This window comes from Pseudoflavonifractor phocaeensis (genome assembly GCF_021531375.1).
Lineage (GTDB): Bacteria > Bacillota > Clostridia > Oscillospirales > Oscillospiraceae > Lawsonibacter > Lawsonibacter phocaeensis_B.
On sequence record NZ_JADYTU010000001.1, the window covers coordinates 1 to 229425 of the forward strand.

The window sequence follows — 229425 nt, forward strand, 5'->3', positions numbered from 1 at the left end:
GCCAAAAGGGGGAGGGATAAGCCCCCGCCCTACCAAGCCCTCGCCCTACATGAAACGATAAACTAAAATTTATCAAAAATCATGCCTGAACCAAAATCCCCTCCAACGGCCCCTGATGGACCGTCCGCAGCCCCGCCACCTGGCAGAAGTCGGCGGGGCGAAGGAGGGCGGGGGGCTTGGGCAGCTCCAACGCTCCGCAATCCTCCAGCAGGCCGGCCACGAACTGGGAGCAGAAGTAGTGGTGCCGGCGGCGGAGCGGCAGGTTAAAATAGCAGGCCAGGGTGCCCAGCAGGTTATAGCCGTATTCCTCCCGCCGGGCATACATGCAGTTCAGCTGCCGGCGCAGACGGAAGTAGGTCTCCTGGCTCACTTTCAGCTCGTAGAGGCAGCAGGGGACGGTGCGCCGCCGAAGGGTGACCTGCTCCTCCACCAGACCGGCGGGCAGGGCGAAATGCTCATACTTTCTGCCAAAGCTGTAAAAGGGACCGGTGGGTCCATCCAGTCCGATGGAGGCGTGGGTATAGCGGTCCTGGGTGGCCAGATGGATCAGCCGGGAGAACCAGGTCCCCGACCGGGTGAGCAGGATGTAGACAGTTCGTTCCTCCATGCTGTGGACCTCCTCTGCCTTGGAATGATACTATGATATCAATCCAATCCAAAATCCTCCTGAAGACAAGATTAAGATTTTCCTAAAATTTATGGTCCGGATGGAGGAAACGAAAAAATACCGGAGGAACCGGCTTTTTTTCGGCGCACTTTTGCCGGCCTTTCAATTGCAATCCCCGGGGTATTTTGCTATAATATAACATCTATGAGTATGTCTCCGCCTCCGGGGACCGGCGGGCGGAACCAATTGACATCCTGCGTCAGATATGAGGTGTGGCTTTTGTACTTAAAAGCATTGGAGATCCAGGGCTTCAAATCCTTCCCGGACAAGACGGTGCTGACCTTCGCCGAGGATATCACCGCCATCGTGGGGCCCAACGGGTCCGGCAAATCCAATATCTCCGACGCCATCCGCTGGGTTATGGGGGAGCAGTCCACCCGGGCCCTCCGGGGCGGCAAGATGGAGGACGTGATCTTCGGCGGCACCGCCAAGCGCAAGCAGACGGGCTACGCCGAGGTATCTCTGGTGCTGGACAACACCTCTCATATCTTCGACATGGAGGAGTCCGAGGTGATGGTCACCCGGCGGTACTACCGCTCCGGCGAGAGCGAGTACTATATCAACCGCCGTTCCGTCCGGCTGAAGGACGTCAATGAGCTGTTCATGGACACGGGCCTGGGCCGGGAGGGCTACTCCATCATCGGCCAGGGCAAGATCGACGAAATTTTGTCCGTCAAGTCCTCCGACCGCCGGGAGGTCTTTGAGGAGGCCGCCGGCATCTCCCGCTACCGCCACCGGAAGGAGGAGGCCGAGCGGAAGCTGGAGCGCACCGACGAGAATCTGGTGCGGGTCAACGACAAGATCGCCGAGCTGGAGCTCCAGGTGGAGCCCCTGCGGGAGCAGAGCGAGAAGGCCCAAAAGTACCTGGTCCTCCGGGACGAGCTGCGGGGACTGGAGATCTCCGTCTGGCTGGACAGTCTGGAGCGGATCCGGGCCAACGCCATCAAGGTGGAGGCCGACTACCAGGAGGCCGCCCGCCAGCAGGCCGAAGCCAGGACCGCCCAGGAGAAGGCCTATGCCGCCGCCGAGCGCTACTCGGAGGAAATGCGGGAGAAGGACGTGGAGGCGGACCGGCTCCGGTTTGAGATGCAGGGCCGGGAGGCGGCCGCCAAGGAGCTGGAGTCGGCCATCGCCGTGCTGAAAAGCAACATCCAGCACAATCTGGAGTCCGCCCAGCGGCTGAAGAGCGATCTGGAGCAGCAGGAGGGCCGGGAGGACTCCCTGGCCGCCCAGATCGACCAGCGCCGCCGGCGGCTGGAGGAGATCGAGGGACAGCTGAAGGGGTCCCGGGAGGAGCTGGCCGCCAAGAGCGGCCAGGCGGAGGAGGCCGCCCGCTCGGCGGGCACCCTGGCCCGGGAGCTGGAGGAGCTGCGGCAGCGGGAGAATCTGAGCTCCGCCGACGCCGCCGAGGCCAAGGCCCTGCTGTCCGCCCTGGCCGCCGCCGCCCAGGAGGTGCTGGACCGGGACGAGACCGTCCGCCGGGAGGCCCATGAACTGGAGGAGCGCCTGGACCAGGCGAAACAGGAGGTCCGCGCCGCCAAGAAGCAGTACGATAACGCCGTGGAGGAGCGGGACGCCGCTCAAAACGTCATCAACGGCTACAGCCTCCGGGCCGAATCCCGCCGGAAAAGGGCGGAGCAGATGAAGGACCGCCAGGTGAAGCTGCAAATGGAGGAGAATGCCCTGGCCTCCCGGATCAAGCTGCTCTCCGAGATGGAGAAGGTCCACGAGGGCTACTCCAAGGCGGTGAAGCTGGTCATGGGAGAGGCCCAGCGGGGGACGCTGAAAAACATCCACGGCCCGGTGGCCGACCTGCTGAAGGTGCCCGACCGGTACACCGTGGCAATTGAGACCGCCCTGGGCGGGGCCATGCAGAACATCGTGGTGGACCGGGAGGAGGACGGCAAAGCCGTCATCAACTATCTGAAGCGCCGGGACGGGGGGCGCGCCACCATCCTGCCCATCAGCTCCATCCGCCCGGGCGAGCTGCGGGAGGGAGCCAGCCTCCGGCGGGAGCCCGGCTTTGTGGGAGTGGGGGATCAGCTGATCTCCTTCGACCCCAGATATCAAAACGTATTTTCCAACCTTTTGGGCCGTGTGGCCGTTATGGAGGACCTGGACTCCGCCATCGCCGCCGCCCGGAAGTACAGCTATAAATTCCGCATCGTCACGCTGGACGGCCAGGTGCTCAACCCCGGCGGCTCCATGACCGGCGGCTCCGCCAGCCGCAGCGCCGGCATCCTGAGCCGGGCCAACGAGCTGGAGCGGCTCAATCAGCAGATCGTGGGCGTCCGGGACCAGGGGGCGGAGGCCGCCCGGGCCCTGGCCGAGGCGGAGCGGGAGTCCACCGCCGCCCGCTATGAGCTGGAGACCGCCCAGGGACAGCTGCGGATGTGGGAGGACGCCATTTTGAAGGCCGAAGCCCTGCTGTCCCATTGCCGCAGTGTGGCCGCCGATCTGGAGCGCCAGCAGGAGGGCCAGCGGGCCGAGTTGGAGCAGCTGAAGGGCCGCTCCGCCCAGATCGAGAAAGACACCCAGAGCGCCCGGGAACGCATCCGGGAACTGGAGGGGGCCGCCGCCGCCCTGAAAAGCGAGGCGGAGGGCAAGGCCAGAGGCCAGACCGACCTGCAGGAGCGGTCCGCCCGCATCGCCCGGGAGGTGGCCGAGGTCAACGCCGCCCTGGCCGCGCTGGAGGCAGAGCGGGAGACCATCCGGTCCGGCCTGAGCGAGCTGGAGGAATTGAAGGCCAGCATCGCCGGGGACCGGGACCAGAGCCAGGCCCGCATGGCGGACTACCAGGCCGAAAACGCGGACTTTGCCCGGACCATCGGGGAGAAGGAGGCGCAGCTGGCCGCCATCCAGGCGGAGAACCGGGACCGCTCCGACGCCGTTGCACAGCTGAACCGGGAGAAGCTGGAGCTGGAGGGCCTGCGTACCAGGGCCGCCAGAGAGAGCCAGAGCCGGAACGAGGAGCTGCTGCGCATCGGGGGCGAGGTCTCCCGGCTGGAGCAGAAGAAGGTGTCCGCGTCCATGGAGGAAAAGCAGCTGCTGGATAAGCTGTGGGAAAACTACGAGCTGTCCCACGAGGCCGCCAAGCAGCAGCGGGTGGAGATCGAGTCGGTCCAGAAGGCCGGCCGGCGCATCGGAGAGCTGAAGCGGGGCATCTCCGCCCTTGGCCATGTGAACGTGGGGGCCATCGAGGAGTTCCAGCGGGTCAACGAGCGGTATACCTACCTTACTGACCAGCGGGACGACGTGGACCGGGCCAAGAAGGAGCTGGAGGAGATCATCGCCAACATCACCGGCGAGATGAAGACCATCTTCGCCCGGGAGTTCCAGACTATCAACGAGGCCTTCGGCCAGACCTTCCTGGAGCTGTTCGGAGGCGGAAAGGCCACCCTGGAGCTGGAGGACCCCAACGATATCCTGAACTGCGGCATCGAGATCAAGGTCCAGCCCCCGGGCAAGGCTTTGAAGATCATTTCCCTGCTGTCCGGCGGCGAGAAGGCCTTTGTGGCCATCGCCCTGTACTTCGCCATTTTGAAGGTCCGCCCCACTCCCTTCGTGGTCATGGACGAGATCGAAGCCGCCCTGGACGACAACAACGTGGTCCGCTTCGCCCGGTATATGCGGAGCATGGCGGAAAAGACCCAGTTCATCGTCATCACCCACCGCCGGGGCACCATGGAGGAAGCCGACGTCCTCTACGGCGTCACCATGCAGGAACAGGGCGTGTCAAGAATGCTGACCATCAACCTGAATGATGTGGAGAAGGAACTGAATATCCGGTAGGAGAACATACGATGGAACTTCCGGTACGAAAGCGTGTCCGGCTGAAAGAATACGATTACAGCAGTCCAGGGGCATATTTTATTACGATTTGTACCCAGGGACGGCAATGCCTCTTTCCCTTTCCCGTAGGGGCGGCCCCATGTGGCCGCCCGAATCCCGCGCGGGAGATTGCCGAAGAATGGCTGGAAAAACTGCCGGGTAAATACCCGGGCGTATGCTTGGAAAAATATGTGGTCATGCCCAATCATGTCCATTTGATTCTGCGGATCGCGTCCCAACAGGAAACGGGCGGCCACATGGGGCCGCCCCTACAAGAAATGTTAGATTGGTATAAGACCATGACGACCAATGCCTATATCCGGGCGGTAAAATCCGGTATATTGCCGCCCTTTGCAAGACGGGTTTGGCAAAGAGGGTATTATGAGCACATAATACGAAATGAACGGGACTACTTGGAAATCTGGCAATACATCGACCAAAACCCCGCCCGGTGGGGCGAGGATGAATATTACGCGGAAAACGCGGGAGGTGCCCCTTGAACGAAGCAGAAAACAAAAATAAAAACCAAACCCTGGTCATCCTGGGCCTGATCGCCCTGATCGTTGTACTGTTCGTAGGGATCAAGCTGATCTTCGCCGGACTGGGAGCCATGCTTCCCAAGGAGGAGGCCAGCCGCTACACCGTACTGACGGATGAGAAGGGCCAGACCTCCGCCTATGGAGCGCGTCTGCTTGACCAGGAGGAGCGCCAGGAACAGGATGTTCAGCACTGGCTGGACAGCGCCCGGGAATGGGCCGGCGATCCGGAACACAGCGCCTTCTGGCTCTACCGCGTTGACACCGACGAATACCTCCTTTACCTCCCGGGGCAGGACCGTACCCTCTCCGCCGCCGACGTGACCGCCTCCGAGGAGAAAGACGAGGACGGGGAACTCTCCCTGGTCCTGCGCTTCAGAACTCCGGAGGACGGGGCGGAAGTGGCGCCGGAGGAGCAGCTGTTTAGCTTCCAGACCTATTCCCAGGGGTGGCGGGGCGTCCGGATCAAAGTTATCCTGGATGGCCGGGAGAAAACCGTATCCAAGCTGGCCTCCAAGGGGGGGCAAGCTATACTCCACCGAGGAACTGTATATCGGCCGCGACATTGACTGAAAAGGGAAAGGAACAAGACCATGGGTTTTTTTGACAAACTGAAAAAGATCAATATTTTCGCCAGCTTCGGCTCGGAGCTGACCGACGACTTCTACGACGAGCTGGAGGAGTCCCTGATCCTGGCGGACACCGGCATGGACGTGACCCTGGAGCTGGTGGAGGAGCTGCGCCGCCGGGTACGCGCCGAGGGCGTCAAGACCGTGGAGGAGGCCCGCTCCTGCATGGTCCGGGTCATCGCCGAGGCTCTGGAGGCCGGAGAGCAGGGGCTGGACCTGTCCACCAAGCCCTCTGTGCTTCTGTTCATCGGGGTGAACGGCGTGGGCAAGACCACCACCATCGGCAAGATCGGCGCCCAGCTGAAGCACAGCGGCAAGAAGGTCCTCTTCTGCGCCGCCGACACCTTCCGGGCCGCCGCCGCCGAGCAGCTGACCATCTGGGCCGACCGGGCCGGAGTGGACATCATCAAGCAGCACGAGGGGGCCGACCCCGCCGCCGTGGTCTTTGACGCCACCTCCGCCGCCAAGGCCCGGAAGACCGACGTGGTGCTGGTGGACACAGCCGGACGGCTGCACAACAAGCAGAACCTGATGAACGAGCTGAACAAGATCAGCCGGGTCATCGACCGGGAACTGCCCGGCTGTGCCCGGGAGACCCTGCTGGTGCTGGACGCCACCACCGGCCAGAACGGCCTGATCCAGGCCAAGCAGTTCAAGGAGGCCGCCGGCATTACCGGCATTGTCCTGACCAAGCTGGACGGCACCGCCAAGGGCGGCATCGCCATCGCCATCGCTAAGGAGCTGGGCGTCCCCGTGAAGTACGCCGGGGTGGGCGAGGGCATCGACGATCTGAAGCCCTTTGACGCCGCTGAGTTTGCCCAGGCGCTGATCTGAGGCCGGGGGTGCCGGCCATGGGGGAGGAAAGCCCCTCAATGTCCTGAGCGCAGGCCAAAACTGTGGTATGAAACCGTGCAATTAAGGGTTACGTAATAGTAATAGTAACAGGAACAGTAATAGAGACAGTAAGTGTTAGTGTTATAGTGAACTGTGATTGTCACTGTTATAGTCATAGTGGGCCCTGTGGCCCGGGAGAGAGGGAAAAAAGTTTTTCTTTGGAACGCGGAGAAGGCGGACCCGTACCCCGGGGTGAAATTTACATCTTGGCTAAGATTGAGACACAAAACTGTGATACAATAAAAAGAGAGAGGAAGTTTTTCATGTCCCGTATCGACGGAAGAAAAAACGATGAGCTGCGGCCCATCGAGATCATTCCCAATATCAACAAGTTCGCGGAGGGCTCCTGCCTCATCCGCTGCGGCAACACCCATGTGCTGTGCTGCGCCAGCGTGGAGGAGCGCACCCCGCCCCACGTCCCCGAAGGGGAGGGCTGGGTCACCGCCGAGTACTCCATGCTCCCCCGGGCCAACCGGGAGCGCTCCAAGCGGGACATCGCCAAGCTGAAGCTGTCCCCCCGCTCCGCCGAGATCCAGCGGCTCATCGGCCGGGCCCTCCGGGCCTGCGTGGACATGGAGAAGCTGGGGGAGCGGACCATCACCGTGGACTGCGACGTGCTCCAGGGAGACGGCGGTACCCGCACCGCCAGCGTCACCGGCGGCTATGTGGCCCTGGCTCTGGCCTGCCGCAAGCTGGTGGAGCAGGGGCTGATCCCCGAGATGCCTTTGAAGACCTGCGTGGCCGCCATCTCGGCGGGCATCGTGGATGACCGGCTGCTGCTGGACCTGTGCTATGAGGAGGATTCCGCCGCCCAGGTGGACCTGAACTGCGTCATGACCGGGGAAGGGGAACTGGTGGAGCTCCAGGGCACCGGCGAGGGCCGGGCCTTCACCGTTGAGGAGCAGCGGAAGCTGGTGGACCTGTGCGCCAAGGGCATCCGGGAGGTCCAGGCCATCCAGAAGAGCGTTCTGGGCTGAGGAGGCGCGGCTGTGGCACAGATATTTGAGACCATCATGCTGATCTGCTTCGGCCTGTCCTGGCCCTTCAATATTACCAAATCCCTGCGCTCCCGGACGGCGAAGGGCAAGAGCCTGCAGTTTGAGATCTGCATCGTGATCGGATACCTCTTTGGTATCGCGGGGAAATTCGTGGCGGGGAACGTGACCTATGTGGTGGCCGTCTATGTGCTGGACCTGCTGATGGTGACCACGGACATCCTGCTGACCTGCCGGAACCGCAGACTGGACCGTCTGGCGGAAGAAAAGGAGTGTGTCGGATGACAAAATTGGTGCTGGCCAGCAAGAATAAAAAGAAGCTGGCGGAACTGAACGATATCCTGTCCCAGCTGGGGATCCAGGTCTGCTCCGAGGCGGAGGCCGGTGTGGACGTGGAGGTGGAGGAGACTGGGACTACCTTTGAGGAAAATTCCCTTTTGAAAGCCAAGGCCGTCATGGAGGCCAGCGGCCTGCCCGCCGTGGCCGACGACTCCGGTCTGTGCGTGGACTGCCTGGGGGGCGCCCCGGGGGTCTATTCCGCCCGGTACGGCGGCGAGGGGCTGGACGACACCGGCCGGTATAAGCTGCTGCTGGAGAATATGCGGGGCCAGATGCCCCGGACGGCTAAATTCGTGTCCGTCATCACCTGCTGCTTCCCCAACGGGGACGTGATCTCCGCCCGGGGGGAGTGCCCCGGCACCATCGCCTTCGCCCCCATGGGGGAGGGCGGCTTCGGCTATGACCCGGTGTTTTTCGTGCCCCAGCTGAAAAAGACCTTCGCCCAGCTGACGGCGGAGGAGAAAAACGCCATCTCCCACCGGGGCAAGGCCCTGGAGGCCTTTCAGGTCAAGCTGAAGGAATATTTGAAATGACGCGGGCGCGGCAATGGAAAACCTGGGTTTCAATATGATAGAATATAGGAGGTAGAGCGGGGACTTGCCCCGCCGGATAACATGGAACTGACAAGCAAACAGCGGGCCCAGCTTCGGGGCCTGGCCAATACCATCGACACCATTTTGATCGTGGGCAAGGACGGCATTGGGGATAACCTGGTGAAGCAGGCCAACGACGCCCTGGAGGCCCGGGAGCTCATCAAGGGCCGGGTGCTGGAGAACTCCATGCTCTCCCCCCGGGAGGCCGCCGAGGCCCTGGCGCCCCTGACCCGCAGCGAAGTGGTCCAGGTCATCGGAACAAAATTCGTTTTGTATCGTCCAAGCCATAACAAGGACAAAAAGGACAAGATCGTGCTGGTGGCCGATAAGAAGAAAAAAGAGGGGTAAATTTTAGTTTATGTGTTCAGTTGAAGGAGTGCGTATAAAGCCCCCTTTCGCAAAAGGGGGTGGCCCGAAGGGCCGGGGGATTTTTCCTTCAGGAAAAGAAATGCTTTAAAATATAGAAAGAAAACCCTCAGTCAGCCTTCGGCTGACAGCGTCCCTACCTCCTTTGGCCTTCGGCCATTTCCCCCCGACGGGGGGAATCGTCCCCCGCCGTCCGACGGCTGCCATTTTGGCGGCGGCCCCAAGGGGCCGCCCTACGGGCGGGGCGTCCCCGACGCCCCATAATACATCCATAAACTAAAATTTACCTCATTTGATAGATCAAACGAAAAAGGTGGTGCCTGTATGAAAATTGGAATCTACGGCGGGACCTTTAATCCGCCCCACTTGGGGCATCTGGCGGCGGCCCGGACGGCGGTGGAAAAGCTGGGCCTGGACAAACTGCTGCTCATCCCGGCGGCCATCCCGCCCCACAAGGAGCTCCCCCAGGGAACGCCGCCTGCCCAGGAGCGGCTGGCCATGGTGGAGAAAATGGCCGACGCCATGAGAATGCCCCAGGTGGTGGAGGTCTCTGACCTGGAACTGGAGCGGGAGGGGAAGAGCTACACCTCGGACACCCTGGCGCAGCTCCACGCCCGGTATCCGGAGGCGGAGCTGTGGCTGCTCATGGGTACCGACATGTTCCTCAGCCTCCACCAGTGGCATGAGCCGGAGCGCATTCTGGAGCTGGCCTCGGTGTGCGCCTTCGGGCGGACAGAACAGGACGGGGAAGCGGTCTTCGCGGCCCAGCGGGAGTATCTGACCCGGACCTTTGGGGCCAAGGTGGAGACCATGACTCTGGACGGTCTGGTGGATGTCTCCTCCACCCGGCTCAGAGCGCTGCTGGCTGAGGACCGGGGGGGCGAATACCTGCTGCCCGCCGTCTACGGCCACATTTTGATGAACGGCCTCTACGGCACCCGCGCCGACCTGAAGCACCTTGACCTGCCCGAGCTGCGGGCCTGCTCCTACTCCATGGTGAGACAGAAGCGGGTGCCCCACATCATGGGCACCGAGGAGGAGGCCGTCCGTCTGGCCCGGCGCTGGGGCGCGGACGAGACGCTGGCCCGCCGGGCCGCCATCCTCCATGACTGTACCAAGTACCTGGAGCTGGAGCCCCAGCTGGCCCTGTGCGAGCAATACGGGGTGGAGCTGGACGAGCTGGAGCAGCGGGCCGTGAAGCTGCTCCATTCCAAGACCGGGGCGTGTATTGCCCGGGCGGTTTTTGGAGAACCTGATGAGGTGTATGACGCCATCTTCTGGCACACCACCGCCAAGGAGAACATGACGGTGCTGGAAAAGATCCTCTACCTGGCCGACTACATAGAGCCCAACCGGGATTTCGACGGGGTGGAGCGCCTGCGGGCCCTGGCTTATGAGGACATCGACAAGGCCCTGCTGCTGGGGGTGGAGACCACCATTCAGGAGATGGAGGAGCGGAAGCTGCCCATCCACAAAAAGACATTGATGGCCCGGGACTGGCTGCGCAGTCACGGGGTGAGCGTAACAGAGGGATCAGATAAATGAGCGATCAAAGCAGAAAAAGAGGAAAACGGGAGGCCGGCGGACATTCCTCTCCCCTGGCCCGGTACTGGGGCCAGTACAAGGCGTGGCTGGCCGGGCTGACCAGGGGCCAGCTGATCCGGTACCGTGTGCTGGAGACGGCCACCATCATCGCCCTGATCATCATCGTGGGGTTTTTCTTCCTGCGGTCCTGGATCAGAATGCCGGACCTGCCCGGTCAGGACCAGGCCGGAGGGAACAGCGCGGGAGATATGTCCTTTGAGGACGCGGACGTCCCGGATATCGTTCAGAGCGGAAGAAAGGACGGGGTGTACACCTTCCTGCTGGTGGGCAAGGACGTGGCCAGCGGGTCCACGGACACCATGCTGCTGCTGACCTATGACACGAAGGAAAAGACCATCCATGGCCTGAACCTGCCCCGGGACACCATGATCAACGTGAGCACCACCAGCAAGCGGCTCAACGCGGTGTACAGCTATAACAAGGGCAAGGACAAGGATACCCAGGTGGAGAAGGGCATGGCCGCGCTGAAAAAAGAGGTGGCCAACCTCACCGGCATCACCCCCGACTACTATGTGATCGTGGAGTGGGAGGCCATTGGAGAGCTGGTAGACGCCCTGGGCGGGGTGGAATTCGAGGTCCCCTTTGATATGGACTATGACGACCCCTACCAGGACCTGCACATCCACCAGAAGGCGGGGCTGCGGCTGCTCAACGGAGACGACGCCATGCAGGTCATCCGCCACCGGAAGAACAACGACGGCAGCCACTCCGCCGGCGACGTGGGACGGCTGAAGATCCAGCAGGACTTCCTGAAGGCGGTGGCTAAAAAGTGCCTCCAGCCCGCCACCTTCCTGAAGATCCCCGCCCTGGCGGAGATCTTCGCCAAGAACGTGACCACCGATCTGACGGTGGGCAATATCCTGGGCTTCGCGGAGCAGGCCTACGGCATGAATCCCGATGAGGACGTGTCCTTTGTCACGGCGCCCATCGGAGCCTCCTTTATGTACCGGGGAGCCGCTTTGATCACGCTGGACGAGACGGAGCTGCTGACCCTTCTCAACGACGGGATGAACCCCTATCTGCGCGACATTGAAGCCAGTGATCTTCAGTTGGTATACCGAAAGAGCAACGGCTCCTTCGGCGTGACCAACGGCACTCTGGCGGACGAACGGATGGGTCAGGCCCAATCCAGCAGCACCCAGAGCACGCCGAAGGAGGACGAGGAACCGGATGAGCCCATCGAGCCCATAGATCCCGGCGACGTCAGCCAGGGCGAGACGGAGGAACCCGGCCAGTCCGGCGGTTCCCAGAGTGGGGAAGAGGAGAAGCCCCCCGACAGCTCCGACACGCCCCAGACGCCTCCCGACGGCAGCCAGGCCCCGGAGGGCGGCGGAAGCGAACCCTCCCAGGGCGGGGAGGGCAGCTCCTCTGAGGGCGAGCCCTCCAAGAGCGGCGAGAATCCCGGGGCTATCGACCCCGATTTGGTATTGCCCGACCCCGGCAGCGGCGGCTCCCAGGACGTGGGAGCCGCGGCGAGCGACAACAATCCGGTGACAGTGTTCCCGGCCCCCTCCGGTTCCGGGGAACTGGCGGCGTGATCCGGCAGAAAGAAAGGAGAAAATGGATTTGACTTCTTATGAAATGGCGATCCAGCTGGCCAAGGCCCTGGACAGTAAAAAGGGACAGGACATCAAGGTACTGAAGACGGAGGAACTGACCACTCTGGCCGACTATTTCGTGCTGTGCACCGCCACCTCCAACACCCAGATCAAGGCCATGTCCGACGCCTGCGAGGAGGCGATGGAGAAGCAGGGAGAACAGGCCCACCACATCGAGGGCCACCGGGGCGGCACCTGGCTGCTCATGGACTTCTCCTGCGTGGTGGTCCATGTGTTCACCGACGAGGCCCGGAAGTTCTATGACCTGGAGCGGCTGTGGAGCGACGCCCAGGAGGTGGACCTCGCCCAGGTGCTGAAGCCCGACTGATCCCAGAACTGCCCCTTGGGAGAGAATAGAGAGAACAGGTAAAGAAAAAGGCCGTCCCGGCGGAATGCCGGGACGGCCTTTTTTGGTTTTATTTTCCCCGGATAATGGTCAGGGCTTTTTGACAGTTCATCACTTCGTTGACAGGCAGGTTGCCGCCGTATTCCCCGTCGATGGTCCAGGGAATGGGCTTGTCGCAGGTGAAGATCAGGTGGGAGGCCTGAAAGTGGACCCGGGCCCCGGCGCTCATGGGGGTCTGGTCCAGCAGGGTCTGGAAGCCGTTGGCCACGTCGGCGATGCTGACGGGCTTTTTGATCAGATCCACCTCGAACAGGCCGTCGTCCAGCACCACATGCTCGCTTTTGGGCAGGCGGATGCCGCCGATGGAAAAGGCGTTGCTCACCATGCCGAAGTAGAAGTCGTCCTCCAGGACGTGACCGTCGTACTCCACCTTCAAGTGGTAAGGGGTGATGGTGGGCAGGGAGGCGATGCCTTCCATGATGTAGGCCAGGTGGCCGAAGGTGTTTTTCAGATCCTGGGGCGTGTCGTAGGCCACCTGGGTGAAGGCGCCGAAGGCTGCCACATAGACAAAGGGCTTTCCGTTGAGCTTGCCGATGTCGCTGGGCCTGGGGACGCCCTGTCCGGCGGCGATGGCGGCGGCCTGGACGGGGACCTTGGGCAGGTCCAGGGTGGTGGCGCAGTCGTTGGTGGAGCCAAAGGGGATGTAGCCCAGCAGAGGGGGAGAATCCAGGGCCATCAGGCCGGTCACGGTTTCGCTGAGGGTGCCGTCACCGCCGGCGCAGACCACCCGGTCAAAGCGGGGGCCAAGCTCCCGGGCGGCCCGGGTGGCGTCTCCCTTGTCCTGGGTGGGGTAAGCGGTGACCAGCCAGCCGGCTTTGGTAAACACGTCCAGGATCTGGGGCAGGCCCTCCGAGACCTGGCCTTTACCGGCCGTGGGGTTGTAAATAAAAAGCAGGGTGTTCAAAGATGAGCCTCCTTCAGACAATCAAGAAAACAGATGGGCAGATCCGCGGACCCGCCGGAATGATCCGCCTGTCGGCCGCACCGCGGAGCGGTTTAGCCAGTAGAGCCTATTATAGGGTAAGGAATAGAAAAATCAAGGAGAAAAGTGTGAATTTTTATCCTTTCTTTACGCCTGGGGTTGTCAGAATGGGCAAAAACGCCGTCCGCCGGCCGTAAAGCCGGAAAGGGGACCGGAGCGGAAGGACAACAGGGGGTTGCACGCCGGAGGAAAAACGGGTAAAATGACAGGGAAATGCTGTACAATGAGGTGGATAACGCGCTATGAATCGTAAAACTTTGGCCGCGGCCTTCCCGTTCACAGTGCCGGTGCTGATGGGGTATCTGGCCATCGGGATGGCCTTCGGCCTGATGCTCCAGTCGGCGGGCTACGGCGTGGTGTGGGCCTTCATGATGAGCCTGACCATTTACGCCGGCTCGGGCCAGTATTTGGGGGTGTCCCTCCTGGCCACGGGAGCTCCGCTGCCCCAGGTGGCCTTTCTGACCCTGATGATCAACTTCCGGCACCTGGTCTACGGGCTGTCCATGCTGGAGAAATTCCGGGGCATGGGCGTGCGGAAGCTGTATATGATGTTTTCCCTGACGGACGAGACCTATGCGCTGCTCAGCTCCGCGCGGCCGCCGGAGGGAGTGGAGGAGCACGACTTCTATTTCTGCGTGGCGCTGCTGGACCACTGCTATTGGATCGCGGGCTCCGTCATCGGTTCGCTGGCCGGAGCGGCCCTGGGCTTTGACACCACGGGCGTGGATTTCGCCATGACCGCCCTGTTCCTGGTCATTGCCGTGGGCCAGTGGAAGGCTGCGGGCAGCCATCTGCCGGCCCTGCTGGGGGCAGCGGCCACGCTGGTCAGCCTGCTGCTGGTGGGGGCGGAGGATATGCTGCTCCCCGCCCTTGGGATCATCGTGTTGGTGCTGACCCTGCTGCGGCCCAGACTGGATGAGTCCCGTCCCGCCCAACAGGCGCGGAGTCAGGAGGTGACCCCATGATGCTGACCACCGGACAAGCTGTCGCGTCCATCGCCGTCATGGCGGCGGTCACGTTTTTGACCCGGGCCCTGCCCTTCCTGCTCTTTGACCGGGGGGACCACCCTCCCAGACTGGTGCTGTACCTGGGAAAGGTCCTGCCTCCGGCCATTATTGCCATGCTCATCGTCTACTGCCTGAAGGGCATCAGCTTTGCCGCGCCGGGAGGATGGGTCCCCACCCTGCTGGCGGGCGGGGCGGCGGTGCTCCTCCACCTGTGGAAGGGCAACGACCTGCTGTCGATCTTTGGGGCCACGGTCCTGTATATGGTCCTGGTCCAGGGCGTGTTTGGATAACATTCAACATTGGTTTAAAACCCGGGGGCCGGACGGTCCCGGGGCGGCGGAAGGAGGAGAGACCTTGTGGCAAAGAACGTGTTGATCACCGGCGCTTCCCGGGGCATCGGAGCGGCGGCGGCCCGTCAGTTCGGGGCAGCCGGATGGAACGTGGCCCTGAATTATTGCCGCAGCCGGGAGCAGGCCCTGTCCCTGGCGGCGGAGCTGGCCTGTTCCGGCGTGGAGGCGGTGGCGCTGGAGGGGGACGTGTCCGACCCGGTCCAGGCGGCCGCTCTGGTAGAGGCGGCAGAGGCCATGGGTCCTCTGGACGCGCTGGTGTGCTGCGCCGGGGTGGCCCTGCCCCAACAGCTGCTCACCGACACCACCGAAGACCAGTGGCGCAAGGTGATGGGGGTGGATCTGGACGGGGTGTTTTACACCATCCGGGCGGCCTATCCCGGCTTTGTGCGCCGTCAGGGGGGCTCCATCATCACGGTGTCCTCCATGTGGGGAGTGACCGGGGGCTCCTGTGAGGCGGCCTACTCCGCCGCCAAGGCGGGAGTCATCGGCCTGACCCGGGCCCTGGCCAAGGAGCTGGGCCCCTCCCACGTCCGGGTGAACTGCGTGGCTCCCGGAGTCATCGACACCGAAATGAACGGGCACCTGTCGCCGGAGGACCTGGCGGCTCTGGGGGAGGAGACCCCCTTGGGCCGGATCGGGACCCCGGAGGAGGCGGCCAGAGCCATGGTGTTCCTGGCCTCGGACCAGGCATCCTTCATCACCGGACAGGTCTTGCAGGTGGACGGCGGCTTCGTGATTTGACGGCACAGGGCATAAATCAGCTTTTAGGACAATATCTGATATCATATCAGGAAAGAATAAACGCCATGAGACGGACTGCCGGGGGCATGCTCCCGGCAGGATTGATGGGAAAGGAGAACGGGGATGCGTCGCTCCCAAAACAGGTACAGCGGCTATCGGGGCCGCAGGACGGCAAATGACCTGCTGAAGCGGATCGCCCTGGTGCTGGCTGTGCTGGTGGCTCTGGTCCTGGGCGGACTGTTTTTGGGTCAGGATTATATTGTATTCACAGACAACGGTCTGCGGCTGGACCTGCCCTTCTTCCGCCGGGAGACGCAGGAGCCTCTGGACCCGGGCAGCGTCAGCGTGGTGGTCCGGCCCAAGGAACCGGAGGACAACGAGCCGGAGGACCAGCAGCCAGAGGAGCAACAGCCGGTCCCCGAAGAGGCTATGGCGGCGGTGGAGCTGCCGGTGTCCGCCCTTCTGGACGGCACGGCGGCCCAGCGGCTGGAGGAGGCGGGGGCCAACAGCCTGATCCTGGAGATGAAGGACCGGGAGGGCCGTCTGGCCTGGCGTTTCCGGCAGGAGCTGGCGGTCCAGTCGGGCGTCCCAATGGGGACCGAAGAGATGAACGAGGCCCTTCAGCTGTGGAATGAAGGAGGGGTCTATACCGTGGCCCGGGTGTGCTGCTTCCGGGACAACACCCTCCCGTACCAGCGCAACGAGGTGGCGCTGCGGGCCGGCTATGGGAACTGGCGGGACGAACTGGGCCTGCGCTGGCTCAATCCGGACAGTCAGGCCGCCCGGACGTATCTGGCGGACTTGTGCGAAGAGCTGGCCCAGCTGGGCTTTGACGAGATCCTATTGGAGTGCTGCCAATTTCCCTGCCGGGGGAATCTGGAGGCCGTCGTCCCCAACGGCTCCTTCGCGGACGGAGGGTTCGAGACGGTGATGGCCGGCTTCCTGAGCCAGCTGGGCGAGAGGCTGGAGCCCTATGGCACGGTCCTGTCCCTGCGGGCGGACCGGGATGCTCTGGCGGACGGGGCGGCCGGAAGCGGCCTGACGGCCGCAGCGCTGGAGTCCGGCGTGGACCGGATTTGGATGGAGGAGGACGGCCAGGAGCCCGCCACTGTGGAACTGCTCTCCCAAGCTGGCCTCTCGGAGCCGGAGCAGCGGCTGGTGGTCCTGGCCCCCGCACTGGACGGGGAGAGCGCTGCCCCCCAGGCGGTCCTGGAGGAAATGACATAGAGCTGAAACAAGTTCTCAGGTGCTTTTTGCAACTGAGAACTTGTTTTCTTTCGTGGACATGAGAGGGATGAAAAAGAAAAAGCAGGAAAATTCATTAAAAGAAGCGAAAATGGGAATGAAAATTGGCCGTCTCAGGAAAAAATAAATAATTAAAATGAAAGTAAAAAAAGAGAAGCGTCAACGGTAAGAAAGTTTAATAAAATAAAGCTTGCATTTTTCGAATATATCACATAAAATAAAACCTAGAGATTTTTCCTATGCAATGCGCTAAGACAAAAAAGGTGGTGGAATCATGGCAGTAGAAGCCATTCAGAAAGTGACCCAGGCGGAAGCGGAATCCAAGCAGCGCAGAGACGCGGCGGCGGCGGAGAGCAAGCAGAAAGTTCTGGTAGCCCAGCGCGCGGCGCAGCGTCTGTTGGAGGAAGCCCGGGGTCAGGCTGAGGCCGAGGTTCGTCAGATGCTGGGGGACGCGGAGGCTGAGGCCGCCCGCTTGGCGGAGCAGGTCATGGACCAGGCCCGGCAGGAGTGCGAGACCATGAAGCAAGATGCACGCCAGCGTCTGGACCAGGCCGCCCAGTTGATTGTAGAAAGGGTTGTGAATCGCTGATGGCCATCGTCAAAATGAAGCATCTGCGTCTGGTAGCCATGGGCAGCGACCGGGAGGACCTGCTGCACCTGCTCCAGAGCATGGGCTGCGTGGAGATTGATGAGCCGTCCGTGGATCCCTCCGATCCGTTGTGGACTGGGTTGTCCCGCCCGGACAGCGGAGGATTGAGCGCCGCGCGGGAACGGAACAGCGAGGCGGAGCGGGCAGTGGCTGTGCTGAAGCGCAGCGCCCCGGAAAAGGGCGGCCTGCTCCGGCCAAAGCCGGACCTGACGGAGGACCAGCTCCTGGACCAAAAGGCCGCGGGGCAGGCCCTGGAAGCGGCGGAGGAGATCAACGGCGCGGAGCGGCGCATCAACGCCATCCATGCCGAGCAGCTCAAGCTGGAGACACAGAAGGCGGCGCTGGCCCCCTGGCTGGGGCTGGACCTGCCGCTGGAGACCGGATCCGGCGGCCAGGTGACCATCCAGTTGGGAACCCTGCCTGGAGCGGTCCCCTTTGAAACGGCAGAGGAAGCCGCTCTGGCGGCGGGAGAGCTGACCCAGCTGACCCAGATCTCAGCCGACCGGGAAAACCGGTACTGTCTGCTGGTCTGTCACAGCAGCCAGAGTCAGGCGGTGCTGGAAGCCCTGAAGGACCAGGGCTGGTCCAGAGCCAACCTCCGGGAGTGGACCGGAACGGCGGCGGAGAATACCGCGCGCCTAGACCGGGAGCTGGAGGCGCTGACCCAGGAGCAACATGCGCTGGAGGAAAAGCTGGCCGGCATGGGGCGGCTGCGGCCTACGCTGAAGCAGCTGGCCGACGCCACCGCGGCGGAGGTCAGCCGGGAGGAGTCCCGGGACCGTATGCTGGACACCGACAAGACGTTTTTCCTGGAGGGCTGGGTCCCGGCGGAGCGCTGGCCCGAACTGGAACAGGCTTTGGAACCTTACCCCTGTGCCTATGAGGCTGCGGACCCCACGCCGGAGGAGTACCCCAATGTGCCGGTGCGGCTGAAGAACAACTGGTTTACCAAGCCTCTGAACATGGTCACCGAGATGTACTCCCTGCCTGCCTACGGCTCTCTGGACCCCAATCCCCTGATGGCTCCCTTCTTCATCCTGTTTTACGGGATCATGATGGCGGACATGGGGTACGGGCTTGTGATGTTCCTGCTGGGAGCATTGGTACTGTGGAAGAAGAAGCCCGGCGGCACCATGGGCCACATGTGCGGGCTGCTGGTGCTGTGCGGCATCAGTACCTTTATTATGGGCGCCCTCACCGGCGGTTTTTTCGGAGATTTTATTCCCCAGTTGCTCAAGCTCATCAACCCTGAGAGCACCTTCGCCCTGCCCGCCCTGTTCACTCCCCTGGAGGATACCATGATGATCCTCATCGGAGCCATGTGCCTGGGCTTTGTCCAGATCCTCACCGGCATGGCCATCAGCTTTGTGAAAAAGCTGCGGGACGGCCAGGTGATGGACGCCATCTGGGAGGAGGTCACCTGGTGGGTGGTTTTCGCCGGACTGGCTCTGGCCATTTTGAAGGTCACCAATCTCGTTATCATCCTCGGCGGTGTTATGGTGGTGGCCGGACCGCTCATTACCGGGAAAGGCTTTGGAAAGATCACCGGCATCTTTGGTTCGCTGTACAACCACGTCACGGGCTACTTCGGGGACATCCTGTCTTACTCCCGTCTGATGGCCCTGATGCTGGCCGGCTCGGTCATCGCCCAGGTGTTCAACACCTTGGGAGCCATCCCCGGCAACATCGTCCTTTTCATTATTATTTCCTTCGCGGGCAACACTCTGAACTTCGCGCTGAACCTGCTGGGCTGCTACGTCCACGATCTGCGTCTGCAGTGTCTGGAGTATTTCAACAAGTTCTATCAGGACGGCGGGAAGCCCTTCCGCCCCCTGACTCTCAATACCAAATATTATAACGTGGTCAAATAATAAGGAGGATAAAACAATGACAGACATGAATCAACTGGTGGAGCTCCAGTCAATGCTCACTTTCTGGGGACAGATCGGCGGACTGGCCCTGGCCCTTCTGGGCGCCGGCCTGGCGGCGGTGCTCAGCGGCATCGGCTCCGCCAAAGGCACCGGTATGGCCGGCGAGGCCGGCACCGGCCTGCTGTGCGAGGACCCCAGCAAGTTCGGTAAGGTCATGATCCTTCAGGTCATCCCCGGTACCCAGGGCCTGTACGGACTGGTGGTCTGGTTCTTCGCCGTGTTCCGCATGGGCCTGCTGTCCGGCACCCTGCCCGCGCTGACTGTGGCCCAGGGCTTCCAGTACTTTGCCGCCTGCCTGCCCATGGCGCTGGGCGGCCTGTTCTCCGCCATCGCCCAGGGCCGTGTGGCCGCCGGCTCCATCAACATTCTGGCCAAGAAGCCCGACGACTGGTCCAAGGGTATGGTGCTGTGTATCACCGTGGAGTTCTACGCCATTCTGTCCCTGCTGGCCTCCATGCTGATGATCATCAACATCAGCGCCTGACGCTGGGAAAGGAACCGGCTTTATGGAAGGAATCGAAAAAATCACAGCCAAGATCATTCAGGACTCTGAGGCGGAGATCACCCAGCTGATGGCCCAGACCGACGCCAAGGTCCAGTCCATTGGCGAGGCGGCCAAGGCCCAGGCGGACAAAGAGACCGCCGATACCCTGGCTAAGGGCCGCCGGGCCGCCGGCGAACGTCTGGAGCGGCTGAAGTCCGCGGCCCAGATGGAGACCAGAAAGCTGGCCCTGGGGGCTAAGCAGGAGGTGCTGGCCGAGGCCTTTGATCTGGCGCTGGAGAAGCTGTGCACCCTGCCCGACCAGGAATACATTGACCTGCTGACCCGTCTGGCGCTGGAGGCCTCCTCCACCGGCCGGGAGCAGCTGGTCTTTTCCCCCAAGGACCGGGCGCGGATCGGCAAGCAGGTGGTGGTAGCCGCCAATGACGCCCTGGTCAAGGGCGTGGCCCCCGAGCTGCCCAACTCCATCACCGACACCAAGGTGGGGGCCTTCCTGGGCAAGGTGGTCAACTCCACCGCCGCCATCGTGTCCGGCACCGGGATGCTGACCCTCAGCGAGGAGACCCGTCCCATCAAGGGCGGCTTCATCATGGTGGACGGCGACGTGGAGATCAACTGCGCCTTTGAGACCTTGGTCCGCCTCCAGCGGGAAAAGCTGGAGAAGGAAGTGGCAAACCTGCTGTTTGATTAAAATTTAGGAGTTCGGAATCAGAAGCTTTGGCGTCCGGCTTTCCCGGAGAGGCCTGGAAGATCCCGCCGCCGGCGGAGCCATGGCCGCTTGCTTCTCATTCCTTGCTCCGCCCTGATTCCAAAAGTGAGGAGGGATACCTTGTCCCACCGAAAAGATACGGATTATCTCTCCATCTCCGCCCGCATCCGGGCCATGGAAAACCGTCTGCTGACCCGGGAACGCATGGACCGCATGATCGACGCACGGGACACCTCCGAGGCCATGAAGGTGCTCGGCGAGTGCGGCTACGGAGAAGGAGCTTCGCTGGACGCCGTCCTGGCCCAGGCCCGGGCGGACACCTTCCGGGATATGGAGGCGGCTGCCCCCGATCACCGGCTGGTGGAGATCTTCCAGCTGAAATATGACTATCACAACGCCAAGGCCATCCTGAAGGCCCAAGCCATGGGCGTGCCGGCGGAGCGGCTGCTCCTGCCCGGCGGGCGCTATGACGGCAAGGAGCTGTTAGAGGGCTGGCAGCGGGAGGACCTGCGCGGCTGCTCCGAGACCTTCCGGAAGGCCATGGACCGGGCCAAGGCCGCCCTGGCCGAGAGCCGCGATCCCCAGCAGGCCGACGTGATCCTGGACCGGGCCTGCTATGAGGAGATGGCCCGGCTGGCCCGGGAGCTGGAGAGCGACTTTCTCATGGGCTATGTCCGCCTGTCGGTGGATGTGGCCAACCTCCGAACCGCCATCCGGGTACACCGGATGGGGAAGGAGGGAGACTTCCTGCGCCAGGTGCTGCTGCCCGGCGGCAGCGTGTCCGAGCAGACGGTGGCCGCCGCCCGGGGCGAGGCGCTGGGCGAGGTGTTCCGTTCCGGTCCCCTGGCCCAGGCGGCGGAGCTGGGCGCCAAGCTGACCCAGCCGGGCAGCGGAGCGCTGACGGCCTTTGAAAAGGCCTGTGACGACGCTGTGACCGCCTATCTGTCCGCCGCCCGCCGCGTCCCCTTCGGGGAACAGACGGTGGTGGGCTACCTGTATGCCCGTGAACTGGAGCTGACCGCCATCCGGACCATCTTCGCGGGCCGGGCGGCGGGGCTGGATGGAGATACCATCCGGTCCCGGCTCCGTGGGACCTATGTGTAAGGGGGTGGGGGAACATGTATAAGATCGCTGTGATGGGCGACATGGACAGCGTCCTGGGCTTCAAGGCCCTGGGGCTGGAGGTCTGCCCCGTGACCAACCCCGAGGAGGGCCGGGAGGCGCTCCACCGCATGGCCAAGGAGAATTATGCCATCATCTATATGACCGAGCAGCTGGCCGCGCAGCTCCCCGCGGAGATCGCGCGGTACAAGGACGCCCTGACCCCCGCCATCATTCTGATCCCCGGCAAGGAGGGATCCCTGGGCATCGGCATGGACAACGTGAAGACCGCCGTGGAACGGGCGGTCGGAGCGGATATTTTATAATTTTAAGATTCCCAAATCGAAGCCCAACAGAGTGGGTTCGATTTGGAGAGGAGGCGCAACGCAGCAAAGCGGATATCCGGCTTTAGCCGGGTGGAGCGGAGCGGAGTTTGTGCCGACGAGAAAGAAGGTTTAGCCTATGGGTAAAATCGTCAAGGTCTCCGGCCCCCTGGTGGTAGCCACCGGCATGGAGGAGGCCAACATGGCGGACGTGGTCCGCGTGGGTGAGCAGCGCCTCATCGGCGAGATCCTCACCATGACCGGCGGCTCCGCCTCCATCCAGGTCTATGAGGAGACCTCCGGCCTGGGTCCCGGCGCCGAGGTGGTCACCACCGGCTCCCCCCTGTCGGTGGAGCTGGGTCCCGGTCTGGTGGAAAATATTTATGACGGCATCCAGCGTCCCCTGGAGGAGATCATGAAGAAGGTCCAGGGCAACAATCTGCCCCGCGGCGTGGAGGTGCCCGCTCTGGACCGGGAGAAGAAGTGGGAGTTCAACGCCACGGTGGAGCCCGGCGCCCAGGTGGTGGGCGGCGACATCATCGGTACCGTCCAGGAGACCCCCTCCATCCTCCACAAGATCATGATCCCCCCCAAGATGAAGGGAAAAATCGTATCCATCCAGTCCGGCTCCTTCACCGTCACCGAGACGGTGGCCGTGCTGGAGCAGGAGGACGGCTCCCGGGTGGAGCTGCCCATGATGCAGAAGTGGCCCGTCCGTGTGGGCCGCCCCTATAAGCACAAGTATCCCCCGGTCATCCCCCTGCAGTCCGGCCAGCGGATCGTGGATACCTTCTTCCCCGTGGCCAAGGGCGGCACCGCCGCCATCCCCGGCCCCTTCGGCTCGGGCAAGACGGTGATGCAGCACGCTCTGGCCAAGTGGTCCGACGTGGATCTGGTGGTCTACATCGGCTGCGGCGAGCGCGGCAACGAGATGACCGACGTTCTGCGGGAGTTCCCCGAACTGGTGGACCCCCGGACCGGCGAGTCCCTGATGAAGCGGACCGTCCTCATCGCCAATACCTCCGATATGCCCGTGGCCGCCCGTGAGGCCTCTATCTATACCGGCATTACCATCGCCGAGTACTTCCGTGACATGGGCTACGCCGTGGCCGTCATCGCCGACTCCACCTCCCGCTGGGCCGAGGCCCTGCGTGAGATGTCCGGACGTCTGGAGGAGATGCCCGGCGAGGAGGGCTACCCCGCCTACCTGTCCTCCCGTCTGGCCCAGTTCTACGAGCGGGCCGGCTCCGTGTCCTGCCTGGGGTCCGACGAGGACCGCCGGGGCTCCCTGACAGCCGTGGGCGCCGTGTCCCCTCCCGGCGGCGACCTGTCCGAGCCCGTGTCCCAGGCCACCATGCGTATCGTCAAGGTGTTCTGGGCCCTGGACGCCTCCCTGGCCTACCGCCGCCACTTCCCCGCCATCAACTGGCTGAACTCCTACTCCCTGTATCTGGATTCCCTGAAGCCCTGGTATGACGAGCATCTGGGCAAGGACTTCCTGGCCAACCGGGAGTGGGCCATGTCCACCCTCCAGGAGGAGGCCAGCCTGAACGAGATCGTCCAGCTGGTGGGCAAGGACTCCCTGTCCGCCAAGGACCAGATCACCCTGGAAGTGGCCAAGATGATCCGGGAGGACTTCCTCCAGCAGAACTCCTTCGTGGACATTGACTCCTACTCCGAGTATGACCGACAGGCCCGGATGCTGGCCATGATCCGTCAGTATGAAAACGAGTGCCGCGGCGCAGCGGAGCGGGGCGGAGACCTGAATGCCCTGTTTACCGTCCCCGTGCGGGAGAAGATCGGCCGGGCCAAGTCCGTCCCCGCCGACCAGTATAAGGACGCCTACGCCAACATTCTGGTGGAGATGGAAGAAGAAATCAGCGCCATCGCGGAGAAGGGAGAGGATGACCTGTGATTCGGGAATATAAAACCATTCAGGAGATCTCCGGCCCTCTGATGGTGGTCAACAGGGTCCAGGGTGTCACCTATGATGAGCTGGCTGAGATCGAGCTGTCCGACGGCTCTGTCCGCCGCTGTAAGGTGCTGGAGGTCAACGGCGACTCCGCCGTGGTCCAGCTCTTTGAGGCCTCCGCCGGCATCAATCTGAAGGACTCCAAGATCCGCTTTTTGGGCCACCCCCTCCAGCTGGCCGTCTCCGGCGACATGCTGGGCCGGGTGTTCAACGGTATGGGCCAGCCCATTGACGGCGGCCCTGCCATCCTGGCTGACGAGTACCGGGATATCAACGGCCTGGCCATGAATCCCGCCGCCCGGAACTACCCCAACGAGTTTATCCAGACGGGCATCTCCACTATCGACGGACTGAATACCCTGGTCCGTGGCCAGAAGCTGCCCATCTTCTCCGGCTCCGGCCTGCCCCACAATGTGCTGGCCGCCCAGATCGCCCGTCAGGCCAAGGTGCTGGGCGACGAGGCCGCCAACTTCGCCGTGGTCTTCGCCGCCATCGGCATCACCTTCGAGGAGTCCAACTTCTTCGTGGAGGAGTTCAAGCGCACCGGCGCCATCGACCGCACCGTGCTGTTCACCAACCTGGCCAACGACCCCGCCGTCGAGCGTATCGCCACCCCCCGTATGGCCCTGACCGCCGCCGAGTATCTGGCCTTTGAGAAGGATATGCACGTGCTGGTCATCCTGACCGATATCACCAACTACGCCGAGGCCCTGCGTGAGGTCTCCGCCGCCAAGAAGGAGGTCCCCGGCCGCCGCGGCTACCCCGGCTACCTGTACACCGACCTGGCCACCATGTACGAGCGCGCCGGCCGGCAGATGGGCAAGAAGGGCTCCATCACCATGATCCCCATTCTGACCATGCCCGAGGACGACAAGACCCACCCCATCCCCGACCTGACCGGTTATATCACCGAGGGCCAGATCATCCTGTCCCGTGAGCTGTACCGCAAGGGCATCAATCCCCCTGTGGACGTGCTGCCCTCCCTGTCCCGTCTGAAGGACAAGGGCGTCGGTCCCGGCAAGACCCGTGAGGACCATGCCAACACCATGAACCAGCTCTTCGCCGCCTACTCCACCGGCAAGGAGAACAAGGAACTGATGTCCATCCTGGGCGAGGCCGCCCTGTCTCCCACCGACCTGCTGTACGCCAAGTTTGCTGACGAGTTTGAAAAGCGCTATGTGGCCCAGGGCACCGACGAGAACCGGTCCATTGAGGAGACCTTGGATCTGGGCTGGGAGCTGCTGAGCATCCTGCCCCGGAGCGAACTGAAGCGGATCAAGCCGGAGTATATCGACAAGTACCTGCCCAAAAAGGATTAAGGGGGGATCGAGATGCCAAGCGCCACCATCAATCCCACCCGAATGGAGCTGACCAGGCTGAAAGGCCGGCTCAAGACCGCCCAGCGGGGCCATAAGCTGCTGAAGGATAAGAGGGACGAGCTGATGAAGCAGTTCATGGACGTGGTGCGGGAGAACCGGGCCCTCCGGAAACGGGTGGAGGAGGGGCTGATGCGGGCCCACGGTTCCTTTACCGTGGCCGCCGCCCTCATGTCTCCCGAGATGCTGGAGCAGTCCCTGCTGTACCCCAAGCAGTCCGTGGAGCTGGATATGACCTTCCAGAATATCATGTCTGTGGATGTGCCCCAGTACCACTTCCGCACCAGCAGCCAGGACCCCGGCGAGGTCTACCCCTATGGCTTTGCCCAGACCAGCGGCGAGCTGGACGACGCCGTGGACGCCATGTCCCAGGTGTTCCAGGATATGCTGCGGCTGGCCGAGGTGGAAAAGACCTCCCAGCTGTTGGCGGAGGAGATCGAAAAGACCCGCCGCCGGGTCAACGCCCTGGAGTATGTGAAGATCCCTCAGATGCAGTCCAGCATCAAGTATATTACCATGAAGCTGGATGAGAACGAGCGGGCCAATACCATCCGCCTCATGAAGGTCAAGGACATGATCCTGAAGGAGGCCATCCAGGAGAAGCGGGACGAGGACGCCCGGGCCATCAGAACCTTTGGGTCTGAAGGCGAGGCTCCGCAGCAGGTTTAACAGACGGCTGCTGTACCGCTCCCGCGATGTCAATAAAATAAATGACACAGGCACCGTTTGGGAAACCAAACGGTGCCTGTATTTGTCGCTAAAACCTGCCGGCTCCGAGTACCATACCCTGCTGTTATCCAAACACCTGTTGGGCCGTTTGAATGAGCAGCTTACAGGGATTGGAGATATATTTCCCCTTTTTATGGACGACGCACAGCTTTCGGTAGGGCGCTCCGTCTATGGGGTAGAGGCAGATCTTTTTGCCGTGGTCCCCGTAGCGGAAGAGCGTATCGGTGACAAAGCTGCACCCCAGTGCGGATTCGGTGTATTGAAGGGATGTGATAAGCTGGTCCAACTGCAGCATGACCTTTGAGGTCGAGCCGTATTGGGCAAATATTTTTTGTGCCCGCTGAAACATATCATTTTCCGGCTTTAGAAGAATAAAGGGTTTTTCCAGCATCCCCCGTATTTCCTCGGAGGGCAGGGACGCGGCGGGACGTCTATTCTGACGGATCATTTCCCGGGTGATTTGGAAGGGCTTGAGCCGCCCGTTTTCCGGTTCGCTGTCCGGGACGGCCAGTAAGATCTGCTCGTTGAGCAGGTGGTGGTATACCAGCGTGTCGTCCTCCATATCAAAACTGTCGATGACGAGATCCAATTCGCGGTCCTGAACCATGCGGCGCAGAGAAAAGGATTTTTCCTCGATGAGGTCGATCTGAAGTTCCGGATAGCGGGGCATGAGCTGGCGCAGAATAAGCGGAACGATACTGGACAGGACATAATTAGAGCCGCCCAACCGGACCGTTCCTTTGACCAGGTTTTGAATGTCCCATAGCTTTTCGTTGAGGGTGTCCTCGCACTGGGCCACATTTTCGATGTACTCAATGAATGCTTGGCCGGCCTGTGTCAGCTCCAGCGGAGTCGCACCCCGGTCAAATATGGGGGCTCCAAACTCCCGCTCCGCCTTCTTTACCATGGCGCTGAGGGAAGGCTGGGAGATGTATAATTTTTCCGCCGCTCTGGTAAAGCTCCTCTCTTTGTATACCGTATAGATGTATTTCAGTTTGAGATCCATAGCCAAACGCCTCCATAGTTATATGACTATGAGTTTTATAGATTCATTTGTATTTGATTATATATCAAGGGGCCATTATAATCAAGGCATAGGAGGCGATCTTATGAATCAGCAGCGTCCGATTATTGTCTTTGATTCTGGTTTTGGCGGGATCAGCGTATTGAAAAAATTGGTCCGCGCGATGCCGAATGAGAGCTTTTTATATTTTGGAGACTCCGCCAACGCCCCATATGGCCCCCGCCCCCAAAGCGAGGTGCGGGAACTGACCGTAGCGGCAATCAAGTCGCTGCTTCCATACAACCCCAAGGCGGTGGTGATCGCCTGCAATACGGCCACAGCAGCCGCGTTGGAGGCAGTCCGGCGGAGCTGCCCCGGCATCCCGGTCATTGGGATTCAGCCCGCAGTCAAGGCGGCGGCGGAAGTGAGCCGGCGGGTCCTGGTACTGGCCACAGCGGGGACGCTGGCTTCCGAATCCTTCCAGAAGCAGATGGAGGATTTGGCCGGCGGTCCGGAGATCCTTTCCCTGGCTGCGCCGGGTATCGTAACGTATGTGGAAGGGACGATGAATGACCGGGAATGGATCATAAGTTATCTGAAGGACCTGTTTCGGCCCATGGACGGGAAGCCTGTGGACAGTGTTGTTCTGGGCTGTACCCACTTCCCCTTCGCCAAAGATGTGATCCAGGAAGCCTTGGGATATCCGGTTTCGTTCTTTGACGCCAGCCAGGAAGTATCGGAGAGAACGATTGCGGCGTTAGAGGAGAAGGAATGGCGGAACCAGGAAGAAAGCAGCGGAAGCATCACCTTCGTCAACAGCCTTCACAAAGAGTATACGATTCGCTTCGCATGGGCGCTTTTCGCCAGCATGTGCTGAGGGCTGTTTAGGCTTCCTGCGGCTGCGGCGGTAAAGTATTACAGAAAACGCACGCCTGAATCCAAATCGGATTCAGGCGTGCGTCTTTTCATTTCCGGTTGAATGGAACTTATATCAGGGAACGGTATTGTCTTGAAATTGACTCAATACCCCATGTCCCGGCCGGCCTTGCGGCGGTTGCGGAACTCGGCGGTGGCGGTGAACAGCACGTCGGAGGAGGAGTTCAGCGCGGTCTCGCAGGAGTCCTGGATGACGCCGATGATGAAGCCGATGGCGACCACCTGCATGGCCGCGTCGTTGGAGATGCCGAACAGGGAGCAGGCCAGGGGGATCAGCAGCAGGGAGCCGCCGGCCACGCCAGAGGCTCCGCAGGCAGCCAGAGAGGACACCACGCTCAGCAGCAGGGCGGTGGCAAAGTCCACCTGGACCCCCAGGGTGTTGGCGGCGGCCAAGGTCAGCACCGTGATGGTGATGGCGGCGCCGGCCATGTTGATGGTGGCGCCCAGAGGGATGGAGACGGAGTACTTGTCCTCATCCAGCCCCAGTTCCTTGCACAGCTTCATGTTTACCGGGATGTTGGCGGCGGAGCTGCGGGTAAAGAAGGCCATAATGCCGCTGTCCCGCAGGCACTTGAAGACCAGGGGATAGGGATTCTTCCGGATGCAGACAAAAACGATCAGGGGGTTGACCACCAGAGCCACGAAGAACATGCAGCTCACCAACACCAGGATCAGATGGCCGTAGGAGGCGAAGGAGTCAAAACCGGTTTCGGACACGGTGGTGAAGACCAGGCCCAGAATACCGAAGGGGGCGCAGCTGATGACCCAGCGGATGGCGGTGCTCATGGCGTCTGAGATGTCGGCCAGCGCCTTCTGGGTGCCCTCGCCGGAGCTCCTCAAAGCCAGACCAAAAACCACGGCCCAGAGCAGGATGCCCATATAGTTGGCGTTGACGATGGCGTTGATGGGGTTGCTGACGGCGTTGGTCAGGAGATTCATGATTACCTCGCCAATGCCGCCGGGAGCGGAATTTTCAGCGGCCTGCTCCAAAAGCAGGGTGGAGGGGAAGGCGAAGCTGGCCACAACAGCGCACAGGGCAGCCAGGAAGGTGCCCACCAGGTAGAGGACGATGACCGTGGACATGTTGCTGCCGGAGCCTCCCTTGTGCCGGGCCAGGGAGTGCATGACCAGGAAGAAGACCAGCAGGGGAGCCAGGGCCTTCAGAGCGCCCACGAACAGGGTGCCCAGAACGCCGATCACAGAGGCGGAGGGGATTAGCAAGCCCAGGATCACGCCGAGGATCAGGCCCAGGATGATGCGTTTCACAAGACTGATGCGGTTCCATTTTTGGATCAATTCCATTTTTTCCAATTCCTTTCTCTCTGCGGGGGAGTGGTGCGGCCAGCGAGCAGTTGTATTTCAAGGACGCACACCCAAGAGCAAAAAAATCCCACCCCTCTGGGTGGGATTTTTGCTGGAGCGAGTGACGAGGCTCGAACTCGCTACCTCCACCTTGGCAAGGTGGCGCTCTACCAGATGAGCTACACTCGCAGCGACAAGTGGTATTATAGCAGAAATTGAGCCAATGTCAATATGGAATTTGAAAAAAATTAAATTTTTTGTCGGGAGGAAAATGAGGGGCTCAGAGCTCCGGAGACGGGGCATCGGATTCCTCGGGAGCTTCGCAGGGAGGGACTGCCTCCCGGTCCCAGTCGTAGCCCAGCTGCTCCATCTGGGCGTCCCACAGGAATACGTCCTCCTCACCGGCGGGCCGGGCCAGATCCATGTGCCGCCACCCGGCCTGGGTGCTCACCAGGTTCCAGCTGTGGGGTTCCCCGTTGAGAGAGCCCTCCACGATCTGGCAGGAGTAGTTCAGCCGCTGGCACAGCAGGGACATGGCCAGCGCCAGTCCAAGGCTGTCGGCCTGGTGCTCGGCCAAGGTGTGGTAGGCGGTGGAGCCGCCGCCGGGGACGTACCGGGCGCTGCCCAGAATGGCCGCGCGGATGTCAAGCAGGCCCTGATCGTCCATGGCGTCCCACAGCCTTCCTGCCATGTCGTCGGCCAGCAGAGCCAGCGCGGACTTCCGGCGCTGCAGCTCCTCCTGATCCAGCTGGTAGGTCAACAGGATCTCCACGATGCGCTGCCGCCCGCTGTCGGGATAGAAGGTGACGCTGGCCCGGGGGTAGTCCAGGGCGGTCTCCGGCGCGGCGAAATAGGCCTGACGGATGAGGGCCTGGATATACTCGTAGTCCTCGTCGAAGTAGCTGATCCGCAGGACGCATTCCGGGGCGAAGGCTGCCATGGTCTCCTCCAGCTCGCTGCGAATGGCGGTGGTGCCGGTGGCAGAGGCGATGGAAGCAATCTGCTCCCGGCTGCGGCGGTAGGTGATCTGGACGTCGGCCTCGTCATAGGTGACGATGGAGGTGACGTTATACTTGATGTAGTCCACGGCGTAGGCACCCAGAGGGTCCTCCTGGACCACCTCCAGACAGGCGGCCTCCAGATCGGCCTCCGCGTCCCGGGAGTCGCTGTACAGGCGGATGGACCCGGTCTCGATGCCCTGGGAGATAAAGTAGATCAGGGCGTTGACCAGCTCCTGGTAGCTCTCTACACGGAGGACGGAGGGGTCGCCCTCGGCGGTGAGGTTGGAGTTGTGGGGGGTGACATGGACATAGTCCCGGTTCAGTAGGGAAGAACACCCCGACAGCAGAAGCGCCGCCGCGGTCACCGCAGCCAGGAACCGTCGTTTCATCGGGGGACCTCCTTCCGTGCCGGGATCAATAGCCCAGCTCCTGATCCACGAGAATCAGCTCCATGCGTGCTACGCCGGCGGGCTTGCCCCACAGGACAGTGAGGGCCTTGCAGATGCGCTCGGGGCTCTTGCAGTTATAGCAGCGGTCGCCCTTGGCGGCGCAGGGGGTCTGTCTGCCCAGCCGCTGGGCGTTCTTGGGGGCGGCGATGTTCCGGGCGCGCCACAAAGCGGACTCATAGTCGGGGGCGATCTTGTTGCGGCCCACCACCAGATAGACCGTCTGGTGGCCGAACAGCGTGGAGGCCACCCGGTTGCAGGTGCCGTCGATGTTGATGATCTCGCCGGTCTCGGCCAGACCGTTCACGGAGCTGATGTACACGTCGGTGGTCATGGCGTCGGCCAGGGAGCCGCCCTCCCAGTGCCAGACCACCTGGTTGTGGGCGGACAGGCGGGGATAGAGTCCCATCTCCTGCAAAGTTACGGAGCCGCCGAAGGAAACGGTCCGGCCGTCGATCTGCCGGTCCAAATAATCGGCGGCCTGGGCGGCGGTATCGAAGCAGCGCACGGTGTAGCCCAGCTCCTCCAGTGTCCCGCTCAGCTTTTTCAAATCGGTCATCAAAGATCATCCTTTCTGTTAGATATCATGTTGTTGATAGTGCCGGAAGCCCAGACCCAGCACCTCGTGGGCGTCGCAGACGATAAGAAAGGCGTCGGGGTCCAGCTCTTTCACCGCCTGCTTCACTGCCACGATCTGCCGCTGCTTGAAGGCGCACATCAGGATCTGCTTCTCTTCCCCGCTCCAGCCCCCCTGGCCATGGAGAATGGTGACGCCCCGTTCCAGCTGGTGGACCAGCGCGCCCAGGACTGCCTCTGTCTGGTCGGTGATGATATAAGCCACCTTGGCCGTGTCCAGACCGTAGAGCACCGTGTCCATGACCAGCGTGGAAATGTACAGAGCGATCAGGCCGTACAGGGCCGTGTCCAGACTGTGGAATACCAGAGCGTAGACGCAGATCACCGCAAGATCCAGCCCCAGCAGCAGCTTGCCCATGGGCAGCCAGGGCAGGGGCAGCTTCAGCAGCCGGGCCAGCAGGTCGGTGCCGCCGGTGGAGGCCCCCTGACCCAGGATGACGCCCAGGGAGATCCCCAGGAGCAGACCGCCGTAGATGCAGGCCAGCAGAGGTTCCATGGGACGGAAGGCGTATGCCCGGTCCAGCAGGTCGATGAACAGGGAGGACAGGGTCATGGCGTACAGGGAGGAGACCAGCAGGCGGCCTCCCAGCAGCTTCCATCCCAGCAGGAACAGCGGGACGTTCATGCAGAACACCAGTGCGCCGATGGAGGGAAAGCCCAGAAAGGCGTGGATGATCTGGGCAACGCCGGTAAATCCGCCGTAGGCGATGTTGTTGGGGGCGTAGCACCAGTTAAAGGCCAGAGCGTAGACGGCGCAGCCGGCGGTGATGAGCAGATAGCGGCGCAGGGTTTTCAGGGACAAGGTGATTCCTCCTGTCAGTGCATCGGGGAGAAGATAAATTTTAGTTTGTCTGAGGATTTCGCCAGCGGGCGGGACGGGAGTTAAGACGGGGGATGTTTCGCCCTGCGGGGCGAGTTCCTTTGCCCGCGGCGGCAAAGGAACCAAAACGCCGCCGGGGACGGCGGCAGGGAAAGCGCAAAAAATTTCCGGCGTGGGAAATTTTTTCTGCGCTTTTGTGCCGCCTCTCCCCGGACCCCCATTACGGGAGAGCAGGCGGCCTTGCGTTAATCTCAGATCGCAAAATGTGAGAGCGCTCACACCGCCTTTTGCTTTGCAAAATGGAGAAGATTTCACGGGGGATAAGCAATGCAGCCCGCCTCGATGGCGGTAAAGACTGCCAGCAGTTACTTCTTACCCACCTGGCCCGCCGGGGCCGCCCGAAGGTGCTCCGTTTTTGAATTGACCTGATAGAAAGGGAGAAACTGGCAGCTAAGGGGATCGCACCCCGCGATTGTTCACTCAGAGGCGCGCTCTTCACAAGGTGAAGCAGACGCCAATTTCACTGGCGCAGAGCGGCAGCGGGCGGGAATGAGAGGGGTATCCCGGCTTTTGCCCGCGCCGAACAGTATTCTGCATATTCTTTGATGGCTCCCCATGGGGACCGGGGCCGAAGCCCCGGAGATTTTTTGGGTACTTTTGTATCTCTACAAAAGTACCTCGCCCGGGGGCGAAATATCCCTTCGTCCAAACTTCCGTCCCGACTGCGGGCGGCCACGTGGGGCCGCCCCTACAATTCTAACATACAAACCTGCTAGCCCGCCGCAGCCCCAGTCCCTCGTACGCCCCCAGTGTGCGCACTGGGCCACCTTCTAAAAGGGAGAAGGCTTTAGGCAGAGAAACTAAAATTTACCAATCACAGCAGTGTCATCTGCTCCTCGCCCCGGTCAGCCTCCCGGAGGAGCGCGCCGGCGATGGGCAGAGACCGGGCCCGGTACCGGGCGGCATTGACGATGGGGGTGTCGGCCAGGGGAAGGGCGCGCTCCACCCTGTACTTGGGCTTCAGGGTCATGACATTGACCCCCTGGGTGGTGCGGGTGGTCTTGGGGTTCAGGCTGGCGGTGTGGAACACCACGCACCGGCCCTCGGTGGAGATGACCGCCATCTCCAGATCCTCTTTCAGCAGGAGGGCGGACACCAGGGGAGCCTTGTCCGAATAGGCCCCGGTCAGTTTCTTGCGTTTGGTCTGGGTCTGATAGGCGGACAGCTCTACCCGGGCCGCCTTCCCGTTGTCAAAGAAGAACAGCAGGTGCCCGGAGTAATCCCCGGGGATGCAGGCCCAGACCGCCTTTTCCTCCGGGTCCATCCCCAGCTTGGTGGGCAGATAGTCCCCCAGTACACTGGCCTTGGTGTCGTCGAAGTCGGACAGCCGGGTCTTGTAGCACTGCTGCCGGTCGGTGAACACCAGCAGCTCATCCCGGTTGTTGGCCTCCCACTGGAGGCAGGGGCCGTCCCCCTCCTTGTATTTCTGGTCGCTGGCCATGCGCAGGGACTGGGGGGTGATCTTTTTCAGATAGCCCTCCCGGGAGAAAAACAGGTGGACGGGATAGTCGGGGACCTCCTCCGCTTCCACCGCCACGGTCTCCAGCTCGTGGTCGTAGACGATGTCGGTGCGCCGGGGGAGGGCGTACTTCTTTTTCACCTCCGCCAGTTCGTCCATGATGATCTTCCGGATGCGCTGTGGGGAGTTGACCGTGTCCTCCAGATCGGCGATCTCATCTTCCAGAGCGTCAACCTCCTGGGTGCGCTTTAGGATGTACTCCTTGTTGATGTTTCGCAGGCGGATGTCGGCCACATATTCGGCCTGGATCTGGTCGATGCCGAAGCCGATCATCAAATTGGGGATGACCTCGGCGTCCTCCTCGGTGTCCCGGATGATCTTGATGGCCCGGTCGATGTCCAGCAGGATGCACCGCAGGCCCTTCAAAAGGTGGAGCTTCTCCTTTTTCTTGCTCATGGAGTAGTATACCCGCCGGCGCACCGAATCCATCCGCCAGGCGGTCCACTCCTCCAGAATCTCCCGCACGCCCATGACCCGGGGCATCCCGGCGATGAGAATGTTAAAGTTGCAGGACTGGCTGTCCAGCAGGGGGGTGGAGCGGAACAGCTTGGCCATCAGCTTGTCCGGGTCGGTGCCCCGCTTCAGGTCAATGGTCAGCTTCAGACCGGACAGGTCGGTCTCGTCCCGCATGTCGGCGATCTCCTTGACCTTGCCCGTTTTGACCAGTTCGGTCACCTTGTCCATAATGGCCTCAGTGGTGGTGGAGTAAGGGATCTCGTAGACCTCAATGAGGTTTTCCGCCTTGTTGTACCGCCACTTGGAACGCACCTTGAAGGAGCCGCGCCCGGTGCGGTAGATCTCGCTGAGGGCGGCTTCGTTATAGAGCAGCTCTCCGCCGGTGGGCAGGTCGGGGGCCTTCAGGGTGGACATGATGTCGTGGTCGGGATTTTTCAGGAAAGCGATGGTGGTGTCGCACACTTCACCCAGATTGAAGCCGCACAGGTTGCTGGCCATGCCCACGGCGATGCCCTGGTTGGCGGATACCAGCACGTTGGGGAAGGTGGTGGGCAGGAGGGTGGGCTCCTTCAGCTTGCCGTCATAGTTGTCCACAAAGTCCACCGTGTCCTGGTCGATGTCCCGGAACAGCTCGGCGCAGATGGGGTCCAGCCGCACCTCGGTGTACCGGCTGGCGGCCCAGGCCATGTCCCGGGAGTACACCTTGCCGAAGTTGCCCTTGGAGTCCACCAGGGGGTGGAGCAGGGCGCCGTAGCCCCGGGACAGGCGGACCATGGTGTCGTAGATGGCGGCGTCGCCGTGGGGGTTGAGCTTCATGGTCTGCCCCACCACGTTGGCGCTCTTGGTCCGGGGCCCGCCCAGCAGCTTCATCTGGTACATGGTGTACAGCAGCTTCCGGTGGGAGGGCTTGAAGCCGTCGATCTCCGGAATGGCCCGGGAGACGATGACGGACATGGCGTAGGGCATATAGTTGATCTCCAGCGTCTGGGTGATGGGCTGTTCCAGCACCTCGGCCCGCAGGCCCATGACGTTGGGGTTGTTCACTCTGGGGCGGTTTTCCTCAGGGTTCTTTTTTTTAGCCATTGGGATCATTCCTTGTTTTAGGATAGGGTCGCGAAACTATGGTTGCCGGTCAGGCGGAGACGGTCCGCGGGTTCACGGTTCCTTTGGGGCGTATTCCAGACCGAAGGGGGTGGCGGCCAGTCCGCCCTTCCCCGTCTCCCGCAGGGTGTGGGGCAGGGACTGTCCCACCTCGGCCATGGCGTCCAGCACCTGGTCGGGAGGCACCCGGCTCTCGATGCCGGCCAGAGCCATCTGGGCAGCGGACAAAGCGTCCATGGCTCCGATGACGTTGCGCTTGACGCAGGGCACCTCCACCAGTCCGCCCACCGGGTCGCACACCAGGCCCAGCAAATTCTTCACCGCCATGGCGCAGGCGTTGGCCATCTGCTCCGGGGTCCCTCCCTGAAGGTGGACCAGAGCGGGAGCGGCCATAGCGGCGGCGGAGCCGATCTCCGCCTGACAGCCCCCCTCAGCCCCGGAAATGGAGGCCCGCTCGGCGATGACCATGCCGAAGCCGGCGGCCACATAGAGGGCCTGGACCAGCGCCTCCTCCGAAGCGCCGAAGTGCCGCCGGTAGGGGAGCAGGACGGCGGGCAGCACGCCGCAGGCCCCGGCGGTGGGGGCGGCCACGATGCGCTTCATGCAGGCGTTGCACTCCCCCATCCGGAGGGCTCCGGCCATCACGTCAGACAGGAAAGGACCGCACAGGGTGCCGCCCGCCTGGGCGTAGGCGGCCATCTTGCCTCCGTCGCCCCCCACCAGACCGCTGGCCGAGCGGTCCCCGGGGCGGTAGGACTGGTCCGCCTGGACCATGACCTCCAGCATGGCGGTCATTCGGGCCAGGGACTCCTCCCGGGAGATGCCCTGGCGCTCACAGTCGGACAGCAGGACGTTTTCCCACAGGGGCAGACCGGCCTGCTCCGTGTCCCGGAGCATCTGGCCGATGGAAGTGAATTCGATCATAAATGTTCCTCCTCGGGGGTGTATCGGGTGACCCGCAGGATGCCGGGCAGGTCCCGGACCTCACGGGCGGCCTCGGGCGGGATGGGCTGGTCGCACTCGATGACCATGACGGCGCTGCCCCCCCGGCCGCCCCGGTTGAGCTGGAGGGTGGCCACGTTCAGCCCCCGGCGGGCCAGGGCTCCGGTGACCTGGCTGACACAGCCGGGCTGGTCGGTATTGTGGACCACCAGCGTGGGCAGGTCGCCGCTGAAGGAGGTGTCCAGACCGTCCACCCGGAACACCCGGATGCGGCCGCCCCCCGGGGAAGAGGCACCCACCTCCAGTTTGCCCCCCTGGTCCCCCTCCAGACGGATGAGGACGCTGTTGGGGTGGACCTCCCGGAGCACACAGGAGCCGAAGGTGAACTCCAGGCCCCGCTCTTTTGCCAGCTCAAAGCTGTTGGGCACCCGGCTGTCGTCGGGAGCCAGTCCCAGCAGCCCGGCGATGAGGGCCTGATGGGTGCCGTGGCCCTCGCCGGTGGAGGCGAAGGAGCCGTGGAGCAGAAGCTCTGCCCGCACCGGCTCCTGGCCCAGCAGGGAACGGGCCATCCGGCCGATGCGGACCGCGCCGGCGGTGTGGGAGCTGGAGGGGCCCACCATCACGGGACCCAGGATGTCGAACAGGTTCATAAAAACTCCTCCGAAATGTATCACGCCTCGCCTGTTCGCGACGCACGGCTTCCTTACGACTCGGGCTTGAAACAGCCACATGCTGTGGCTTTGGTTTCTCGCCCTCGCTCCAGTCCATCCGTGCTGCTCACGACGGCTCGGACGCTTAAGAAATATCCGCCAAATCCAGATATTTATACCCGTTGTCGGCGATATGGTTCTTCCGCCCGGGGAGGTCGTCCCCCAGCAGCAGGTCAAAGACCTGGGCGGTGCGCTCCACGTCCTCGGGCATGACCTTGATAAGACGGCGGGTCTCGGGATTCATGGTGGTCAGCCACATCATGTCGGGTTCGTTCTCGCCCAGGCCCTTGGAGCGCTGGACGTCGTACTTCTTACCCTGGAGGGTGGCCACGATGTCGTTTTTCTCCTTGTCGGAGTAGGCGAACCAGGTCTTTTCCTTGCAGGTGATCTCGTATAGGGGAGATTCGGCGATATAGACATAGCCCTCCTGGATGAGGGTGGGGGTGAGGCGGTAGAGCATGGTGAGGATCAACGTCCGGATCTGAAAGCCGTCCACGTCGGCGTCGGTGCAGATGACCACCTTGTTCCACCGCAGGTTGTTCAGATCGAAGGCGGCCATATCCTTGGCCCGCTTGTCGTGGACCTCTACCCCGCAGCCCAGCACCTTCAAAAGGTCGGTGATGATCTCGCTTTTGAAGATCTTGCCGTAGTCCGCCTTCAAGCAGTTGAGGATCTTGCCCCGGACGGGCATGATGCCCTGAAATTCCGCGTCCCGGCTCATTTTGACGCTGCCCATGGCGGAGTCGCCCTCCACGATATACAGCTCCCGGCGGCTGACGTCCTTGGTGCGGCAGTCCACGAACTTCTGGACCCGGTTGGCCAGATCCATGGAGCCCGTCAGCTTCTTTTTGATGTTTAGCCTGGTTTTCTCGGCGTTTTCCCGGGCCCGCTTGTTGATGAGGACCTGCTCGCCGATCTTCTGGGCGTCCAGGGGGGTTTCGATGAAATAGACCTCCAGCTGGGCGCGGAGAAAATCGGTCATGGCCTCCTGGACGAATTTGTTGTTGATGGCCTTTTTGGTCTGGTTCTCATAGGAGGTCTGGGTGGAGAAGTTGTTGCTCACCAGCACCAGGGCGTCCTGAATGTCGGGGAAGGTGATCTTGCTCTCGTTCTTGGTGTACTTGTTCTGCTGCTTGAGGTAGGCGTCGATGGCGGAGACGAAGGCGGACTTCATGGCCTTCTCCGGGGAGCCGCCGTGCTCCAGCCAGGAGGAGTTGTGGTAGTGCTCGATGACCTGGACTTTGTTGGAGAAGCAGAAGGAGACGGACAGCTTGACCTTATACTCCGGCTTGTCCGCCCGGTCCCGGCCCTTGCGCTCCGTCTGCCAGAAGACGGGCAGGGTGAGCGAGTCCTCCCCCGCCAGTTCGGCCACATAGTCCACGATGCCGTTTTCGTACTGGAAGTCCTGGACGGCGAACTTGCCGGGGGCGGTCTCGTTCCGGAACCGGAAGGTGATCCCCGCGTTGACCACCGCCTGCCGCTTCATCACGTCCAGGTAGTAGGACTCGGGGATGTCGATGTCGGTAAAGACCTCCAGATCGGGCTTCCAGCGGAAGGTGGAGCCCGTTTTCTTGCCCCGGTCGGTGGGCTCCTTGTTCAGCCCGCCGATGTTCTCGCCCTTCTCAAAGTGGAGGCTGTATTTGAAGCCGTCCCGGCGGATGACGGCGTCAAAATACTCGCTGGCGTACTGGGTGGCGCAGGAGCCCAGACCGTTGAGGCCCAGGGAGTACTCATAGTTGTCCCCGCTGCCGTTCTCGTACTTGCCGCCGGCGTACAACTCGCAGAAGACCAGCTCCCAGTTGTACTTCTGCTCCTTTTCGTTCCAGTCCACGGGGCAGCCCCGGCCCTGGTCCTCCACCTCGATGGACTTATCCAGGTAGCGGGTGACGGTGATGAGGCGGCCGTGGCCTTCCCGGGCCTCGTCGATGGCGTTGGAGAGGATCTCGAACACCGCGTGTTCGCAGCCCTCCAGCCCGTCGGAGCCGAAGATGACGCCGGGCCGCATGCGGACCCGGTCGGCCCCCTTCAGGGAGGTGATGGATTCATTTCCGTAGCTGGGTTTCTTTTGAGCCATGACTAACTTTCCTCGCTATTCCAAAGGCGCCGCGGCGCACATAATAATACAGGATAATGATACCAAATGTTGTGGTCGAAAGTCAAGGAAAGGGGGAGGGAGCGGGGCTGGGAATAAAAGAGGAAAAACTCCAAACAATGAACGGGGGAGGAGGATGGCCATGGAATGGTTTCAGGTGGTAGAGGCGGGCGAGGGCATCGAAGGGGCCATCCTGCGGGACCTGGCGGCCCGGCGGAGCGGGGCGGAGCGGCACGTCAGCACGAGCCATCCGACCCTGCTGGTGGTGTCTCCCCGGGCAGCGACCCAGGGGCTGAAGCTGCCCGCCGCCTGCCGGACGGTGCTGCTGCCGGGGGACGCCGGCGGGCTGCTGGCGGGCCTGCGGGCGGCCAGCGCGGTGAGCTACGGCACCTCCCCCAGGGACAGCCTGACCATTTCCAGCCGGGAGCGGGGGCGGCTGTGGGCGGCCCTCCAGCGGGAACTGGTGACGGTGGACGGCCAGGTGGTGGAGCGGCAGGAATTCCCCCTGGCGCTGGAACCGGGCAGGGAAGAACTGCCCGCTCTGGCGGTGGCGGGGGCGCTGCTGCTGCTGGGCGTGCCGCCGGAGGCGCTGGAGGACCCGGCGCCGGGAACGTGAACCAGATGGAAGAAAGAACAAAAAGATCGGACGTATTTCCAAGCCAGGAACAGTCTCAAAGTGGACACCGGGTCAAACTCTGTGCTATAATATCCAAAAACAGATATAATACCCGCGGCCGGCCTGCTGGCCCGCCTGTCGTACTGTGGGTCAGACGTCCGGCGGAACACGCGGAAAGGACGAGAACGCTGAGAAAGGGGAGAAAGGGATGGAGAGGCTGAACCGGCAGAAGATCCTGGTGGCAGATGATTCTGAGATCAATCGCTCTATCCTTTCGGATATTCTGAGCGGAGAATTTGAGATCCTGGAGGCGGAAAACGGGCGGCAGGCTTTGGAGACGATCGAAAAACTGGGCCGGGAGCTGGCTCTGGTCCTGCTGGACATCATCATGCCGGTCATGGACGGCTTTCAGGTACTGGAAGGCATGCGGGATGGCGGGTGGCTGGACGACATCCCCGTCATCATCATGTTCGCGGAGAACAACCCTGACTATGTGCGGCGGGCCTATGACCTGGGGGTGGCGGAATGTATCCGGCGGCCCTTTGACGCCAGGATCCTGCGGCGGCGGGTGGCAAACACCATCATGCTGTACGCCAAGCGGAATCGCCTGACAGAGATCGCATCGGAGTATATGCACTCCAGGGGCGAAAGCGGCTCTTCCGAAGAGAAGAAGCTTTGGGACGAGGAACGGGGTGCCTTCCATCCGAAGCTGCTGGAGTGGCTGGCGAAAGGCGGAGAAGAAGCTGGGAGGGACGCTTCCAATGCGGAGGACGGCGAGTACCGCAGCGCGGTGAGCGAGATGTCCCATGAGGTCCCGCCGGAGCAGGACCTGACGGCCTCGGAGCGCACGCTGCGGCTGCTGGAGTGGGAGCGGAACAAATATCGGTTTTTCGCCTCTATGTCCGGGGAGGTCCAGTTTGAGTATAATGTGGACACTGACGTACTTACGGTGTCGGAGTGGGGCGCCCACTATCTGGGGATCAGGGAGATCCAGGATCATCCCCGGGACAATGCGGCCTTAAAGCAGGTCGTCGGGGAACAGGCCCTGAAGGAGCTGATCTCCAAGCTGCACCGCAGCACACGGGAATGTCCCATGGTGGAGTGCAGCTGCTGCGTCAACGTCAAGGGAAAACAACGGTGGGGCAAGGTCCTTTTTGTGACGCTGTGGTCGGAGGATGAGCCGGCGGAATATCTGGGCGTCATCGGAAAATTTGTGGATATCCATGAGGAGCACAGCCGGATCCAGGCGCTGGAGCAGATCGCGTCCCACGACGGGCTGACAGGACTGCTGAACCGGGACGCTGTCAGCAGCCGGATCGAGGTCCTGCTGGCGGAAAACCGGGACCGGAAATATGTTCTGGCCGTGGTGGATCTGGACCACTTCAAGGAGGCCAATGACCGGTATGGCCACCTGTTTGGGGATAAGGTACTGACGTATGTGGCGGATAAGCTGCGCAAGAGCATCCGCAGTACGGACCTGGCGGCCCGGGTGGGCGGGGACGAGTTTCTGGTGTTCATGGAGTATACCGACCAGATACAGGCCCAGGCGGAACGGATCTTCCGGGCCCTGTCCGGTGAATTTCAGGGCTTGCCCCTCAGCGTGAGTATGGGCCTTGCCCGGTCGGAGAAGGCGGACGGCGGATACGACATGCTGTTCCGTCGGGCGGATCAGGCCCTCTACGCCGCCAAGAGGCGGGGGAGGAGCCGCTACTGTTTCTACGACGACTCCATGCGGGATATGCTGTCGGTGCTGTCCCCCATCGAGAGCGACAGAATACCGGATCAACTTCCGCCGGAGACAGACTGAGAGGAGCAAGCGAAATGGGCTTTCAGATCATTACTCTGATGGAGAACACCGCCCCCCGGGACTGTCTGGCGGCGGAACACGGGCTGAGCCTGCTCATCCAGGGAGAGGGCTGCAAGGTCCTGTACGACACGGGGGCCAGCCCCCGGTTTCTGCAGAACGCCCGGAGTCTCGGGGCGGATCTGAGCGGACTGGACGCTCTGGTGCTGAGCCACGGCCATTATGACCACACCGGCGGCGCCGCCGCCCTGCTGACGGGCAGCTTTCGGCCCCGGACGGTCTATGTTGGTCCCCGCTTCTTTGACAGCCGGTACAGCCGGAAAGGGGACGGCCTGATGGAGATCGGTTCCGTTCTGGAGCGGGAGACCCTGGAGGCGGCGAAAGTCACCTGCACAGTGGTGGGGGAGGAGCCCCTGGCCCTGGGCCGGGGGATCTGGCTGGTATCCTGTTTCACCCCTTTGGAGGAGGTGGAGCGGCCCTCTCCCCTGATGCTGCGGCGGGTGGACGGCCGGCTGGAGACAGACCGCTTTGAGGACGAGGTGGCGGTGGTGCTGGAGGGCCGGGATGGGCTGACGCTGATCTCCGGCTGCGCCCATGTGGGGATCCTCAGCATGTGCCGGCGGGTATCCCGGCTCTTTGACCGCCCGGTGACGGGCTTTGTGGGCGGGACCCACTTGATGGCGGCGGACGACGCCCGCATCCGGTATACCTGCGACTGCCTGCGGGAGCGGGGGCTGGTCCGGCTTGGGGCCTGCCACTGCAGCGGCCCGCGGGCCTCGGAGTATTTTCAGGAGCATTTCCCCGGGTTTTTCCTGAACAACGTGGGTTCCCGGGTGGAAGTGGAATAAAAGGATCAAAACGAAAGAATGCCAAATTGGAAAGGGAACCTCGACGGTTCCCTTTCCAATTGCCTTTCTCTGAAAAACTTGGACCGGCGGGATGTTTTGACAGCACGCCCGATGATAAAAAAATTGAAATCCTATTAACCGTAAGGTATAATAGGCTAATAAACAAGGAGGGATGAACCATGATGATTTCCACAAAGGGGCGGTATGCCCTTCGGGTGCTGATCGATCTGGCTGAGCACCAGACCGACGGATATATCCCTCTGAAAACCATCGCGGAGCGGCAGGGGATCTCAGAAAAGTACCTGGAGATCGTGCTGAAGTCGCTGGTCAAGGCCCGGGTCCTGACAGGGGTGCGGGGCAAGGGCGGCGGCTACCGGCTGACCAAGCCGCCGGAGCAGTACACCGTAGGGGAGATCCTTCGGTTGACGGAGGAGAGCCTGGCGCCGGTGTCCTGCCTGGAGGAGGGCGCATGCCAGTGTCCCCGGGAGGCGGAATGCCGTACCATCGGCCTGTGGAGCGGCCTGGACCAGGTCATCAACCGGTATCTGGACAGCTACACCCTGGCGGACCTGATGGTCTCCGGCGGGGAGAGAAACGGCCATCGCATCTGAGGACAAGAGGATCAAGTCCAAAGGGCCGCCCTGCCGCGCGGCGCGCAAGTCTCCCGTTCCATTGAAGCAGCAAAGAAAAAACTGGTATGGAGCCTTGGGGCTCCATACCAGTTTTTTGTACTGGGAGGGGTGAAGTATGTATTACTCCTGACGGATCTGTTCCAGAATTCGGGTCATCAGCTGGACCCGGCGGAAGGGGGTGATGAGATAGAGCCCATCCGTGTAGGGGGTGATCTCCCGGGCGATCCGGGCGGAGATGGTGACGGCCAGGTCCTCGGCCTCCTCCTTCTCCTTCCCCTCGTACAGGGCCGTGATCTCGTCGCAGACCCGCATGCCGGAGATCTCGTTGTTGAGGAAGCAGGCGTTCCGGTGGCTGACCACGGGGAAGACGCCGCCCAGGATCTTGCCCTTCAGGGTGGCCCGGGCCAGCTTCAGATTTTCCAGCGCCTCCGGGGAGAGGACGGGCTGGGTGAGGAATCCGGTGACGCCGCACTCCTCCTTGTCCTGGGCCAGCTTCAGCTGCATATGGAAATTTCGGGCGTTCAGGTTCAGCGCTCCGAAGATGCGGAAGGGGGTCCGGAGGGTGGTCTCGTTGAGGCTGCTGACGAAGCGGGCCAGCTTCCGGGAGTTGAAGTTGAAAACGCTCTTGACCTCGTCCCGGTCCTCGGTGGGGATGGGGTCGCCGGTGACCAGCAGGACGTTGTGGACGTCCTCCATGGACAGACCCAGCAGCAGGGCCTTGGTGGCGTTCAGGTTCCGGTCCCGGCAGGTCATGTGGGGCAGAGGCTCCACGCCCAGCTCCCGCTTGACCTTGCAGGCCAGCAGGCTGCTGTCCGCCCGGGGACGGCCCACGGGGCAGTCGGCGATGGTGACGGCGTCGGCGCCGGCGTCGTGGAGGGAGCGCACCCCCTCCAGGAAGAAGGTCAGATCATCGTCGGTGGGCGGGTCCAGCTCCACGGCGATGACCCGGCGTCCGCTGTCCAGCTTGTCCGCCAGGGTGTTGGTGGCAGGGACCTCCCGGTGCTCCGGCGCCTTTCGGGGGCGGGGGACCGGCACGATGGGCCGGTGTCCGGCCAGAGCGGTGGCTGTCATGGCGATGTGCTTGGGCGTGGTGCCGCAGCAGCCGCCCAGAATGGCGGCGCCGGCCTGGGCGATCTGGACCATTTTCTGGCTGAAATAATCCGGCTTCCCCTGGAACACCGTACGGCGGCCCAGCACCGTGGGGTAGCCGGCGTTGGGCATCACCGACAGGGTAACGCCGGTGAGGTCCAGACTCTGGATGAACTCCAGCAGGTGGTGGGGGCCGGACACACAGTTGAAGCCCACGGCGTCCACCTCAGGCAGATCGGCGGTGTGGCGGAACAGCTCCCGGCCCAGACGGCCCTCCCGGGTGATCCCGTCGGAGTCCACGGCATAGGAGACGATGAGGTAGGCCTGAGAACAGTGGGCTTTCAGATGCTTGGCCAGCTCCGGGATTCCGTCGTCGGTGGGCAGGGTCTCCACCACGAAATGGGTCAGCCCCTGCTGGAGGAAGATGTCTGCCTGACGGCAGTAGTTTTCCGCCGGGGACAGCTCCTTCCCCTGGGGAGCGGGGCCAATGTCCGCGAAGACGTAGGCGTCAAAGGGCTGGGCGGCCTCCAGCGCCAGGCGGCAACCGGCCTCGATGATGCGGCGGGCCGGAGCCTCGTCCCCCTGGGCCATGTCCACGCCCACGGAGAAGGTGTTGGTCTTGATGGCCCGGCAACCGGCCTCCAGATAGGCCCGGTGGATGGCCGTGATCTCGTCCGGGTGGTCCAGGTTGGCCCGCTCGCACCGCTCTTCCTCCCTGCCGGGGAGGGAAGCGAAATAGGTGCCCATGGCACCGTCAAACAACAGGGGAGCGTCCTGCTTTAAGTAAGTTCTGATGTCCATAGTTCCAATCCCTTTCTTGGATCTGTGTGGGCGGAGGCGGCGGGGAGCGCCGTCTCTGTCGATTTAGTGGTATCATACCGTATTTTGGCCCGGTTGTACAGTCAGCAAAATGTTGGAAAAGACAAAGAATTTTTTGTGATAATTTTATACTTAAATAGTATGTTAGTGTGAATAATGGGCAAGTGAAGATAACTCCGCCAAGCGCCCGGGGAGGGGAAGGCAATGGAGATGTGTGCGGCAAGGGCAGAAAAAGAGGGCGGAGCGATTGCTCCACCCTCTTAAAAGTGCTTGATTTAAGCGGTATTGGCTTATTATAGCAAAAGGGGTATCCAATATTGCAGGACACCCCATAAAGATAATTCATATTCTTTTTCTTTATTTCTCTTGGAAGATGTGCGGTTTAAGTTCAAAGTCGTTCCGCACTTGTTCGTTGTTCTTCAAAGGCGATAAAAGATGTGCGAAGATGTATAATTTAGTTCAAACATCTGGTTTCCTGAACACCTAAAAGTTTATAATACAGACATCCACATTGCTGACTTCCACATATGGCATTTTCAGAAGGAAAACAGAGATAGACTTCCACAGAAACTTCCACCCCACCCGGCGGAGGACGCAAAAAAGAGGAGACCACTTTCGTGGTCTCCTCTTGGATAAATCCTTGATGTATCAGGGATTTCAGCCGATTAGAAGTAGCGCTCCAGCAGGCCCTTCAGAGCCTTGCCGTGGCGGGCCTCGTCGCGAACCCGTCAGATTTTGTACCAGTCGCTGGGATTACCCGGGCGTTTCGCACCGCATTTGGCACAAGTTCCTCTGGGCGCGCCTGCGTAGGTGTTTTCGTTCAGCTCACCGCACTTTTCACATTGCCAGCGGCGCTCTTCTTCTGATATTGGGTGGTACATGTCAGGTGCAATATTGGGATATACGCGTTTGCAATTCGGGCATATGACATGAGAATCCCAGCGGGAATTCTCAAATTCACACCCGCATCTGCAAATGACCATTCATTTCCCTCCCATTGTGGTTCTATCATTCTATCGCAAAAAACGGCGGGAAGAGATCCCGCCGCTTTTTGTATTTCTTACTTGAAGTAGCGCTTCAGCAGGCCCTCGAAAGCCTTGCCGTGACGGGCCTCGTCGCGGGCCATCTCATGGACGGTGTCGTGGATGGCGTCCAGGTTCAGGGCCTTGGCCTTCTTGGCCAGCTCGAACTTGCCGGCGGTAGCGCCGTTCTCGGCGTCCACGCGCATCTCCAGGTTCTTCTTGGTGGAGTCGGTCACCACCTCGCCCAGCAGCTCGGCGAACTTGGCGGCGTGCTCGGCCTCCTCATAGGCGGCCTTCTCCCAGTACAGGCCGATCTCGGGATAACCCTCGCGGTGAGCCACACGGGCCATGGCCAGATACATACCGACCTCGGTGCACTCGCCCTGGAAGTTCTCGCGCAGGCCGGCGATGATCTCCTCGTCCACGCCCTGGGCTACGCCCACAACGTGCTCAGCGGCCCAGGTCTTCTCGGCGGACTGCTCCTGGAACTTGGAAGCGGGGGCCTTGCAGATGGGGCAGGACTCGGGAGCGGCATCTCCCTCGTGAACATAACCGCAGATGGTGCAAACAAACTTCTTCATGATAATATGTCCTCCTCGTGTTGCTGATTTTGTATACATGTTTGGCAAACGCCGTGAAAGCTGAGTTCATGGTAATCCACCATGAGCCCGTATTGCTCACTGACGTCGCGGTCAAGGTGGTCGGCCAGTTCGATCTGGCTCAGATCCATCACCGCGCCGCAGCGACTGCAAATAAAGTGACTGTGCGGGGTCGTGATGCCGTCGAATCGCTCGTGCCCACGGACCACTCCTACACTCCGGATATCGCCCCGTTCCTGAAAAAAGATCAGGTTGCGGTAGACGGTTCCCAAACTCAGGTCGGGATGGCTGGGTTTCAGGGTCTGGTAGACCCATTCGGCGGAGGGGTGGCAATCCGTGCCTTGGATGGCAGAGAGGATGGCGGCGCGTTTCTTACTGTATCGTGTCGTGCGTTCCACCTTATGCCCCCTAACAATATTGATTCTTATTTACGAAAAGATGATACCATATGGGCAGCGGTTTGTAAAGAGGAAAATAACAGAAAATAAAAAAATTTTGGAGGCAAGGCGGCCAAGACAGCCGATCAACCTTGCCAGCCAAAATTCTGGAGGGAAAAATCATTTTATAATAGAGGTGCCTCGCGGGGCGATTCGGAACAAGGCGGCTTCCCGACTCAAAAGAAGGGCTTCAGGGTTTGGGACGGCGGCGGAGCCGGGCAAGAACGGCGGCCTCCGCCCGGTCTGCGTATTTCAGTCCCAGGACAAAGCACACCGCTCCGGCCAGACCGGCCAGCACCAGGATCCACGGGGGACAGGCGAAGGAAGCGCCACCCAGTCCGCAGGCGAACAGCAGTCCCCAGGGGCGGGCGAGCAGGACGATGACCAGAAAGCGGCGGAAGGGGAGCTCGGTGAGACCGGCCAGGATGCACAGCACGTCATCGGGGAAGTAGGGGAACAGGAAGGCCAGGACCAAGAAAACAGAGGCCTTGGAGCGGATCACGTCCTGATATTTTTCCGACAGCCGGCGGCTGACCACCCGGTCGGCAAAGTCCTGGCCCAGGAGTCGGGCCAGCCAAAAGACCAGCAGGGAGCCGGCGATGATGGCGGAAAAAGTGAGCAAAAAGGCGGGCCAAACGCCGAACAGCATCCCACCCGCGGCGGCGGTGATGTTGCTGGGGATGGGGGCCAGCACTACGGAGAGAAATTGCAGCAGAAAGAAGGACAGATGGGAATAGGGGGCGGAGCGGCTGATATAGGCCCGCAGCGCCTCCGGGGAGGTGCAGGCGGCGAAAAAACCGCTCCGGTACAAAAACAGGCCGCTCCCCGCCGCCAGAAGGAGGACCAGAGCCCATAAGAGCCACTGCTTTCTACTGCTGACCATGTACCCATCCTCCCATCTCCGCGGTGTTTCCCACAAGGGGCAGGGGCGGAGCCCCGGCAGGATCATCCTATCACCGGGACATTAGGAATCCCGAAAAAAATTCTTAAAAAACCCTAAAATTTATCCCCGCGCTTCCAGAATCTCCGGATGGCGGAGGTAGTGCTCGGTCACCAGATAGGAGATGGCGGGGGCGGGATGGAGGAGCGACAGGGCCTTATCCGGAGCGACCCACACGGCCTGGTCCACTTCGCCGGAGAGGCGGAAGTCCCGCCGCCGGACTCGGGCGGCAAAGCCGATCATCAGCATGTCCTTTTTCTCGAACCAGTAGGTGCCCGTCATAGCCAGCCGGGACACGGACAGGCCCAGCTCCTCCTGGATCTCCCGGGCGGCGCATTCCTCGGCGGACTCGCCGGGCTTCATGTAGCCGGAGACCAGAACATGGTATTGGGAGGAGATGTACCCCTGCCGCAGCAGGGCCACGTTTCCCTCCTCATCCACCGCCAGGGCGATGATGCAGGTGGAGAACATGGGGAACAGGGGGCGCTTGCAGGCGTCGCACCAGGGGACCAGCCCCTCGTCCCCGGTCTCCCGGGGGATCGCCTTGGCGCCGCAGTGGGGACAGTATTGAAACGTCATGGAAAACACTCTTTTCTCTCTATATGTCCACAGACCGGGAATTCAGGGCAGGTCCAGTTCCAGCAGGACGGGGCAGTGGTCGCTGCCTTCCACGGTGGAGAGGATCTCGGCCCGTTTGATCTTGTCCCGCAGGCGGTCGGAGACGATAAAGTAGTCGATGCGCCATCCCGCGTTGTTCTTCCGGGCGTTGAAGCGGTAGGACCACCAGGAGTAGGCCCCGGTCAGATCGGGATAGAGGAAGCGGAAGGTGTCGGTAAAGCCGGAGGAGAGGAGAACGGTCATTTTTTCCCGCTCCTGGTCGGAGAAGCCGGCGTTCATCCGGTTGGTCTTGGGGTTTTTCAGGTCGATCTCCTGGTGGGCCACGTTCAGGTCGCCGCAGTAGACCACCGGCTTCACCTTGTCCAGGGACATGAGGTACTCCCGGAGGTCATCCTCCCACTCCATCCGGTAGTCCAGCCGCTTCAGGCCGTCCTGGGCGTTGGGGGTGTAGCAGCACACCAGATAGAACTGCTCATACTCCAGCGTGATGAGCCGCCCCTCGTGGTCGTGGAGCTCTTTGTCCATGCCGTAAGCCACGGACAGGGGCTGGCGGTGGGTAAAGACGGCAGTGCCGGAGTAGCCCTTTTTCTCCGCCGAGTTCCAGAATTCCAGACAACCCTCCTCCAGGTCCACATGGGCCTGGCCCTGCTCCATCTTGGTCTCCTGGAGACAGATAAAATCGGGGGATTGCTCCCGGTAAAAGTCCAGAAATCCCTTTTTCAGACAGGCCCGCAGGCCGTTGACGTTCCAGGAAATGAATTTCATGGGCGGCTCCCTTCTTCTGACGGTGTCAGAACGCGTATTTACTGGCCCATATTATAATGCGGGAGGGGACTGCTTGGCAAGAACAGATTGCATTTCCCGCTCCAATTAGCTATAATAATAGTCTGCTGAACGAATCGCGCTGCGCCGCCCGGCCTCCGGTCCCGCAGGCGTTTATCATCAGAAAAAATTTTTAGTATCATGTCACAAAGGAGCGGTTCAAAATGAGCGAGATCCAGATCCCCCAGGGATACACCTCCCTGTTGTCCATTTACGAGACCCAGAAGGCCATCAGCCTGCTGAAGCGGCTGTTTGAGGACAAGCTGGCCGGGGCCCTGCGGCTCCACCGGGTGTCCGCGCCCCTGTTCGTGTCGGCCTCCTCCGGTCTGAACGACGACCTGAACGGGGTGGAGCGTCCGGTGTCCTTTGACATCAACGGCGTGGAGGACACGGCCCAGGTGGTCCACTCCCTGGCCAAGTGGAAGCGCCTGGCGCTGAAGCGCTATCAGTTCCAGGTGGGCGAGGGCCTGTACACCGACATGAACGCCATCCGGCGGGACGAGGAGCTGGACCACCTCCACTCCGCCTATGTGGACCAGTGGGACTGGGAGAAGGTGATCCGGGCGGAGGACCGGAACACGGAATATCTCCAGAACACGGTGCGCTCCATCGTCAGCGCCCTGGCCGACACCCAGTATTTCCTGCGCACGGTGTTCCCCCAGCTGTCCGTGCTGCCCCAGCTGACCAACGACATCGCGTTCGTCACCTCCCAGGAGCTGGAGGACCTGTACCCCACCCTGACGGGCAAGGAGCGGGAGAACGCCTTCGTGAAGGACCATCCCGTCACCTTCCTCATGGGCATCGGCGGCAAGCTGCGCTCCGGCAAGCCCCACGACGGCCGGGCGCCGGACTATGACGACTGGAACCTGAACGGCGACCTGCTGGTGTGGGACAGCGTTAACGGCCAGGCCATAGAGCTGTCCTCCATGGGCATCCGGGTGGACCCGGAGAGTCTGGACCGGCAGCTGACTCTGGCCGGCTGCGACGACCGGCGGGAGCTGCCCTTCCATAAGATGCTGCTCAGCGGCCAGCTGCCCCTGACCATGGGCGGCGGCATCGGCCAGTCCCGGGTGTCCATGCTGCTGCTGGGCAAGTGCCATATCGGCGAGGTCCAGTCCTCCCTGTGGGACGAGGCCAATGTGAAAGCCTGTGAGAAGGCCGGGGTCATTCTGCTGTAAATTTTAGTTTATCGTTTCATGTAGGGTAAGGGCTTGGTAGGGCGGGGGCTTATCCCTCCCCCTTTTTGCCTTCGGCCATTTCCCCCCGACGGGGGGAATCGTCCCCCGCCGTCCGACGGCTGCCATTTTGGCGGCGGCCCCAAGGGGCCGCCCTACGGGCGGGGCGTCCAGAGGCCGCCCCTTACGAAGCCATATTGTAAACCGTGCGTAGGGGGCGGCGTCCCCGACGCCCCATAATACATCCATAACCTAAAATTTATTTCTTGGTCAAGAATCAGGAAAACGAGGTACACATGCCCATTACCATTACCAAACTGAACATTGACGAGGTCCTGCGGTACATGGGCTGTCCGCCGGACAAGGCCGACGCGGCGACCCGGGCCCTGGCGGAGGAGAGCGCCGGGCAGATGCTCCGGGCCGTCACGCCCCGCTGGACCTGGCGGGTCTTTGACCTGGCCTTTGAGGCGGAGGGCGTCCGGATGGGCGGACTGCTGCTGCCGGGGCAGGACCTGAAGGACCATTTGCGGGGCTGTGAGCGGGCCGCGCTGTTCTGCGCCACCTTGGGATCTGGGGCGGACGCCCTGATCCGCAGGGCGGAGAGCGTGGACATGGCCCGGGCGCTGGCCCTGGACTGCGCCGCCGCCGCCGCGGTGGAGGCGGTGTGCGACCAGATCGAGGGGGAGCTTCAGGCCATGTTCCCCGGCTGCTCCTTCCCCTTCCGGTTCAGCCCCGGGTACGGAGACCTGCCCCTGACCCTCCAGGGGGACCTGCTGGCCGCCCTGGACGCTCCCCGCCGGGTGGGGCTGACCGCCAGCGCCAGCAATATCCTGCTCCCCAGAAAGTCAGTGACCGCCATTTTAGGCATATCCCGGAACCAGATCGAGAAACATATCCGCAGCTGCCTGGGCTGCCCCGCCCATGACGGCTGCCAATACCGAAAGTCAGGTGGACATTGTGGAATTTCGTGAATTGCTGAAGGCCCCCGGCCCCATTCTGCTGGACGGCGGTATGGGCAGTATGCTCCAGGCCAAGGGCCTGGCTCTGGGGGAGTACCCGGAACTGGCCGCTCTGGAGCACCCGGACTGGCTGAAGGAGATCCACCGGGCCTATGTGGAGGCCGGGTCCCAGATCATCTATGCCAACACCTTCGGAGCCAACCGGGAAAAGCTGCGCCGCACCGGAAGAACGGTGGCAGAGGTGGTGTCCGCCTCGGTGGCGCTGGCCCGGGAGGCGGCGGAGGGGAAAGCCCTGGTGGCCCTGGACCTGGGCCCCATCGGGCAGCTGCTGGAGCCCACCGGCATCCTGAAGTTTGAGGACGCGGTGGACATTTTCAAGGAGATCGTGACGGCCGGCGCTGCCGCCGGGGCGGACCTGGCGGTGATCGAGACCATGACCGACCTGCAGGAGGTCCGGGCCGCCCTGCTGGCGGTAAAGGAGAACATCGATCTGCCAGTGATGGCCACCATGAGCTATGAGGAGCGGGGCCGGACCTTCCTGGGTTGCGACCCCGCCTCGGCGGCCCTCACCCTGGAGGGGATGGGGGCGGACGCCGTGGGTGTCAACTGCTCCCTGGGTCCCCGGGAGATGCCCCCCCTGGTGGAGGAGCTGACCCGCTGGACCACCCTGCCCATCGCCGTCAAACCCAACGCCGGCCTGCCCGACCCGGGCGGGGCGGGCTATGACATTACGGCGGAGGAGTTTGCCGCCAGCATGGCCCGGCTGGCCGACCTGGGGGTCAAGCTGTACGGCGGCTGCTGCGGCACCACGCCGGAGTATATTGCCCGGATGAAGGCGGAGCTGGAGGGGCGTACCATACGGGACATTCCCAGACAGGTCCCCGCCGCCGTGTGCAGCGGCACCTGCACCGTCCCCATTGACCGGGTGCGGGTCATCGGCGAGCGGATCAACCCCACGGGCAAGAAGGCCATGAAGGAGGCCCTGCGCAAGGGCGACGTGGATTATATGCTGAACCAGGCCCTGGCCCAGACCGGGGCGGGAGCGGATATCCTGGACGTGAACGTGGGTCTGCCCGAGATCGACGAGGCGGACATGATGGTCCGGGTGGTCAAGGCCCTCCAGGGGGTCACCGACGCCCCCCTCCAGCTGGACTCCACCGATCCAAAGGCGCTGGAGGGCGCTCTGCGGGTCTACTGCGGCAAGGCCATCGTCAATTCGGTCAACGGGGACGAGGAGAGCATGGAGGCCATCCTCCCCCTGGTGAAGAAATACGGCGCCGCCGTGGTGGGGCTGACCCTGGACCGGAAGGGCATCCCCAAGAGCACTGAGGAGCGCATGGTCATCGCCCGGCGGATCCTGGACAAGGCCCTCTCCTACGGTATCCGCCGGGAGGACGTGTATATCGACTGCCTGACCCTCACCGTTTCGGCGGAGCAGGCTGGGGCAGCCCAGACGCTGGAGGCGCTGCGCCGGGTCCACGGGGAGCTGGGGCTGAAAACGGTGTTGGGAGTGTCCAATATCTCCTTCGGACTGCCCGCCCGGCCCCTGGTGAACCAGAACTTTTTGACCATGGCCATGACCTGCGGTCTGGACCTTCCCATCATCAACCCCAATCTGGAATCCATGATGGCCGCCGTCCGCAGCTATCACCTGCTGATGAACATCGACCGGGACGCCCGGGAGTTTATCGCCGCCTACGGCGACGCCCAGGTGTCCACCACCATCACCGCCGGTACTTCCTCCGCACCCGCCGCGGCCGGGACCGGGGAGCGGGACCTGGGCAAGCTGGTGGAGGCCGGCTTGAAGAGCGAGGCCGGACAGGCCGCCCGCCGGCTGCTGGCGGAGCGGGAGCCCATGGACGTGGTGGACAATATCCTGATCCCCGCCCTGGACCGGGTGGGAGCGGACTTTGAATCGGGCCGGGTGTTCCTGCCCCAGCTGATCCAGTCGGCAGGAGCCGCTCAGGCCGCCTTCGAGGTCATCCGGGAGACGCTCTCCGGCCAGCCGGGCCGGGAGACGGACAAGGGCACCATCGTGCTGGCCACCGTCAAGGGGGACATCCACGACATCGGCAAGAATATTGTCAAGGTGCTGCTGGAAAACTACGGCTACACTGTCATCGACCTGGGCAAGGATGTGGACCCCGCCGCCGTGGTGGAGGCCGCCCGGAAGCATGGAGCCGCTCTGGTGGGGCTGTCCGCCCTGATGACCACCACCCTGAAGAGTATGGAGGAGACCATCGCCCTGCTCCACCGGGAGCAGGTCCCCTGCAAGACCGTGGTGGGCGGCGCGGTGCTCACGCCAGAGTATGCCGCCCAGATCGGCGCCGACTTCTACGCCAAGGACGCCAAGGAGAGCGTGGACGTGGCCCGGCGGGTCTTTGGAAAGTAAATCAAAAGAAGAGCCCGGACTGTGTGTCCGGGCTCCCTCTTTTCAGGGAGAGGAAACCGAGTTGCGGGAAAGAGACCCGTCTGGTATAATGTTCGACGAAACTCGACAACAGCGCCGTGTGCCGGGAGGGCAGACCATGAGAGAAGATACCAATCGAAAGTCGAAGAAGGCAGAGAAGCCAAGCCGCTTGGCGCGAAAAAACGGGGGTTTCGGCCGGGCAGTTCTGGCGGTGCTGGCCCTGGTGCTGGCTCTGGCCGCGGCGGCGGCCCTGTATTTTGTCATGAATCCCGAGCCGGTCACCTTTACCTACCGGGACCGGATTCTGGAGGCAAAGCCCGGGGTCCCGGTAAACCGGTATGACCGGGAGGGCTTTACGGTGGATGAGCGGGGTCGGGTGTCCTATTCTGACAACGGACGCCGGGCTAAGGAGGGCATTGACGTGTCCTTTTATCAAGGGGAGATCGAATGGCAGGCGGTGGCGGCGGACGGCGTGGAATTCGCCATGATCCGGCTGGGCTACCGGGGCTATACCGAGGGAACACTCCAGTTTGACAGCCGCTTTGCGGAAAACATTCGGGGGGCTGCGGAAGCCGGTCTGGAGGTAGGGGTCTACTTCTTCTCTCAGGCCATCACCCCGGAGGAGGCGGAGGAAGAGGCGGACTTTGTGCTCAAGGCCCTGGAGGGGTATGAGATCACCTACCCCGTGGCCTTCGACTGGGAGCCTATCACCCCGGGAAAGGACGCCCGGACCGACGGTCTGGACGGGGAGACCCTGACCCAGTGCGCGGCGGCCTTCTGCCGCAGGGTGGAGCAGGCGGGGTACGAACCCGTGGTCTATCTGAATCAGGAGATGGGCTATCTCCTCTATGACCTGTCCCTTTTGACCGACTGGCCTATCTGGCTGGCGGAGTACGACAGCGCTCCGGATTTTTACTATGACTTTATGCTCTGGCAGTATACCCACACGGGGACCGTGGACGGGATCCAGGGGAAGGTGGACTGGAACCTGGACCTGCGCCCTGCGGTGAATTAAATCAACAGGCCTCCCGGCATAGCCGGGAGGCCTGTTGAGCTATTGTAAGATCTCACCACAGAGGTCCAGAGCCATCTGTTCCACCCGGTCAAAGTCCACATAGGGGTTGTAAATGGCCTCCAGGTCGTCGTGCATGGCCTTGGCCTGGGCCAGGGAGGACACGGCCTCGTCCATCAGGGCGGAGGACACCTTTTTGGAAAAGCGGAGGCGGGGGCGGCTGTGGCGGAGCAGCTCCCGGTCCGCCGCCGCGTCCAGCCGGATGCGGCGGTAGGGGGTACCCGGGAAGGGGAGCGCGGCGGTGGAGGTCAGGAAGGCCAGATCCAGCTGGGGGACCAGCAGATGGGCCAGCCGGTCGGGCGCCATCGGGTCGGGACAGGCCACCACGTCATATCCGCCCGCTGTGATGCCGGCCAGAAGGTGGATGAGGACCTCATGGGCCAGACCGTAGTTGTCCGCCAATTCATAGATCCGGTCGCACTGGGCCTGGGCGGTGTCGAACAGGCAGATGGGCCCCGCGTGGGTCACCGCGCCGAGGAACCGCTGCTTGATCTGTCCCCCCGAGGGCCGCTTTTTCTTCCGCAGCTCCCGGGCCAGAATGCCGTGCGCCCGCTTGGCCAGCTTTTCCGACAGCTCGTCGGTGAGCAGGGCAGCGCGCACGTCCTCATAAATTTCAGCCGACGCGCCCAGACAGCGGTAAGCGCGTTGATAGCAGCCCTTGTAGCCCGACATGCAGGAGATGATGTCCGGCCGCAGAGGGGCCAGCCCCCGGGAGTCATAGCACTGGCCTATGTTCACATAGCGCTCCACCACCCCGGGATATTTTGGCTCGACCACATGGGGGGCGGTGCCGTCCACAAAGGCCACAGCCAGCTGGGGGAGGAGCAGGGCGTCCAGGGAAGCCGGGTCCCCGGAACAGAGGATGTACTCGGTCTCCAGCCCGGCCTGCTCCATGCGCTGGCCGACCCGGCGCATGAGGGTGGACTTGCCGCAGCCGGGACCGCCCTTCAGGATATAGATGGCCCGGGCCGTCTCGGGCGCAATCAATTCCGGGTAGAGGGAATAGAAACCAGAAGGGGCGTTTGCCCCCAGAAAATATTGGATGTGAGGTAAAGCAGACATAACCGACCCTCCATATCAACGAATCTGTACCCCAGACTATGCGGAGAACGGGCCATCGGTTCGCAGGAAATGGAAAGAGCCAAAAAACATCGGAAAAACACTGATAAATGGGCAAAAATACACATTGACAGACAGAAATGAGTGGGGTAGAATGAGGGCGAAAATGAAGGGAAACTTGCAGGATGAAGGATTGGGCGGCAGTTCCTGCACATCTGACGGCCGCTTTGGAACAACAACGAGGGAAAAGTTGGAGGAAGAGAGAGTATGCGTACATTTGAGACCAAAATTCAGGAGCTGAAGACTTCTGTTTTGACGGAGGTAGCCCGGCTGACTTGGGAGGACCGGAGCCAGACCAGTGTTCTGGACATTCCGGAGAAGATCATTCCCGGCCCCGAGGCCAGCCTGCGCTGCTGTATCTATAAGGAACGGGCCATCATCAACAGCCGGGTGAAGATGGCTATGGGCGGCGACAAGACCAACCCCTGCGTGGTGGAAGTGCTCCCCATCGCCTGCGACGAGTGCCCCGTGACCGAGATGACGGTCAGCGCCTCCTGCCGCGGCTGTCTGGCCACCCGTTGCGTCCACGCCTGCCCGAAGGACGCCATCACCATCGTGAACCACCGCGCCCAGATCGACCACCAGAAGTGCATCACCTGCGGCAAGTGTCTCACCGCCTGCCAGTACAGCGCCATTGTGAAGACCCAGCGCCCCTGCGAGAAGGGCTGCCCCGCCGGCGCCATCTCCATGGGTCCGGACAAGAAGGCGTCCATCGACATCAACAAGTGCATCTCCTGCGGCAACTGCGTGTACCAGTGCCCCTTCGGCGCCATCCAGGACAAGTCTTGGATCACAGACGCCATCCAGATGCTTCGTGGCGGCGAGCACTGGGGCTATAAGACCTATGCCGTCATCGCTCCCTCCATCGCCGGCCAGTTCGCCCCTGCTACATATGGCCAGCTGGTGGCCGGCCTGAAGGCGCTGGGCTTCTCCGGCGTGGCCGAGGTGGCTCTGGGCGCCGACATGGTGGCCGACCGGGAGTCTGACGAGCTGATGGAGCGGGGCGTGCTGACCTCCTCCTGCTGCCCCGGCTTTGTGGGTTATGTGAAGAAGAAGCACCCCGAGCTGGACAAGTATGTGTCCCACACTCCCTCTCCCATGGTCATGATCGGCCTGCACCTGAAGGAGAAGGAGCCTGACGCGAAGGTGGTCTTTATCGGCCCCTGCGTGGCCAAGAAGAAGGAGTTCCAGCTGGGCCGCACCATGAACGCCATCGACTGTGTGCTGACCTATGAGGAACTGTTCGCCCTGTTCGAGTCCAAGGACATCGACCTGACCAAGCTGGAGGAGGCCGAACTGGATGAGGCCAGCCCCTTCGGCCGCAACTTTGCCCGCAGCGGCGGCGTGGCCCAGGCCGTGGTCCAGGCCCTGCAGGAGAAGAATGCCGACTTTGAGGTGAAGGCTGTCCCCTGCAGCGGGATCTCCCAGTGCGAGATGGCGCTGCTCAAGCTGAAGCTGGGCAAGCTGGAGGGCAACTTTATCGAGGGCATGGCCTGTGAGGGCGGCTGTGTCCAGGGCGCCGGCTGTCTGGTCCGCAGCCCCCGCAACCGCTTGGACGTGGAAAATCACGCCAAGGAGGCCCAGGGCCGCACCATCCTGGCCGCGGTGTCCGCCCCCAAGGCCCAGGCGGCCGCCAAGACCGAGAGCAAGACCGAAAAGGCCTGATCCTGTGCTTCAAAGCCGGGGCTTCCTTACTGGGAGGCCCCGGCTTTTTGTGCACGGATGGAGAAAGCCCGTGTGATAACCTGGCATCCGCCCGGGGAGAAGGTACGGTCAAATTCCGGCTTACTGCCCGCTGAACGCTGACCACGGCGCTGGGGATGAAGTAAGAAGGGAGAAAGTGGGAAACGGGAGCTTGGGAAGAATGGATTTACAAAGGGCGAAAAGTAAGATATACTATATCAGTTAAAAAGAACGGACTTGATTCATATTTTGAGAGGTATTTCATGAGAAAACGCATCCTTTGTCTGATCGCGGCCCTCCTGTTTCTGCTGCCCGGCTGCGGGCGGACGAGACCTGGGGCGGAGGAAACCCGGCTCACCGTGGTGGCCACCACCTATCCCGTCTATCTGTTCGTCAGCGCCGTCACCGCCGGCGTGGAAGGGGTGGCGGTGGAACGGCTGAACACCGGCGAGGCCAGTTGTCTCCACGATTACACCCTGTCGGTCCAGGACATGAAGGAGATCGAACAGGCCGATGTGATCGCCCTGAACGGCGCGGAGCTGGAGGAATTTATGGAGGACGCTCTGGCCGCCTCCGACGCGTTTGTCATCGACTGTTCCGAGGGCATGGACCTGCTGGAGAACCTGGAGCACCACCATGAGGAGGGCGGCGAGGAGGACCACGACCACGGCCACTGGGACCCCCACTATTGGATGAGCCCCATGCACGCCGACCATATGGTGTCCCGTCTGCGGGAAAAGCTGTGTGAGATCGATCCGGAGCATGAGCGGACCTATGAGGAGAACGCCGGCCAGGTCAGCGCCCAGCTGGACGCCCTGGACAAGGAGCTGACCGACATGTTCGCCGCGCTGAACGGGACGTGGAAGGAGATCACGGGCCTTATCACCTTCCACGACGGCTTCCAGTATTTTGCCTGGGCCTACGGCCTGCCCCTGCTGGAGTCCATCGAGGAGGAGGCGGGCAGCGAGGCCAGCGCCCATGAGATCGTGGAGATCACGGAGCTGGTGCGGGAATATGATATCCCCGTTATCTTCACCGAGGTCAACGGCTCCGACGCCACCGCTAAGGCCATTTCCCGGGAAACGGGCTGTGAGGTGGCCCAGCTGACCATGGTGATGGACGGTCCGGACGACGGGCTGTCCAACTATCTGGAGGGTCTGCGGAGCAATGCGAGAACCATTGTCAATGGATTTGCGGGAGAGGAGGTAGTCCGGTGAGAAAGATCAAACATGGCCGCCTGGCCACCGGCTGCGCCGATGCCTGCTGCCTGAAGCTGGAGGGCCTGTCGGTACGCCTCCAGGGAGACTCCATCCTGGAGGACGTGTCCTTCCATTTGCACTGCGGAGAGATCGTGGCCCTCATCGGCCCCAACGGGGCGGGAAAATCCTCCTTGTTCCGCAGCATCCTGGGGCAGATGCCCTATCGGGGGAGCATTACCTTTTCCCCGGCAGGCGGCCCCGCCATCCGCCTGGCTGACGGCACCGTCACCGGAGGGAAACGGCCCCTGGTGGGCTATGTGCCCCAAGCCCCCAGCTTTGACCGGGGAGACCCGGTGAGCGTACTGGACTTCTTTACCGCCGCCACCGCCAAGTGGCCGGTGTGGCTGCCGGTGCCCAAGGGGTACCGGGAGCGGGCGGCGGCCAGTCTGGCCCGGGTACACGGGGAGGACCTGCTGGACAAGCCCATGGGGGCCCTGTCCGGCGGCCAGCTCCAGAGGGTGCTGCTGGCCCTGGCCCTGGAGCCGGTGCCCCACATCCTGATCCTGGACGAGCCCCTGTCCGGCGTGGACATCGAGGGGGAGCACCAGCTGCTGGAGATGCTGGACGAGCTGCGGACCCAGTATGACCTGTCCATTTTCCTGTCCACCCACGACTTTGCCACGCTGAGCCAGTTCGCCGACAAGGTGATCCTGCTGAACAAGAAAGTGCTCAAGGCGGGACCGCCCGATGAGGTGCTGTCCTCTCCGGAGTTTTATGAGACCTTCCATCTGCGGATGGGGAAGGGAGGCGAGGCGTGATGGAGCTGTGGTACTCTCTGGTGTCCCTGCTGCCCTTTGAGTGGGCTCAGCCCGGGACCATGTACTTTATGAAGCACGCTCTGCTGGCGGTGCTGGTCATCTCCCCTCTGTTCGGTATCCTGTCCACCATGGTGGTCCATAGCCGCATGTCCTTCTTCTCCGACGCCCTGGGCCACTCCGCCTTTACCGGAATGGCCATCGGGGCCCTGTGCGGCTTCAACGAGCCCAGCTGGGCGGCGGTGATCTTCGCCATCCTCTTCGCCCTGCTGTTCAACCTGGTCCGCCGCCGCTCCGCACTGGCCAGTGATACGGTCATCGGCGTCTTTTCCTCCACCGCCGTGGCGCTGGGCATCTTCCTGTCCACTTTGGGCGGCCGGTCCTTCACCAAGTTCAATAATCTGCTCATCGGTGACATTTTGTCGGTGGAACCGGCCAAGATCGGTCTGCTGGCCCTGATCCTGGTGCTGGTGGTCCTGCTGTGGGCGGGGTCTTTCAACCAGCTCATGCTGTCCGCCGTCCATCCGGCCCTGGCCGACAGCCGGGGCATTCGGGTGTTCTGGCAGGAGACGGTGTTCTCCATGGCCATCGCCGTGGTGGTTACCCTGTCCATGACCTGGGTGGGCCTGCTGGTCATCAACTCCCTGCTGGTGCTGCCCGCCGCCTCCGCCCGGAACGTGGCCCGGAACATGGCCCAGTACCACCTGATCTCCCTGCTGGGAGCGGTGGCGGCCGGCGTGGCGGGTCTGATGACCTCCTACTACATCGGCGCATCCGCCGGCGCCGCCATCACCCTGTATCTGGCGGTGTGGTTCCTTATCACCTTCCTGCTGCGGAAAAAAGGATAACAAATCCCCAAAGCCCCACGGACCGGACCGGTCCGTGGGGCTTTGAGGTGTATGAAAAGAGTGGGTTAAGCGAGGATCAGAGCCCAGGCGGGGATGGTGAGCACCGACAGCAGGATGGTGACCACCACGCACTTGGTTGCGAAGGGGGCGTCACTGTCATACCGGGCAGCAAAGAGCACCGTGGTGCTGGCGCCGGGCATTCCGGACATCAGGACGGCGATGCCTTTCGCGGTGGAGTCCAGAGGCAGGACCAGACAGCAAAGATAGGTGATCAGGGGCAGCCCCACCAGACGGATGAAGCTGAAATAGAGGGAGTCCCGGTCAAGAAAATGCCTGGGGTCCATGTCCGCCAGGATAGAGCCGGTGATGACCATGACCATGGGGGTGGTGCAGGCGGCCATGGAGCGCACCGTGGAATCCAACAGGCCGGGGAGCCGGAAGGGGGTCAGCATGAAGAACAGCCCCAGATACAGTCCCACCAGACAGGGGTGGAGAAAGACCTTTCGGATGACCTCCTTTTTGGAAGGGGGCGCGGTGAAATAGGACAGGCCGACGGACCACATGAAGATCCGCATGGGGATGAGAAAGATGGAGTTGTACAGCAGCCCCAGATCCCCGTACAGTCCCTCGGAGATAGCCGTGCCCAGAAAGCCTCCGTTGGAGGCCAAGGTGGTGTATTGCAGGATATTCCGGCGCTCGGGAACATAGCGGCGGTAGAGGAACCGGTTCAGCGCCACATACAGCAGCTCCAGGGCCACGGCCAGGGCAAACAGTACCGAGCAGGAGCGGAAAACGGACAGGTCCATAGCGCCCAAAAAGGATTTCAGAATATTGCAGGGAATGAAGATCCGGATGGTCACATCGGACAGCACCTGGCGGCCGGCCTTTGTGATGACTCCGGCCTTGGCGAGAACCACTCCGGCCGCCATCATCAGCACAAGGGTGCTCTGTAATTCGATCAACTGGATGAGTGTCCCGGTCAGCGGGATCGGCATGAGACAGCCCTCCTTTGTTTGGCTAATGTAGCATGACCGGAGGGAATGTATCAAATTTGAAACAAACACCGCCCCCTGTGTACCCACCGGGATACACAGGGGGCGGTAAGATTCAGGGAGCTTGGTCCTTTTGGACCCTGAGGGCGGTCCGCATGGCGTCGGTCATGTGCGCGCGGATGGCGGCCGCCGCGCCCTCCTCGTCGTGGGCGGCAATGGCTTTGTAGATGGCCCGGTGACGCTGGAGATTCCGCACTACATTCTGATGGGGGACCAGCCGGATCAAATAAAACCGGGATTGACGGAGCAGCTGGTCATAGGCGGCCTGAAGATAGCGGTTGTGGGAGGCCTCGCCCACCAGGGCATGGAAAGCGGAGTCCAGCCGGGTGGCCGCAGAGCGGTCCTCCCGTTCAATGGCGTCCTGATATTCCGCTAAATTGTTCTCCATGGCCGCCAGCTGGTCCCGGGTGGCCCAGTGGGTGGCCAGACGGGCGGAAAAGGACTCCAGCTCGCAGCGGTACTCCATAAAATCCGCAAAGTCCTGGCCATCCAGCAGGGGGGCCTGGAACCCGCGGGGCGTGCGGGAGACGAAGCCCTCCTCCGACAGACGGAGCAGAGCGTCCCGGACGGGAGAACGGCTCATGTCCAACTGCTGCGCCAGGTCGTTTTGATTCAAGTGGGCGCCCGGCTCCAGTTGGCCGTCCAGCAGGCCGTCCAGCACCATCCGGTAGGCCAATTCTGTGCTGGGAAGAAAGGGGTTTTGTTCCCGGAGTGTGTGCAGCTTGTCTCGATCAAAAAGCATGGTCATTCTCCTGAGGGCGGGCGGGGGTCAGGTGTCAATATCCACCAGAATATTGTCGGTTCCGTGCTGTTCAAACTCGGCGATATAGGCGTCGATGCGGCTGGTCAGCTCAGCGTAGTTGCTCTCGTCGATAGGGGCGTCGTCCATATCCCGGCGGGCCAGATCCTCGGCCAGAATGTCGAAAAAGACGTTGTTTTCGTACTCCGCGATGGCCTCGTGGATGCCGCCTTCCACAAAGGCCCGGGAGGGGACGATCTCGCCCTGATACAGCTCCGCCAGGGCGGGCATGCCCTCCAGAATGGCTTGGCCGAAGACCAGGCTCTCCACCTCGTCATAGTCCGCGAAGCGCTGGTCGCCCCGGGTGGAATTCAAGATCCAATTTCCGATGTATACTAGATCCAGCAGCCGTCGAAACTGCTTGTTGCTCAATTCCAGGTTCATGAATGGGACCTCCTTTCCCGGAATCAGAGATGCGGTCACTCATATTATAACCGGAAGGCCGCATTTGTCAAATGGGGAATCGCGGCAGGCAGGGGAGGTGTTCCGGGAAATTTCCCCTTGTCTTTCCGGGGAAAATGACATAGAATATTATCTGCTGGAATTTGACATTCCGCCCTTTACAACCGGGGGGAAAAGCGTGTATAATACCTCCACCTGCGGCTGCCCGGGGCGGCCGGAGAATCAAAGCCCATTGGAGGCAGCTATGGAAAAGGATGTAGTCATCTCCATCAAGGGGATGCAGAAATATGAGGACGCCGACCCGGACGTCATTGAGCTGGTCACCGCGGGACGGCTGATGCGGGATGACGCGGGTTATACCCTGACCTACCAGGAGAGCGAGCTCACCGGACTGGAGGGTACGCTGACCACCATCCAGGTGGAGGCGGAGGGGGAACTGGTGACCCTGATGCGGGTGGGAGAGGTCAACGCCCAGATGGTCTTTCAGGAGGGCCGCCGCCACCTGTCCATGTACAATACACCTTATGGCGCCATGGCCATTGGGGTGAATACCCGCCACCTGCTGGCCGACCTGAACGACCAGGGGGGCGACATCGAGATCGACTACGCCATCGAGATCGACCACGCCATTGCCGGGCGGAACATCTTCCGAATCAAGGTGACGGAAGCCCAGGGCTGCGGACTCAAGCAATAAAATGCACGATGCAGGATAAGATGGACACTCAGACCGAGCAGAAAGAGCGAAAGCGTATCTTGACCAGTGGGCAGACGCACCGGTGCGGAAGCATAGATTCCGCATGTTGCATGCTGCCTTCTGTATTATAAATAAGGTGTGATAGATAAAATGAGCAACATGATCCAGGCCGCCCGGCAGCAGGTGGCCCAGCTGACCCAGGCCGCGTACGAGAAGGCGGCCGCCGCCGGCGTTCTGCCCGCGGGCGCGGAGGTAAAGGCCACCATTGAGATCCCCAAGGACACCTCCCACGGGGACTACGCCTCCTCCTTCGCCATGGCGGGAGCCAAGGCCCTGCACAAGGCGCCCCGGATGATCGCCCAGGCCATCGTGGATAACCTGGACCTGGAGGGCAGCTATTTCCAGAAGGTGGAGATCGCCGGCCCCGGCTTTTTGAACTTTACGCTGGGTCCCAAGTGGTACGGCGACGTGCTCTCCGCCGTGGAGACCCAGGGGAGCGCCTACGGAAACGGCGACGAGGGCAAGGGCCGGAAGGTCATGGTGGAATTCGTCTCCGCCAACCCCACCGGCCCCATGCACATGGGCAACGCCCGGGGCGGCGTTCTGGGCGACACCCTGGCCAACGTGCTCTCCCGGGACGGCTGGGACACCTGGAAGGAGTTCTATGTCAACGACGCGGGCAACCAGATCCACAAGTTCGCCGTCTCCATCAATGCCCGGTATATGCAGCTGATCCTGGGGGAGGAGAACTTTGCATTCCCCGAGGAGGGCTACCACGGCGAGGACATCAAGGAGCTGGCCCGGGCGATCTATGAGATGCACGGGGACAGCTGGAAGGACCTGCCCGAGGAGGAGCGGCTGGACAAGATGGCGCAGTACGGCCTGTCCGTCAACATCCCTAAGATGAAGACGGACCTGCTCCGGTACGGCATCGAGTACGACCAGTGGTTCTTCGAATCCGAGCTGCACAGCTCCGGCTATGTGGCCGAGACGGTGGGGCTGCTCACCGAGAAGGGCTGGACCTATGAGAAGGACGGCGCTCTGTGGCTGAACACCACCCAACTGCTGAAGGAGAAGTTCATGCGGGAGGGCAAGAGCCAGGAGCAGGTGGACAAGCTGGACCTGAAGGACGACGTGCTCCGCCGGGCCAATGGCTTCTATACCTATTTTGCCGCCGACATCGCCTATCACCGGAACAAGCTGGCGGTCCGGGGCTTTGACAAGGTCATCAACATTTGGGGCGCCGATCACCACGGCCATGTGGCCCGGCTCCAGGCCGCTCTGGACGGCCTGGGTCTGGACGGCTCCAACCGGCTGGTGGTGGTGCTGATGCAGCTGGTCAACCTGATGCAGGACGGCAAGCCCGTCCGGATGTCCAAGCGCTCCGGCAAGGCCATCGCCCTCCACGACCTGCTGGACGAGATCAGCGTGGACGCCGCCCGGTATTTCTTCAATTCCCGGACCTCCACCTCTCCCCTGGACTTTGACCTGGATTTGGCTGTCCGTCAGGACAGCGAAAACCCGGTGTACTACGTCCAGTACGCCCACGCCCGGATCTGCTCCCTCATCGCCCGCCTGGCCGAGGAGGAGAACGCCCGGGTGCCCGAGTCCAGCGCCGTGGACGCCTCTGTGCTGACCGCTCCCGAGGAGCTGGCTCTGGTAAAGGCTCTGGCCCAGTACCCCGAGGAGCTGCACCTGGCCGCCCGGGATTACGATCCCAGCCGGATCAACCGCTATCTGGTGGCCCTGGCCGGCGACTTCCACCGCTTCTATAACGCCTGCCGGATCAAGGGCGAGGAGCCCGCGGTGCTGGCTGCCCGGCTGAAGCTGGCCGACACGGTGCGCGCCGTCCTGGCCAACGGACTGGGTCTGCTGGGCGTCACCGCGCCGGAGAAAATGTAAACCGGATACAATCAAAAAACACGCCTGCGGGCGTGTTTTTTGTCAGAAAGGAGCATGAAGATGGCGCCCAGGCGAGAACGCTTTCAGAGACTGAAGGATGCCCTGGAGGCACACCGCGGCATGATCGTCTACACCATTGTGGCCCTGGCGCTGATGGGAGCGGCGGTGGGCTGGGGGCTGCTGCCGGACATGGTCAGCATGGCCCCCGAAGTGGAGGACCCCTATTTCCTGCCCAAGGAGCGGCTGCTGCTGCTCCATTTTGGCATGGCGGCGGGCTTTTCCGGCCTGTTCTGGAAGTGGCCCCGGGAGATAGCCTATCTGTTCGGGGCCGTGGTGGGTCTGATTTTGACCTTTGCCCTGCTGTATTTGAACATGGGAGTGTGAGAGAATGGATCTGAGCCGCGCGGAGCAGTTTTTCCGCAACCGACAGCCCCATCTGATGGATACGGCGAAGGACTGTGCCATCCTAGTCCCCCTGGTGCGGGGGGAGGGGGGACTCTCCCTGCTGTACGAGGTCCGGTCTCACACTATGCGCCGGCAGCCCGGGGAGATCTGCTTCCCCGGGGGAAGGATGGAGGGCGCGGAGTCCCCGGAGGAATGCGCCCTGCGGGAGACCTGGGAGGAACTGGCCATCCCCGCCAGTGCCGTTCAGGTGCTGGGGCCGCTGGATTTCATCGCCCACCGCGCCGGACGGGCCGTCTATCCCATCCTGGGACTGGTGGAGGAAGAGGCTCTGGAGCATATGAGCCTCAACCCCGGGGAGGTGGCGGAGACCTTTCTGGTCCCGCTGGCGCGCCTGTGGGAGCAGGCGCCCAAGGAGTACAGCTATCCCCTGGTCCCCCAGCCGGGGGAGGACTTCCCCTATGAGGAGATCGGCATCCCCCGGGACTATGCCTGGGTCCGGGGGCGGGAGACCGTGCCGGTCTATTTCTGGGAGGGGCGGGTCATCTGGGGTCTCACCGGGCGGATCACCCGGAACCTGATCCGGCTGCTGCGAGAGCTGGAGCAGAAGCAGGAAAAAGATTAACGACAGCGGTTGATGTTGCAAAGCCCCCGCCCAATTCAACAAATGGGCGGGGGCTTGTTGCGGTTAAGATCCGGCGCGCTGGATCACATTGCGCCGTGGGGCTGGGCTGCTTGACGCTCTTTCTGATAGCCGATCTCCACCTCCGGGTCCCGTTCAGAGATCAGGGCCAGAGCCTCCTTGCCCAGCTCCTTGGACAGCACCTCTCCCTTGTGGACGGTGCCGCTCCGGTCCCGGACCATCAGGAAGAACTGATCGAAATTGGCTCTGCCGCAGCACAGGTTGGCGTTGACCTCCTCCTGGCGCAGCCAGGCCTGAAGGATCTGCCCCCAGGGGAGGCAGACCGTGCCGGCGAACCGGGTAAAATAGCAGCCGCTCTGTCCCAGGCGGACCTTGCCGAGATCCCGGGCCTGCTGAAAGTCCGTCTTCAGCTCCTGAGGCGAGAGGGAGGTGGGGAACAGGACCTTAAAAGCCATGGTGTGTCCTCCTTTGAATCATTTTGATGGCAATATTATAACATAACCCTTTATTAAACGCAAGTGATTCTCATTATTAAATCGTAGTATCTTCGAAAAGATTTCAAAAAATTCAGCCTTGTCCTATTGACAGGGCACAGCTTTATTGGTAAAATATCAAAGCCGCTTTGAGTGGGACAGAAGTGCCCAATTCCCCCACAAGGGGAGCTGACAGGCGCTTTGACACAAGAGGAACACCGTTCCCTCCCAGGAGAGCGAGCCCGTAATGAAGGAGTTGAAACAAATGCAGGCAATCATCGTGACCGGCGGCAAGCAGTACAAGGTGAGCGAGGGCGATACCCTGTTCATCGAGAAGCTGGAGGCCGAGGCCGGCCAGAACATCACCTTCGACCAGGTGCTGGCCATCCTGGACGGCGACAACGCCACCTTCGGCGCTCCCACCGTGGAGGGCGCTTCTGTGGACGCCACCGTCGTGAAGAACGGCAAGGGTAAGAAGATCCGTATCTTCAAGTACACCCCCAAGAAGGGCTACCGTAAGCGTCAGGGCCATCGTCAGCCCTACACCAAGGTGCAGATCGGCGCCATCAAGGCCTGATGACCACCGTAACCTTTCATTCCGAGGGCAGCCGGATCGTGGGCTTTGAAGTCAAGGGCCACAGCGGATACGCCCCCGAGGGTGAGGACATCGTCTGTGCCGCCGTCACCAGCGCGGTCCGCCTGACCGAGTGCGCCATCAACGACGTACTGGGTCTGGAGGCGTCGGTGAAGGTGCGGGAAAAGGACGCGTCTATTACTCTGAAACTCCCCAACAGTCTGGGACAGACCAACGAGAGCACCTGTCAGGCTCTGCTTGCGGCGCTGATGGTCCACTTTGTCCAGCTCGCGGAGGAGTACCCCGACCATATTTCTGTCTTGGAGGTGTAAGTTATGCTGAATATTGGTTTGCAGTTTTTCGCCCATAAAAAGGGCGTTGGTTCCACCCGTAACGGCCGTGATTCCGAGGCCAAGCGCCTGGGCGTGAAGCGCGGCGACGGTCAGTTCGTGCTGGCCGGCAACGTGCTGGTCCGCCAGCGCGGCACCCACATTCACCCCGGTGTCAACGTGGGTAAGGGCAGCGACGATACCCTGTTCGCTCTGAAGGCCGGCAAGGTCAAGTTCGAGCGTCTGGGTAAGGACCGCAAGCAGGTCTCCATTGTTGAGGAGATCGCTCAGTAATTTTGCTGACAGGAAGCCGCAAACGAAATGCCGTTTGCGGCTTCTCTTTTCAGTGAAGGAGGGCTTGTTGTGGAATACCGGAAATTTGACCGGGGATACGTTCTGCGTCTGGACCCCGGTGAGGAGATCGTGGAGTGCCTGACGCACCTGGTGGATCAAGAGAAGATCCAACTGGGGACCGTCTCCGCTCTGGGGGCGGCCAACGACGTGACCATCGGGCTCTTCAATACCAAGGAGAAGAAGTATTACGCCCGGCGCTGCCAGGGAGATTTCGAGATCTCCGCTCTGGTGGGTAATGTGACCCGGAAAGATGGGGAACCCTATCTCCATCTCCACATCACCATCGGCAACCCTGTCACCGGGGAGGTCCACGCCGGGCACCTGTCCTCCGCCACCATCAGCGCCACCCTGGAACTGTTCCTCCAGGTGTGGGACGGCCAGGTGGGCCGGCAGTTCAGTGATACCGTGGGGCTGAACCTGCTGGAGTTCTGATTCAGATATTAAGATAAGAGGTCTTGCCGGCGGCATATCCTCCTGTATCTCTTATCTCCTATCTCTTATCTCAAAAAGAGGGAGGTGCGGCATATGGCAGCACCCTTTGTAGATACCGCGAAAATTACCGTCCGCTCCGGCAACGGAGGCAACGGCGTGGTCTCCTTCCATCGGGAAAAATATGTGGCCGCGGGCGGCCCTGACGGCGGAGACGGCGGCCGGGGCGGCAACGTGGTGGTGATGGTCAACGACCACATGTCCACCCTGATGGATTTCCGCTATAAGCGCAAATATGTGGCGGGCAACGGCATGGACGGCCAGGGCAAGCGCTGTACCGGCAAGGACGGCGAGGATCTGATCCTCCGGGTGCCCCGGGGCACCATCATCCGGGACGCCGAGACCCGGGAGATCATCAAGGACATGTCCGACGAGGAGCCCTTCATCCTGTGCCGGGGCGGCCGGGGCGGCTGGGGCAACAAGCACTTCGCCACACCGACCCGCCAGGTGCCCCGCTTTGCCAAGGCGGGCCTGCCCGGGGAGAGCCGGGAGGTGGTGCTGGAGCTGAAGCTGCTGGCCGACGTGGGCCTTGTGGGCTTCCCCAACGTGGGCAAGTCCACCCTCCTCTCTGTGGTCAGCCGGGCCCAGCCCAAGATCGCCAATTACCACTTCACCACCCTGTTCCCCAATCTGGGCGTGGTCTATGTGGAGGAGGGGGTGTCCTTCGTCATGGCCGACATCCCCGGCATTATTGAGGGCGCCGCCGACGGCGCCGGTCTGGGCCACGACTTCCTGCGGCACATCGACCGCTGCCGCCTGCTCATCCATGTGGTGGATGTGTCCGGCTCCGAGGGCCGGGACCCGGTGGAGGATTTTGAGGCCATCAACGCCGAGCTGGCCCAGTATTCCCCGGAGCTGGCCTCCCGTAAAATGATTGTGGCGGCCAACAAGGTGGACATCATGTCCGACCCTACTCTGCTGGACAAGCTGCGCGCCCATGTGGAAGCCAAGGGCATGGAGCTCTTTGAGATCTCCGCCGCCGCCCACCAGGGAGTGCGGGAGCTGGTGAAGAAGGCGGCCCAGGAGCTCCAGGAGCTGCCTCCCGTGGCGGTGTACGAGCCCACCTATGTGGAGCGCCCCCCCGAGGTGGACACCACCGGGGAGGTCCAGATCGAGCGCTACGATGACACCTGGGTGGTGGAGGCCCCCTGGCTCCAGCGGCTCATCGCCAACGTCAACTTCGGCGACTACGAGTCCCGGAACTGGTTCGACCGCATCCTGCGCCAGTCCGGCCTGTTCGACAAGCTGGAGGAAATGGGCATCCGCGACGGGGATATCGTGTCCCTGTACGACCTGGAGTTTGAGTACCAGCGGTGATCCGACCAATTAAAATGCCGTTCCGTATCATCGGAACGGCATTTTTTATGGTTCAACGGTCAATCCCGGCCGCCCCTGCCGGACGGCTTCCACCAGCAGCAGGGAGGGGGGATGTCCTGGCCCATGGGAGACCAGTTTCATCCGTTTGGGCTCCAAGCCATGGCCCCGCAGGGCACACATCACGTCCACCAGCCGCTCCGGCCGGTGGCACAGGGCAAAACGGCCTCCGTTCTTCACCAGATACGCGGCGGCGGCGCACAGCTGCTCCAGAGTGCAGAAGGTCTCGCTCCGGGCGGGGCCGCCGCTTTTTCCCGCTCCCAGGGGAAAGTAGGGGGGATTGGAGAGGACCAGATCGAACTGGCCGGCGGGAAAGGGCCGTTCCCGGAGATCGCCGGTGATGATCTCACCGCCAAGGCCGTTCCGGGCCAGGTTGTCCCGGGCGGTTTGTGCGGCCAGGGGGTCCCGCTCCACCCCCCGCAGGACCAGATGATCGGCCCGCTCCGCCAGCAGGAGGAGCAGCAGTCCGCTGCCGGTCCCCAGATCGCACACCCGCCAGCCGGACCGCACCGTTGCGAACCGGCCCAGGGCCAGGGCGTCCTGCCCCAGAGGGAACACCCCCTCCGGCCAGGACAGGGTGAAGCGGTCCAGATGCTCCAGTTTATCCACAAGGGTCCCCTCCTTATGTAAGAATCATAAGAAAAGGATACCACAAACCGCTGACACATGCTATAATGTTTTAACATACTTAGAATTTGCAGGAGTCAACTATGCTTGTCCTGTGATGAAGGAGAATGACTATGGCAGGCACCCTCTACTTGGTCCCCACCCCCATTGGGAATCTGGGGGATATCTCCCGGCGGATGGCCCAGACGCTGGAGGAGGCGGACTTTATCGCGGCCGAGGACACCAGAGTCTCCTTGAAGCTGCTCAACCACCTGGGGATCAAAAAGCCCATGATATCCTACCACCGCCACAATACGGAGAGCGGCGGCAGGGCGGTGCTGGACCGGCTGCTGGCGGGGGAGAACTGCGCTCTGGTCACCGACGCGGGGATGCCCGCCATCTCCGACCCGGGGGAGGAGCTGGTGGCCCAGTGCGCCCAGCAGGGCATCCGGGTGGAGGCGGTCCCCGGCCCCTGCGCCCTGGTCACTGCCCTGGCGGTGTCGGGCCAGCCCACAGGGCGGTTCACCTTTGAGGGTTTTCTTGCCATGAACAAGAAGAACCGCCGCAGCCATCTGGAGTCCCTCCGGGATGAGGAGCGGACCATGATCTTCTATGAGGCGCCACACAAGCTGACCGCTACCCTCCGGGATCTGGCGGATACCTTTGGCCCGGAGCGGCCGGTGTCCCTGTGCCGGGAGCTGACCAAGCTCCACGAGGAGATCCGCCGTACCACCCTGGGAGAGGCCTGCGCCTATTACGGCGAGAATCCCCCCAAGGGCGAGTTTGTCCTGGTGGTCCGGGGAGCGGAGCCCAGGGAGGAGGAAGAGGCCACGCTGGAGGACGGTCTGGCCCTGGTGGACCGGCTGAGGGAGGAGGGATTGTCCCTCCGGGACGCTGTGAAGCGGGCGGCCAAGGAGCTGGGACTGTCCCGCAACCAGCTCTATGACCTGGCGGTGGGAAAATAAAGGGAGATTTTCCGGAAAAAGGCGAAACCACCCCGCGCTGCGAGCCGCAGCGCGGGGTGGTTTTTTTGAATGGGGGAACGAAAGGGGCTTCAGCCTTTCTCCGCGGCCTGAAGGGCCTTGATACATTTCGAGCAGACATTTTTGCCCCGGAACATGACGATATCCTTTGCCTCGTCGCAGAAAATACAGGCAGGCTGGTATTTTTTCAGCACGATGGAAGGGCCATCCATATAGATTTCCAGGCAGTCCTTTTCCGCAATATCCAAGGTGCGGCGAAGTTCGATCGGAAGGACGATGCGTCCCAATTCATCCACTTTGCGGACGATTCCGGTTGATTTCATATCATCAAATCCTTTCTGTCTGTGAGAGGTATCGTCAATTCTGGCCTGGCATCACAGCGGGCAATGGCCAAGATGCCAGCGAAGAGTATATTTCAGATTTATTGTACTACAAAGAAAAAATCTGTCAACTATTTCTGTTTGATTTACAGATAAAATGCAGAAATTGGCGCATTTTTTACCAAATATTGGGGTTTTTGTCTTAAGACTTCCAGTTGCCATATTCCGGTATGTTTTTGGGGCTTCTGCCGTATAAATGAGGCGGGAGGGGGCTTAAATGTGACGATGGCATTCATTTGGACCGGAATGGTCTGCCTGTCGGTCCTGTGCGGGCTGGCGACGGGGAGAGGACCGGGAGTGGCGGCAGCGGCGGCGGAGGGCGCGGCGGCGGCGGTGGAGCTGTGCCTGTCCATTGCGGGGATGCTGTGCCTGTGGACCGGCGTGATGGAGATCATGCGAAGGTCAGGACTGGCCGAGGGCCTGTCCCGGCTGCTGGGGCCGGTGCTGCGGCGGCTGTTTCCCCAGGTGGCCGGGGACCGGGAGATCATGGACAGCATTTCCGCCAATGTATCCGCCAATCTGCTGGGCTTGGGCAGCGCTGCCACGCCCCTTGGGCTGGAGGCGGTGCGCGGGATGAGCCGAAAGAGTCCCGGCGTGGCTTCTGACGCCATGTGTATGCTGGTGGTGTGCAACACCGCCTCCATCCAGCTGATCCCCACCACCGTGGCCACGGTGCGGGCGGCGGCGGGCAGCCAGACCCCCTTTGACATCCTGCCGGCGGTATGGCTGGCCTCCGCTCTGTCGGTGGGAGTGGGCATCCTGAGCTGTAAGGTGATGGCACGGATATGGGGGGATGACCGGGCAGCAGCGGGGCCGGCCAGGGCACGGAAACGGCCGGGCTGGCGTGGAACAGCGGTGGGTGGAAGATGATGCGGGATCTCTTTTTTACGATGATCGTCCCGTTTACCATCTGTGCTGTGGCTGTGTACGGAGTAGCCCGGAGGGTGGATGTGTACGACGCATTGGTCCAGGGGGCGGGGAAGGGGCTGGAGACTCTGGTCCGGATCGTCCCGCCGCTGGTGGGCCTGCTGACGGCGGTGTATATGCTCCGGGCCTCCGGGGCCCTTGACCTGGCGGCCCGGTGCCTGGCCCCTCTGATGGAGCGGGTGGGCCTGCCGCCGGAGCTGCTGCCGCTGATGCTGGTCCGGCCTATCAGCGGGTCGGCGGCGCTGGGAGTGGGGGCGGAGCTGATCGCCAACTATGGGCCGGACTCCACGCTGGGACGGACCGCCGCGGTGATGCTAGGGGCCACCGAGACCACCTTCTATACCATCGCGGTCTACTTTGGAGCGGTGGGAGTCACGCGGACCCGGTACGCGGTGCCCGCCGCCCTGTGTGCCGATCTGACCGGCTTTCTGGCTGCCGCCTGGGCGGTGAGACTGTGTTTCGGAGTTGAATAGTCTATTGAGAAGAGACAGGATGCCTCTGCCGCGGCAGAGGCATCCTGTTTTCCGTTTCCGTAAAAAGGACTGCAAGCCTCAGAAGCGGTCAAGATTGCTCGTCTTCCATGAGTTCGTCGGGGGCCGGAGGAGTAAGAGGCTCGTCGTGTTCCAGATGCTCGAAGTAATCCTCGTCTTGGAGGACGGGCTTGCGGCGGCGGGCGATGGCCAGAATGGTGGGGTAGAGGACGATGGCGATCAGACCGCCGGAGAAGCCGTTGTTATACAGGTTCATCCCCGCCACCGGAGAGCCGGTATACAGCACCACCGAGGAGTGGAGAAAACCGGCCAAGATCCCGTAGGGCCAGCCGAAATAGCCGGATACGGGGGCCAGAGTGGTGCAGAACAGACAGGCCAGCTGGACGGGGGGATCGCTGAGGGACCAGTGCATCACAAAGCCGCCCAGGGCCACCCCGCCCATGACGGGGAGGATGTTTAAGGCGTGCTTGCCGAAGGCGGAGAAACCCATGATGGTGAAGATACCCCCCAGGGTGGGGCCGTTCAGATTGCCGCCCCCCAGGAGGATAAAGCACAGGCCGATGAGGCCGTTAATGCCCATATTGATGAGCACGGGCGCGGGGCCGAACATACGCAGATAGTCACTGGGGGCCCGGCCGCTGGTCTGGAGCAGTCGGCGGTAGCCTGCCCAGGACGCCCATACCGGCTTTCCCGCAAAGAACAGACCGATCACAATGAGGGAGAAGCAGAAAACGCAGAGCATCAGGCAGAATACCCTGTTGTATCCGGTGGCCCAGCGGTAGTGGGTGGTGGGGTCGGCGCCCAGGGAGCTCATCAGCGGGACGCAGATGAAGGCCACCAGACCGCAGGCAAAGCCGGTGTTGTACAGATTCATGCCGTTTTGAATGCGGTATGTATAGGTAGACAGAGGCGGAACGATAAAGCCGATGGTAATGCCCACCAGCGTCCCCCAGAAGGGATTGCCCCAGCCGTTGTCCAGACCGATGTAGCTGATGACCGGAGCCAGGGCGGTGGCCATGAGGCCAATATTGGCGAAGGCGCCGAAGGGCTCCTTCCGGTACCGGGTATAGAGCCAGGTCCCGATCAAAATGGGCCAGATATTAATAAAATTCTTCCCAAACAGGGAGAAACCGGACATCAGGCCAATGACCACAAGGGTCATGCCATTGAGTTTGTCGTTGGAGAAATACAGCACGCAGATACTGATGGCGGTCACCAGGGCGGAGTTCACCAGCGCCGCTCCGGGGCCGGCGATGAGGATATAATCGGTGATGAGGGCGTCTTCGGAGAGGACGACGGTGACCAGCCCCCGGAAGATGTTGGCCGGACTGTCTAAACAGAATCCCGCCAGAGCCAGCAGGCCGGCGTAGATCCACAGGTAGGGGAACATCCGCTCATATCGGATGTGGGCGTGGTGCAGGGGGAGATGATAGTCCATAGACAGGGCGTTCCTTTCTCTCCAACCGCGGGCAGGGGAGCCCGGGCGCGGGATGGTGGATGGGACGATACCTGTGGGCGTACGCCGGAGCCCTCAGGGCAGATGGCAGAAGTAGTCGCGGGTCTGCTCCGCGTTGTGCCGGATCTCGTCGGACAGGGCCTGCATGGACTCGAACCTCCGCTCCGGACGCAGGTGCTTGAAGAATTCCATCCGGACCTGGTGGCCGTACAGGTCCCCGTCAAAGTCCAGAATGAAGCCCTCCACGGTGACCCGGCCGTCGTTGTCCTCCACGGTGGGCCGGACGCCCACATTGGTGACGGCGCAGCGGCACTGGCCGTCAAACCATACCCGGGTGGCGTAAACCCCGAAGGCGGGAACAATGACCTGGGGCGGGATGGTCAGGTTGACGGTGGGGAATCCCAGGGTGGAGCCGCCGATCTTTTTGCCGTGGGCCACCCGGTCGGTGAGGGTGTGGGGGTGCCCCAGGAACTGGTTGGCCCGCTCCATCTCCCCCTGGGCGATGAGGGTGCGGATATAGGTGGAGGAGATGGTGATGCCGTCCTGCTCCACCCGGCCGATGATGTCGCAGCCGATGCCCAGTTCGGCGCATTTGGCCTTCAGCCGTTCGGGATTGCCCTTGCCCATGTAGCCGAAGTGGAAGTCGTGGCCGGCCACCACATGGACCACGCCCAGGTCCCGCACCAGGTATTGGAGGATAAAGTCCTGCCAGTCCATGCGCTGCATGGCGTCGAAGGAGGCCACAATGACCTCCTGGATGCCGTAGTACCGGCGCATGAGCCAGACCCGGTCCTCCACGGAGCTGATGAGGGGAATGTCCTGGCCGGTGATAACGGCGGTGGGGCTGCGGTCGAAGGTAAAGGCGCAGGCGGAGGCACCCAGCCGGTCCGCCGCAGCGGTCACCGCCCGCAGCAGCGCGCCGTGGCCCAGATGCACGCCGTCGAAAAAGCCTAAAGCGATTACACGTTTGGTCGTATTCACAGGGGATTCGTCTCCTTTGTAGTGGTCAGTGTATTTTGCCGGATCACGGCCCGGCAAAGAGGCCGTGATCGGGAGAGGAGAAGCAAGGAAGTCATACCTCAAAAAAACTCTTGACGGTAAACAGCTTGCCATTCTCCGCCCGGCCCAGGGCGAGAAAGTCCCCTCCCTGGCCGTAAACCCGGTATTCCCCGGGAATAATTTCCGGCATCACCACGGTCATGCCGTTGCGTACCTTCTTTTCCAGAGCGGAAGGCAGCGTCAGAGCGGGACGGTCGGAAAAGTAGGCGTCCACGGGGAGAAGCAGGGCGGCGGGGTCCTCCGCCTGCTGGACCTGCTCCAGAGTCACCGCCCGGTCCAGAGAAAATCCCGCGGCCCTGGTCCGGCGCAGGCTGCTCATACAGCCGCCGCAGCCCAGGGCCAGGCCGATGTCGTGGCACAGGGTGCGGACGTAGGTGCCTTTGGAGCACCGGACCCGCAGAATAAACTCCGCCGGGCCGGTCTGCCCCTCCACGGTCAGGCTGTGGATGGTGACGGGGCGGGGCTGGCGCTCCACCTCCCGGCCCTTCCGGGCCAGTTCATAGAGCTTCTTGCCGTTGATCTTGATGGCGGAGTACATGGGGGGGATCTGTTGAATGTCTCCACGGAACCGGTCCAGGACGCCCTCCAGATCCTGAAGGGAGCCCCGGAAGGGGTGCTCCTCCAACACTTCGCCGCTGGTGTCCTGGGTGTTGGTGACCAGCCCCAGCCTCAGACCGGCCACATATTCCTTTTGCCCCTCGCTGGCAAATTCCACCGCCCGGGTGGCCCGCCCGATGAACACGGGGAGCACCCCGGTGGCCATGGGGTCCAGCGTGCCGGCGTGGCCGATACGCTTTTCGCGGAAAATGCCCCGCAGCTTGGCACATACGTCCATAGACGTCCAGCCTTGCGTTTTGTCAATGATGAGAATGCCGCTGGGCATGGGATCACTCCTTGATATGGGTTTCTTCTGTCACAGCAGGCGGGCCGCCGAAAAGCGGTCCCGCGCCAGCTCCGCCGCCTGCTCCCGGGTCAGCTCAGACGCCGTGCTTGACTTTGTGGATCGCGTCCAGGACGGTCCGCTTTGCGTCGGACACCGAGCCCTCCACCGTGGCGCCGGAAGCCGCGGCGTGTCCGCCGCCCCCCAGCAGGGCGCATACATGGCTGGCGTTCAGATCCTCGGGATCGGTACGGACGGACAGCTTGCACTTGCCGGGGGCCAGCTCCCGGATGGTGACCGAGGTCTTGACCCCCTCCAGCTGGCCCACCAGGGCGGCAATGTCCTCGGCGTCCCGCTCGGTGGCCCCCAGAGAGGCCATCATGTCCAGAGTGACGGCGGCAATGGCGATGGTGCCTTCGTCGTGGAGCTCCATGTCGGAGATGATCATGCTCTCCAGCTTCATCCGCCGGATGCTTTTGGTGCGGAAATGGCGTTTGTTCAGCTGGGCCGCGGGAATGCCGCAGTCCATGAGCTCCGCCGCCGTCCGGTGGGTGCCGGCGGTGGTGTTGCCGTAGGCAAAGCAGCCGCAGTCGGTGGAGACGGCCACATAGAGGGCGGTCCCGATCTCCGGCGTGATTTGGCAGAACTGCTTGATGATCTCGTAGACCAATTCGCCGCAGGCGGCCCGCCCCGCGTCCAGACAGGTCTCTTTGGCAAAAAATTCCTGAGAAGGATGGTGGTCAATGGCCAGCTCCACCCGCTCCAGATAGGGCAGGGCGTTTTCGGGAAACAGCCCCCGGGCGGCAATGTCCACCGACACCACGGTGCAGGGTTCCCAGCCCTCGCAGGCCAGCAGACCCTCCAGGTAGGGAGTGAACAGGGAGGTGGTTTCCCGGTTGGGCAGGACATAGGCGGTTTTTCCGATCTGACGCAGGGCGTGGCACAGGCCGGCGGCGCAGCCGATGGTATCTCCGTCAGGGCGCACATGGGTCAGGATCAGATATTGGTCATGAGTTTGCAGAAAAACAGCGGCTTGCTGTGGGGTCATAGCGGTCACTCCTCGTCCAGAATAATGTGCTCGTTGGCAGGATTGGCGGGTTTGACCACCTCGGGGTTCCGGAGCATATCCAGAATGTGAGCGCCCTTGTCGATGGAGTCGTCCTGAACAAAGGTGAGCTCCGGGGTGTAGCGCAGCTGGAGCGCATGCCCCAGCTCACGGCGCAGCCAGCCGGCGGCGGACTTCAACCCCTTCAGCACCTGGGTGCTGTCACTCTTATCCAGCACGCTGATATAGACCTTGGCGTACCGCAGGTCGGGGGTGGTGTCCACGGCGGTGACGGAGATCATGCCCGTCACCCGGGGATCTTTTACGTTGGGGATCAGAGAGGCCAGCTCCCGCTGGATCTCCTCGTTGATCCGTCCGATTCGATTGCTTGCCATATTGGATTCCTCCTTTTGGAGTTGATGCGGTAAATTTTAGTTTATCAGTGGATTTTGCCTGCGGGCGGGACGGAAGTTTGGACGAAGGGATGTTTCGCCCCCGGGCGAGGTACTTTTGTAGAGATACAAAAGTACCCCAAAAATCTCCGGGGCTTCGGCCCCGGCCCCCGTGGGGAGCCATCAATCAGATATTTTGATGTCGTTCGGCGCGGGTAAAAGACAGGATACTCATCCCATACCCGCCCGCTGCCGCTCTGTACCAGTAAAATTGGTGTCTGCTTCTACTGGCTGAAACCGCGCCTCTTGGTTAACAATCGCGGGGTGCCTCCTTCAAGGATTGCAAGCCTGCCATTCTGCAACGGCCCCCTTACGAGCCGAGGTACCCTCGGGCGGCCCCGGCGGGCCAAGTGGGTAAGAGGCAGCTGCCATCAGTCTTTACCGCCATCGAGGCGGGCTGTATTGCTTATCCCCCGTAAAATCTTCTCCATTTTGCGAAGCAAAAGGCGGTGTGAGCGCTCACATATTTTGCGAGCTGCAATCAACGCAAGGCCGCCTACTCTCCCGTAATGGGGGTCCGGGGGCGGTGCGGATAGCGCAATGAAATTGCGCGTGGTCGCCCCCGGCGATTCTTTGGTTTCTTTCTGATCGCTCAGAAAGAAACCCGCTCCGCAGAGCGGAATCCTTTCAAAACACTCCAACGGTAAACTAAAATTTACACTATTATAAGCAAACTGGGGCGGGCGAAAACGCCCGCCCCAGCCGGTGGTTTTAAGGATTGAATTAGACCTCGATCTGCTCCATGAGGAAGGCCTCGATAATGTCGCCCTCCTTGATGTCCTGGAACTTCTCAAAGGTGATGCCGCACTCATAGCCGGCGGCCACTTCCTTCACGCTGTCCTTGAAGCGCTGGAGGGAGGCGATGGAGCCGTCGTAAATGACGATGTTGTCCCGGAGCAGACGCATCTGGGCGCCCCGCTGCATCTTGCCGTCCAGCACATAGCAGCCGGCCACCATGCCCACGCCGGTGATGCGGAACACATTGCGGACCTCGGCCCGGCCCAGGTCCACTTCCTTGAACTTGGGGGCCAGCATACCCTTCATGGCGGACTCAATCTCGTTGATGGCGTCGTAGATGACCCGGTACATCCGCATATCCACGTTCATACGGGCGGCGGAGTCCTTGGCGTTGGAGTCGGGGCGGACGTTGAAGCCCACGATGATGGCACCGGAGGTAGAGGCCAGCATCACGTCGCTCTCGCTGATGGCGCCGACGGCGCAGTGGATGACCCGGACCCGGACCTCCTCGTTGGTCAGCTTCTCCAGGGAGGCCTTGACGGCCTCGGCGGAGCCCTGGACGTCGGCCTTGACGATGACGTTCAGGTTCTTCATCTCGCCGGCCTGGATCTGGCTGAACAGATCCTCCAGCGTGACCTTGCCCACGTTGGAGCCGGCGGCGTTCTTCTGCTCGTGCTTACGCTGCTCCACCAGCTCACGGGCCATGCGCTCGTCGGCCACGGCGTGGAAGTCGTCGCCGGCGCCGGGCACCTCGCCCATGCCGATGATCTCCACGGGGACGGAGGGACCGGCCTGATCCACCTTCTGGCCCTGGGCGTTGGTCATGGCGCGGACACGGCCCACGGCGGTGCCGGCGATGATCACGTCGCCCTGGCGCAGGGTGCCGTTCTGGACCAGCAGGGTGGCCACGGGGCCGCGGCCCTTGTCCAGCCGGGCCTCGATGACGGCGCCGTGGGCGGAGCGGTTGGGATTGGCCCGCAGCTCACGCATCTCGGCGGTCAGGACCACCATGTCCAACAGGTTGTCGATGCCCATGCCGGTCTTGGCGGAGATGGGGCAGATGATGGTCTCGCCGCCCCACTCCTCGGGTACCAGCTCATACTCGGTGAGCTGCTGCATGATGCGGTCGGGGTTGGCGGTGGGTTTATCCATCTTGTTGATGGCAACAATAATGGGGATGTCGGCGGCCTTGGCGTGGTTGATGGACTCCACGGTCTGGGGCATGATGCCGTCGTCGGCGGCCACCACCAGGATGGCCACGTCGGTGATCATGGCGCCGCGGGCACGCATGGCGGTAAAGGCCTCATGGCCGGGGGTGTCCAGGAAGGTGACGGGGTTGCCCTTCACGTCCACCTGGTAGGCGCCGATGTGCTGGGTGATGCCGCCGGCCTCGCCGGAGACCACATTGGCGTGGCGGATATAGTCCAGCAGAGAGGTCTTGCCGTGGTCCACGTGGCCCATGACGACGACCACGGGGGCGCGGGGGATCAGGTCCTCTTCCTTGTCCTCGGTGGTGTCGATCAGCTTCTCTTCGATGGTGACCACCACTTCCTTCTCCACCTTGCAGCCCATCTCCTCGGCGATGATGGCGGCGGTGTCGAAGTCGATGATATCGCTGAGGGAGGCCATGACGCCGTTCTTGATGAGGCACTTGACCACCTCGGCGCCGGTCTTCTTCATGCGGGAGGCCAGCTCGCCCACGCCGATCTCATCGGGGATCATGACCTTGACAGGGGCCTTCTTGGCGATCTCCAGCTGGAGGCGGCGCAGACGGTCCTGCTCCTCCTGGCGGCGCTTGTTGCCGAAGCTGCCGGCCTGCTTGCCGCCCCGCTGACGCTGGGCGTTGCGGCCCTGGAACTTCTGCTTGCCGCCGCGGTCCTGCTGCTTCTCAGAGGTAAAGGACTCCAGACGCTCGTCGTATTTGTCCAGATTGACGGCGGGGCCGCCGCGGGTGTCCACAACCTTCTTCTCGGGGACCCGGGTGGTGGGACGGCTGACCTGGGCCTGCTGCTGGGCCTGGGGCTTGGCGCTCTGGGCCTGCTGGGCGGGCTGCTGCTTGGCCTGGGGACGGTTCTGCTGCTGGGGAGCGGGCTTGGGGCTCTCGGCCTTGGGGGCCGCGTGCTGCTGCTTGGCCTGCTGGGCGGGGGCGGCGGCCTTGGGCGCGCTGGTGTCGTGGTAGACGTCGGCATAGACCGACTCGATGGAGTCGATCTGGTTGTTCTGGGTCAGGTACTCAAACACGATGGACAGCTCCTGATCGGTCAGAGGCTGCATGTGGTTCTTGGGGGGATGGTTGTACTTGGTCAGAATGTCCATGATTTCCTTGGAAGGAAGATCCTTGGAACCCTTTTTAAAATCCTTGGCAACCTTGTGGATGGGATATTTGATCATCATATGGGGAAGCCACCTCGTTTCTTAGGGATTGTGCCGGAATTTGCCGGACAGACGACGGCCGCCGGGGCCGGGCTTTGAGGAACGGCCAGGGCGGACGGGGCCGTCCTTGGCGAAATGGGCCGATCCGCCTTGTCCGGGAGGCTTCGGCTTGGGTTGTGCTTTCTTGGAGCGGGCGGGGGGAGACGCGCCGCGGCGCTCCTCCTCATTCCGGGGCGGAGGAGGGGGAGCCCAGGGCTTCCGTTTGCCCTCCCGCAGGTTCTTTTCGTGCTGACGCTTTTCCCGCTGGCGCTGGAGCATCCGGTCCGCCTTCTCCCGCAGCTGCTGGGCGGCGGGGCCATAGCGTTCCGGGTCCCGGGCAGCCAGCTTTTCCAGCACCGAGGCGGCAAAGCCCGCGTCGGTCAGGGCCAGCATGGCGCAGGAGCCACGGCCAAGAACAAAGCCCAGCTCCGCCTTGGTAAAGGGCAGCTCCAGAAACAGCACGTTGCCCGCCTGACCGAAATGGGCAGCCCGGCGGCAGGAGTTGGGGGCCGCGTCGGAGGCCAGCAGGACCAGACGGGCGTGGTGTGCGCGGCAGGCGGCGCCCACCGGCTCCTCGCCCACCTCCAGCCGTCCGGCCTTTCGGGCCAGACCCAGAAGATGAAGGATGGGATCGTTAGCCATTCTGGTCCCCTCCCTTCATCTGTGCCTCCAGGTCATCCCAGACCTGGGCGGGCAGGGCGGCGTCAAAGGCCCGCTCCAGCCCTCTGGACTTTCGGGCCTTGGCCAGACAGGCCGGGTCGGGGCAGACGTAGGCCCCCCGGCCGGGCAGCTTGCCTCTGAAATCCAGACTGACCGCCCCCTCGGGGGAGCGGACCACCCGGATCAGTTCTTTCTTCGGTTTCATTTCCCGGCAGCCAACGCATTGGCGCATGGGTATCTTTTTGGGCACCTGTGTCACCCCCGGTTGAGAAATAAAAGATAAGAGACGGCGGTTGGTTGCCGCTTACGCCTCGGGCTGAGCCTCGCTGTCCTCCTCGAACAGGGCCTCGCCGGCGTCCTCAATGGGCTCCAGGGGGGCGGAGGCGGGCTTGATGTCGATCTTGTAGCCGGTGAGCTTGGCGGCCAGACGGGCGTTCTGTCCCTCCTTGCCGATGGCCAGGGACAGCTGGTCATCGGGGACTACCACCCGGCAGCTCTTGCCGTCGGGCAGCTCCTCCACGCTGATGACGTCGGCGGGGGAGAGGGCGGCGGCGATGTACTCGGCGGGGTCCTCGGAGTACTTGATGATGTCCATCTTCTCGCCCTTCAGCTCTTCCACGATGGTGTTGACCCGCTGGCCGCGGGGACCCACGCAGGCGCCGATGGGGTCCACGTTGGGGTCGGCGGACCAGACCGCCAGCTTGGTGCGGGAGCCGGCCTCACGGGCCACGGACTTGATCTCCACGGTGCCGTCGTAAATTTCAGGCACCTCCAGCTCGAACAGCCGCTTGACCAGGCCGGGGTGAGTGCGGGAGATGAGGACCTGGGGGCCCTTGGTGGCCCGGCGGACCTCCACCACATAGACCTTCAGGCGCTGGCCTTCCACATAGCTTTCGCCCTTCACCTGCTCGTTGGTGCCCAGATAGGCGTCGGTGAATTCGGAGCCGGAGTGGATGCGAAGGGTCACAGAGCCGTTCCGGGGGTCGATCCGGGTGATCACGCCGGTGAGCAGCTCATGCTCCTTGGAGCAGAATTCGTCATAGACCATGCCCTGCTCCGCCTCGCGGATGCCCTGAATGATGACCTGACGGGCGGTCTGGGCAGCAATACGGCCGAAGTTCCGGGGCTTCAGCTCGATGCGGACCACGTCGCCCAGCTGGGCCTGGGGCAGCACGGTGCGGGCCTCCTCCAGGCCGATCTCAGTGGCGGGATTGTCCACCACCTCCACAATGTCCTTCTTCAGGAACATGCGGACGGTGGAGGTCTCCTGGTTGGCCTCGATGATCAGGTTGTCGCCCACGCCCTCGTGGTCACGGCGGTAGGCGGACAGCAGAGCCTGGGTGATCTTCTCCATCATGTAGCCGGGCTTGATGCCCTTTTCCTGCTCGATCTGAGCAATGGCGGCGAAAAACTCCTCGCCGTCCAGCTCGTTATTGTTGACTTTCTTTGTCGTTCTCTTAGCCACGGTGTTTTCCTCCTAAAAATCAGAAGCGGGGGTACAGCCGTACCAGCGCGATTTCTTTTTTCTCAAAGTGGATGGGGGTCCCGCCTGCGTCCAGGGTCACGTTTCCGTCCTCCCAGGACTGAAGCAGGCCGACAAATTCCTTTCGTCCCTCCCGGGGGCGGTAGAGCTTGACCTCCACCTCCTGGCCCCGGAACTGGGCGAAGTGTTCCGGCTTTTTCAGCACCCGGTCCGCTCCGGCGGAAGACACCTCAAAGGTGTAGCTGCCCTCGATGGGGTCGGCCTCGTCCAGCCGGTCGGACAGGGGACGGGAGACGGCCTCGCAGTCGTCGATGGACACGCCGCCCTCCTTGTCGATATAGACCCGGAGGAACCACTCTCCGGCTTCCTTCACATACTCCACGTCCCACAGGGAGCATCCCGCTCCCTCCACGATGGGGGCGGCCAGCGCGGCCACGGTATCCGTTACTTTTGCCATGGAATTCCTCCTGTAGAACTGCCCGAAAAGGCCGGGTCAGCCGGATTTGGTCAATCAAAAAGAGCGGAGCCTTGACCCCACTCTTACCAATACTACCTTAATTACAATGAAACTATACCATAAGACCGGACGGATTGCAAGGGGGCGGGGAGAAGTTTTTTCCAAAAAGAGAGGCAAAGAACCGCCAAAAATAGAAAAACCACCCAGAGGAAGCAGATGTTCCCGGGGATTCCAGAAGGGAAACGGCACATACTAGCCGGCGGATGGGACTTCCGTTGGAAAAACGAGCGGGAGGATGCAGCAAATGAAGAAAAATTGGATCGTTCTTGCCATGGCCATGGCGCTGACAGTATCGCTGACGGCCTGCGGCGGCAACAGAAATCAGACTGACGGCACTGCCAACGGCGCCGGGAGCGTGGGCAGCGGAACGGGCAGCGGCAGCGCGGCCAACGGCAGCGCCAACAACGGCTACGCAGGAAGCGGCAGTGTAAGCGACCCTTATGCCGGCAGCGGCAGCCTGCAAAATGAAAGCATGGGCGGCGGCAACCCGACCACCGCTCCCAACGGCTCGGCGGCGGGCAGCGGCAGCCAGACCCGGAACAGCCGGACCTCGTATAACGGCTACACCGCCACCCGGCGCACCGCCTACGACTATCTCAACGACGGGCGGTATGCCGCCAATGGCAACGGCCAGGTGAACGGTCAGTGGAATACCGCTGGACGGGACCTGACCCAGGGTGCCCGGGATCTGGTCCGGGGCGCCGGCAACGCCATCGGCGATGTGGGCCGGGGCGTGGGCAACGCCGTGGGCGACGTGGGCCTTGGAGTCCAGAACGCGGCCCGGAGCGCCACGAACTATTAAAGACCTGAGCACGGAGAGGGGACAGGCGAAAGCCTGTCCCCTCTCGGTTTTGTCCTTTGTGTTGATCGCTCATTCTGCTTGACACTTTGTGCGACTCTTTTATACAGCAAGGGTGGCACTAAGACAGGGCTGCCTGACAAACTGGAATTTGACGGTACGCCATGGGAGGGCGGGGCTTGCCCCCGCCGCGGCGGCCCCAAGGGGCCGCCCTACCGAACAGAACCATAAACCGCTCATGGAAAAGGAGCATTTATCCCTTTTTCTTGACGCCTTTTTTTGCCGGAGCTTTGGCCTTGGCCCAGCCCGCTTTCCGGACAGGCTTGCCGCCCTGAGGGGCGGCTTCCTTTTTCTCCACCCGCCGCCGGCCGTCGAAACGGCCGTTGTCCTGCTTGGAGCGGGACGGGGCCCTGCCCTTTCCCTGGGGGTGGGGATGGCCGCGGTCCTCCGCCTCTTCGGGGCGGGCCTGTCCCTTGTCCGGCCGGACCAGGCAGCGCTTGCCGTAGCCGATCAGGTCCTCCCGGCCCGTCTTGTGGAGGGCCTCCAGCACCAGCTTCCGGTTCTGGGGCTTTCTCCACTGCATCAGAGCCCGCTGGAGGGCCTTGTCGTGGGGGGTCTTGGGGACAAACACCGGCTTCATGGTCCTGGGGTCGATGCCGGTGTACCACATGCAGGTGGCCAGTGTGCCGGGGGTGGGGTAGAAGTCCTGGACCTGCTCGGGCATGTGGCCTTCCTTGTTCAGCCACTCGGCCAGCTTCACCGCGTCCTCCAGGGTACAGCCCGGGTGGGAGGAGATGAGGTAGGGCACCAGATACTGGTCCTTGCCGTAGCGGCGGTTGAGCTTGAAATACTTCTCCCGGAATTTCTCGTACACCTCGATGTGGGGCTTGCCCATATAGTCCAGGGTGTGATCGACGCAGTGCTCCGGGGCCACCTTCAGCTGGCCGGAGATGTGGTGCTGGACCAGGTCGGTGAAGAACTCCCCGCTGGGGTCCTTCATCAGATAGTCAAAGCGGATGCCCGAGCGGATAAACACCTTTTTCACTCCGGGGATGGCCCGGAGCTTGCGCAGCAGCATCATATAGTCGGTGTGGTCGGCGTCCAGATTGGGGCAGGGCTCCGGGGCCAGACAGGCCCGGTTCTTGCACATGCCGCATTTCAGCTGTTTCTGGCAGGAGGGACGGCGGAAGGTGGCGGAGGGTCCGCCCACGTCGTGGATATAGCCCTTGAAGCCGGGATGCTTGGTCAAAGCGGTCACTTCCCGAATGACGCTCTCGTGGCTGCGGCAGGAGATGGTGCGTCCCTGGTGGAAGGCCAGGGAGCAGAAGTTGCAGGCCCCGAAGCAGCCCCGGTTGTGGGTGACGGAGAAGCGGACCTCCTCAATGGCGGGGACGCCGCCCATCTCGTCGTACATGGGGTGTGGCTCCCGGACATAGGGCAGCTCGGCCACCCAGTCCATCTCCGGCGTGGTCAGAGGGGGCGCGGGGGGATTGACGATGAGAAAGTCCCTGCCGTGCTTTTGAATGATGGCCTTGCCCACCACAGGGTCGTGCTCCTGATACTCCACCATGTTGGCCCGAGCGTAGGCCTCCTTGGAGGCGGACACCTCCTCGAAGGAGGGCACCTCCACCTTGGGATAGGAACAGACGCCCGGGAATTTGGCTGCCACGCAGGTGCCCCGGACGTCGGTGATCTCGCCCACCGGGGTGCCCGAGGCCAGCCGGGCGGCGATCTCGATGGAGGCTTTCTCTCCCATGCCGTAGGTGAGGATGTCGGCCTGGGCGTCAAAGAGGATGGAGCGGCGTACCTTGTCCTCCCAGTAGTCGTAATGGGCGAACCGGCGCAGGCTGGCCTCCAGCCCGCCAATGATGATGGGAATGTCGCCAAAGACCTCACGGACCCGGTTGGAGTAGACCACGGTGGCGTGGTCGGGGCGCAGGCCCGCCCTCCGGCCGGGGGAGTAGGCGTCGTCGTGGCGGCGCTTTCTGGCGGCGGTGTAATGGGCCACCATGGAGTCGATGTTGCCCGCCGAGATCAGCACCCCCAGCCGGGGACGGCCCAGGGCGGTAAAGGCCTCCGGGTCCTTCCAGTCGGGCTGGGACAGAATGGCCACCCGGTAGCCCTTGGCCTCCAGCACCCGGCCGATGATGGTGGGTCCGAAGGAGGGATGGTCCACATAGGCGTCGCCGGTGATGAGCAGGAAGTCATAAAAGTCCCAGCCCCGGCGGGCCATGTCCTCTTGGGATACCGGGAGAAACAGATCGCGGTCAAAACTCATGGTGTGCCTCGTTTCTTATGAAGTCAGGGAAACGGGTACGGCGCTCAGCGCTCGTACCCGATGTACTTTTCCAAAATGTCCAGGGGGACCCGGCTGCCTTGCTCCTCGCCGATCTTGACAAAGCCGTACTTTTTGTAAAAGTGCTGGGCCCGGTCGTTATAGGGGGCGCAGCGCAGCCGCAGCTTATCCCGGCCCAGGGGCCGGAAGAAGGATACCGCTTGGCCGATGAGCTGGACGCCGAGCTCCTGGCCCCGGCGGTCCGGGGTGACGTAGCAGAAGGGGATATAGCCGGCTCCATCCTCGCGGTAGCGTTCTGTGTCCAGCTGGAGGAATCCGGCGACACAGTCCCCGGCCATGGCGGCCGTGACGCCCCAGGGGGAGCGGGACAGATGCTCCCGGGCGGCGGCCAGGAAGCCCTCACCGTCAAAGGGAACGTCCGCGCCGTGGGTGGAGTGCCATGCCTCCCGCCGGGCCTCCAGGTAGAGGGCCTCCTCCGTCTCCCAGCAGATGGGCCGGAACCAGAGGTTCACATCCTCCGCCTTCTGGTCCTTCCGCCACCAGGACTGCCGTCCCAGGGTGGAAATGGAGGGGTCCAGATGGGAGGCGTCCATCTCATACCGGACCTGGACGCGGTCTCCCTCAAAGACCAGGCAGCTGACAGCGGTGTTGTCGCTGTGTCCCATGCCCAGCCACTCCTCCGGGGACAGCTCCTTGAGTTCGGCCAGGGCCTGACGGATGGCGGTGCCGTGGCAGAAGACGGCCACCGTCTGGTCCGGGTGGGCCTGGGCGATGCGGCGGAGGGCACAGGCCACCCGATGGCCCACCTGGCCCAGACTCTCGCCGTGAGGAGCGGCCCACCGGGGGTCGCTGTGGTTGAACAGCGCCATCTGTTCCGGATCGTCGCGGCGGACGCCGCCCCAGGTCTGGTCCTCCCAGTCGCCCATGTGGATCTCCCGCAGCTGGGGGTCGGTGTGCAGCTCCAGCCCCTTGGGCACATAAACGGCCCGGGCGGTGGTCATGGTGCGGTACAGGTCGCTGGAGTACACCGCGTCCACATGGATGTCCCGGAAGCGCTCTTCCAGCGCGGCGATCTGACGGAAGCCGTTTTCGGTGATGAGCGCGTCATACCAGCCGTGGATCCGGCGGTACAGGTTGCCCTCGGCCTCGGCATGGCGGATAAGATAGATGGTAGTCATTACGTTACAGTCCTTTGTTGGGGGATTGGGCAGGGGCGGAAGGGTGGTCCCCGCCCTTCATTTCAAAGTGGATCAGCAGGGACAGCAGAGCGCGGAGCAGGATGACCGCGCCCAGGACCAGCAGCTCGTTCAGGTCCCGGACCAAAACGGTCTTTAAGATCTCCGCCGCCATTTTGAATTCCAAACTGGTGGCCAGGCCGTTGGCCAGGTCGAATTTGATGTTGCTGGGACGGTGGGTGACCAGTCCCTTGCAGTACAGCCAAAAGGCCTTCAGAGCGGAGACAGCCACCACGAAAATGCCCATCAGCTCGCAGGCGGAGATAATGGTGGGCAGGCTCCATTCAATGATGTGTTCCAGCATAGGGCCTCCTTTGGGAATATGGCCTTGACGGGGATATTCCTTTTAAGCGTGGTGTGACCGCGGCAGTTCCGCCGGGGAGGGAGCAGCGGAATGAGCGAACCTTCTCCCTTGGACGGAAGCGCGGGATATGGAACTTGCGGCGACGTTACCAGGGTTTTACCCCGCCGGTCAGCTCCCGGACCGCGGTCAGGCCCTGTTTTTCCGCGATGGCGGCCAGCCCCTCCCGGACCTTGATGGGGGTGAAGGGGTCGGCGAAGAGGGCGGTGCCCACCGCCACGGCGGAGGCCCCGGCCAGCATCAGCTGGGCCGCGTCCTCGCCCTTGGACACGCCGCCCATGCCAAGAATGGGGATGTTCACGGCCTGGGCCACCTCCCACACCATCCGAACCGCCACGGGCAGGACGGCGGGACCGGACAGACCGCCGGTGTTCATCTTCAGCACAGGCCGCCGGGTGTTCACGTCGATGCGCATTCCGCGGATGGTGTTGATGAGGGACACCGCGTCGGCTCCGGCCCCCTCCACCGCGCGGGCGATCTCGGTGATGTCGGTGACGTTGGGGGACAGCTTCACCATGACGGGGACGCTGCCCGCGTGGGCCTTGGCCACCTGGGTGACCTCGGCGGCCAGCTCGGGCCGGGTGCCGTAAGCCAGACCGCCCGCCTTCACATTGGGGCAGGAGATGTTGACCTCGATCATGTCCACCCCGGCTTCGGCCAGCTTTTCACACATGATGCCGTATTCCTCGGGGGTGTTGCCCGAGATATTGGCGATGACCTTCACGTCGAACTGCCGCAGGAAGGGCAATTCCTCTTCGATAAAGGCGTCCACTCCGGGGTTTTGCAGGCCCACGGAGTTTAGGATGCCCATGGGAGTCTCAGCAATACGGGGGGCGGGATTGCCCTCCCGGCGGTGGAGAGTCAGACCCTTGGCGCAGATGCCGCCCAGCTCAGACAGGTCGAAGAACTGGTTGTACTCCCGGCCAAAGCCGAAGGTGCCCGAGGCCACCACCACGGGGTTTTTCATGGTCATCCCCGCCAGATTCACAGACAGATCCACATTAGGCATTCCAGTCCACCTCCTTGGAATCAAAGACGGGGCCGTCCTTGCACACATGCTTCCGGCTGCCGTCCTTCATGTCGCAGGCGCACACCAGGCAGGCCCCGATGCCGCAGCCCATCCGCTCCTCCATGGACACCTGGCAGGGCACGCCGAATTCCTCGGCCACCTTGGCCACGTTTCGGAGCATGGGCTTGGGGCCGCAGGCCAGAACGGCGTCATAGTTCTTGTCCTGCTCCAGCTCCTGGCGCACCAGGGCGTCCACAAAGCCGTGGTGGCCCAGAGAGCCGTCGTCAGTGGCAATGAGCACCTTGGCGCACTCCTCCGCGAAGCGGTCCCGGAGGATGATCTTATCAGCGGACCGGCCGCCCAGAATGGCGGTGGATTTTCCCATGGTGTACTGGGCGCAGCCCCGCATGGGGGGGATGCCGATGCCGCCGCCCACCAGCAGGTAGCGGCCCTCGGGCTTTACCTGGAAGCCGTTGCCCAGCATGCCCATCACGTCCACGCTGTGGCCCACGGGGCGGTTGGCCAGCCACTGGGTACCCTCGCCCCGGACCTCAAAGACGATGGCCAGCAGGTCGCTGGGGTCGTCCTCCTGGCAGGAGCAGACGGAGATGGGCCGCCGCAGCAGCAGGCCGTCGCCGCACTTGATGTGGACGAACTGGCCGGGGCCCTTGCAGGAGGTGCGGACCATGTCGCCCACCTCCAGGACCATATAGATAGCGTCTCCCATCTTCTCTTTGGAGACGATCTTGCACTTGCGTTCTACTTTCATCATAACACCACTTTCACCCGCCCTGTGGGGAAGAAGTCTGATCCCAAGGGCAGCGGGGATGATTGACCCCATTCAAAAGGGGCCTTTGGATCGGAGAATTTTCAAAGAGAGGCGTCTTTTACAAAGGACGGATCGAAGAACTTGACCTGTCCGCAGCACTCACAGCGGAACAGGGCCAGCTCCAGAGAGCCGGAGAGCAGGTTGTCCAGGTCGCCCAGGAAAAATGTGTGCTCGCCCAACTGGAAGGTAAAGTTCCCCAGCGGCTTCATCTCCCGGTCACAGCAGCGTAGGAAGGATTTCTGCCGTTCCCGGCGCTCCTGAAGCTGCCGCTCCTGCTCCAGCCGGGCCTCCTCCTCCGCCCGCTTCCGCTCCTGGTCCGCCTCATAATTGCGGCGGACCACATCCCGGTTTTCCAGGACGCGGGAGGACAGAATGCGCTGGTCCAGAGCGTCCCGCTCCGGCCCCTCCGACTTTTCGTAGCAGTCCAGGCACTTGGAGCAGATGATCTGGGTGGTGCAGTAAAAGTGGATGGAGCAGCGGTCAAACAGTCGGGTTTCCTCTCCGCACAGGACACAACGGGGCTTTTCCTTTGCCATGACGGTCTCCTTTCGGTCGTTCAGACTGGAATTTACACGATGGTCACGAACTGCTTGACTTTTTCCCACTATACGCGAGATGGCTTACATGTGGAGCAGGAAACTTAGTTTACACGATTGTTACAAACTGCTTGATATCGTCCCGCATTGCAATCGCCGCGTTCCGGGCGGCCTCCTTGAAGTCGTGGCCGTCCCCGCCGGTCTTCTTCCAGGCGCACATGATGCCACGGGAGGAGTTGACGATGGCGCCGTGGCCGTACTTGTCAAAGGCGTACTGCACGTCGTCGGCGGTGCCGCCCTGGGCGCCGTAGCCGGGGACCAGGAAGAAGGTGTGCTCCAGGCGCTTGCGGAGAGCCCGGATGTCGGAGGGGTAGGTGGCCCCGGTGACGGCCCCGGCCATGGTGTAGCCGTACTTGCCCTCGGTGCCCTTGGCAATGCGCTCGTTCAGATCGCCCATGACCTGGTAGACCAGACGGTCCCCGGCGATGATGTCCTGGAGTTCCCCGGAGCCGGGATTAGAGGTCTTGACCAGGACGAAGGCGCACTTGTCCTCCTCCTTGGCGGCCTCCAGGAAGGGCTTGATGGAGTCGGAGCCCATGTAGCCGTTGAGGGTCACGCAGTCCACGTCGAAGGACTTGAAGGTCTGCCCCTCAATCTTGGCCCCGGACAGCCAGCCCTCGGCATAGGCGGTGGCGGTGGAGCCGATATCGCCCCGCTTGATGTCGGCGATGACGAACATCCCCTTGGACTTGGCGTACCGGATGGTGCGCTCCAGCATCTCCATACCCTGCCAGCCCAGATTCTCGTAGTAGGCGGACTGGGGCTTGACGGCGGGGACGATGTCGCACAGCGCGTCGATGAGGCCCACATTGAACTGGTAAATGGCCTCGGCGGCCCCCTTCAGCCCCACGCCGTACTCCTCGAAAGCGGCCTGGCGGATGTATTCGGGGACATACTCGATGCGGGCGTCCAGCCCGGCGACGGTGGGGTTTTTCATGGCGCGGATCTTATCCTGAAGAGCGTCAAAAGACATAGCATTCAAATCCTTTCTAATTTGAGTAGAACCGGCTCAGGGAACTTTTACGCGTCCTGATAAATGATTTCACCCTTGACAATGGTGTATTTTACCTTGCCCTTGACGGTTCGCCCGGCGAAGGGGGTGTTCCGGGCCTTGGAGGCGAACTGCTCCGGGTCGATGACCCACTCCTCGTCGGGGTCGAAGATGGTCAGGTCCGCGTCCACACCCAGGGACATGCGGCCCTTGGGCAGGTGGAGGATGTCGGAGGGGTTGGTGGTCATCCGGCGGATGATGGCGGGCAGCTCCATCTTTTTGGTGTGGTACAGCTCGGTGAGGGTAATGGCCAGGGAGGTCTCCAGTCCGATCATGCCGCTGGGGGCCCGGGTAAGGGGACGGGCCTTCTCCTCGGCGGAGTGGGGGGCGTGGTCGGTGGCGATGACGTCGATGGTGCCGTCCTTCAGCCCGGCGATGATGCCCTTGACGTCCTGGGCGGTGCGCAGGGGGGGATTGACCCGGGCCATGGAGCCCTGGGTCAGCACCTCGTCCTCGGTGAGGGTGAAGTACTGGGGGCAGGTCTCGCAGGTAATGGGGACGCCCTTCTTTTTCATTTTTCGGATGATCTCCACGCTGCGGGCGGTGGAGACGTGGCAGATGTGGACGTGGGCGCCGGTCTCCTCGGCCAGCATGGCGTCCCGCATGACCATGATCTCCTCGGCGATGGCGGGCCGGCCCTCCAGCCACAGCTGGCGGGACACGCTGCCCTCGTTCACCGCCCGGCCGGCCACCATGGATGTGTCCTCACAGTGGCACAGAACGGGCAGGTCCAGCCGGCGTGCCCGGATCAGCACGTCTCGCATCAGGTTGGCGTTGTCCACGTTGTTGCCGTCGTCGGACAGGGCGATGGCCCCCGCCTTTTTCAGCGCGTCGGCGTCGGTGGGCTCTTCCCCGCGCAGCCCCTTGGACAAAGCGGCGATGGGGTAGACCTGGACGCCGGAGCCCTGCTTGGCCTTTTCCAGCACATAGGCTACCTGTTCCGGACAGTCCACGGTGGGGTCCGTGTTGGCCATGCAGGCCATGGAGGTGACACCGCCCCGGGCGGCGGCGGCGGAGCCGGTGATAATATCCTCCTTATAGGTCAGACCGGGGTCGCGCAAGTGGACATGCATATCCACCAGACCGGGGCACACCACCAGTCCGGCGGCGTCAATGACCTGGTCGGCCTCTACCTCCAGGCCACGCTCCAGCAGAGATATTTTTCCGTCCTCCGCCAACAGGTCCTGGATCAGGACCGCGTTGGTGACCGGGTGGACCACACGTCCGTTTTTGATGAGAAGTTTCATGCTGTCAAATTCCTCCGGATATTTTGGGCATAAAGCCGTGAATGTAAAGGTGTCAGCTGAAAAATCAGCAAAAAATGTACTGGTACGCGGCAGGTTTCCGCACCGCTCCGTTCCGAAGCACCTGAAAACTGCCCATACCTATGGCATGATAAATTATAGCGGAACAGACAGGATTTAGCAACGGATTTTTCCGGATTTCCGGAAAGAATAATAGCGCGCGAAAGAGCGGATAAGCCGCGCTTTCGCCGGAAGGAGTGACGAGCATGAACGGGAACACCTGCGGGGGCTGCGGAAAATTTGTTATGGGCATGGCCGCGGGCATGGCGGCGGGGACGGCCCTGGGTATGACCATGGCGCCGTCTCACCGGCAGATCAAGCGGGCGGCCCACATGGCCGCCAAACGGGTCAACGAGGCCGTGGAGAATCTGGCCGACGCCATAGACCTGTAACAAAACGGGCCGCCCGCGGGCGGCCCGTTTTTTGAATGGAAAGGCGCGAAGCGCTCAGATGTCGTCTCTTGGTCTGGCGCTCATCTCCCAGAAATGATACTCGTGCTCCGAGCAGCTCCGAAAGATCTCCCGGCATTTCCGGCGGCGCTCTGGGGACAGGTCCCGGCAAGCCTCTTCGGTAAAGGCGGCCCAGGCCCTGCAGATGGCGTCGTAGCGGTTGCCGGCGTAGTCGCTGACAAAGGGCCAGTAGGGGGTGTTTTCCACGCCGGGGGAGCGGCGGATCAGCTCCCCGAAGATCCAGCCGTAGCTGAGCATACAGGGCAGACAGGCCATCATGCACTCGGCGGCTCCCTGCCCCTCCCGGGCGGCGGTGAGCATCGTGTCCACATAGGCCCGGTTCTCCGGCCGCAGGGGCAGAGGCTGGATCTCCCGGTCGGTGATGTGGTAGCGCTTCAGGTAGTAACGGCGGGTGGCGTCCTCGCTCTCGTTGACGAAGGAGAGCAGGGAGTAATAGTTGCGGATCTCCTCCATGTCGTGGGAGTTGATCATGCCCCAGGCAAAGACCTTGGAGTACTCCCGCAGATACAGGCTGTCGTCCACGATGTAGCCCTTGAAGCAGTCCTCGGGCAGGGAACCGTCGGCGATCCCCTTTAAAAATTCCGTTTCCAGACAGGCCTCCCAGATGGGCATGCTGTCCTGGATACATTCCTCCAGAAAGGTCATGGGTTTTTCCCTCCAATCGCCTTTTGAATGGTGTTCAGGGGGAGAGCCAGGATGATCAGCGTGGTGACAATGCCCTCGGGAATTTTGGAGGACAGGTGATAGGTGATGCTGTACCCCCAGGCCCCCCAGCCGTCCCAGGCGTTGTCGGAGAAGAAGATGACGCCGGACAGCACCTGGCCGATGAACCGGAGCAGAATGGCCAGCAGGACGCCGGCGAGGACCTGCCACTTCTTGTCTTTGCCGAAGATACCGGCGTAGCCCAGGCAAGAGAAGGCCACCAAATGCTCCACAAAGATCTGGGCCCAGTGGACAGGAGCCCACAAGGGGAGGAGGAACAGGGCCAGCACGCCCGTTACCCAGCCGGTTACGAAAGCCAGGCGGCGGTCATAGGTCAGGGCCAGCAGCATCAGGGGGATCCAGGAGCCGGCGGTGATGGCGGCCCCAGTGGGGAGGGGGATGTAAATGGAGGCCAGCACCAGAGTGATGGCGCAGGTCACGCCGCCCAAGGCCAGGGCCTTGGCGTTCAGCCGCAGCCCCCGGCACAGCCACATGGTAATGAGTAGATAGCCCATGGTAAAGACGGCGGTAATGATGGGAGAGATCATAGGACGAATTCTCCCTTCAGATCAAAGAGATGGTCCATGGGGCCGCTGCCTTTGCCCAGGTCCAGCATGGCCCCCAGGGCCCCGGAGATGTAGGCCTTGGCCCGCTCCACGGCGGCGTCCAGGTCATAGCCCTTGGCCAGGTTGGAGGCGATGGCGGAGGACAGGGTGCAGCCGGTGCCGTGGGTGTTGGGGTTGTGGATCCGGCGGCCCCGGAACCACTTGGCGGTTCCGTCCCGCCACAGCAGGTCATCGGCGTCGTTGATCTGGTGGCCGCCCTTGCACAGAACGGCGCAGCCGTACCGCTGGCTGATGGACCGGGCGGCCGCCTCCATGCCGGCGGCGTCGGAGATGGTCAGTCCGGACAGCACCTCTGCCTCGGGGATGTTGGGAGTCAGCACGGTGGCCAGGGGGAGCAGCCGCTCCTTCAAAGCATCCACCGCCTCCTCAGAGATGAGCCGGGAGCCGCTGGTGGCCACCATGACCGGGTCTACCACGATGTTTTTGGCCTGATATTGGATCAGCTTGTCCGCAATGACCTGGATCAGGGCGGTGGAGGAGACCATGCCCGTCTTCACCGCGTCGGGATAGATGTCGGTGAAGATACAGTCCAGCTGATTGGCCAGAAAGTCCGGGGTGGCCTCTAAAATTCCGTAGACGCCGGTGGTGTTCTGGGCCGTCAGGGCCGTGACGGCGCTCATGGCGTATACGCCGTTGGCGCTCATGGTCTTGATGTCGGCCTGAATCCCGGCGCCTCCGCTGGAGTCGCTTCCAGCGATCGTCAATGCTGTTTTCATGTGAATTCTCCTTTCTTTCTTTGAAACGCATTGAAGTTTTATAACGCGGCGAAAGGTGGTGCCCCCAATCCGCCGCGGCGGGGGTATGAAGGTGTAACGGTAAATTTTAGTTTATGGATGTATTATGGGGCGTCGGGGACGCCGCTCCCTACGCACGGTTTACAATATGGCTTCGTAGGGGGCGTCCCCTTGGGGCCGCCGCCAAAATGGCAGCCGTCGGACGGCGGGGGACGATTCCCCCCGTCGGAGGGAAATGGCCGAAGGCCAAAAGGGGGAGGGATAAGCCCCCGCCCTATCAAGCCCTCGTCCTACATGAAACGATAAACTAAACTTTATTTTCCTAATTCATCCAAAAACGTTTGGTATCCAGTCGGGGCAAATACCAGTCGCAGAGCTGTTTCAACTCCTCCCGGTCCGCTTCCGCCGAGGGATCATACACCCCGGCCACCCAAAAACCAGCGCGCATGGCGCCTCGTTCCACATGTACATGGAATCGGTGAGGGTGCCGTCCAGATCGAAGATCGCGCCTTCCGGCCTCATGGGGACACCATCTCCTCTGCCAGTGCCCGCAGAGTCCGGGCGGCCGCCTGAATGTCAGGCTGGGCGTAGAGGGCGGATACCACCGCCACCCCGCAGATCCCGCTGCCTGCCAATCTGGAAATGTTCTGCGTACCGATGCCTCCAATGGCCACCACGGGGATGTCCACAGCGGCGCAGATGTCCTTCAGCCGCTCGTAGGGCAGAGCGCCCACATTGTCCTTGGTGCCCGTGGGGAACACCGCCCCCGCTCCCAGGTAGTCGGCTCCGGCCTCCTGGGCCCGGAGGGCCTCCTCCACACTGTGGGCGGATACGCCCAGGATCTTGTCCGGCCCCAGCAGGGCCCGGGCGCGGCCGGCCTCCAGGTCCTCCTGGCCCACATGGACACCGTCGGCGCCGATCTCCAGCGCCAGCTCCACGTCATCGTTGACGATGAGGGGGACCCGGTACCGGCGGCACAGCTCCTTCAGTTCCAGCGCCTCTGCCCGGAAGGCCTCCCGGTCCAGGTGCTTTTCCCGAATCTGGACCATGGTGGCGCCCCCTTTCAGGGACTGCTCCACCTGCCAAGCCAGGGTGTGCCCCCCCAGCCAGGTCCGGTCGGTGACGGCGTACAGCAGCAGGTCTTGTTTAGCACAGTTCATATTTGGCTCCCTTCTCCAGCGTCTGGCCGTCCATGTGATAGATGGCGTCGATGATGCGATTGCGGTAGGTGGCGTTGCCCTCGTAGAGGGCCAGATGGCTCCAGCCGATCTCCCCTGCCAGCCCCATGGAGGCCACGGCGGCGGCGGCAGCCTCCAGCTCGCTGCCCCGATTGGCGGCCAGGTAGGCGGCGGTGAGGCCGGAAAGCTGGCAGCCGGCGCCGGTAACCCGGCCCATCTCCGGCCGGCCGTTGCGGATGACATAGCACCGCCTGCCGTCGGATACCAGGTCAATGGCCCCGGTGATGGCCACGATGGATCCCAGCCGTGAGGCGGCGGCTTTGGCAAAGGACACCCCGTCCTCCAGCCGATCTTCCGTCACCGCGTCCGCCTCGTCGGCGTCCACCCCCCGGGAGCGGATAGACAGCTGAGAGAGAGCCTTGATCTCGGAGATGTTGCCCCGGATGACGGTGAAGGGAAGTTCATGGATCAGGGTCTGGGCCGACCGGGTCCGGGTGAGGCTGGCCCCCGTACCCACCGGGTCCAGTACCATTGGGCGTCCCAGGGCGGCCGCACGCTTCCCCGCGGCCAGCATGGCGGGCAGGGTGCGCTGGTTCAGGGTCCCGATGTTGAGGTTCAGCCCGGCGCAGAGGGCGGTGACGTCCTCCACCTCCTGAATGTCGTCGGACATGATGGGGCTGGCCCCGCAGGCCAGCAGGATATTGGCCACGTCGTTGACGGTGACGTAGTTGGTGATGCTGTGGATGAGGGGAGCGGCCTTGCGGACGTTCTCCAGACAGAGGCCAAACACGGTGAAATTCCTCCTTTGCCGGGGTAAATCGTAAAAAACGCGGGACGTCTTGTGTGTAAGAAAGACGTTCCCGCGGTAAATCGGACCGAAAAAACTATCTCCCTACGTTGGCATTACCCAAATCAGGTCACAGGTCGAAGCGCCCAGCTTCCTCTCAGCCCGTTTGCGAGCTCCCTTGTTTTGCCGTCACATCCCGGATCTGACGGTTTGCACCATATTATAATCCCGCCCCAAGGAGATTGCAAGATTTTCTCGAATGAGGTATGCTAACAGCAAGAAAAAACAGAGTCTGGCCGGACGTGAGAACGAAAATGCGGCGGTCCGTGTTCCAGACAGCGGAGCAAGTGATGAAGGGAGAATGACCCATGACCGACCAGGAACTGGTACAGCGTGCCTTTGCCATGCACGAATTTTCTTATGTGCCCTACTCCAAATTTCCGGTGGGTGCGGCCCTGCTGTGCGCCGACGGGACGGTATTCACCGGCTGTAACGTGGAGAACGCGGCCTTCGGCTCCACCATCTGCGCCGAGCGCACCGCCCTGCTCAAAGCCATCAGCGAAGGGCACCGGGACGACTGGACAGCCATCGCCATCGCGGGGCAGGGAGAGGACTACTGCTGGCCCTGCGGCGCCTGCCGCCAGATGCTCTATGAGTTTGCCCCGGAGCTCCGGGTGCTGGCGGCCCGGGGGGACGGCTCCTTCCAGACGGTCCCGCTGTCCCGGCTGCTGCCCCATGGCTTCGGACCGAAGTCGCTGGTGTAAGAGCAAAAATTTTTTGTATAAAAAATGCGGCCTTGGATAAGCTATCCCTGTAAAGCCAATCCAAGGAGGTAATCTGACGTGGTGATGGACAGAATCGCCCTGACCCTGCTGATCATCGGCGGGCTGAACTGGGGCAGCGTAGGCCTGTTCCAGTTCGATCTGGTGGCCTTTGCCTGCGGCGGGTCCGGCAGTATGATCAGCCGGGTGGTCTATACCCTGGTGGGGCTGTCCGCGATATGGTGCGTCTCCCTGCTCTTCCGGGACAAGGACCCGGTGGAGGAACGGAGCTGAACCCGGACAGTGAGACCGCAGCAATCAAATAGAGCGAAAATGGGCCCGGCATGGAGACATGCCGGGCTTTTCCCTGCCCAATTTGAATTTTACATGGCATTTTACAAAGAGTTAACACGGCGGTTGTTTTGCATTTTACAAAGGCTTTTTATACTGGGTACCGTAAACCAAAACATAAAAACAAATGCGGAACATGCAAAAAGGAGTACGTAACATGAAAAAACTGACTTGCCTGGGCCTGACCCTTGCCATGGCCCTGTCCCTTCTGGCCGGCTGCGGCGGCGGTAACACCGCTGCCCCCTCTGACAACGGCGGCAACGCCGGCGCCAGCCAGTCCACTACTGCCCCCGCCGATACCAAGCTGAGCGGCGCCGTGTCCACCAACGGTTCCACGTCCATGGAGAAGGTCATCCTGACCCTGAACGAGCAGTTTGGCATCGACAACCCCGACGTCAAGGTTTCCTATGATCCCACCGGCTCCGGCACCGGCATCGAGGCCGCCAAGAACGGCACTGCTGATATCGGCCTGTCCTCCCGCGGTCTGAAGGACGAGGAAAAAGCCGCCGGCCTGAAGGAGACAGTCTTGGCGCTGGACGGCATCGCCGTCATTGTCAACGCGGATTCCGCCGTGGCCGACCTGACCGTGGAGCAGATCGCACAGATCTTTACCGGCGAGATCACCAACTGGTCCGAGGTGGGCGGCGCCGACAGCGAGATCGCCTGCATCGGACGTGAGGGCGGTTCCGGTACCCGGGACGGTTTCGAGTCCATCACCGGAACCAAGGACAAGTGTGTCCTGGCCCAGGAACTGACCTCCACCGGCGCTGTGATCGAGGCGGTCAAGAACAATCCCCAGGCCATCGGCTACGCCTCCCTCTCCGCCGTTGAGGGCAAGGACGGCATCAAGGCCATCACTGTGGGCGGCGTGGCCTGCACCGAGGACACTGTCCTGGACGGGACCTACGCCATCCAGCGCCCCTTCGTTCTGGTGACCAAGGAGGGCGAGCCCCTGAGCGAGGCTGCCCAAGCCTACTTCAATTGGGCCACCTCCTCCGCCGCCTCTGAGCTGATCCGCTCCGCCGGCGCGGTGCCCGTGGCCTGAACCGCCTGAACCAACGCAGAGCCCCCGCCCCCACCGGGACGGGGGCTGTTCCCCTACCAATGGGGGACGGAGAAGAAAGGAGTGTTTTCAGTGGCAAGTGAGAAGATCATGGAGCGGCCCACCCCCGTCTCCTCCGCCGGAGAAGATACGGGAAACCGTCTGCGCCGAAGCCGGGAGGCCATGGAGTTTGGATTCCAGACCCTGTTTCTGCTGTGTGGCTTCGTGTCGGTGGCCTGTGTACTCTTTATCTGCCTCTATCTTATTGTCTCCGGGCTGCCTGCCATTCTGGAGATCGGCGTCACCGACTTTCTCTTTGGGACGGAGTGGGCCGGAAGGCAGGATAAGTTTGGCATCCTGCCCTTTATTCTCACTTCGGTGGCGGGTACCGCCGGCGCGGTGCTGGTGGGCGTTCCGGTGGGTGTCCTCACCGCCCTGTTTCTGGCCAAGGTGGCTCCGGACGCGGTGGCCCGGGTTATCCGCACGGCTGTAGAGCTGCTGGCAGGTATCCCCTCCATCGTCTATGGACTGGTGGGCATGATCGTGCTGGTTCCCGCCATCCAGCGGGCGTTCCAGCTGTCCTCCGGCGCCTGCCTGCTGGCGGCCATCGTGGTGCTGGCCATCATGATCCTGCCCTCTATCATCAACGTGGCAGAGACCTCCCTCCGGGCCGTCCCAAAAGAATATGAGGAGGCGAGTCTGGCCCTGGGGGCCACCCACATCGAGACCATCTTCCGGGTGACCCTCCCCGCCGCCCGCTCCGGCGTGGCCACCGCCATCGTCCTGGGCGTGGGCCGGGCCATCGGAGAGGCTATGGCCATTATCATGGTGTCAGGCAACGTGCCCAACATGCCCGACAGTTTGTTCACCCCGGTGCGGTTTCTGACCACCGCCATCGCCTCCGAGATGTCCTACGCCTCGGTGGGCTCTTTGTGGCAGCAGGCCCTGTACTCCGTGGGCCTGGTCCTGTTCCTGTTTATCATGCTCATCAACGTGATCCTTAATTTGTTCATCAAGCGCAAGAAGGAGGGCTAAGAGATGGAACAGCTTTCTCTGAGACGCCGTCTCTACGACCGGGGCCTGCGGGCCCTGCTATACCTGTGCGGAGCCCTGGTGTGCGCCCTGCTGGTCTTCCTGATCGGCTACATCTTTGTCCGGGGCCTGCCCCGGGTCACCTGGGAACTGGTGTCCACCCAGAGCAGTATGATCCGGGGGACCATCGGCATCCTGCCCCACATTGCAAGCACGATTTACATTATCCTGGTGTCCATGGTCATCGTCCTGCCCCTGGGTGTGGGAGCGGCCATCTATCTGACGGAATACGCCTCCAACCGCAGACTGGCCGGGCTCATCGAGTTTGCCGCCGAGACCCTCACCGGCATCCCCTCCATCATTTTCGGCCTGGTGGGCATGATGATCTTTATCTATACCCTGGGGCTGAAGGCGGGGGTGCTGGCCGGCGGTCTGACCCTGGTGGTCATGATCCTGCCCACCATCATCCGCACCACCCAGGAGTCCCTGAAGACCGTGCCTCAGAGCTACCGGGAAGGGGCTTTGGGCCTGGGCGCGGGAAAGTGGCACATGATCCGCACCGTGGTGCTGCCCAATGCCGTGGACGGCATCGTCACCGGCTGTATCCTGGCCATCGGGCGCATCGTGGGGGAGTCCGCCGCCCTGCTGTTTACCGCCGGCTTCGGCACGGTGCTGTACAGCTTCAAAGAGGCTCTCACCAATTCCTCTGCAACCCTGACTCTGGCCCTGTACCTCTACGCCAACGAGCGGGGGGAGACCGACGTGGCCTTTGCCATCGCCGCCATTCTGATGATCCTTACCCTGCTTATCAACCTGGCCGCCAAACTGGCGGGCGGAAAGCTGAGGCAGAAGTAAATTTTAGTTTATGGATGTATTATGGGGCGTCGGGGACGCCGCCCCCTACGCACGGTTTACAATATGGCTTCGTAGGGGGCGGCCTCTGGACGCCCCGCCCGTAGGGCGGCCCCTTGGGGCCGCCGCCAAAATGGCAGCCGTCGGACGGCGGGGGACGATTCCCCCCGTCGGGGGGAAATGGCCGAAGGCCAAAAGGGGGAGGGATAAGCCCCCGCCCTACCAAGCCCTCACCCTACATGAAACGATAAACTAAAATTTATCCGACAAACCAATTAAAAGGAGTTTGACGATATGGAAGAAGCTATCCTCTCCGCCCGGGGACTGAACCTGTACTATGGAGAGAACCATGCATTGAAAGATATTATGATCGATCTTCCGGAGCGGAAGATCACTGCGCTCATCGGCCCCTCGGGCTGCGGAAAATCCACCTTTCTGCGTACCATTAACCGGATGAACGACCTGATCCCCGGAGTGAGGATCACCGGCTCCTTTACCTACCGTGGGCAGGAGATCTACACCCCCGGCCGGGACGTGACCAGCCTGCGGAAGAATATCGGCATGGTGTTCCAGAAGCCCAATCCCTTCCCGATGTCCATCTATGATAACGTGGCCTACGGCCCCCGGACCCACGGTATCCGCAGCAAGGTGAAGCTGGATGAGATCGTGGAGGAATCGCTCCGGGGCGCGGCTATCTGGGACGAGGTGAAGGACCGGCTGAAAAAGTCGGCCCTGGGCCTGTCCGGCGGCCAGCAGCAGCGGCTGTGCATCGCCCGGGCCTTGGCGGTGAAACCAGATGTGCTGCTGATGGACGAGGCCACCTCTGCACTGGACCCCATTTCCACGTCCAAAATAGAAGACCTTGCCTCGGAACTGAAAAAGGATTACACTATTATCATGGTGACCCATAATATGCAGCAGGCCGCCCGTATCTCGGACCATACGGCTTTTTTCCTGCTGGGGGAGCTGGTGGAGTTCGGCGACACCGAGCAGATCTTCTCCATGCCCAGGGACAAGCGGACCGAGGATTACATCACGGGGAGGTTTGGCTGATATGAGAAACACCTTTCAGGAACAGCTGGAGCAGTTGAATGTGGAGCTGATCAAAATGGGGGCCTTGTGCGAGGAGGCAATCTCCGCCGCCACCAAGGCCTATCTGGAGGGCGACCGGGAGCTGGGCAAACGGACTGGCCGGCTGGAGCAGGAGATCGACAACAAAGAGCGGGACATCGAGGGCCAGTGCATGAAGCTGCTGCTGCGCCAGCAGCCGGTGGCCGGGGACCTGAGGACCGTGTCCGCCGCCATGCGGATGATCTCCGACATGGAGCGCATCGGGGATCAGGCGCTGGATATTGCGGAGATCGCCCGGGATATTGCCCCCAACCATCTGGAGAGCCGTACCCCGATGGAGGAGATGGCACGGGAGGCCATCGGCATGGTCACCGACAGCGTGGACTCCTTTGTCCGGGGAGACCTGACCCTGGCCCACCGTGTCATCGCCCGGGACGACCGGGTAGACCGGCTGTTCCTCCAGATACGCGGGGAACTGACCGGCCTCATCGCCGCGGGAGAGGACGGCTCGGTGTGTCTGGATATGCTGATGATCGCCAAGTATTTCGAGCGCATCGGAGACCACGCCTGCAACATCGCCCAGTGGGTGGAGTACGCCCTGACCGGGCAGTACGAAGAGGATTAAAAGACCCGGCGGAACACCTGCAGGGGCACGCGGCATGGGTAAAACAGCAGAGCTTTCAACGGCTGCGAAGTGAAGCGGACGTCCGGCATGACACGGACGGAGCGGAATGGAGTTTGTGAGAACGAGATGATTTATATTCTGGAGGACGACGCCAGCATCCGAAAGCTGGTAGTTTATACCCTGAACAGCCAGGGGATGGAGGCGGAGGGATTTGAGCGGCCCTCCCAGTTTTGGAGCGCCCTGGAAGGAAAAAAGCCCGACCTGGTCCTGCTGGATATCATGCTGCCCGAGGAGGATGGCCTGCAGGTGCTGAAGCGGCTTCGGGCCGATCCCGCCATGCGCAAGCTGCCCGTCCTCATGCTCACCGCCAAAAGCACCGAGTATGACAAGGTGCTGGGACTGGACCAGGGTGCGGACGACTATATCGCCAAGCCCTTCGGCATGATGGAGCTGATGGCCAGGATCCGCACCGCCCTGCGCCATGCCGGCCAGAGCGGAGAAGAGGGCGGAAGCGTCTACCGGGTGGGTTCGCTCCTGGTGGACCCGGAACGCCATATCGTCCGGGACGGGGACCGGGAGGTCGCTCTGACGCTGAAGGAATTCCAGCTGCTGTGCCTGCTGCTGGAGCGGCGGGGCGCGGTGTTTACCCGGGACCAGTTGCTCAACACCATTTGGGGCTATGAGTTTGACGGCGCCAGCCGTACCGTGGACGTGCATATCCGCACCCTGCGGCAGAAACTGGGGAACTCGGGCAACTGTATCGAGACCGTGCGGGGCATCGGCTATAAGATTGCCGGGGAGTGAGCCAAAGGATAAATTTTAGTTTATGGATGTATTATGGGGCGTCGGGGACGCCGCCCCCTACGCACGGTTTACAATATGGCTTCGTAGGGGGCGGCCTCTGGACGCCCCGCCCATAGGGCGGCCCCAAGGGGCCGCCGCCAAAATGGCAGCCGTCGGACGGCGGGGGACGATTCCCCCCGTCGGGGGGAAATGGCCGAAGGCAAAAAGGGGGAGGGATAAGCCCCCGCCCTACCAAGCCCTCACCCTACATGAAACGATAAACTAAAATTTACCCACAACATAAAAAGGAGCCTGTTATGACGGAAAAAATATTTCGCAATTCCATGGCGGTGGGAATTTCGGTCTTTCTGCTGTCGGTGGCCCTGTTCATGGGAGTGCTGTACCAATACTTCGGCAACCAGCTCACCGACGAGTTGGAAACCGAGGCCTGGCTGGTGGCCCGGGGCGTGGAGTCCATGGGGATGGAGTATCTGGACGGCTTGAAGTCCTCCAGCCGCATTACCTGGGTGGACCGGGACGGCACCGTTCTCTATGACAGCGTAGTGGACCCGGCGACCATGGAGAACCACGCCGACCGGAGGGAGATCCAGGACGCCATGCGGGGCAGTCAGGGCACCTCGGTGCGCGACTCCAGCACTCTGTCGGAAAAGACCTTCTATGTGGCCCGCCGCCTGGAGGACGGCACAGTCATCCGTCTGGCCAGCGCCCAGTACACCGTAGTGGTGCTGCTGCTGTCCATGCTCCAGCCCCTGCTGGTGATCCTGGTGGTGGCGCTGGTCCTGGCGGCGGTGCTGGCCTCTCGCCTGTCCAAACGGATCATCCGGCCCATTCTGGACCTGGATCTGGAGCATCCGGAGGACTGCGACACCTATGACGAGCTGGCCCCCCTGCTGACCCGGATCCGCCGGCAGAACGACACCATTCAGCGGCAGATGGAACTGCTCCGTCAGCGCCAGCAGGAGTTTGCCGCCCTGACGGAAAATATGTCCGAGGGCTTTGTGCTGTTGGATAAGCGGGGGCATATTTTATCTTATAACAGCGGCGCGCTGCGTCTGCTTGGGGCCTTGGCCCCGGCGGAAGAGGCCAATGTGCTGACGCTGGACCGCAGCGACGCCTTCCGGCGGGTGGTGGAGCAGGTGCTGGCCGGCTGCCGGAACCAGGGACGGCTGGAGCGGAACGGGCGGTGCGTCCATCTCATGGCGGACCCGGTGTTCCGGGGGGACCAGGTGGACGGCGCCGTACTGGTGCTGGTGGATGTGACGGAACGGGAGCAGGGGGAACAGATGCGCCGGGAGTTCACCGCAAACGTCTCCCACGAGCTGAAGACCCCCCTTACAGCCATCTCCGGCATGGCGGAGATCATCAAAAACGGCATGGTGGAGCCGGAGGACATCACCGGCTTTGCCGGGGATATTTACAAGGAGAGCCAGCGGCTGATCGCCCTGGTGGAAGACATCATCCACCTGTCCCGGCTGGACGAGGGCGGTCCCTCCCTCCAGCGTGAGAATGTGGACCTGCTGGAACTGACCCGGGGCGTGGCCCAGCGGATCGAGCCCCTGGCCAAAAAGGCGGGCGTGACGCTGGCGGTGGCCGGAGCCCCCTTTACCGTATGGGGGGTGCGGGCGGTGCTGGACGAGATGATCTATAACCTGTGTGACAACGCCGTCAAGTATAACCGCCCCGGAGGAACGGTGACCATGTCCGTGGACCCTGGGCCCAATGGCCGGGGAGGAGAGGTGACCGTATCCGACACCGGAATCGGCATCCCTGCCCAGGATCAGGAGCGGGTATTTGAGCGGTTCTACCGGGTGGACAAGAGCCACTCCAAGGAGATCGGCGGTACAGGCCTGGGTCTGTCCATCGTAAAGCACGGAGCGGCTCTCCACGACGCGGAGGTGGAGCTCACCAGCACCTTGGGCCAGGGCACCTCGGTGAAGCTGTCCTTCGCCGGGTGAACGGCCCCGTTGACAATTTCAGCGGTCCTCCTTCGGAAGGACCGCTCTTTATTATGGTTTCGAGTGTATATTAAATGAATAATCCGGTGAAAATATTCAGAGAATATTCATTTTTGTGAAAAATATATGGAAGATAACGGCGTATTTATACATAATTATGCGAATCGGCGCTTGCATTTCCTGCCAAAGAGTGGTAGACTGGTGCCACAAAAGCAAGGGAGACAAGCGTCGGGACGGGCCGGAAGGGCTTGACCGGCCTGTTCGGCCCGATTAATTTGGAGGAATGGAATCATGTCTGAGATCAAAAAAGTGGTGCTTGCCTATTCCGGCGGCCTGGATACATCCATCATCATCCCCTGGCTGAAGGAGAACTACAACAATCCCGAGATCATCGCCGTCTCCGGCGACGTGGGCCAGGGTACCGAGTTGGACGGCCTGGAGGAGAAGGCCATCAAGACCGGCGCTTCCAAGCTGTATGTGGAGGACCTGACCGACGAGATGGTGGATGAGGTCATCATCCCCTCCATGATGATGGGGGCCAAGTACGAGGATTATCTGCTGGGCACCGCTTTCGCCCGTCCCATCATCGCCAAGCGGCTGGTGGAGATCGCCAAGAAGGAGGGCGCCGACGCCATCTGCCACGGCTGTACCGGCAAGGGCAACGACCAGGTCCGGTTCGAACTGGCCATCAAGCGCTTTGCCCCTGAGATGAAGATCATCGCCCCCTGGCGGGAGTGGTCCATCAAGGGCCGTGACGAGGAGATCGACTACGCCGAGGCCCACAACGTGCCTCTGAAGATCTCCCGGGAGACCAACTATTCCAAGGACAAGAACCTGTGGCACCTCAGCCACGAGGGCCTGGATCTGGAGGATCCCGCCAACGAGCCCCAGTACGACAAGCCCGGCTTCCTGGAGATGGGCGTGTCCCCCGCCATGGCTCCCGACGCTCCCACCTATGTCACCCTGGACTTTGAGAAGGGCTGGCCCGTGGCCATCGACGGCGAGAAGATGAAGGCCAGCGACATCATCCGCAAGCTCAACGACCTGGGCGGCGCCAACGGCATCGGCCTGCTGGACATCGTGGAGAACCGGCTGGTGGGCATGAAGGACCGGGGCGTGTACGAGACTCCGGGCGGCACCATCCTCTACCGGGCCCATGAGGTGCTGGAGATGATCACCCTGGACAAGGACACCAAGCACATGAAGAGCAAGCTGGCGGTGGACTTCGCCGATCTGGTATACAACGGCAAGTGGTTCACCCCCCTGCGGGAGGCCCTCACCGCCTTCGCCGTGGACACCCAGAAGCATGTCACCGGCACCGTGAAGCTGAAGCTGTACAAGGGCAACATCATCACCTCCTCCGTCACCTCTCCCGAGACCCTGTACTCCGAGAATCTGGTGACCTTTGAGGAGAGCGACTACGACCAGAAGGATTCCCAGGGCTTCATCAACCTGTGGGGCCTGCCCGATACCGTTCAGGCGCTGCGGGAGCAGGGAAAGCTGAACTAAGAGAAACATCAGGTAGGGCGGGGGCTTGCCCCCGCCGTCCCTGTATTATGAAAAAACGGCGGGAGCACATCACAGGGAGGCCCCTCTTGCCTCTTCGGGGCAATCCACCCTTGGCCCCCGCCCTACCATACCAGTATAGGAGCGGATATTATGAAACTCTGGGCAGGTCGCTTCCAAAAGGAAACGGATACTTTAGTCAACGATTTTAACTCCTCCATCGGCTTTGACGCCCGGCTGTACAAGCAGGACATCACCGGCTCCATGGCCCACGCCGCCATGCTGGGCAAGCAGGGCATCATTGAGGAGCATGAGGCCGAGAAAATCATCGAGGGCCTGAAAGCCATCCTGGCCGACATTGAGGACGACAAGGTGGAGTTCTCCCTGGACAACGAGGATATCCACATGAACATCGAGGCCATGCTGACCCAGCGCATCGGCGACGCGGGCAAGCGCCTGCACACCGCCCGGAGCCGGAACGACCAGGTGGCGGTGGATACCCGGCTGTACACCAAGGAGGAGATCCCCGTCATCATCGGCCAGGTGCTGGATCTGGAGAAGGTCCTCATCAAGAAGGCCAAGGCCAACCTGGACACGGTGATGCCCGGCTACACCCACCTGCAGCGGGCCCAGCCCACCACCTTCGCCCACTACATGATGGCCTACGCCAACATGTTCAAGCGGGATGTGACCCGGCTGGAGGACTGTCTGGAGCGGCTGGACGAGTGCCCCCTGGGGGCGGGCGCTCTGGCCACCTCCACCTATCCCGTGGACCGGTTCGCCACGGCCCAGGCCCTGGGCTTCAAAAAGCCCACCGACAACTCCATGGACTCGGTCTCTGACCGTGACTACGCCATCGAGCTGCTGTCCGCCCTGTCCATCCTCATGATGCACCTGTCCCGGTTCTCCGAGGAGATCGTGCTGTGGTGCTCCTGGGAGTTCAAGTATGTGGACCTGGACGACGCCTACTCCACCGGCTCCTCCATCATGCCCCAGAAGAAAAACCCCGACGTGGCCGAGCTGGTCCGGGGCAAGACAGGCCGGGTGTACGGCTCTCTGGTCACCCTGCTCACCGTCATGAAGGCCCTGCCTCTGGCCTACAACAAGGACATGCAGGAGGACAAGGAGGCCCTGTTCGACGCCATCGACACGGTGGAGCTGTGCCTGCCTGTGTTCGGCGCCATGGTGGATACCCTCACGGTCCGGCCCCGCAACATGGCCAAGGCGGCCGCCGGCGGCTTCATCAACGCCACCGACTGCGCCGACTACCTGACCAAGAAGGGACTGCCCTTCCGGGAGGCCTATATGATCGTGGGCCGTCTGGTCAATATGTGCATCAAGACCGGCGACACTCTGGACACCCTGACCCTGAAGGACTTCCGGGCCATTTCCAACCTCTTCGACGAGGACGTGTACGACGCCCTGGCTCTGAAGACCTGCGTGAACGAGAGAAAAGTCTATGGCGGCCCGGCCAAGGAGAGCGTCCAGAAGCAGATCGCTCTGATCGAAGAGTTTGTAACCGCGCGGCAGTAAGCCGCCGCCGGAGACTTTTGCCCGCGAAAACCAAAGGTTTTCATGGATTCCGGAATAAATCCCGTTGCAAAACGCTCCGTGCCATAGCATAATAGAATCAGCGTCTTGCCTCTAAGCCTTCTCCCTTCCGGGAGAAGGCTTAGGCAGTCAAAGAACCTTATGAAACCAGGTGGACGATATGAACAAACCAAAGGTATACATCGACGGCAAGGAGGGCACCACCGGCCTTCAGATTTATGAGCGGCTGGGCGGACGTGACGACATCGAGCTGCTCCTCATCGACGAGGACAAGAGGAAGGATACCGAGGAACGGAAGAAATTCCTCAACGCCGCCGATCTGGTGTTCCTGTGCCTGCCCGACGCGGCGGCCATCGAGGCGGTGTCCCTCATCGACAACCCCAAGACCCGGGTCATCGACGCCTCCACCGCCCACCGCACCGCTGAGGGCTGGGTATACGGCTTCGCCGAGCTGCTGCCCGGCCAGCGCCAGCGGATCCGGTTTGCCGACCGGGTGGCCAACCCGGGCTGTCACGCCACCGGATTTCTGTCCACGGCGGCTCCCCTGGTGGAGCTGGGAGTGCTGCCTAAGGACTACCCCGTGACCTGCTTCTCCCTCACCGGCTACTCCGGGGGCGGAAAGAAGCTTATCGCCGAGTACGAGACCGAGGGCCGCAGCGTACTGCTGGACTCCCCCAACATCTACGCCACCGGCCTGAAGCACAAGCACATCCCCGAAATGCAGAAGCTGGCCGGTCTGGACCATCCGCCGGTATTCGCTCCCATTCTGGGGGACGTGTACAAGGGCATGGCTACCGCCATTCTGCTCCAGAACCGCCTGTTGAAGGGCACTCCCACCGCCCAGGACATCTGTGAGATGCTGGCCTCCTATTATGAGGGACAGCAGCTGGTCCGAATGGCCCCCTTCGGCGGCACCGCCCCCCGTCTGGCCACCAACGCCCTGGCGGGTAAGGATTATCTGGAGATCACCGTCACCGGCCATGAGGACCAGACCATGCTGACCGCCCAGTTTGACAATCTGGGCAAGGGCGCCTCGGGCGCCGCGGTCCAGAACATGAACATCATGCTGGGCTTTGCGGAGACCGCCGGACTGACCCTTTGAGCCCGTAGGGGCGCACAGTGTGCGCTCCTGCGAAATGAAAGGAGAAACTACCATGCTGAAAGAAATTTCCGGCGGCGTGTGCGCCGCCCGGGGCTTCCGGGCCGCCGGCGTCCACTGCGGCGTCAAGGCTGGCAGCAGCCCTGATAAAAACGACCTGGCGATGATCCTGTCGGAGAAGGAATGTACCGCCGCCGCCACCTACACCCTGAACCGGGTGAAGGCGGCCCCCCTGTACGTCACCATGGACCATCTGGAGAACGGTGTGGCCTGGGGCGTGGTGGCCAACAGCGGCAACGCCAACGCCTGCTGCCCCATGAGCCATGAGAACGCCGAGGCCATGTGCGCCGCGGCCGCCGCCGCCACCGGCCGGGAGCCGGAGGACTTTGTGGTGGCCTCCACCGGCGTCATCGGCCAGACCATCAACATCGCCGCCATCCAGGCGGGGACTCCCGTCCTGGCCGCCGCCCTGAACGCCGACGGCTCCGACGCCGCGGCCCGCGCCATCATGACCACCGACACGGTGAAAAAGGAGATCGCTGTCTCCCTGACCATCGGCGGCAAAGAGGTCCGTCTGGGGGCTATTGCCAAGGGCTCCGGCATGATCCACCCCAACATGGGCACCATGCTGGTCTTTGTGACCACCGACTGCGCCGTCACCCATGAGATGCTGGAGGACGCCCTCCGGGAGGTGGTGTCCAAGACCTTCAACCGGGTCACCGTGGACGGAGACACCTCCACCAACGACATGTGCGTGGTGCTGGCCAACGGCATGGCGGGCAACGCCCTCATCGAGTGGAAGGACGAAGACTACGAGACCTTCAAGGCCGCGCTGGACCATGTGTGCCGCACCCTGTCCCGGGCCATTGCCGGGGACGGCGAGGGAGCCAGCAAGCTGGTCACCTGCAAGATGACCGGGGCCCGCAGCGAGGAGAGCGCCGAGCGGCTGGCCAAGGCCGTGGTGGGTTCCTCTCTGGTGAAGGCCGCCATGTTCGGCTCCGACGCCAACTGGGGCCGGGTCCTGTGCGCCATGGGCTACTCCAAGGCCCCCTTCCGCCCTGAGCGTGTGGACGTGACCTTCCAGTCCTCCGCCGGTGAGATCCTGGTCTGCCGCCAGGGGGAGCAGGTGGAGTTTGACGAGGACAAGGCCAAGGAGATCCTCTCCCAGAAGGAAGTGGTCATCGCCGTGGACCTGAACGAGGGCGAGGAATCCGCCGAGTGCTGGGGCTGCGATTTGACCTATGACTATGTGAAGATCAACGGCGACTACCGGACCTGACGAAATTCTCTCCGCGTCCGGCGGACCAACGAAACAAAATAAAAAGGGGGATCTACCCATGTCCTTCAACGAAGTGGACCGGGCCCAGGTACTGGCCGAGGCCCTGCCCTATATTCAAAAATACTACGGCAAGACCATCGTGGTGAAATACGGCGGCAACGCCATGGTGTCCGAGGAGCTGCGCCACGCCGTCATCTCCGACATCATCCTGCTCAGCCTGGTGGGCATCCGCGTGGTGGTGGTCCACGGCGGCGGCCCGGAGATCAGCGAGATGCTGAAGAAGGTGGGCAAGGAGAGCCGCTTTGTGGACGGCCTGCGCTACACCGATGAGGAGACCATGGACATCGTCCAGCAGGTGCTGTGCGGCCGGGTGAACAAGGAGCTGGTAGCCACGCTGAACCGTCTGGGCGGCCGGGCGCTGGGCCTGTGCGGTCTGGACGGCGCCATGCTCCGGGCCAAGAAGCTGGACGAGAAGTACGGCATGGTGGGCGAGATCACCCATGTGGACCCCAGACCTGTTGTGGACGCTCTGGAGCGGGGCTACATCCCCGTGGTGTCCACCGTGGCCCAGGGCGAGGACGCCGAGGTCTCCTACAATATCAACGCTGACACCGCCGCCGCCAAGCTGGCCGTAGCCCTGAAGGCGGAAAAGCTGATCCTGCTCACCGACGTCCGGGGCCTGCTCCGGGACCCCAAGGATGAATCCACCCTCATCCCGGAGCTTCAGCTGTCCTATGTCCCCGCCCTGGTGCGGGAGGGCGTTATCTCCGGCGGCATGATCCCCAAGGTGGACTGCTGCGTGGAGTCGGTGCGTTCCGGCGTCAAGTCGGCCACCATCCTGGACGGCCGGGTGGCCCACTCCATCCTTATCGAGCTGCTGTCCGACGCGGGCATCGGAACCATGCTGACGAATTGAGGCCTGCGGGCGGTCGCGCGGGGCCGCCCCTACACACCGATTACGGAGGGTGAACTATGAACTTTGAAGAGATCAAGGCCCTGGATGAGCAGTATGTCATGCACGCCTACGGCCGGTTCCCCGTGGCCATCGACCACGGCGAGGGAGCTACCGTGTGGGATACACAGGGCAAAGAGTACATCGACTTTACCGCCGGCATCGGCGTCACCTCCTTGGGCCATGGGGACCAGGGCTGGGTGGACGCGGTGACGGCCCAGGCTGCCAAGCTGGGGCATATTTCCAACCTGTTTTACGCCGAGCCCTACGCCAAAGTGGCCCAGAAGCTGTGCGTCCGGACGGGAATGTCCAACGTGATGTTCGGCAACTCCGGCGCCGAGGCCAACGAGGCCATGATCAAGCTGGCCCGGAAGTACTCCTATGACAAGTACGGCAAGGGCCGGGGGACGGTCATCACCCTCCATAACTCCTTCCACGGACGTACCATCACCACCCTGGCCGCCACCGGACAGGACAAGTTCCACGACTTTTTCTTCCCCTTCACGGAGGGCTTCCGCTATGCCGACGCCAACGACCTGGACAGCGTGGAGGCGGTGGCCGGCCACGACGTCTGCGGCGTCATGATGGAGCTGGTCCAGGGTGAGGGCGGCGTGCTGCCCCTGGACCGGGAATTCGTCCGGGCGGTGGCGGACCTGTGCGCCAAGCGGGACTGGCTCCTCCTCATCGACGAGGTCCAGAGCGGCGTGGGCCGTACCGGCTCCCTGTTCGCCTTCCAGCAGTACGGCATCCACCCCGATGTGGTGTCCTTCGCCAAGGGCATCGCCGGCGGCCTGCCCTTCGGCGGCGTCATGGCCAATGAGAAGTGCCGGAACGTCTTTACGCCGGGCACCCACGGCACCACCTTCGGCGGCAACCCCGTGGCCGCCGCCGCCGCCTGCTATGTGCTGGACACCCTGGACGACGGCTTCCTGGCCCAGGTACAGGAGAAGGGCGCATATCTCCGCAGCCGGATCGAGGCCATGGAGCTGCCCTGTCTGGGAGCTACCCGGGGCATGGGCCTGATGATCGGTGTGGAGGTCAAGGGGGATAAGACCAATAAGGAACTGGCCGCCAAGCTGGTAGAGAGCGGCCTGCTGATCCTTACCGCCGGTCCCGACCTGCGTCTGCTGCCTCCGCTGGTGGTCACCAAGGAGGAGATGGACAAGGGACTGGAGATCATGAAAGCCGCGCTTGCCTGATTTAGAGTTGAGAGTGAAGAGTGGAGAGGGAAGCTTTTCTCCGCGTCTCCACTCCCCACTCTTCTATCTTCACTCTAAAAGTAGGGGGTCATTCCAATGCAAAAAGATCTGCTGAAGCTGCTGGACCTGTCCAAGGAGGACATCATCAAGATCCTGAACACGGCGGACCAGCTGAAATACAACCAGAAACACGGCATCATCCACGACTATCTCCACGGCAAGACCCTTGCCATGATCTTTGAGAAAAATTCCACCCGGACCCGGGTCTCCTTCGAGACCGGCATGTTCCAGCTGGGCGGCCACGCCCTGTTCCTCTCCGGAAAGGAGAGCCAGATCGGCCGCGGCGAGCCGGTGGAGGACACCGCCCGGGTACTGGACCGCTACTGCGACGGCATCATGATCCGCACCTTCGCCCAGGAAGAGGTGGAGAATCTGGCCAAGTATACCAAGATCCCCATCATCAACGGCCTGACTGACTTCTGCCACCCCTGCCAGGTGCTGGCGGATCTGATGACCGTCCGGGAGCATAAGGCTGTGCTGGAAGGGCTGAAGATGTGCTATATCGGCGACGGCAACAACATGGCCAACTCCCTCATTGTGGGCGGCCTGAAGTGCGGCATGGAGGTGGCTGTGGCCTGCCCCGAGGGCTACGACCCCGATCCCCGGGTGCTGGAGTTCGCCAAGAGCGATCCCTCTTTCCGGTTCTCCCTCCACCGTGTCCCCAAGGAGGCCGCCGTGGGCGCCGACGTGGTGTTCACCGACGTGTGGGCGTCCATGGGTCAGGAGGAGGAACGGGCCATCCGGGCCAAGGCCTTTGCCGGATACCAGATCAACGCGGAACTGATGGCCCTCACCAATCCCGAATGTATGGTCCAGCACTGCCTGCCCGCCCACCGGGGGGAGGAGATCACCGCCGAGGTCTTCGAGGCCCACGCCGACGAGATCTTTGACGAGGCGGAGAACCGGCTGCACGCCCAGAAAGCAGTCATGTACCTGCTGATGAAGAACGACGAGGACGAATAAAATATGATCCCGCCCAGGCATGCCTTAGCGCGCCTGGGCGGGATTTTTTATGTCAGGATCATGGGTCACAGCGCCTGAATGTCGGCAATGAGGGCGTCGATGTCCTCGTCCCGGGTGGACCAGCTGGTGCAGAAGCGGACGGCGGTGTGATCGCCGTCAGGCCGGCACCAGAAGCAGCTGCTGTACTTTCGGTTCAGGATCTCCAGAGCCTGGTTGGGAATCACCGGGAATTGCTGGTTGGTGGGGGTGGGGATGAGCAGGGACCAGCCCTTGTCCAGAAAGGCCTTTTGCAGCCGCTGGGCCTGGCCCACCGCCTTGCGGCCGATCTCCCGGTACAGGCCGTCCTCCAGCAGGGCCTCGAACTGTACCCCCAGCAGCCGGCCCTTGGCCAGCATCCCGCCCCGCTGCTTGATAAGGTAGCGGAAATCGGCTTTCAGAGCCTCGTTGGTGATGACCACCGCCTCGCCGAAGAGAAGGCCGGCCTTGGTACCGCCCAGATAGAACACGTCGCACAGCCGGGCCAGGTCGGGCAGGGTCACGTCGGAGGCGGCCAGGCCATAGACCAGACGGGCGCCGTCCAGAAACAGACTCAGGTGGTACTGGTCGCAAACCTGACGGATTTCCTCCAGCTCGGCCAGCGTGTAGACGGTGCCCATCTCGGTGGGGTGGGAGAGGTAGACCATGCCGGGCTGGACCTTGTGCTCCACCGAGGGGTCCTCATAGTGGGCCTTGCACAGGTCGGCCACCTGCCGGGCGGTGAGCTTACCATCTACAGAGGGGACGGGGAGGATTTTGTGGCCGGTGGCCTCCACGGCTCCGGTCTCGTGGTCGTTGATGTGGCCCATCTGGGTGCAGACGACCCCCTGGTGGGGGCGCAGAGCGGCGGCGATCACCGTCATGTTGGTCTGGGTGCCGCCGACCAGAAAGTGGACGTCGGCCCCGGGGGCCTGGCACAGATCGCGGATCAGCTGGGCGGCACGGGCGCAGTGCCCGTCCGTGCCGTAGCCGGGGCACTCCTCGCGGTTGGTCTCCACCAGCTTTTCCAATACCTTGGGGTGGGCGCCGGTGGCATAGTCACATTCAAAGCGGATCATAGGGATGGCCTCCAGTTTGTTTTTTAATATTGTACTTCAAAATGAGGGAAAGGTAAAGCATAAAGGGAAAGGGACTCTGTTGCCGTTGAGGCATCGGGGTTGAAAAAGCGCCCCGCAGCGCAGCTGCGGGGCGCTTTTGGAACAAACGCGGGGAGGGTCAGCGCAGGACCGCGCCGCACTCCTTTTTCAGAGCCTCCAGGATGCTCTTCACATCGGCGTCCGCCTCCTCACTGGTGAGAGAGCGGTCGTCGGAGCGGAGGACCAGATTGAAGGCCACGGACTTCTTGCCGTCCTCCACGCCCTTGCCGCGGTAGATGTCGAAGAGCTTGACCTCCTTCAGCAGGCCCTTTGCCCCCTTGCGGATGGCGTTCTCCAGGGCACCCACGGTGACGTCCTCGCCGCAGACCACGGCGATGTCCCGGGTGACCGAGGGGAACTTGGGCAGGGGCTTATAGATGGGAGCAGCACCCATGGCGGCGAACAGGGCGTCGAAGCTGAGTTCGGCGCAGTACAGCTCCACGTCCACACCGTAATTCTGGGCCACCAGGGGGTGGATCTGGCCAAATACGCCCACGCTCTTGCCGTCCACCAGCACCTGGGCGCAGCGGCCGGGGTGGTAGGAGGGGTTGTCCTTCACGGCCTCGAAGGTCACGCCCTCGGCCCGGATGGAGCGGAGGATGGCTTCCACAGCCCCCTTCAGGGCGAAGAAGTTCATGCCGGCGCCGTAAGCGCCCAGGGACAGGACCTTGGGCTCGTCGGCCAGACCGTCCTCCCGCTCGAAGTAGGTCCGGCCCAGCTCATACAGGCGGGCGGACTTGTTGCGGAAGTTGTAGTTCCGGGTCAGGATCTCCAGCATAGAGGGCAGGACGGTGGTGCGCATGATAGAGGTGTCCTCGCCCAGGGGATTCATGATCTTCATGGACTTCCGGCGGGGATCGTCAGCCGCCCAGCGGATCTTGTCATAGTAGGTGGGGGAGATGAAGGAGTAGGTGATGATCTCGTTGTAGCCCATGGAGCGGCAGATGGAACCCAGAGACCGCTCCAGCTTCTGGACATCGGAGTAGCCGCCCTGGGTGGTCTCGCCCCGCTGGAGGGTACAGGGAATGTTGTTGTAGCCGTGGAACCGGGCCACTTCCTCCGCCAGGTCGGCCATGCCGATCACATCGCCGCGCCAGGAGGGAACGGTGACGTCGCCGCCGCTGACGCCGAAGCCAAGCTTCTCCAGAATGCGGACCATCTCGGGAGCCTCCACGTCGGTGCCCAGCAGGGCGTTGATCTTCTCGGGCTCCAGTTTCAGCACCCGGGGCTGGGGCACATAGTTGAGGATGTCGATGACCCCGCCCAGCACCTCGCCGGCCCCCAGCAGCTCCACCAGCTCACAGGCACGGTTGACGGCGGGCAGGGTGTTCAGAATGTCCAGACCCTTCTCGAACTTGGCGGAGGCCTCAGTGCGCATGCCCAGAGCCAGGGCGGTCTTGCGGATGGTGGTGCCGTCAAAGTTGGCGGACTCAAAGACCACGTCCACGGTGTCGCCCACGATCTCGCTGTTCAGACCGCCCATGATGCCCGCCAGACCCACGGCCCGGGTGTCGTCGGCGATGACCAGCATGTTGGAGGTCAGCTTGCGGACGTTGCCGTCCAGGGTGGTCAGCTCCTCGCCGTCCTCGGCCCGGCGGACCACGATCTTGCCGCCCTTCACATAGCGGTAGTCAAAGGCATGCATGGGCTGGCCGTACTCCAGCATGACGTAGTTGGTGATATCCACGATGTTGTTGATGGGGCGCACGCCCATGGAGCGCAGCCGCTCCCGCATCCACTTGGGGGAGGGGGCGATCTTCACGTTCCGGACCATCCGGGCGGTGTACCGGGGGCACAGGTCGGCGGCGGGAGTCTCCACGTCCAGCAGCTCCATCAGATCGCCCTGGCCGCCCCCCTTGACCACCGGCTCGTGGAGCCGCAGGTCGGCATTGAAGGTGGCGGCGGCCTCCCGGGCCAGACCGATGACGGACAGGCAGTCGGGGCGGTTGGGAGTGATCTCAAATTCCACCACATGGTCGTCAGCGCCAATGACAGGCTTGATGTCGTCGCCGGGCTTCACACCCTCCTCGTGGAGGATGAAGATGCCGTCGTTAATACAGTGTGGGAATTCCTTCTGGTCGGCGTGGAGGTCGGCCAGAGTGCAGATGGTCTTGCTCTTGGTGTTCAGAGCCACCATGTCGCCCTCGTGGATGTTCTGGCAGGGGGTGACGACCTCCGCGGTCTCCTTGCCGTCGTTCAGAGCGCATTTCCACAGGTTCACGCCCGCGTTCTCCACGGCGGTCACCTGGGCGGCCACCACGGGGCCGTAGATCTTGTGGCCGGGCTGGACGTCGGCGGGGATGGAGGGCTTGTCCTTGTCCAGGGGCTTGTAGTCGTTCAGCAGGGCGGCGGCGGTAATGACGGCGTAGGGGAAGTCCCGCTCATCCAGAGCCAGCTCCTTCAGGGAGCACAGCATGCCGTTGGACAGCACGCCGCGCAGCTTGCCCTTCTCGATTTTGTGTCCGCCGGGGAGGGTGGACTTGTGGAGGGCGGCGGGGACCAGGTCGCCGGGGTGGATGTTCCAGGCGCCGGTGACGATCTGGACGGGCTCCTCGCGGCCCGCATCGATCTGGCAGACCCACATGTGGTCGGAATCGGGGTGGCGCTCCATGGACAGGATCTTGCCCACCACTACGTTGGAGATCTCGCAGCCCAGGTCCTCGGTGATCTCAACCTTGGAGCCGGACAGGGTCATGGCTTCGGCAAAGTCTTTATCATTGGCCTCAACGGTAACAAACTCATTGAGCCATTTACGGGATAGATTCATACATCAAAACTCCTTATAAGTAAAACGCAGAAACGCGGGAATGAAACTCATTTCTGCATTCTGAATTCTGCATGGAAACGATTTGAAACCTGGGGATCAAAACTGCTCCAGGAACCGGGTGTCGTTCTCAAAGATCAGCCGCAGGTCGGTGATCTTGAACTGGCGCATGGCCAGACGCTCCAGACCCATACCGAAGGCCCAACCGGAGTAGACCTCGGGGTCGATGCCGGACATCTCCAGCACCTTGGGATGGATCATGCCGGCGCCCAGCACCTCGATCCAGCCCTCGCCCTTACAGGTGGGGCAGCCCTTGCCGCCGCACTTGTGGCACTGGACGTCCATCTCACAGGAGGGCTCCGTAAAGGGGAAGTGGTGGGGGCGGAACCGGGTGACGGTGCCCTTGCCGAAAAGCTGCTCCACCACGGCGTTCAGGGTGCCCTTCAGGTCGGACATGGTGACATTTTTGTCGATGACCATGCCCTCCACCTGGTGGAACATGGGGGAATGGGTGGCGTCCACCTCGTCCTTCCGGTATACCCGGCCGGGGGCAATGATGCGGATGGGCAGCTCCATGGTCTCCATGGCGTGGACCTGCATGGGGCTGGTCTGGGAGCGGAGCATCACCCGGCTGTCGGCGTCAAAGTAGAAGGTATCGGACCAGTCGCGGGAGGGGTGGCCCTCCTCGGCGTTGAGCCGGTCGAAGTTATAGTAGGCCAGCTCCACCTCGGGGCCGTCCAGAACGGTAAAGCCCATGCCCACAAAGATGTCCTTGATCTCATCCAGGGCGCTGTACATGGGGTGCTTGTGGCCGATGGCCACGCTGTCGCCGGGGATGGTCACGTCCACCGCCTCCAGCTTCAGCTTGGCCTCCAGGGCGGCGGCCTCCAGCTTTTTGCCGGCGGCCTCCAGGGCCTCCTCCAGAGCGGCGCGGACCTCGTTGGCCAGCTGGCCCATGGCGGGGCGCTCCTCGGCGGACAGCTTGCCCATTTGCTTCAGAACGGCTGTGAGTTCGCCCTTCTTGCCCAGGTACTGGACCCGCAGGGCGTCCAGAGCGGCGGAGTCCTTGGCGCCGTCAAAGGCGGCCAGAGCCTGGGCGCGGATGTTTGCTAACTGTTCTTTCATAACTGATTCTCCTTTTTCTTTGGAAGAAAATAACCTTATTTCAAAAATTCGCTGACCGGGTGCTCCACCGTGATGTTGTGGCGGGGCAGGTCATACAGGCCTCGGGAGAGGTCGGCGGGGCCGTGCCGGGTGGTGACGGTGATGGCGAAGTGCTCCCGGAGATAGTCGTTGGCCCAGCGCTCCTTCTGGCCGTGGGGGTAGGCGAAGAAGAGAACCTCGGTACCCAGATTGGCCTGGATCTGGTCAATGCTGGCCTGCAGATCAGGGAAGATCCGGGCCTCATAGTCCGACCGGCTTTCACCGGAGATGTGCTTGATGCCTCGGGGGTCCTCCTGGTGGGCGTCATAGGTGTGGGAGCCGAATTCCACCAGACCGGAGGCGGCCATCTCCCGGCACATGTCCCAGGTCAGAAAATCGGGGTGCTGCTCTTCAATCTGCCGGGTGATGAGGGAGATAACGGCCTTGGCCTGAAACTCCTCCAGGATGGGGAAGGCCAGATGGTAGTTGCTGGCATAGCCGTCGTCGAAGGTGATGAGCACCGCCTTTTCCGGCAGGGGAGTCCCGGCAGCCAGCTGGCTGGGCAGCAGCCAGGTGTACCCGTTGTCCCGCAGCCACTGGAGGTCCTCCCAGAACCGGCCGGTGGTGATGGTCCAGGTGTTGCAGCTCTGGCCGTCCTCCACCATATGGTGGTACATCAGGATATAAAGGGTGTGATTATCAGAGAGCGCGGGCTCCGGTTGGAGTTCAGACGGCGGTTCGGGAGCCGGTTCAGGCCCGGCTTCCGGCAGCGGTTCAGGCTCGGTGCCGGACTCCGGCTCCGGTTCTGTTTCCGTCTCCGGCTGGGCCTCGGGCGCGGGCTCCGGCACATCTATGGGCTCCGGGGCCGGCTGAGGCTCAATTTGCGGCGGGGATGGGGGCTGAGGCTGCTCCGGCAGAGCGGAAGGGAGCTGTTCGGGGGTAGCGGGGTCCGATGCCTGGGGCGGCTGTTCGGGAGAAGAAACTTGCTCCTGACTCTGACTGGCAGCCGGCGGGGCAGGCGGGGAGACGGGACCGGGTGCGGACTGACAGGCGGCCAGTGCCGAAAGCCCGGCCAGCAGAAGGAAAACGGCGGCTCCGAATCGGAAAAGACGCATGAGATACCTCCCTCAAAAGAGTTGAAAAAAGCCCTCCGTCCCTTGACTGTTGGGACGAAAGGCAAACCTTCCGCGGTACCACCCGCATTCGCGCCCCGAAGGGCACGCACTTAAGCTCCGATAACGGCGGAAACCCCGTCCCGCTCTCGCGGGCCGCTCCCGGGCGAACCAAGCGGTTGTGTTCCAGGGCGGCTTTCAGCCGGTGACCGCCCCTCTCTGCGGAACAAATGCACGCTATTTTCCCGTTCCTCGCATTTAGACTAAAGGTATTTATATCATAAAAAGCCGGGTTTTGCAAGAGCGAAAACGGGGTTATTTGAGAATAAGCGGTCTGGCGGACCACAGCCGCGGCGGTTCTTTGGGAAAATGCCGTAAATGTGCCGGACCGCCGGACCGCCGGACCGCCGGAGCGGGATGGAGAGCCGGGGGTCATGTGGGGCGGATCACCCCGCAGGCGATTTTGTTACCGGAGTTGCCGGAAGGCTGGGAGTGAAAATCGTCCGGACCGCTGTGGATCACCACAGAGCGTCCGATCACATCCCTCACGGAGAAACGGTCTGTCAGCACCGATAAATGCGCCCGTCCGCGGCATGACAGCAGCGGGGGCAGATCGCCCGCGTGGTTGGGGTGAGGCGCGCCGGTAGGATTATAGTGGCTGCCCGTGCCGGAAAAGTTGTCTCCGGTACAGCTGCCGCCCTCGTGGATATGAAGGGCACAGAAGCCCGGGCCGCCATCCTGCGGCAGTCCGGATACATTGGCCACGACCAAAACGCCCTGTGGCTGCTGATAAAATTGAACGCAGCCGTGCAGACAGGGGGCCTCATCGCCGCCTCTGATCTGTGCGGTCCCGTCAGGACGGGCAGAACATGTGCGCATACGATCACCTCGCAGCCAGCTTATGCGGGAACACAGATTGCTGTGAAAAGATATCCTTGCGGACATGGCTGAGACAGTGCGGGGAAAAGGTCCACAGGAGGCGGCGGAGGGAGCTGCTTTTTGATCCGGACTTGTCCGGAACGCCGCGCGGTAATCTTGAAAACAGTTCTGGTGAAACGGGAAAATAAAGTGTCAATTTTAAGCACAATCGTTCATTCGTTCAAATTTCTTTGGACGCCAACAAATAATAGAAGAATAATTATTTTATATATAAAAGTATACAAAATAAAAATGCAAATTTTATATATAAAATATTATTGAATCAATTTTTTAAAAAATAGGAAATATTATTCACAAACGCTCATTTGAAATGCCTGTAAAGGTATGCTATGTTATTGAAACAGTACGCGTGGAATTGCGTTTTGTAGGAGGAACAGAAAAACGTAACGTCTGTGCCTCTCAGAATGACAGCTCTGCGCAAAGTGCGTGTGGTCGATTCACTTTTTACTTTGAGAAAAAGTGGGAAAAGAAGAGATGAAGATGAAAGGAACGGAAACAGGAAGATGGACGAGAAAAAGACTGTGACAGGGAAGGCCAGTGTGGACCGCCCCTGGATGAAGTATTACCCCGAGATGGTGCGAAACCTGAAGCTCCCTGAATGTACGCTCACGGATTACATGAAGATGAAAGCCCCCGGACCGGATGTTGTGGCGATGCACTACTACGGGGTGGATTTTACTTGGGAGCGGATCTTCCAGTGGGTCGATGAAACCGCTCTGGCTCTGCGTGCCATGGGGATCGGCGAGGGGGACCAGCTCCCTGTGATGCTGCGTTCCGTGCCTGAGTTTATCATCCTGCTGCTGGCGGCGGAAAAGGTCGGCGCTTCTGTTCTGTGCCGCGACAATACCATCGAGGAGAACGCTGAGGCTATCGCCAGGTCCGGTGCCAAGGTCATGGTGATCCACGACTTCCTGTCTCAGGAAGAACTGGATGCCTACTGCGCCGCCGGTGTTAAGCGGGTGATCACCCTCTCTCCCTATCACTCCGCCGATCCCGAGCAGATGCCCGAGCATGTCACGCGTTTCGTTGAGAATTGTTATCCCGCCAAGAAGGCGGAGGGCGAGCAGCTCATGAGCTGGGACGAGTTCATGGCCAAGGGCAAGGATTTCAAGGGCCAGGTCGAGGCCGATCCGGATTATAATCGTCCTCTGCTGTGTGTGTACACCAGCGGCTCCACCGGCACGTCCAAGCAGGTCGTCCATTCCGCCAAGACCTTGATCGGTGTGGTCCATCAAATGGCTTTCTACGGTGCCACCGATGATTTCCGTCCTACCTGGCTGCTGACCATTCTGCCTCCCTGCCTGGTGGCCGTGGTCGTTTCCATGATGCTGATGCCTCTTGCCTCCAACAAGCTGCTGATCCTGGATCCCTTTGTGGAGGTAGAGGATCTGGACTTGGAGTTCATGCGCTACCGTCCCAATCTCTGGCCCCATATCCCAATGTTTATCGCGGCTCTGATGCGCAGCAAGCGCTTGCCTGCCGATTATGATATGTCTCATCTGCTGGCCGCCGGCTGCGGCTGCGAGGGGTTCAACAACATGCAGATCAGAAACGCGGAGCAGTTCCTGCGCAGTCATAACTGCATGGCCCCCTACACGCTGTCCTACGGCCAGAGCGAGGTCGGTTCCAGCTGCGCCCTTCCCTGCCCGGGCCAACCCGTGAAGGACTGTGCGGTTGGCATTCCCGCCCCCCTGAATATCATCAGCGTGTTCAAGCACGGCACCGAGGAGGAACTGGATTACGGCGAAGTGGGCGAGATCTGCGTCTCCGGCCCCGGCCTGATGCTGGGCTATGACGACGAGGAGAAGAGCGTGGAGGCTCTGCAGACCCACAGCGACGGCCTGACGTGGCTGCATACTGCCGACCAGGGCTACATGGACGAAAACGGCATCATCTATATGCTGGGCCGCGGCGACAAGGTGCGCTATAACGGCGGCGCGCTGCTGGAACTGGTGATGGAGAACCGGGTCGCTGAGGCTGGGATCGAGGGTCTGGTGGACGGATTCTTCGTCATCGTCCCCGACAAGGAGCACAAGGGTTACTATCTGCCCTACCTGTATACTGTTCTGGAGGACGGCTGTGCCCCTGAGGATATCCGGGAGGCTGTTGACAACGCCTTGGAGGATTTCGAGCGCCCTGTGGAGATCATCCAGGTGCCCGAACGCCCCTTCTTCCATTTTAAGACCAACCGGATCGGTCTGGCCCGCCAGCTGATGGGCGAGAATTAATATGGGTAAATACGCGGGATTCACTGGAGGCGCCAGACCGGAGGCACGGACCAGTGGGTCCCGCGCTTTTTTGTTCTGTAAAGTCTAGGCCCCCGGGCGGGAGAAAAAAGAAAGGAGATGGGGTTGCAATCAAAGGTAGTTTCTGGTATACTTTTTCCATATAATTATGAAGAGTGTGTTCGATAGAGCGAAGGCCTTGTTAGGCTGGAGGATCCGCGGGAAGCCGATCAAAAAAGCAGAACGTAATCAATGAGATGAGGAGAATCTGTGATGAGGAAAAAAGCTAGATGGCTGACATCGGTCATGCTGACAGCTGCCATGGTTATGAGCTGTCTGCCCATCGCGTCAGCAAAGACGTACACCCCGCCAAGCGCTCAGGGAAGCGCAAACTCCAATCCCTGGGGCATCAACGTGGACCTGTCCGGCGTCCCGGCGCAGGTGCAGGCTACGGTAGCCAATATGATCGCCCAGGGCGAGGAGCCCATGGAGAAGCAGACCGATGCTCTCCTGGCTAAACTCGTGGAAAGAGCCAGCGGCATCAGCCTGGAGGCTGTCAAGACCAGCCTGGGCTTGGAGCTGCTGCAGAACGACATGGGTACCTTTGATACCTCCCGCTTCAACCTGACTGAGAGCCAGTTCAACCGGGTCATGAGAGAGGTCCTGGCGGACTATTACCTGGGCGACGTGGCTTATGAGTGCGAGGTCGTGGACGGCAAGGTCACGGGAATCAATTATGTGCCCAAGTCCGAGGCGTCCGACGCGATGATCACCGCCGCCATGCTGGCAGAGGATGACGAGGAATCGGTGTCTTCTCAAACCATGGCCGCCTCCTTTTCGCTGAATAATGAGGATGCGGCCGTTTTGTCCGATGAGGACGACGTCGATGAGAATACGCAGGACATCACGGTCAAAGTAAACTGGAAGGACAATAACAAGACGGCAAACCGTCCCGACACCGTGACACTGATTCTCATTGGCAAGACCGAGAACAGTGATCAGGATACTTCAGAGTATTATGACCAAGACGATCCTTACTATTATGAATACAAATTTGAATTCGATAAGAAGACCCCTTCTAAAACGATTTCCGTTCCCAAGTACGACGAGGCTGATAATGAGATTACCTATACTGTTTCCGAGAATGGCATTGAAAACGGCGGCACACTGAATGGCAAGAAGGGTGCCACCTATACCGTCACATACGATCAGGCCAACTACACCGTGACAAATACTGCGGACGGCGAGTCTGGTACTGAGTATGATGTCTATTTCGACTGGCAGCGTGACGACAAATTTGTCGATGCGGACGGGAACATAGTCGGTAAAGAAAACGCTGCCATGACTCTGATTTACGATTCGGAGACAAAGACAATTGGATACGGAGAGAAGAGCGTCATCGACTTCAAACTGGTGTCCGTCACGCTGACGCCCAAGGACGGCGATGGCAGTGAGAAGATTGTTCTGGAACCTACGGAAGAAAATGGCGTGGATTACGAAACGATGTACGCGTTCGGAGAGCATGAGTCCCTGAACAGGGCCGACTTCGGTAAAAACGCCGACTACGCTTCCACCATCAAGTATGCCACCTACGACTGCAAGTACGGCACCTTCGAGGACCGGAAGGATGTGACCGCCTGCGCTGAACAGATCCACTGGAACCAGATGCTGACCTTCACCGGCGACTTTGCCCAGCACTTCGGTGCGGCAGGTGACTTCTGGACCTCCAAGAATACGAAGGATACGCCTTACGGTGCGTTCAAGACCCAAATCGACTCTTATCCGGAGGACTACATCCCCGATGCCGTTATGGACCACACCATGGAGATGATGACCCTGGCCTATATGTCCTATGAGAAGGACTACGGCAGCCTGCTGGATGAGAAGATCAAGGACTGCCTGGACCAGCTGGACGAGAAGATGACCCCGGTCCAGAAGTATCTGGTCATCCACGACTGGATCGCCAATAACGCAGAGTTTGACATGGGCGTCCTGGTCAAGACCGCGGCCGGCACCGGCAATCCGGATCCCGCCCAGATGACCGCCTTCGGCACCCTGCTGTCTGATGCCATGGGCTATGACGGCTGCGTCTGCTTGGGCTACGCCGCCACCTTCGCCGTGCTGGTCCAGCAGGCATTCCCTGAGATCTACCAGAACGAGGACGGCACCTGGAAGACCGCCTCCGAGGTGAAAGATAAAGACATCGTGGACCTGGTCCAGATCCGGTTCTACGCGGACCTGGCCGAGTTCAGCGTAGCTGGTGCGGATTCCGGCTTCGGCAAGGCCGATGAGATGTTCGGCTCCGCCCATTACTATAATGCGGTCAAAGTCGGGAGCAAGTGGTACTGCATTGACTCCGCCTATGACGACATCAGTACCGAAGTCATGGACCAGTGCCGCGTGGAGACCAAGGGCAATATTTCCCACAAGTACTTCATGATCTCTCCCGTCAACATGCTGGGCATGTTCGAGGATTCCATGGACTACATCGACTGCCGGTATGACGGCGTGGTCTTCCTGAGAACCCTCAACACGGATGAAGAGGGCAATGTGATCGTGGACGCCAACGGCAATCCCTATAAGACCGAGAAGGATAAGTACGGCAACGAGCATGTGTACTGGACCAAGTACAACGTGGAAGACGTGGGCATGAAGGAGCTGGAATGCGACGACGAGCAGTATGAGGCCACCTGGTTCTCCGGCGCTGTGGGCGAGATCACCCATGACGACAACTACTGGTATTACATCACCGGCCCCAGCTTCTCCTACGCCAACATGATGAACATGATGAACCAGATGAAAGACCAGGGCAAGGACCTGGGCGAACTGATGGAGCAGATGCGCGGCGAGAGCAACAACTCCGAGAAGGACCGGCTGGTCCGCCGTCCCCGCACCGCCGTGGATGAGCCGAAGGAGACGGAGGAGACGGAGGAAGAAGAAAGCGGCAGCAGCGGCGGTACCGGCGGCATGAGCTCCTACGACGATCCCCACGATGAGATCCTGTTCCATTTCGGCTACGGCTCCGTGCTTCCCGACGAGGAAGTGCTGGACAACAAGGACATCTCCGAAGATAAGAAGCAGGGCCCGTATTACGACCAGGTCCTCCTGGACGAGACATACTACGACATGTATCCCGATCTGGTCCACAGTATGGGTATGTACGACGGCGTGCTCTATTTCAACCTGGGCAACAAGATCTACACCATGACCGGCGCGGACAAGGTGACCAGCGCGGAAGAGAAGCTGACCCTGGAGGATGTGGCCATTGCCCAGCTGAAGGAGTACAACGACGTGTACGCCAAGACCGACGGCCGTGACTTCACCGGTATGTCCTTCTACGCGGTGTCGAAGGCTGACTACAACGCAGAGGGTGCCGAGAACAACGCCTTCCATGTGTTCAACCGTCCCATCGCCGCCATCTGCATTGAGGATGAGGTGATATATCGGGAGGATCCGATTATGGGTGGCCCTGATGGTGAAACTGTGGTCGGCAAGACCACGGTCCGCGATGGCGACCCCGTTCCCACCCTGACTGTCAGTATCGGCACCAACTTCTCTGAGTCCAACAAGGGCCGGAAGGATGATGACGGCAATTACGTGTACGGCCCCTACGAGCCCTACACGCTGGAGGCCGTGGACTACAACCCCGATTACAGCAAGTACACCGACGACGGCTCTGATCCCGATGTCAACGACAACGAGGAGTTCATGTGGTGCGCCAACGTGGTGGATACCATGCCCATGGACGCTATGCTCGAAGAGTTGGCCTCTGAGGAGAACACAGAAGACGCTGAAGCGGTTGAGAATGCCTCTGAGGGCACTGAGGATGACAAGTACGTTACTGTTACCGTTCGTGCCTGGTGTGGTCAGGATGGTTACACGGAGCAGCGGACCAAGACATACGGCTTGAGTGACGGCACCGCTAAGGTCACAAACGAGAATGATCTGGCGCAGAACCACCACTACATCGACAACGAGCTGGAAGAGTGCTACGTCTGCGTCCACTGCAATACCTCCTATCACGAGGAGTACGAGGACGGTGACGACGGGTACAAGCCGTATGACAAGGATGCGACCTACGAGCACTATGACTATGATGAGGGCGAGACCCCTGAGTTCGTGAACATCGAGTGGGCGGCGGACTACAGCACCTGCACGGCACAGCTCAAGTGTGCTGAGCGGTACTGCGACGCTGCGATCTACGATACCTTTAACTGCACAGTCAAGGATGAGGAAATCGCCGGCTCGGACGGCAATACTTACAGAGTGTGCACCGCGACCTACATGGGCAACGTGGTCGATAAGCAGTATCCCAATGGCAAGCCCGCGTACACCCTGGGCGATGTGAATGACGACGGCGAGATCAAATTGAAGGACGTCGTTCTCCTGCGCCAGTATTACGCAGGTGGGGATGTTACGGTGAATGAACTCGCTGCCGATGTGAACGGAGACGGCTCAGTCACTCTGAAGGACGTCGTTCTCCTGCGCCAGTATTACGCGGGATGGGATGTCCAGCTCGGCAAGAGCGAAGATGCTGAATAATTTAGGAATCTGTTTAACAAAACAAGGAGGTTTTTGAAATGAAAAAGCGAATTGCCGCCTTATTGATGGCGGTCACTGTGGCGATCTCCTGTATGGGTGTTGCCTTTGCGGCGGATAGCGGCAGTGTTTCCCTTAGCGGCCCCAGTGATCATGTCAAAGCAGGGGAAACGTTTGATGTTGTTGTAACGCTGGAGAGTAACCCCGGATTGGCTGGCCTGGCTTTGAATATCTCTTACGACAGCCAGTATCTGACCCTGACAAATTCCGAGCTTGTCAGCGGTGATGAGAAGATCTTCTCTGTCTCCATCACCAGCCCGAGCCTGGATACGAAGCCCTATCTGCTGTCCTTTGACAGTGAGGGCAACGTTACCGGAACTGGAAAGCTGGCTACCCTGACTTTTGAGGTCATCGAAGACGCCCCCGGGGGTGAGGCGGAGATCGTCTGCACGATTAAAGAAGCCTTCGACGAGGGTATGAACGACGTCTCTATGGACGGCGACAAGATCACTGTTGCTGTGGACGGCGTACATCAGCACAGCCTGACGAAGGTCGATGCCAAGGAGGCCACCTGCACCGCAGCTGGCAACAACGAGTATTATACCTGCTCCTGCGGTAAGGTTTTCAAGGATGCTGAAGGCATGACCGAGACCACTGTGGAAGCCGAGACTATCCCTGCGGCCCACAAGTGGGACGAGGGCAAGGTCACTGCTGAGCCCACCTGCACCGCGGACGGTGTCAAGACCTACACCTGCACCGCCTGCGACGAGACCAAGACCGAGACCATTGCCGCCAAGGGCCACACTTGGGACGAGGGCAAGGTCACTACTGAGCCTACCTGCACTGTGAAGGGCGAAAAGACTTACACCTGTACCGTTGAGGGCTGCGGCGCTACTAAGACTGAAGATGTTCCTGCTCTGGGCCACGATTATGTTGATGGTACCTGCACCCGTTGCGGTGACGAGCAGTTCTCCGGCGGCGGCAGCGGCGGCGGTTCCGGCTCCGGCTCTGGTTCTGGCTCTGGTTCTGGCTCTGGTTCTGGCTCTGGTTCTGGCTCTGGTTCTGGCTCTGGTTCTGGCTCCAACTCCGGCAACACCGGTACCGTTGTTGAGCCCGAAGAGAAGGTGCCCTTTACCGACATTAACGGCCACTGGGCCGCTGATGTCATCGGCAAGGTTTACATTGATGGCATTATGAACGGCGTTTCCGACACCGAGTTTGGTCCCGACATGACTCTGACCCGCGGTATGGTCGTTACCATCCTGTACGGTCTGGAGGGCAAGCCCGAAGTGACCGCCGAGAACAAGTTCACTGATGTCCCCGAGGATCAGTATTATTGCAATGCTGTCATCTGGGCTTACGAGAACGGTATCGTCAAGGGCATGGGCGAGAGCGTCTTTGCTCCCAACGACAACATCACCCGTCAGCAGCTGGCCACCATTATGCTTCAGTACGCCAAGTTCCAGGGCGCTGATGTGTCCAAGACGACCAGCCTGGCCGCCTATAAGGATGCCGACCAGGTCTCTGCTTGGGCCGTGGAAGGCATGGAGTGGGCTGTTGCCAACGGCATCATCTCCGGCAAGGGCGATGGCATCCTGGATGCCCAGGGTACCGCTACCCGCGCTGAGTGCGCTCAGATCATCTACAACTTCATCGGCGAGTAATAAATTGCAACCGCGCCTTTCGTCTGGCAGCCCCGCAAGGGGCTGCCGGACAAGGCGCTTGTAAAGCATAATATAGAGAGAAGATTGGTCCCTGGCCCATTATTTTTGAGGAAAAGGAGAATGTGATATGCGGAAGAATCGCCGTTGGATTGCTATCGTAATGGCAATCTGTATGATAGCCGCACTGTCTTCCAATGTGTTTGCAAGCAATGTGACTGCTGAGACTGTACCCGCACCTACTTGTGAAGTAATTATCCCCGGTGACCAGATCCCTGCTGCCCCTGTTCTGCCCGCGCTGCCTGGGTGCCCCGCGCTGCCTGTGCTCCCTTCGATTCCCGTTCTGCCGGAGTTGCCCGAGTGTCCCGAACTGCCCGAGTGTCCCGAGTTGCCTGAGTGCCCCTCGCTGCCTGGGTGCCCCGCGCTGCCTGTGCTCCCTTCGATTCCCGTTCTGCCGGAGTTGCCCGAGTGCCCTGAGTTGCCCGAGTGCCCTGAGCTGCCCGAGTGTCCCGAGTTGCCTGAGTGCCCCGAGTTGCCCGAGATCCCTGATATCGATGTTGAGGATCACGGCTGTGAGGCCACTCACATTGACGTGAAGGTCGACGCCAAGTATTCCGTTAAAATCGACGGCGAGACCGTGGTGATGCAGGGCAAGCTGGACCCCGATTCTATTAAGATCGTGGTCAAGACTCCGCTCACCAATATCAATTATGACTTTTCCGATTTTGATGTTAAGACCCGCAGAGAGCGTGGTATGTGGGAGTACAGCATCGGTCTGAGCCTTCCCGATGGTACTCTGCTGGCCGCTATCGACTGGGTCGGCGCCAGCTTCTACATGAGAAATCTGTACTTCAGTGCCGATATCCTGTTTGAGGATGTGCCTGACGCCCTGAAGGAGGTTCTGCCCCAGAACGAGGATGGACTGTATGTTGTGGAGGTTGAGGACCACCGCTACACCGGCATCCAGGAGTGCACCGGCGGCCACGGCATGAGAAGCCAGGGCCACCATGGCATCCCCACCGGCCTGGACCTGTATCTGACCGGCGCTTCTTTGGCCCCCTACATCACCAACGATGACCTGACCATCGAAAAGGTCCTGGTTGACCAGGACGGCAAGGCCGTTGAAGTCGGCGAGAACGCCCCCGAGTTCACCTTCACCATGAAGGATAGCAAGGGCAACGATGTTTACTTTGTGAACAACGTTTACAGCGCCTCTGACGCTGAGAACGCTTCCAATAAGATCAAGGTGGCTGCCGACGCGTCTGTCACCCTGAAGGATCTGCCCAAGGGTACTTATGAGATTACCGAGCTCACATCTGAGGGCTATAAGATCTACTCCATCGAGGAAGTTGCCAGCGAGAAGACCAGCATCACGGTCAGTGTGGGTGCTGAGGATGATGTGATCACCTTCGCCAATACCAAGGTCGACCCCACTGATCCTACCGACCCTACCGATCCTACCGATCCTACCGACCCCACTGATCCTACCGATCCTACCGATCCCACCGAGCCTACCGATCCTACCGATCCCACCGATCCTACCGAGCCCAGCAACCCCACTGATCCTACTGAGCCCAGTAATCCCACCGATCCTATCGAGCCCACTGATCCCACCGAGTCTACCACTGAACCTGATCCCGCTCCGGTAGATGTTGAGCCTGTTTTGGACGATGTGCCCAAGACCGGTGATGACGGCAATGTTGCTCTGATGATGCTGCTGCTGGCATGCGCTGCCGCCGGTATGGCTGTCACCTTTGCCGCGAGCAAGAAGCTGAGCTACACTGGCAAGCGTGTGAAGTGAGCGAAGAGAGAATGTGAGACGTGGTAACGGATGCGTTGCCGTGTCAGATCAGGCTCAAGACCATTTTCTCGGAAACAGATCTATGAACGTGAAACGCAGAGCATTATTGCTGACCGTGTCTCGGCTGCTGTTCCTGTTTTTTGCCGCGGTCTTTCTCATCGTCTCTGTTCTGTTGGCTGCCCGACTGTACCGTGAGCGGAAAGAGCAACAGGCGTTTGAGAGATTGAGCGCGATCGTGTCGGAAGAGGACAGACAGCTGGAGGAAAGCGATGAGCAGCCTGACAGCTTATCTGGCGATGGAGTGCAGAGGGAAGAAATTACAAAGCTGGACCGTTATCGCCAACTCTACGCGATGAATCCGGACTTTTTTGGCTGGATCTCCGTGGCTGGCACCCCGCTGAATTATCCGGTGATGTATAAGCCAGATAGAGAGGATTACTACCTCAGACGTGCTTTTGACGGCAGCAAGTCTCTGAGCGGAGTTCCGTATATCGAGGAAAGCTGCTTTCCAGGCTGCGGGAACTACTTGATCTATGGTCACTACATGAAAAATGGCACCGTATTTGCCGCTGTCACGTCCTATGAATCGCAGAGCTTTTGGGAAGAACATCCTACGATCTCTTTCGATACGTTGGATGGGGAAGGCGAGTACAAGGTCATGGCTGCGTTTGACTCCCGCGTGTATGCTGTGGACGAGAAGAATGTGTTCCGCTATTATCAATACACGGATCTGAGCAATCCCGAGGTCTTTGCGGAATATGTTTCTCTGGTACAGAAACATGCTCTGTATGACACGGGTGTTACGGCGGAATACGGCGATGAGCTTATCACCCTGAGTACCTGCAGCTATAAGACGAAAAACGGACGTTTTGTCGTCGTTGCGTGTAAGCAAAGCTAAACCGAAAAGTCCCTATTACCATGTGGGAACATGGTAATAGGGACTTTTTTAATCCGATTCAAAAGAGCCTGAAAACCGGGGACCTGACAGGAAGAAGATAGATATGCTGAGAAAATTGAATCGAGCATAAAAAGGAACGCGGTTTGCAGGGCAGGACACTTATCCGTTTTGAAGCAAAATATTCACGGTCTGAATCACATGCTGCACCATTTCCGCGGCAGATATCCTGTCTTCAATGGCGACGTATTTGTTATCTGTCCAAATATCATCAAAAAATCTGCGGAACACGTCACAGATCTGCACTTTGTTCAAAATACTGATGTTATTGGTGGGCGCGGTGCGAACCAGCCGCAGGTAGCACAGCGTATCTGACAAAAACAGCGTGGGATTGGGTACGCATTGCAGATCGGTAAGAAGGCCGCTGCGCAGCATTTTGATGTTCAGACGAGGATTTTTCTGAAACAGAGACGTAAAGTGCTGCAAGTATTTAAGCCGCTGTTGGGGCGTCAGATTGACCTTTTGATTGTAGAAATCCAATTGTCCCGACACCGCGAAATCTGTCAGCGCGTCTTCATGAACCAGGATCTGAATATCCATGTTTTCCAGAATACTCTTGACCAGAATATGGGTCTTTTGCAGCGTCTCTTTATCAATGGACTCATTCACCGGATGATAGCCGGCAGCCAGTTCTTCGTGGAGGTCGTCCGGCAGGAAATGTTCGGTCAGGTGTCCCAGCAGCCATCGCTGGTTTCTTGCAAACAGGTACTGGAGATAGTCGTGGCTGTGCAGCATTTCGCCCATTGTGACTTTGCGCACCAATAGTGTCTCATTGTTACAAAAGCTCGCCACCCGGTCATAGATCGCGTTGCAGGTCGTGATATCCTCACTTGTGACAACGGAAAGACAATGTGTTTTATCCACTACCATACCGGATATGGCATAGGCGTCTTTCACAGCAAAGACAATTTTTCCAACTGCCTGCATGCCACTATAAAGCTGGTAATCCACATTGGTCTCTTTACTCAGCATGTTGATCAGAAACACTGCATTATAGGGGTTGGTCCAATCATTTAGGTCCAGGTTGATCAGCATGGAAAAATGGACGCCGGGATAATATCGAAAGTTGACGTCCTGCCTGCCCTTAAAGTCGGCCACCATCAGCTGATAGTGTTGATCCAATGACAGAATATCAATCATTGCCACCACATAAAGCGATTTCACTTGCCTAAGTGATGGATGCTGCATTTTTGCCAAAAACTCAGCTAAGGTCAGCTCTGGATAGTGTAGTGTCTGGGGGGCGATGTTAGAGCCCGTGGTTTCTTTCAGTTCCCGGACGTAATTCAGTTCACTCTGCAAATTGTCGTAAGCTGCCCGCATCAGGTCATCATCTTGATCCACCTGATACTCTAAGTAGAGCGCCTGCCGGCTGTCGTCGTCAAGGGTGTCCACAATGCAGCGGCTGATCCCACGTAGCACGCTTTCCGCTGTTTTGTCAGAGGGAAGGGAATTGCCGTTGACCCACTTACTGATGTAGGACTCATCATACTGCAATTGCATGGCCAGCGTATGGTTTTTGAGTCCTGCCATAGCCATCAGCCGTTTCAGCAGACTGCTGAATCTGTTTTTTTCTTTCATATGTGTTCCTCCCAGTTGCAGCACCGGTGCCTCCCGCTGGCGTAAGGGAGGGCAGGCAAATTCCGCAGCTGACTGATGTGGTTCCGTTGGCAAAATGATGATTTATTTATTTCAGTATATTCTGACTCTTGTTGGTTTGTCAATAGTGCGCCGGGACGGACAAACACCCTGTTTCCGGGAGTTTTTTTCCTTTTGAAAGGAAATGCTGGGGGATGGAGTCTCTGATTGAATGGATTGCTTGCATAGGTGTAGGTTTGTCAAGGTTTACAGAAGATCAGACCGGGGTCTTGCTATAAAAAAACCGGCAGTGGAAACCACTGCCGGCTGCTGGCGGAGATGGAGGGATTCGAACCCCCGGGCGGTTTGACCCGCCAACTGATTTCGAGTCAGCCTCGTTACGACCACTTCGATACATCTCCATATTGTATTTTAAAAGGTCTGTGGGTTTCGGCCCGTCTGGGTACTGCCCGATTTGATACCGCCTGATCTGCCATCGGGCCGCCGGGACGGGAAAGCGCAATAAGGATACCAGACAACGGCAAAAAAATCAAGTTTTTTGGGGCAAAAATTTAGGATAATTCCGAAGTATCCCCCTCCCCGCGGGCCGGGGAGGGGAGGAAAGTTATCGGGAGGGAGTGTCCTCATAGGGCAGTCCGGCGAGATAACGCCGGGCCAGGTCCAGAGCGTGGTGGGCGGTTTGGGTGCGCAGACGGGCGCGGACAGGCCGGTTGCCCAGCTTCAGGGCACGGACATGCGTGCCCGCAGGGGTGGCGATGGCCACAAACATGGTGCCCACTTCGTTGCCCCGGTCGTCCTTGTCGGGGCCGGCTACGCCGGTGGAGGACAGGGCCACGTCGCAGCCCAGAGCCGCCCGGGCGCCCTCCGCCATAGCCGCTGCCACTTCCGCGGAGACGGCGCCGAACTGGTCCAGCAACCGCTGGGGCACGCCGAGAACGCCGGCCTTGACCTCGTTGGTGTAGGAGACGATTCCACCCTTGAAGACCTGAGAGGCGCCGGGGACGTCGGTGAGCCGTTTGGCGATCAGACCGCCGGTGCAGCTTTCCGCCACACCCAGAGTCAGCCCTTTTTCCTTTAAAAGGCCCTCCACCACTTCCTCCAGGGAGGACACGTCCACACCGTATACCTTGGAGCCGAACAGCTTCTTGATCTGCTCCACCGTGGGCTTCAGCAGAGCCTGGGCCTCCTCATCGGTGGCGGCTTTGGCGGTGACCCGCAGCTCACACTCCCCTTCCTTGGCGTAGGGCGCCAGAGTGGGGTTCGACATGGCGTTCATCTGGTCCCGGAGCTGGGCCTCCATGGAGGACTCGCCGATGCCGAAGAGCTTCAGGGTGTGGGAGGCGATGACCCCCTCGGACAGGGACTGGAGATAGGGCATGGCCCGGTAGCGGAACATGGGCCGACACTCGCTGGGGGGGCCAGGGAGCATGATGACGTGGACTCCCTCGGCCTGGAAGGCGCAGCCAGGGGCGGTGCCCCAGTCGTTGGACAGAACGGTACAGCCCTCGGGAAGCATGGCCTGCTGGAGGTTGTTTTCCGTCATGGGCCTGCCGGTGCGGGTAAAGTAGCTCTTGATCCGGTCCGCCGACTCCTGGTCAAAGACCAGCTTCTTGCCAAAGGCCTCGGCCAGAACATTTTTGGTCAGATCGTCGCAGGTGGGGCCCAGACCGCCGGTGGTGATGATGATGTCGGCCCGCTTTTTGGCGATGGCCACGGCCTCCTTGGCCCGCTGGGGATTATCGCCCACCACGGTGTGGTAGTAGACATTCAGCCCCAGCTCGCTCAGCCCCTGGGACAGCATTTGCGCGTCCGTGTTGGCGATGTTGCCCAGGAGCAGCTCCGTTCCTACGGACAGGATTTCTACGGTATGAGACATGGATAAGACCTCCGAAAAGAAGCAATCAGGCGCTTCACAAAAATGATGGGATATTCCTCGGGTACGCGATTCAGAATCTATAGGTCAGCACGGCAGTCTGGGTGGGGGTGTGAGGGGTGAGCTCCAGAGCGCTGCCGGGGTACCGGACCACGTCGCTCCGCAGGGCAAGAAAATCCTCCAGACGGGCGATGACCTCGTAGCCGAAGGTATCGGAGCGGTAGTGCATGGGGACCACGATCCGGGGCTTCAGATCCTCCACCAACTCCTGGGCCTGGCTGGCGTCGATGGTGTAGTATCCGCCCACCGGGATCAGAAGGACGTCCAGTCCCCGCAGGCGGTCCAGCTGCTCCGGCGTCGGGATACAGCCCAGATCGCCCAGATGGGCCAGCCGCATCCCCTCGGCGGCGACGATGTGGATGGTGTCGGGCCCCCGCAGAGCGCCGCCCTCCGGGTCGTGGAAGGTGGAGATGGTCTCCACGGAAAAGGAGGGGGTGCGGCCGGTGAGACCGACCAGCTCCCGGGCGCCGTGGTCCCGGTGATCGTGGCTGCACAGCACCAAATCGGCGGTCAGGCGGATGGGGGAGAGGCCGGGGACGCTGCCGTCCCGGTAGGGATCAAAGACCACAGAGCCCTCCGCCGTTTCCAGCGTGAAGCAGGAGTGACCGTTCCAGATCAGATTCATAAAAACGCTCCTCTCAGTAAGATGAACAAAAGGGGAGGAAATTTGGTGATTGTGCATATTATAGCACGGAAGGGGCGGGAAAGGAAGCCAATTTGGAGGGCGGATTTTCAGAGGGCGGGGAAAATTTGATTAGAAAGACGGCAAAACAAGGCGGAAAGGCGGGGGAAAGAGAAATAAAGCCGATTTAGTAGAAACGAAAGCCCGGCGAAGTTCGGCACAATGCCCGAAAAGTTGCCTCGAAAAAGAAGCATGATAACGTAAATGTCAAAAATGGAGGGCTCAGGAGGAAAAATGAGGCCGTTTTATGAATTTTTTGCAATTTTTCGACCAATTTATAGTTGAAATTCTTTGGGATTTGGAATACAATGATAGCCGCGTGAACAAGGAGGCGGCCAACGTGCTGAACATTGTATTGGTAGAACCGGAGATCCCGATGAACACCGGAAATATCGCACGGACCTGTGCCGCCACCCGCAGCCGTCTCCATCTGGTCAAGCCGCTGGGATTTGACATCAGTGATAAGGCGGTCAAGCGCGCCGGGCTGGACTACTGGCCCATGGTGGATCTGCGGGTCTATGAAAATCTGGATCACTTCTTTTGGGAAAATCCGGACCCCGACCTGTGGCTCGCCACCACCAAGGCTCCCCGGGACTACACCCAGGCGACCTTCCGACCGGACTGCTGGCTCATGTTCGGGAAGGAGACCGCCGGTCTGCCCGAGGACCTGCGCCGGACCTATTATGACCGGTGCATCCGCATTCCCATGCGGCCCGACGCCAGAAGCCTGAATCTGGCAAACTCCGTGGCTGTCCTGGCCTATGAAGCGCTGCGGCAGCAAGGCTTTCCCGGCCTGTCCGGAGTGGGGTCCATGGCGGAGAAAGCTTGAATTTTGTAAACCGCATCCCTTTCCAACTGCGTTACTGAAGAAAGGAGTCTCTGTTATGAACTACAATAAGAAGACTGTCAAGGACATCGACGTCAAGGGTAAAAAGGTGCTGCTGCGCTGCGATTTCAACGTCCCCATGGCCAAGGACGGCAGCGGCGTCATCACCGATGACAAGCGCATCCGGGCCGCTCTGCCCACCATCCAGTATCTGCTGGACCAGGGCGCTGCCGTCATCGCCTGCTCCCACATGGGCAAGCCCAAGGGCCAGGTGGTCCCCGAGTTGTCCCTGAAGCCTGTGGCCGCCCGGCTGAGCGAGCTGCTGGGCAAGCAGGTCATTATGGCCGCCGATGTGGTGGGTCCCGACGCCCAGTCCAAGGCTGCCGCGCTCCAGCCCGGCCAGATCATGCTGCTGGAGAACACCCGCTTTGAGGCCGGCGAGACCAAGAACGATCCCGCTCTGGCCAAGGCCATGGCCGACATGGCCCAGATCTATGTGTCCGACGCTTTCGGCGCCGTCCACCGCGCCCACGCCTCCACCGCCGGCGTGGCCGACTATCTGCCCGCCGTGTCCGGCTTCCTGATCCAGAAGGAGCTGGAGGTCATCGGCGGCGCCCTGGCCGCGCCCAAGCGTCCCCTGGTGGCCATCCTGGGCGGCTCCAAGGTGTCCTCCAAGATCGGCGTCATCAACAACCTGCTGGAGATCGCCGATACCATCATCATTGGCGGCGGCATGGCCTATACCTTCTCCGCCGCGGAAGGCGGCAAGGTGGGCAACTCCCTGCTGGAGAGCGACTGGATGGACTACTCCAAGGAGATGGTCAAGAAGGCTGCCGACAAGGGCGTGAAGCTGCTGCTCCCCGTGGACACCGTCTGCGGCGACAAGTTTGCCCCCGACGCCAATATCCAGGTGGTCGAGGCCGGCCAGATTCCCGATGGCTGGGAGGGACTGGATATCGGCCCCAAGACTGTGAAGCTGTACTGTGACGCCGTGGCCGACGCCGGTACTGTGATCTGGAACGGCCCCATGGGCGTGTTTGAGTTCCCCGCCTTTGCCAAGGGCACCGAGGCTGTGGCCGAGGCCCTGTCCAAGACCAACGCCATCACCATCATCGGCGGCGGCGACTCCGCGGCCGCGGTGCAGCAGCTGGGCTATGCCGACAAGATGACCCATATCTCCACCGGCGGCGGAGCCAGCCTGGAGTTTATGGAGGGCAAGGAGCTGCCCGGCGTCGCTTGCCTGCTGGATGCCTGAGCGCGGGAAGTCTCAAAAAAGAAAATCATTGCGCACCCTTCTGCTTAAATCACGGCAGATTTGAAATAATGCTAATAGAATTAGGGAGAGAGAAACCATGAATCGTCGTTATCGCAAGACCATTATCGCCGGAAACTGGAAGATGAACAACACCCTGTCCCAGACCAAGGCCTTTGCCGAGGAGATTAAGCCCATCATGCCCAAGGGCAAGTGGTGCAACGTGGTGCTGTGCGTTCCCGCGGTGAATATCACCAACGCCGTCCGCATGTTCAAGGACTGCCACATCGCCATCGGTGCTGAGACCTGCCACTATGAGGACCACGGTGCCTACACCGGCGAGATGACTGTGGAGATGATCAAGGAGGCCGGCGCCAAGTACGTCATCATCGGCCACTCCGAGCGCCGCCAGTACTACAACGAGACCGACTTCACCGTGAACAAGAAGGTCCATGCCGCCATCAACGCCGGCCTGATCCCCATCGTCTGCGTGGGCGAGAGCCTGGAGCAGCGTGAGCTGGGCGTGACCATGGAGCTGATCGCTTACCAGGTCAAGTGCGCTCTGGCCAATGTGCCCGCTGAGAAGATGCGTCATGTGGTCATCGCTTACGAGCCCCTGTGGGCCATCGGCACCGGCAAGACCGCTACTGCCGAGCAGGCCGGCGAGGTCTGCCAGGCCATCCGTGCCGTCATCCGCAAGCTGTACGGCGCCCATGTGGCCCGCTCCGTCACCATCCAGTACGGCGGCTCCATGAACGCCAAGAACGCCGCCGAGCTGCTGGCGCAGCCCGACGTGGACGGCGGCCTGATCGGTGGCGCCTCCCTGAAGCCCGCTGACTTCGTTCAGATCATCAACGCCGCGAACCAGGAGTAACGAGCCGAACATTTTCCGCGGAAAATGCACCGCTGCGCGACGAGCCGGCTCTCGCGGGTGGGAACCAGTTTCCCCCCGCGTGCCCCCTCCGCTCTCCGGGGGGAATAAGGTGTCCTTCGGACCTATGACAAGGAGTAACTGAGGTTTTTATGAAAACACCTACCACATTGATTATTATGGACGGCTTTGGCCTGGAGGGGCCCTCCGCGGGCAACGCCGTGGTCAACACTCCCACCCCCAATCTGGATAAGATCTTTGCCGAGTGCCCCGGCTGCCGCCTGTCCGCCTCCGGGCTGGACGTGGGTCTGCCCGAGGGGCAGATGGGCAACAGCGAGGTGGGCCACACCAATATCGGCGCCGGCCGGGTGGTCTTCCAGGACCTGCCCCACATCAGCCGTGACATCGACACCGGGGTCTTCTTCCAGAACCCCGCTTACCTGGACGCCATGGACAACTGCCGGGAGTGGGGAAGCGCCCTGCACCTGATGGGCCTGCTGTCCGACGGCGGCGTCCACAGCCATATCAACCACCTGTTCGCCCTGCTGAGAATGGCCAAGGAGCAGGGAATCGAAAAGGTCTATGTCCACTGCTTCCTGGACGGCCGCGACGTGCCCCCCTCCTCGGGCAAGCACTTTGTGGAGCAGCTCCAGGCCAAGATGCAGCAGCTGGGCGTGGGTCAGATTGCCTCCGTGATGGGCCGCTACTATGCCATGGACCGCGACAAGCGCTGGGACCGGGTCCAGCGGGCCTACGACGCCATCGTCTGCGGGCAGGCCCCCTATGTGGCCGACGCCGCCGACGCCGTCCAGAAGTCCTATGACGCCGGCGTCACCGACGAGTTCGTGGAGCCTGTGGTCTGCCTGAAGAACGTTCAGGTCCAGGACAACGACTCGGTGATCTTCTTCAACTTCCGCCCCGACCGGGCACGGGAGATTACCCGCTGCCTGGTGGACGAGGAGCTGAAGGACATCGACCGGAAGACCGGCTTTGTCCCTGTGTGCTTTGTCTGTACCACCGAGTACGACGCCACCATGCCCAACGTCACCGTGGCCTATCCCCGGCAGAAGCTGGAGAACATCTTCGGCGAGTATATCTCCAAGCTGGGCCTGACCCAGCTGCGGATCGCCGAGACGGAGAAGTACGCCCATGTGACCTTCTTCTTCAACGGCGGCGTGGAGCAGGTGTTCCCCGGGGAGGACCGGTGCCTCATCGCCTCCCCCAAGGTGGCCACCTACGACCTCCAGCCCGAGATGAGCGCCTATCAGGTCACCGAGGAGGCGGTCAAGCGTATCCTCAGCGGGACCTATGACGTCATCATCCTGAACTTTGCCAACTGCGACATGGTGGGCCATACCGGCGTGTATGACGCGGCCTGCAAGGCCGTGGCTACCGTGGACGAGTGCGTGGGCAAGGTGGTGGAGGCTACCTCCAAGATGGGCGGCGTGTCTCTCATCACCGCCGACCACGGCAACGCCGAGCACATGATGGAGCCAGACGGCTCCCCCTTCACCGCCCACACCACCAATCTGGTCCCCTTCTATATCGTAGGCGCCAGCGTCAAGCTGCGGGACGGCCGCCTGGCCGATATCGCCCCCACCATGCTGGACCTGATGGGCCTGGAAAAGCCCGCCGAGATGGACGGGGAGACTCTGATCGAGAATTGAGCGCGTTCCCGTGCGGAAGTCCGCACAGACCATAATTCCCTGGGCGGGAAACAGCCCCGCCGCTACAAATGAAAGGAGATTGATTCCAATGAAGCAGATGATCGAGATCGTTGACGTCCTGGGCCGTGAGATCCTGGACAGCCGCGGCAACCCCACCGTTGAGGTGGAGGTCTATCTGGAAGACGGCACCATGGGCCGGGCCGCTGTGCCCTCCGGCGCCTCCACTGGTATCTACGAGGCCTGCGAGCTCCGTGACGGCGACAAGGGCCGCTACATGGGCAAGGGCGTTGAGACCGCTGTTAAGAACGTGAACACCGAGATCGCCGAGGCCCTCATCGGCACCAACGTGCTGGACCAGGTGGCCATCGACAAGATGCTCATTGACCTGGACGGCACCCCCAACAAGAACCGCCTGGGCGCCAACGCCATTCTGGGCGCTTCCCTGGCCTGCGCCAAGGCTGCCGCTGAGTCTCTGGGCACCTCCCTGTACAACTATATCGGCGGCGTCAACGCCAAGCAGCTGCCCGTCCCCATGATGAACATCCTGAACGGCGGCGCTCATGCCACCAACAACGTGGAGATCCAGGAGTTCATGATCATGCCCGTCTCCGCCCCCTCCTTCCGCGAGGCCCTGCGCCGCTGCGCCGAGGTCTTCCACACCCTGAAGACGGTGCTGAAGGAGAACGGCACCCCCGCCGCCGGCGTGGGCGACGAGGGTGGCTACGCCCCCAACCTGAAGAAGGATGAGGACGCCCTGAAGGTCATCGTGACCGCCATCGAGAGAGCCGGCTACAAGCCCGGCGAGGACTTCAAGATCGCCATCGACGCCGCCTCTTCCGAGTGGTGGGACGAGGAGCAGAAGATCTATATCCAGCCCAAGTCCGGCAAGAAGCTGACCCAGCAGCAGCTGGTCAACATGTGGAAGAAGTTTGCCGACACCTACCCCATCATCTCCCTGGAGGACGGCATGGCCGAGACCGACTGGGAAGGCTGGGCTATGCTGACCAAGGCCATCGGCGACCGCGTCCAGCTGGTGGGCGACGACCTGTTCGTCACCAACGTGGAGCGTCTGGCCACCGGCATTGAGAAGAAGGTGGGCAACGCCATCCTCATCAAGGTCAACCAGATCGGCACCCTGACCGAGACCCTGGACGCCATCCAGATGGCCAACCGGGCCGGCTATACCGCCATCGTGTCCCACCGCTCCGGCGAGACCGAGGACGCCACCATTGCCGACATCGCCGTGGCTCTGAACGCCGGCCAGATCAAGACCGGCGCCCCCAGCCGCACCGACCGCGTGGCCAAGTACAACCAGCTGCTCCGCATCGAGGAGGAGCTGGGCGACATCGCCGAGTACCCCGGCATGAAGGCTTTCTTCAACCTGCGCTAAGACTTCAAGTTCCAGCAACAGCGCCGCCCGACAGGGCGGCGCTGTTTTTTTGTCGTCCAGCTCCCGGGGCCCCCGGCGAGACCCAGCGCAGCGGTCTCGCGGGGGAAAGGAGGAGCGGTGGAGTGAACGAGCCTTGCCATTTGCGGCGAGGCGAGTGATACGAAACTTGCGACGACGCGGCGACATCGCCGAGCACCCCGGCATGAAGGCTTTCTTCAACCTGCGCTAAGTTCCAGACATGCAAAATCAGGACCGCCTATGGGCGGTCCTGATTTTTTTCAATGTTAGAAATTTTCCTCAAAATGGGCTTGTAGTGTGGAAAAGCCCTGCTATACTGGACACAACGGCGCCGTAAAATCAAAATAACGAGGAGATTTTATGGAACACAACTTTATATTGCGTCAGATCGGTACCGCGCACACGGGGGAGGAGGGCTTTTATCTTGCCATCGCCCCCCAGTATCGAGAGGCGTTGGCAGGGCTGGAGGAGTTCAGATATATCAACGTCCTGTGGTGGTTCTCCGGCTGCGACAACAGCATGTCCCGGGAAAAGTTGTGGGAGTGCAGGCCCTATGTCCGCGGCCCGGAGGTGCTGGGCGCTTTCGCAACCCGGACGCCGGAGCGCCCCAATCCCATCGCCCTGTCCTGCGCCCGCGTGACCCATTTGGACCGGGAGCGGGGGGTAGTAGGTCTGGACTATCTGGACGCGGAAGAGGGCAGTCCCGTGCTGGACCTCAAGCCCTACCTCCCCAGTCTGGACCGGGTGGAGCGGCCCGTCATGCCCGCCTGGTGCGCCCATTGGCCGGACAGTGTGGAGAAAAGCGGAGATTTTGACTGGGAGAAGGAGTTCAACTTCTGAGCCGGGGAATGAGAAAAGGGGGACCGCCCGACGGGCGGTCCCCCTGCTGTATTTCATGTGTCAAAGCTTAAAACCGCTCCGCCAGTACCCGGCACAGTACGTCGGCCATCCTCCGGTGGCCCTCCTCGGTGGGGTGGAGGCCGTCCTGGAACAGGGAACGGTCCACCGTGCCGTCCGGGCGAAGGAATGGGCTGCGGAAGTCGGCCAGGGGCAAATGTTTGTCGGCGGCGTAGTGGCGGATCCAGTGGGCGTATTGCTCGCCCAGAGCGGCAGTGCGGGCCATATCCTGCTCGGGATCCCACTCTGGGGAGCACATGTCCGCCGGGAAAATGGGCAGGGGGACCCCCAGGATTACCGGGATGGACAGCAGCTCCGCCTGGCGGCAGATGGCGACCACATTGGCGCAGACGGGGCGGTACTGGCCGGTGATGCTGATGTCGTTGATGCCGCCCAGCAGCACCATGGCGTCGGGAGCCTGGTGAAAGACCTGGGTCTGGCACCGGGCCAGCATCCCTCCAGTGGTGTCGCCGCTGACGCCCCGGTTGATCAGTGTATGGCCGGTGCGGGCGGACACCAGGTCGGACCAGCGCTTTGACAGGTCGGGCAGGCCAAAACCGTAAGTGATGCTGTCTCCCATACAGATGATCTTCATAAAAGTTCCTCCTGTTTCAGCAGATAAAATTGATTCTTTTTCGCGCGTACCAGCCCCTCCCGGCGCAGCTTGCTCAGTTCATTGGACAATGCGCTCCGGTCCACCCCCAGGTAGTCCGCCAACTGCTGTCGGTCAAAGGGGATGGAAAAATGGGAACTCCCCTGGAGCACCGCCTGGTCGGAGAGATAGGACAGCAGCCGCCCCCGGATGGTCTTGGAAGACGTGTAAAAACTGCGCCGGGACAGGGAAAGATTTTTCCGGGCGGTGATGCTCAGCAGATTGCGGACCAGTACCCTCTGATGGAGGCAGCCGGACTCGCCGGAGAAGATCTGCCCCACGTCCAGAAAAAGCACCCGGGTCTCCCCGGCGGCCACCGCGTTGACCATAAGCGGCTCTCCGGGCAGGCAGGCGTAGGTTTCGGCAAAGACTTCTCCCTCTCCCACATGGCCCAAAACGGTCCGGTTGCCCCATATATCATCGTGCTCCAGCGTCACTCCGCCGGACAGCACCAAGCCCAGCCGCCGGGTCCGGTCTCCTAGGCGGAGGATGGTCTCTCCCTTTTGATAGCGGCGGACTTCCGCGTCCAGACAGCGGAGCATCTCCGCGACCTCCTCCCGGGAGGCCCCCCGAAACAGGTCGGTGGTTTCCAGATCTTGCAGGTCCATAGTACCTCCATTTGTTGTATTAACAACATATAGAATAGAGAGATCATACTATACTTGAGCCATCCAGTCAAGGAAAGGTTGTGATCTGCATGATCCGCAGATTGATTCATATCGACGAGGAGCGCTGCAACGGCTGCGGCCTGTGCGCCAAAGCCTGTCACGAGGGAGCCATCGGCATGGTGGACGGCAAGGCCAGACTGCTGCGGGACGACTACTGCGACGGCCTGGGAGACTGCCTGCCCGCCTGCCCCACGGGGGCCATCACCTTTGTGGAGCGGGAAGCCGCCGCCTATGACGAGGCCGCCGTCCAGGCCAATAAGGCCCGGCAGGGGGTGCCCACCGGCGGCTGCCCCGGCAGCCGTGCCCAGATGCTCCGCCGGGAGGAGGAAGAGGGACTGGCTCCCGCCGTGCCCTCTCAGCTGCGCCAGTGGCCGGTCCAGATCAAGCTTGCTCCCATCAGCGCCCCTTATTTCAACGGGGCACACCTGCTCATCGCCGCCGACTGTGCCGCCTATGCCTACGGCAGTTTCCACCAGGATTTTATCCGGGGGAAGGTGACGCTGATCGGCTGCCCCAAGCTGGACGGCGTGGATTACAGCGGGAAGCTGACGGAGATCATCCGTCAAAACGACGTGAAAAGCGTCACCGTGGTCCGGATGGAGGTGCCCTGCTGCGGCGGCCTCCAGAATGCGGCGGTGACCGCTCTGAAAAACAGCGGCAAGTTCATTCCCTGGCAGGTGGTCACCATCTCCACCGACGGGAGAGTGACAGGTCGGTAAAAAACGGTCCGCCCCTAAGCGCACCTGCAAGGTGCAGCAGCTCGGGAGCGGACCGTTTTATTTCCTTGCCGGACCAAGGTTGCGAAAGCCTTATGGCCCGCTGAAAAGGGAGTAAAATGGGATTTCAGTCGAAACGCAGAGGAATCGGTGGAAAACTTTGTGGATTTCTGAAAGATTTGTGCTTGACGGGGGCTTGACAAGATGGTATAATTCCAAATTGCGGTGGTAGGGGCTTTGCGCCCTTTTACCCGATGAAACGCCCCCGGAAACGGGGGAGGAGGAGGGCACCGATATGATCTCTGAACTGAACAGTCCCAATAAGGTGGTCGGTGCCAAGCAGGTACGGCGTGCCCTGAACGACGGCCGGGCCAGAAAAGTGTTTGTGGCCGCCGACGCCGATCCCCGGGTCACCCAGCCGCTGGCGCAGCTTGCCGTGGACAAGCGGATCGCCGTGGAGCTGGTCCCCACCATGAAGGAGCTGGGCTCCGCCTGCGGCATCGCCGTGGCGAGCGCGGTGGCTGCGCTCCTGTAATTGGATTTTAACAGAATAAGGTCTCCTTATTTTGTTAAAATATATATTATGCCCCATGGGGCAGCTTTCGAGAAAGGAGGAAAATCATGCCTACTTTTAATCAGCTGGTTCGCAAGGGCCGTCAGCAGGTGGCCTACAAGTCCACTTCTCCCGCCCTCCAGCACGGTCTGAACACCCTGAAGAACAAGGCCACCGATCTGCCTTCTCCCCAGAAGAGAGGTGTCTGCACCGCCGTTCGTACTTCCACTCCTAAGAAGCCGAACTCCGCTCTGCGTAAGATCGCCCGTGTCCGCCTGACCAACGGTATGGAAGTCACCGCCTATATCCCCGGTGTCGGCCACAACCTGCAGGAGCACTCCGTGGTTATGATCCGCGGCGGCCGTGTCAAGGACCTTCCCGGTGTGCGTTACCACATCATCCGCGGCACTCTGGATGCCCAGGGCGTCAACGGCCGTATGCAGGCCCGTTCCAAGTACGGTGCCAAGCGTCCCAAGGCCGGCAAGAAGTAATTTTACCTTGTTGTAAGATCGCTTCCGGACGAAAGTCCAACCTGAATTGCATTGTGCGCTTACGCGCAAGGCAACCCGCCTTGCCGAGCGTTTACCTATATATCTATGGGCGGACCTCGGACAGGCATTACACGGAACACAGCGTTTCGAGTACCTATGATTTCTATATTTATAAGAAGGAGGGAAGCAAAGTGCCCAGAAGAGGAAATGTACCCAAGCGGGAGGTTCTGCCTGATCCGCTTTACAACTCCGTCCTGGTTACCAAGCTCACCAACAGCATCATGCTGGATGGCAAGAAGGGCGTGGCTCAGAAGGTGGTTTACGGCGCCTTCGACATCATTAAGGAAAAGACCGGCAAGGAGCCCATGGAGGTTTATACCCAGGCTCTTGAGAACATCATGCCCTCCCTGGAGGTCAAGGCCCGCCGTGTGGGCGGCGCCACCTACCAGGTGCCTATCGAGGTCCGGCCCGAGCGCCGTCAGACCCTGGGTCTGCGCTGGCTGACCACTTACGCCCGCGCCCGTGGTGAGAAGACCATGAAGGAGCGTCTGGCTGGCGAGATCATGGACGCCGCCAACAACACCGGCTCCGCCGTGAAGAAGCGCGAGGACACCCACAAGATGGCCGAGTCCAACAAGGCTTTCGCCCACTACCGCTGGTAATCACAAAGGAGAGAAAGTATGCCTAGAAAAGTTTCTCTTGAGAACACTCGTAACATTGGCATCATGGCCCACATCGACGCGGGCAAGACGACCACCACCGAGCGTATCCTCTATTATACCGGCGTCAACTACAAGATCGGCGAGACCCATGAGGGTACCGCCACCATGGACTGGATGGCTCAGGAGCAGGAGCGCGGCATCACCATCACCTCTGCCGCCACCACCTGCTACTGGCAGGGAACCAAGAACCAGTTCCCCCAGACCCGTCTGAACATTATCGACACCCCGGGCCACGTGGACTTCACCGTTGAGGTGGAGCGCTCCCTGCGCGTGCTGGACGGCTCTGTTACCGTCATGTGCGCCAAGGGCGGCGTGGAGCCCCAGTCCGAGACTGTGTGGCGCCAGGCCGATAACTACAAGGTCCCCCGCATGATCTACGTCAACAAGATGGATATCATGGGCGCCGATTTCTACAACGTGCTGCACATGATCCATGACCGTCTGAAGTGCAATGCCGTGCCCATCCAGCTGCCCATCGGCTCCGAGGATACCTTCAAGGGTATCATCGACCTGGTGGAGATGGACGCCGACATCTACTATGACGAGCTGGGCAAGGACATGCGCGTGGAGCCCATCCCCGAGGACATGATGGAGCTGGCCCAGGAGTACCGCACCAAGCTGCTGGACGCCTGCGCCGACATCGACGAGGAGATCATGATGCTGGTGCTGGAGGAGCAGGAAGTTCCTCAGGACATGATCCGCCGCGCCCTCCGCAAGGGTACCATCGACAATGTCCTGGTCCCCGTCACCTGCGGCACCTCTTACAAGAACAAGGGTGTGCAGAAGCTGCTGGACGCCATCGTGGACTATATGCCCTCTCCCATCGACATCCCCGCTATCGACGGTGTCAACCCCGAGACCGACGAGCCCGATGTCCGTCACGCTGACGACAACGCGCCCTTCTCCGGTCTGGCTTTCAAGATCGCCACCGATCCTTTCGTTGGCCGTCTGTCCTTCGTGCGTGTGTACTCCGGTATCCTGAATACCGGTACCACCGTTCTGAACTCCACCAAGAAGCAGAAGGAGCGCATCGGCCGTATCCTGCAGATGCACGCCAATCACCGTGAGGACATCGAGTGCTGCTATGCCGGCGACATCTGCGCCGTCATCGGCCTGAAGAACTCCACCACCGGCGACACCCTCTGCGACGAGAAGGCTCCCATCATTCTGGAGTCCATGGAGTTCCCCGAGCCTGTTATCCGCGTGGCTATCGAGCCCAAGACCAAGGCCGGCCAGGAGAAGATGGGCATCGCCCTGATGAAGCTGGCCGAGGAGGACCCCACCTTCAAGACCTACACCGACGAGGAGACCGGTCAGACCATCATCGCCGGTATGGGCGAGCTCCATCTGGAGATCATCGTGGACCGTCTGCTCCGCGAGTACAAGGTGGAGGCCAACGTGGGCGCTCCCCAGGTCGCCTATAAGGAGACCATCAAGAAGTCCGTTGAGCAGGACACCAAGTATGCCCGTCAGTCCGGCGGTAAGGGCCAGTACGGCCATGTCCGCATCACTGTGGAGCCCAACGAGCCCGGCAAGGGTTATGAGTTCCTCAACGAGATCACCGGCGGCGTCATCCCCAAGGAGTATATCCCCGCGGTCGACGCCGGTATCCAGGGCGCCATGCAGGCGGGTGTTCTGGCCGGCTATCCTGTGGTCGACGTGAAGGTCCACCTGACCTTCGGCTCCTACCACGAGGTCGACTCCTCCGAGATGGCCTTTAAGATTGCCGGTTCCATGGCCTTCAAGGAGGCCTGCCGCAAGGCTACCCCCTGCCTGCTGGAGCCTATGATGAAGGTTTCCGTCATCGTTCCCGATGAGTACCTGGGCAACGTCATCGGCGATCTGAACAGCCGCCGCGGTCAGATCCAGGGTCAGGAGAGCCGTCCCGGCGCCACCCAGATCGACGCGCTGGTGCCTCTGGCCAACATGTTTGGCTACGCCACCGATCTGCGTTCTTCCACCCAGGGCCGCGGCCAGTACTCCATGGAGCCCCACAGCTATGTGGAGATCCCCAAGAGCATCGCGGACAAGATCATCGCCGAGCGTGGCCGCAATCAGGAGTAATTCTGACGCGGTTTGCAGGAAAATGGGGTTGCATTTACCGTCGGAATAGGATAAAATATCCCCGATACGATGTACCCCGGCATAATTTTGATTTGAATTGTAAATAAGGAGGAAATTCCAATGGCTAAGGCAAAATTCGAGCGTACTAAGCCCCATGTTAACATCGGCACCATCGGTCACGTCGACCACGGCAAGACCACTCTGACCGCCGCCATCACCAAGTACCTGGCTATGAAGGGCCAGGCTCAGTACGAGGACTACTCCAGCATCGACAAGGCTCCCGAGGAGCGCGAGCGTGGTATCACCATCAACACCGCTCACGTGGAGTATGAGACCGACGCCCGTCACTATGCCCACGTCGACTGCCCGGGCCACGCCGACTATATCAAGAACATGATCACCGGCGCTGCTCAGATGGACGGCGCTATCCTGGTTATCGCCGCTACCGACGGCCCCATGGCTCAGACCAAGGAGCACATCCTGCTGGCCCGTCAGGTGGGCGTGCCCGCCATGGTCGTGTTCCTGAACAAGTGCGACCAGGTCGACGACGAGGAGCTGCTGGAGCTGGTTGAGATGGAGGTCCGTGAGACCCTGTCCTCCTACGAGTTCCCCGGCGACGAGATCCCCATCATCAAGGGCTCCGCTCTGAACGCTCTGACCAACGAGTCCGGCAACCCCGACGACCCCGACTTCGCCTGCATCAAGGAGCTGATGGACGCCGTCGACACCTATATCCCCACTCCCGCCCGTAACGACGAGCTGCCCTTCCTGATGCCCGTCGAGGACGTGTTCACCATCTCCGGCCGTGGTACCGTTGCTACCGGCCGTGTGGAGCGTGGCCAGATCAAGACTGGCGAGACCGTGGAGATCGTTGGCCTGTCCGACGAGAAGAAGTCCACCGTCGTTACCGGTCTGGAGATGTTCCGCAAGACCCTGGACTTCGCCGAGGCCGGCGACAACATCGGCGCTCTGCTGCGTGGTGTTGCTAAGACCGACGTGGAGCGCGGCCAGGTTCTGTGCAAGCCCGGCTCCATCCACCCCCACACCAAGTTCAAGGGCCAGGTTTACGTCCTGACCAAGGAAGAGGGCGGCCGTCACACCCCCTTCTTCAACAACTATCGTCCCCAGTTCTACTTCCGTACCACCGACGTGACCGGCATCATCTCCCTGCCCGAGGGCGTTGAGATGTGCATGCCCGGCGATAACGTCGACATGGACGTGGAGCTGATCACCCCCATCGCCATCGAGAAGGGCCTGCGTTTCGCTATCCGTGAGGGTGGCCGCACCGTGGGTTCCGGCGCTGTTATCGAGATCAACGAGTAATTTTATACTCCCTATGTTCTCACAAAAGGGCGGACTTCTTTGGAAGTCCGCCCTTTTTCTATCAAGAAAACCAACGGCTGTGCCGATGACTCCCAAATACTTTTGTCAAACACAGAAACAAGTATCCTCCCTTGTCAGAATAGAGGCGGTCGGCAGACCGCTTCTATTTTGTCAAAGGAGGAATTATATTTAGCACGCAAGAATATCAATATGGAAACCGACACTGTGGTGTAGGGGAAGTCATGTAAAATAGTGGGAGGAGATAGACGGACAAATGGACAGTATATTCAAAATCAACTGCGGAAGAATCGTGGGGAAGCGTATAAGTATACGAGAGCACAGAGGCTCGTTTGTGGGGCAAGAAAAGCAACGAGCCCCTTTCGGGGCAGACCGGAAAAACTGTCCGGGTCATGCCGCAAAGGGGCTTGCGCAAACCACCGGAAACCGGCGGTTACGATTTTGCGGATAGCTGGGAGGCATTCTCAATTGGGATGTAGTATTTGTCCTTGGCTTCCTGAAACAGCTCGTCGAACTGCCTGGAGCCGCCCTGATGGAGCTGTTTGAGGTAGGTGTGGATATCGGACCGGACCAGGGAGTCACGTTCTGCGTTCTGGTGTATGATGCGGACGGCGGCATTGGAGCAATGGTCGGAGATACGCTCCAGATTAATCAGCAATTCCAAAAATTGGGTGCCCAGCTCCACAGTGCATACGCCCTGCTTCAGCCGTTCCACATGGCGTTCCCGCAGGGTAGCGGTGAGGAGATCCACTACCTCCTCGAGAGGCTCAACTTGGAAAGCGGCGTAGGAGTCGTGGGTGCGGTAAGCTTCCATAACTTGCTCCAGCGCATCGCTGACGGCGGAACAGACGGATTTCAGTTCCAGCTGGGCCACGTCGGAGAATACCAGATCTTTTTCGTGGAGGGCCGTGGCAGATTCTGAAAGATTCACCGCATAGTCGCCGATCCGTTCAAAATCGGACAGTGCGTGGAGCAGGTCGGAGACCAGATCGCTGTCGTGGGCGTCCAGCGAGTGACGGGACAGCTTGACCAGATACTGATCCAAAGCGCCCTCCATGTGGTCCAGAGCCTCCTCCTGCTGGGTCAGGAGCTCCAGCTGCTTGGGATCGTAGTCGGACAGCAGTTCTACGGCAATGCGATAGTTGTCCTTAGCCAGATTACCCATCTGAATAATAACAGTGCGGGCGCGTTCCAGAGCCACGGAAGGAGTAGACAGAAAGCGGGGGTCCAGTACCGAGACTACAGGGTCGGCGGCGCCGGAGTCGGGGATGGTCCACTCCACCAGTCGGACCAACTGCCGGTTGAAGGGCAGCAGCAGGAGGGTGCAGATGATGTTGAAGAAGGAATGGAGATCGGCAATGGAGCCGTAATTCATCACATTGTTCCAGAAGGGAAGGTGAAAAACAGCATTGAGTCCGTATAGGACCACCAGGAATACCAGTGTGCCGATGATATTGAAGTAAAGGTGGACCGCGGCGGTCCGCTTGGCATTACGGCTGGCTCCGATGCTGGAGATAATGGCGGTGACACAGGTGCCGATGTTCTGGCCCATGATAATGGGCATGGCGGTGGCAAAGGTGACCACGCCGGAGGCGGACAGTGCCTGGAGAATGGCTACGGAGGCGGTAGAGCTCTGGATCAGGGCGGTGATGGCAGCACCTACCGCGATGCCCAGGACGGGGTTAGAGAAGCGTACAAACAGCTCCTGGAAGGCTTCCAGCTGGGTCAGAGGGGTCAGGGCGTTTTCCATGGACTTGATGCCGATGAAAAGCAGGCCGAGGCCCAGAAGGACCTGCCCCACTGTCTTTTTCTTACCGCCGTTGAAGAAGGAGAAGAAGAGAATGCCGGCAAAGGCCATCAGGGGGCCCAGCATCTCGGGCTTGAGCAGCATCAGGAAGAAATTGGAATCTGACAGGCCGCCCAGCCGCAGGATCTGGGCAGTAATGGTGGTACCGATATTGGCGCCCATAATGACACCCACGGCTTGACGCAGTTTCAGAATGCCTGCGTTGACGAAGCCGATGCACATGACCGTGGTTGCGGCGGAGGAGTGTACCATACCGGCCACCACTGCGCCCAGCAGCACACCCTTCAGGATGTTGTCAGTAAGCCGTTCCAAAAGAGAAGCCAGCCGTCCGCTGGCCAGTTTTTCCAGCCCGGAGGTCATAGTGGACATGCCGAACAGGAAGGTTGCCAGCGCGCCCAGCAGTGTAATGACGTCTCGAATATTCAAATTTATTGCCTCCTTGGGGGTTCGTCTTTGCCCCCATTCCACAGATTTGACGTACACTTCACATTACGATTTGATTATAAATAAAAAAGGACCTCGGGTAAAGAGGTTTTCAAGATTTCCTGCAAAATTTACGGAGGAAAAAACGAATCAAAAAACAATTTAAGGGGATCTTGCAGAAACACCACACATGTCAAAACTTTACTAGTGTAACGCAGCATCGAAGTAGAGCAATAGTTCATCGATGAAGCGATGTGAAGGTGTACAAAACAAACGGACAATAAAAATAAGTTTTTGTTGATTTTTACAAAGGGTTGTGGTATCTTATAGACAGACGGAATTTCCTTGTACAGGCCATCTTTCAAAACGGAGCGTGATTTCCGACGGTGCTAGCCCGTCGCCTTTTCCTGGCCGTCTAACAGGAAAGAAATGATGCTACGCTTGAAATGGCGCACAGGGAAAAAGCAAAGAATCACAAGCGCAACCCCCTAAGAGAAGAAAAGAATTGTATCAACGGAAAAATTGAAGAGAGGGAGTTTGTTATGGCACTATTAACCAACCCGGTCCTGGTCTCTGTCGTTGTTCTGTGCGTCCTGTGTCTGCTCAAGCTGAACGTTCTGATGTCCCTGATCATCGCCGCCATGGTCGGCGCTGTGCTGGGCGGCATCTCCATCCCCGACGCCATGGGCATCCTGTGTGACGGCTTCAGCGGCAACGCCAACACCGCTTTGTCCTATGTCCTGCTGGGTACCTTTGCCACCGCCATTGCCTCCACCGGCCTGGCCGACATGCTGTCCAAGAAGCTGTCCAAGATCATGGGCGGCAAGGGCAAGCTGATGCTGGTCATCCTGGCCGCCGTGGCCTGCCTGTCCCAGAACCTGGTCCCCGTACATATCGCCTTTATCCCCATCCTGATTCCCCCCCTGCTGTCTCTGATGAATGAGATGAAGATCGACCGCCGCGCCGCCGCCTGCTCTCTGGCGTTCGGCCTGAAGGCCCCCTACATCTCCATCCCCTTCGGCTTCGGCGCTATCTTCATGGGCATCATCGCCGACAACATGACCGCTAACGGCATGGCCATCACCGTGGGCGAAGTGGCCAAGTTCAACTGGATGCTGGGCCTGTGCATGCTCGTTGGCCTGCTGCTGGCTATCTTCGTCACCTACCGCAAGCCCCGTGAGTACAAGAATCTGACCATCAACACCGAGGCGTCCGATGCTGTGTCCGACCACATGACCGTCGCCCACTGGGTGACCATCGTGGCCATCCTGGCCGTGGTTGTGATCCAGGTCAAGTTCGATAGCCTGTCCCTGGCCGCTCTGGGCGGTCTGCTGGTCATGTTCATCGGCCAGGCTGTGAAGTGGAACAAGATCGACGAGCAGTTTGCCGGCGGCATCAAGATCATGGGCATGATCGCCATCGTGATGCTGGTGGCTGGCGGCTATGCTGAGGTTATGAAAGCCACCAACGCTGTTGACGCTCTGGTCAACGCCGCTGTCTCCATCATGGGCGGCAACAAGATCATCGCCGCTACCGTTATCACCCTGATCGGCCTGCTGGTCACCATGGGTATCGGCTCCTCCTTCAGCACCGTTCCCGTCGTCGCCATCATCTATGTGCCCCTCTGCATGAAGATGGGCTTCTCCCCCGCCGCTACCGCTATCCTGATGTCCGCTGCCGCCGCTCTGGGCGATGCCGGCTCCCCCGCTTCCGACACCACCCTGGGCCCCACGTCCGGTCTGAACGCCGATGGTCAGCACGACCACATCTGGGATACCTGCGTGCCTACCTTTATCCACTATAATATCGCCCTGATGATCGGCGCCATCGTTATCTCCCAGTTCCTCTGATTCGGAGATAGATAAGTTGATCTGCTGAAATCCCAAAACTCACGCCCGCCCGATGGGCGGGCGTGGAGTTCTTTCCCTGCGTCTGTTCCATCCACCAAACCGTAATCGTACAATAGGAAGGAGACATTACTGAAATGTATAATCCTAAGGAAATCAAGCATGTCGTTCTGACTGGTCATGACCTGAACCTGGAGACCTTCGTTGCTGTCGCCCGTTACGGCGCCACTGTCGAGCTGGCCGACTCCGCTCTGGAGGCCATGGAGAAGTCCCGCGCCCTGGCCGAGAAGATCGCCGCCGAGAAGCGCGTGGCTTACGGCATCACCACCGGTTTCGGCGACTTCCAGAAGGTCGCTGTTTCTGCCGAGATGTCCAACCAGCTGTCCACCAACCTGATCATCAGCCACTGCACCGCCATGGGCGATCCCTATGTGCCTGAGGTTGCCCGCGGCATGCTGCTGCTGCGTGCCAACGCTCTGTGCGTGGGCGTGTCCGGCGTCCGTCCTCTCCTGGTCCAGATGATGATCGAGATGCTGAACAAGGGCGTCACCCCCATCATCCCCCAGAAGGGCTCTCTGGGCTCCTCCGGCGACCTGGCTCCTCTGGCCCACATGTCTCTGCCTCTGCTGGGCAAGGGCAAGGCTTGGTACAACGGTGTTGAGATGACCGGTGCTGAGGCCATGGCCGCCGCCGGCATCAAGACCCTGGATACTCTGGTCAGCAAGGAAGGCCTGGGCCTGACCAACGGCACCTGCGCCATGACCTCCGTGGGCGCTCTGGCTCTGTACGACACCATTTGCGCCGCTCAGCTGGGCGATATCATCGGCTCCATGGACTTTGAGGCCCTGACCGGTCTGCGCAACGCCTTTGATCCCCGTATCCACCAGGTCCGTCATCAGGTCGGCCAGATGAAGGTCGCCGAGAACATGGCCAAGCTGCTGGAAGGCTCCGAGATCCTTGACAACTGCCAGAACGACCGTGTGCAGGACGCTTACGCTCTGCGCTGCATCCCCCAGCTGCACGGCGCTTGCCGCGACGCTATCGAGTACGTCCTGGACAAGACTGAGCGCGAGCTGAACGCTGTCACCGATAACCCCCTGATGTTCCTGGAGGACGAGGCTGTTATCTCCGGCGGTAACTTCCATGGCGAGCCCATGGCCATTCCCTTCGACACTCTGGGTATTGCCGCTTCCGAGCTGGCCAACTCCTCCGAGCGTCGTCTGGAGCGTATGGTCAACGCCGCTCTGTCCAACGGCCTGACCCCCTTCCTGACCGTCGAGGGCGGCGTCAACTCCGGCTACATGATCGTGCAGTACGCTGCCGCTTCCATGGTGTCTGAGAACAAGATCTACGCCCATCCCGCTTCCGTGGACTCCATCCCCTCCTCCGCCAACCAGGAGGACATCGTGTCCATGGGTACCACCGCTGCCCGTACCGCCGGCATGATCGTCAAGAACACCCTGGACGTTCTGTCCCTGGAGCTGATGACTGCCTGCCAGGCCATCGACATCCGTCGTAAGCTGAATACCCACGGCCAGGGCATTACCCCCCTGCACCAGGCCATTTATGACCGCGTGCGCAAGGAGGTCCCCTTCTACGATCTGGACCGTGAGATCTGGCCCGAGATCGATGCCGTCAAGAAGATGGTGTACAGCGGCGAGATCCTGGAGATCGCCCGCCAGTTCATCCCCGACCTGTACTAAGCCGTACAGCCGTCAAACCCAATATCCCCAGGGAGTCAACTCCCTGGGGTTTTTTTAAAGGAGGAGCCGCCATGAAACTGAATGTTCTGCGCGCCGACCCGGCGGGCAATATCACGCTGTTCGTTCTCGACCCGGTGGAGAAGGCGCAGCGGGGCAAGATTGCCGAGCAGTTGATGGCTATTGAGGAGTTTAAGGCTGAGCAGGTGGGCTTTTACTGCCCGCCCACCGGTGAGGCCGATGGCCATATGGAGATGATGGGCGGTGAGTTCTGCGGAAATGCCACCCGCGCCTTTGGCATGCTCATTGCTCAGGAGAAGGGCGGGCTGTCCCGAGTCCGGATCGAAGCCAGCGGCTGTGACCACTTGGTGAACGTGGACGTGGATCTGGCCGCCGGGACCTCCCGGTCCGAGATGCCTCTGCCGCAGTCGGTAACTGCCCAAGAGGTGGAGGGACACAAAGGCACTCTGGTCCACCTTGGGGGCATCGCTCACCTGGTAGTGGAAGGGGTGGAGCCCAGTGTGGAGTTCTTTGAGAAGGCCGAGCCCCTGTTCCGGGACATCCAGGGCCTGGACGCCTACGGCGTCATTTTCCTGGGTGATGGAAAGATGACGCCTTTGGTAAAGGTGCCTGCCGCCAATAGCCTGGTTTGGGAAGGAAGCTGCGGGTCCGGTTCTCTGGCCTCGGCGGTGGCTCAGAGCCAGGGAGCGCCCGATGGCGAATTTTCCCGCGAGTATGTCCAGCCTGCCGGCGTGGTCCGGGCCACTGTGGTCCGCCAAGGCGGCAAGGAAATCGCCGCTTATATCGGCGGACCGGTCCGTCTGGAGCAGCCCGTGGAAGTAGAGATCTGAAGAAAAAAGATATGGCCCGCGGAATTTCCGCGGGCCATATCTTTTTGTTTGTGGATCAGAGCCTGGAATGGAGCGTTTCGCTCTCCGAGCTGTCTGGATCCTTCTCATCCTGTTGGGCCAGACGGTTCAGGACCATCTCATAACCTCCGGAGCCGTAACGCAGTTCTGTGTTGATTCGGGTGATGGTGGAGCTGCTGACAGGAACCTGGCTGCGGATCATTTCGTAGGTGTTTCCTTCTCTCAGCAGTCGCGCGACTTGGAGCCGCTGGGCGAAGGCGGTCACCTCCTGGACCGTAAACAGATCGCTGAAAAAGGTGTAGCATTCTTCAGCATTTTCCAGTGAGAGCAGGGCCTGAAAGAGCTGGTCGATGGACTCTGTGCGGTTGATGCGTAGATGTGACATAAAAAGCCCTCCTCATATGCGTTACGTTGATTCTACCAAATTTTTAAATGGTTGTCGAGCAAAAATGCAGGTAAAAAGCAAAAAGAATAAGGACGGGCCCGGCGGGAATAGAGTGAATCGGAGGTGTTGCCCAGTGCTGTCACCGATGATCTACCTGATGATAAACGGACTTTTTTTTACCCTCCGCCTGTCCGGGGGCGGCGGATCCTTCCCGCGGCCCCTAAAGGCGGCCGAGGAGCAGGAGTACCTGAGCAGGTGCGCTCAAGGAGATCTGGAGGCCAGGAATATCCTGGTGGAGCATAACCTGCGCTTGGTGGCCCACATTGTGAAGAAGTATTATGCCCAGTCAGGGGATCAGGATGACCTGATCTCTATCGGGACCATTGGGCTGATCAAAGGAATCTCCACCTTTAAAGCAGATAAAAATGTGCGGTTGGCCACTTATGCCAGCCGATGTATTGAAAATGCTATGCTATCGCAGTGGAACAATCGGCAGTTGAGGTAGAAAACCATGAACCTTTTGGGGCAAAATGGCGCCTGCTGGCGAGAGTGGGAGTCCATTGCTATATTTTGATTTCCAATATATCGGGTGCGGTAAAAGTAGTCCCTCTCCAAATTCTTCAGTTTCCAGTGGTGCTGCCCCACAAGTTTCAGGACGCAGAAAAGTTCAATTTGCAGTTCCCGGACTTCTCGGAAATCACCGAAACAGCGGACAAGCTGCGCTGGCTTCGATACCAGAAAGGACTGCGGCAGAGAGACGTTGCAGACTACGCCGGGATAGACCGGAGCACCTATGTCCACTATGAGGAATACGGCAAAGACCTCTATCCGCCGGAGCACATGGAGAAAATCGCGCAGCTTTTTGAAGTGCCGGTCGATACGCTTCTGGATGACTACAATCTATTTCTGAGGAATGGTCAGGGCAACCAGATCAAGGCAATCCGAACGAAACTGGGGCTGACGCAAAAACAATATGCGGACAAGCTGGGCGTCAGCCTTGGAAATCTCAAGCATTGGGAGCAAAACCGCAAGCAGATTTTCAAATCCACATGGGAGAAGTATTTCAAACAGAGTCTTGAAAGCCGTGAATAATTCCGATAGAATTATTACAGAATCATTCAGGAGATACAGACCCATGATTATTAAATCTTCGACTGCACTGTGTAACGACTACAGCATGGTCTCTGATCTGGCGCATGAAAAAGCCGAACAGCGTGAGGAAACCTTGAAGCTGCGCGCAAAGCTGGAGGCAGCAGAGGCCGCTCGGCTTTCCGGCGCACCTGCCTACACGTTGGAGGAATCCAGAAAACGGTTGGAGGCAATCTATCAGCGTGACTGACCTTGCACTCAGCGGGAGGTTGAAGCCATCGCGCAGCTCCACATGAACCTTGTGGGGCCAAATTCAGCGAGAAACATATGAAAAACGGGCAGACCGGCGTTCAATGCTGGCCTGCTCGTTTGCTATGTATTATTGCTGCGCTTTCAGATGCTTCACGGCTGCGTCCACCAGTTCCAGCTTCTGCTCCGTGGAACAGGGCAGCTTTTGGATGGATTTCAGCGCCTGCTCGGACTGGAACTTCGCCAGCTCCTGCCCAAGCTCCTGCTGCGCCTGCTTTGATTTCGGGAAGATCAGAAATACTTCCATGGCTGCCCTCCTTTCCAGAGCATTTTCTGCTTCAATCTATGCGTGTGTTCCGGCGCTTATGTAGACAGATAGAACTCGATTTCGCGGCCGCGAGGGAAATCGTATTGCCACGCGGCTTTGGCGGTGCGGGAATGCTTGCAGTTCAAGGGCTTTTCGCCCCCAAATTGTCTACGCCCGTGCGCCGTTTACGGGCGGATTTTGCCTTCTGCCGGCGGTGAACCTCCTTGGCGCAGGCGGGGCAGTATTTTGTCCTGCCGGCGCGGGCGAGAATGCCCGCGCCGCAGACTTCGCAGCGGCGCAGCTTCTTGGGGCTGAGAATGGCCTGTTCCAGCTTGGGCTGCTGGGGCAGTACAGCGCGGCGGAACCACCGGCAAAGCAGGCTGCGGGAGATGTACTGCGGGCAGACACCGTCCAGCAGCAGGCAGTCGCCATCCAAGAAGTTACAGCAGCGCCTTGTAAGGCCGCGCACGCTGCGGAGCTGTCCTGGCGTCAAGCGGAAGAGCGTGCCATCCGGCAGCCGCTCGATGGGGTCAAGCTTGTGCATCTTCGCCCTCCTTTGCGATAAGCTTTGCATCCGCTGGGTAGTTCAGCGTAATGAGCGCAGGCTTGCCCAAGCCCTGCTTGCGTCGAACGATCAAGCCGCTGTATTCCAGCTCCCGGAAGATCCGCGTGGTGCTCTGGCGGCTGCGGTGGAGCTTCGTCTGCGCCTGCTCCAAGGTGAAGTACAGCCGAATTGTGCCGTCCGGCTCAACGTAGCCGTTCTGCCGGGAGATGCTGGCTCTGTCCAGCAGGAGAGCGTAGAGCACCTTTGCGTCGTTGCTGATGTCCCGCAGGGCTTCGTCTTGGAGAAGGAACCTTGGAAGCGGCACATAGGACGCCGCTGGGCTCTGCGTCGTGAGCTTGCAAAAAGTTTTCATCTGACCTCCTATCCCATCCATCCCATCAGGTGTATTGATTGGATTGATAGATTGATTCTCTTGTATCTTGATTTATTTCTTATTAGTTAGAGAATGAATTTCAGCCCCGATGGAAGGCACGAAAACCGTCGTCCTGAAATCCGGTTGCGGAACGCTCCGGAGCGTCAGCTTGTCCACCGTCCGGAAAACCGGTGACGGAAAACCCACACACGGAAAATCCCGTTGTGGTCAAAGCTCGTCCTTTTGCCGCGCTTTCAGCAGCTCCCAGATCTCGGCCTGCCGCGCTTTCAGCTCGGCAACGTCGTCCTCATAGCAGCGCCCGGTACTGTTGATGCGGCGGCAAATCTGGTTGATGTTCGAGGCGACTCTGCTGACGGTGGCAGCCAGCTTCTTTTGCTCGGTGTAGTCCACCTTGATGATGTACCCGTCGATCAGCATCTTCCGGGCATACGCCCCGAAGTTGTGCGTCCCCAGCTGGCGCATTTTGTGCTGGATGAGATTCAGCTCCTGCTCGTTCAGGCAGATTTCCTTGCGGATGGGGCGCGTGCGGTCTGGCATGAGAATCACCCCTTCAGGTGCAGCCCGAAGGCACCGTTTTCTTCCAGAATTTCCAGATAGCCGTTGCCGGTGAGTTCAGCAAAAACCGGAGCAACTTTTTCGGGCGGAAGGGTCAGAGCATTTGCAAGTTCCTGAGCACTCAGACCGCCGTCTTCGAAGGTGTACAAGAGCGCGCCGGTGAGCTTGGCTTCTGCGGAGAGGTTCGTATCCAGCAGGAGGCGGGTGGGGACAGCAGTCATGTGGGTGTGGTTGTAGTAAGTGATCATAGTGGTTCTCCTTTCGATTTTGAAAATCTCTGTTTGAAGGGCGGGTTTGGATGGATTGGTTTCCCTTTCACCATCCCACGGACAATTTTTGACCGTTTGTCAGGTGGCTTGAAAAAATTCCGGACGTACAGAAGGTCCTCTATATAACCAACGGACACATTTTCCGGTTTTGTCCGAAAAAAGTTTTGAGGATGGAGGCCTCCTCCTGCACTCTCGCTCCAAAAGGTCCTCTCACTATTCAACGGACAAAATGATGCGGCGCGTCACGGTTCTGTCATAACAAGGACAAAAAAGAAGCGCTTGCCACTACGACAAACGCTTCTTTTTTGCATCAATTATTCGAGCAAATCCTCTATGTCCTTTTGGTCGTATTCAGTTTTCTGCATCAACCGGCAGACGCCGTCTGCCTCGTCCCGCTGCTGCAAAAGCTGAGCAAACGCCCGATAGAGTGCAATCTGCCGACGCTCGATTGCGCCGCGATTCATGTGCATGGCCTCAGCCGTTTTGCGGATGGACAGTCCCTCGGAAAAGCGTTTCCGAAACAGATCGGCGTAATCATTGAGCACGGTTTTGAGGGATTGCTGAGCAAAGGCAAGGTCCTCGCACATGGCTTGATAAGCTTCACGGCCTGATACACCGATGTACTGCTTGCGCTCCCGGATCAGCTTGTACCGCCGCAGATCCATCCGGTAGTTTTCACAGATGTCCTTGGCGTATTCATAGTACGTTTTACTGCGCCGGATGTGGCGTTCGTCCTGTTCGCAAGGGATATACACAAAGGGCTTGCGCTTGGGTTCCGGAAAGCCGTCCTCTGTTACTTCTCCGATCATTTCCGGTTCGACCTCGCGCCGGGTCTGACGGATGTATTTATCTTTAAGAATACCATCCACATTCACCTGCTCACAGAAGGACTCCAGGCGAATGGTGTAGTATTCCTCATTGCCTTCCCGGATGAAGCTGGCATCCTTGCAGATCACAACAGCTTCGCCGGTATCGATATCTTTTACCACGCGGACAACGTAGATCCGCTTGCCGTCGTATCGTTTATAGTAACCGGCAAAAACGCGTTTGACTGCCATGCATAGGCCCCTCCCATCCGTGTGATTTGCTATCAGTATATCATAGAGTGCGGCCGATAAACAGGACAATTTGAAAAACGCGGATCAGGGAATGTTGAAGAATAGCAAGCACATCCGGTGTCCGTACACACCGGAAAAATGCACGCGCTGCCCCCTCCGTCCAAGCGTGCATTTTATCATTTGGGATGATCCCAAACCCTGTGTTTTTGATAAACCTCGGTTATTCAGTTATAATCAGAGAAATGAGATGATAACAAGAGCAACACAAACAGCTGGTGCTTCAGACCGCATAATGTCCATGAACTACGGCAAGAGACTTTCGCAATGTGATGCGAAAGTCTCTTGCTTTATGACTTTGGATGGCGTATAATTATGTCAACATTTGTAGTTGGAGGTAGGAAAATGGCTATCTCATATAACAAGCTTTGGAAATTACTTGTTGATAGAAAAATGAGCAAAGCGGATTTGAGAAAAGCTGCTGGGATTGCGCCAAATACCATGACCCGCTTGAGGCGCGATGAGGAAGTCACACTTACGGTGCTCAATAAGATCTGTACATCGCTCAACGTCAATATTGGTGATATCATGGATTTCGTTCCGGATAATTGTTCTATAAGCTAATATTCATTTTATAATCATCTTGATTTAGGGAGAAAGAAGCAATGAGTTTACATCCCGGTCTATACGAACAAGTCATCAACAATGCCTTGACGGGCGAGCTTGTGGAGATTCCGGAGGCTCGCAAGTCTGTTGCACCCATTGACAAGGCGGAAGCCTCCAAGGTGCTGGCGCAGTATCTGGCGGATGTGGTTCAAAAGGGCTTGGATAACGTGCTGGACAACGGCGGGGATATTTCTGCCCAGATCGGGCTGACCAACCAGATCGTTGAGCTCATTCAAAATACGACGCAAGAAGCTGACTTTGCTGCGTTGGGCGTTGACCGGCGGGCAGAGCAGCTTCTTGCGCTTTTACGGGAGACCGACCCGCGGCTGGCGGTGGGGAAAACAGCGGCGGACATAGAGCGCCCGGAAACCTCCATCGCACAGAGTTCCCTATTCACCGGCGCAGTGCATGAGCCGCAGATGTTTACAGAGCTCAAAAAGGAAATCGTCTCGGCCGACCGGATCGACATGCTGGTGTCCTTCATCAAATGGAGCGGCCTACGGCTCATCATGGACGAGCTGCGGGAGTTTACGCATAGCGGCGGCGAGCTCCGTATCATCACCACCTCCTATATGGGCGCTACCGATGTAAAAGCCATTGAGGAGCTTCGAAAACTGCCCAATACACACATCAAGGTCAGCTACAACACCAAGACGACCCGGCTCCACGCCAAGGCATATATCTTTTACCGTGAAACCGGCTTTACGACGGCTTATGTTGGTTCGTCCAACCTGTCCAATGCGGCATTGACTAGCGGGTTGGAATGGAACACAAAAGTAACGCGGCGCGACCTACCCGAAACCATCGACAAGATCGCCGCTACCTTCGAGTATTACTGGAATGACCGGGAATTTGAGTACTATGATGAGGGACAGAAAGAGCGTCTGGCCTATGCGCTGAAAGCGGAAAAATATTTCGACACCAACAATGCCGACGTCTACACCATGGACATCAACCCCTATTCCTACCAGCAGGAGATTTTGGACAAGCTGGAGGCGGAGCGCACCGTCCGAGGTTATACTCGCAATCTAGTGGTAGCCGCCACCGGTACCGGCAAGACGGTCATCTCTGCTTTAGACTACAAGCGCTTCCGCAAGCAGAATCCGGATAGACCCTGCCGCCTGCTGTTTGTGGCGCACCGAGAGGAAATCCTCAAGCAGAGCTTGTACACCTTCCGCGCCGTGCTCAAGGACGCAAACTTTGGTGAGCTGTTTGTGGGCAACTATAAGCCGGAGAGCATCGACAACTTGTTTCTGTCCATCCAGACTTTCAACTCACAGAGCTTCACGGAAAAGACGAGTCCCGATTTTTACGATTACATCATCGTGGACGAATTCCATCATGCCGCCGCGCCGACTTACCAGAAGCTCTTGTCCTACTACCAGCCGCGCATCCTGCTGGGCTTGACCGCTACTCCGGAGCGTATGGACGGCAAGAACATCCTGCCCTACTTCAACAATCGTATCGCCGCTGAGATCCGTCTGCCGGAAGCCATTGATCGAAAGCTCCTGTGCCCGTTCCAGTATTTTGGCGTTACCGATACGGTGAATCTGGATGCGCTCAAATGGTCCGCCGGTGGCTACCAAAAGAGCGAGCTGGAGCACATCTACACGTTCAGCGGGGCGGTTGCCGACCGCCGCGCCGACCATGTGGTGACGGCACTGCTGAAATATGTGACGGACATTGACGAGGTGAAGGGTCTCGGCTTCTGTGTGACGGTAGATCACGCGGAATTTATGTGCCGTTATTTTAACGACCACAACATTCCGTCCATGTGCCTCACCGGGCAATCTTCGGACGAGGAAAGAGCGGCGGCAAAGCGGCGCTTGGTGTCCGGCGAGGTGCGGTTTATCTTCGTCGTGGACATCTATAACGAGGGCGTAGATATTCCGGAAGTCAATACTGTTCTTTTTCTGCGTCCCACGGAGTCATTGACGATCTTCTTGCAGCAGCTGGGACGTGGTCTGCGTCTATCCGAGGACAAGGAATGTCTGACCGTGCTGGACTTCATCGGTCAGGCAAATAGAAAATACAATTTTGAAGATAAGTTTGCGGCGCTGCTGTCGAATACCACCCGCAGCGTGAGCCGTGAAATTAAGGATGGTTTTGTGTCAGTCCCCAAGGGCTGCTATATCCAGCTGGAGAAGAAGGCGGCCAAATACATTTTGGAGAATATCCGCGCTTCCTATGGCAATACGGCTGGGTTGGTGGCTCGCGCAGCCTCCTTTGCGGAGGACAGTGGGCTGGAGCTGACGCTCAAAAACTTCTTGGATCACTACCATCTTGACCCACGGGCGATCTACAAGTTTTCCTCCTTTTCTCGCATTTGTGCCAGAGCGGATGCCATCGAGGACTTTTCAGAACCGCTGGAGGACATCCTGACCAAAGCGTTTGCAAAGCTCGCCGTGGTTGATTCTCGCCGCTGGATTTCGTTCCTGTTGGACGTCCTTCCGCGTTTGGACAACCTTGATTTTGCAGCGCTTCCGGATGTGGAAAAGCGGATGATGCAAATGTTTTACATCACCGTCTGGGGTAAGGCTGTGGAGGACTGGGACGACGAAGAGGTGCTTAGTAACCTCTATGCCCTGTCTGACAGCACGGTTCTGCTCGGCGAGCTCTTGGAACTGCTGCGCTACCGCTTCGAGCAGATCGACTTCATCGACGAGCCGGTTGACCTGGGCTTTGACTGTCCTCTGGATTTGCATTGCACCTATACCCGCGACCAGCTCTTGGTAGCGCTGGACTTTATGAAGCCGTCCACCGTTCGTGAGGGCGTGAAGTGGCTGCCGGAGAAAAACATCGATGTGTTCTTTGTGACGCTGAACAAGGCGGACAAGGACTACTCGCCAACCACCATGTACAACGATTATTCCATCAATGAGAGCTTGTTCCATTGGCAGAGCCAGAGCACCACGGCGGAGAATTCGTCCACCGGTCAGCGCTATATCCACCACAAGGAACGCGGCAGCAGGGTGCTGCTGTTTGTCCGTGAGTTTAAGTCGGACCGTATGACCGGCGGTGCGGAAGCGTACACCTATCTGGGCACGGCGAACTACGTGAAGCATACGGGCAGCAGGCCGATGAATATCACCTGGCAGCTGGACCGCCCGATCCCGGCGAAGTTCTTGAAGAAGACAAATAAGTTGGTAGTAGGCTGACATACTTGGCATGATTTAAGGAGACACCTATGGACGCACGAAAGCACTTAATCATCATAAAAGGAAAAGACCAGACGGACTCGGTCGCGAGCTTTCAGTTCCATGACGGGAAGTGCGAGGTCGTCTATACCAGTGCGCCCAATAAGACATACAGCTTTCAGAGTAGCAATGTGGAGATCCTGCCTCTGAAAAAGAAAATTGACCCTGCGCAGGTGATTGTCATCGCAAATGGGCAAGCCATCAGCGGAATTGATGAGATTCTCGATTTCAGCGGGTATTATCGTATTGTCCGCAACGGAAAGAGAGATTTATCGTTCCACAGGAGCGAAGTGCAGTTCCAGCAGAATTGCCTGGCAGACGGTAAAAATCAAGAAGCATTCCAATATTTCAAGGAGACTGCCGCTGCAATCAGTCTGGTGGCGGAAAACGGTATCAACATTCTAAGTATGCAGTATGACAAGATCCAGCAGGTCAGCGAGGATACCGTGTTGGCAAGCTATCTTGCACCGCAGAAAGACGTCAAAATGCCCCAGATGCCTGAGGCAGTGATCTATCCGTTTGGCCTGAACCAGAGTCAAAAGCTGGCGGTAGAACGGGCGCTTTCCTCCAAAATCAGTATCATTCAGGGGCCACCGGGTACTGGGAAGACACAAACGATCCTGAATATCATCGCCAATGTTGTTCGCAGCGGAAAAACCGTGGCGGTTGTCTCCAACAACAATTCCGCAACGCATAATGTTGTGGAAAAGTTGGAGAAGAAAAATGCCGCTTTTCTGACTGCGTTTCTCGGCAGCCTTGCCAACAAAGAGAAGTTTCTGGATGCACAGACAGGCACCTATCCGAATATGAGCGCTTGGGAAATGTCGCCGGAGGAACGACAGCAATTAGATCAGGAAACGACTGCGCTCTCCAAAGAACTGAACGAAATGCTCAATGCCAAAAACCGCATTGCGGAAATTGAGCAGGAGTTCTTACAGCTAAACCCGGAGCAGCATTATTTTGAGGAATATTACGCAAGTTACAGTGACATGCCAATGGAGAGCTTGGACAAGCTGTCCTCGCAGAAGCTTCTTGCGCTTTGGATGGAATTTGAACAGCATGCAGAGTGTGAGACTCGCTTGGGCCTGTTGCAAAAAATATCCATCATGTTTCGATTCAACCGTAATGCGCTCAAATTGTTTATCCGTTCCCCGGAACAGGTCATTCCCTATTTGCAGAGTCAGTTTTATTCGGTGAAGAGGCGGGAACTGGAGGCTGAAAAGCAGGAATTGCACCGAAAGCTGGAGCGTTACGCTTTCGACGCGAAGATGGAAGAGCTCACTCAGAAGTCCCTGCGGCTGTTCCGGGCGGAACTGGCAACACGGTATCATTGGCGAAATAATAGACGGTGCTTTGAAAAGAATGATTTCCGCCGGAATTCCGAAGAGTTTACCCGCGAGTATCCGGTGGTGCTTAGCACGACCTATTCCATCAAAGGAACGCTGAGCATCGATCATATCTACGATTACTTGATCGTGGATGAAGCCTCACAGGTCGATTTAGCCACAGGGGTACTGGCATTTTCCTGTGCGCGGAATATCGTGATTGTCGGGGACTTGAAGCAGCTCCCCAATGTGCTGACGGAGGATGACATTCGCACCAGCGATGCCATTTGGCAAAAGCATTCCTTGGATGAGCGTTATCGCTTTTCTACCCACAGTTTGCTGTCCTCTGCATTGGAAATATGGCAGGATGCACCTGTTACGCTGCTGCGGGAACACTACCGCTGTCACCCGAAGATCATCAATTTCTGCAATCAGAAGTTCTACCACGGACAGCTGATCGTTATGACAAAAGACCATGATGAGCCGGATGTGTTGACCATGTACCGGACGATTGCCGGTAATCACGCCCGTGGGCATCTCAACCAGCGCCAGATCGATGTCATCCAGCAGGAGGTGCTTCCGCGGCTGCATCAGCAAAATTTCCAGAGCATCGGTATTATCACGCCATATCGGGATCAGGTGACAGCCATCCGCAAGCAGCTGGGAGATACTTATGAGGTGGACACCGTCCACAAGTTTCAGGGGCGAGAACAAGATGCGATCATTCTGACCTCAGTCGACAATGTCATCACAGATTTTGTGGATGATCCCCATATGCTGAATGTGGCGGTTTCCCGCGCGGTCCATTCGCTGACGGTGGTCACATCGCAGGACCCACGTAATGACCAGACCAACTACGGCGATTTGACACGATACATCGAATATAACAATTTTGAAGTGATCCAGAGCCAAGTCTACTCCGTGTTCGATATGCTCTACCAGGGCTATGCCGAGCAGCGCAAGGTATATCTGCAAAAACATAAGCGGGTATCTGAGTACGATTCTGAGAATCTCATGTACTCTGTGATTCAAGAGGTGCTGTCCGAAGAGGCATTTTCCACTATCGGCTGCGCTGTACATGTTTCTCTTGCAACACTGGTGAAAGACTATGAACCGTTGACGGAGGAAGAACACAAATATGCCCGGAATCCGTTGACGCATGTTGATTTTTTGTTATTCAATCAAATGGATAAACAACCTGTGCTAGCAATTGAAGTGGACGGGACTGGCTTCCATGAAGCCGGGAGCAAACAGGCAGAACGCGATATAAAGAAGAACTCCATTCTGAAGAAGTGTGCCATCTCGCTGCTGCGGCTACGTACTGACGGTAGCGGAGAAAGAGAGAAGATTAGGACTGCACTAAAGAGAAAATGATTATGTCGAGAATAATGAGGAATACAATCAGATGTAAAAAATGTGGAGACGTCATCGAAAGTAAAACCATTCTTTGAGACATAACGCTTCGTTTCAGCAATTCTATTATGAATGCTAGATTGTATTGGTTTCGATTATACCCCCATTATACCCTTGATTTCACGGGTATAATGGGGTATAATTCTATGCATAATAGTTTCACCGGGGAGGTGCACCATGGAGCTATTTGAGCTTCAAGCCAAAATTGCTGATCTGGAGCAACAGATTGCGGAGCTGCCTGCAGGGTTTGTCACAAAGAAGACGATCAACGGCAATGTGTATTTCTATCACCGTTGGACGGAGAACAAAAAGCGGCGGGAGAAGTATATTTCTGCTGACGAATTGGAAAACTTCCGTGCTCAGATCGAGAGGCGGAAGGAACTGGAGCATGAGCTGAAGGCGCTGAAAAAGCAGCTGCCCAAGGCGAAATCTGCGAGCCCTTCCGCGTTTACCACCAATGTCCGCACCGGCGAGGCGCTGCGCTCCTTTGCGGCATCTGTTTGCGGCTATCGCAGGCGCGAGTGTTTCCAGCAGCTGCACAACTTTGTCTACGGCGAGCCGCAGGACAAGGTATTCATCCTCTACGGCCTGCGCCGGACGGGGAAAACCACTATGATCCGCCAGATTTTCGCGGAGATGAGCGACGCAGAGCTTTCGAAAGCAGCTTTCATTCAAATCACAGCAAGAGACACATTGGCTGATGTGAACCGCGATCTCAAGACGTTGGAGGAGCAGGGCTTCCGCTATGTGTTTCTCGACGAAGTGACGCTGATGGAGGACTTTATTGAGGGCGCGGCGCTGTTCTCCGATGTGTTTGCCGCCTGCGGAATGAAAATCGTGCTGTCCGGCACGGATTCACTGGGTTTCCTGTTCACGGAGGATGAGCAGCTCTACGACCGCTGCATTCTGCTGCACACGACCTTCATCCCTTACCGCGAGTTTGAGTCTGTGCTCGGCATTCATGGCATCGACGAGTATATCCGCTACGGCGGCACTATGAGTCTCGGCGGTGTCCACTACAACGAAACCTCCACGTTTGCCAGCAAGGAAAGCGCGGACGAGTATGTGGATACGGCTATTGCACGCAACATCCAGCACTCCCTGCGCTGCTATCAGTACGAGGGACATTTCCGCCATCTGCGTGACCTGTATGAGAGGAACGAACTGACCAGCGCCATCAACCGCGTGGTGGAGGACATCAACCACCGTTTCACGCTGGAAGTGCTGACACAGGATTGGAAATCCCACGACCTTGGCATTTCCGCCAGCAATCTTCGCCGGGATCGGGAGAACCCTACGGACATCCTTGATCGCGTTGACCTTGTAGCTGTCACAGACAGCCTGCGGAAGTTGCTGGAGATCCGGAACAAGGCGGAGCAGACTTTGGCGTTGGACGATATTCATGCGGCGGAGATCAAAGAATATCTGGATTTGCTGGACCTGACGCGGGAGATCGACGTGCTGCACCTGCCGGATGTCAGCCGGAAATCCAGCCGCACGGTGATCGCCCAACCCGGTCTCCGCTATGCGCAGGCCGATGCGCTGATCCGCAGCCTGCTGCTGGATGAGACATTCAGCGCCCTGTCTTTGCCGGAGCGCACCGCTGTTCAGGAACGCATTCTGACCGAGATCAGAGGCCGGATGCTGGAAGACATTGTCCTGCTGGAAACCAAGCTGGCGAACCCCAAAAAGCAGGTATTTGTCCTGCAATTTTCCGTGGGCGAGTTCGATATGGTGGTGTTTGACCCGGAGGCGGGCTCCTGCCGGATTTTCGAGATCAAGCACAGCGAGGAAGCTGTCCCACAGCAGTATCGCCATTTGATCGACGAGCAAAAATGCGCCCAGACCGAGCACCGCTACGGCCCGATCACCGGAAAGTTCGTCCTCTACCGCGGGGAAAGCCAAGTGGTAGATGGCATTCGATATCAGAACGTGGAAGAATATCTGAGAAGCCTTGCATGATAACAGTTCAATAAAAACTTAGGCAGCCTCTGGTTGAAACCAACCGGAGGCTGTCTTTTACTTATTGAATCGAACTTGTTTATCCGATATGCTATAAACAAGTTCGCCGGAATTGACTTGACGTATGACAAGTAGCAATGCGCAAAAATCGTGCGGCGAGACTGCAAGAATGCAGTCGATGACGAAAACAATAATGTTCTAAATAGCGCGCATCGCTCATTTCATCAATCATTTTCTCGATACACATGAGCGATGCGCTCCGAACTGGCACGATCATCGCGCGAAAACCCCTGCCTCCCGCAGAAATTTTCAGATTCTTCCCTTGGGTACCTTTTCAAACGGATTCCAATCCGTTATAATATATCTACCAACCTAACGAATAACGCGAGGTGCCGCCATGAAAACGAAAGATACGCCGAAGCAATACGTCATCTACTCCCGCAAGTCCAAATTCACCGGCAAGGGCGAGAGCATTGAGAACCAGATCGAGCTGTGCCGCCAGTACATCGCCATGCACTTTGGCGAGGAAGCGGCGGAAAACGTGCTGGTCTACGAGGACGAGGGCTTTTCCGGCGGCAATCTGGAGCGCCCGCAGTTCAAGAAAATGATGAAGGACTCCCAGAAGATCGCCTTTGCCGCCATCGTGGTCTACCGCCTCGACCGCATCAGCCGCAACATCGGTGACTTTGCGAAGCTCATCGAGGATTTGGGCGACCGGCACATCGACTTCATCTCCATCCGCGAGCAGTTCGACACGTCCTCGCCCATGGGCCGCGCCATGATGTACATTGCGTCGGTTTTCTCCCAGCTGGAGCGGGAGACCATCGCCGAGCGCATCCGGGACAATATGCATGAGCTGTCCAAAACCGGGCGCTGGCTGGGCGGCACCACACCTACCGGCTACGCCTCGGAGAGTGTGTCCAGCGTGACGGTGGACGGTAAGGTGAAGAAAGCCTGCAAGCTGAAGCCCATTCCGGAGGAAATCCAGCTGGTCAAGACGATTTTCTCGGTTTTCATGGAGACCGGCTCCCTCAGCAAGACCGACCAGTATCTGCTGGAGCACCGCTGCGTCACGAAACGCGGCAAGCAGTTCACACGCTTTGCCATCCGGGGCATTCTGACCAATCCGGTCTACATGATTGCCGACGAGACGGCGTATGCGTATCTGAAAGAGAACCATGTGGATCTATTTGCTGAGCGCTCGGAGTTCGACGGCGAGCACGGCATCATGGCCTATAACCGAACCTTGCAGCGCGCGGGCAAGGCAAACCAGATCCGCCCCATGGAGGAATGGATCGTGGCGGTGGGTAAGCACCCCGGCATTATCGCAGGCAGCGATTGGGTGCAGGTGCAGGCCATGCTGGACGTGAACAAATCCAAGAGCTACCGCAGACCACGCAGCAACGTGGCGCTGCTGTCCGGCCTGCTGCGGTGCAGCGAGTGCGGTGACTATATGCGTCCAAAGCTGACCAACCGAACCAATGCGGACGGCGAGCTGATCTACACCTATATGTGTTCCACCAAGGAGCGCAGCCACGGCACGGTCTGCGGCATGAAAAACTGCAACGGCAACACTCTGGACGCCAAGATCATCGAGGAGATCCGCAAGCTGTCCGCCGACAAAGAGACCCTCTCCAATTTGCTGGCGCAGACGAAAAAAATCATCAGCGGCAGCAAGGAGGGCTACGACGCGGAATTGGCGCTGCTGAAAGAGAAGCACGCAGAAACGGAAGACCGCATCAAGCGTCTGGTGGAATCTCTGTCCGTTGCCAGCGACACCTCAGCCAAATACGTCATGGAGCAGATTGACGAGCTCCACCGGGAGAGCGAGACGCAGCAGGCAAGGCTTTCTGAGCTGGAAGCCCTCACTGAGCAGAGCCGGATGCTGCATCAGGAGTTTGCCTTCCATCAGGAAATGATAGAGTCGTTCGCCAATGCGGTGGATTCGGCAACGCTGGAAGAAAAGCGACGCCTGCTGCGCACCATTGTCAAAAAAGTGGTCTGGGATGGCAAAAACGCCTACGTCTACCTGTTTGCGGAGGATGGAGAGGCGGATTTGCCGCCTGTTGACCAATCTATGTATCCGTTGGGAGAGGATAGCGAATGAGATCCTAATGTACTTTCGGGCACAGAAGAAACTGCAGGGGGAAGTGTCTCTGGCGGATACATTGGAATCGGGGGGGGAGGGAGGATCCCTGTCTCTGATGGATGTGATCGCGGTGGACGACAATATGCTGGAGGAACTGGATACCCGGGATGCCTGCCAGAAGGTGCGTAGATGCGTGGATACCTGCCTGACCCCCAGGGAGCGCACAATCATCGTTCGGCGTTACGGACTGGATGACCGTCCGCCGCAGACCCAGCGGGAGATCGCCGCCCAGTGTGGCATCAGCCGCTCTTATGTATCCCGCATCGAAAAACGGGCACTGGAGAAGCTGGAAGACGCCATGCAGGGGTGGCGGCCATAATGGAAGAGCATGACAAAGCGGCGCTTCGGGAGACCGGCGCCGCCACTTTTTCTGTGCCAGGCAGAAAGTGCGGGATTGTTTTTCCCGCTGGATATGTGTATAATATTTTGAACCCGTTTGCAAGCAGGAATTATTAGCGGAGAAATGGAGGACACCGTCGTGGAAAAACTGTTGGAGTTATTGGAGCAGGATTGCACCATGAGTATAGAGCAGGTGGCAGCCGCCGCAGGGATGCCTGTGGATGAGGCCAAGGCAGCCATCCGGAAATATGAAGACGAGCGGATCGTTTTGGGCTATCAGGCCATCATCGACTGGGACCGGGTCCGGAAGGAGACAGTCACCGCTTTGATCGAAGTCAACGTGACCCCTCAGTCCATCGACGGCTTTGACCGGATCGCCGAGCGGATCTACCAGTACGATGAGGTGGAGAGCATGTACCTGATGAGCGGCTCCTTCGATTTGGCCGTCATTATTTCTGGCCGTACCCTGCGGGAGGTGGCTCAGTTTGTAGGCGAGCGTCTGGCCCCCATCCAGGGCGTCACCGGCACCGCCACCCACTTTATTCTGAAAAAATACAAAGAGAAGCACCTGGTGTTCCGTCCCCAGGAGCCCGAGGAAAGGGAGTACATTTTCGTATGAACTACGACCAGATCCTGAACCAAAAGATCCAGGGCGTCAAGCCCTCCGGCATCCGGAAGTTCTTTGACATTTTGGAGGAGATGACCGACGCCATCTCCCTGGGTATCGGTGAGCCCGACTTCGTCACGCCCTGGCACATCCGGGACGCGGGCATCTACTCTCTGGAGCGGGGCCACACCAAATACACCTCCAACGCCGGTATGCTCCAGCTCCGGCGGGAGATCGCGGCCTATCTGAACCGGCGCTTTGACCTGCATTACGATTATAACGGCCAGATCCTGGTCACCGTGGGCGGAAGCGAGGCCATCGACCTGGCCATGCGGGTGCTGGTCGATCCGGGAGACGAGGTCATTGTCCCCGTTCCCTCCTTCGTCTGCTATGGCCCTCTGGCCGAGATGGCCGGCGGCGTCCCTGTCTATGTGGAGCTGAAGGCGGAAAACAAGTTCCGCCTCACGCCCGAGCAGCTGAAGGCGGCCATCACGCCCAAGACCAAGGCGCTGGTGCTCCCCTTCCCCTCCAACCCCACCGGCGGCATCATGGAGCGCCGGGACCTGGAGGCCATTGCCGAGGTGCTCCGGGGCACCGACATCATGGTCATCTCCGACGAGATTTACGCCGAGCTGACCTACGGCCAGCGCCATGTGTCTATGGCGAACCTGACCGATATGTATGAGCGGACCATCGTGGTCAACGGATTTTCCAAGAGTCATGCCATGACAGGCTGGCGTATGGGTTATGTCTGCGCCCCCAAGCCCATTATCGCCGCCATGACCAAGCTGCACCAGTTCGGCATCATGTCCGCCCCCACCACCAGCCAGTACGCTGCTGTGGAGGCCATGCGGAACGGTGACAGGGACATCGAGCACATGCGGGAGGAGTACGACCGCCGCCGCCGCTACCTGGTGGAGAATTTGAACCGAATCGGCCTGACCTGCTTTGAGCCTAAGGGTGCCTTCTATGTGTTTCCCTGTATCCAGTCCACCGGCCTGACCAGCGAGGAGTTCTGTGAGCGGTTCCTCATGGAGGAGAAGGTGGCCGTCATCCCCGGCAACGCCTTTGGACCCGGGGGAGAGGGCTATGTCCGCGCCTGCTATGCCGCGTCCATGAAGGACATCGCCGAATCTATCGCCCGGATGGACAACTTCCTGACCAACCTGCGCCGCAAGCAGGGACGGGGCGAAGAGTGAGAAAGGAGAACGACCGGATGAATATTGTATGTTTGGACATGGAGGGGGTCCTGGTCCCTGAGATCTGGATCGCCTTTGCCCAGGCCAGCGGAATCCCGGAACTGAAGCGGACCACCCGGGACGAGCCCGACTATGACAAGCTGATGCAGTGGCGCTTGGGCATCCTGAAGGAGCACGGCCTGGGCCTGAAGGAGATCCAGGAGGTGATTGCCACCATCGATCCCCTGCCCGGCGCCAAGGAGTTTCTGGACGAATTGCGCTCCCTGACCCAGGTGGTCATTCTCAGCGATACCTTTGAACAGTTTGCCAAGCCCCTGATGAAAAAACTGGGCTGGCCTACCTTAATGTGCAACACGCTGGAGGTGGCCCCCGAGGGAGAGATCACCGGCTATCAGATGCGCTGCCCCAAGTCCAAGCTGACCACGGTGAAGGCGCTGCAGTCTATCGGCTACGAGACCATCGCCGCCGGGGACAGCTTCAATGACCTGGGCATGATCCAGGCCAGCAAGGCCGGATTCCTGTTCAAGAGCACCGAGGCCATCAAGGCGGCCCACCCCGAGCTGCCCGCCTATGAGGAATTTGACGAGCTGCTGAATGCGATCAAGAAGGCGCTGTAACATGAAGGATGAATTTGAGACGCTGCCCTTTCAGTCCGCCGATATCCTGCTGCCCCAAGACTGCGACCTGTCCCTGTGGAGCGTGGTGGCCTGCGACCAGTATACCTCCCAGCCTGAGTACTGGCAGCGGGTGGAGGAGCGGGTGGGGAAGAACCCCTCGACGCTGCGGCTGATCCTGCCGGAGAGCTGCCTGGAAGGCCCCAACGTGGAGACCGACATCATGGAGATCAACAACACCATGACCCGCTATCTGCGTGAGGGGCGGTTCCGCACCCTGCCCAACGCCATGATCTATGTGGAGCGCACGTTGGACAGCGGCAAGGTCCGGCGGGGCCTGATGGGCATGGTGGACCTGGAGCAGTACGACTACGAGCCTGGCTCCGCCGCGCTGATCCGTGCCACTGAGGGGACGGTCCTGTCCCGTATTCCGCCCCGGGTGGCGGTGCGGAAGAACGCCCCCATCGAGCTGCCCCATGTAATGCTGCTGGCCGACGACCCGGACAAAACCGTGGTGGAGCCTCTGGCCGGGCAGACGGGAGAGATGGAGCTGCTGTACGACTTTGAACTGATGGAGCGGGGAGGCCATATCCGGGGCTGGGCCCTGAACGGGGAACAGAAAACTCAGGTGGCCCGGGCGCTGACGGCTCTGTCCGACCCGGCGGCCTTCCGGAGCCGGTACGGCCTGATCGGGGAGGAGCCGGTGATGCTGTTCGCCGTGGGCGACGGCAACCACTCCCTGGCCACCGCAAAGGAGTGCTGGGAGCGGGCGAAGAAGCTGACGCCCCCGGACCAGTGGGACAAGCTGCCCGCCCGGTACGCCCTGTGCGAGCTGGGCAACCTCCATGATGACTCTCTGGAGTTCGAGCCCATCCACCGGGTAGTCTTCGGCGTGGAGCCGGAGGAACTGCTGGATGGACTGGTCCGGTACTATCCGGATGCCCGGCTGGGCACGCGGACAGCGCACGGCCAGCAGGAGGGAGCGGGACACACCCTGCCCTATGTGTACGGGCAGACGGAGGGGACAGTCACTGTATTCCATTCCAGAGCCCAGCTGCCTGTGGGGACGCTCCAGGCTTTCCTGGACCAGTACCTGCTGTCCCATCCCGGGGCGCGGGTAGACTATATCCACGGAAAGGACGTGGCGGTGGAGCTGGCCCGCAGCCGGAAGGACGCGGTGGCTTTCCTCCTGGACCCCATGGGGAAGGAGGAGCTGTTCCCCACGGTCATCCACGACGGAGTGCTGCCCCGAAAGACCTTCTCCATGGGGGAGGCCCACGACAAGCGCTTTTATTTGGAGGCCCGGAAGATCCGGGTATAAGATCAGAAAAGGAGGGACCGCCATGGAGGTCCAGGCCCGGGCAAAACTGAATCTGACGCTGGACGTGCTGGGCAAGCGCCCGGACGGATACCATGACCTGAAAATGGTTATGCAGTCCATCACCCTGGCGGATACCCTGACCCTGGAGGACAACGGCAGCCATGCGGTCCGGGTCAGGAGCAACCTGACCTTCCTGCCCAGCGGGGACAAGAATCTGGCGGCCAAGGCGGCTCTGTGCTTTTATCAGGCCCTGGGCCGGGAGCCCAGAGGGCTGGATATTGCACTGGACAAGCGCATCCCGGTGTGTGCCGGGATGGCGGGCGGCAGCAGCGACGCGGCCGCCGTGCTCCGGGCGCTGAACGGCCTGGAGGGGGAGCCTTTTTCTCTGGAGGAGCTGGCCCGGGTGGGGGAGCAGGTGGGCTCTGACGTGCCCTACTGCGTTCTGGGCTGTACCGCCCTGGCCGAGGGCCGGGGAGAGCGGTTGACCCCCCTGCCTGCGTTGCCCGCCTGCTGGGTGGTGGTGTGCAAACCCGATTTCTCCATCTCCACTCCGGAACTTTTCGCCCGCATCGACGGATGCCGGGTGCGCTGCCGCCCGGACACCGAAGGGATGCTGGCCGCATTGGAGGCGGGGGACCTGGCCGGGGTTGCCCGGCGGATGTACAACGTCTTTGAGGATGTGCTGCCCGAGCGCCAGCGTGCCCGGGTGACCGATATTAAAAACCTGCTGATCCAGCGGGGGGCTCTGGGAGCCAATATGAGCGGCACCGGACCCACGGCGTTTGGCCTGTTTGAAGAGGAAGTGGCGGCCCGGGAGGCTGCCGCCCTTGCGGCCCAGCATTATAAGGAGACTTTTTTGGCCCGTACCGTTTAAAAATGGAAGAAGCCGTCCACACTGTAAGCAATCACTTACGGTGTGGACGGTTTTTTGTGCAGGGACCGTCGGAGGAGGAGCCATGGACAGAAGATTAAAGCGGTGGGAGCTGGCCCTGATGCTGGGGGTGCTGTGTGCCCTGACGGCGGGAGTCTGGCTGGGCGGCGAGCGGGAGGCGCTGGCGGACAGCGTGATCCGCCTCCATGTGATTGCCAACTCGGACAGCGACGCCGACCAGGCATTGAAGCTGGCGGTACGGGACCGGGTGCTGGAGCAGGCGGAGAGCCTGTATCCCCGGGGCGCGGACCTGGAGGAGGCGCGCCGGGCGCTGGAGGGTCACTTGAACGCCCTGGCCGCCGCCGGGCAGGCGGTGGTGGAGGAGTGGGGCTATGACTATCCGGTCTCAGCGGAGCTGACCCGGTGCTGGTTCCCCACCAAGGAGTATGATGATTTCGCCCTCCCCGCCGGGGATTACGAGGCCCTGCGGGTGGTCATCGGGGAGGGGGAGGGCCGGAACTGGTGGTGCGTGGCCTTCCCGCCCCTGTGCTTGGGAGCGGCCAGCGAGACGGTGGAGGAGGCTGCCCGGGCGGGCAGCTTTACACAGAACCAGGCGCGGCTGATCACCAGGGAGACCGAGGGCTATGTGCTGAAGTTCAAGGGGATGGAGCTGCTGGGGGAACTGCAGGGGCTTTTGAGGTAAAGGAAGATTTGGCCCCCTGCGCGTTGTGAGAAACGCTCCGCGAACTTCAAATTGATTTTGAAAGTATTCATCGGGCAGTCCATGGGACTGCCCGATTTTTGAGTCTCGACATATCGTTCTCCTCAGAGACGGTCAAGATATCTGCGGCGATGGGACCGGGCCAGTGGTTTGATGTAAACATAAGAAAGAAATTATGATTTTTTTCCGGGAGGGTGCATACCCTGTAGGCGGGGGTGAGTACTTTGCTGGGACAGCTGAGATACGGACGTGAGGGCCGGGGCCGCGCGGAGTTGGGGGAGCTCTACGGCCTGCGTGTCCTGTGCTGCTCCGCCGACCCGGAGGGCTGGCTGGGGGAACGGCGGCTGAGAAAGGCGGGGCGCGCCCTGCGGCGGGGCGGCGCGCTGCGGATGCTGACGCCCCAGGGCTTCTCCCGCTGGGACTTGATGGGGGAGTGCGGACTTGCTCCTGTGGATCCATCCCCGTTTCTGCGGGCGCAGTCTCTCCCGTTGGCGCTGGGTGCCCTGGAGCGGCAAGGAAGTGCGCCGGACCGGGCCTCAGTGGCACTGCGGGGCCTGCGGGCCGACCGGGAGATGGCGCGGGCCGCCGCGGCCCTGTGTCCCCGGGTGCGCCACCTGGTCATCTCCGCCCCCAGGGGAGGACGGGAGCTGGCCCTCTGGCTGCGCCGTGAGTTCGGGCTTCCGGTCCTGCCGGAGAGCGAGGAGGCCCAGGTGGCCCTGTGCTTCCATCCCGCGGGCCAAGGGGCGGAGCGGGTGAAGCTGGAGCTGTACGGGGCCGCTCCGGACTTGGCTGGCCTGACCCTCACGGCCCCCGCTTTGGCGGAGGCGGACCGGAGCAATCTGCTTTTGCTGACCGCCCTGTGGGAAGGGGGGCGCCTGGGCGAGAATGGGGTAAAAATTACTTGACAGAGCCAACTTTAAACTCTATAATGACACATACTGCATCAGTATGCCCAATTCTTTATTATATAAGGTATCGCCCGGGGCTTGCCCGGGCCTTGAAAGGTGTGCGAGGTATCATGGCAAAAGAATACAAACTGAGTCCTCAGCGTCTCAAGGAGCTCCAGGACGAGATGAATTATCTGAAGACCGTCCGGGAGAAAGAGGTCGCGGAGCTCATCAAGGAGGCCCGTTCCTTCGGCGACCTGTCCGAGAACAGCGAGTACGACGAGGCCAAGAACGAGCAGGGCAAGCTCTACTCCCGCATGGCCGAGCTGGAGGAGATCCTCTCCAACTATGTGGTCATCGAGGAGGAGGAAGCCGGAGGCGACTATATCCGCCTGGGGTCCACCGTCACCGTCCTGGACAAGGAATTTGACGAGGAAGAGACCTATAAGATCGTGGGCTCTCAGGAGGCCGATCCCATGAACGGCGCCATCTCCGAGGACTCCCCCTTCGGCAAGGCCCTGCTGGGCCGGAACGCCGGGGAGGACGTCACCGTGGACGCCCCCGCGGGCCCTGTGGCTTACAAGATCCTCAAGGTGGAGCGCTGATTTTTACAGAATACGGCCCTGGGGCCGGAGAAGATAGGAGTGGTCTATATGGCCGAGAACAAGAACCAGGGCGCCGCCCCTGAGCAGCAGAATCTGTCCCAGCTGCTCCAGATTCGCCGGGACAAGCTGAAGGAGCTGCAGGACAGCGGCAACGATCCTTTCCAGATCACCAAGTATGTGGTGGACAATGACTCCGCCAATATCAAGGACAACTTCGACGCCCTGGAGGGCAAAGAGGTGTCCGTCGCCGGCCGTCTGATGAGCAAGCGGGGCATGGGCAAGGTGTCCTTCTGCGACCTTCAGGACAAGACCGGCCGCATCCAGCTCTATGCCCGCCGGGACGAGATGGACGAGGCGGAGTATGCCCGCTTCAAGAAGTATGACATCGGCGATATCGTGGGCGTCAAGGGCGTGGTGTTCCGTACCCAGCGGGGGGAGATGTCCGTCCGCGTGGTCACCTGCACCCTGCTGTCCAAGTCCCTGCTGCCCCTGCCCGAAAAGTTCCACGGCCTGACCAACCAGGAGCTGCGCTACCGTCAGCGCTATGTGGACCTGATCGTCAACCCCGAGGTAAAGCGCAACTTCATCATCCGCTCCCAGTTCATCAAGCATGTCCGGGAGTTCATGGACGGCCGGGGCTTCATGGAGGTGGAGACCCCCGTTTTGAACACCATCTCCGGCGGCGCCACCGCCCGGCCCTTCATTACCCACCACAACACCCTGGACATCGACATGTATATGCGGATCGCCACCGAGCTGCCCCTGAAGCGGCTCATCGTGGGCGGCATGGACCGGGTGTATGAGATCGGCCGCATCTTCCGCAACGAGGGCATGGACCCCAAGCATAACCCCGAGTTCACCACCATCGAGCTGTACCAGGCCTATGCCGACTTCAACGACATGATGGACCTGTTCGAGGACCTGCTGTCCTCCGCAGCTCAGAAGATCCTGGGCACCTATCAGGTCCAGTGGCAGGGCCAGGACATCGACCTGACCCCCGGCTGGCCCCGTATGACCATGGCCGAGGCCGTCAAGCAGTATGTGGGCATCGACTTTATGGCTATCGATTCCGACGAGGAGGCTGTGGCCGCCGCCGAGGCCATCGGTGTGGAACTGCCTGAGACCGCTGACAAGACCTGGGGCAACGCCCTGTACGAGTGCTTTGACCAGCGGGTGGAGGAGAAGCTGATCCAGCCTACCTTCATCACCATGCATCCTGTGGACGTGTCTCCTCTGGCCAAGCGGTCTCCCAAGGACCCCCGGCTTACCGAGCGGTTCGAGCTGTTTATCTGCCACAGCGAGATGGGCAACGCCTTCTCCGAGCTGAACGACCCCATCGACCAGCGCCAGCGCTTCCAGAAGCAGGTTGAGCTGCGGGACAAGGGCGACGACGAGGCCGGCATGATGGACGAGGACTTCCTCACCGCGCTGGAGTACGGTATGCCCCCCACGGGCGGACTGGGCATCGGCATCGACCGCTGCGTCATGCTGCTGACCAATTCTGACTCCATCCGGGAAGTGATTTTGTTCCCCACGATGAAACCTTTGGACTGAGAAGAGTCAAAAACTTAGTAATTGCAAGGGTTTGCGGTTTTGAAGGCGTTGTAGCTGACAACAAATTTACCGCAATTGAGAAGCCCTCTTTTTAATCGGATGGGTTTTGCATGAAAAAAGACGAGTCTGCAAGTACGTTGAACGTAGTGCAGGCTCGTCTTTTGTTGTGCCGATCCGTGATATTGTCGCAATAAAGAAAAATTAACTGTTTAGATTTCTGACTATGACCTTTACGATCTCTTCCAGTACAATTGGTTTTGACAAATGCCCGTTCATACCTGCGTCTAAAGACGCCTGAACATCTTCTGCGAAGGCATTGGCGGTCATGGCAATAATGGGTATTCTGCGGGCATCCGGGCGATCGGGCATGTTGCGGATGGCCGCTGTGGCGTCATAGCCGTTCAGCGCCGGCATCATAATATCCATCATAATCATGTCGAAGGTGTCGGGTGGATTCTCTGTGAAGATTTTTACTGCCTCGTTGCCGTCGGCGGCTCTGGTCACCTGAATTCCCAGCTCCTCCAACTGCACCATTGCGATTTCCGCATTCAAATCGTTATCCTCTGCCAGCAATATCTTCACGCCCAGCAAGTACGTCTTAGCGGCAGGATGATCTTGCGCCTGAATCTTGATTTCATCGGTGCCCTCCACGGGAAGCTCCACGGTGAAGGTGGAGCCCTGGCCCTTTTTACTCTCCACAGAAATGGTACCGCCCATCAGATCTACATACCGCTTTGTGATAGCCATGCCCAGGCCGGTGCCCTTATAGTGTGTCCGTGCTCCGGTCTCCTCCTGAGAAAATTCGTCGAAGATATGCTTGACATATTCCTCACTCATGCCCACGCCGGTGTCTGTGACCCGATAGCGCACCATGATGTGCCGGTCATCCCCACCGGGATGGTAGCTGGCTTCGAAGGTGATGCTGCCGCCGTCCTCTGTAAACTTGACCGCGTTGCCGAGAATATTTACCAGCACTTCCCGAATGCGAATGGAATCGGCAAGCACATAAGGCGTTTCGGGTACTGCCAAACTGGTACGGAATGTAATATTCCGGTCGGACAGGAAGCCGTGCATGATGCTGAGCACCGTATCTGCCACCGCCGTAATATCAACGGGAAGGGGAGCGAATTTTATTTTGCCGCTTTCAATGCGGCTGATATCCAGCACATCATTGATCAGGGTCAGCAGATGCTCGGAACTGTTTCTGATCTTGTGGAGACAGCTCCTTACCTCCGGCTTGGGATCCTGTTTCAAAGCGATATTGGTAAAGCCGATGATCGCGTTCATAGGCGTGCGAATATCGTGAGAAATGTTATTCAGGAAGATGGTCTTTGCGCGGCTTGCGTTCTCAGCGGCATTGACGGCGTCTTCAAGAGCCTGATGGATCTTCTTGTCGCCGGTACGGTCAGACATATCAAGGATAAATTTTTTCTCCCCCTGAATGTCGCTGCAGAATGCGACTACATGGAACCAGATCGTCTCACCGCTTAACTGGTGGATGCACTCTCTGTCCCATTCCATCTGCTCGCCGGGAAGGATGTAAGGAAGCCAGTTCAGAATATAGGTGGTGCCGTTTTGGCTGACGAGCCGCTCCAGCACATGGACATCTTCGCGCACCTGTGCTTCCGGGATGCCCAGCAGCTTTTCGATGTTGGGGCTGACATAATCCACCCGAAGGCTCTGGGCATCCAGCATCAGGAACACATCGTCCACGTTGACCGACAGCTTAGAAAACAGTTCGTCACGAGCCAGCAGTTCATGATCCTTCCGTCTCAGCTTTTGCCGGTTTTGCTGAATTACAAACAGCAGGAGCATCACGGCCAGACCGATGGCGATGCCCGACACCACGATCATGGTGGTGGACTGAAGCTTGCTCATGCTTGCATTGACCACATCGGTGGGCACGACACCCAGAACGGTCCAGCCCTGAAAATTCGCAGACTCATATACCAGATAATAGGGCCTGCCATTGATATCAAACACCATTGCGCCGGAATCGCCTGTCAGGAAGGCCTCATGCAGGTCGGAGATCTCCGCGCCGGTCAGGCTTTCTGATTTTTCCAGCAGAGCGAAGAAATTGTGGATATCCTTCAAATCCTCGTTGCCGTTGTCCACAACGATCCGGCCATCGGGCAGCACCGCAAAGGTGCTGGCTTGTCCGTCGAAAGCAGAAATCTTGAGCGCGTCCACCAGATCGGAGTTGTTAAAGGTAATGGCAATGGCCTCATAATCAAAGTCACGGTAGCGGCCCTGGGCGGCGGGAATGGCAAACACCAAGATTTCCGGCTTATCCGGGATGACGGAACAGGCGACCACAGGCTGTTTTTCCAGAATCAAATCCGCAAGCTGATCCCGCAGATCCAGGTAGCCCCGCTGTCCCTCCAATGTGAGATATTCGCCGTTTCGGGAGATAAAATAGAAATCGGTGAAATTGCTTTCTTCTTGCGCCTGGTTCACATAAGCCTGAATATCCGCTTCGCTTGGCGCAGTCTCCAGATAAGGCGCCCACATTCGCATATGGCTCCAGCTGATGGAGACCAGGTTATGCAGAGCCTGATTGGCCTGATGAAAGATTTCCACAAGGTGAGCAGTGCTTTCTGTGTAAATGGTCCGGGAGCCAAAAGTATAATAAGAAAAGCCAGCCCAAATTGCTCCGGCAGCAAATACAAGCGTAAGCAGCAGAACAATCAAACGCTTTTTCATGGCACCGCCCTCCTTTCGTCTGGATTCCAGCTGCTTATTTGTCCTGAAGAATGGTCACATACTCCGTGGGCTCCAGAAGCTGTTTTGTGATCGCCAGCGCATCCGTGATGCAGTCATAGTTTGTGTAATTGTCGATATACTGATCCTCGCGCTTGGCTTTCAGATCCTCGGGCATGGGGCAGTTGCAGAAGGTGGGGTGTTCCAGATAGGTATCCGCGCCCACCAGCAGCACCGTGTAAACGGTGTCATCCTCCAAAGGCTTCCCATTCACGGTAATATCGCCCAGGGTAAACTTTCCGCGCTCTGTTTCGATAACCGTGTATTCCAGGCCGCTGGTAACAGGCATCTGGTTGCGGTGCCGGATGGGGTTGGAGCCATCCTCCTTCACATTCACAAGCCAATCCATGATCCGGCGGATCTCCGCGCCGGTGTACTCACCGCGATAGGCGTCGTTCTTATAGGTCATGACCCACTGGATCTGCTGCATGGTATAATCCCCGGCAAAAATGGGGGAGCTAACCACGCTGGCATAGCCAATGGCGATTTGCTCCCCGTTTGCCGCCCGCAGGGTATTCATCAGGGAGGACGCGGCGGCGCTGCCGTGGACGCCGAAGTCATTGGAATAAGCGTTTTCCTGGGTGAACAGCACCTCTTCGGACTCCGGATTTACATAGTTGATAAGTTGGGCGTTGAAATCCTCATAAGCGCCCCGGGCATCATACTCGCCGCGCATCATCTTGTGGGCAACATCCTGAGAAATGGCAAATACCTCGGTGGAAGCCAGGCGCATGTACAGGTGGTTGCTGTCGATGCAGTCCTGCGCATATTGGAGTGCGGGAGAGGGGGAAATACTCACTTCCTTATTATAGGACAGTACGGAAGCGCCGGCGGCAACAGCCTTCTGACCTTCCTCGCTGAAAATCGCCATCAGAACTTCCATAACGGCATTCTTCTTGGCCTCATCCTTCTCCACACGCCTGGAAACGGCCAGCTGACACATGGGATAGGTGAGTACCCAGTTATCCTGAGAGGTTTCTCCGAAATACGGAAGAATGACGCTGGTGATGCCTTCCTCCTCCGTAAAGCTCTCGGCCATGGCCGCGGTTGCGCGGATCATCGCGGTCTGCCCGTCAAGATAGGGCTGGGTCACCGGGTGAAAGGCCAGCTCCTCGTCGTCTGGCTGGAAATGAACATCCGTTAGAAATTGCGCATACTTCTCAAAAACCTTCGGCCAGACCTGGTCGTCCAGGCCTACCTGGTTATTTGCGGTTTCACTTTCATACTCCATGCGCCACTTGGTCCCCTCCAGGCTCATCAGCTCCGGGATGGCACAGCCCTGCATGGTCTCCAGACAGGTGTAGTCATACTTCCAGTCGGTCTGGAACCCCTTGATGCCCAGCGCCTCAAAGGCATTGATGGCTGCCAGAAACTCGGCGTAATTGGTGGGCAGGGGGATGTTATATTGGTCAAACAAATCCTTGTTGGCCATGATGGAATCCACCTCGGCGCACATGGGCAGCCAGCGGATCGCACCACTGTTTTCACGGTTGACCTCCAGGTAGCTGCTATAAAAGGTGCCCGCCACCTCGGTCTGGCTCAGATCCATCAGATGCTGGGCCAGTGGGGACGCGTCGTTCAGGGAGAACCGGCGGCAGGTGATGATGTCCGGCATAGGCTCGCCCCGGGCAAGCAGATCCTTGTAGTATTCCATGGTGTTGTAGCTCTGAACGAAGGTAAACTCAATCTCTGGGAACTTTTGTTCCAGCCAGGGAGTTAGCTCCTTGAACATGGACCGGTCCCACATATACATGGAGATGGCGATTTTACCCTCCTTTCCGCCGTTGTCGGGCTGCTCGGTAGTGTTGCGCCGGCCGGCGCAGCCGCCCAACAGCGTTGCTGACATGGAAACGGCAAACAGCAGACATAAAAGTTTCTTCATGTTTCTTTGTATTCTCCCTCTCAGTGTATTCTCTCATCTATGATCGGCGTCTAAATAAGCGCGAATTGCACTTACGGTCAACTGATAATCCTGCTTTACTTCTTCAAAAAGAGGATTGGCGCCGACTGGGATGACCTCTGCTTCAGACCGGAGCAATTCCGTCAGCTGTGACGCAGAAGAAAACAGCCTGTTCAGACTAAGATTTCCACTTACGCCCTGGAGTGTATGTGCCGCGCGAAATGCCTTGTCGCGGGTGCCCTCCTCCATGGCAATACACAGCTCCGCAAAACTGCCGTCATCCAGAAACTTCGTAATGAACCTCTTGACCAGGGTTCCACTTGACAGCCGTTTTTCTGCCTGAGCGAAATCACCGCCCAGTTGCTGGTAACACTCTTGAATCGTCATATCTCATCCTCTTTTTCGCCGTATCTTTTTCCACAAAAAGGGAATCCACTCGCTGTACAACAGATTTTTCGTTCTGTTGTAGTTCGTGTGCGCAAACATAATTTGACACGGTAATGATACATAGTTTTCGACCTTTTTCACCGGAAAAACTATAGTTAAATGTGACAGAAAGGCGCGGGAAGATCAACAATTCTCTCCCGCCTGTTTTTGTATGCTCTTTTTTAAAGAAATGTTCTCTTTTTGAACCGGATCATCACATATGATCGAAAAATTTCCGCTGATTGAGAACCTGAACTACAACAGAACGAAAATTATGTGATGATCAGATCCATTCGCTCCATTTGCTTTGCGTGAACTGCGCCACTTTCGGCGGTATAAATACGGGTGGTGCTGACATTGGAGTGCCCCAGAATATCCGCCAGTCGGCTGAGATCCCGCTCCAGAGAATAGTAGGTGCGGGCAAACAGATGACGCAGATTGTGGGGGAACACCTTGTTGGAATCGACGCCGGCGCTTTCACAGAGGGCCTTCATATCTCTCCAGATGTTGCTCCGGTTCAAGGGTTTTCCCGTCCGAGTCACGAACACCGCTCCGGCGGTGATTTTTTGCTTTTTCAGATATTGCTTCAGCAGATGGCGCAGCTTGTTCGGAAGAAACACGGTGCGCCGTTTGCCCTTGTTGGTGATTCCCGCTCTGCCGCAGCACACGGCTTCCGCAGTGATAAAGCGCAGTTCAGATACCCGGATCCCTGTGGCACAGATGGTCTGGATCACCAGTGACAGCCGTTCATTTCCTTCCTGTTCCGCAGCCCGGACAAGACGGATATACTCACTGCGGGTCAGCTCCTTTTGTTCGTCCAGAAACAGCGATTTTTGGATTTTCAGCAGCTTGACCCTCAGCTCCGACCAACCCATATAGCTGAGATATCCGTTGACAGCCGTCAGCATGGAATTGACGGTTGCCGGGGCGTAAGTTTCGGTGAGCTTCTGTTTCCAGCCAATCAGTACGAATTTACTCAGGGGTTGCCCGTTCAGATACAGATACAGTTCGGTCAGGTCGTGGGCGTATTTCTGGATGGTAGCGGTGGACCGTTCCTGTTCTTCCTGATAAACCAGATACTTTTGAATCAATTCCGGTGTTAAAGTATAGGATTTTTTGCGCATAGCGGTATCCTCCTTATGGTAATACCGTTATTATACCGAAAGAGAAACGGCCTATACGAACAGACGACCCCGGATGTGCGTTGTTAATGTTTGCAGACTTACAAGCGTCAGCGGTGTTCGATACGAATCGAACACCGCTTTTTCCTGCCAATCAACATTTAGAGTATGGCGGACTTGGAAGAGGTATAGTCTATATATGCCTGCCGCACGGGCTTTACACCGCGCTGCCGAATGGGGACATAGTCCCCATTGGAAAGAAGAAACTGCTTTTCAATCTGCTTGATGTGGTCCATATTCACCAGAAAACTCTGATGACAGCGCAGGAAGCGACGGTCCCCAAGTTCTTTTTCTATGGTATTTAAGGTCTTGTAGATGGTGTACGCTCCGCCGGACTCGGTATGAAGAATGCACTTGGAATTGCTGCTCTCGATATACAGGATCTCATGGTAGACGACCTTTGTCACCGTGGCCCGCTGCCGAATCTGATAGGTACTGGGGGTAATATTCCGTGTGATCCGGTCCATGACCATCTTTAGCTTCTCATAGTCGAGCGGCTTGAGCAGATACCCGCCGGCATCCACATCGTAGCTTTCAATGGCGAAGTCGGGCGAAGCGGTCAAAAAGACGATCTCCCCCTGGTAGCCCATGGCACGCAGCTTATGGGCGATCTCGTTGCCCATGGTATCCTCCATATAGATGTCCAAAAAGGCAGCGTCAAAATACGACCCCTCCTCCATATCGTAAAGGAAATTCATTCCGTATTCGTATGGTACTAACTCAAAAGAGAATGACCGCTCCGAGGCGTAGCGGTTGAGCAAATGCTCCATGATATCCCGATGGATCGCGTTATCTTCGCAGACGGCAATGCGCATTGGTACCAAATTCCCTTCTCAAAAGCAATCATACAGCAGGCTCATTGATGTGCCTAAAAACCGTGGAACGATGTACAAGACCTTAACCTCAGAGAAAAACGGTGGCTGTCACCACCGATCCTTTTGGAAGTTTCAGAATAAGACCCTGTGCGTCCTGGTTCGATACAATGTCAATATCGAGCTTTCTCCCGTGATTTGATAGACCGGCAGCACGGTTCGGTGGGATGCGGCATTCTGATACCCGGAATCATCTCCGCCGGTAGAATGATCCCGATGTTCCGGCAGAAGGCCTTCACCCTTCACAAGCAGCCTGACTGGTCCTTCAGCAGGCTTGCGTTGAATCTCTATTTATATTGTACGCTCGTTGCACAGAAAATCAATGTGATTCCAGTACAAAATATTGGTTGACCAATGTATAAAAACGTGGATAAATGCATAGTGAGGTAATCAATGCCTCGCACCGGAAGACAGGAACGCTGACGAATTCATCTTTTTTTTGTAAAAATTCCAGGTAAACAGTCAAACCCATGATTTTCTGTTAGAATGATGACACAGCACAGCGACTATATGAGGGGCTATTCAAGCAGTCTAAGCAGCGCTTTCAGGCCGGTCCAAGCGCGCACGCCGGCAAGCTGCATTGAAAAACGACAGATGAGGAGATTAAAATGATGGATATGAAGATTCAAAAGCTGCTGCACTCAATTGGATTAACTGCAAACTATGTCGGATACCGGCAAATGACGATCGCGCTGGAGATTGCCGCGCAGGAGCCGGAGTCCCTGTGCATGGTAACAAAGTGGCTCTACCCCGAAACGGCCCGAAGATGCGGCACCAACTGGAAGGCGGTGGAGCGGAACATCCGGACGGCGCTCCGTTGCGCCTGGAAAAACTCCCAGAACACTCTGGAGCAGATGGCCGGCCGTTCATTCGACACCATGCCAAAACCAGCGCAGTTTCTTGCAATATTGGCGCATGGACTTTCCAATGGGCATTGACTCTTTTCCTGATTGTCACTACTCGAAGCATTGGCGATCCCGCGTTATTCATGGGATCAGGGGCGCCATGTTTTGCAATGACCGCTGCCTTCCATATTTTCACGCGGGATATATATGGGAAACAACCCTGTCTTGCCATTCTGGAGAACGGCACTCCGTGTTCGAATGGACGGCGCAGCGGTTTGCCGGCTTTGTGATACGGGCACAGGCCTTGGCAGCCTTGCCGGTTTCTTTGCCGCTTGTCAGGAAATATCGTACAACGGAAGCGGTAGGTTGTCCGACAATCTGCGATTTGTTTGCTTTCCAAAGGGTATACAGATATCAAGCACCCCGGTCAATAATATTTTATTACTATTTGTTGTGTATGTAGAAGCTTTCCTTGACAATCTTTCCGGATACATTTATTATATATGCGTTTAGATTTCCAAGAACTGCGCCATGTGCGGATCAGCAAGAGAGATCTATTACAACAATTCTACAACAAACGCATGAAGCATGGTGGGATGATATGAAGCGACATGACATCAAAGCATCTGAAAAAGTTCTTGAAACGTGCTGGAACGGCCTGAGCTGGAACACTATGGTGCGGTACTGCGATCGCCTCGAACAAAGCCCTGCCATGAAGCCTCTAAGCTGACAAGAAACGGCATACCGACGAGGGTTGACCCATCGGTATGCCTTTCTGTACGTTGAGGGGATTGTTGAATTTTTTCGAAACGGCCCGAAAGGGGAAGGGAAAGGAGACTGTTTTGAAGGCGCCTTTTCTGCTTGGCGGCGGAAAAAACCTGAATCCCACCCGGCTCATTGCGCTGGGGTTCGGGCTCATTATCCTGCTGGGGACTCTGCTGCTCCATCTGCCGGTCGCGTCCCGGAGCGGCCAGTGGACCTCCTGGCTGACCTGTCTGTTTACCGCCACCTCTGCTACCTGCGTCACCGGATTGGCCCAGGTGGATACATTTCTGCACTGGTCTCCGTTGGGGCAGCTGGTGATCCTTGTTCTTATCCAGCTGGGTGGCCTGGGCTTTGTGACCCTGCTCACCCTGATCTCTCTGGCTCTGGGGCGGCGGATCGGCCTGTCCCAGCGCCTGATGATGGCCTCCGCCCTGAACCTGTCCAACACCGCCGGCGTGGTGCGGGTGGTGCGGCACGCCCTGATGGGCACCTTTCTGCTGGAGAGCGGCGGGGCGGTGCTGTTGGCTACCCGGTTCATCCCCCGGTTCGGATGGGGGCGGGGCATCTGGTTCTCTGTGTTTCACAGCGTATCCGCCTTCTGCAACGGAGGGTTTGATCTGATGGGGGAGCATACCGGCCCCTTCTCCAGTCTGGCGGGTTTTCAGGACGATCCGGTGGTGCTGCTGACCATCATGGACCTCATCGTCCTGGGCGGGATCGGCTTCTTTGTTTGGGAGGACTGGCTGGAGCACCGCAGCTGGAAGGGACTATCCCTCTATTCCAAACTGGTCCTGACTATCACGGGGGGCTTGATCCTGTTTGGATGGTTCTTTTTCCTGTGGGCGGAGTGGAACAACCCCCAGACCCTGGGTACCATGTCCCCGGGGGAGAAAATCCTCAACGCCCTGTTCCAATCGGTGACCCTGCGTACCGCCGGCTTTGCCACGTTGGATCAGGGGGCCATGACCGACAGCACGGCGGTCCTGTCCATTCTGTTCATGCTGGTGGGCGGTTCCTCCGGCTCCACCGCCGGCGGCATCAAGACGGTGACGGCGGGGGTGCTGCTGCTGGCCCTGTGGGAGAGCCTGCGGGGCGAGGAGCAGGTGGTGCTCCGGGGCCGTACCATTCCCGCGCGGCGGGTGCTGGACGCCATGACGCTGACCCTGGCGGTGGCGTTGCTGTTTCTGGCGGGCTCCATGGCCCTGTCTCTGATTGACGGCCTGCCGTTTTTGAACGCCGCTTATGAAGTTGCTTCCGCATTGGGCACCGTGGGCCTGTCTATGGGAGCAACCCCCGGCCTGAGTCCGGCCAGTTCCCTTTTGATCGTTCTCTTTATGTACCTGGGGCGGGTGGGAATCCTGACCTTCTCCATCGCCTTCCTGACCCGGCGGGCGGATAACCGGCTGCGTTACCCCACGGCGGATATTATGATCGGATAATCCGGTGGGCCGCCGACTCAAAAGGAGTGTATCTATGAAAAGCTTTCTGGTCATTGGCTTGGGACGGTTCGGAAGCGCCCTGGCCCAGGAACTGTGCGCCCAGGGCAACGAGGTGATGGCCCTGGATCTCTGGGAGGACCGGGTCCAGGCCGCCGCCGACTTGGTGACCCGGGCCGCCGCGGGAGACGCCCGGGACCCGGAGGTCCTCCGGGCGCTGGGCGCCCGAAATTTTGACTGCGCCGTGGTGGCTTTCTCCGCCGACGTGGGGGACAGTGCCCTCATTACCCTGAACCTGAAGGAACTTGGGGTGGGCAAGGTGGTGAGCAAGGCCAGCAGCGCAGTCCACCGGAAGGTGCTGGAAAAGATCGGCGCGGACCAGGTGGTCTTTCCCGAGCAGGAAATGGCCCTGCGTCTGGCCCGGAACCTGTCCAACGTGGACATTTTGAACTTTATCGAGCTGTCCGAGGACTACTCGGTGGTGGAGCGCCGGTGCCCCCGCCAGTGGCTTGACAAGACAATCCGGGATCTGGATATTCGGGCCCTGTATCGTCTGAACGTGATCGCGGTCCGTCAGGGAGACGGGACCATGCTCATCGCCCCGGGAGGCGAATACCTCCTCCGCGACGGAGATTGTATGGTGGTGCTGGGTACCAATCAGGATATTGAGAGGGTGGACAAACTGTGACAGCAGAGCGCATCACCAGCCGGAAGAACCCGCTGATGACCCAGATCCGAAAGCTGGCCTCCAGCCGCTCCGCCCGCCGGGAGCAGGCACTGTTTCTGGGGGACGGGACCAAGCTGCTGGAGGAGGCCCTCCGCTGGTCCGCACCCCTGGCAGCCGTGGTGGCGGCGGAAGGTACCGTCCTGCCGCCTATGCCGGACAACCTGCGGCTGGTGGAAGTGCCGGGGGACGTTATGGCCTCGATCTCGCCTATGGAGAGCCCCCAGGGGGCCTTGTTCCTCTGCCGGATGCCGGAGACAGTTCCGCCCCGCCGCCTGGAGGGGCGGCGTTACCTGGTGCTGGACGGCCTCCAGGACCCGGGCAATGTGGGCACCATCTGGCGCACTGCCGACGCCCTGGGAGCGGATGGGCTGTTTCTGGTAAACGGCTGCGCCGACCCCTGGAATCCCAAGACGGTCCGGGCCACCATGGGGGCCTGTTTCCGCCTGCCGGTGTACGAGACGTCGGGAGCGGAACTGGCCGCGCTGTTGGAGGGGGCGGGACTGCCCCTGTACGCCACCGCCCTGCTGGAGGATACGGTTGACATAAAAACGGCGGACCTGAGCCGGTCCGCCGTGGTGATCGGAAGCGAGGGGCGCGGGGTCTCCCGGGAACTGCTGGAGCTGAGCCAAAAGACCCTGAAGATCCCCATGCGGGCGCGGTGCGAGTCGCTGAACGCCGCCGCCGCCGCCGCCATCGTCCTCTGGGAGATGGGGGGTTAACCGCGAGGCTCCGGGGAGGATTTTTTCCCGGCTCCAGTGGCCTCGTAGGCCCAGGCCAGCAGCACCAGGGAGAGAGTCAGCATGCCGAGGAACAGCTGGTAAGCCGGGACATAGCTACCGGTGGCATCGGCCAGGATGCCCGGGATGGGCCCCACCAGAAGGATGCCCAGGGCGTAGATGGTCTGGACCCACTTCAGCCCCCGGGCGTAGCCTTGGTCCCCCCAGAGGTCCTTGGCCCAGACGGGGGGAGAGACGGCGCTGAGCGGCAGCCCAAGACCGCCCAGTGTCATGGCGGCGAAGTCCAGGGGCACGCTGCCCGTTGGCGCCATGCAGCACAGCAGGAAACCGGTGAGGACCAGGAGATAGAGCAGATAGTTGGAGCGTCTGCCGCCCAGACTGTCCACCGCCTGGCCATACAGGATCTTGCCCACCATGAGGCACAGGCCCATGCAGGAGATCAGCTGGGCAACCACGTCGGGGGCGTAGCCCTCGGTGGAGTAGAGCACGCCGAAGTTGATGATGCCCAGACTGGTGGCGGAGCCCACCAGAAAGGCGGTTATTAGCACCAGCCCCCGGTGCAGCGCGGTAGCCTTAGGCGGCGCGGGCCGGAGGGGAGGACGGGCGCCGCTGTCCCCGCCGGTGCGGTAGGGGGCCAGCCCCTTGTCCTCGGGACAGTCCCGGACCAGCAGCCAGAACAGAAGGGCGGCCAGCAGAACAAAGGCGGCCTCGCACCAGAAGCCGGCTCTCAGCCCGAGGCCCCGGATCAGACGGCTGAGAGGAACCGGGGCCAGAATGGTGGCCAGACCGGTGCCGGCGGAGATCACCCCCAGCGCCAGAGCCTGCCGGTCCTGAAACCAGCGGTCGACCAGCAGGGAGGCGGAGATCATCCCACCCCAGCTGTAAGCCAGGCCCACCAGGGCGGAGGCCGCGCAGTACAGGGGGAACTGGCGGACGGCGCCGAACAGGAAGCTGGACAGAGCCAGCAGGAGCAGGGCGCAGGTACAGGTGCGGCGCAGGCCCAGCCTGTCGGACATCCAGTTTGCGGTCATCATGCCCACCAGGATGAAGAAGCTCCGGACGGTGACGATCCAGGAGCCCTGGGTGTTGGTGAGCTGGCCATATTCCAAAAGATAGGGCTGAAACATGGAAAATACATTGACCCCCAGGCCGATGGTGGTAAAGAGCAGCAAGGTTCCGCCGGCGCAGACCAGCCAGGCGTAGTGGGGACGCTTCATAAAAACACCTCTCTTTGGATACCACAATACCGTTGAGAGGGGAATTTGTAAAGAACTTTTTTTGAAGGGAGGGGAAGTCGGTGTCAGCGTTGAAATACTGGATCTGGTTGGCAAGCCGGCGGGGACTTGGCGCCGCCGGGGCGCTGACGGTGCTGGACTACTTTGTCACGCCGGAGCGGGCCTACTACGCCGACCGGGAGGAGTACGACATGCTTCCCCTCCATCCCTCTCAGCGCCGGGACCTGGAGGACAAAAGCCTGGATCGGGCGGAGAGGATCCTGGGGGACTGCGAGCGGCTGGGCCTGCGGATCATGACCTTTCAGGACGCCGACTATCCCCAGCGGCTGCGAGCCTTGGCCGACCCGCCGGCGGTGCTGTATATCCGGGGCAGAACCTTCCATTTTGACGAGGAGGCTGCTATCGGCGTGGTGGGCGCCCGGAGCCCCAGCACCTATGGCGAGAAGTGGGCGGAGCGCTTCGGTTTGGAGCTGGCGTCCGGCGGGGCGCTGGTAGTGTCCGGCATCGCCGAGGGTGTGGACTGCTGCGCCATCAAGGGGGCGCTGAAGGCCGGCGGCCCGGTGGTCTCCGTCCTGGCCGGCGGCATCGACGTGCCCTACCCGGCCAAGCACCGCTACCTGTATGAGGACGTGGCGGCCGCGGGCGCACTGATCTCGGAGTACCCGCCCGGGACCCTGAACCAAGGGCACCACTTCCCGTGGCGCAACCGCATCCTGAGCGGCCTGTGTCTGGGTGTTCTGGCGGTGGAGTGCCGGCCCTTCGGCGGCACCATGAGTACGGCCAGACACGCGCTGGACCAGGACCGGGACCTGTTCGCCGTCCCCGGGGCATTGGACGCCCCCATGAGTGAGGGCACCAATCTGCTGATCCAGCAGGGGGCCAAGCTGGTCACCTGCGGCCGGGACATCCTGGAGGAATACTGGGACCGTTTTCCGGAGAAATTGAAGTCCTCCGCTCCTCTGACGCCGGAGGCGGCCCGGGAGCGGCTGGAGGATCTGAGACAACAGCAGAAGGAGCGGCCCGCGCCGAAGTCCCAAGCGCCCCAAGCGGCGCCCGACCCGGCCCCTGCCCGGGAGACCGTGCCCAGGGAGGAGCAGAAGCGGCGCTTCACTGACGACCAGCTGGCGCTTTTGGCGGCCCTGAGCGGGGAAACGCGCGCTACGGACCAGCTGGTGGAGCTGACCCAGATCCCTGCCCGGCGGGTGCTGTCCGCCCTGACCATGCTCCAGATCCAGGGGGTCGTGGAGGAGCATCCGGGAAAACGCTTCTCCGCCCTGGTGGAGCTGGAGGAGTAAGACCACGCGAGGCAGTGAGGAATTACGGGATAGGAACTTGTGATATCCGCCTACATTTAAGTGACTGCTGACGTTTTGCTGGCATACAATGCGGCTGTGCCGCTTTTCATATTTTGAATCGGAGGGCATTTCAGAATGGCATCGAAAACTGATCTGGTGATTGTAGAGTCCCCGTCCAAGGCCAAGACCATCGGAAAGTACCTGGGCCCGGGCTATGAGGTAAAGGCCTCCATGGGCCACGTCCGGGATCTGCCCAAGAGCAAGATCGGCGTGGACATCGAGGGTGGGTTCGTCCCCAACTATCAGCCCATCAAGGGCAAGGAGGACGTGATCAGCGACCTGAAGAAGGCGGCCAAGAAGAGCGGCAAGGTCTATCTGGCCACCGACCCTGACCGGGAGGGGGAGGCCATCTCCTGGCATCTGAAGGAGCTGCTGGACATTCCCGACGACAAGACCTACCGGGTCACCTTCAATGAGATCACCAAAAATGTGGTCAACCAGTCCATCGCCGCGCCCCGGGCCATCGACCAGAATCTGGTCAATGCTCAGCAGGCCCGGCGGATCCTGGACCGGATCGTGGGCTATCAGCTCTCCCCGCTGCTGTGGCGGAAGATCCGCCGGGGCCTGTCCGCCGGCCGGGTCCAGTCGGTGGCCACCCGTCTGGTGGTGGAGCGGGAGGAGGAGATCCGCGCCTTCCAGCCCCAGGAGTACTGGACCATTGAGGCCGACCTGAGCCGGGTGGCTCCCAACGCCGGGGCCTTCAAGGCCCAGTTCCACGGTCGGGACAAGAAAATGGACCTGACCAGCGAGGCGGAGGCGGACGCCGTCATCGCCGCTGTGGAGCAGGGCAGCTTCTCCGTCTCCAAGGTGAAGCGGCAGGAGAAGAACCGCACCCCCGCGCCCCCCTTTACCACCTCCACCCTCCAGCAGGAGGCCTCCCGCAAGCTGAACATGACCCCGGCCCGCACCATGTCTATCGCCCAGCAGCTGTATGAGGGCGTGGATATCTCCGGCGAGGGGACCGTGGGTCTCATCACCTACATGCGTACCGACTCCCTGCGCCTGTCCGAGGAGGCCCTGGCCGCTGCCAAGGGCTTTATCGAGCAGCGCTACGGCAAGGAGTATTATCCCCCCCAGACCCGCCGCTTCAAGACCCGGGGCAATGCCCAGGACGCTCACGAGGCCATCCGGCCCTCCGATGTGAACCTGGTCCCCGACGAGATCAAAAAGGACTTAACCAGCGAGCAGTACAAGCTCTACAAGCTCATCTGGAGCCGGTTCCTGTCCTGCCAGATGGCCAACGCCGTCTACGACAGCCTGTCCATCGAGGTGGAAAACAGCGGCTATACCTTCCGGGCCAGCCACTCCTCCCTGAAGTTCTCCGGCTTTACCGCCGTGTACGAGGAGGGAAAGGACGAGGAGGACGAGGAGCGCCAGTCCCCCCTGCCCGACCTGAAGGAGGGGGAGCCCCTGGAGGGCCGGGGCCTGAAAAAGGACCAGCACTTTACCCAGCCCCCCGCCCGGTACTCCGAGGCCAGCCTGATCCGGGCTCTGGAGGAAAAGGGCATCGGCCGCCCCTCCACCTACGCCCCCACCATCTCCACCATCCTGAACCGGGAGTATGTGGTGAAGGAGGGCAAGGCCCTGCGGCCCACTCCCCTGGGCGAAGTGGTCACCGGTCTGATGAAGGATAAGTTCCAGGATATCGTGGACCCCACCTTCACCGCCCAGATGGAAGCCCGCCTGGACCAGGTGGAGGAGGGCAGCACCGACTGGAAGAAGGTCCTGTCCGAGTTTTACGGCAGCTTTGACGCGGAACTGAAAAAGGCGGAGCAGGAACTGGACGGGGAGCGCATCAAGGTCCCCGACGAGGTGTCGGAGGAGATCTGCCCCCAGTGCGGCCGGAATCTGGTGGTCAAGTCCGGCCGCTTCGGCCGGTTCCTGGCCTGTCCCGGCTGGCCCGAGTGCGACTTTACCATGCCTCTGGTGGTGGAGATGCCTGGCAAGTGCCCCAAGTGCGGCGGCCGGCTCCTCAAGCGCACCGGAAAGAGCAAAAAGACGGGCAAGCAGTACACCTATTACTGCTGCGAGCGGCTCACGAACAAGGACGAGGCGAACAAATGCGACTTCATGACCTGGGACGTGCCGGTGAAGGACAACTGCCCCGTCTGCGGTCAGACCATGTTCAAGAAGGCGGGCCGGGGTGCCAAGAAGCCTTTCTGCATCAACGAGGCTTGCTCCAACTTCACCCCCGAGGAGAAGCGGGGAGGCTGGCAGAAGAAGCCTGCCGCCCAGTCCGGGGAGGCGGGGGAGGACGCTCCGGCGGAGGAGAAAACCGCAAAGAAAACTGCCGCCAAGAAGGCAACGACCACGAAGAAGACTGCCGCGAAGAAGACAACGGCTGCGAAGAAGACGACTGCCAAAAAGACCACGACGGCCAAGAAAGCCACGACAGCCAAAAAGTCTACCACCGCCAAGAAGACCGCTGCGGCGAAAAAGACCACTGCCGCCAAGAAAACGACACAGGAGTAATACTGTGTAGGGCGGGGGCTTGCCCCCGCCGCGGACGGCCACAGGCCGTCCCTACGGGCAGAGCACGCCGTTCAATTCCCGGCACAGCTCCAGGGTGGACTGGAAAACTGTTTCCAGTTCCACGGAGTGCCGGCAGGAAAGCTCCCGGAGCAGATCCTCCAGAAGCTGGGTTTCTTCCCGGTCCAGTTTTTCCCGGAGTTCCGCTTCCTTCTTTTGGGCGCAAGCGGAAAAATCCCGGTATTCCGGGTCATCCCACGCGCGGCCCATGCGGCGAAGCACAATAAATTCATACAGCATGCGCATTAAGTCGGTCATAAAAAATCCCCCATAACATGTATATTTTATACATGTTATAACACGAATAAAATATACGTGTCAAGAGGTGAGCAACGTTTGTTTGGGGAGAGACTAAAAAAGTTACGACTAGAGAAGAAAATTCCACAAAAGGAATTGGCGGCTTATTTGGGTATCAGCATCCGGGGCTATCAGTTTTATGAGAGCGAAGATAACGAACCAAACATTAAAATGCTGATTGCTCTGGCCGACTTTTATGGCGTCACCATCGACTATTTGGTAGGCCGCACCGACGAGCGGCCGTAAAGAGCCTCCCACCAGGGAAGGGCTGAGATAGGAGGAACCTATGGAACCTGTTATTGTGATCGGAGCCGGTCTGGCGGGCAGCGAAGCCGCCTGGCAGCTGGCCCGGCGGGGCATCCCCGTGGAGCTGCGGGAGATGAAGCCTCAAAAAATGTCCCCCGCCCACCACAGCGAGTATTTCGGAGAGCTGGTCTGCTCCAACTCCCTGCGCTCCGACCAGCTGGAGAACGCGGTGGGCCTGCTGAAGGAGGAGCTGCGCCGCTGCGGCTCCCTCATCATGGCCTGCGCCGACGAGCACCGGGTGGAGGCGGGCGGCGCCCTGGCGGTGGACCGCTACGCCTTTGCCGCCGCCATCACCGAGAAGATCCGCAGCCACCCCAACATCACCGTGGTGGAGGGGGAGGTCACCCAGATCCCGGCGGAGGGGAACGTGATCTTCGCCACCGGCCCTCTGACCTCCGAGGCCCTTTCCCAGGCCATCTCCGGGCTGTTCCCCGAAAGCAAGTACCTGAACTTCTTCGACGCGGCGGCCCCTCTGGTCACCTTTGAGAGCGTTGACATGGACAGCGCCTGGTTCGCCTCCCGGTACGACCGGGGGACTCCGGACTATATTAACTGCCCCATGACCGAGGAGGAGTACCAGGAATTCTGGCAGGCCCTCACCACCGCCCAGGAGGCGGAGGTCCACGGTTTTGAGGACGCCGGGGTATTCGAGGGCTGTATGCCCGTGGAGGTCATGGCCCGCCGGGGCCGGGATACCCTGTGCTACGGCCCCCTGAAGCCCGTGGGACTGAAGGACCCCAAGACGGGGAAGGAGCCCTTTGCCGTGGTCCAGCTGCGGAAGGACAACGCCCAGGGCAGCATTTATAACATCGTGGGCTTCCAGACCCACCTGCGCTGGCCGGAGCAGAAGCGGGTGTTCTCCATGATCCCCGCCCTGAAAAACGCCGAGTATGTACGCTATGGCGTGATGCACCGGAATACCTTCCTGGATTCCCCCCGGCTGCTGGACCGCTATTATCGGGTAAGGGGGCAGGAGCGGCTCATGTTCGCCGGGCAGATCACCGGCGTGGAGGGCTATGTGGAGTCCACCGCCTCCGGCTGCCTGACCGCCCTGGAGCTGGCCCGCCGGCTGGAGGGCAAGCCCCCCATCGACTTCCCCCGGGAGACCGCCATGGGGGCCATGGCCCTTTACATCAGTGACCAAAGTGTGGTAAACTTTCAACCGATGAATGTGAATTTTGGTCTGATCCCCCAGTTGGGCTACCGGGTCAAGGGCAAGCGGAACAAAAATGCGGAGCTGTCCAAGCGGGCCTTGGAGGCACTGGGTAAACTGGATCTGGAGTGATCGAAACGGGAGCGTCCCATTGCGGGCTGACGGTCCCCGGAACAGAAAGAAGGATGATCCATGAAAATTATTGTAGACGCCATGGGCGGTGACAACGCCCCGCAGGCCCCTGTCATGGGAGCCATCCAGGCCAACCAGGAATATGGGGTGGAAGTGACCCTGGTGGGCCGGGGCGAGGAGATCCTGAAGGTGCTGGAGGACAACGGGATCAAGGACCTGCCCGCCGGGGTGGAGATCGCCCACGCCAGCGAGGTGGTGGAGATGTGCGACAACCCCGCCACCGCCTTCCGGGAGAAGAAGGACTCCTCGCTGACCATCGGCTTGAATCTGCTGAAAAGCGGGGAGGGGGACGCCTTCGTCTCCGCCGGCTCCACCGGCGCCCTGTTGGCCGGGGCCACGCTGGTGGTCAAGCGCATCCGGGGCATCCGCCGGGCCGCCCTGGCCCCCGTGGTGCCCACGGGGAACGGCGGGGCCGTCCTCATCGACTGCGGCGCCAATGCCGAGTGTCCCCCGGAGTATCTGCTCCAGTTCGCCTACATGGGCTCCTACTACGCCGAACACGTCCTGGGCCGCCCTGAGCCCAAGGTGGGTCTGCTGAACATCGGGGTGGAGCCCTCCAAGGGTACCGCCCTCCAGACGACGGTGTACCCCATGCTGAAGGCGGCGGGGGAGGCCGGCCGCATCAACTTCGTGGGCAATGTGGAGGCCCGGGAGGCCGTGGAGGGCGCGGTGGACGTCATCGTGGCCGACGGCTACTCCGGCAATATCTTCCTGAAAGCCATGGAGGGTACCGGCCTGTATTTGGTACGGGAGCTGAAGGGGATCTTCAAGCAGAACCTCATCACCAAGCTGGCCGCCGTCATGGTGTCCGGCGGGCTGAAGCGGCTGAAGAAGCTGATGAGCTCCAGCGAGGTGGGAGGCACTGCGCTGGTGGGTATTTCCAAGCCCGTCATCAAGGCCCACGGCTCCTCCGACGCTTACGCCATCAAAAACGCCATTCGGCAGGCCAAGCAGTATGTGTCCTCGGGGATCATCGAGAGCATCTCGGAGAATATCGGAGTCATGCGGCTGGACGCTCCCGCGTCCAAGACTGAGGAATAAGGAAAACGGCAGGAAAACCGACCCGCTGAGGGTCTGTCTCCTGCCGCTTTTTTCGTTTATCCCGGTTATGGCGGGACCTATCGCGGTTGGGATGAAAAGGCTTGACCTTGATCGTATTGTTTCATCAGCTTGAGCAGCTGGGTGCTCAGGTCCAGAAAACGGTCCAGATCCTCGCGGGACCAATCACGAAACCAGTCCATCCCGTGAAGAAGCGGGGCCAGGAACCCGACCTGGACTGGAAAGGAGGAGTTGGAGATCAGGGCGGAGGCGGGGACGCCCAGGTGGACGGCGATACATTCCAGCGTGTCCAGATTGGGGCCGTGTCCCTGCTCGATCTCCTGAAGCGTGGATTTGGAGATGCCCAGCTCACGGGCAAAATTGACCTGGGACATGCGGCGCAGCGTGCGGATCGTGCTCAGATTGGCAGACAGATTGTCGGCAGCTCCCACAACGGTCCCTCCCTTCCCGTTCAGTATAGCGAAAACAGCTGTCGAACTATGTCGAATTCAAGGAGGGTGTGTCGAAAATTTTAATTCTTATGGAAGGAGGACAGGGCTAAAGACACAAGCCTATTGGTTTTGTAAAGAAAAAGCCGTCGCAAACGACAGTGCGTTTGCGACGGCGTGGGAAGGGAGATAGCTTTCGAACCCAATACAATGATCGTTATGATAGATGTTCATCAAGCCAAGAGATCATGTCATAGTCATCGATAGATGTGAGGGTCGCATCGGCCCATACAGATTTAAGATTCTTCCCGTCAAACAATTTTGCCTCGACCATCTCCTGGAAGGTAGTAAAATCACAGCGTTCTCCTAAACTCGCTGATAACCAGAAAACATCTTCTCCAGAAACCTCATCCTTTGTCTTTCCGATCCAGAGGGCATCGTGTTCGCCCAAGGAAAATTCAATGTCAATGCTTTCCTCAAGTTCTTTCAAATCCAGCGCAAAGATTTTCTTCAAATCTTCAAAGGAGATCTTTACCCCCCATTCCGCAAGCCATTGTTCTCGCCATTTCTTTCGATCTTCGTCCGTAGGCAAGCGGTAACAGCCATCCTCCCCTACAAGTTCATGGCATTGGAGCATTGTCTCAATTGCCGAGTCAATTCCCAAATGAATTTTTATCAGCATACAATAGGCAACCAACTCATCATATATGCAGCGGTTATGTGCTGCCAAATAGTCTTTTATCATATTTTGGAGGTTCTTTTCAGAATGAACCCCCCAGGCGGCACCCAGGGGATTGAGAAGAGCCATAGCCGCCGCAATCGGAAAAAAAGCAAACCACGCGTTAAAAAATGCGTCAACCATATCTGTCTGCTTCAAAATATTCGCAGAAATATAAGTTCCGATGAGCATGAGTGCCGCATAAAAAACGATTCCAATAATTGACCACCCGAAATTCTCTTCCCGGGTAAACCAATCCAGAATTCTCTCAAACCAGGTCTGATCCGCAATTGGCCGATATTGTTTTTTCCGTTGTTTCATAACAAATCTCCAATCACTTCGTTCTGGCTGTATCATATCAAAGATTCCTGCTTTGTGCAATTCTATGGTCAATTGAAAAGAAAAGCTGACAGATTTCTTGTCGAAATCTGTCAGCTTTTCTTGGAGCAGGTGAGGGGAATCGAACCCCCGTGTTCAGCTTGGGAAGCTGACATTCTGCCATTGAACTACACCTGCATTGAAAATCAGCTTTTACAATATAACACAATTGCAAAGACTTTGCAAGGGGAAAGAGGGAGAAAGTTGTCTCCGGGGCAGCGTAATTCATCCAGAAGCGAAGGCCGCATAGTTGACAATGGGGCCAACATATACTATAATATGTTTAGTAAATAATAACGAAAGGAATTATTGTTATGAAAATTTATCGTTGTGACCACTGTGGCAATATCGTTACTTTTCTGCATTCGGCCGGAGTCCCTGTCATGTGCTGCGGCCAAAAGATGACGGAGTTGGTGCCCGGGACTACCGATGCCGCGTTGGAGAAGCACGTCCCCGCCGTCCAGGTCGCGGATGGCAAGGTCTGCGTTCAGGTGGGTTCTGTGGAGCACCCCATGCTGCCGGAGCATTATATCCAGTGGATCGTGCTGGAAACCAATTTGGGCTGCCAGATCAGATATCTGAAGCCGGGTCAGGCGCCCAAGGCTGAGTTTGTCCTGGCTGAGGGGGAGGAGATGACTGCGGTTTACGAGTACTGCAACCTTCACGGCCTCTGGAAGGCTTAAGCAGACCACTGCGTGAATGCTTGCCCGGACAGGGAAAACCGACTGTCCGGCAAAAAGACTCTTTGCGGGAGGGGACCCTTGTGGTTCCCTCCCTTTTTGCCCTGCGCGAAAGCCAAAAAATGATGAAACAGTTGAAAATAGATCCGTCCTGACGGGAGGACGCTTGGACAGTCCGGGCCAACGGCTGGGAAAAGGCGGAATTTTTATGTGCCTGCTCCGAACCGCATGAAAGCTCACTAAAATTACATTGACATAAGCACAGGGTTTTTATACAATAGCTACAGTGTGTAAATAAGAGGAGGGTCCTTTAATGGATTCAAAAGAGAAAAAGACAACAAGTAATCCCATTGCGCTGCTGCCCATCGGCGTATTTCTGCTGCTCTATCTGGGACTGGGCGTCATCTTTGAGTATATCATGAAGATCGAAATGGGCTTCTACAGCATCCCCATTGTGGTGGTGTTCCTGGTGGCCCTGCTGGTGGCCTGCCTGCAGAACCGGAGCCTGAACTTTGACGGCAAGCTGGCCGTCATGGCCCGGGGCGTGGGAGACAAGAATATTATGACCATGATCCTGATCTTCCTGGTGGCCGGCGTGTTCGTGGGCGTCACCGGCCGTGACAGCGCCGAGGCCGTGGCCTATTTCCTGCTGTCCATCACCCCTGCCTGGGCCTCTGTGGCGGTGCTGTTTGTGGCCGCCTGCTTCGTGTCCACCGCCATGGGCACCTCCTGCGGCACCATCACCCTGATCGTTCCCATCGCCGTGGCTGTGTCCAAGGTCTCCGGCTTCTCCCTGCCGCTGTGCATCGGCTCCGTCATGGGCGGCGCCATGTTCGGCGACAACCTGTCCTTTATTTCCGATACCACCATCGCCGCCTGCAACACCCAGGGCTGCGCCATGCGGGACAAGTTCCGCGCCAACTTCAAGATCGCTCTGCCCGCCGCCATTGCCACCCTGGCTTTGATCCTGGCGTTTTCCTTCAGCGCCGGCGTGGAGCACATCCAGAGCCCCGATTACAATATGCTGCTGCTGATCCCCTATGTCCTGGTCCTTGTGGGCGGCATTGCCGGGTTGAACGTGTTTGTGGTGCTGCTGGTCGGCATCTTCTCCGGTATCCTGATCACCGTGGCCACCGGCACTGTGGACAGCATGAGCCTGCTGGGCAACATGGGTTCCGGCGCCTCCGGCATGTTTGAGACCATCATGGTCACCCTTCTGGTCTCCGCCATGTGCGGACTGATCCGGGAGTATGGCGGCTTTGAGGCCCTGCTGGCCTTTATCCGCCGGGTATTCAAGGGCCGGGTGGGCGGCCGCCTGGGTGTTGGCTTGCTGGTAGGGGCCATGGATATCGCCACCGCCAACAACACCGTGGCCATTGTCATGGCCGGTCCCATTGCCAAGGAGATCAGCGAGGAGTACGGCATCACCCCCAAGGAGTCCGCCTCTCTGCTGGACACCTTCTCCTGTATCTTCCAGGGCGTTATCCCCTACGGCGCCCAGATGCTGCTGGCCATCTCCGCCGCGGCCGCTCTGGACAGCACCGTGTCCGCTTTCGAGATCCTGCCCTGCCTGTTTTATCCCTACATGCTGGCTATCGCGTCCATGGTGTATATCCTGTTCGGCGCCGGAAAACAGAAGAAAAAGTGATCGAGCCCGTTTTTGTCGGGACTGCCGCGCTGCTGCGCGGCAGTCCTTTTTTGTCTGAAAAAGTTTTTGAAAAATTTTTGGGTTTTAAGAAGGAATTTGAGGGGGAATTTCGTATAATAGAATATATGACCGAGCGTATGATCGGAGCTCACTCCAGCTCCTGACCGGAGGAAGGAGGCGTCTGCCATGACACTGCGGGAGCAGTTCCAGCAGCGGGAGAATGACATGCTGTCGCCCTATGCGTGCCGTTCCGCCCAGAGCCGGGGCCGGCAGCGGCCGGAGGAGGAGTGTTCCGTCCGGACCCCCTTTCAGCGGGACACGGACCGGATCGTGTACTCCAAGGCGTTCCGGCGTCTGAAGCACAAGACCCAGGTGTTCCTTCAGCCCGAGGGGGACCACTACCGTACCCGGATGACCCACACGCTGGAGGTCAGCCGCATTGCCAGGACCATCGCCCGGGCCCTTTCGCTGAATGAGGACCTGACCGAGGCCATCGCGCTGGGCCACGACTTGGGGCATACCCCCTTCGGCCACGCCGGAGAGCGGGCGCTGAACACCCTGATGCCCGGGGGCTTTGCCCACTATCAGCAGTCTGTGCGGGTGGTAGAGCGGCTGGAAAAGAACGGAGAGGGCCTGAACCTGACCTGGGAGGTCCGAAACGGCATCCTGTGCCACACCAAGGGGCAGGCGGCCGCCACGCTGGAGGGACAGATCGTCCGTCTGGCCGACCATATCGCCTATATCAACCACGACATTGAGGACGCCCTGCGGGGCGGGATCATCTTCCCCATGGACATCCCGCTGGAAGTGTCCAGTGTGCTGGGCTTTACCCATAAGGCCCGGATCGACACGCTGGTCCGGGACGCCATCGAGGCCAGCCTGGGGCAGCCCGAGATCCGGCAGTCCCCCCAGGTACGGGAAGCCATGCTGGCGCTGAAGGATTTTATGTTCGACAGCGTGTATACCAATCCCCTGGCCAAGGGGGAGGAGGGCAAGGCTCAGGACATGCTTCGGAGGCTCTTTGAATATTATCAGAAGGACCCTGACCGGCTGCCCGACGACTTCCAGACCATCCGGGCCGAGGAAGGGGTGGACCGGGCGGTGTGCGACTACATTGCCGGCATGACAGACCCCTTTGCCGTGGAGCGGTACAAAGAACTGTTCATCCCCGTCGGCTGGACGGTGAAATAGGGGCCGCGCCCAAACGGATAGAAGTTCATCCAACTGGCTAAAAATAGACACATACCCTTTGGAAGGAAAGGAGAGGGCTTTTTTGGCGTTACCGGAACGTTTTCTGGACGAATTGATCGCCAGGACAGATATTGTGGACCTGGTATCCGAGTCGGTCCGGCTGACGAAGAAGGGAAACAGCTATTGGGGCTGCTGCCCGTTCCACAGTGAGAAGACCCCCTCCTTTCATGTGGTCCCCGACCGGCAGATCTATAAATGTTTCGGCTGCGGCAAGGGGGGCGGGGCCATCAACTTCGTCATGGAGATGGAGAACCTGCCCTTCCGGGACGCGGTGGCGGTGCTGGCCAAGCGGGCGGGCATGGCGGTCCCCGAATTTGGCGGGGGCTCCTCCGCCGGAATGCGGGAGCGCCGGGATAAACTGCTGGAGATCAACAAGCAGGCCGCCCGGGCTTTTCACCGGTGGCTGTACGCCCCGGAGGGGGCGGGAGGACTGGCCTATCTGCAAAGACGGGGGCTGTCCAAAGCCACCTTGACCAACTTCGGCCTGGGCTTCGCTCCGGACAGCTGGGACGCTCTCATTCGGGAGCTGAGCCAACAGGGTTATGACAAACGGGACCTGCTGGACGCGGGGCTGGCGGTCAGCAACAAGGACGGACGCATTTACGACAGGTTCCGCAACCGGGTCATGTTCCCAATCATCGACGTCCGGGGCAACGTCATCGGCTTTGGCGGCCGGGTGATGGATGATTCCACACCGAAATATCTGAACTCGCCGGATACCCCCGTGTACAACAAGAGCCGAAACGTGTTTGCTCTGAACATCGCCAAAAAATCCAAGGAGAGCCGGGTGATCCTGACCGAGGGCTATATGGACACCATTTCCCTCCATCAGGCAGGCTTTGACAGTGCGGTGGCCTCCCTGGGCACCTCCCTGACGGAGGAGCACGCCCAGCTGCTGTCCCGGTATTTCAAGGAGGCGGTCATCTCCTACGACGGGGATAAGGCCGGTGTGGCCGCGGCCCAGCGGGCCATCCCCCTGCTGGAGAAGGCGGGGCTGAAGGTAAAGGTCCTGCGGGTGACGGGGGCCAAGGACCCGGACGAGTTTATCAAGGCCTATGGCCGGGATGCCTTTGCCCGGCTGCTGGACAAGAGCGAAAACCAAGTGGACTACCGTCTGGCCCAGATCCAGGCAAAATACGATCTGGAGGACGACGGCCAGCGGGTAGCCTTTTTGCAAGAGGCCGCCCAGATGATCTCTACCCTCCACAGCGCGGTGGAGCGGGAGATCTACGGCGGTCACGCCGCCCAGACGGCGGGGGTCACCCCGGAGACTATGGCCCAGGAGGTCAACCGGGCCCTGAAGAGCCGGCTGCGGAAGGAGAAAAAGCAGCAGGAGCGGCGGGACCTGGCCCCGGCCAGTCAACTTCAGCCCAAAAACCGCGGCCTGCGGTATGAGAACATCCGCTCCGCCCGGGCGGAGGAGGGCATTTTGCGGCTGGTCCTGCTGGACCCGTCCCTGCTGGCAAAGATGGAGGGCCTGACAGGAAGCGAGTTTTCTTCTCCGCTGTTGGGAAAGGTCTTCAATCTGCTCCGGCGGCGGGCGGAGGAGGGCCTGTCCACCCATCTGGCGGCCCTGGCAGAGGAACTGACCGGGGAGGAGATGGACCACATGGCCCAGGTGGCGGCCCAACCCGAATCCATGGCCCGCGCGGAACAGTCCATCCGCGATTACATATCGGTCATCCGGGGAGAGGGGCTCCTGCGGAGCGGGGGCCGGGCGGATGATCTGCTGTTAGCGGCACAAAAGAAATATTTAGAAAAGAAAGCATATATGGAGGAAAAACCATGAGCACCAAGAAGACCGTACACACCATCACTGCGGAGCAGAAGGAGAAGATGGACAAGCAGGTGGATATCCAGCACCGCATGGAGGCCGGCAAGGTAGAGATCATGAAGGTGGTCGCCGGAATGCCGGGCGCGGAGAAGCTGGCCGAGCTGATCGAGCGGGGCAAGAAGAAAGGCAACCTGTCTTCCACCGAGCTGTTGGATGTGCTGGAGGATATGGATCTGGGCGCCGAGCAGATGGACAAGATCTACGACACGCTGGAGAACCTGGGCATCGACACCGTGGGCGAGGACTATATCCCCGAGCTGCCCGACGACGCCGAGCCCCCTCTGGAGGCCATTGAGGAGATCTCTGAGGAGGAGATGGTGGACCCCAACGCCATGGTGGATTCCTTCGGCACCGACGACCCGGTGCGTATGTACCTGAAGGAGATCGGCAAGGTGAATCTGCTCAGCTCCGACGAGGAGGTGGAGCTTGCCCAGGCCATGGCCGCGGGCGCCGACGCCAAGACCCAGCTTGAGGAGCTGGAGGCGGCGGGTGAGGAGATCCCCGCGGAACTCAGGACCGAGCTGAACAAGCTGATCAAGAAGGGTGAGCGGGCCAAGCAGCGCCTGGCCGAGGCCAACCTCCGTCTGGTGGTGTCCATTGCCAAGCGGTATGTGGGCCGCGGCATGCAGTTCCTGGACCTAATTCAGGAGGGCAACCTGGGTCTGATCAAGGCGGTGGAGAAGTTCGACTACACCAAGGGCTATAAGTTCTCCACCTATGCCACCTGGTGGATCCGGCAGGCCATCACCCGTGCCATTGCCGACCAGGCCCGTACCATCCGTATCCCTGTCCACATGGTGGAGACCATCAACAAAGTCATCCGGGTTTCCCGTCAGCTGCTTCAGGAGCTGGGACACGACCCCACCCCCGAGGAGATCGCCGCCGAGATGAACATGCCCGTGGAGCGGGTGCGGGAGATCCTGAAGATCGCCCAGGAACCCGTCTCTCTGGAGACCCCCATCGGCGAGGAGGAGGACAGCCATCTGGGCGACTTCATCCCCGACGAGGACGCCTCCGAGCCCGCGGAGGCCGCCTCCTTCACTCTGCTGAAGGAGCAGCTGGTGGAGGTGCTGTCCACCCTGACCCCCCGGGAGGAGAAGGTCCTGAAGCTGCGCTTCGGCATTGAGGACGGCCGTACCCGCACCCTTGAGGAAGTGGGTAAGGAATTCAACGTCACCCGTGAGCGCATCCGCCAGATCGAGGCCAAGGCCCTCAGAAAACTCCGCCACCCCTCCAGAAGCAAGAAACTGAAGGACTTTTTGAACTGAAGCCGCCCAAAGGGGCTGGCTGAGATGGAGCATGACCGGACCGGACAGGGGCGGCCATGCTCCTTTTTTCGCCGGCCTCTCCGCTGTTTGACAAAATAGGGCATCTGTGTTATATGTGCAGAGTAAGAAAGGAGCGGGACCAATGGCGGAAGAAGGAAATGAGCGGCAGTTCCTCCATCCGGAGGACGCCGTCATGGTATATATAGACCCTCAGGTCATGCAGAGTCTGGCCGGGGTAGCGGCGAAGAAGCAGGAAAGCCTTCAGGAACTGATATCCGCCGCGGAGGACGGGGACCTGGAGGCGGAATACCGTCTGGGGCTGGACTACTGCGAAGGAGAAGAAGGTGCGCCCAAGGACGAGGAGAAGGCCTTTTTCTGGTTTTCCAAAGCGGCGGAGGGGGGCAATATCGCTGCCCAGCATGACCTTGGCCTGTGCTATATCCGCGGGATCGGAACTTCGGAGGACCCGGCGCGGGCGGCGGAGCTTTTTTCCGCCGCCGCCGAGCAGGGGTATCTTCCTTCCATCTGTGAGCTTGGCCTCTGTTATGAGATGGGCAGCGGCGTGGAAGAGGACAAGGGCCGGGCGGCTGAGCTGTACCGGGAGGCGGCCGATCAGGAGTATGCTCCCGCTCAGTGCAACCTGGGCTTCTTCTACTACCAGGGTATCTATCTGGAGAGAGATGTTCGGGAGGCGGTCCGCTGGTTTGACAAGTCGGCCCAGCAGGGCTATCCCCGGGCCCAGGTGCTGCTGGGGGAGTGCTATGACCAGGGTGTGGGCGTGGAACAGGACCTGGGCAAGGCGGTCCAGCTGTACCGGAGCGCCCATGAGCAGGCCTATGCCCCCGGCACCTGTTCTCTGGGCCTGTGCTATGAGCTGGGCCGGGGCGTGGATGTGGACTGGGAAAAGGCGGCCCAGCTGTACCGCCAGGCGGCGGAACAGGGGGACGCCCAGGCCCAGTGCAACCTGGGCTACTGTTGCTACCAGGGCATCGGCGTCAAGGAGGACGACGGACAGGCGGTCCAGTGGTTTCGTCAGGCGGCGGAGCAGGGCTATCCCCGGGCGCTGAATCTTCTGGGGGAGTGCTATGACCGGGGGACCGGCGTGGAGCAGGACCTGAGCAAGGCGGCCCGGTTGTACCGGAGTGCTCACGAGCTGGGCTATGCCCCCGGCACCTGCTCCCTTGGACTGTGCTACGAGCTTGGCCGGGGCGTGGACGCGGACCCGGAGAAAGCGGTGGAGCTGTACCGGCAGGCGGCGGAGCAGGGGGACGTCCAGGCCCAGTGTAACCTGGGCTATTGCTACTACCAGGGTGTTGGGGTAAAGGAGGACAACGACCAGGCGGTCCGGTGGTTCCGGCAGGCCGCCGAGCGGCGGTACGCCCGGGCCCAGATGCTGCTGGGCGAGTGCTATGAATACGGCTACGGGGTGGACCGGGACATTCGACGGGCTGCGGAGTTGTACCAGGCCGCCCATGAGGGGCACTATCCCCCGGCCACCTGCTCCCTGGGCATGTGTTACGAGTTCGGAAACGGTGTGAAGCAGGACCTGGAGAAAGCGGTGGAACTGTACCGTCAGGCGGCGGAGCAGGGCCAGGCCCGGGCCCAGTGCAATCTGGGCTACTGCTACTACCGCGGCATCGGGGTGGAGCAGAACGACGCAGAGGCGGTAAAGTGGTTTGCCCGGGCGGCGGAGCAGAGCTATGGCCGGGCCATGAACCTGCTGGGGGAGTGCTACGACCGGGGTGCCGGCGTGGAACAGGACCACCGCAAGGCGGTCCAGCTGTACCGAAGCGCCCATGAACAGGACTACGCCCCCGCCACCTGCTCCCTGGGCTTGTGCTATGAACTGGGCCGGGGCGTGGATGCGGACCCGGAGAAAGCGGAGGCGCTGTACCGCCAGGCCGCCCTGCGGGGGGACGCCAGGGCCCAGTGCAATCTGGGCTTTTTCTACTACCACGGCGTCGTGGTCCAGGGAGACGACCGGGAGGCGGCCCGATGGTTTGCCAAAGCCGCGGAACAGGGCTATGCCCGGGCCCAGATGCTGCTGGGCGAGTGCTGTGAAAATGGCTACGGGGTGGACAGGGACCCGGCACGGGCGGCGGAGCTGTACCGAAAGGCCCACGAAAAGGGCTATGCGCCCGGAACCTGTTCCCTGGGCCGGTGCTATGAGTCGGGGACCGGTGTGGAGCAGGACCTGGAAAAGGCGGTGGAGCTGTACCGGCAGGGAGCCGGGCAGGGAGACGCACGGTCCCAGTGCAGCCTGGGTCTCTGCTGGTACCGGGGCGTCGGCGTGGAGCAGGACTATGAGACGGCGGCCCGGTGGTTTTTCAAGGCGGCGGAGCAGGACGATCCCAGAGGCCAGTATCTGCTGGGCCTGTGCTATGAACTGGGCCAGGGCGTGCCTGAAAACAAGGAAAAGGCGGCCCAGCTATACCGGAAGGCCGCCGATCAGGGGGACAGGAACGCCCAGTGCAGCCTGGGCCTCTTCTGTTACCACGGCATCGGCATACATCAGGATCGCCGGCAGGCGGTCCAGTGGTTCACCCGGTCCGCTGGCCAGGGCCATGCCCGGGCGCGGTATTGGCTGGGGGTGTGTCTGGAGAAAGGCCAGGGGACCGGACAGGACCTGGCCAGAGCGGAGGAACTATACCGCCAAGCCGCGCAACAGGGCGTCGAAGAGGCAAAGAAGGCTCTGGAGCGGTTGGAACAGGATAAGAAGCCGGGCAATTCTCTGAAAAAGCTGTTTGGCTTTTTGAAATGAAAAGACCCCGCGGGACCGTCTTGAACGGCTCCGCGGGGTCTTCCTACATTTATTTGTGTTCCAAGGCCTCAATGGCCGCCTTGGCGGCCATCTGCTCCGCCTCTTTTTTGCTGCGGCCGGTGCCGGAGCCCACACAGTTTCCGTTCAGCTCCACCGCTACAAAAAAGCGCTTATTGTGGTCGGGACCCTCCTCGCCGGTAAGGCGGTAGCGGAGGACCTGTCCGCTCTCCCGCTGGACCAGCTCCTGGAGGGCGGTCTTATAGTCGTGGGGCTTGGTCAGACCGGCTACCTCCCGGCTGAGGATATACTTCTGGATGATCTTCCGGGCGGAGCCGATGCCGCCGTCCAGATAGACCGCGGCCAGCACCGCCTCCACGGCGTCGGCACGGATGGAGGGCCGCTGGCGGCCGCCGCCGGCCTCCTCGCCCTTGCCCAGGCGCAGATATTCCCCCAGTCCCAGCTCCTGGGCCACTTCCACCAGACTTTCTTCACAGACCAGGGCGGCCCGGGTGCGGGTCAGCTCCCCCTCCGGCAGATCGGGGTGGTTGCGGTAGAGGTGGTCGGCCACCACCATGCCCAGAATGGAGTCCCCCAGAAATTCCAGCCGCTCGTTGCTGGAGAGCCTGCCCCGGCTCTCGTTGGCGCAGGAACTGTGGGTCAGGGCATTTTCCAGCAGCTTCTGGTTTTGAAAGGTATACCCCAGTTTTTCTTCTAAGGTCTTCATACAGGTCTCCTTAGACAAGGCAAAACTCCGCCGCAGGCGGAGTTTTGCGTGTTTTTCGAATCAGTCGATCTTGTTCTGCAGGAAACGAACCAGATCTCCCACGGTGCTGATGGAAGAGGCCTCCTCTTCGCCCAGCTCATCAATACCGAACTCCTCTTCCAGAGCCATGGAGAGGTCCACGATGTCCACGGAATCGGCGTTCAGATCATCGGCAAAGGAAGTATCCAGGGTGATGGTGTCCGCATCCACATTGAACTGCTCGGCAATGAGCGCTCTCAGTTTCTCAAAGATCATATTCGCTGCTCCTTCATTTGTGCCCCAGGCACTTTTTCTTCCCTTACTATATGCAGAATCTTCCGGGCTGTCAATAGGGATTTTTCATTTTGCACACTTTGACCAGGAAATTCACCACGTCTGCGCCGGGGAGCTTCCGGGCGGAGATGGCACAAAAGAGGGGCGGAGCCTTTCAAACAGCGGGAGGAAAGTGAGCCGAGCGGGCAACCGCTGCTGCGGGCCCGCGGCAGAGAAAATACAGTTAGACAAACGCATCATGTAGTGGTAAAATAACCATACTGCGAATACCCCCTGTTTTCCCGCACCTGCGGGCGGGATGAGAGAAGAACGACGGCCCTGCGGGGCCGGAGAGATATAACGGAGGAAGCCTATGTTAGAGTTACAGCATATCAGCTTCGGTGTGGAGCAGGATGGCGAGGACAAGAATATCCTTCGGGACATCAATCTGACCATCCAGGAGCGCTTCGTGGCTATTACCGGCCCAAACGGCGGCGGCAAGTCCACCCTGGCCAAAGTCATTGCCGGTATTTTGACGCCCACCGAGGGAAGAATCCTTTTGGACGGGGAGGATATCACCAGACTGAACATCACCGAGCGGGCCCGGAAGGGGATCAGCTTCGCCTTCCAGCAGCCGGTACGCTTCAAGGGCTTGACGGTGAAGGACCTGATCACCCTGGCCAGCGGCAAGGCCATCGGCGTGCCCGAGGCATGCAACTACTTGTCTGAGGTGGGTCTGTGCGCCAAGGACTATATCGACCGGGAGGTGGACGCCTCCCTGTCCGGCGGCGAGCTGAAGCGCATCGAGATCGCCATGATCATGGCCCGGTCCACCAAGCTGTCCGTCTTTGACGAGCCGGAGGCCGGCATCGACCTGTGGTCCTTCTCCAACCTGATCCAGGTCTTCGAGCACCTGCACGAGAAGATCAACGGCTCTATCCTCATCATCTCCCACCAGGAGCGGATCCTGAACATTGCCGACCGGATCATCGTCCTGGCCGACGGCAAGGTCCAGCAGGACGGAGCCCGGAAGGATATCCTGCCCGGGCTGCTGGAAGCGGCGCCCGCGGCGTGCAGCGCCCTGACGGACAAGGTGCGCTAATACTTTTTCAGAAAAGACTTCGATTTAGGCTCTTTATGCTGCGGCTCTCCGCAGCTGTGAAACCCAAAAATGGTTTTGCAAAATCAGTAAGGCACGGTTTTTCGCTCCGCGTTTCATGCGGAGCCTGCGGACCCTTGGTTCGCAGGGATGAGAACAGTTGTAAGTGTTTTCATCAGAAAACGGTATAAGGAGGAAGCGCAATGGATGCGATCCAGAAAAACCTGCTGGCGCAGGTAGCTCAGCTGCATGAGGTGCCCGAGGGCGCCTACAACATCCGGGCCAACGGCAAGTCTGCCGCCCGGAATACCACCGCCCACATCGACATCGTCTCCAAGACGGACAAGGACGGCATCGACATCATCATCAAGCCCGGCACCAAGAACGAATCTGTCCATATCCCCGTGGTCCTCAGCGAGAGCGGGCTGACCGAGACGGTGTACAACGACTTTTTCATAGGTGAGGACTGCGACGTGACCATCGTGGCTGGCTGCGGCATCCACAACTGCGGAGTGCAGAACTCCGAGCACTCGGGTATCCACACCTTCCATGTGGGCAAAAACGCGAAGGTGCGCTATGTGGAGCGCCACTACGGAGAGGGGGACGGCCTGGGCGAGAACATTATGAACCCCACCACTGTGGTGGAGATGGACGAGGGCGGTTACATGGAGATGGAGACCACCCAAATCAAGGGGGTGGACTCCACCGTCCGTACCACCAAGGCGACGCTGGGACCCAACGCCACCCTTATTATCAAGGAGAAAGTCATGACCCACGGCAAGCAGTTGGCCAAGTCCGACTTCACCGTGGATCTGGACGGCGAGGGCTGCCACACCAATGTGATTTCCCGGTCTGTGGCCCGGGGGGAGTCTAAGCAGGTGTTCCTGGCCCGGATCAATGGCAACGCCGCCTGTTACGGCCACTCCGAATGTGACGCCATCATTATGGATCAGGGTGTGGTGTCCGCAATCCCCGAGGTCACGGCCAACTGTCTGGACGCCCAGCTGGTCCACGAGGCCGCCATCGGAAAGATCGCCGGGGAGCAGCTGATCAAGCTGATGACCCTGGGCCTTACCGAGAAGGAAGCGGAGGAGCAGATCGTCAACGGATTTTTAAAGTGAGAACAAGGGGGCGTGAGAACGCCCCCTTTTTGAAAGCACGGTGTAAATTTTAGTTTAACGGGCCGATTGCGTTGTGGAGGCATGTAGGGCAAGGGCAGCTCCCATTTTCGATTCGTAGGAGTGGCCCTCAATGGCCGCCCGTGGTCGCATCGTGAAGGTGTGCACTGGTAGGGCGGGGGCTTGCCCCCCGCCGCGGCGGCCCCAAGGGGCCGCCCTACGGGCGGGGCGTCCAGAGGCCGCCCCCTACGAAGCCATATTGTGAACCGTGCGTAGGGGGCGGCGTCCCCGACGCCCCATAATACATCCATAAACTAAAATTTACCCACTGGAAAGGAGTTTCCCCATGCAGATTTTAGCCAGCACCCGGCAGATGCGGGAACTGGACCGCATTGCCATCCAGGAGCGGGGGGTCCCCTCCCTGGACCTGATGGAGCGGGCCGCCCAGGCGGTGGCGGAGGCGGTGCGGGATGTGCTGGGGCCCGAAGAAAACCGGGGGCCTCTTGCCCGATCCTTCGGCCTGATCGTGAGCACCGGGGAACAGCCGCCCACCGAGGCAGAGCAGCGGGAGATGGACGAGCTGCGCGCCATTGTGGAGTCCAAAAACGCCGATCCGACCCCTCGGGTGGCGGTGTTCTGCGGTCCCGGCAACAACGGGGGCGACGGCGTGGCCGCCGCCCGGCTGCTGCGGGGCATGGGCTATCAGGTCCGGGCCTTCCTGGTGGGGGACCGGGATAAAATGACGCCTGATGCCAAAGCCATGGAGGAAAAACTCGTCGCTGCCGGAGGCGAGCTGGAGCCCTTCTGCCCCGAGGAACCCCGGCAGAATGTGTGGCTGACCACCTGCGACTGCATGGTGGACGCTCTGTTCGGCGTCGGGCTGAGACGGCCGGTGGCCGGAGCCTTTTTGACCGCCGTCCGGATCATGAACGACAGGCCCTGCCCTGTGGTAGCCTGCGACGTCCCTTCCGGGGTGGACGGGGACACCGGACAGATTTTGGGTGAGGCGGTCCGGGCCAAGGTCACCGTCACCTTCACCTGCGCCAAGCCCGGCCTGTACCTGGGAGAGGGGGGCGCCTGTGCCGGGAAAGTGCGGGTGGCCCACATCGGTATTCCTCACGATCTGATCCATCAGCAGCTTTTACGCCAGCCTGAGACGGCAAAGGTGATGGACGGAGGACGGTACGTCCTGCCCCGCCGGCCCCGTACCGCCCACAAGGGGGAGTTCGGAAAGGTCTTCATTCTGGCCGGCTCCGAGGGTTACACCGGGGCTCCTGTTCTGGCCGCCCGGGCCGCTGTCCGCGCCGGAGCAGGTCTGGTGTTTCTGGGAGTGCCCCGGGAGGTCTATCCCATCGTGGCTGTCAAATGCGATGAGGCCATGGCCTTCCCTCTGCCTGAGAAATATGATAAAATACTGGAGATGGCCAGGGGCTGCGACGTGGCCCTCATCGGCCCCGGTCTGGGCCGGGCGCCCGAGACAGAGATGCTGGTCCGCCGGCTGCTGGCGGACCTGGGCATCCCCGTGGTACTGGATGCCGATGGCATAAACGCCCTTTCCGGGCATATAGATAGTCTGGACAAACGCTCCGCCCTCACGGTGCTGACGCCCCACGACGGGGAGTTCCAGCGGCTGACGGGCTGCCAACTGCCCATTCGGGACCGGCTGACCGCCGCCCGGGAGTTTGCAAAGGCCCACCGCTGTGTCCTGGTCCTCAAGGGCCATGGCACCGTCACCGCCGCGCCGGACGGAGAGGTCTGGATCTGCGGCGCCGGGAACCCCGGCATGGCCAAGGGGGGCTCCGGCGACGTGCTGGCGGGGATGCTGGCTGCCCTGCTGGGGCAGAAGCACCTGCGCGGTCCCTATGCCCATCCGGGAAAGCTGGTGGCCTGCGGCGTCTATTACCACGCCCAGGCCGGGGACAGCTGTGCCCGGCGGTTGGGAGAATACGGCATGACTCCAAGCGATATGATCGAGGCGCTGCCTCAGATCCTTCTGAAGCACGAGGAGCGGGGGCAATAAGCCGGAGGTTCCTGAAAAGGGAGGAAAAGTGTGCGTAAACTGCTGTTTTGCGTACCAATGATGATCCTGCTGCTGGCAGCCTGCGGAGGCGGAACAGCGGGCGGGAGCGAGGAAGAGACGTTGGCTCTGGCCATCCGGGGGGAGTATCTGGAGATGACCTCCTGTGCGGCCACGGCGGAGGTCACCGCCGATTACGGCCAGCGGGTCTATCAATACACCATGTCGGTGGAGGCCTCGGAGGAGGAGACCGCCTTGGTCATCACCGCGCCGGAGACGGTGGCGGGGATCACCGCCCGTCTGAAGGGAAAGGACAGCCTGCTGGAATATGACGGCATTGCGGTGGAGACCGGCCCCATGAATCAGCAGGGGCTTACTCCGGTGTCCGCCGTCCCGGCTCTGCTGGAGGAGACCCGGTCCGGCTACATGCGTGCCTGCGCCCTGGAGGAGGACGGCACCCTGCTTCGGATGGACTGCGGCGACCCGGAGGGCGAGCCGGGCAAGGGGGTGGAGACCACCCTCTGGTTTGACGCGGATACCCACGCTCTGGCACGGGGAGAGATCCGCGTGGACGGCTTCCGGGCCATTTTATGTGAGTTCACTCAATTTACAAAAGAATGAGAAGGGATCAACATGACAGACATTACCAAGATGCGGACCTGGGCGGAGATCGACCTGGGGGCGCTGGAGCACAACTACCGTGCGCTGCGGGCCATGGCGCCCCGGGACTGTAAGTTCCTGGGACTGGTGAAGGCCAACGCCTACGGCCACGGTGCGCCCCGGATCGCCCGGAAACTCCAGGAGCTGGGGGCGGATATGCTGGCGGTGGCCTGCCTGGCCGAGGCCATGGAGCTGCGGCGGGCGGGGATCACTCTGCCCATCCTGTGCCTGGGGCAGACGCCGGTGGAGCTGGCGCCCATGCTGCTGGAGTACGATGTGACCCAGACGGTGGAGGATCTGGACACCGGAAAGGCCCTGTCCCTGGCCGCCGCGGCCGCCGGAAAGACCTTGAAGATCCATGTGAAGCTGGACACCGGGATGAGCCGGCTGGGCTTCCTCTGGCGGAAGGGCGGGGACAACGCGGACCTGCTGGACGAGATCACCGCCCTGTGCGCGCTGCCCGGCCTGGAGGCGGAGGGCATGTTCACCCACTTTGCCGACGCCGACGGCAGCGAGGAATATACGATGGACCAGCTGACCCGGTTCCTGGACGCGCGGGCGGCGCTGGAGGCCCGGGGGATCACCTTCGCAATTTACCATTGCGGGGCCAGTGCCGCTGTGTTAAACTATCCCTGTACCCATATGAACATGATCCGTCCCGGCATCGCCCTGTACGGCTACTACCCCGCACCCGGCATGGAGGGGCTGGACGGCCCCGGTCTGGAGCCGGTGATGACGGTGAAAAGCCGGATCTGTGCCATCCGCCGGGTCCCGGCGGGCACCAGCGTCAGCTATGGCCGCACCGCCGTCCTGGAGCGGGACTCCCGTCTGGCGGTGGTCCCCATCGGCTACGGGGACGGTTATCCCAGAAAGCTGTCCAACCAGATGAATATGGTCATTCGAGGCGTGGCCTGTCCCATCGTGGGGCGGATCTGCATGGACATGTGCATGGTGGACGTCACCGACCTGCCTGAGGCGGAGGTGGGGGACACGGCGGTGGTCTACGGCCCGGAGCTGACGGAGCGGGCTGCGGAGCTGACCGGCACCATCGTATACGAATTGCTGTGCGACGTGACTGCCCGGGTCCCCCGCGTCTATTTGGAGCCGGAGACCGGGATCCGGTGAAAAAAGGAGCCGAGGGGACAGGGACAAGTCCTGGGGCGCCTTGTCCCCGTGCGTGACCGCCCGCCCCGTCCCTTCATAGGATGACTTGGAGCAGCGGAGGCGCGGGCGCTTCCGAGGGCGAAGGCGCGGCGGGATGGCTGCTTCTCCGCCGGAAAAAACGGCATGGGCGGGAAGCAGGTATAATTCCCGCCGCTCCGTGGGAGACTCATAGTACAGCGTTACATAAGACCGACGCAAGGCCTGTAACGCGTGCTATCCTTCCAGCGGAGTGTGAACGTATGTGGACAACAGTGTGAGACGAGGCGACATCTTTTACGCCGATCTAAGCCCGGTGGTGGGCAGCGAGCAGGGAGGCGTGCGGCCGGTTCTCATTGTGCAGAATGACACCGGAAACCGGCACAGCCCCACCGTGATCGCAGCCGCCATCACCTCTCAGACGGGGAAGGCCAGACTGCCCACCCATATCTCGGTGGCTCCCCTCAGCTGCGGCCTGCCCAAGGAGTCTATTATCCTGCTGGAGCAGGTGCGGACTCTGGATAAGCGGCGGCTGAGGGAAAAGATGGGGCGGCTGGACGACGGAGTGATGAAGCAGGTGGACGCCGCCATCGCCGTCAGCTTTGGCCTCCACCCGGAGACCATGGTGTGACCAGAGGGAGCCGCCCCATCGGCGGCTCCTACATAATGTCTGATGAATTGACCGCTTTGCGGTTTGTTCCCGCGGCTTTGGAAAAGAGAACAGCAGCCATTACGGCAATGGGTCAACACAGAAGGACAAGGGCCTTGGCGGTGAAGCCGCAGGACCTCCCCGTTGGGACGAGAGCGATGGGCCTGGTTCCATGCACGCTACATTCAGAAAACGGACCTCAGATAAGGAGTATTTACCATGAAGACACGCAGCAAATGGATCGCGCTGGCCTCCGCTTTTGGGCTGACCGCCCTTTGCGTGGGGGCGGCCCTGGCCACCGGCGGGGACCAGAACGACCCCCTGGTCACCCTGAGTTATCTGGAGCAGACGGCCCTTCCCGGTGTGGTGGAGCAGGTAGAGCTCAAGTCCACCGCTCGTCAGGCGGAGCTGGAAAAGGCGCTGGCGGACCAGATCGCCAAGTACAAGCAGGAGATCACCGCTCTGGCAGGCTCAGGCTCCGCGGGCAGCGCCTCCTATACCCTGGTCACTCTGACCAGCGGCCAAACCATGTCCTTGGACGTGGGCTGCGAGGTCATGCTCCGGGTGGGGACGGCAAAGGTCAACTCCAATACCAATCCGGCCCTGATTGACATTGCCTCCGGAGATGCCGTCAACAACGGAACATCCCTCGCCAAGAACCACCTCTATATGGCCACGATCCCCGACCGGACCCTGACCCCCACCGCCGACACGGTTAAGCTGCTGGTCCGGGGCGGGTACAGCGTGGCATAAATGCCAGAACAGATAAAAAAGAAGGACTGCACCGCAGTCCTTCTTTTTTTATCGTTTACTCATCCCAAAGCCCAGGGCCGCGCCGCAGACGCCGCCGATGATATGGGTCAGCTGGGACACATTGTCCTGCGCGGTGAAGGCGTCTACCACCTCGCCGCCCAAATAGAGGATCACCACCAGGATCAAGGTCAGGGGGATGGTCCCCTCTTTCATCCCGGCCAGGGAGGACAGGACAATCATCATAAAGACAATGCCGCTGGCCCCCAGCAGGGCGGTGCCGGGGAAGAGGAGAAACTGGACCAGGCCGGACACCAGAGCGGTGACGAGGATACAGAACAGCAGCTTCCTGGAACCGTATTTCTCCTCCAGGGGAGGGCCTACCACCAACAGGAGCATCATGTTGCCCATGTAGTGGGCATACCCGGAGTGGCCCAGGACGTGGCCCACCATCCTTACATAGGTCAAGGGATCGGAGAGCGGGGCACGGTAGACACAGAACAGCAGAGAGGTGGTCCAGCCGCCGGTGAACATTCCCAGCACCAGCGCTCCCAGAGAGAGCAGCGCGAACGTCAGGACTACCGGAGCGTTATACTGTACCCGGAAGCGCATCAGTGGTTCAGAACCCGGACACGGATGACGCCGGGGATGGCCCGCAGCTCGTCGGCCACCTCGTCATTGATGCGGGTGTTCACATCCACCATGGTGTAGGCGTAGTCCTTCTTGGACTTGTTGGTCATGTTTTCCACGTTGATGCCGTCGCCGGACAGGATGGACATGATCTGGGTCAGCATGGCGGGCACGTTTTTGTGAATCAGACAGATGCGGGCGATGCCGCTCCAGTCCTGGGACACATTGGGCAGGTTCACCGAATTGACGATGTTGCCGTTGAGCAGGTAATCCTGGAGCTGGCGAGCCGCCATGACGGCGCAGTTCTCCTCGCTCTCCGGGGTGGAGGCGCCCAGGTGGGGCAGAGCGATCACGTTCTTGACCGTGGCGATCTTGTCGTCGGGGAAGTCGGTGACGTACTTGGCTACCCGGCCGGACTCCAGCGCGGCGATCATGTCGTCGTCGTTGACCAGCCCGCCCCGGGCCAGATTCAGGATGCGGACCTGGCCCTTCATCTTGGAAATGGCTTCGGCGTTGATGGTGTCCTTGGTGGCGCTGTTGTAGGGAACGTGAATGGTGATGTAGTCGGAGACCTTATACAGCTCGTCCAGATTCTTCACCACATGGACATGGCGGTCCAGCCGCAGGGCGGCATCCACGGACAGAAAGGGGTCATAGCCGTAGACGTCCATCCCCAGCTCCAGAGCCACGTTGGCCACCAGAGCGCCGATGGCCCCCAGGCCGATGACACCCAGGGTCTTGTGGAACAGCTCGGGACCCACGAAGGCGGACTTGCCCTTTTCCACGGCGGCGGCCACATCCACATTGGGGGAGTGGGCCTGCTCCTGGACCCAGTCGGCGCCGCCCAGAATGTCCCGGGAGGCGATGAGCATGGCGGCAATGACCAGCTCCTTCACTGCGTTGGCGTTGGCGCCGGGGGTGTTGAACACCACGATGCCGTGCTCAGAGCAGCGGTCGATGGGGATGTTGTTGGTGCCAGCGCCAGCCCGGGCGATGGCCCGCAGGGCGTCGGGGAACTCATAGTCGTGCATGGGGGCGGAACGGACCAGGATACCGTCCTCGTTTTCCAGATCCTCCCCAACCTGGAACCGGGTCTGATCCAGATAGGCCAGACCGGCCGAGGAGATCTTATTCATTGTCTTGATGCGGTACATAAATCATTACCTCGAATCGGTTTTATATTGTTGTTGTAAATTTTAGTTTAACGGGCCGATTGCGTTGTGGAGGCATGTAGGGCAAGGGCAGCTCCCATTTTCGATTCGTAGGAGTGGCCCTCAATGGCCGCCCGTGGTCGCATCGTGAAGGTGTGCACCGGTAGGGCGGGGGCTTGCCCCCGCCGCGGCGGCCCCTTGGGGCCGCCCTACGGGCGGGGCGTCCAGAGGCCGCCCCCTACGAAGCCATATTGTAAACCGTGTGTATGGGGCGGCGTCCCCGACGCCCCATAATACATCCATAAACTAAAATTTATCCGTTCTTTTTGTCAAAGTCCCGAATAAAGTCGCACAGCTTCTCCACGCCTTCCACGGGCATAGCGTTGTAGATGGAGGCCCGCATGCCGCCCACTTTGCGGTGGCCCTTCAGGTTGACAAAGCCAGCCTGCGTGGCCTCCTGGACGAATTTGGCGTCCAGCTCGTCGCTGCCGGTGCGGAAGGTGACGTTCATGCCGGAGCGGGAAGCCTTCTCCGCGTGGCAGCGGAACAGGCGGGAGTTGTCCAGAGTGTCGTACAGCATGCCGGAGCGCAGCTTTTTCAGCTTCTCCATGCCTTCCAGACCGCCCTGCTCAAGCACCCAGTCCAGAGTCAGGCCCAGCATGTAGATGCACCAGCAGGGGGGAGTGTTATACATGGAGTCCTTGTCGATCATGGTCTTGTAGTTCATCATCAGCGGGGTGTAAGGCAGCTCGTGGCCGGCCAGATCCTCCCGAATGATGACCACGGTGAGACCGGCGGGGGCCATGTTCTTCTGCGCACCGGCGTAGATAATGCCGTACTTGGACACGTCCACGGGCATGGACAGGATGTCGGAGGACATGTCACACACCAGGGGCACGCTGCCGGTGTCGGGGACATAGTTCCACTCGGTGCCGTAAATGGTGTTGTTGGCGCAGTAGTAGAAGTAGCTGGCGTCCTTGTCCAGCTTCAGCTGCTCCTGACCGGGGATGTAGCTGTGGTCCCGGTCCTCGGAAGAGGCAGCCAGGTTGATCTGGCCGTACTTCTTGGCCTCTTTATAGGCCAGGTTGGAGAAATTGCCGGTGACGGCGTAGTCCGCCTTGCCGGTCTTGCCGATCAGGTTCAGGGGGATCATGGAGAACTGGCCGGAGGCGCCGTTCTGGAGAAACAGGATTTTATAGCCTTCCGGTACATTCATGATCCGGCGCAGCTTTTCCTGGGTCTCCTCAAAAATCTGGACGAAAACCTTTGACCGGTGACTCATCTCCATCACTGACATACCGGAACCACGGTAGTTGGTGATTTCAGACCCGGCGCGCTCCAGTGCGGACAGAGGGAGCATGGACGGGCCGGCGGAGAAGTTGTAAACACGCTGGTCGCTCATTTGGGAGAACCCCTTTCAAAATAAAAAATCGCCCCGCTCCGCATAGACAGGGACCGGGGCAGTTTTTTATTATAATAAAGGAAAACGGGGGTGTCAATCCTTCTGGGCGGGAAATGAGGCAAATATTTGTCAGATTTTGGGCAGTTAAACGAGTTTACCGCAGAACCCACTGGAGCATCAGGAGAAGCCCGAAGCCGGGGACCCCCAGCAGCCCCAGAACCAGAGCGTTGACCAGGTTGACGCCCAGACTGATTCCGGCCAGGCGGCCGATCTGGGAGAAGAGGGCCAGGACCGCCAGCCCCACCGACGAGCGCAGGGCCAGCCGAATCAGCTGGGCCAGGGGGCGGCGGAGGAGCAGCAGGGCGGCGCACAGCAGCAGCCCCGCCAGCCCCCAGGCGGTGTAGTCGGGCAGACCGCTCATGGAGCGGCCTCCAGCTCCTTGACCCGCCGCAGGAGATAGTTGTATCGGGCCTGGAGGGCGTTGATCTCAAAGACGTAGGATTCGATGAGATCTCCGTCGCTGACGTGGTTGAAGCTGCCGTAGGCCTGGTTGATGAGGGTACGGGTGCTGGCCAGAGAGGCCATGAGCTCCCGGCGCTCCGTGTCCCGGGGACTGGCGGGGCGGCGGAAGAAAAACGTGCGGGTCGGCTGTGCCATGGGCGTCGCTCCTTTCGGGAATAATAGATCTGGTAACATTCTATGGCTAGTCTGGACAAATATTCCAGCTTCTAACCGAAAGCAGCGTCCCCGGCTGGGAATATAACGGCCGCCTGTCCATTGGGGACAGTCGGCCGTCTCAATGACTGATTTACGCGAGGATATACTGTCGGAGCATGGCGGCGACTTCGGCCCGGGTGGCCTTGCCCTGGGGGTCCAGATTGCCGTTGGCCCGTCCGGACAGGATGCCGTTTTCCACGGCCCAGGCCATGGCGTTCTGGGCCCAGGCGGAGATGCGGGTGCTGTCAGGATAGGCGGAGAGGACGGCGGAGGAGGACTCCTTCCTGGGATCGGCCAGACGGTACAGCATCTGGGCCAGCTGCTCCCTGGTAATGGAGCCGTTGGGGTCGGTGCCGTCGGAGACCTCATTTTGTACGGCCCAGTTCTGGGCGGCGGAGTACCAGGGGGTGCTGCCGGCCACGGACTGGCCCTTCAGCTTGGCCAGAACCATCCAGAGCATGGCACGGGTGGCGTAGGCGTCAGGGGAGAAGGCGTCAGCGCCGGTGCCGGAGAAAAGCCCCTGCTGGAGCGCGTATTCCACCGTATCATAGTACCACGCGTTGGCCGCCACGTCGGAAGGGACGATGACGGAATCGAACAGGCGCAGATAATAGCTCAGGGTGTATTCCTCCTGGTCCACGGCGGAGAGGTAGTGGACGGTGACAAAATAGAGAAGGGTCCTCTCGCTGGCGGGAGAGTAGGTGAGACCGGGGACAGCATGGCTGTGTCCGTTGGAGGAGCGGGCCTGAAGGGCCAGCCGGCCCCGGGCTTTCAGCGTTTCAGCGGACAGAATATAGGTCTGGCCCTTGTTCAGCGCGTAGGAGGAGTGCTCCCAGGGGGCGGTGACGCTGTCCCGGGACACCAGCTGTCCGCCGGTGGTCATGATGTCGTGGACGGGAAGGTCCTCGCCGTCCAACATCTCATAGATGCCGTCATAGTTCAGGTCTGTGAGGTAATCTACCTCCACCCAGACCCGGTCGGCCTGGGGCTGGATATAGAAAGAGGTCTTTCCGGCGGCCCGGTTGATATTACAGCTGTACCGGACGGAGTCGTCCACGGTGAAAGCGCCGGCGCTGTCCCGGCGGTACAGCGCCACATGGAGGTCCAGAACGGGGGAGTCGGAGGTCTCCGCGTCGATCAGGAAGGTGGAAAAGGTGGTAGCAAGGGGATCGGCGGCGCCGGCCGGTAAGATCAAAGAGGCGGACAGTGCCAGGGACAGGACCAGGCACAGCCAACGTTTTGGTGCGTTCATAGTAAGCTCCTTTCGGAAAACGAAGAATGATCTCTATTATAGCGAAAAAACGGACGATTGGCAAGGGAGAGCCGGGAAAGCACCATCCTACCATCCGAGAATCGACTTCAAACTTGAACGTAAACTTTTTTGAAAGAAGGGTTGACAACCAGACGAAACAGAATGTATACTCTGAACGTTGAAAGGTTTACAACAGAAGGTGAAACTGAAAGATGAAACATTTGGCCGAGGAAATTATTGTAGGCCGCCGTCTGGGGCGGGAGGATGACCTGTCCGTACTGGTGACGGCTGACCTGGAGGAGCTGTGCCAGGGGGCGGACCGGATTCGAAAGGCGCTGTGCGGCGACCGGTTCGATCTGTGTACCATTATCAATGGGCGCAGCGGACGCTGCGGAGAGAACTGCAAGTTCTGCGCGCAGTCCTGCCACAACCACACCAACGTGGAGGAGTATCCTTTCCTGCCGCTGGAGGAGATCGTGGCCGAGGGCAAGCGAAACGAAGCCGCCGGGATCCACCGCTATTCCATCGTGACGGCGGGCCGGGGGCTGTACGGTCAGGAACTGGAGCAGGGACTGGCCGCCTACCGCCGGCTGAAGGCGGAGACAGGGCTGGCTCTGTGCGCTTCCCATGGACTCCAGACCCTGGAGGAGCTGAAAGCTATGAAGGAGGCCGGGGTGGAGCGGTTCCACGCCAACCTGGAGACCTCCCGGCGGTATTTCCCCTCCATCTGCACCACCCATACCTATCAGGACAAGGTGGACAACATCCTCCGGGCTAAGGAGGCGGGCCTCCAGGTCTGCTCCGGCGGCATCCTGGGCATGGGAGAGACCTGGGAGGACCGGATCGACATGGCTCTGAGTCTGGCAGAGCTGGAGGTTGACTCCATTCCCCTGAATCTGCTCAGCCCCATCCCGGGGACGCCCCTGGAGGGTGTGGACCCCATCTCCCGGGAAGACGTGCTGCGTTCCGTGGCGGTTTTCCGGTACATCAATCCCACGGCCTGGATCCGGATGGCGGCGGGCCGGGGGCGGTTTGAGGACGGCGGCGAGGCGCTGTTCCGCTCCGGCGCCAACGCGGCCATCACCGGGGACATGCTGACGACCACCGGCACCAGCGTGGCCGGAGACATTGCCATGGCGGCCCGTCTGGGCTATCAGCTGGAAAAGTAAGGAAGGAAGAATCATTATGGAAACGAAAACGAAAAGCAAGGTATATCCGCTGGCTATGACCGCTGTGATGGCGGCGGTCACCTGCGTCCTGGGTCCCATGTCCATTCCCATTGGCCCGGTGCCCATCTCCTTTACCAATCTGGCCATCTACATTTCCCTCTATCTGCTGGGATGGAAGCGGGGTACCCTCAGCTACCTGGTCTATATGCTCATCGGCATGGTGGGCATGCCTGTGTTCTCCAATTACAGCGGAGGCATGGGCAAGCTGTTCGGCCCCACCGGCGGCTATATCATCGGCTTTATCCCCATGGCCATCATTGCCGGCATCGTCATTGATAAGTCCCGGAACCGCGGCATCCAGCTGGCGGGCATGATCGTAGGCACCGCCCTGTGCTATGCCTTCGGCACCGCCTGGTTCTGCTTCCAGGCGGGTTACGCCGTGGGCGCTGCCCTGGGCCTGTGTGTGTTCCCCTTCATTCCCGGTGACCTGGCCAAGATGGTCATTGCCATGGTGATCGGTCCCATGATCCGCTCCCGTCTGGAGCAGGCCGGTCTGCATCCCGCTCACTAATCTCATCTGTTCCCGTTACTGCGAAAATGTCCCCGGTCCGTCAGGACCGGGGACATTTGTTTACATTCGAAAGCCGGGCGGACCCGGGCGGCGGGCCGTCCGTCAGCACAGATCGGCACAAGGATGGAAGATTGGGGGCAGTCCGCTGGGGTGCCGCCGGTACGTTCTCTGTGCCGGACGTCCGGCATGGCTGTGCTTCGGTGCGGTGGGAAAGCGTACGTTACCTGTCTTCTGCCTCACCCAATGCGCTGTCCATCAGCAGGACCAACTCCAGAACGCTGCGGAAGCTCTGCTCCCGGCCCTCCTCCAGCCAATTGACGGAACCCTGCCAACTGGCATTCTGCCGAAAGATGACGCGTATGGCGAAGGTTGCCAGCGCACCCTCCTGAACCTCTGTAGCCGGAGCGTCTCCCGGTTTGCGTTTGGGGGGCGGTGCAAAGGCCCGTGCCGAGGTAAAGGACTGGGGGAGATTCATGACATCCAGCACTTG

At 60.4% G+C, this 229425-nt stretch carries 212 protein-coding genes, 3 tRNA genes, 1 pseudogene and 1 riboswitch (1 of these 217 only partly in view); of the genes and pseudogenes, 130 read left to right on the forward strand and 86 right to left on the reverse strand.

Features of this window, described 5'->3' with window-relative positions; genetic code table 11:
• Positions 1-79 precede the first annotated feature (79 nt).
• Positions 80-607, reverse strand: a complete 528-nt coding sequence (locus I6E39_RS00005; protein ID WP_235379254.1) for a hypothetical protein — start codon at positions 605-607, stop codon at positions 80-82.
• Between the two features lie 279 nt (positions 608-886).
• On the opposite strand from I6E39_RS00005, the gene smc reads away from it, so the two are divergent.
• The 11 genes from smc to rsfS all read left to right on the forward strand — a co-directional run bounded on the left by smc (position 887) and on the right by rsfS (position 12381).
• Positions 887-4459, forward strand: a complete 3573-nt coding sequence (gene smc, locus I6E39_RS00010; RefSeq protein ID WP_268842114.1) for a chromosome segregation protein SMC — start codon at positions 887-889, stop codon at positions 4457-4459.
• A gap of 11 nt (positions 4460-4470) precedes the next feature.
• Positions 4471-4998, forward strand: a complete 528-nt coding sequence (locus I6E39_RS00015) for a transposase (protein WP_235379255.1) — start codon at positions 4471-4473, stop codon at positions 4996-4998.
• The gene (locus I6E39_RS00020) at positions 4995-5603 is read left to right on the forward strand and encodes a hypothetical protein (RefSeq protein ID WP_235379256.1); all 609 of its coding nucleotides are present in this window, start codon (positions 4995-4997) and stop codon (positions 5601-5603) included. The genes I6E39_RS00015 and I6E39_RS00020 overlap by 4 nt, the downstream gene beginning before the upstream one ends.
• A 24-nt stretch (positions 5604-5627) precedes the next feature.
• Positions 5628-6497, forward strand: a complete 870-nt coding sequence (ftsY, locus tag I6E39_RS00025; RefSeq protein ID WP_235379257.1) for a signal recognition particle-docking protein FtsY — start codon at positions 5628-5630, stop codon at positions 6495-6497.
• Between the two features lie 323 nt (positions 6498-6820).
• Positions 6821-7534, forward strand: a complete 714-nt coding sequence (rph, locus tag I6E39_RS00030; protein ID WP_235379258.1) for a ribonuclease PH — start codon at positions 6821-6823, stop codon at positions 7532-7534.
• A 12-nt stretch (positions 7535-7546) separates the two neighbouring features.
• On the forward strand, positions 7547-7837 hold the full coding sequence (locus I6E39_RS00035; protein WP_235379259.1) for a hypothetical protein: 291 nt from the start codon (positions 7547-7549) through the stop codon (positions 7835-7837).
• Positions 7834-8424: an XTP/dITP diphosphatase gene (locus tag I6E39_RS00040; RefSeq protein ID WP_235379260.1), complete on the forward strand. Its 591-nt coding sequence runs from the start codon at positions 7834-7836 to the stop codon at positions 8422-8424. The genes I6E39_RS00035 and I6E39_RS00040 overlap by 4 nt, the downstream gene beginning before the upstream one ends.
• An 81-nt stretch (positions 8425-8505) precedes the next feature.
• Positions 8506-8832: a YhbY family RNA-binding protein gene (locus I6E39_RS00045; protein ID WP_235379261.1), complete on the forward strand. Its 327-nt coding sequence runs from the start codon at positions 8506-8508 to the stop codon at positions 8830-8832.
• Positions 8833-9174: 342 nt separating this feature from the next.
• Positions 9175-10395, forward strand: a complete 1221-nt coding sequence (gene nadD / locus I6E39_RS00050; RefSeq protein WP_235379262.1) for a nicotinate (nicotinamide) nucleotide adenylyltransferase — start codon at positions 9175-9177, stop codon at positions 10393-10395.
• Positions 10392-11993: an LCP family protein gene (locus I6E39_RS00055; RefSeq protein ID WP_235379263.1), complete on the forward strand. Its 1602-nt coding sequence runs from the start codon at positions 10392-10394 to the stop codon at positions 11991-11993. The genes nadD and I6E39_RS00055 overlap by 4 nt, the downstream gene beginning before the upstream one ends.
• A gap of 22 nt (positions 11994-12015) precedes the next feature.
• Positions 12016-12381 (forward strand): ribosome silencing factor, encoded by a 366-nt coding sequence (gene rsfS, locus I6E39_RS00060; RefSeq protein WP_338127097.1) that lies wholly within the window; start codon positions 12016-12018, stop codon positions 12379-12381.
• An 88-nt stretch (positions 12382-12469) separates the two neighbouring features.
• Here the strand turns inward: rsfS and I6E39_RS00065 are convergent, their stop codons facing one another.
• Positions 12470-13363: a diacylglycerol/lipid kinase family protein gene (locus I6E39_RS00065; RefSeq protein WP_235379265.1), complete on the reverse strand. Its 894-nt coding sequence runs from the start codon at positions 13361-13363 to the stop codon at positions 12470-12472.
• A gap of 320 nt (positions 13364-13683) precedes the next feature.
• On the opposite strand from I6E39_RS00065, the gene I6E39_RS00070 reads away from it, so the two are divergent.
• The 13 genes from I6E39_RS00070 to I6E39_RS00130 all read left to right on the forward strand — a co-directional run bounded on the left by I6E39_RS00070 (position 13684) and on the right by I6E39_RS00130 (position 26016).
• Positions 13684-14406, forward strand: a complete 723-nt coding sequence (locus I6E39_RS00070) for an AzlC family ABC transporter permease (protein ID WP_235379266.1) — start codon at positions 13684-13686, stop codon at positions 14404-14406.
• Entirely contained in the window at positions 14406-14738 is a 333-nt protein-coding gene (locus I6E39_RS00075; protein ID WP_276530262.1) for a branched-chain amino acid transporter permease, read from the forward strand. Before I6E39_RS00070 ends, I6E39_RS00075 begins: the two co-directional genes overlap by 1 nt.
• Before the next feature lie 66 nt (positions 14739-14804).
• Positions 14805-15539 carry an elongation factor P 5-aminopentanone reductase gene (gene ymfI, locus I6E39_RS00080; RefSeq protein WP_235379268.1) on the forward strand — a complete coding sequence of 245 codons (735 nt, stop codon included), beginning with the start codon at positions 14805-14807 and terminating at the stop codon, positions 15537-15539.
• Between the two features lie 123 nt (positions 15540-15662).
• Complete coding sequence (locus I6E39_RS00085) at positions 15663-16766, forward strand: putative glycoside hydrolase (RefSeq protein WP_235379269.1); 1104 nt, start codon at positions 15663-15665, stop codon at positions 16764-16766.
• A 292-nt stretch (positions 16767-17058) separates the two neighbouring features.
• The gene (locus I6E39_RS00090) at positions 17059-17373 is read left to right on the forward strand and encodes a hypothetical protein (protein ID WP_235379270.1); all 315 of its coding nucleotides are present in this window, start codon (positions 17059-17061) and stop codon (positions 17371-17373) included.
• Positions 17373-19304 carry a V-type ATP synthase subunit I gene (locus I6E39_RS00095; RefSeq protein ID WP_235379271.1) on the forward strand — a complete coding sequence of 644 codons (1932 nt, stop codon included), beginning with the start codon at positions 17373-17375 and terminating at the stop codon, positions 19302-19304. Before I6E39_RS00090 ends, I6E39_RS00095 begins: the two co-directional genes overlap by 1 nt.
• A gap of 16 nt (positions 19305-19320) precedes the next feature.
• Positions 19321-19848, forward strand: coding sequence for a V-type ATP synthase subunit K (locus I6E39_RS00100; RefSeq protein WP_420908164.1), 528 nt, complete (start codon positions 19321-19323; stop codon positions 19846-19848).
• A gap of 22 nt (positions 19849-19870) precedes the next feature.
• Positions 19871-20557 (forward strand): V-type ATP synthase subunit E, encoded by a 687-nt coding sequence (locus I6E39_RS00105; RefSeq protein WP_235379272.1) that lies wholly within the window; start codon positions 19871-19873, stop codon positions 20555-20557.
• A gap of 138 nt (positions 20558-20695) precedes the next feature.
• Positions 20696-21679 (forward strand): V-type ATPase subunit, encoded by a 984-nt coding sequence (locus I6E39_RS00110; protein ID WP_235379273.1) that lies wholly within the window; start codon positions 20696-20698, stop codon positions 21677-21679.
• A gap of 14 nt (positions 21680-21693) precedes the next feature.
• Positions 21694-22002, forward strand: coding sequence for a V-type ATP synthase subunit F (locus I6E39_RS00115; protein WP_235379274.1), 309 nt, complete (start codon positions 21694-21696; stop codon positions 22000-22002).
• Between the two features lie 136 nt (positions 22003-22138).
• Complete coding sequence (locus tag I6E39_RS00120; protein ID WP_235379275.1) at positions 22139-23914, forward strand: V-type ATP synthase subunit A; 1776 nt, start codon at positions 22139-22141, stop codon at positions 23912-23914.
• Positions 23911-25290 carry a V-type ATP synthase subunit B gene (locus tag I6E39_RS00125; RefSeq protein ID WP_235379276.1) on the forward strand — a complete coding sequence of 460 codons (1380 nt, stop codon included), beginning with the start codon at positions 23911-23913 and terminating at the stop codon, positions 25288-25290. The genes I6E39_RS00120 and I6E39_RS00125 overlap by 4 nt, the downstream gene beginning before the upstream one ends.
• Positions 25291-25302: 12 nt before the next feature.
• Positions 25303-26016, forward strand: coding sequence for a V-type ATP synthase subunit D (locus I6E39_RS00130; RefSeq protein WP_235379277.1), 714 nt, complete (start codon positions 25303-25305; stop codon positions 26014-26016).
• 124 nt (positions 26017-26140) lie between these two features.
• On the opposite strand, the gene I6E39_RS00135 is transcribed toward I6E39_RS00130, so the two are convergent.
• On the reverse strand, positions 26141-27082 hold the full coding sequence (locus tag I6E39_RS00135) for a LysR family transcriptional regulator (RefSeq protein WP_235379278.1): 942 nt from the start codon (positions 27080-27082) through the stop codon (positions 26141-26143).
• Positions 27083-27185: 103 nt separating this feature from the next.
• On the opposite strand from I6E39_RS00135, the gene murI reads away from it, so the two are divergent.
• Complete coding sequence (gene murI, locus I6E39_RS00140) at positions 27186-27956, forward strand: glutamate racemase (protein ID WP_235379279.1); 771 nt, start codon at positions 27186-27188, stop codon at positions 27954-27956.
• A 143-nt stretch (positions 27957-28099) separates the two neighbouring features.
• On the opposite strand, the gene sstT is transcribed toward murI, so the two are convergent.
• From sstT to I6E39_RS00185, 9 genes are all read right to left on the reverse strand, one after another.
• On the reverse strand, positions 28100-29317 hold the full coding sequence (sstT, locus tag I6E39_RS00145) for a serine/threonine transporter SstT (protein ID WP_235379280.1): 1218 nt from the start codon (positions 29315-29317) through the stop codon (positions 28100-28102).
• A gap of 113 nt (positions 29318-29430) precedes the next feature.
• Positions 29431-29506 (reverse strand) — tRNA-Gly (locus tag I6E39_RS00150).
• A 91-nt stretch (positions 29507-29597) separates the two neighbouring features.
• Complete coding sequence (locus I6E39_RS00155; protein WP_235379281.1) at positions 29598-30707, reverse strand: hypothetical protein; 1110 nt, start codon at positions 30705-30707, stop codon at positions 29598-29600.
• 25 nt (positions 30708-30732) lie between these two features.
• Positions 30733-31323 (reverse strand): lactate utilization protein, encoded by a 591-nt coding sequence (locus I6E39_RS00160; RefSeq protein ID WP_235379282.1) that lies wholly within the window; start codon positions 31321-31323, stop codon positions 30733-30735.
• Positions 31324-31341: 18 nt separating this feature from the next.
• Positions 31342-32202 (reverse strand): YitT family protein, encoded by an 861-nt coding sequence (locus tag I6E39_RS00165; RefSeq protein WP_235379283.1) that lies wholly within the window; start codon positions 32200-32202, stop codon positions 31342-31344.
• 892 nt (positions 32203-33094) lie between these two features.
• Positions 33095-35338, reverse strand: a complete 2244-nt coding sequence (locus tag I6E39_RS00170; protein ID WP_235379284.1) for a DNA gyrase subunit A — start codon at positions 35336-35338, stop codon at positions 33095-33097.
• Positions 35339-35410: 72 nt separating this feature from the next.
• The gene (gene sdaAA / locus I6E39_RS00175; protein ID WP_235379504.1) at positions 35411-36277 is read right to left on the reverse strand and encodes an L-serine ammonia-lyase, iron-sulfur-dependent, subunit alpha; all 867 of its coding nucleotides are present in this window, start codon (positions 36275-36277) and stop codon (positions 35411-35413) included.
• On the reverse strand, positions 36277-36948 hold the full coding sequence (gene sdaAB / locus I6E39_RS00180) for an L-serine ammonia-lyase, iron-sulfur-dependent subunit beta (RefSeq protein WP_235379285.1): 672 nt from the start codon (positions 36946-36948) through the stop codon (positions 36277-36279). Before sdaAB ends, sdaAA begins: the two co-directional genes overlap by 1 nt.
• Positions 36949-37093: 145 nt before the next feature.
• Positions 37094-39082: a DNA gyrase/topoisomerase IV subunit B gene (locus I6E39_RS00185; RefSeq protein WP_235379286.1), complete on the reverse strand. Its 1989-nt coding sequence runs from the start codon at positions 39080-39082 to the stop codon at positions 37094-37096.
• A 160-nt stretch (positions 39083-39242) separates the two neighbouring features.
• Here I6E39_RS00185 and I6E39_RS00190 point away from each other — a divergent pair, with 160 nt between their 5' ends.
• From I6E39_RS00190 to I6E39_RS00205, 4 genes are all read left to right on the forward strand, one after another.
• Positions 39243-39716 (forward strand): hypothetical protein, encoded by a 474-nt coding sequence (locus tag I6E39_RS00190; protein WP_235379287.1) that lies wholly within the window; start codon positions 39243-39245, stop codon positions 39714-39716.
• Positions 39717-39924: 208 nt separating this feature from the next.
• Complete coding sequence (locus I6E39_RS00195) at positions 39925-41523, forward strand: GGDEF domain-containing response regulator (RefSeq protein WP_235379288.1); 1599 nt, start codon at positions 39925-39927, stop codon at positions 41521-41523.
• A gap of 14 nt (positions 41524-41537) precedes the next feature.
• Positions 41538-42368 carry an MBL fold metallo-hydrolase gene (locus I6E39_RS00200; RefSeq protein ID WP_235379289.1) on the forward strand — a complete coding sequence of 277 codons (831 nt, stop codon included), beginning with the start codon at positions 41538-41540 and terminating at the stop codon, positions 42366-42368.
• A gap of 179 nt (positions 42369-42547) precedes the next feature.
• Entirely contained in the window at positions 42548-42979 is a 432-nt protein-coding gene (locus I6E39_RS00205) for an RrF2 family transcriptional regulator (protein ID WP_235379290.1), read from the forward strand.
• A gap of 141 nt (positions 42980-43120) precedes the next feature.
• Here the strand turns inward: I6E39_RS00205 and I6E39_RS00210 are convergent, their stop codons facing one another.
• From I6E39_RS00210 to I6E39_RS00235, 6 genes are all read right to left on the reverse strand, one after another.
• On the reverse strand, positions 43121-44890 hold the full coding sequence (locus I6E39_RS00210; protein WP_235379291.1) for a bifunctional homocysteine S-methyltransferase/methylenetetrahydrofolate reductase: 1770 nt from the start codon (positions 44888-44890) through the stop codon (positions 43121-43123).
• Positions 44891-45968: 1078 nt separating this feature from the next.
• The gene (locus tag I6E39_RS00215; protein ID WP_235379292.1) at positions 45969-46511 is read right to left on the reverse strand and encodes an NADH peroxidase; all 543 of its coding nucleotides are present in this window, start codon (positions 46509-46511) and stop codon (positions 45969-45971) included.
• Complete coding sequence (locus I6E39_RS00220; protein ID WP_235379293.1) at positions 46508-46927, reverse strand: Fur family transcriptional regulator; 420 nt, start codon at positions 46925-46927, stop codon at positions 46508-46510. Before I6E39_RS00220 ends, I6E39_RS00215 begins: the two co-directional genes overlap by 4 nt.
• Positions 46928-47156: 229 nt before the next feature.
• On the reverse strand, positions 47157-47849 hold the full coding sequence (locus I6E39_RS00225) for a TVP38/TMEM64 family protein (RefSeq protein ID WP_235379294.1): 693 nt from the start codon (positions 47847-47849) through the stop codon (positions 47157-47159).
• A 120-nt stretch (positions 47850-47969) separates the two neighbouring features.
• Entirely contained in the window at positions 47970-48485 is a 516-nt protein-coding gene (locus I6E39_RS00230) for an NAD(+) diphosphatase (protein WP_235379295.1), read from the reverse strand.
• A gap of 42 nt (positions 48486-48527) precedes the next feature.
• Positions 48528-49289: an exodeoxyribonuclease III gene (locus I6E39_RS00235; protein ID WP_235379296.1), complete on the reverse strand. Its 762-nt coding sequence runs from the start codon at positions 49287-49289 to the stop codon at positions 48528-48530.
• A 221-nt stretch (positions 49290-49510) separates the two neighbouring features.
• Between I6E39_RS00235 and asnA the strand changes: the two genes are divergently transcribed.
• From asnA to I6E39_RS00255, 4 genes are all read left to right on the forward strand, one after another.
• Complete coding sequence (asnA, locus tag I6E39_RS00240) at positions 49511-50524, forward strand: aspartate--ammonia ligase (RefSeq protein ID WP_235379297.1); 1014 nt, start codon at positions 49511-49513, stop codon at positions 50522-50524.
• Positions 50525-50817: 293 nt separating this feature from the next.
• Positions 50818-51492, forward strand: coding sequence for a methionine synthase (locus I6E39_RS00245; RefSeq protein ID WP_235379298.1), 675 nt, complete (start codon positions 50818-50820; stop codon positions 51490-51492).
• On the forward strand, positions 51479-53872 hold the full coding sequence (locus tag I6E39_RS00250) for a homocysteine S-methyltransferase family protein (protein WP_235379299.1): 2394 nt from the start codon (positions 51479-51481) through the stop codon (positions 53870-53872). The genes I6E39_RS00245 and I6E39_RS00250 overlap by 14 nt, the downstream gene beginning before the upstream one ends.
• Positions 53873-54008: 136 nt before the next feature.
• Positions 54009-54905 carry a glycoside hydrolase family 25 protein gene (locus I6E39_RS00255; RefSeq protein WP_235379300.1) on the forward strand — a complete coding sequence of 299 codons (897 nt, stop codon included), beginning with the start codon at positions 54009-54011 and terminating at the stop codon, positions 54903-54905.
• Between the two features lie 39 nt (positions 54906-54944).
• Here I6E39_RS00255 and I6E39_RS00260 read toward each other — a convergent pair whose 3' ends face one another.
• Positions 54945-56024, reverse strand: a complete 1080-nt coding sequence (locus I6E39_RS00260) for a hypothetical protein (RefSeq protein ID WP_235379301.1) — start codon at positions 56022-56024, stop codon at positions 54945-54947.
• Between the two features lie 264 nt (positions 56025-56288).
• Here I6E39_RS00260 and I6E39_RS00265 point away from each other — a divergent pair, with 264 nt between their 5' ends.
• From I6E39_RS00265 to I6E39_RS00280, 4 genes are all read left to right on the forward strand, one after another.
• Entirely contained in the window at positions 56289-57746 is a 1458-nt protein-coding gene (locus I6E39_RS00265) for a 4Fe-4S dicluster domain-containing protein (RefSeq protein WP_235379302.1), read from the forward strand.
• 281 nt (positions 57747-58027) lie between these two features.
• Positions 58028-58981 carry a metal ABC transporter substrate-binding protein gene (locus I6E39_RS00270; RefSeq protein WP_235379303.1) on the forward strand — a complete coding sequence of 318 codons (954 nt, stop codon included), beginning with the start codon at positions 58028-58030 and terminating at the stop codon, positions 58979-58981.
• Positions 58978-59781 (forward strand): metal ABC transporter ATP-binding protein, encoded by an 804-nt coding sequence (locus tag I6E39_RS00275; RefSeq protein ID WP_235379304.1) that lies wholly within the window; start codon positions 58978-58980, stop codon positions 59779-59781. Before I6E39_RS00270 ends, I6E39_RS00275 begins: the two co-directional genes overlap by 4 nt.
• A complete protein-coding gene (locus tag I6E39_RS00280) occupies positions 59781-60626 on the forward strand; it encodes a metal ABC transporter permease (protein WP_268842117.1) in 846 nt (281 codons plus the stop codon). The genes I6E39_RS00275 and I6E39_RS00280 overlap by 1 nt, the downstream gene beginning before the upstream one ends.
• A gap of 65 nt (positions 60627-60691) precedes the next feature.
• Here I6E39_RS00280 and I6E39_RS00285 read toward each other — a convergent pair whose 3' ends face one another.
• From I6E39_RS00285 to I6E39_RS00295, 3 genes are all read right to left on the reverse strand, one after another.
• The gene (locus I6E39_RS00285) at positions 60692-61621 is read right to left on the reverse strand and encodes an AEC family transporter (RefSeq protein WP_235379306.1); all 930 of its coding nucleotides are present in this window, start codon (positions 61619-61621) and stop codon (positions 60692-60694) included.
• Between the two features lie 112 nt (positions 61622-61733).
• A complete protein-coding gene (locus I6E39_RS00290; protein WP_235379307.1) occupies positions 61734-62420 on the reverse strand; it encodes a GntR family transcriptional regulator in 687 nt (228 codons plus the stop codon).
• Positions 62421-62447: 27 nt separating this feature from the next.
• Positions 62448-62861, reverse strand: a complete 414-nt coding sequence (locus I6E39_RS00295; protein ID WP_235379308.1) for a hypothetical protein — start codon at positions 62859-62861, stop codon at positions 62448-62450.
• Positions 62862-63123: 262 nt separating this feature from the next.
• Between I6E39_RS00295 and I6E39_RS00300 the strand changes: the two genes are divergently transcribed.
• The 4 genes from I6E39_RS00300 to I6E39_RS00315 all read left to right on the forward strand — a co-directional run bounded on the left by I6E39_RS00300 (position 63124) and on the right by I6E39_RS00315 (position 66502).
• On the forward strand, positions 63124-63573 hold the full coding sequence (locus I6E39_RS00300) for a YwiB family protein (RefSeq protein ID WP_235379309.1): 450 nt from the start codon (positions 63124-63126) through the stop codon (positions 63571-63573).
• Between the two features lie 150 nt (positions 63574-63723).
• The gene (argS, locus tag I6E39_RS00305; protein ID WP_235379310.1) at positions 63724-65475 is read left to right on the forward strand and encodes an arginine--tRNA ligase; all 1752 of its coding nucleotides are present in this window, start codon (positions 63724-63726) and stop codon (positions 65473-65475) included.
• 60 nt (positions 65476-65535) lie between these two features.
• Positions 65536-65859, forward strand: coding sequence for a hypothetical protein (locus I6E39_RS00310; protein ID WP_235379311.1), 324 nt, complete (start codon positions 65536-65538; stop codon positions 65857-65859).
• A gap of 4 nt (positions 65860-65863) precedes the next feature.
• Positions 65864-66502, forward strand: a complete 639-nt coding sequence (locus I6E39_RS00315; protein WP_235379312.1) for an NUDIX hydrolase — start codon at positions 65864-65866, stop codon at positions 66500-66502.
• An 83-nt stretch (positions 66503-66585) separates the two neighbouring features.
• On the opposite strand, the gene I6E39_RS00320 is transcribed toward I6E39_RS00315, so the two are convergent.
• Complete coding sequence (locus I6E39_RS00320; RefSeq protein ID WP_235379313.1) at positions 66586-66975, reverse strand: DUF6709 family protein; 390 nt, start codon at positions 66973-66975, stop codon at positions 66586-66588.
• A 283-nt stretch (positions 66976-67258) separates the two neighbouring features.
• On the opposite strand from I6E39_RS00320, the gene rplU reads away from it, so the two are divergent.
• From rplU to obgE, 5 genes are all read left to right on the forward strand, one after another.
• On the forward strand, positions 67259-67570 hold the full coding sequence (gene rplU, locus I6E39_RS00325) for a 50S ribosomal protein L21 (protein ID WP_235379314.1): 312 nt from the start codon (positions 67259-67261) through the stop codon (positions 67568-67570).
• Positions 67570-67899, forward strand: a complete 330-nt coding sequence (locus I6E39_RS00330; RefSeq protein ID WP_235379315.1) for a ribosomal-processing cysteine protease Prp — start codon at positions 67570-67572, stop codon at positions 67897-67899. Before rplU ends, I6E39_RS00330 begins: the two co-directional genes overlap by 1 nt.
• A gap of 3 nt (positions 67900-67902) precedes the next feature.
• Positions 67903-68190: a 50S ribosomal protein L27 gene (gene rpmA, locus I6E39_RS00335; protein ID WP_235379316.1), complete on the forward strand. Its 288-nt coding sequence runs from the start codon at positions 67903-67905 to the stop codon at positions 68188-68190.
• A 69-nt stretch (positions 68191-68259) separates the two neighbouring features.
• Positions 68260-68682, forward strand: a complete 423-nt coding sequence (locus I6E39_RS00340) for a PPC domain-containing DNA-binding protein (RefSeq protein ID WP_235379317.1) — start codon at positions 68260-68262, stop codon at positions 68680-68682.
• Between the two features lie 93 nt (positions 68683-68775).
• On the forward strand, positions 68776-70056 hold the full coding sequence (obgE, locus tag I6E39_RS00345) for a GTPase ObgE (RefSeq protein ID WP_235379318.1): 1281 nt from the start codon (positions 68776-68778) through the stop codon (positions 70054-70056).
• Positions 70057-70101: 45 nt separating this feature from the next.
• Here obgE and I6E39_RS00350 read toward each other — a convergent pair whose 3' ends face one another.
• Positions 70102-70722 carry a tRNA1(Val) (adenine(37)-N6)-methyltransferase gene (locus I6E39_RS00350; RefSeq protein ID WP_235379319.1) on the reverse strand — a complete coding sequence of 207 codons (621 nt, stop codon included), beginning with the start codon at positions 70720-70722 and terminating at the stop codon, positions 70102-70104.
• A gap of 131 nt (positions 70723-70853) precedes the next feature.
• Between I6E39_RS00350 and rsmI the strand changes: the two genes are divergently transcribed.
• Positions 70854-71684, forward strand: coding sequence for a 16S rRNA (cytidine(1402)-2'-O)-methyltransferase (gene rsmI, locus I6E39_RS00355; RefSeq protein ID WP_235379320.1), 831 nt, complete (start codon positions 70854-70856; stop codon positions 71682-71684).
• Positions 71685-71773: 89 nt separating this feature from the next.
• On the opposite strand, the gene I6E39_RS00360 is transcribed toward rsmI, so the two are convergent.
• Complete coding sequence (locus I6E39_RS00360; protein ID WP_235379321.1) at positions 71774-72025, reverse strand: AbrB/MazE/SpoVT family DNA-binding domain-containing protein; 252 nt, start codon at positions 72023-72025, stop codon at positions 71774-71776.
• Positions 72026-72301: 276 nt separating this feature from the next.
• Between I6E39_RS00360 and I6E39_RS00365 the strand changes: the two genes are divergently transcribed.
• Together I6E39_RS00365 and I6E39_RS00370 are read left to right on the forward strand one after the other, a co-directional pair.
• Complete coding sequence (locus I6E39_RS00365) at positions 72302-72952, forward strand: nucleoside recognition domain-containing protein (protein WP_235379322.1); 651 nt, start codon at positions 72302-72304, stop codon at positions 72950-72952.
• Positions 72952-73482, forward strand: coding sequence for a spore maturation protein (locus I6E39_RS00370; protein ID WP_235379323.1), 531 nt, complete (start codon positions 72952-72954; stop codon positions 73480-73482). Before I6E39_RS00365 ends, I6E39_RS00370 begins: the two co-directional genes overlap by 1 nt.
• A gap of 88 nt (positions 73483-73570) precedes the next feature.
• Here the strand turns inward: I6E39_RS00370 and I6E39_RS00375 are convergent, their stop codons facing one another.
• The 10 genes from I6E39_RS00375 to I6E39_RS00420 all read right to left on the reverse strand — a co-directional run bounded on the left by I6E39_RS00375 (position 73571) and on the right by I6E39_RS00420 (position 84142).
• Positions 73571-74938 (reverse strand): DUF1576 domain-containing protein, encoded by a 1368-nt coding sequence (locus I6E39_RS00375; protein WP_235379324.1) that lies wholly within the window; start codon positions 74936-74938, stop codon positions 73571-73573.
• A 93-nt stretch (positions 74939-75031) separates the two neighbouring features.
• Positions 75032-75937, reverse strand: a complete 906-nt coding sequence (ribF, locus tag I6E39_RS00380; protein WP_235379325.1) for a riboflavin biosynthesis protein RibF — start codon at positions 75935-75937, stop codon at positions 75032-75034.
• Positions 75938-76028: 91 nt separating this feature from the next.
• Complete coding sequence (truB, locus tag I6E39_RS00385; RefSeq protein ID WP_235379326.1) at positions 76029-76898, reverse strand: tRNA pseudouridine(55) synthase TruB; 870 nt, start codon at positions 76896-76898, stop codon at positions 76029-76031.
• A 94-nt stretch (positions 76899-76992) separates the two neighbouring features.
• Positions 76993-77943 carry a DHH family phosphoesterase gene (locus I6E39_RS00390; protein ID WP_235379327.1) on the reverse strand — a complete coding sequence of 317 codons (951 nt, stop codon included), beginning with the start codon at positions 77941-77943 and terminating at the stop codon, positions 76993-76995.
• Between the two features lie 5 nt (positions 77944-77948).
• Positions 77949-78335: a 30S ribosome-binding factor RbfA gene (rbfA, locus tag I6E39_RS00395; protein WP_235379328.1), complete on the reverse strand. Its 387-nt coding sequence runs from the start codon at positions 78333-78335 to the stop codon at positions 77949-77951.
• Positions 78336-79115: 780 nt separating this feature from the next.
• Positions 79116-81524 carry a translation initiation factor IF-2 gene (gene infB, locus I6E39_RS00400; protein WP_235379329.1) on the reverse strand — a complete coding sequence of 803 codons (2409 nt, stop codon included), beginning with the start codon at positions 81522-81524 and terminating at the stop codon, positions 79116-79118.
• Positions 81525-81545: 21 nt separating this feature from the next.
• On the reverse strand, positions 81546-82184 hold the full coding sequence (locus I6E39_RS00405; RefSeq protein WP_235379330.1) for a L7Ae/L30e/S12e/Gadd45 family ribosomal protein: 639 nt from the start codon (positions 82182-82184) through the stop codon (positions 81546-81548).
• Positions 82177-82407, reverse strand: coding sequence for an RNase P modulator RnpM (rnpM, locus tag I6E39_RS00410; RefSeq protein WP_420908165.1), 231 nt, complete (start codon positions 82405-82407; stop codon positions 82177-82179). Before rnpM ends, I6E39_RS00405 begins: the two co-directional genes overlap by 8 nt.
• Before the next feature lie 99 nt (positions 82408-82506).
• Positions 82507-83667, reverse strand: coding sequence for a transcription termination factor NusA (gene nusA, locus I6E39_RS00415; RefSeq protein ID WP_235379331.1), 1161 nt, complete (start codon positions 83665-83667; stop codon positions 82507-82509).
• A gap of 19 nt (positions 83668-83686) precedes the next feature.
• Entirely contained in the window at positions 83687-84142 is a 456-nt protein-coding gene (locus I6E39_RS00420; RefSeq protein WP_235379332.1) for a ribosome maturation factor RimP, read from the reverse strand.
• 304 nt (positions 84143-84446) lie between these two features.
• Here I6E39_RS00420 and I6E39_RS00425 point away from each other — a divergent pair, with 304 nt between their 5' ends.
• Positions 84447-85004 (forward strand): hypothetical protein, encoded by a 558-nt coding sequence (locus I6E39_RS00425; RefSeq protein WP_235379333.1) that lies wholly within the window; start codon positions 84447-84449, stop codon positions 85002-85004.
• Between the two features lie 250 nt (positions 85005-85254).
• Here the strand turns inward: I6E39_RS00425 and I6E39_RS00430 are convergent, their stop codons facing one another.
• The 8 genes from I6E39_RS00430 to I6E39_RS00465 all read right to left on the reverse strand — a co-directional run bounded on the left by I6E39_RS00430 (position 85255) and on the right by I6E39_RS00465 (position 93625).
• Entirely contained in the window at positions 85255-87279 is a 2025-nt protein-coding gene (locus tag I6E39_RS00430; protein ID WP_235379334.1) for a YgiQ family radical SAM protein, read from the reverse strand.
• A 44-nt stretch (positions 87280-87323) separates the two neighbouring features.
• Entirely contained in the window at positions 87324-88475 is a 1152-nt protein-coding gene (locus I6E39_RS00435) for a bifunctional histidine phosphatase family protein/GNAT family N-acetyltransferase (protein WP_235379335.1), read from the reverse strand.
• Between the two features lie 4 nt (positions 88476-88479).
• Positions 88480-88836 carry a DUF1622 domain-containing protein gene (locus I6E39_RS00440; protein ID WP_235379336.1) on the reverse strand — a complete coding sequence of 119 codons (357 nt, stop codon included), beginning with the start codon at positions 88834-88836 and terminating at the stop codon, positions 88480-88482.
• Positions 88837-88981: 145 nt separating this feature from the next.
• The gene (locus tag I6E39_RS00445) at positions 88982-89902 is read right to left on the reverse strand and encodes a dihydroorotate dehydrogenase (protein ID WP_235379337.1); all 921 of its coding nucleotides are present in this window, start codon (positions 89900-89902) and stop codon (positions 88982-88984) included.
• Entirely contained in the window at positions 89895-90674 is a 780-nt protein-coding gene (locus I6E39_RS00450; protein ID WP_235379338.1) for a dihydroorotate dehydrogenase electron transfer subunit, read from the reverse strand. The genes I6E39_RS00445 and I6E39_RS00450 overlap by 8 nt, the downstream gene beginning before the upstream one ends.
• A gap of 98 nt (positions 90675-90772) precedes the next feature.
• Entirely contained in the window at positions 90773-91267 is a 495-nt protein-coding gene (locus tag I6E39_RS00455; protein WP_235379339.1) for a hypothetical protein, read from the reverse strand.
• A gap of 109 nt (positions 91268-91376) precedes the next feature.
• Entirely contained in the window at positions 91377-92300 is a 924-nt protein-coding gene (gene pyrF / locus I6E39_RS00460) for an orotidine-5'-phosphate decarboxylase (RefSeq protein ID WP_235379340.1), read from the reverse strand.
• A gap of 47 nt (positions 92301-92347) precedes the next feature.
• Entirely contained in the window at positions 92348-93625 is a 1278-nt protein-coding gene (locus I6E39_RS00465; protein WP_235379341.1) for a dihydroorotase, read from the reverse strand.
• A 263-nt stretch (positions 93626-93888) separates the two neighbouring features.
• Between I6E39_RS00465 and I6E39_RS00470 the strand changes: the two genes are divergently transcribed.
• A complete protein-coding gene (locus I6E39_RS00470) occupies positions 93889-94074 on the forward strand; it encodes a hypothetical protein (RefSeq protein ID WP_235379342.1) in 186 nt (61 codons plus the stop codon).
• A gap of 54 nt (positions 94075-94128) precedes the next feature.
• On the opposite strand, the gene I6E39_RS00475 is transcribed toward I6E39_RS00470, so the two are convergent.
• The 5 genes from I6E39_RS00475 to thiM form a co-directional block, all read right to left on the reverse strand.
• Positions 94129-94797, reverse strand: a complete 669-nt coding sequence (locus I6E39_RS00475; RefSeq protein ID WP_235379343.1) for a TenA family protein — start codon at positions 94795-94797, stop codon at positions 94129-94131.
• On the reverse strand, positions 94794-95402 hold the full coding sequence (locus I6E39_RS00480; RefSeq protein WP_235379344.1) for an energy-coupled thiamine transporter ThiT: 609 nt from the start codon (positions 95400-95402) through the stop codon (positions 94794-94796). The genes I6E39_RS00475 and I6E39_RS00480 overlap by 4 nt, the downstream gene beginning before the upstream one ends.
• Complete coding sequence (gene thiD, locus I6E39_RS00485; RefSeq protein ID WP_235379345.1) at positions 95399-96196, reverse strand: bifunctional hydroxymethylpyrimidine kinase/phosphomethylpyrimidine kinase; 798 nt, start codon at positions 96194-96196, stop codon at positions 95399-95401. Before thiD ends, I6E39_RS00480 begins: the two co-directional genes overlap by 4 nt.
• Positions 96197-96732: 536 nt before the next feature.
• Positions 96733-97374 (reverse strand): thiamine phosphate synthase, encoded by a 642-nt coding sequence (thiE, locus tag I6E39_RS00490; protein WP_235379346.1) that lies wholly within the window; start codon positions 97372-97374, stop codon positions 96733-96735.
• Positions 97361-98182: a hydroxyethylthiazole kinase gene (thiM, locus tag I6E39_RS00495; RefSeq protein WP_235379347.1), complete on the reverse strand. Its 822-nt coding sequence runs from the start codon at positions 98180-98182 to the stop codon at positions 97361-97363. Before thiM ends, thiE begins: the two co-directional genes overlap by 14 nt.
• 82 nt (positions 98183-98264) lie before the next feature.
• Positions 98265-98369: riboswitch (TPP riboswitch) on the reverse strand.
• Positions 98370-98547: 178 nt separating this feature from the next.
• Between thiM and cdd the strand changes: the two genes are divergently transcribed.
• The 16 genes from cdd (at position 98548) to argF (ending at position 115281) form a co-directional block, all read left to right on the forward strand.
• On the forward strand, positions 98548-98943 hold the full coding sequence (cdd, locus tag I6E39_RS00500; RefSeq protein ID WP_235379348.1) for a cytidine deaminase: 396 nt from the start codon (positions 98548-98550) through the stop codon (positions 98941-98943).
• An 81-nt stretch (positions 98944-99024) separates the two neighbouring features.
• On the forward strand, positions 99025-99234 hold the full coding sequence (locus I6E39_RS00505) for a DUF378 domain-containing protein (protein WP_235379506.1): 210 nt from the start codon (positions 99025-99027) through the stop codon (positions 99232-99234).
• A gap of 214 nt (positions 99235-99448) precedes the next feature.
• Positions 99449-100336, forward strand: a complete 888-nt coding sequence (locus tag I6E39_RS00510; RefSeq protein WP_235379349.1) for a phosphate ABC transporter substrate-binding protein — start codon at positions 99449-99451, stop codon at positions 100334-100336.
• A 180-nt stretch (positions 100337-100516) separates the two neighbouring features.
• A complete protein-coding gene (gene pstC, locus I6E39_RS00515; RefSeq protein ID WP_235379507.1) occupies positions 100517-101368 on the forward strand; it encodes a phosphate ABC transporter permease subunit PstC in 852 nt (283 codons plus the stop codon).
• Positions 101369-101371: 3 nt separating this feature from the next.
• Positions 101372-102220 carry a phosphate ABC transporter permease PstA gene (pstA, locus tag I6E39_RS00520; protein ID WP_235379350.1) on the forward strand — a complete coding sequence of 283 codons (849 nt, stop codon included), beginning with the start codon at positions 101372-101374 and terminating at the stop codon, positions 102218-102220.
• A gap of 291 nt (positions 102221-102511) precedes the next feature.
• Positions 102512-103270 (forward strand): phosphate ABC transporter ATP-binding protein PstB, encoded by a 759-nt coding sequence (gene pstB, locus I6E39_RS00525; RefSeq protein WP_235379351.1) that lies wholly within the window; start codon positions 102512-102514, stop codon positions 103268-103270.
• A gap of 1 nt (position 103271) precedes the next feature.
• Positions 103272-103913 carry a phosphate signaling complex protein PhoU gene (gene phoU, locus I6E39_RS00530; protein ID WP_235379352.1) on the forward strand — a complete coding sequence of 214 codons (642 nt, stop codon included), beginning with the start codon at positions 103272-103274 and terminating at the stop codon, positions 103911-103913.
• Between the two features lie 126 nt (positions 103914-104039).
• Positions 104040-104717, forward strand: a complete 678-nt coding sequence (locus I6E39_RS00535; protein WP_235379353.1) for a response regulator transcription factor — start codon at positions 104040-104042, stop codon at positions 104715-104717.
• Positions 104718-105013: 296 nt separating this feature from the next.
• On the forward strand, positions 105014-106672 hold the full coding sequence (locus I6E39_RS00540) for a sensor histidine kinase (RefSeq protein WP_235379354.1): 1659 nt from the start codon (positions 105014-105016) through the stop codon (positions 106670-106672).
• Between the two features lie 291 nt (positions 106673-106963).
• The gene (locus I6E39_RS00545; protein ID WP_235379355.1) at positions 106964-108181 is read left to right on the forward strand and encodes an argininosuccinate synthase; all 1218 of its coding nucleotides are present in this window, start codon (positions 106964-106966) and stop codon (positions 108179-108181) included.
• A gap of 150 nt (positions 108182-108331) precedes the next feature.
• Positions 108332-109711 (forward strand): argininosuccinate lyase, encoded by a 1380-nt coding sequence (argH, locus tag I6E39_RS00550; protein WP_235379356.1) that lies wholly within the window; start codon positions 108332-108334, stop codon positions 109709-109711.
• Between the two features lie 178 nt (positions 109712-109889).
• Positions 109890-110831: an N-acetyl-gamma-glutamyl-phosphate reductase gene (argC, locus tag I6E39_RS00555; RefSeq protein ID WP_235379357.1), complete on the forward strand. Its 942-nt coding sequence runs from the start codon at positions 109890-109892 to the stop codon at positions 110829-110831.
• Positions 110832-110883: 52 nt separating this feature from the next.
• Positions 110884-112107, forward strand: a complete 1224-nt coding sequence (gene argJ / locus I6E39_RS00560) for a bifunctional glutamate N-acetyltransferase/amino-acid acetyltransferase ArgJ (protein WP_235379358.1) — start codon at positions 110884-110886, stop codon at positions 112105-112107.
• Positions 112108-112165: 58 nt separating this feature from the next.
• Positions 112166-113023: an acetylglutamate kinase gene (gene argB, locus I6E39_RS00565; RefSeq protein WP_235379359.1), complete on the forward strand. Its 858-nt coding sequence runs from the start codon at positions 112166-112168 to the stop codon at positions 113021-113023.
• Positions 113024-113079: 56 nt separating this feature from the next.
• Positions 113080-114258, forward strand: a complete 1179-nt coding sequence (locus I6E39_RS00570) for an aspartate aminotransferase family protein (protein ID WP_235379360.1) — start codon at positions 113080-113082, stop codon at positions 114256-114258.
• Between the two features lie 96 nt (positions 114259-114354).
• Positions 114355-115281, forward strand: coding sequence for an ornithine carbamoyltransferase (gene argF / locus I6E39_RS00575; protein WP_235379361.1), 927 nt, complete (start codon positions 114355-114357; stop codon positions 115279-115281).
• Positions 115282-115346: 65 nt separating this feature from the next.
• Here argF and I6E39_RS00580 read toward each other — a convergent pair whose 3' ends face one another.
• From I6E39_RS00580 to I6E39_RS00600, 5 genes are all read right to left on the reverse strand, one after another.
• Positions 115347-116375 (reverse strand): threonine aldolase family protein, encoded by a 1029-nt coding sequence (locus I6E39_RS00580; RefSeq protein ID WP_235379362.1) that lies wholly within the window; start codon positions 116373-116375, stop codon positions 115347-115349.
• Positions 116376-116532: 157 nt separating this feature from the next.
• Positions 116533-119220 carry a phenylalanine--tRNA ligase subunit beta gene (pheT, locus tag I6E39_RS00585; RefSeq protein ID WP_235379363.1) on the reverse strand — a complete coding sequence of 896 codons (2688 nt, stop codon included), beginning with the start codon at positions 119218-119220 and terminating at the stop codon, positions 116533-116535.
• Positions 119221-119316: 96 nt separating this feature from the next.
• Complete coding sequence (gene pheS / locus I6E39_RS00590; protein WP_235379364.1) at positions 119317-120342, reverse strand: phenylalanine--tRNA ligase subunit alpha; 1026 nt, start codon at positions 120340-120342, stop codon at positions 119317-119319.
• Between the two features lie 35 nt (positions 120343-120377).
• Positions 120378-121208, reverse strand: coding sequence for a polysaccharide deacetylase family protein (locus tag I6E39_RS00595; protein WP_235379365.1), 831 nt, complete (start codon positions 121206-121208; stop codon positions 120378-120380).
• Between the two features lie 696 nt (positions 121209-121904).
• A complete protein-coding gene (locus tag I6E39_RS00600; protein WP_235379366.1) occupies positions 121905-122351 on the reverse strand; it encodes a superoxide dismutase family protein in 447 nt (148 codons plus the stop codon).
• A gap of 563 nt (positions 122352-122914) precedes the next feature.
• Here I6E39_RS00600 and I6E39_RS00605 point away from each other — a divergent pair.
• The 5 genes from I6E39_RS00605 to I6E39_RS00625 all read left to right on the forward strand — a co-directional run bounded on the left by I6E39_RS00605 (position 122915) and on the right by I6E39_RS00625 (position 133535).
• A complete protein-coding gene (locus tag I6E39_RS00605) occupies positions 122915-124639 on the forward strand; it encodes a class I adenylate-forming enzyme family protein (protein ID WP_235379367.1) in 1725 nt (574 codons plus the stop codon).
• A gap of 270 nt (positions 124640-124909) precedes the next feature.
• Positions 124910-129178 (forward strand): dockerin type I domain-containing protein, encoded by a 4269-nt coding sequence (locus I6E39_RS00610; protein WP_235379368.1) that lies wholly within the window; start codon positions 124910-124912, stop codon positions 129176-129178.
• Between the two features lie 92 nt (positions 129179-129270).
• On the forward strand, positions 129271-130839 hold the full coding sequence (locus tag I6E39_RS00615) for an S-layer homology domain-containing protein (RefSeq protein WP_268842131.1): 1569 nt from the start codon (positions 129271-129273) through the stop codon (positions 130837-130839).
• 127 nt (positions 130840-130966) lie between these two features.
• Entirely contained in the window at positions 130967-132637 is a 1671-nt protein-coding gene (locus I6E39_RS00620) for a DUF7601 domain-containing protein (RefSeq protein WP_235379370.1), read from the forward strand.
• Between the two features lie 82 nt (positions 132638-132719).
• On the forward strand, positions 132720-133535 hold the full coding sequence (locus tag I6E39_RS00625) for a class B sortase (protein ID WP_235379371.1): 816 nt from the start codon (positions 132720-132722) through the stop codon (positions 133533-133535).
• A 159-nt stretch (positions 133536-133694) separates the two neighbouring features.
• Here I6E39_RS00625 and I6E39_RS00630 read toward each other — a convergent pair whose 3' ends face one another.
• The 4 genes from I6E39_RS00630 to I6E39_RS00645 all read right to left on the reverse strand — a co-directional run bounded on the left by I6E39_RS00630 (position 133695) and on the right by I6E39_RS00645 (position 137746).
• On the reverse strand, positions 133695-135170 hold the full coding sequence (locus I6E39_RS00630) for a helix-turn-helix domain-containing protein (RefSeq protein WP_235379372.1): 1476 nt from the start codon (positions 135168-135170) through the stop codon (positions 133695-133697).
• Positions 135171-135498: 328 nt separating this feature from the next.
• Positions 135499-135589, reverse strand: a tRNA-Ser gene (locus I6E39_RS00635).
• A 203-nt stretch (positions 135590-135792) separates the two neighbouring features.
• Positions 135793-137064 carry a competence/damage-inducible protein A gene (locus tag I6E39_RS00640; protein ID WP_235379373.1) on the reverse strand — a complete coding sequence of 424 codons (1272 nt, stop codon included), beginning with the start codon at positions 137062-137064 and terminating at the stop codon, positions 135793-135795.
• 70 nt (positions 137065-137134) lie between these two features.
• Entirely contained in the window at positions 137135-137746 is a 612-nt protein-coding gene (locus tag I6E39_RS00645) for an MBL fold metallo-hydrolase (RefSeq protein ID WP_235379374.1), read from the reverse strand.
• Positions 137747-138143: 397 nt separating this feature from the next.
• Here I6E39_RS00645 and I6E39_RS00650 point away from each other — a divergent pair, with 397 nt between their 5' ends.
• The 6 genes from I6E39_RS00650 (at position 138144) to I6E39_RS00675 (ending at position 144667) form a co-directional block, all read left to right on the forward strand.
• Positions 138144-138632: a tRNA (cytidine(34)-2'-O)-methyltransferase gene (locus I6E39_RS00650; protein WP_235379375.1), complete on the forward strand. Its 489-nt coding sequence runs from the start codon at positions 138144-138146 to the stop codon at positions 138630-138632.
• 55 nt (positions 138633-138687) lie between these two features.
• The gene (locus I6E39_RS00655; protein ID WP_235379376.1) at positions 138688-139884 is read left to right on the forward strand and encodes a phosphoglycerate kinase; all 1197 of its coding nucleotides are present in this window, start codon (positions 138688-138690) and stop codon (positions 139882-139884) included.
• Positions 139885-139981: 97 nt separating this feature from the next.
• On the forward strand, positions 139982-140755 hold the full coding sequence (gene tpiA / locus I6E39_RS00660; RefSeq protein ID WP_235379377.1) for a triose-phosphate isomerase: 774 nt from the start codon (positions 139982-139984) through the stop codon (positions 140753-140755).
• Between the two features lie 149 nt (positions 140756-140904).
• Positions 140905-142419: a 2,3-bisphosphoglycerate-independent phosphoglycerate mutase gene (gene gpmI, locus I6E39_RS00665; protein WP_235379378.1), complete on the forward strand. Its 1515-nt coding sequence runs from the start codon at positions 140905-140907 to the stop codon at positions 142417-142419.
• A gap of 88 nt (positions 142420-142507) precedes the next feature.
• Positions 142508-143809: a phosphopyruvate hydratase gene (gene eno, locus I6E39_RS00670; RefSeq protein WP_235379379.1), complete on the forward strand. Its 1302-nt coding sequence runs from the start codon at positions 142508-142510 to the stop codon at positions 143807-143809.
• A 378-nt stretch (positions 143810-144187) separates the two neighbouring features.
• A complete protein-coding gene (locus tag I6E39_RS00675) occupies positions 144188-144667 on the forward strand; it encodes a TrmO family methyltransferase domain-containing protein (RefSeq protein ID WP_235379380.1) in 480 nt (159 codons plus the stop codon).
• 67 nt (positions 144668-144734) lie between these two features.
• Here the strand turns inward: I6E39_RS00675 and I6E39_RS00680 are convergent, their stop codons facing one another.
• Both I6E39_RS00680 and I6E39_RS00685 read right to left on the reverse strand, forming a co-directional pair.
• Positions 144735-145319, reverse strand: a complete 585-nt coding sequence (locus tag I6E39_RS00680) for a GDSL-type esterase/lipase family protein (protein ID WP_235379381.1) — start codon at positions 145317-145319, stop codon at positions 144735-144737.
• A complete protein-coding gene (locus I6E39_RS00685) occupies positions 145316-145984 on the reverse strand; it encodes a Crp/Fnr family transcriptional regulator (protein WP_235379382.1) in 669 nt (222 codons plus the stop codon). Before I6E39_RS00685 ends, I6E39_RS00680 begins: the two co-directional genes overlap by 4 nt.
• A gap of 89 nt (positions 145985-146073) precedes the next feature.
• On the opposite strand from I6E39_RS00685, the gene I6E39_RS00690 reads away from it, so the two are divergent.
• The 6 genes from I6E39_RS00690 (at position 146074) to tuf (ending at position 151913) form a co-directional block, all read left to right on the forward strand.
• Positions 146074-146763: a 4Fe-4S binding protein gene (locus tag I6E39_RS00690; RefSeq protein WP_235379383.1), complete on the forward strand. Its 690-nt coding sequence runs from the start codon at positions 146074-146076 to the stop codon at positions 146761-146763.
• A 292-nt stretch (positions 146764-147055) separates the two neighbouring features.
• Entirely contained in the window at positions 147056-147295 is a 240-nt protein-coding gene (locus tag I6E39_RS00695; protein ID WP_235379384.1) for a L7Ae/L30e/S12e/Gadd45 family ribosomal protein, read from the forward strand.
• 86 nt (positions 147296-147381) lie between these two features.
• Positions 147382-147804: a 30S ribosomal protein S12 gene (gene rpsL / locus I6E39_RS00700; protein WP_235379385.1), complete on the forward strand. Its 423-nt coding sequence runs from the start codon at positions 147382-147384 to the stop codon at positions 147802-147804.
• Positions 147805-147995: 191 nt separating this feature from the next.
• Positions 147996-148466 (forward strand): 30S ribosomal protein S7, encoded by a 471-nt coding sequence (gene rpsG / locus I6E39_RS00705; protein ID WP_235369867.1) that lies wholly within the window; start codon positions 147996-147998, stop codon positions 148464-148466.
• An 18-nt stretch (positions 148467-148484) separates the two neighbouring features.
• Positions 148485-150590, forward strand: a complete 2106-nt coding sequence (gene fusA / locus I6E39_RS00710) for an elongation factor G (RefSeq protein WP_235379386.1) — start codon at positions 148485-148487, stop codon at positions 150588-150590.
• A gap of 120 nt (positions 150591-150710) precedes the next feature.
• On the forward strand, positions 150711-151913 hold the full coding sequence (gene tuf, locus I6E39_RS00715) for an elongation factor Tu (protein ID WP_235379387.1): 1203 nt from the start codon (positions 150711-150713) through the stop codon (positions 151911-151913).
• Positions 151914-152364: 451 nt separating this feature from the next.
• On the opposite strand, the gene I6E39_RS00720 is transcribed toward tuf, so the two are convergent.
• A complete protein-coding gene (locus I6E39_RS00720) occupies positions 152365-154164 on the reverse strand; it encodes a Na/Pi cotransporter family protein (RefSeq protein WP_235379388.1) in 1800 nt (599 codons plus the stop codon).
• Positions 154165-154703: 539 nt separating this feature from the next.
• Between I6E39_RS00720 and I6E39_RS00725 the strand changes: the two genes are divergently transcribed.
• The 3 genes from I6E39_RS00725 (at position 154704) to I6E39_RS00735 (ending at position 158559) form a co-directional block, all read left to right on the forward strand.
• Positions 154704-156011, forward strand: coding sequence for a Na+/H+ antiporter family protein (locus tag I6E39_RS00725; protein ID WP_235379389.1), 1308 nt, complete (start codon positions 154704-154706; stop codon positions 156009-156011).
• Between the two features lie 134 nt (positions 156012-156145).
• Positions 156146-157711 (forward strand): histidine ammonia-lyase, encoded by a 1566-nt coding sequence (gene hutH, locus I6E39_RS00730; RefSeq protein ID WP_235379390.1) that lies wholly within the window; start codon positions 156146-156148, stop codon positions 157709-157711.
• Between the two features lie 71 nt (positions 157712-157782).
• Entirely contained in the window at positions 157783-158559 is a 777-nt protein-coding gene (locus tag I6E39_RS00735) for a histidine racemase CntK family protein (protein WP_235379391.1), read from the forward strand.
• Positions 158560-158614: 55 nt separating this feature from the next.
• On the opposite strand, the gene I6E39_RS00740 is transcribed toward I6E39_RS00735, so the two are convergent.
• Positions 158615-158962 (reverse strand): YerC/YecD family TrpR-related protein, encoded by a 348-nt coding sequence (locus tag I6E39_RS00740; RefSeq protein WP_235379392.1) that lies wholly within the window; start codon positions 158960-158962, stop codon positions 158615-158617.
• A gap of 145 nt (positions 158963-159107) precedes the next feature.
• Between I6E39_RS00740 and I6E39_RS00745 the strand changes: the two are divergent.
• From I6E39_RS00745 to I6E39_RS00755, 3 genes and pseudogenes are all read left to right on the forward strand, one after another.
• Positions 159108-159437: pseudogene (locus I6E39_RS00745) on the forward strand (sigma-70 family RNA polymerase sigma factor); the annotation flags it as partial.
• A 5-nt stretch (positions 159438-159442) separates the two neighbouring features.
• Positions 159443-160054 carry a helix-turn-helix domain-containing protein gene (locus tag I6E39_RS00750; protein WP_235379393.1) on the forward strand — a complete coding sequence of 204 codons (612 nt, stop codon included), beginning with the start codon at positions 159443-159445 and terminating at the stop codon, positions 160052-160054.
• A gap of 43 nt (positions 160055-160097) precedes the next feature.
• Positions 160098-160301 carry a type II toxin-antitoxin system Phd/YefM family antitoxin gene (locus tag I6E39_RS00755; protein WP_235379394.1) on the forward strand — a complete coding sequence of 68 codons (204 nt, stop codon included), beginning with the start codon at positions 160098-160100 and terminating at the stop codon, positions 160299-160301.
• Positions 160302-160430: 129 nt separating this feature from the next.
• Here the strand turns inward: I6E39_RS00755 and I6E39_RS00760 are convergent, their stop codons facing one another.
• The 6 genes from I6E39_RS00760 to I6E39_RS00785 all read right to left on the reverse strand — a co-directional run bounded on the left by I6E39_RS00760 (position 160431) and on the right by I6E39_RS00785 (position 163427).
• Entirely contained in the window at positions 160431-160607 is a 177-nt protein-coding gene (locus I6E39_RS00760) for a hypothetical protein (RefSeq protein WP_177343401.1), read from the reverse strand.
• 142 nt (positions 160608-160749) lie between these two features.
• Positions 160750-161151, reverse strand: coding sequence for a cysteine-rich VLP protein (locus tag I6E39_RS00765; protein ID WP_235379395.1), 402 nt, complete (start codon positions 161149-161151; stop codon positions 160750-160752).
• Positions 161138-161524, reverse strand: a complete 387-nt coding sequence (locus I6E39_RS00770) for a replication initiator protein A (protein ID WP_235379396.1) — start codon at positions 161522-161524, stop codon at positions 161138-161140. The genes I6E39_RS00765 and I6E39_RS00770 overlap by 14 nt, the downstream gene beginning before the upstream one ends.
• A gap of 228 nt (positions 161525-161752) precedes the next feature.
• Positions 161753-162082 (reverse strand): plasmid mobilization protein, encoded by a 330-nt coding sequence (locus tag I6E39_RS00775; protein WP_235379397.1) that lies wholly within the window; start codon positions 162080-162082, stop codon positions 161753-161755.
• 5 nt (positions 162083-162087) lie between these two features.
• Positions 162088-162348, reverse strand: a complete 261-nt coding sequence (locus I6E39_RS00780; RefSeq protein WP_093369099.1) for a hypothetical protein — start codon at positions 162346-162348, stop codon at positions 162088-162090.
• A gap of 335 nt (positions 162349-162683) precedes the next feature.
• Positions 162684-163427 (reverse strand): hypothetical protein, encoded by a 744-nt coding sequence (locus I6E39_RS00785; RefSeq protein WP_235379398.1) that lies wholly within the window; start codon positions 163425-163427, stop codon positions 162684-162686.
• Between the two features lie 402 nt (positions 163428-163829).
• Here I6E39_RS00785 and I6E39_RS00790 point away from each other — a divergent pair, with 402 nt between their 5' ends.
• The 16 genes from I6E39_RS00790 to lysS all read left to right on the forward strand — a co-directional run bounded on the left by I6E39_RS00790 (position 163830) and on the right by lysS (position 182854).
• Positions 163830-164048 (forward strand): helix-turn-helix domain-containing protein, encoded by a 219-nt coding sequence (locus I6E39_RS00790; protein WP_235322142.1) that lies wholly within the window; start codon positions 163830-163832, stop codon positions 164046-164048.
• A gap of 41 nt (positions 164049-164089) precedes the next feature.
• Positions 164090-167248 carry a DEAD/DEAH box helicase gene (locus I6E39_RS00795; protein WP_235379399.1) on the forward strand — a complete coding sequence of 1053 codons (3159 nt, stop codon included), beginning with the start codon at positions 164090-164092 and terminating at the stop codon, positions 167246-167248.
• Positions 167249-167277: 29 nt separating this feature from the next.
• Complete coding sequence (locus I6E39_RS00800) at positions 167278-169986, forward strand: AAA domain-containing protein (protein ID WP_235379400.1); 2709 nt, start codon at positions 167278-167280, stop codon at positions 169984-169986.
• Positions 169987-169988: 2 nt separating this feature from the next.
• Entirely contained in the window at positions 169989-170063 is a 75-nt protein-coding gene (locus I6E39_RS11165; RefSeq protein WP_420908167.1) for a DUF7695 domain-containing protein, read from the forward strand.
• Between the two features lie 139 nt (positions 170064-170202).
• Positions 170203-171987 (forward strand): DUF6788 family protein, encoded by a 1785-nt coding sequence (locus I6E39_RS00805; RefSeq protein WP_235379401.1) that lies wholly within the window; start codon positions 170203-170205, stop codon positions 171985-171987.
• 397 nt (positions 171988-172384) lie between these two features.
• Entirely contained in the window at positions 172385-174094 is a 1710-nt protein-coding gene (locus I6E39_RS00810; protein ID WP_235379402.1) for a recombinase family protein, read from the forward strand.
• 7 nt (positions 174095-174101) lie between these two features.
• Positions 174102-174455, forward strand: a complete 354-nt coding sequence (locus I6E39_RS00815; protein WP_235379403.1) for a sigma-70 family RNA polymerase sigma factor — start codon at positions 174102-174104, stop codon at positions 174453-174455.
• Positions 174456-174614: 159 nt separating this feature from the next.
• Complete coding sequence (locus tag I6E39_RS00820) at positions 174615-175094, forward strand: Lrp/AsnC family transcriptional regulator (protein ID WP_235379404.1); 480 nt, start codon at positions 174615-174617, stop codon at positions 175092-175094.
• Complete coding sequence (locus tag I6E39_RS00825) at positions 175091-176281, forward strand: aminotransferase class I/II-fold pyridoxal phosphate-dependent enzyme (RefSeq protein WP_235379405.1); 1191 nt, start codon at positions 175091-175093, stop codon at positions 176279-176281. Before I6E39_RS00820 ends, I6E39_RS00825 begins: the two co-directional genes overlap by 4 nt.
• A gap of 17 nt (positions 176282-176298) precedes the next feature.
• The gene (gene thrH, locus I6E39_RS00830; protein ID WP_235379406.1) at positions 176299-176898 is read left to right on the forward strand and encodes a bifunctional phosphoserine phosphatase/homoserine phosphotransferase ThrH; all 600 of its coding nucleotides are present in this window, start codon (positions 176299-176301) and stop codon (positions 176896-176898) included.
• A gap of 1 nt (position 176899) precedes the next feature.
• Positions 176900-178216 carry a DUF1015 domain-containing protein gene (locus I6E39_RS00835; protein WP_235379407.1) on the forward strand — a complete coding sequence of 439 codons (1317 nt, stop codon included), beginning with the start codon at positions 176900-176902 and terminating at the stop codon, positions 178214-178216.
• Between the two features lie 22 nt (positions 178217-178238).
• Complete coding sequence (gene ispE, locus I6E39_RS00840) at positions 178239-179090, forward strand: 4-(cytidine 5'-diphospho)-2-C-methyl-D-erythritol kinase (RefSeq protein ID WP_235379408.1); 852 nt, start codon at positions 178239-178241, stop codon at positions 179088-179090.
• A gap of 82 nt (positions 179091-179172) precedes the next feature.
• The gene (gene spoIIR / locus I6E39_RS00845) at positions 179173-179790 is read left to right on the forward strand and encodes a stage II sporulation protein R (protein WP_235379409.1); all 618 of its coding nucleotides are present in this window, start codon (positions 179173-179175) and stop codon (positions 179788-179790) included.
• A 242-nt stretch (positions 179791-180032) separates the two neighbouring features.
• Complete coding sequence (locus I6E39_RS00850; protein WP_235379410.1) at positions 180033-180713, forward strand: hypothetical protein; 681 nt, start codon at positions 180033-180035, stop codon at positions 180711-180713.
• 113 nt (positions 180714-180826) lie between these two features.
• Positions 180827-181300, forward strand: a complete 474-nt coding sequence (greA, locus tag I6E39_RS00855; RefSeq protein WP_235379411.1) for a transcription elongation factor GreA — start codon at positions 180827-180829, stop codon at positions 181298-181300.
• Between the two features lie 48 nt (positions 181301-181348).
• The gene (gene lysS / locus I6E39_RS00860; protein ID WP_235379412.1) at positions 181349-182854 is read left to right on the forward strand and encodes a lysine--tRNA ligase; all 1506 of its coding nucleotides are present in this window, start codon (positions 181349-181351) and stop codon (positions 182852-182854) included.
• A gap of 201 nt (positions 182855-183055) precedes the next feature.
• Here lysS and I6E39_RS00865 read toward each other — a convergent pair whose 3' ends face one another.
• The 5 genes from I6E39_RS00865 to I6E39_RS00885 form a co-directional block, all read right to left on the reverse strand.
• Complete coding sequence (locus I6E39_RS00865; protein ID WP_235379413.1) at positions 183056-185557, reverse strand: ATP-binding protein; 2502 nt, start codon at positions 185555-185557, stop codon at positions 183056-183058.
• Between the two features lie 34 nt (positions 185558-185591).
• On the reverse strand, positions 185592-187496 hold the full coding sequence (locus I6E39_RS00870; RefSeq protein WP_235379414.1) for a 5'-nucleotidase C-terminal domain-containing protein: 1905 nt from the start codon (positions 187494-187496) through the stop codon (positions 185592-185594).
• Positions 187497-187529: 33 nt separating this feature from the next.
• On the reverse strand, positions 187530-187901 hold the full coding sequence (locus tag I6E39_RS00875) for an Hpt domain-containing protein (RefSeq protein WP_235379415.1): 372 nt from the start codon (positions 187899-187901) through the stop codon (positions 187530-187532).
• Between the two features lie 311 nt (positions 187902-188212).
• Complete coding sequence (locus I6E39_RS00880; protein WP_235379416.1) at positions 188213-189064, reverse strand: tyrosine-type recombinase/integrase; 852 nt, start codon at positions 189062-189064, stop codon at positions 188213-188215.
• A 158-nt stretch (positions 189065-189222) separates the two neighbouring features.
• Positions 189223-189936, reverse strand: a complete 714-nt coding sequence (locus I6E39_RS00885; protein ID WP_235379417.1) for a LytR/AlgR family response regulator transcription factor — start codon at positions 189934-189936, stop codon at positions 189223-189225.
• Between the two features lie 668 nt (positions 189937-190604).
• On the opposite strand from I6E39_RS00885, the gene I6E39_RS00890 reads away from it, so the two are divergent.
• From I6E39_RS00890 to I6E39_RS00905, 4 genes are all read left to right on the forward strand, one after another.
• Positions 190605-190931: a sporulation initiation factor Spo0A C-terminal domain-containing protein gene (locus I6E39_RS00890; RefSeq protein ID WP_235379418.1), complete on the forward strand. Its 327-nt coding sequence runs from the start codon at positions 190605-190607 to the stop codon at positions 190929-190931.
• Between the two features lie 749 nt (positions 190932-191680).
• On the forward strand, positions 191681-193042 hold the full coding sequence (locus I6E39_RS00895) for a TrkH family potassium uptake protein (protein ID WP_235379419.1): 1362 nt from the start codon (positions 191681-191683) through the stop codon (positions 193040-193042).
• 34 nt (positions 193043-193076) lie between these two features.
• On the forward strand, positions 193077-193727 hold the full coding sequence (locus tag I6E39_RS00900) for a potassium channel family protein (RefSeq protein WP_235379420.1): 651 nt from the start codon (positions 193077-193079) through the stop codon (positions 193725-193727).
• Positions 193724-194485, forward strand: coding sequence for a TrmH family RNA methyltransferase (locus I6E39_RS00905; protein WP_235379421.1), 762 nt, complete (start codon positions 193724-193726; stop codon positions 194483-194485). Before I6E39_RS00900 ends, I6E39_RS00905 begins: the two co-directional genes overlap by 4 nt.
• Here I6E39_RS00905 and I6E39_RS00910 read toward each other — a convergent pair.
• Positions 194482-195720, reverse strand: a complete 1239-nt coding sequence (locus tag I6E39_RS00910; RefSeq protein WP_235379422.1) for an MFS transporter — start codon at positions 195718-195720, stop codon at positions 194482-194484. The genes I6E39_RS00905 and I6E39_RS00910 overlap by 4 nt on opposite strands.
• An 80-nt stretch (positions 195721-195800) precedes the next feature.
• Here I6E39_RS00910 and dprA point away from each other — a divergent pair, with 80 nt between their 5' ends.
• Both dprA and topA read left to right on the forward strand, forming a co-directional pair.
• Positions 195801-197033: a DNA-processing protein DprA gene (dprA, locus tag I6E39_RS00915; RefSeq protein ID WP_235379423.1), complete on the forward strand. Its 1233-nt coding sequence runs from the start codon at positions 195801-195803 to the stop codon at positions 197031-197033.
• A 135-nt stretch (positions 197034-197168) separates the two neighbouring features.
• Entirely contained in the window at positions 197169-199565 is a 2397-nt protein-coding gene (gene topA, locus I6E39_RS00920) for a type I DNA topoisomerase (RefSeq protein ID WP_235379424.1), read from the forward strand.
• A gap of 51 nt (positions 199566-199616) precedes the next feature.
• Here topA and I6E39_RS00925 read toward each other — a convergent pair whose 3' ends face one another.
• Positions 199617-199880, reverse strand: a complete 264-nt coding sequence (locus I6E39_RS00925; RefSeq protein ID WP_235379425.1) for a hypothetical protein — start codon at positions 199878-199880, stop codon at positions 199617-199619.
• Positions 199881-199937: 57 nt separating this feature from the next.
• On the opposite strand from I6E39_RS00925, the gene I6E39_RS00930 reads away from it, so the two are divergent.
• The 3 genes from I6E39_RS00930 to plsX are packed head-to-tail and all read left to right on the forward strand — an operon-like array spanning position 199938 to position 202611.
• Positions 199938-200165 carry a helix-turn-helix domain-containing protein gene (locus I6E39_RS00930; RefSeq protein ID WP_235379426.1) on the forward strand — a complete coding sequence of 76 codons (228 nt, stop codon included), beginning with the start codon at positions 199938-199940 and terminating at the stop codon, positions 200163-200165.
• A gap of 40 nt (positions 200166-200205) precedes the next feature.
• Positions 200206-201510 (forward strand): methylenetetrahydrofolate--tRNA-(uracil(54)-C(5))-methyltransferase (FADH(2)-oxidizing) TrmFO, encoded by a 1305-nt coding sequence (gene trmFO / locus I6E39_RS00935; RefSeq protein ID WP_235379427.1) that lies wholly within the window; start codon positions 200206-200208, stop codon positions 201508-201510.
• Between the two features lie 60 nt (positions 201511-201570).
• Positions 201571-202611: a phosphate acyltransferase PlsX gene (plsX, locus tag I6E39_RS00940; RefSeq protein ID WP_235379428.1), complete on the forward strand. Its 1041-nt coding sequence runs from the start codon at positions 201571-201573 to the stop codon at positions 202609-202611.
• A 77-nt stretch (positions 202612-202688) separates the two neighbouring features.
• Here the strand turns inward: plsX and I6E39_RS00945 are convergent, their stop codons facing one another.
• The 3 genes from I6E39_RS00945 to I6E39_RS00955 all read right to left on the reverse strand — a co-directional run bounded on the left by I6E39_RS00945 (position 202689) and on the right by I6E39_RS00955 (position 204291).
• Positions 202689-203060, reverse strand: coding sequence for a helix-turn-helix domain-containing protein (locus tag I6E39_RS00945; RefSeq protein WP_235379429.1), 372 nt, complete (start codon positions 203058-203060; stop codon positions 202689-202691).
• Positions 203061-203274: 214 nt separating this feature from the next.
• A complete protein-coding gene (locus I6E39_RS00950; RefSeq protein ID WP_235379430.1) occupies positions 203275-204096 on the reverse strand; it encodes a hypothetical protein in 822 nt (273 codons plus the stop codon).
• 121 nt (positions 204097-204217) lie between these two features.
• Positions 204218-204291, reverse strand: a tRNA-Gly gene (locus tag I6E39_RS00955).
• Between the two features lie 176 nt (positions 204292-204467).
• Here I6E39_RS00955 and I6E39_RS00960 point away from each other — a divergent pair.
• The 6 genes from I6E39_RS00960 to I6E39_RS00985 all read left to right on the forward strand — a co-directional run bounded on the left by I6E39_RS00960 (position 204468) and on the right by I6E39_RS00985 (position 213595).
• Entirely contained in the window at positions 204468-204836 is a 369-nt protein-coding gene (locus I6E39_RS00960) for a desulfoferrodoxin family protein (RefSeq protein ID WP_235379431.1), read from the forward strand.
• Between the two features lie 310 nt (positions 204837-205146).
• Entirely contained in the window at positions 205147-206481 is a 1335-nt protein-coding gene (locus I6E39_RS00965) for a Na+/H+ antiporter NhaC family protein (RefSeq protein WP_235379432.1), read from the forward strand.
• Between the two features lie 186 nt (positions 206482-206667).
• Positions 206668-207672 carry a deoxyguanosinetriphosphate triphosphohydrolase gene (locus I6E39_RS00970; protein WP_235379433.1) on the forward strand — a complete coding sequence of 335 codons (1005 nt, stop codon included), beginning with the start codon at positions 206668-206670 and terminating at the stop codon, positions 207670-207672.
• 82 nt (positions 207673-207754) lie between these two features.
• Positions 207755-209521, forward strand: a complete 1767-nt coding sequence (gene dnaG / locus I6E39_RS00975; protein ID WP_235379434.1) for a DNA primase — start codon at positions 207755-207757, stop codon at positions 209519-209521.
• 101 nt (positions 209522-209622) lie between these two features.
• A complete protein-coding gene (rpoD, locus tag I6E39_RS00980; RefSeq protein ID WP_235379508.1) occupies positions 209623-210834 on the forward strand; it encodes an RNA polymerase sigma factor RpoD in 1212 nt (403 codons plus the stop codon).
• Positions 210835-210976: 142 nt separating this feature from the next.
• Positions 210977-213595: an SEL1-like repeat protein gene (locus I6E39_RS00985; RefSeq protein WP_235379435.1), complete on the forward strand. Its 2619-nt coding sequence runs from the start codon at positions 210977-210979 to the stop codon at positions 213593-213595.
• Positions 213596-213644: 49 nt separating this feature from the next.
• Here I6E39_RS00985 and rnc read toward each other — a convergent pair whose 3' ends face one another.
• Positions 213645-214319 (reverse strand): ribonuclease III, encoded by a 675-nt coding sequence (rnc, locus tag I6E39_RS00990; RefSeq protein WP_235379436.1) that lies wholly within the window; start codon positions 214317-214319, stop codon positions 213645-213647.
• A gap of 60 nt (positions 214320-214379) precedes the next feature.
• Positions 214380-214613, reverse strand: a complete 234-nt coding sequence (gene acpP, locus I6E39_RS00995) for an acyl carrier protein (protein WP_235379437.1) — start codon at positions 214611-214613, stop codon at positions 214380-214382.
• A 370-nt stretch (positions 214614-214983) separates the two neighbouring features.
• Between acpP and I6E39_RS01000 the strand changes: the two genes are divergently transcribed.
• The 7 genes from I6E39_RS01000 (at position 214984) to I6E39_RS01030 (ending at position 222046) form a co-directional block, all read left to right on the forward strand.
• Positions 214984-215712: an ABC transporter ATP-binding protein gene (locus I6E39_RS01000; protein WP_235379438.1), complete on the forward strand. Its 729-nt coding sequence runs from the start codon at positions 214984-214986 to the stop codon at positions 215710-215712.
• A 200-nt stretch (positions 215713-215912) separates the two neighbouring features.
• Positions 215913-216830 carry a SufB/SufD family protein gene (locus I6E39_RS01005; RefSeq protein ID WP_235379439.1) on the forward strand — a complete coding sequence of 306 codons (918 nt, stop codon included), beginning with the start codon at positions 215913-215915 and terminating at the stop codon, positions 216828-216830.
• Between the two features lie 343 nt (positions 216831-217173).
• Positions 217174-218847 (forward strand): NAD(P)H-hydrate dehydratase, encoded by a 1674-nt coding sequence (locus I6E39_RS01010; protein WP_235379440.1) that lies wholly within the window; start codon positions 217174-217176, stop codon positions 218845-218847.
• Positions 218848-218877: 30 nt separating this feature from the next.
• A complete protein-coding gene (locus I6E39_RS01015; protein WP_235379441.1) occupies positions 218878-219465 on the forward strand; it encodes a hypothetical protein in 588 nt (195 codons plus the stop codon).
• A 12-nt stretch (positions 219466-219477) separates the two neighbouring features.
• The gene (gene alr, locus I6E39_RS01020) at positions 219478-220629 is read left to right on the forward strand and encodes an alanine racemase (protein ID WP_235379442.1); all 1152 of its coding nucleotides are present in this window, start codon (positions 219478-219480) and stop codon (positions 220627-220629) included.
• Positions 220630-220909: 280 nt separating this feature from the next.
• Entirely contained in the window at positions 220910-221275 is a 366-nt protein-coding gene (locus tag I6E39_RS01025; protein WP_235379443.1) for a type II toxin-antitoxin system PemK/MazF family toxin, read from the forward strand.
• Between the two features lie 237 nt (positions 221276-221512).
• Positions 221513-222046 carry a hypothetical protein gene (locus tag I6E39_RS01030; RefSeq protein WP_235379444.1) on the forward strand — a complete coding sequence of 178 codons (534 nt, stop codon included), beginning with the start codon at positions 221513-221515 and terminating at the stop codon, positions 222044-222046.
• Between the two features lie 48 nt (positions 222047-222094).
• Here the strand turns inward: I6E39_RS01030 and I6E39_RS01035 are convergent, their stop codons facing one another.
• The 6 genes from I6E39_RS01035 to I6E39_RS01060 form a co-directional block, all read right to left on the reverse strand.
• Complete coding sequence (locus I6E39_RS01035) at positions 222095-222655, reverse strand: rhomboid family intramembrane serine protease (RefSeq protein ID WP_235379445.1); 561 nt, start codon at positions 222653-222655, stop codon at positions 222095-222097.
• Complete coding sequence (locus I6E39_RS01040; RefSeq protein WP_235379446.1) at positions 222655-223827, reverse strand: phosphoglycerate dehydrogenase; 1173 nt, start codon at positions 223825-223827, stop codon at positions 222655-222657. Before I6E39_RS01040 ends, I6E39_RS01035 begins: the two co-directional genes overlap by 1 nt.
• 310 nt (positions 223828-224137) lie before the next feature.
• On the reverse strand, positions 224138-225226 hold the full coding sequence (gene serC / locus I6E39_RS01045; RefSeq protein ID WP_235379447.1) for a 3-phosphoserine/phosphohydroxythreonine transaminase: 1089 nt from the start codon (positions 225224-225226) through the stop codon (positions 224138-224140).
• Positions 225227-225380: 154 nt separating this feature from the next.
• Positions 225381-225647 carry a pro-sigmaK processing inhibitor BofA family protein gene (locus I6E39_RS01050; protein WP_235379448.1) on the reverse strand — a complete coding sequence of 89 codons (267 nt, stop codon included), beginning with the start codon at positions 225645-225647 and terminating at the stop codon, positions 225381-225383.
• Positions 225644-225883, reverse strand: coding sequence for a YaaL family protein (locus I6E39_RS01055; protein ID WP_235379449.1), 240 nt, complete (start codon positions 225881-225883; stop codon positions 225644-225646). Before I6E39_RS01055 ends, I6E39_RS01050 begins: the two co-directional genes overlap by 4 nt.
• Positions 225884-226034: 151 nt before the next feature.
• Complete coding sequence (locus I6E39_RS01060) at positions 226035-227195, reverse strand: S-layer homology domain-containing protein (protein ID WP_235379450.1); 1161 nt, start codon at positions 227193-227195, stop codon at positions 226035-226037.
• Between the two features lie 212 nt (positions 227196-227407).
• Here I6E39_RS01060 and bioB point away from each other — a divergent pair, with 212 nt between their 5' ends.
• Positions 227408-228364 carry a biotin synthase BioB gene (bioB, locus tag I6E39_RS01065; protein ID WP_235379451.1) on the forward strand — a complete coding sequence of 319 codons (957 nt, stop codon included), beginning with the start codon at positions 227408-227410 and terminating at the stop codon, positions 228362-228364.
• Positions 228365-228380: 16 nt separating this feature from the next.
• Positions 228381-228935 carry a biotin transporter BioY gene (locus I6E39_RS01070; RefSeq protein ID WP_235379452.1) on the forward strand — a complete coding sequence of 185 codons (555 nt, stop codon included), beginning with the start codon at positions 228381-228383 and terminating at the stop codon, positions 228933-228935.
• Between the two features lie 220 nt (positions 228936-229155).
• On the opposite strand, the gene I6E39_RS01075 is transcribed toward I6E39_RS01070, so the two are convergent.
• On the reverse strand, positions 229156-229425 hold the 3' portion of the coding sequence (locus tag I6E39_RS01075) for a hypothetical protein (protein ID WP_235379453.1). It continues 153 nt past the right edge of the window; 270 of the gene's 423 nt are visible here — the last part of the coding sequence; its start codon lies off the right edge, out of view; the stop codon is at positions 229156-229158.

Bases quoted from the DNA above. Each gene is read 5' to 3' on its own strand.
- I6E39_RS00005 (WP_235379254.1), bottom strand. From the start codon at position 607: ATGGAGGAACGAACTGTCTACATCCTGCTCACCCGGTCGGGGACCTGG.
- I6E39_RS00015 (WP_235379255.1), top strand. From the start codon at position 4,471: ATGGAACTTCCGGTACGAAAGCGTGTCCGGCTGAAAGAATACGATTAC.
- ftsY (WP_235379257.1), top strand. From the start codon at position 5,628: ATGGGTTTTTTTGACAAACTGAAAAAGATCAATATTTTCGCCAGCTTC.
- rph (WP_235379258.1), top strand. From the start codon at position 6,821: ATGTCCCGTATCGACGGAAGAAAAAACGATGAGCTGCGGCCCATCGAG.
- I6E39_RS00040 (WP_235379260.1), top strand. From the start codon at position 7,834: ATGACAAAATTGGTGCTGGCCAGCAAGAATAAAAAGAAGCTGGCGGAA.
- I6E39_RS00045 (WP_235379261.1), top strand. From the start codon at position 8,506: ATGGAACTGACAAGCAAACAGCGGGCCCAGCTTCGGGGCCTGGCCAAT.
- nadD (WP_235379262.1), top strand. From the start codon at position 9,175: ATGAAAATTGGAATCTACGGCGGGACCTTTAATCCGCCCCACTTGGGG.
- I6E39_RS00055 (WP_235379263.1), top strand. From the start codon at position 10,392: ATGAGCGATCAAAGCAGAAAAAGAGGAAAACGGGAGGCCGGCGGACAT.
- rsfS (WP_338127097.1), top strand. From the start codon at position 12,016: ATGGATTTGACTTCTTATGAAATGGCGATCCAGCTGGCCAAGGCCCTG.
- I6E39_RS00070 (WP_235379266.1), top strand. From the start codon at position 13,684: ATGAATCGTAAAACTTTGGCCGCGGCCTTCCCGTTCACAGTGCCGGTG.
- I6E39_RS00075 (WP_276530262.1), top strand. From the start codon at position 14,406: ATGCTGACCACCGGACAAGCTGTCGCGTCCATCGCCGTCATGGCGGCG.
- I6E39_RS00085 (WP_235379269.1), top strand. From the start codon at position 15,663: ATGCGTCGCTCCCAAAACAGGTACAGCGGCTATCGGGGCCGCAGGACG.
- I6E39_RS00090 (WP_235379270.1), top strand. From the start codon at position 17,059: ATGGCAGTAGAAGCCATTCAGAAAGTGACCCAGGCGGAAGCGGAATCC.
- I6E39_RS00095 (WP_235379271.1), top strand. From the start codon at position 17,373: ATGGCCATCGTCAAAATGAAGCATCTGCGTCTGGTAGCCATGGGCAGC.
- I6E39_RS00100 (WP_420908164.1), top strand. From the start codon at position 19,321: ATGACAGACATGAATCAACTGGTGGAGCTCCAGTCAATGCTCACTTTC.
- I6E39_RS00105 (WP_235379272.1), top strand. From the start codon at position 19,871: ATGGAAGGAATCGAAAAAATCACAGCCAAGATCATTCAGGACTCTGAG.
- I6E39_RS00115 (WP_235379274.1), top strand. From the start codon at position 21,694: ATGTATAAGATCGCTGTGATGGGCGACATGGACAGCGTCCTGGGCTTC.
- I6E39_RS00120 (WP_235379275.1), top strand. From the start codon at position 22,139: ATGGGTAAAATCGTCAAGGTCTCCGGCCCCCTGGTGGTAGCCACCGGC.
- I6E39_RS00130 (WP_235379277.1), top strand. From the start codon at position 25,303: ATGCCAAGCGCCACCATCAATCCCACCCGAATGGAGCTGACCAGGCTG.
- I6E39_RS00135 (WP_235379278.1), bottom strand. From the start codon at position 27,082: ATGGATCTCAAACTGAAATACATCTATACGGTATACAAAGAGAGGAGC.
- murI (WP_235379279.1), top strand. From the start codon at position 27,186: ATGAATCAGCAGCGTCCGATTATTGTCTTTGATTCTGGTTTTGGCGGG.
- sstT (WP_235379280.1), bottom strand. From the start codon at position 29,317: ATGGAATTGATCCAAAAATGGAACCGCATCAGTCTTGTGAAACGCATC.
- I6E39_RS00155 (WP_235379281.1), bottom strand. From the start codon at position 30,707: ATGAAACGACGGTTCCTGGCTGCGGTGACCGCGGCGGCGCTTCTGCTG.
- I6E39_RS00160 (WP_235379282.1), bottom strand. From the start codon at position 31,323: ATGACCGATTTGAAAAAGCTGAGCGGGACACTGGAGGAGCTGGGCTAC.
- I6E39_RS00170 (WP_235379284.1), bottom strand. From the start codon at position 35,338: ATGGCTAAAAAAAAGAACCCTGAGGAAAACCGCCCCAGAGTGAACAAC.
- sdaAB (WP_235379285.1), bottom strand. From the start codon at position 36,948: ATGAACCTGTTCGACATCCTGGGTCCCGTGATGGTGGGCCCCTCCAGC.
- I6E39_RS00185 (WP_235379286.1), bottom strand. From the start codon at position 39,082: ATGGCTCAAAAGAAACCCAGCTACGGAAATGAATCCATCACCTCCCTG.
- I6E39_RS00190 (WP_235379287.1), top strand. From the start codon at position 39,243: ATGGAATGGTTTCAGGTGGTAGAGGCGGGCGAGGGCATCGAAGGGGCC.
- I6E39_RS00195 (WP_235379288.1), top strand. From the start codon at position 39,925: ATGGAGAGGCTGAACCGGCAGAAGATCCTGGTGGCAGATGATTCTGAG.
- I6E39_RS00200 (WP_235379289.1), top strand. From the start codon at position 41,538: ATGGGCTTTCAGATCATTACTCTGATGGAGAACACCGCCCCCCGGGAC.
- I6E39_RS00205 (WP_235379290.1), top strand. From the start codon at position 42,548: ATGATGATTTCCACAAAGGGGCGGTATGCCCTTCGGGTGCTGATCGAT.
- I6E39_RS00210 (WP_235379291.1), bottom strand. From the start codon at position 44,890: ATGGACATCAGAACTTACTTAAAGCAGGACGCTCCCCTGTTGTTTGAC.
- I6E39_RS00215 (WP_235379292.1), bottom strand. From the start codon at position 46,511: ATGAAGAAGTTTGTTTGCACCATCTGCGGTTATGTTCACGAGGGAGAT.
- I6E39_RS00225 (WP_235379294.1), bottom strand. From the start codon at position 47,849: ATGGTCAGCAGTAGAAAGCAGTGGCTCTTATGGGCTCTGGTCCTCCTT.
- I6E39_RS00230 (WP_235379295.1), bottom strand. From the start codon at position 48,485: ATGACGTTTCAATACTGTCCCCACTGCGGCGCCAAGGCGATCCCCCGG.
- I6E39_RS00235 (WP_235379296.1), bottom strand. From the start codon at position 49,289: ATGAAATTCATTTCCTGGAACGTCAACGGCCTGCGGGCCTGTCTGAAA.
- asnA (WP_235379297.1), top strand. From the start codon at position 49,511: ATGAGCGAGATCCAGATCCCCCAGGGATACACCTCCCTGTTGTCCATT.
- I6E39_RS00245 (WP_235379298.1), top strand. From the start codon at position 50,818: ATGCCCATTACCATTACCAAACTGAACATTGACGAGGTCCTGCGGTAC.
- I6E39_RS00255 (WP_235379300.1), top strand. From the start codon at position 54,009: ATGAGAGAAGATACCAATCGAAAGTCGAAGAAGGCAGAGAAGCCAAGC.
- I6E39_RS00260 (WP_235379301.1), bottom strand. From the start codon at position 56,024: ATGTCTGCTTTACCTCACATCCAATATTTTCTGGGGGCAAACGCCCCT.
- I6E39_RS00265 (WP_235379302.1), top strand. From the start codon at position 56,289: ATGCGTACATTTGAGACCAAAATTCAGGAGCTGAAGACTTCTGTTTTG.
- I6E39_RS00270 (WP_235379303.1), top strand. From the start codon at position 58,028: ATGAGAAAACGCATCCTTTGTCTGATCGCGGCCCTCCTGTTTCTGCTG.
- I6E39_RS00280 (WP_268842117.1), top strand. From the start codon at position 59,781: ATGGAGCTGTGGTACTCTCTGGTGTCCCTGCTGCCCTTTGAGTGGGCT.
- I6E39_RS00285 (WP_235379306.1), bottom strand. From the start codon at position 61,621: ATGCCGATCCCGCTGACCGGGACACTCATCCAGTTGATCGAATTACAG.
- I6E39_RS00290 (WP_235379307.1), bottom strand. From the start codon at position 62,420: ATGCTTTTTGATCGAGACAAGCTGCACACACTCCGGGAACAAAACCCC.
- I6E39_RS00295 (WP_235379308.1), bottom strand. From the start codon at position 62,861: ATGAACCTGGAATTGAGCAACAAGCAGTTTCGACGGCTGCTGGATCTA.
- I6E39_RS00300 (WP_235379309.1), top strand. From the start codon at position 63,124: ATGGAAAAGGATGTAGTCATCTCCATCAAGGGGATGCAGAAATATGAG.
- argS (WP_235379310.1), top strand. From the start codon at position 63,724: ATGAGCAACATGATCCAGGCCGCCCGGCAGCAGGTGGCCCAGCTGACC.
- I6E39_RS00310 (WP_235379311.1), top strand. From the start codon at position 65,536: ATGGCGCCCAGGCGAGAACGCTTTCAGAGACTGAAGGATGCCCTGGAG.
- I6E39_RS00315 (WP_235379312.1), top strand. From the start codon at position 65,864: ATGGATCTGAGCCGCGCGGAGCAGTTTTTCCGCAACCGACAGCCCCAT.
- I6E39_RS00320 (WP_235379313.1), bottom strand. From the start codon at position 66,975: ATGGCTTTTAAGGTCCTGTTCCCCACCTCCCTCTCGCCTCAGGAGCTG.
- rplU (WP_235379314.1), top strand. From the start codon at position 67,259: ATGCAGGCAATCATCGTGACCGGCGGCAAGCAGTACAAGGTGAGCGAG.
- I6E39_RS00330 (WP_235379315.1), top strand. From the start codon at position 67,570: ATGACCACCGTAACCTTTCATTCCGAGGGCAGCCGGATCGTGGGCTTT.
- rpmA (WP_235379316.1), top strand. From the start codon at position 67,903: ATGCTGAATATTGGTTTGCAGTTTTTCGCCCATAAAAAGGGCGTTGGT.
- obgE (WP_235379318.1), top strand. From the start codon at position 68,776: ATGGCAGCACCCTTTGTAGATACCGCGAAAATTACCGTCCGCTCCGGC.
- rsmI (WP_235379320.1), top strand. From the start codon at position 70,854: ATGGCAGGCACCCTCTACTTGGTCCCCACCCCCATTGGGAATCTGGGG.
- I6E39_RS00360 (WP_235379321.1), bottom strand. From the start codon at position 72,025: ATGAAATCAACCGGAATCGTCCGCAAAGTGGATGAATTGGGACGCATC.
- I6E39_RS00370 (WP_235379323.1), top strand. From the start codon at position 72,952: ATGCGGGATCTCTTTTTTACGATGATCGTCCCGTTTACCATCTGTGCT.
- I6E39_RS00375 (WP_235379324.1), bottom strand. From the start codon at position 74,938: ATGGACTATCATCTCCCCCTGCACCACGCCCACATCCGATATGAGCGG.
- truB (WP_235379326.1), bottom strand. From the start codon at position 76,898: ATGCCCAGCGGCATTCTCATCATTGACAAAACGCAAGGCTGGACGTCT.
- I6E39_RS00390 (WP_235379327.1), bottom strand. From the start codon at position 77,943: ATGACCCCACAGCAAGCCGCTGTTTTTCTGCAAACTCATGACCAATAT.
- rbfA (WP_235379328.1), bottom strand. From the start codon at position 78,335: ATGGCAAGCAATCGAATCGGACGGATCAACGAGGAGATCCAGCGGGAG.
- infB (WP_235379329.1), bottom strand. From the start codon at position 81,524: ATGATGATCAAATATCCCATCCACAAGGTTGCCAAGGATTTTAAAAAG.
- I6E39_RS00405 (WP_235379330.1), bottom strand. From the start codon at position 82,184: ATGGCTAACGATCCCATCCTTCATCTTCTGGGTCTGGCCCGAAAGGCC.
- rnpM (WP_420908165.1), bottom strand. From the start codon at position 82,407: ATGAAACCGAAGAAAGAACTGATCCGGGTGGTCCGCTCCCCCGAGGGG.
- I6E39_RS00420 (WP_235379332.1), bottom strand. From the start codon at position 84,142: ATGGCAAAAGTAACGGATACCGTGGCCGCGCTGGCCGCCCCCATCGTG.
- I6E39_RS00425 (WP_235379333.1), top strand. From the start codon at position 84,447: ATGAAGAAAAATTGGATCGTTCTTGCCATGGCCATGGCGCTGACAGTA.
- I6E39_RS00430 (WP_235379334.1), bottom strand. From the start codon at position 87,279: ATGAGTTTTGACCGCGATCTGTTTCTCCCGGTATCCCAAGAGGACATG.
- I6E39_RS00435 (WP_235379335.1), bottom strand. From the start codon at position 88,475: ATGACTACCATCTATCTTATCCGCCATGCCGAGGCCGAGGGCAACCTG.
- I6E39_RS00440 (WP_235379336.1), bottom strand. From the start codon at position 88,836: ATGCTGGAACACATCATTGAATGGAGCCTGCCCACCATTATCTCCGCC.
- I6E39_RS00445 (WP_235379337.1), bottom strand. From the start codon at position 89,902: ATGCCTAATGTGGATCTGTCTGTGAATCTGGCGGGGATGACCATGAAA.
- I6E39_RS00450 (WP_235379338.1), bottom strand. From the start codon at position 90,674: ATGATGAAAGTAGAACGCAAGTGCAAGATCGTCTCCAAAGAGAAGATG.
- I6E39_RS00455 (WP_235379339.1), bottom strand. From the start codon at position 91,267: ATGGCAAAGGAAAAGCCCCGTTGTGTCCTGTGCGGAGAGGAAACCCGA.
- pyrF (WP_235379340.1), bottom strand. From the start codon at position 92,300: ATGTCTTTTGACGCTCTTCAGGATAAGATCCGCGCCATGAAAAACCCC.
- I6E39_RS00465 (WP_235379341.1), bottom strand. From the start codon at position 93,625: ATGAAACTTCTCATCAAAAACGGACGTGTGGTCCACCCGGTCACCAAC.
- I6E39_RS00470 (WP_235379342.1), top strand. From the start codon at position 93,889: ATGAACGGGAACACCTGCGGGGGCTGCGGAAAATTTGTTATGGGCATG.
- I6E39_RS00475 (WP_235379343.1), bottom strand. From the start codon at position 94,797: ATGACCTTTCTGGAGGAATGTATCCAGGACAGCATGCCCATCTGGGAG.
- I6E39_RS00480 (WP_235379344.1), bottom strand. From the start codon at position 95,402: ATGATCTCTCCCATCATTACCGCCGTCTTTACCATGGGCTATCTACTC.
- thiD (WP_235379345.1), bottom strand. From the start codon at position 96,196: ATGAAAACAGCATTGACGATCGCTGGAAGCGACTCCAGCGGAGGCGCC.
- thiE (WP_235379346.1), bottom strand. From the start codon at position 97,374: ATGAACTGTGCTAAACAAGACCTGCTGCTGTACGCCGTCACCGACCGG.
- cdd (WP_235379348.1), top strand. From the start codon at position 98,548: ATGACCGACCAGGAACTGGTACAGCGTGCCTTTGCCATGCACGAATTT.
- I6E39_RS00510 (WP_235379349.1), top strand. From the start codon at position 99,449: ATGAAAAAACTGACTTGCCTGGGCCTGACCCTTGCCATGGCCCTGTCC.
- pstC (WP_235379507.1), top strand. From the start codon at position 100,517: ATGGAGTTTGGATTCCAGACCCTGTTTCTGCTGTGTGGCTTCGTGTCG.
- pstA (WP_235379350.1), top strand. From the start codon at position 101,372: ATGGAACAGCTTTCTCTGAGACGCCGTCTCTACGACCGGGGCCTGCGG.
- pstB (WP_235379351.1), top strand. From the start codon at position 102,512: ATGGAAGAAGCTATCCTCTCCGCCCGGGGACTGAACCTGTACTATGGA.
- phoU (WP_235379352.1), top strand. From the start codon at position 103,272: ATGAGAAACACCTTTCAGGAACAGCTGGAGCAGTTGAATGTGGAGCTG.
- I6E39_RS00535 (WP_235379353.1), top strand. From the start codon at position 104,040: ATGATTTATATTCTGGAGGACGACGCCAGCATCCGAAAGCTGGTAGTT.
- I6E39_RS00540 (WP_235379354.1), top strand. From the start codon at position 105,014: ATGACGGAAAAAATATTTCGCAATTCCATGGCGGTGGGAATTTCGGTC.
- I6E39_RS00545 (WP_235379355.1), top strand. From the start codon at position 106,964: ATGTCTGAGATCAAAAAAGTGGTGCTTGCCTATTCCGGCGGCCTGGAT.
- argH (WP_235379356.1), top strand. From the start codon at position 108,332: ATGAAACTCTGGGCAGGTCGCTTCCAAAAGGAAACGGATACTTTAGTC.
- argC (WP_235379357.1), top strand. From the start codon at position 109,890: ATGAACAAACCAAAGGTATACATCGACGGCAAGGAGGGCACCACCGGC.
- argJ (WP_235379358.1), top strand. From the start codon at position 110,884: ATGCTGAAAGAAATTTCCGGCGGCGTGTGCGCCGCCCGGGGCTTCCGG.
- argB (WP_235379359.1), top strand. From the start codon at position 112,166: ATGTCCTTCAACGAAGTGGACCGGGCCCAGGTACTGGCCGAGGCCCTG.
- I6E39_RS00570 (WP_235379360.1), top strand. From the start codon at position 113,080: ATGAACTTTGAAGAGATCAAGGCCCTGGATGAGCAGTATGTCATGCAC.
- argF (WP_235379361.1), top strand. From the start codon at position 114,355: ATGCAAAAAGATCTGCTGAAGCTGCTGGACCTGTCCAAGGAGGACATC.
- I6E39_RS00580 (WP_235379362.1), bottom strand. From the start codon at position 116,375: ATGATCCGCTTTGAATGTGACTATGCCACCGGCGCCCACCCCAAGGTA.
- pheT (WP_235379363.1), bottom strand. From the start codon at position 119,220: ATGAATCTATCCCGTAAATGGCTCAATGAGTTTGTTACCGTTGAGGCC.
- pheS (WP_235379364.1), bottom strand. From the start codon at position 120,342: ATGAAAGAACAGTTAGCAAACATCCGCGCCCAGGCTCTGGCCGCCTTT.
- I6E39_RS00600 (WP_235379366.1), bottom strand. From the start codon at position 122,351: ATGCGCACATGTTCTGCCCGTCCTGACGGGACCGCACAGATCAGAGGC.
- I6E39_RS00605 (WP_235379367.1), top strand. From the start codon at position 122,915: ATGGACGAGAAAAAGACTGTGACAGGGAAGGCCAGTGTGGACCGCCCC.
- I6E39_RS00610 (WP_235379368.1), top strand. From the start codon at position 124,910: ATGAGGAAAAAAGCTAGATGGCTGACATCGGTCATGCTGACAGCTGCC.
- I6E39_RS00615 (WP_268842131.1), top strand. From the start codon at position 129,271: ATGGGTGTTGCCTTTGCGGCGGATAGCGGCAGTGTTTCCCTTAGCGGC.
- I6E39_RS00620 (WP_235379370.1), top strand. From the start codon at position 130,967: ATGCGGAAGAATCGCCGTTGGATTGCTATCGTAATGGCAATCTGTATG.
- I6E39_RS00625 (WP_235379371.1), top strand. From the start codon at position 132,720: ATGAACGTGAAACGCAGAGCATTATTGCTGACCGTGTCTCGGCTGCTG.
- I6E39_RS00630 (WP_235379372.1), bottom strand. From the start codon at position 135,170: ATGAAAGAAAAAAACAGATTCAGCAGTCTGCTGAAACGGCTGATGGCT.
- I6E39_RS00640 (WP_235379373.1), bottom strand. From the start codon at position 137,064: ATGTCTCATACCGTAGAAATCCTGTCCGTAGGAACGGAGCTGCTCCTG.
- I6E39_RS00645 (WP_235379374.1), bottom strand. From the start codon at position 137,746: ATGAATCTGATCTGGAACGGTCACTCCTGCTTCACGCTGGAAACGGCG.
- I6E39_RS00655 (WP_235379376.1), top strand. From the start codon at position 138,688: ATGAACTACAATAAGAAGACTGTCAAGGACATCGACGTCAAGGGTAAA.
- tpiA (WP_235379377.1), top strand. From the start codon at position 139,982: ATGAATCGTCGTTATCGCAAGACCATTATCGCCGGAAACTGGAAGATG.
- gpmI (WP_235379378.1), top strand. From the start codon at position 140,905: ATGAAAACACCTACCACATTGATTATTATGGACGGCTTTGGCCTGGAG.
- eno (WP_235379379.1), top strand. From the start codon at position 142,508: ATGAAGCAGATGATCGAGATCGTTGACGTCCTGGGCCGTGAGATCCTG.
- I6E39_RS00675 (WP_235379380.1), top strand. From the start codon at position 144,188: ATGGAACACAACTTTATATTGCGTCAGATCGGTACCGCGCACACGGGG.
- I6E39_RS00680 (WP_235379381.1), bottom strand. From the start codon at position 145,319: ATGAAGATCATCTGTATGGGAGACAGCATCACTTACGGTTTTGGCCTG.
- I6E39_RS00685 (WP_235379382.1), bottom strand. From the start codon at position 145,984: ATGGACCTGCAAGATCTGGAAACCACCGACCTGTTTCGGGGGGCCTCC.
- I6E39_RS00690 (WP_235379383.1), top strand. From the start codon at position 146,074: ATGATCCGCAGATTGATTCATATCGACGAGGAGCGCTGCAACGGCTGC.
- I6E39_RS00695 (WP_235379384.1), top strand. From the start codon at position 147,056: ATGATCTCTGAACTGAACAGTCCCAATAAGGTGGTCGGTGCCAAGCAG.
- rpsL (WP_235379385.1), top strand. From the start codon at position 147,382: ATGCCTACTTTTAATCAGCTGGTTCGCAAGGGCCGTCAGCAGGTGGCC.
- fusA (WP_235379386.1), top strand. From the start codon at position 148,485: ATGCCTAGAAAAGTTTCTCTTGAGAACACTCGTAACATTGGCATCATG.
- tuf (WP_235379387.1), top strand. From the start codon at position 150,711: ATGGCTAAGGCAAAATTCGAGCGTACTAAGCCCCATGTTAACATCGGC.
- I6E39_RS00725 (WP_235379389.1), top strand. From the start codon at position 154,704: ATGGCACTATTAACCAACCCGGTCCTGGTCTCTGTCGTTGTTCTGTGC.
- hutH (WP_235379390.1), top strand. From the start codon at position 156,146: ATGTATAATCCTAAGGAAATCAAGCATGTCGTTCTGACTGGTCATGAC.
- I6E39_RS00735 (WP_235379391.1), top strand. From the start codon at position 157,783: ATGAAACTGAATGTTCTGCGCGCCGACCCGGCGGGCAATATCACGCTG.
- I6E39_RS00740 (WP_235379392.1), bottom strand. From the start codon at position 158,962: ATGTCACATCTACGCATCAACCGCACAGAGTCCATCGACCAGCTCTTT.
- I6E39_RS00755 (WP_235379394.1), top strand. From the start codon at position 160,098: ATGATTATTAAATCTTCGACTGCACTGTGTAACGACTACAGCATGGTC.
- I6E39_RS00760 (WP_177343401.1), bottom strand. From the start codon at position 160,607: ATGGAAGTATTTCTGATCTTCCCGAAATCAAAGCAGGCGCAGCAGGAG.
- I6E39_RS00765 (WP_235379395.1), bottom strand. From the start codon at position 161,151: ATGCACAAGCTTGACCCCATCGAGCGGCTGCCGGATGGCACGCTCTTC.
- I6E39_RS00770 (WP_235379396.1), bottom strand. From the start codon at position 161,524: ATGAAAACTTTTTGCAAGCTCACGACGCAGAGCCCAGCGGCGTCCTAT.
- I6E39_RS00775 (WP_235379397.1), bottom strand. From the start codon at position 162,082: ATGCCAGACCGCACGCGCCCCATCCGCAAGGAAATCTGCCTGAACGAG.
- I6E39_RS00780 (WP_093369099.1), bottom strand. From the start codon at position 162,348: ATGATCACTTACTACAACCACACCCACATGACTGCTGTCCCCACCCGC.
- I6E39_RS00785 (WP_235379398.1), bottom strand. From the start codon at position 163,427: ATGGCAGTCAAACGCGTTTTTGCCGGTTACTATAAACGATACGACGGC.
- I6E39_RS00790 (WP_235322142.1), top strand. From the start codon at position 163,830: ATGGCTATCTCATATAACAAGCTTTGGAAATTACTTGTTGATAGAAAA.
- I6E39_RS00795 (WP_235379399.1), top strand. From the start codon at position 164,090: ATGAGTTTACATCCCGGTCTATACGAACAAGTCATCAACAATGCCTTG.
- I6E39_RS00800 (WP_235379400.1), top strand. From the start codon at position 167,278: ATGGACGCACGAAAGCACTTAATCATCATAAAAGGAAAAGACCAGACG.
- I6E39_RS00805 (WP_235379401.1), top strand. From the start codon at position 170,203: ATGGAGCTATTTGAGCTTCAAGCCAAAATTGCTGATCTGGAGCAACAG.
- I6E39_RS00810 (WP_235379402.1), top strand. From the start codon at position 172,385: ATGAAAACGAAAGATACGCCGAAGCAATACGTCATCTACTCCCGCAAG.
- I6E39_RS00815 (WP_235379403.1), top strand. From the start codon at position 174,102: ATGTACTTTCGGGCACAGAAGAAACTGCAGGGGGAAGTGTCTCTGGCG.
- I6E39_RS00825 (WP_235379405.1), top strand. From the start codon at position 175,091: ATGAACTACGACCAGATCCTGAACCAAAAGATCCAGGGCGTCAAGCCC.
- thrH (WP_235379406.1), top strand. From the start codon at position 176,299: ATGAATATTGTATGTTTGGACATGGAGGGGGTCCTGGTCCCTGAGATC.
- I6E39_RS00835 (WP_235379407.1), top strand. From the start codon at position 176,900: ATGAAGGATGAATTTGAGACGCTGCCCTTTCAGTCCGCCGATATCCTG.
- ispE (WP_235379408.1), top strand. From the start codon at position 178,239: ATGGAGGTCCAGGCCCGGGCAAAACTGAATCTGACGCTGGACGTGCTG.
- spoIIR (WP_235379409.1), top strand. From the start codon at position 179,173: ATGGACAGAAGATTAAAGCGGTGGGAGCTGGCCCTGATGCTGGGGGTG.
- greA (WP_235379411.1), top strand. From the start codon at position 180,827: ATGGCAAAAGAATACAAACTGAGTCCTCAGCGTCTCAAGGAGCTCCAG.
- lysS (WP_235379412.1), top strand. From the start codon at position 181,349: ATGGCCGAGAACAAGAACCAGGGCGCCGCCCCTGAGCAGCAGAATCTG.
- I6E39_RS00865 (WP_235379413.1), bottom strand. From the start codon at position 185,557: ATGAAAAAGCGTTTGATTGTTCTGCTGCTTACGCTTGTATTTGCTGCC.
- I6E39_RS00870 (WP_235379414.1), bottom strand. From the start codon at position 187,496: ATGAAGAAACTTTTATGTCTGCTGTTTGCCGTTTCCATGTCAGCAACG.
- I6E39_RS00875 (WP_235379415.1), bottom strand. From the start codon at position 187,901: ATGACGATTCAAGAGTGTTACCAGCAACTGGGCGGTGATTTCGCTCAG.
- I6E39_RS00880 (WP_235379416.1), bottom strand. From the start codon at position 189,064: ATGCGCAAAAAATCCTATACTTTAACACCGGAATTGATTCAAAAGTAT.
- I6E39_RS00885 (WP_235379417.1), bottom strand. From the start codon at position 189,936: ATGCGCATTGCCGTCTGCGAAGATAACGCGATCCATCGGGATATCATG.
- I6E39_RS00890 (WP_235379418.1), top strand. From the start codon at position 190,605: ATGGATATGAAGATTCAAAAGCTGCTGCACTCAATTGGATTAACTGCA.
- I6E39_RS00900 (WP_235379420.1), top strand. From the start codon at position 193,077: ATGAAAAGCTTTCTGGTCATTGGCTTGGGACGGTTCGGAAGCGCCCTG.
- I6E39_RS00910 (WP_235379422.1), bottom strand. From the start codon at position 195,720: ATGAAGCGTCCCCACTACGCCTGGCTGGTCTGCGCCGGCGGAACCTTG.
- topA (WP_235379424.1), top strand. From the start codon at position 197,169: ATGGCATCGAAAACTGATCTGGTGATTGTAGAGTCCCCGTCCAAGGCC.
- I6E39_RS00925 (WP_235379425.1), bottom strand. From the start codon at position 199,880: ATGACCGACTTAATGCGCATGCTGTATGAATTTATTGTGCTTCGCCGC.
- trmFO (WP_235379427.1), top strand. From the start codon at position 200,206: ATGGAACCTGTTATTGTGATCGGAGCCGGTCTGGCGGGCAGCGAAGCC.
- plsX (WP_235379428.1), top strand. From the start codon at position 201,571: ATGAAAATTATTGTAGACGCCATGGGCGGTGACAACGCCCCGCAGGCC.
- I6E39_RS00950 (WP_235379430.1), bottom strand. From the start codon at position 204,096: ATGAAACAACGGAAAAAACAATATCGGCCAATTGCGGATCAGACCTGG.
- I6E39_RS00960 (WP_235379431.1), top strand. From the start codon at position 204,468: ATGAAAATTTATCGTTGTGACCACTGTGGCAATATCGTTACTTTTCTG.
- I6E39_RS00965 (WP_235379432.1), top strand. From the start codon at position 205,147: ATGGATTCAAAAGAGAAAAAGACAACAAGTAATCCCATTGCGCTGCTG.
- I6E39_RS00970 (WP_235379433.1), top strand. From the start codon at position 206,668: ATGACACTGCGGGAGCAGTTCCAGCAGCGGGAGAATGACATGCTGTCG.
- rpoD (WP_235379508.1), top strand. From the start codon at position 209,623: ATGAAGGTGGTCGCCGGAATGCCGGGCGCGGAGAAGCTGGCCGAGCTG.
- I6E39_RS00985 (WP_235379435.1), top strand. From the start codon at position 210,977: ATGGCGGAAGAAGGAAATGAGCGGCAGTTCCTCCATCCGGAGGACGCC.
- rnc (WP_235379436.1), bottom strand. From the start codon at position 214,319: ATGAAGACCTTAGAAGAAAAACTGGGGTATACCTTTCAAAACCAGAAG.
- acpP (WP_235379437.1), bottom strand. From the start codon at position 214,613: ATGATCTTTGAGAAACTGAGAGCGCTCATTGCCGAGCAGTTCAATGTG.
- I6E39_RS01000 (WP_235379438.1), top strand. From the start codon at position 214,984: ATGTTAGAGTTACAGCATATCAGCTTCGGTGTGGAGCAGGATGGCGAG.
- I6E39_RS01005 (WP_235379439.1), top strand. From the start codon at position 215,913: ATGGATGCGATCCAGAAAAACCTGCTGGCGCAGGTAGCTCAGCTGCAT.
- I6E39_RS01010 (WP_235379440.1), top strand. From the start codon at position 217,174: ATGCAGATTTTAGCCAGCACCCGGCAGATGCGGGAACTGGACCGCATT.
- alr (WP_235379442.1), top strand. From the start codon at position 219,478: ATGACAGACATTACCAAGATGCGGACCTGGGCGGAGATCGACCTGGGG.
- I6E39_RS01030 (WP_235379444.1), top strand. From the start codon at position 221,513: ATGAAGACACGCAGCAAATGGATCGCGCTGGCCTCCGCTTTTGGGCTG.
- I6E39_RS01035 (WP_235379445.1), bottom strand. From the start codon at position 222,655: ATGCGCTTCCGGGTACAGTATAACGCTCCGGTAGTCCTGACGTTCGCG.
- I6E39_RS01040 (WP_235379446.1), bottom strand. From the start codon at position 223,827: ATGTACCGCATCAAGACAATGAATAAGATCTCCTCGGCCGGTCTGGCC.
- serC (WP_235379447.1), bottom strand. From the start codon at position 225,226: ATGAGCGACCAGCGTGTTTACAACTTCTCCGCCGGCCCGTCCATGCTC.
- I6E39_RS01050 (WP_235379448.1), bottom strand. From the start codon at position 225,647: ATGAGCGGTCTGCCCGACTACACCGCCTGGGGGCTGGCGGGGCTGCTG.
- I6E39_RS01055 (WP_235379449.1), bottom strand. From the start codon at position 225,883: ATGGCACAGCCGACCCGCACGTTTTTCTTCCGCCGCCCCGCCAGTCCC.
- I6E39_RS01060 (WP_235379450.1), bottom strand. From the start codon at position 227,195: ATGAACGCACCAAAACGTTGGCTGTGCCTGGTCCTGTCCCTGGCACTG.
- bioB (WP_235379451.1), top strand. From the start codon at position 227,408: ATGAAACATTTGGCCGAGGAAATTATTGTAGGCCGCCGTCTGGGGCGG.
- I6E39_RS01070 (WP_235379452.1), top strand. From the start codon at position 228,381: ATGGAAACGAAAACGAAAAGCAAGGTATATCCGCTGGCTATGACCGCT.